Source organism: Micromonospora sp. L31 (genome assembly GCF_052068075.1).
GTDB classification, from domain to species: Bacteria; Actinomycetota; Actinomycetes; order Mycobacteriales; family Micromonosporaceae; genus Micromonospora; species Micromonospora purpureochromogenes.
Window position 1 is genome coordinate 111,145 of record NZ_JBQHDC010000004.1, and the last position, 227,298, is coordinate 338,442.

Consider the following 227,298-nt stretch of genomic DNA (forward strand, 5'->3'; position numbering starts at 1 on the left):
CGGATCCGGTTGACCCGGGTGGCTTCCACGTCAGCCAGCCGGTGCCCGGCCAGCGCGTCGACCGCGCCGTCAAGCGCGCGGTCGGCCGGGTCACGGAGCGCGGCCCGCAGCGCCTGCGCGGCGGCGGTGACACGTCGGGCGAAGCCGGTGCGGAGGATCGGGCTGTGGCTAGCGCTGGCCGTCGCGTTGAACTGGATGAGGAGTTCCTCGGCCCGGTCCAGCACCGCGTTTCCCTGCAGCCGCGTCTGCCGCTCGCGAGCGGTCAGCATCGCGCCCACCAGCTGCACCGCCGCTGCGGCGAAGCCCTGCACGGTGGCATCGTCGTTGAGGTTGCCGAAGTACTGGTCGATCCGCCCCTGCGCCCGCACCGCCTCCGCACTGTCCGTGGTCCACAGCGCGTCGCACACGAGACCGAGTGGTAGGGCGTCCGCGCCGTGGCCGGCGTCGATGAGGGCGAAGAGCGCCCGGGCCGGCCGGCCGAGCTGCTCGACCAGCCACCCGGCCAGGCCGTCCCGCTCCTCCTGCCCGAGCAGCGCGTACGCGTCGACGGCCGACGGCTCGGCGCTCCAGCGCAGCAGGGCCGCCACGTCGAGGTCGTCCGGGCTCCCGCCGCGGCGGTCCAGTCCCAGGCGTACGGCGGCAAGGTGCCGCAACGCCACGTCGCGCGTCAGCACCGCGGTGGTCAGCTTCGGCCATCCCGCCGGCGGCATGGCGTCGAGCAGGGCCGGGCCGGCCCAGCGTTCCCGCTCCAGCGCGCTGTCGGGCAGTTGGGCGCCGAAGGCGTCCACGACCAGGTCCCAGGGCTCGATGGTGTGGACCTTCTGCCGGAAGATCCGGCTGCGTACCCCGTGCCCGAGATCGGACTCCGGGATGTCGGTGAGCAGCACCAGCACCTCGTCGCCGCGGTCGGCGACGAGGTGCTCCCAGATGGCCAGCGGGGACACGCACGGCACGACCCGGACCTGGCGTCCGTCGGGCAACAGGAACGCCGGGTCGTGCGGCCAGGCGGGCTCGGCGCGCACGACCATCACCGGGTACGCCTCACCGTTGCGGTGCCGACCGAGCTGCTGCGCCGCCTTCTGGGCCAGGGCTACCGGGTTGATCCGCAGCGCCTGGGCTGGTGCGGGTGCCTGAGTCACGGCACGATTCTCCAGGTCACCTCGATGGTCGCGTCGCCCTGGTCAGCGGCGAAGGCGCGCAGCTGCTCCACAGCTCGGTCGAGGTCGCCGGCCGGCACCGAGATCCGCCCGCTCGGCTGGTCGACGACGACCTCAGGAACCCGGGGAGTGTCCTGGTCGATCGGGCGGCGCGGATGGACGATGTCGGCCGGGTCGTCGTCGCGGCCGGGCACGTACACGACGTCCGGCTTTCGGGTGGCGCGGCGGATCAGGGCGGTGGAGTCGGTCTGGGCGCGGCGCAGGGCCGGGGCGAGCGGGGCGGTCAGCTCGTCGGCCTGAGCCACCCGGCGCAGCTCGCCGAGGATTGCCGCCGCCTCGACCGCATACGGCTCGGGCAGCCCGGCGACGATCTCGAAGGTGTCCCAGGGCGCGGCGGCGAGCGCAGCCGAAACCTGGGCGGCGCTCATGATGCTCTTACCGGTCCGGTCGGCCGGGCCGGCGAGTTCAGCACGGGCGAGCCGTTCGACGGTCTCCACTGCCGACCGCCCGTTGGCCAACGCCTCCAGCAGGTCGGCGGCGGCGCGGGCGGTGGCCAGCCGTCCGTTGCCGGACTCCTTGTCGATTGCCAGCCAGGTCGCGTGCTGGTCCAAGCGGGCGACCAGCCCGTGGGCGGCCTCCCGGTGGCGGGCCGCCTGGGTCGTGAGGTCGCGGCCGAAGAGTGCCACCAGCCGGCCTCGGCGCAGGTCAAGCGGTTGGACGCCGAAGATGGCAGCGGAGCGGGTCCGCGCCGACTGCCAGTCCTCCTCGCTGGGCAGCCGCTCCTCGCGGAGCGTGTAATCCGCGGTGATCTTTCCCAGCTCCGGAGCCGGGATCACCTCGCTGCCGTGAAAGTAGAAGGCGCGGTCGGTCTGCTCGGCGAAGGTCGCCACGACGAGCTGCGCGACGATCGGGTCGAGGCCCCGGGGTTTCGGGTCGTCGATCCAGCGCAGCAGGTCGGCCACCCGCAGTTCACCGCTGATGCCCTCGCTGGCCGCCCGGTGCTGGAAGTGCTGGGCCCACTCCCCCTCGATGACGAACGCCGCCTCGTGCATGGTGCCCAGACCGAGGGGGTTGGCGATGCGGCGCACGGTCTGCCGGTGCGGACGGTCGACCTCGACGCGCCCCTCGGGCGACTCGACGGCCCGGCGGACGTGGTCGAGCACCACCTTGACGTCGGCAAGCCGGATCGGATCGCCCTTGCGGTCAGGGTCGAAGTCCGGGTGGGCCGGATACTGCTGGCCGAGCATCTGGTCGCCGATGCTGCGCAGGGCGTCGTTGAAGGTGGCGCCCATGGGCAGCTTGGGCTCCAGCGCCCGGGTCAGCGACTGGAGGTGGTCGTCGAAGCCGAGCACGACGTCGGTGGCCTGCTTGGCGGCCAGCCCGTACGCCTGGCGGAGCACCGCCTGCATCTTCGACAGCAGGGCGCTGCGCTGGTTGGTCAGCGCGGCGTGCGCGCGGCGCCGGTCGTCGGGGTTGAGGTGCTCGGCGTGGCTGTCGAAGCGCTGGCCTTCGAGCAGCTTGTCGATGATGACCAGCTTGCCCAGCTCGGTGAGGCGTTCCACGGTGAGGGCCGCCGGGATCCAGCACACGGTGCGGGAGGTGGTCCGGCTGATGAGGTCCTGCACCCGCTGCCGGTCGTCGGCCGGTCCGTGACTGCCGTCGTCGAACGGATAGTCGATGATCATCCGCCAGCCGGCCGGGTCGTTCGGGTGGAACGCCTCGTCGCGGATGTCGTTCGCGTCGCGCACGTTGCCGTAGACCAGCTCGATGACGCGGCGGCTGCCCCGCCAGTTCAGCCCCGCCTCGGCGAAGAACGAGTCGCTCCACTGCACGCCGAGCTGCTGCCAGAGCAACCGCTGGACGATGTGCTTGCGGGCGCCCTCGTTGTCGTAGTGCTTGGCGGTGGCGAGCACGCTGTCGACGTCCACGCCGACCAGCTCCAGCGACACCACCGGGTCGTCGCCCTCGCCGATGCGGACCTCAATGAACTGGCCGGCCCAGTCGGCGAGCTTGCGGTTGACCTGCGCGACTTCACCGCCGGGGATCGGGCTGGTGATGCTGCCGTGGTTGAGGGCGGAGAGACGACGGGCGGTGAGGTTCCGCAGCGCCGGGACGCTGGGTGCCAGGGCGGCCAGCAGCAGCGTCTTGACCAGGCGGTCGTCACCCGTGAAGGCGCGGATACGCCCAGTCGCCTCGGCGGGCAGCGCGTCCCCGCGGCGGGCGGCGTCGAGGTCGTCCTCGGTGAGGCCGTACTGGCCGAGGAGGTAGGGGCGCAGCTTCAGGTCGTAGAGCTTCTGGGCCATCTCGAACTCGGCCTTGAGCTTCTCGGTGAACGGCTGGTCGCCGCCGCCGCTGATCACGTCGTAGAGGTCGCCGAGCGGCACGAGCTGGCCGAGGCGCAGGGTCTCCCGCCGGTCCACCAGGAGCTGGCGCATCAGCTTCAGCGCGGTCCGGGAGCGCTGCAGCGCGCTGGAGACGTGCACGAGGGTGGAGAGGAACGCCGGGCTGAACGGGTACGTCGACCGGAAGGCGTCGATGTCGGCGCCGCTGCCGGAGTCGGTGCCGAGCAGGGTGTCGAACACCTCCCGCCGTACCTTGGTGGTGGCGTCGAAGGCCTTGCGGATCGCCTCGGCGGCCGTGGTGTCGAGGGGTTTGAGCAGGCGGCGGCGGGCGATCTCCGGGAGGTTGCGGTCCTCCAGCTTGATCACGTCGAACCGGCCGCTGGCCAGGTTGAGGGTGTCCTGGTAGCTCAGCTCGTTGGCGCCGGTGACCTCCTCGCCGACGAGTTCGCGCAGGTCACGCTGCCGGGCGATGAAGCTGATCACCGGGATGGGCCGGCGGGTGTCGCCGCCCTCGACGAAGTTGGTGATCTTCTGGATCTCGCGGGAGACGAACTGCTGGTCGCCGATCGAGTTGGCCAGCCAGAGGATCAGCTCGTCGAGGAAGAGGATCAGACCGTGGTAGCCGAGTTCCTTGGCGTGCCGGCTGATTTCGGTAAGCCCCCGGTCAAGCGAGACGAAGGCCTCGGCGTCCTCCCGGGCGTTGCTGAAGAAGCCCTTGTTCCAGCTGGTCAGCAGGTCGTTGACGAGCTTGCGGCGCAGCTCGTCGGAGTACGCGCCGGCGAACGCCTGGTCGAGGCGCTCGGGCGTCCAGGTCTCGGTCTCGCCCCACTCGTCCTCGGCGTCCCCGCCGGGGAGGCCGTCGATGAACTGCTTGTCGCCGATCTTCTCCCGCAGCGAGGCGGCCTGCTCCAGCAGCGCGTCGGTGCGGTGCACCGCCGGGATCGGCGCCTCGGGGTGCAGCGCGCGGACCCGGTCAACGTAGCCGCCGAGGACGCGCTGCTCCAGCGAGCGGGCGTCGAGCAGGTGGTACGGGATGAGCAGGAACTTTCGCCCGTCCAGCCAGACGCTGTGCTTGGCGACCAGCGGGGCCAGCTCGTCGCGGCCCCGGGCGGCTGCCTCGCCGCGCAGCAGCGCGTGCAGCACCGCCATGAAGTGCGACTTACCGGAACCGAAGGAGCCGTGCAGGTACGCGGCCTTGGAGGCGTGGCCCTCGACCGCGGAGCGGATCAGCCCGAGCGCCTCGTCGAAATTGCCGAGCAGCCCATCCGTGACAACGTAGTCGCGGAGGGTGGCATCGGCGTCGGCGACACTGTCGGAGAGCCTGAGCACGAAGTCGCTCACGCTCGTGCGCTCCGGGATGTCGATGAACTCCCGGAGCAGCGGCGCAGGGCTGGGCGAAGACATGCTGCATACCGTACCGATCACCGAACATGCCGTCATGACCCGAGCAGGTCGACGTGCGGCGAGGCCAAGACCTTTCCGATTCACGGCATTTGTCAGATTGTCTGGGTGTCACGCTTCGGAGGCGGCACGACGGCCGCGAAGGCGACGGCCTGCTTGTTAGCGTGGGTGAACACCTTCATCGACGCGTCAACGACGACGGGTTTCCCCTGTTGAGCGCGGTATCGCGCCCCCGGCTGCCAGGGGGACGACATGACGGACACCTCCAGCACCAGGCCGCCTGCTCGATGGCCCCAACGGGGGCTGCGTGGGCTGAAGCTGACCTGGAAGGCGACCGTCCGGACGGGACAGTGGGTGAAGACGCGCTGGGAGCAGCTCGTCGCGGCGCTGGAGGACGCCGAGCCCGCCGCGGCACCGACCGTCCCACCAGCCCGACCCGGCCAGCTCGTTGAACGACGAACCGCGTCGGGGCCGCTCACGGTGCCGGCTCGGGACTACGTCTTCCATTTCGTCGTCCGCGCCACCTTCACCTGGTCGTCGAATCGGCTGGGCGCGGACCGGCTCAGCTGGTACGCCCAGGCCTCGACACCGCAGGCGAGCCACCGGGTCAGACGCGCCGCGGCGAAGCTCTCCCGCACCCTCCCAGCGACGCAGGCCGGGAAGCTCGAGGTGGCGCTGCAGGACGAACTGGCCAGGCAGGGCCGGTGGGCCTTCGGGCGAGCAGACGCCGTGGTCACCTGCGAACCCGAGATCTCGGTGGAGCTCGACGAGCAGGTGCGGGAACTCCAGCGACCGTACGGTGAACAGATCATCAAGGTGGAGCGCGAGTACGACGTACACCGGCGGCGGGCCGAGTCTGCCGAGCGGATCTGCCGGCAGTGGATCACGGTCATGGAGCTGTTCGTCGACAGCCCGGCGGCCGAAACCTTCGGGCAGGACGTCAAGGACGACCTGATCAGCGCCGTCCAGCAGGTCAAGCGGGACGCCGAAGCCGCCGCGGAGTGGAGCAGGAGACTGCGGACGGCGGGCCCCGTCAACGCCGACGTGTTCCATCCGCACACCTGGTTCGACCACCCCGCCTCTCCGGCACGGGACGAGGGGCGGGCGAACGGCCAGCCCGAGCCGGCGGTCGACACGCCGAAGACGGACGGCGATCAGGCGGCAGCCGCAGATTCCGGCAGCAACCCGACCCGGTGATGGGACGCATCCCGCAGTCCCGGTCGTGGGTGACGCGGGATACGAAGCGCAGCCGAACCTCGGACGCCGACGGATCCGGTGGCCACCCACCCGTTGAGCATCCGCGCACCGGCCATGACCGGCGGCTGCCGCAGCAACCACTGCGCGGTACGGAGTCCGGGCAGCGCAGCAGGCTTCGGCACACAGCCTGCGCTGATGCCCACCCGGGGCGCGTCACGGCTGACCGGGTGGGCCGCCCCGGGAGTCAGCCGGTGAAGTTCCATGCCTGGTTCTGGCCGCCGACGCACTCCCACTGCTGCACGAAGGCGCCGGGCGGCGGGGCCGTCAGGGCGGGGTTGGCCGCGTCGAGGCACTTGTCGCTGTGCCCGGCCCGCAGCTCCCACTTGTCATCCGCACGGCGCTGAAGGTGCCAGGTCTGGTTCGGGCGCCAGCCGCAGTTCTCCAGCACCAGACCGGCCCCGTTCTCCGTCCCGCCGCCGCGCACGCTCAGGCACTGCCCGCTGGCGGCGTCCATGATCTCGAAGGCGTTCTGGTAGGCGACCCGTTCGCCCCGACGCAGGAAACGGACTCGCTGGGTCGACCGGTTCATATCCGGTCGTACCTTCATGTCCGCCACGTCGACGACCAGTTCATTCCGGCCGGAAAAGGCGCTGTGGAGTCGGTCGAGTTCGCCGAATTGAACAAATGGCACGGACGTGGTTTCGCCCCGTTTCGAAACGGTGGCCGCCCAACGGTTGGATGCACTCTCGTTGAACCTCTTGTGTGCTTCGCGGACCCGGGGTGCGACGCAGAGGTGGTCCTCGGGCGTCGCCTCGCGCCACACGAACCCCTGCTGGCATGTGTCGGGCCCATAGGTCTGGTCGGCCGGGTTGCGGAACTGATTGGGATTTCTGTTATCCAGCTTCACGAAATGCCGGGTCTTTGGGTCCACGCAGACGTGGTCGTCCGGCCTGGCCTCCCGCCACACGTTTCCGGACGTGCATGTGGAGGGTCCGAAAGGCCCGAACGCGGCGGCCGCGCCATAAAACGCCGCACCCCCGGACGCCACTCCGGCGGACGCAGGCGTGCCGGACGCTGTCATGCCGATCGTCAGAAGACCGGCAACAAACAACAGTGATCTCGCACCGGTAATCACGAGAATCAAGCTAACACGATGCGCGGAGCCACCGATGAGGAATCCAATTTCACCAGTCACGTTGATCGTAAGGTTGTCGACCGACGCCGGCTAGCACGGCAGCCGCGAACGCCTCGTCGGCGAACAACTCACCCAACTCATCCCGGATCACCACCGGCAGCAGCGCCCGCCGACCTACATCGCACGTACCGCAGGGGCGATCTCATCAGCCGGTTGTTTCCGGACGCTCACTCAGGCCTTCGCCTTACGACCCCGGGTGGCCTTCGGCGGGCGCCACAACGTCAACGCCTCGTCGGTGAGGTGCAGCCGGTTGGTGGTCTCGGCGAGGAAGCCGGCGTAGATGTCCGCCGGCGAGGCACCCCGCTCCGGGTCGAACTCGCCGTGCCACTGGCGTACCCAGGGCAGGATCTCCCGCAACCCCGCGACCAGCGGCGACAGCCGGTCGGCGGCCCAGCCGTCCTCCTGCTCGCGCGCCACGATCAGCGTCGCGAGGGCCTGGGCCTGCTCGCGGTGGTCCCAGCCGGCCCAGCCGACCAGCAGCGACGGGTCACCGTCGCGGCTGGCACCCGGGTACGAGACGAACCGCTCCTTGGGCACGTCGAGCTTGCCCCGGTGCTTCCAGTAGCTGCCCTTGAGGAAGTCCGCCGAGGTGTACTTCGGCGGCACCGGTCGCCTGGTCCGCCGCGGTGTCCCCGGCCCTCGCCTCACGGTGACCGATGTGGCGAGGGCCGCCGAGACCGACCCGCTGTCAGGCTGGCGGTGCCGGTTCGCCGCGGTCCCGATAGGATCTCCGCCGCTGTGCCAGTATTCCCGGCTCGGCCGTGGTCGGCTCCGACAACGGGCGCCGGACCTGCTCCACTGATCCGCCGCGGACGGAGAGACTCCCGCGAGCGGCGCGGTAGAAGTTGTCTCGCCCCTGGTCGGCGCGGCGAATCAAGTCAGGAAGGTCGGTCGGCGGATTCGGCAGCGCTCGTGCTGCCCGTTCAATGTCCCGGACGGCGTCCCGCCATGCGGAGCCAGCGCGAACGGTGACCTGGTCGCCGAGCAGGAGAACGGCCTCCCAGGCCAGGGTATGACGGACATCCGCCTCAGCGAGCCGGGCCAACCCGTCGTCCCGGTCCAGGGACGGCCGGCGCGACTCGGGACGGTGGTTGCCGAGCATTTGAGTCGCCACGGTGTGGATTTCCTTGACCGCCCGGGTGAAATCGACGTATGCATCGAGGCGGCGCTCGTCCCACCGCACGGTCTGGCTGCGCCGCCAGCGGGCACGCTCGTTCACGGTCGTGGCGAACATGGTGCCGGCCACGCCGACCAGGACACCGAGCAGCGCCGGCCCCTGGGTCACCAGACCATCCACAACGCTCATCACCACCTCCACACCTCCGCGTGATCACACCACGCTCGTCATTGATCCTGCTCGGCTGCTCTCCATCATGGATATCTTCGGCGCTCCGGTCCAAGCGAGGCGCTTACCCCGCCGCCCGCATAGAAACGGGGGAACGAAGACCATCCTTTCGGATAGATGCTTCAGACGCTGATGGCCGAATCCTTCGGCGACCGCATCGATGCGCCCATGAAAGTGGCGTACGACTTGCCCTCGATGGGCGTGTTGTGTGGATAAGAGACGGTCATCGCGTCGATCCTTCAAGAGGGACTGCTCCCATCAGCCACCTCTGCGCGAACCACCGCACTGGTGCGCTGACCTACGCGCCCCAAGGACCGGGGTGGAGGGATTCCGCAACGAGGGAGGGGTGGCGTGACCGAGGCTTCAGGCGGGGAGCCGACGTCGGAGAGGCCCGATCGGCGGCGGGTCGACCGCGGGCCGGATCTGGGCGCTCAGGTCTCGGATGGGTTCAAGTCCCTCTGGAAGTACCTGGCTGCCGCGGCGAGGAGACTGAATGCCCCTGCGGCGGAACCCCTCTCGCCACCGCCCGACGAACTCGTCGAGCGACAGGATGTGTCGGGACCGATCCTGGTCGCTGCCCAAGGGTACGTGTTCGGCTTCACCGTCCTCGCCACCCTCACCTGGTCGTCCAGGGGCGTGGGACCGGAGGCCCTGCGCTGGTACGCGCACCACTTCATGTCAGACGCGATCCAACGCGTGCGGGAGGTCGCCGCCGAGCAGGCCCGCAAGTTGCCCGCACACCGGGCCGGCGAACTGGAGGTGGCACTGCAGCGGGCGCTGGACGAGCAGGACCCGGCCCTGTGGAGGTACAAGCGCGGGACGGTGCACGTCAAGTGCCGCCCGCAGGTGTCGGTACGGCTCGAGGGACGGGTCAGGCAGCTCCTCCAGCCGCACTGGGAACGCCTGATCGAACTGGAATGCCAGAACGACCTCTACACGAGGCGGGCGCAGTATGCCGAGCGGCTCAACCAGCGGTGGGTGGCAATCATGGACGAGTTCGTCGACCATCCCGCTTCCGACGAGGCGGCGCAGGCGATCAAGGAGGAGTTGGACCGCGCCCGCCAACACATGATGGCGGAACAGAAGGCCGCCGCGCAGTGGAGTGAGGACCTGCTACGCGAGCGGCGACGCCACGAAGGCATCTTCGAGCCCTTCACCGCGATCGAGATCATCCAGCAGAGATCGCAGGGCCAGGACCACGAGACATCCGGGCAGTCGGGCGAGGCGTAGCCGCCAGCCGGTCAGACTGGCGCTTGAGCCCTGACAGTCACCCGCGCAGAGCGCCGGTGTCGGGATGCTGTTCCGGCGTCAATCAGACCCGAGGGTGCGCATCCTCGATCCGCTCGGCCTTGACGTAGGCAAGGAGATCCGCCTGGTCCGCAGCGGGCAGAGCCTGGAAAGCGGCGTAGGCGACCCTCCGCGAGTGCGCGGTCTCCGCGGCGAGGAGTCCGATGATCGCCGCCCACGAGAGCGAGACCAGGTGGAACACGCGGTCGTCGCGCAGCGCCGGAAGCCGGCTCAGGTCGCCCAGCCGCGTTGCCGCGTCGTCATCGGTGGCGGCGCGGTCGACCAGCTCGAAAACGGCCTTGCCTCGGTACGGCCCGCCCCGCTGGACCAGCTCTGCCAGATCCTCGTTGGACATCTGCCGCACCGGCGGCGCCGGTCTGTGTGGTGGGTGCGGCGCCGTCATGGTTCCTCTCCAAAGATCTTCGAATACTCTTCGCGGATCAACTGGTTCAGGCGGTCCACCGACTCCTGGTCGCCGAGGGACTCCGCGTGTCTGATCTCCTGTTGGTAGGCACGGACCTCGTTTTCGTAACGGACGACAGGATCTTCGAACCAGCCTCTCATCCCGGCCCAGCCCACCGCCTGATCATCCCGCAGGTGTTGCATCTCGTGCAGCAGGGCTCCGTACGAGGCGTCGGGGTCGAGGATCAGGTGGCCTGGATTCCCCGGTGACGGACTCGGTCCGTACGCCAGCGCGCCTTCGCGGAAGGTGACCTCGACCCCGAGTTCCCGGGCCTGCCGGATGGCGGCCTCCCATTGTTCCGGGTGGGTCTGTTGGGCCGGGCCCCACTTGCGGAGCGGGTCGGCCTCGGAGTGGAGCAGATGCGTTCCCCGGTGGGGGGCGGGTGCCGTGGTGCCGCCCGGGGTCGCGAGGCGGCGGAGCAGGGCCTTGAGATCATCGATGTGCTCCCCGAGCCGGCGGAGGATGGGTGCCAGTCGACGCAGGCTGTTGATCAGGCCGTGCAGCAGTCGGGTGATCCGGGCGGCCCACTTGCCGGCGAGGGCGGTGACCTGGGTGATGACCCACGGGGTGGCCAGGCCGAGGGTGACGCCGGCTTCGGCGAGCCACTCCCACAGACGGACGGCGAGCACCGAGACGAACTCGGCGATGAGGTCACGGACGAGGGTACGAACCATGGCGACGAGCAGGCCGGCACCGGTGGTGATCTCGGCCATCATGCCGGTGGCCTTCGCGAGGGCCTCCAGCGCGGACCGGTGCTCCGCGCTGTGGCGTCGGTAGGCGTCCGAGGCGCTGCCCGTCCAGTCAGCGATCTGGGTCCTGACCGCATCGTCGAGGGTCGTGCCGACGTCCGTCAGTTTGTTACTGAGGTTGCGCCAGGTCTGGCTGTAGGCGGCGATCTGGTCGGGGTCGCCGGCCAGTTCGTCGAGGGCGTCGGACAAGGGCTTCACATGTTCGATCAGCCAGCCCACACCCCAGGCGACGAGCTGACCCAGCGGGTCGGTGACGAAGGCAAGGGCGTCCATGGAGACGGCCAACCCACCGATCCCGGTGTCGATCCAGCCACCGCCGGCGTAGCTCGCCGCCAGGCTGTCGATGTCCTCAGCGATGAACACCCCGCTGAACGCGGTGGTGCTGTCCTGGCGGGTGGCGATGAGCGGGTTCGCCGCCTGGCTCACTGTTCGGCTCCGCGGTTGAAACGCGTCGCCACCGCCTGGTCACCGCTCTCGTATTCGCGGGCGGTGAATCGTAGGTCGTCGGCGGCACGTTGCAGGGCGTCGGTAGCGCCGTTCAAGGTGTCGATGGTGGCCTGCTGGATCGGGTCGATCAGGCTGGGGATCAGTTGGCACAGCCGGCCGTACGCGTCGCGTCCCAGCTGCACGGACGCTGCGGCGCGCCGGCACTGCTCGACCTCGTCGGCGACGCCGTCGACCGTGCCGGAATGCGCAAGCAGCGTCTGGCTGTCGACTTCGAAGCCCTGGTGACCAGCCACGTTTCACCGACGGTGGGGATTGCGTCGATCATCGTCGCCGTCGTCGGGCGGCGCGGGGAACCGGGTGGCGTAGCTACCCACGACTGCCCGCCCGGTCTCGGAGTCAGCGCCGACCGTCTGGGCGGCAACGTCGGCCACCGCCTCGGCGAGGCGGGCCTGCGCCCGGCGCATGGTACCCATGATCTCCGCGGCGATCCGCTTTCCTGACCACCCGCACACCCGATCGTCGAGCCGCAGCTCCGTGACGGTGCCACTGCCGGCCACGGTGACCTCCACGGCGCCGTGGCCGCCGGTCGCCGAGACTGTCAGGTCAGCGATGCGCTGCGACATGGCCTGCGCCTGGGCCGCCCGCTCCGACACGGATGCCGACCAGGATCGCACCCACTCTTCGGCCGCATCCGCTCCCGCGCCGAAGGGCGCATCCATCACCGTCGCTTCCCCATGCCGTCACCTTAGCGACCGGGGCGGCTCGATCGCAGTCCCGCGAAGCGGCGACCGGCCGGCGCGCGAACCGGCCGGCCTGAAGAATGCTGCATACCGCACCGATCGGGTCGCAATTCGCGACGACCCCCGGATCCTCGTCAGGCACGACTTTGGTGTAGGCCCGCTTGTCACCGCGCCACCGCGCCGAACTCCGCACCTAACCCTCGGAGTGACCGCGTCCTTCCAGCGCCCACCTGGCATGTCCCTCCGCGGCTTCGTACGCGGCGTCCTTGCCGATCTCCTTGATGGCATACAACCGTGCCGTCTGCGCCAGCGCTCTCGCCGCCAATTGAAGCCGATTACCGGACGCTTGCCGCACCTGCAGCCAGTCTGGGTCCGCCGCAAACTGCTGCGCCAGCATCAGCATCTTCGGCTGGAAGCCACTATCGCGCTCAAGCGTGTAGCCCGGAGGCATCTCCTCACTGCCCGCTCGCCACTTGTCGATGAGATCAACGACCTCCTGCGAGCTGGTCAGTTCACGTGGCTTTGGGGGCCGGCCGGAACAAGGCTGGGCGCAGACGTCGCGGCTGAACCTTTCCCGAAGGGCGGCGGGATGTTCCCAAACCTGCGAATCCCTCCGCACGGCGATCACGCCGCACTCGCCGCACACCGTCGCGTCCGTTGCATGGTCACTTGCCCAAGTCACCGTGAGAGCGTAGCCATCGTTCATGATCGCCGGCGGCCCTTGGTCGCTGCCGCGCCCAGAGTGCCGCAAGTCGTCCTAACCCTGGGCGAACCAAGTAACAACCCATGTGATCTACGTGGCGACGCGGCGACGCGGCTCAGGGCGCCTGTCCCAAGGGTGCCTCCCAAGTCGTGCCGAGCAGCTTCGCAAGACGCTGTCCGAGCAGGTGGTAGCGGCGCTCACACCAGCCCAGATACTCGTCAATCGATCCCGGCAAGTCGGGAAGTGCGTTCAGCTCCAGGTAGTTCTTGTAGCCAGCGGGAGTGAACGTCTCTTGGGCCCACTCTCGGGGGACACGGTCCTTCTTCGCAATGTTCTCCGGGCCTTCGAGGAGCTGAAGGTTAGCGAGGCTGTCGCGGTACCAGATGGCCTCGCTGAGTTCGTCTTCTGTGTACTTCCTGTGCTTCTTCAACTTCGCGTTGGTAAGCAGCGACCGCGGGAAGACGTGATCAATGTGGTGGACATTGCGAGTGTTGACGTGCGGGAAGAGCAGGGCAAGGATCGGGAAGATGCCCGCGGTCCCGTACGCCCAGGACTCCATTAGATCCTCAACCTCCCCAGGCGTGAAGGTCAGTGTCTTACCGCGGGCGGTCATCCTCTCCTCAAGCTGCACCACCGGGAAGTGGTTGGCACCGTGCTTGTCGATGACCTCACGCAACTCTCGGAGCAGCGTGTCGAGGCCGGAACCCCACACGCCATGCTTCAGCAAGCTCCGAATGACCCAGGAGCGGACAGCAGCCCGGTCGTCCCGTTCTGCCGGTCGGTCACGGTAATGCTCGTCGAGCCCCCGTCGGTGGATGTAGTAGGCAATAGGGATGAGAACACTGTTGGCGGTGAGGTTCGCGGCCGAAAGTCCGAAGTCCCCCAGAAGGCCAGCGGCCACGGTCAACGCGTCGCTTACCTCGTCCCACCGCTCTTCCAGGCGCAGCATGTTGCCACGGTTGAAGTTGCGGACTTTGAAGCCGACATCGGTCACGCCGGTAAGCATGAGTCCACTCTTGAGGACCACGTCCTTGCTGAACCAGAAGCGCTGGTCTGTGCCGTTGAGCGTGTCGACGAGAGACTGGATCTCCTTGCGGGCATCCCGCTTGTTCCACTGGGCGGTCGCAATGCTGAGCAGCAGGTCGCTTTGCGAAAGCACCGTGCCCGCCGAGTTGACCCGGATGAAGATGTCCAGCACCTTGTCAATGTCCTGGTCGGATTCCTCATAGAAATGCAACATGGGCTTACTGTGGATTGCGCTGAAGAGGGTACCGACCAGCTTCGAGGCGTAGCCGTTGTTGCCCAGACCGTGCGAGGCGAGCATGCCCATCAACTCGCCGAGGTCGGTCGCGTCAAAGAGTTGGTAGACCGGGAACCAGTAAGCGGAGCCGTCAGCCGGTTGGGCGACGGGCTCGGCCATCATCCGGAAGTCGTGCTTCACACCCCTCTCGTTCTCGGCAGCCTCTCGGAGCACGTTCAGGTGCAGCCGTCGAGCCGGGTACGACTTGGCCTGGTTTTTCTTTCCATAGCGGACCCTGCTGGCGTAGTAGCCGCGCAGCGCCAGGTTGAGCGAGGTCAGCCGCTGCTGGCCATCGAGCACCGCGACGACGGCCTGTCCCTTGGGGACGTCCAACTCCTTGCTGTAGCGGTTGTCCTTCTCGTGGTACTCCCGCATGAACTCGTAGAACTTGAACTGTGCCGAGGTCTCGGACCGGACATGCCACGAAAGGAAGGATCCGATCGGATAGCCCCGCAGGATGCTGTCGAAGAGCCGGGTGATCTGGTCGTCGTTCCACACGAAGGCACGCTGGATCGCCGGCAGCACCAGTTCCCGTCGCTGGATCTTCTTGACTGCGTCGACGATGGTGATCGCTGTCTGAAAACCCACGGGTGGTCCTCCATGTCACGGAAGGCTGAGGCAGGACCAAGCCTTGTATGACAACGCCCCCAGGTCAACCCGGGATCAGCCCACTACGATCCCCGTCGTGGGCTTCCCCGTCCATACCCACATCTCCAGGGCGTGCCGGTCGACCAGCGTGATGTTGAGCCGCCGGGCCAACTGGATGCCGTCGCCCGCGGTGAAGAAACTGTTCGTCACGAGCATGCAGATCTCGCCACCGTGGATGTCCCGGCAGGTGCCGGCGAACCGCTGGATCGCGGCACTGCCCACCCGGTTGCTGATGCTCTGCCGCTTGCACTGCACCACCACGCGGCGACCGTCGGGGGCGACCGCCATGACGTCCGCGCCACGATCACCGGAACCGCCGCACACCTTCACCTGCCGAAACCCGGACGCGACCAGGATCCGCGCGAACCACTGCTCGAACTCGGGCCCGCTCATCGCATCGGTCACCGCGATCAGCCTGTCCCGCTGGGCCTGGTCAGCCCGCTCGCGGGCACGCTGCTTCGACACGGCAAAGCCCACCGCGACCGCCCCCGCGACGACGAGGCTCGCCAGGAAGATCGACCAGTACGGATGCCGCTCCACGAAATCTACGACCATCCCGAGCACCACGAGGACGGCGACGGCACATAGCACCAGACCCCAGCCGTTAGCAGACCTACCGCCCCCGGACACGCGGCGGACCGTCGATCGCCGCCGAACCCTGCCGGGGCGCCGCCTACGGTAGTGCGCCCGAACCCGGGCTCCATTCTTCCTGGTGTGTGACCTGACGTACGGCACGAGGCACCTCCCGAGTCGAGGGAGCCTCAGTCTCGGCACCGGGTCCGACAATCGGCGTGCACGAGCGTCGATATTGTCAGGTACCCGCCACTTCAGTGCCGCTACGCTCGTCGGCGCCAGCCGGCGACGGGTGCAACGGCGCCGGCTCGGGGTCGGCGAACACCCAGGCCGCCAAGTCGTCGGGAGCGGTGCTCTGCCACAGCCGCGACTTGCGGGACGCCAGCATCTCGGCGACCTCGGCCACATCGTCGGAGTTCCACCAGCTCGCGCCGGTCCGCTCCTCCGTCAGGTCGGACACTCCAACCCTCCGTACTGATCGATCTGCCATTGTCAGCGCTTGCGGTAGTGGGACTTCACGTACGTGACGCCCTTGGGGAGGCCTCGGCCCACGATCCGCGCGTCTCGGACTTCTTCGAGGTATTCCTCTTCCGATTCCGGCGATGCCTCTGCGCCGGGCGGCAGACGACGAAGGTGCCCGGCCACCTGGTGTCCCCGCCGGTGCGGATGCCACTCGCCGGGTGTCTCCCTTGGCGCCGTCACCTTTTCCACCCGGGGCACGTATCGCAGCAGGGGAACTCGCCTGTCTTCCGGACGGGGCGGGTGCCAGGGACGATCGTCAGGGTCGACGCTGCCCTCGACCCGCTGCAGCGCCCGGTCGGCGACGAGCCGTTGAACAGCCTGGTGGATGCCCTTTGCCCGCTGGGGTGGCAGTCCCAGCCGCAGGCAGTTCTGCACCAGGGCGTCCTCGGCGAGGATCGCGGCGCCGTCCTCGGTGAGGTAACCGAGTTTCCGCAGCGTGTGCAGGACCCAGCTCATGTCGGTGAGGTCCGGCACGCGACCGCGGGCGTCCGCCCCGGGCCCGTTCTGCCGGGTCACCACGCGCGGATCGTACTGGTGGGCGAACTGGACACCGTCGATGCGCTCCGGCCTCGGCAACAGCGTAGTCCGGACGGTGGCGACGTCCGGGTCGGATTTCACGGTGACGGTGACCAGGGTTCCCGGACTCAGTTCCGCCGGCCACTGGATGCCGGCGATCTCCCACCGGCCGTCGCGGCGCCGCAGTGCCACCCGCTGCACCCGCGCGAAGGACGACCCGCTGCGTGCTTCGTGGTCGAGGTGCAGGCGGAGCTGTCGTCCAGGCAATTCGTCGCTCAACCCGTCGGGCAACGGGCACCACTTAGCGTCGAGGTGCGCCCGGTGCAGGGCGACCATCCAAGACATCTTTGCCCGCTTCCGCCCGTTGACGTCCAGCCAGCGGGCGGGGCCGTCCTCGTCGTCGGGACCGGTGAGCCGGTCCTCGACCACGGCTGCCTGCGACGGAAGGACGAGGGCGGGTACTGGTTTCTGCTCCCCGGTGGCGTATCCCGGCTGCCCGGCGCGCTGCGCCAGGTCTTCCGCCCGCACCGAACCGCCGTGGCGCCCCGAGCACGGTTCTACCGAGACGGTGACAGACCGTCGGCCCGCGACAAGTTCATGGAGCCGGCGCCGCGTGCCAGCCGACAGGGTGGTGTCGAGCGGAGTGACCGCTCGACCAGCGCTGAGGCTGAGCTGGATGACGTTGGCCGCCCTCGCGTGCCGGGTGACGAGATGTACGTTGGACCCAGTGCCGAGGTCGAGAGCTACCCGGCACAGCGCCTGCACCACCTCGTCCAACTTGTTGACGGCCCGGCCGTTTCCCTGGCCGGTCCGGCCGCTCCGGTCGACCCAGCCGTAACCGAACCAGCCGTCGCCCCGTGAGAACGTCTCGGCGACCACGACCAGCTTCTTCGGGGGCTGCTTGAGGACAGTCGGACAGACAAGGTTGTCGTCGGGTAAATGCTTGACCGGTGGCTTCGGCGGGGGCAACTCTTTCTCGACGGTGGCCGGCTGAGGGTCGCGAACGCGGGGGGCCGGCTCCGGCTCCGTCAGCGCGCGCGTCCTCCGCTGCCGTACCACCTCCGCCACCGTCGGCGCACAGGACGGGCACGGGTTGGGTGCATCCGCATCGGCGCAGCCCGCGCGATGTTCCCGGCACGCCTCCAGCGCGACGCGGGTGAGCCGGGGGTGGGTTTCGGCCAGCGACATCAACGCCTCGGCGAGGCAGTCGGTGCGGAGCTGCCGCACAGAGTCACCGCACACCAGGCGCGCGATCCGGAGGTGGAAGCTACCGACGACAAGTCTGGCTTCCAGGCACAGGGCGCTTCCCCGGGCGTACGCCTCCCCCGCCTGCCGCAGCCGGGTCGCCAGGTCAGTCTTGACGCGCGCTTCCGCCCGCCGGAGGTCGGTCTCTGCCGAGTCACGTGCCTCGCCCAGAGCGGACATGATCTCGTCGGCGCAGGTCATCCACTGCTCCGCCACCGCCAAATGGGCCAGGCCCGCATGTGCCTGCCGTCCATTGACGTCGTCCAGGGCAGTGCGAACGAACTTGGCAGCGTTCATCTGCCGAACCCGCTCCACGGGGGCGGTCAACGGCTCCTGAACGGTTGTCTCGTGAGCGTCGAGCCAACCCCACAGGTCTTCGGTCGGTCGTTCGAGGGCGTGCGGGGGGAGGCCGCGCCGCCTCAGCACCCGGGCCAGCGCCTCGTTGAACGGGTCCGCAGCGACCGTCCGCATGACCGTGATCTCCAGCCCTTCCGGTGCGGCGGGCGGCCGTTCCAGCGCCGTCAGTTCCGCCTGGTAGGAGTACCTGAAGGCCAGGGCCGCTGTGTGACAGGCGTTGCTGAGCTGGTCGCGCGTTCGGTGCAACCGCCCTGCGGTCTCGCTGTCGCCAGCCAGCCGGGCGAGACGCGCCTCCGTGTCGACGAGATGCTCGGCGTAGCGCGCGGCGGCGATCGCTGCCGGTTGACCGGCCCTGCGCCGCAGCAGATCCTCCTCGGCCGGTGACAGCTCCGTACCCTCGGCTTTCGTCCGGTGCAGCGAGGCGAGCCACATCATGTCCCGAGGCAGCGGACTGGCGACCGGCGGCGGTTCGGAGTAGGTCGGCGGGGCCGGCGCGGGCTTGTTCTTGGCGGTTGGCGGCTTCTTCGCGGTGGACGGCTTCTTCTTGGTGGTCGACGGAGCCTTCGTCTTCGCAGATTGCGCCGTGCCGGCCGCCGCTCGGCGCACCGCGTCCGGCTGGCCGTAGCACCGGCTGCACAGCAGCCGGGACCAGTTGCCGGCCACCGTCACGACTGAATCGGACATGCTGGTCTGCTGGCACAGGATGCAGCGCAGTGTCATCGGTCGGTCGAGGGTGAACCGCTGCAGTGCTCCCTGCGGAGGAAACGCCCGCACGATCCGGTGTGCGGAGGATTTCCGTGACGCCATCCTGCCTCCCCGTAGCACCAACCTGTCCGGTCACGAGCTGCGCCACCCTGGCAGTCACCCCGCCTGCGGCGCGGCTCCCAGTGTTCAGGATCTGGCCGGTCGGTCAGTCGACCGGCACGTCGTCTTCAGTGCTTACTGGCGGGCCTTACGGCCGCGGGTGGCCTTCGGCGGGCGCCACGACGTCAACGCCTCGTCGGTGAGGTGGAGGCGGTTGGTGGTCTCGGCGAGGAAGCCGGCGTAGATGTCCGCTGGCGAGGCGCCCCACTCCGGGTCGAACTCGCCGTGCCACTGGCGTACCCAGGGAAGGATCTCCCGCAACCCCGCGACCAGCGGCAACAGCCGGTCGGCGGCCCAGCCGTCCTCCTGCTCACGGGCGACGATCAGGGTGGCCAGGGCCTGGGCCTGCTCGCGGTGGTCCCAGCCGGCCCAGCCGACCAGCAGCGACGGGTCACCGTCGCGGCTGGCGCCCGGGTACGACACGAACCGGTCCCACATCGCGCTTACCGCAATCGAGGGTGCGGGCGGAGCCTGCAGTCCCATCGGAGAGCCCGCGTGGCTGACGGTCGGCGCCCACTCACTCTTCCTTGTCGTCCCCGCGCTGGCGGAGCGCTCGCTCGGCGATCCGGCTGGAGAGCTTGCCCGTCGCCCATCTGGCCCGGCCGAGGGTCTCGTTGCCGAGACGCTTCGCGACACCAACGCCGTCTGCTCCTGTCTCGAGCGCCTTGTCCCTCGCCTCGATGGCCGCGTCCGTCCATCGTCTCGCCTCCGATGACTGTCGATCGCCCTCGATCCCCAGCCGCCCGTGGAACTCGACGATGGCGATCGAGACACTGTTGCTCGACTTCACCACAGCCGGGGAGTCCATCGGATTCAGCAGCACCTTGGCGTTGGCTCTGCCCGCAGCCGCGTCCATCCGGGCCACCAGGCGCTCGGTGCACCGGGAGATGAGTTCCAGCCGGTTCTGCCGGGCAGCCCTCAGCCCGAGGCGATGCCCGTCCAACTCCCCCGGCGACGCGTCCAGCACCCGGTCGAGTTCAAGCACAGCGATCGCGTCCTGCAGCTGGAAGCAGCGAGCCAAGACGACGAGCCACTCCTGTCCCTTGGACTCTGCTTCCTTGGCCGCCTTGGCGAGATCACCGATCGTGGTCTTGCGCTCCAGCTTCTCCGCGAGTGCGTCGAGTTGACGCAACGCGTACGCCTGGGTTTCTGCGATCGTCGCCGGCGCGCCCTGCACCTTCGACCACGTGACCTCGTCGACCCGGCCCCTCGCCTCTCGGATGGTCATGGCCTCCTCGATAACGAAGCCGACACCGATCATGCGGGCCAGCACCGCATCCTTCTGGGCGCGCAGCACATCGTCGACCTTCTCGTCGATGGTGGCGAGATAGTCGGTGATCTCCTTCATGCTCTGTTGCATGGCAAGCTGCGCCATGATCCCCGCGGCGCCGGCCAGCACCGCCGGGTTGCCCGCGATCGCCGCCGGCCCCTTCGAGATCTGGAGCCATGACTGGATCGAGCCCGGCTGCCCCACCATCGCATGGCTGACGCCGGGAGTCTTGCTCTGCATCAGCCCATACTTCTGGACAAGCTCTGCGGACTCCTTGGTCAGCTGCACCCAGCGGCCGGAGTTGGCGGCAATCTCGGAACCGATCTGTGCGGCGGTAGACCCGGCTTTGAGGACGGAGCCGAGCCGTGGCATTCCGAGGTCCTTCGACGGCAGTCCCTCGGAGACGAGGAAGCGTTCGACAGCCGCCGGATCCCCGATGACTGCCAGCCCGTCGCCGTCACTGATCAGCTGAATCTCGTTACCCATTGTCGGCTCCTGACGTGCGGGCGGGGTGAGCAGCGACGCCCTCTGCTCTGTTCACTGCTTCGCTCTACGGCCACGGGTGGCCTTCGGCGGGCGCCACGAGGTGAGCGCCTCGTCGGTGAGGTGGAGGCGGTTGGTGGTCTCGGCGAGGAAGCCGGCGTAGATGTCCGCCGGCGAGGCACCCCACTCCGGGTCGAACTCGCCGTGCCACTGGCGTACCCAGGGCAGGATCTCGCGCAACCCCGCGACCAGCGGCAGCAGCCGGTCGGCGGCCCAGCCGTCCTCCTGCTCGCGGGCGACGATCAGGGTGGCCAGGGCCTGGGCCTGCTCGCGGTGGTCCCAGCCGGCCCAGCCGACCAGCAGCGACGGGTCACCGTCGCGGCTGGCACCCGGGTACGAGACGAAGCGCTCCTTGGGTACGTCGAGCTTGCCCCGGTGCTTCCAGAAGCTGCCCTTGAGGAAGTCCGCCGAGGTGTACTTCGGCGGCACCGGGATCTGCTTGCGGAACTCCCGCTTCGCCGCCTCGTCGGGCAGCGCGTCCTCCTGCCGCTGCAGGTCCCACACCTGCTCCCAGTCGGCCCGCTTGCTCAGGCCGGAGTCCTTGTAGCGCAGCGCGGCCAGGTGCGGCACGTGCTCGTCGGCGACCAGGTCGGCGATCACCTTGCCGAGATCCTGACCGGGCGCGTAGAGGTTGGCGACGGTGAGCACGTCGTCGTCGCGGCGCAGCTCGTCGGCGAGCTGGGCGGTGGTCAGCGGACGCGGCTGCTCCAGCCCGTCGACGTGCTGGTACCACAGCTCTCGCACCTCGCACCGGTCCAGCAGCCAGCCGCGCAGCGCCTTCGCCTGCATGACGTCCCAGCCCTCGCTGGCCCACCGCCGCTTGCACTCCGGCCGCTCGATCAGCCCGATGTTGCGGTTGCCCTCGATGACCGCGATCCGCCGCTCCACCACCGCCCGGTACTCGTCCGACCAGTGCGCCGGCAGCTCCGTGATGGGCGTCGACCCGTGCCGGGCGAACCACTGCGTCTCCGCCTCACCGGTGGCCATCTTGCGGGCGAGCACGATCTCGAACGCCCGCTCCCCCAGCTTCAACTCCGGCACCGAGCCGGCGGGAGCCGTCAACTCCTCGTCGAGCAGCCCGTAGAGGGAGTAGACCTGCCAGTCCAACTCCTCCTGCAACGCGATCATCCGTGCCCGAATCGAGTGCCACTCCCGCTTCGCGGCGTCGAGCCGCTCGCGGGTGGGCACGCCAGAAGCCACGACCGCCGCCGGGCTCACCGTGGCGAGCCGCTGCGCCAGCCCTTCCATATCCCGACTCAAGCCAAGGGGGTACGCCTCAGACAGCGGAAACCTCTCGATATTACTCCCGTTGAACTGGTGCCGACCTTCCCATGCTTCGTCCTGCACACCCCGACCGATCCCGCTGCCGCCCTTTGGCTGACAAACCTGCTTCAGCCAGAAACATCCGGTTGAGCTATTGAGAACACCAAGCAAGCCCAAGTGCTCGTCTTCGCTCGCACTCTGCGGAAGTTTGATAATTGGAGCAGTGCGGTTGAAGATCTTTCCACTACGGTCAAGCATGAAGTGATTCTGTGTAGCAATTTCTCCGAAAGCAATCGTCCATGGATGAGCATCTGCATCCTTAGGGAACTGGTGCCATTCCCACCACATGCGCCCGTCGCTCTGATAAGTGCCACCGCCGAAGGTGCCACGTCGCCAGAGTTCCGTCCTTAACGGCCAATAGTGGCAAACAAACGTCTCTTTGAGCGCGGCAGCGTCTAACAGATCTCTTGATTCTGAATATGGCATCACCATAAGATCAAAGCCGTCAGTCCCCCAGTCACGCACTTGTTCGCCGCGGTGCGCCTGCCTTGCCAGCAGCGCAGATCCATTCCGCCCCAACGGCCCCGATACTGGCAGGGTGAAGGCCTCGTCGGCGTGAGTATCACCGAATAGCCCGACGCGCTTGGCCTTGATCCCTATATTGGCTGCAGCGGAGCCCTCCAAGGCTCCAACAAGCTCTGCGGCACCGCCCCCGCTCAAGCTCCAAGGGTGTCGCCTCAACCGAGACCGCTCGATGTTGCTGACACTCAACCAATCACTTTCAGAGCCCGGCACGTCGATCTGAGAGACGACAGCTGTCCAAACAAGGCCTTGGCTCGGATCCCGTGGTGGCGTTGGCTCCCCACGGATTCCCATTACTGCGCGAACGGTTGCCTCCGGCCGTGGCTTGCGGTGACGTCCGGCCAAAATAACTGTAGGAGTGCCATGGCCCGGAATGTATGCGCCTGAAGTGTCAATGACATGCGTCAAGTCCACCTCGTGACCAAAGAACTGCTCGATCAGCCTCTTGCCGAACTCGCGCTTCGCGAACGAGTTCGCGGTAATCTGACCGACATAACCGGCTCCCCTGCCATTGCCGTCGGCCTGCGTGGCCAACTGAAAGAAGCGTTGGGCAAATGGCACTGAGAGGGCGTAGATACCTGCGCACGCACTATACATTTGGCGATAAAGATCGTTGAGAGACTTGTCTTTGACACTGATGTAGGGCGGATTGCCAACCACTACGTGGTAGCGACCATCTGCAAGTATGCCCGGGTGATCCTGCACGTCCTCGGTGCTGTACTGAAGGCGGGCGATCTCGTCGAACTCATCACCGAAGAGGAGGAGTTGGCGGCTCTTGATGAGGGAGTCACCCACCCCTAAGTGAAGCGGGAACACATGACCCGCCGAGTCGCTGAGGGTTTTGATATCGCAGGCGCAAAGGGCAGCGACCAAGAGGCGAAAGCGTGCGATGGCCACCGCGAACGGGTTGATGTCAACGCCGTGCACGGCGTCGAGGGCGAGGCGCACGCGCTCGTGCGGATCGCGGTTCGGGGCGTGCTGCTCCCACTCCTTCAGCAGGCGGCGGAAGGCACCGAGGACGAAGTGGCCCGAGCCGCAGGTCGGGTCGATCATCTTCACCACGTCGTGGCCGAACTCGTCGATCGCCGGGGTGAGCGTCAAGTCGAGGATGAACTCCTCGACGAACTCTGGCGTCTGGAGCAGGGCGTAGGTCTTGCGGGCCGCCTCGGACAGGTCCTGGTAGAGGTCGCCGAGGAAGCGGGTGTCCCACTCCGGGTTGGCGAAGTCGTGCACCAGACCACCGGCCTCACCGCGCCGGCGCCAGAAGCCGATCAGCTCCTTGGCCGCGTCATGGGACAGCGGGATCTGGTAGAGCGGGTTGTGCCGCTTGTCGAAGAGCGACTTGCCGGCCTGGGTGGTGGCGATGGCGTCGAAGCCCTGCTCCAGCCAGCCGCGCAGGGTTTCCTCGGGCCGGTCGCGGAAGAACTGGGCCTCAGCCTCCTCGGCCAGCACCAGCCGGTCCCCCGGCCCGGCCAGGTAGGGGTCGGGCAGTAGGCCGTTGTCCTCGCAGAAGCGTACGAAGACGGTGCCGAGCACCCAGGCGACGGCGACTTGGGTGACGCGCTCGTCCCGCCAGGCCGCCCAGGTGGCGGCGGTACGCCCGACCTTGAAGGCGTGGTCATACTCGCCACGCAGGCGGAGGCGCACCTCCTCGACCGACTCGGCCTGCTCCCGCAGGTCCTTTTCCAGGTTCTTGACCTGCTTCTGCAGGTCGGACAAGAGCAGCTTCCGGTCGATCACGCGACGACTCTAGTCGTCCCGTGGACGGGACGGGGGTACCCGTAAGGCCCAATCTGGCCGACGGGTCGCTACCTACGGCTCCCGCATCCAGAGCTTTGGATCGTTGACGAAGATGCCCTTGCCCTGGTGCCGCCAGATCACGCGCAGCGCTTCCAGCCGGACGTAGACCTGCTTGACCGTCGACGGACTGACCTTGTGCGTTGCGGCGAGCTGGGCGATCGAGGGCAGCTTGTCCCCCGGCTTGAGCTTCTTCGCCCTGATGTCGGCGACGATCTCGTCGGCAATACGGATGTAGTCGGCGGTAATCGGCATGACTCCCCCTGCGTGGCACGCCAATTCGATCACGCAAGGACACCCGTCAACAACTCTACGTTTGACTAAGACGACTTGGACAGCTAAGTTGGCTTCTGCCTCTCCCCTTGCGTGGCAACAAGGCACAGAGGTGATCCCCCTGGTCGGGGCGGGTGCACATGCCCGTCCCGACCCACCGGACTGCTCCGCGGTCGTACCGCTGATCTGAGCTGCGGCGGCGGAGCGGGCGGGCCGCCCGCGGCCGGCGTGCGGACGGCCCGCCCTTCCAGACCCACCGCAAGGACCTTCCCCGCTCCCGCCTGCCCAGGAAAGGAACGACGTGGCCCAGGTGTATCGAGGTGGCCAGCTCTACGGGACCGGTCGCCCGGCCCGGTTGACCCCACAGGAGGTGCGGACCCGCACCTTCGACCCGCGCCGCCGTGGCGCCGACCCCGATCAGGTACGCGAGTTCCAGGCCCAGGTCGCCGACGAGCTGACCGACCTCCACCAGGAGGTACGGATGCTCAGCCAGGAGAACGACCGGCTCAAGCGGGCGCTTCGCGACTGGCAGGCCATGCACGCCCGCGAGTGCCGGCCACCGAACTCCGGCCCCTGGTGACCGCGCGCCCCACCCCCGGCGACCTGCTGCTCGTTCACGGCCGCGCCTCGGTGCAGTTCGCCGGCGACCGCGCGCTGACCTTCCGCGTCGTCTCGGTGTCCGACCAACCGACGTACCACGGGTGGATCTGGCTGACCGGCTACGTGCTCAACCGGCGCGGCGAGGCGACCGCCAAACGCGAGATCTACGTCCAACTCGCCGGCCTCCGCCCCGCCCCCGCCCCGACGCCAGGGCTCACCGCAGCGTCCGTCCCCAGCCAGGGAGGAGTCTCTCCTGGGGGAGGGAGAAAACTCTCCCGCTTACGCGAAGGGTGCCCATCTGCCACTGTGGTCACAACCTGAAGACTGGATCGAGGTGGCTCCGATGGACGGTGACCCGGCGAACCACGGCTCGGTGCTTCGTGACTGGGACTCGCGCAGCAGCGTGCGTTCCAAACCGCGTCGCATCCTTGACGAGATACAGGGCGGCAAGGTGCCTTACCCCATCGATCTGACTCCGGTCGCATCCCACCGGCTGGTGCGAGGGCGGCGCCAGAGCCAGGTCAACGAGATCCTTGTCCGCCGCCTCTATCTCTATCTCGACTTCACGACGGTGCTGGAGCAGGAAATCGTCAACCCGGTTCTGGTCGCATTGTCCAAAGGTGAGGCCGGAGCGGATCTGCCGAACGTCATGCGGTTGGACGCCTACCGGATCTATGTCGACGAGGCGTATCACGCCCTGTCGTCTGTAGATTTGAATCTCCAAATCGAAGCGGCCTCGGGTGTTCGCTACCTTCGACAGTCGCGGCACCGGTTTCAGGTCGGCCTGGTCAACCTGTTGCAGCAGCGCAAGAGCATCGATCCACGACTGATCATGCTGGCTGCTGCCACTGTGTCGGAAACCCTGATCTCCGGCACGCTGTCCAAGATTCCGAGCGATCCGACGGTCATCTCCATCATTCGGGAGTCCATCGCAGACCACGCCGACGACGAGCGGCACCACCACGCATTCTTCGCCAAGGTTCACGAATATGTCTGGCCGCGGCTGAGCGAGTCGGAGCGCCGTACCCTGGCGCCAATGTACGGCGACTTCGTGATCGATTTCCTGATGCCCGACGTGCCGGCTCAGATCGGAAGCCTCGTCGCCTCCGGTTTCACTGATAGCCTGGCACGCCGGATCGCCTACGAGTCACTCGGGGATGGCGACCTCACTGTTGACGCGCGTCGCGCGTCTCGTGCCACGATGGCGCTGCTACGCCGCACCGGCGTTCTGGATTATCCGGAAGCCGTCGATCATTATGCGGACCTCGGGCTGATCGACCCGCCGATACTTGCGGCGTGACGTTACCGTTCACAATTCTGATCTGGAGAAGAGAGTTGACAAACGAAACCTACGCGACGGCCTGGAACGACGAGTACGGGAAGCAGGGAATCCCGTCCAGCCATCGAGATGAGCCATCCGGAGTGGTTCAATGGGCGCTCGCCAACGTTGGCTTCGTCACCAAGGCCAACGAGCAAGCACTGGATCTCGGGTGCGGGACCGGTCGTAATGCTCTGGCACTTGCACGCTCCGGCTACTCGGTGACTGGAATCGACTTTTCCCCCGCCGCCTTGAGCATCGCCCGCAGCCGACCCGGAGCCGATCAGGTCAAGTTCGTCGAGGGCAGTGTGACCGATCCGCTTCCGGTGGCGGACAACACCTGCGGTCTGCTGACCGACATCTTCGTGTACTTCCATCAGCTCGGCGACGAGCAGCGCCGGAAGTACCGCGAAGAGATGCGGCGGGTCCTGCGTCCCGACGGCGTCCTGATCGTGTCGCTCGCCACTGATCAGGATGGCTACTATGCGCAGTGCCCCCGGCTTGACGGCGACGAACAAGGCAGTTCGGTGGCGCTCACCTACGACCCACACGCCCGGGTCGGTAACATTCTGCTGTCCACCGCGCAGTTCCTCGCCGAATTCTCGGACTTCTTCGAGCTGTCTATGACATGGCACAAGCGCAAGATGGGGATCATGCATGGCCGGGAGTATCTCCGGCACACCGTGGCCGCCCTCTGGGTTCCGAAATCGTAGGCGTCCGCACTTGTCGGGCAAGAGGCGAGTGATCCTCGACTGCGATCCGGGCCATGACGACGCCCTCGCGATGATGTTGGCTCACGGCTGCGCGGAAATCGAACTCGCGGCCGTGACCACGGTGGCCGGCAACCGAGGGATCGAAAGGACGTCCAGAAACGCTCAAGTTGTCGCCACCGTGATCGGGATGCGAGACGTGCCCATCGCGGCCGGCTGCGCAGAGCCGATCAGCGGCACACGCATCGATGCCGCCCACATTCATGGCGTCTCCGGCCTGGACGGTCCTCACCTGCCCAGGCCGGATGTGCCGCTCGCTGACCGGCACGCCGTGGACCTCATGATCGATCTCATCATGGGCTCCGAGCCCGGCGAGTTGACCATCGTCGCGACCGGCCCAGCGACCAACCTCGCTGCCGCGCTCACGGAAGAGCCGGCGATAGCGAGTCGGGCGCACGAGGTCGTGCTGATGGGCGGCTCCTACACGACCGGCAACATCACGCCGGTGGCGGAGTTCAACGTCTACGCGGACCCGGCGGCCACGGCCACAGTGCTCGCTGCGGAGTGGGATGTCGTTATGGTGGGACTCGACGTCACCCATCAAGTGCTGGTCACGGCTCAAGTCCTCGAGCGGATCTCAGCGATCGCTACCGAGCCCGCTCGGTTCGCGGTGGCGTTACTGCGCTTCCTGGGCGCCCGATATGCCGAGGTGGAAGGCATGCCGCTCCCCCCGCTACACGACCCGTGCGCTCTCGCCTACGTCATCGATCGCGGCATACTGGAAACTCGCCCGGCCCACGTCGGCATCGAGCGGACCGGACAATACACCAAAGGCGCCACCGTCACCGATTTCAGCCTGAGGCTGCCCGGCGCGCCTCTGGTCCAGGTCGGGGTCGGAATCGATGTCGACCGCTTCTGGTCGATGATGCTCTCCTCGCTAGCCCGAATAGGCCAGCCTGCTACCAGAGATGACCGGAGATGACAGATGAACGATTCCAGTCAGATCGGCACGGACCGCTTGAAGCACTTGGAGTTCATCCAGGCCGTTGTGGGGCGACTGGCGAACAGTTCGTTGCTGGTGCGCGGCTGGTCGTTGACCATTTTGGCGGCGTTCCTCGCGATCCTGGCTACGAGGTTTCAGCCTAGGCTTGCCGCTGCCGCGCTTGTCCCCGTCTTGGCCTTCTGGCTGTTGGACAGCTACTTTCTCGCCAGCGAGCGGAAATTTCGCCGCCTCTACGAGGACGCGTGCCGACCGGATTCGCAGGTTCCGTCGATGTCCATGGACCTGAGCCCGTACGCGTCGCGAGAAACGTTGCTGTCGGCAGCAACCTCGACCTCCGTGTTGCTGTTCTACGCCCCGCTCATCCTGCTACTGGTGGTCCTGCTCGCAGTCACGGTCGTTGTCGGTTAGAGGCCGACCGCGGCCTTGATGCCGGCGTGGATCTTTCTGGCGATAGCGGCCGGCGTGCTTCCGTCATCTACGTGGACTGCGTAAAACTGCCGGATGAACGCGGGAGCGTCGGCCGGAAAGCGCGGGCCGTTGAGGAGCACGGGGATGATGGCCTGGCCGTTGTACACAGCGGTGGACACGGCGTGCCGGTACTCGAACCTTTCCCACGGGCCCAGGCCCTCGGCGCCGATGAACACCACTGTCGACCGGCAATTCTGCAAGGCCGCCTCCAATGCGTCCTGCACCAGCTGGCCAGGTAGCAGGTCGTCCCTGTCGAACCAGCAACGGGCGTTGAGTTTCTTGAGCTCGGTAGCGATCCGCCGGACCATGTTCACATCCGACGAGTGGTACGCCAAGAAGGCGTCCACCCGGGCCGTTGCGGGCCTCTTCGTGCCGGTCGCGGGTGCGGGCGCGGAGGGTTCTTCTTGACTCAGACCCCCCGCCGGCGGCAGCTCGGCCAACTCTGCGGCCAAGGTGCTGCGCAGCAAGCGGGTGAAAGTCCCGCCCTCCCGGGGTATCAGCCCGGCGTCGAGGCAGGCCCGAAACATCTGGGCGACCTCGGAACCCAGCGGGGCGAGCCCCCCCAGTTCGATGATTTTCATCATGCGGAACGCATCGGCGTCCGCGAGCGGAGCGTACCGCGCCGGGTTCTCATAGTGCTTCGCGATGTTGGTGGCGAGGTTGACCATGCCGGGCGCCGGGCGCTGCAGGGAACGATCGTGGCCGAGCCGCAGGTCTCGGTAGTGCGTGGCGTCGAACGCCAGGTCGATGTCCGCGAGTTCCTTGTCCCGGCTGAGGTGATAGACGAATCGGTCGGCGACTTCCCGCCCGTTCTCCGACGCCATCATCAACCCGCAGTAGCCGAGCTTGCGGCTCAACGCGTCGGCGGAGCGGATGTTTCCGCTCACGATCTCGCTGACCATCGCGCGGTCGGCCTCGTCGCCGTACCGCCCGAGCAGGTGCAGCGCGTGTTGCCGGATGAGCGGCACGGCCTCGGCCTCGGCGGCGCCGTTGACGAGACGTCGCAACTCGGCGAGCCCGACCGCACGGCTTATCGAGATCTCCCGGCCTGGCCCGGGAAGGTCGAGCAGGGTGCCGAAGAACAGGTTGACCGGATACTGCAAGTGACGCGGGACATTTTCGCAGTCGATCAGGTTGTTGTTGACGGCGCCGTCGCGCAGGAAACCGCTCCAGATCCGGAGCACGAAGGTGGCGGCGGAGAGGTTGTCGATCCAATCCAGCGCCTGCGAGGTCCCATCGAGGTGCACCGACTTCATGGCCGCGTCCATCGATCGCAGCATGGCGCCGGTCACGACATCCGGCGCGACCTGCGCTAGCTTTGCGAACCGGTCCGCCTCGCGCTTGAGCCGATCGGTGTAGTCTTCGCAGTCCTTCAGGCGAAGAACATAGTCGATCTCGCGCGGCCCGGCCAAGTTGCTGGCGATCTCTCCCAGGTGGCCGCGGGGAATCTGTTCCCGGCCCGATGCCCACCGGGTGACCTCTTCCCGGGAGCGCCCGATCATCCGCGCCAAGGCGGCTTTCGAACAGTCCGCCTCAATCAGGATCCGCTGCAGCCAGACGCTCGGCGTAATCGGCGCCGACGGGACGGGATCCGCTGTCTGCAATTGCTCTGCGATGGTTGCCTCGGCCTCCATGCCATCCCCTCGAACACGATGGAGTCGCATCGGCGCCGCCGCCATATCTGAGCTGACCACTAAGGCCGGCGACGAGTCCACCCGGCTTGGCCGGGCGGAGGGCTGGCGTGCCCGCCATCCCGGTCAATTCCGAGCAGTTTCCTCAGGAGCGGTTTCGTGATCTTTAAAGGCCTTGCCCTTCAGCCATAGTAGAGGCCGGTCGGGTCCTTAGGCAGTTTCAACCGACCTCGACTGTGCTGCGGTGGGCGTTGGCGACCCAGGCGTCCGGCAGGGCGATCCACTCGTTGTCGCCCACCCGCACCACCGCACCGTCCAGTTTGGGAAGCAGGGCCGGATCCTCCATCGGACAGAGCACCCACACATCCCCGGCCCCGCTCCGCGCCGCGTCGGCCAGCTCGTAGAGCCGCTCCATCGCCCGGTACCGCGCCAGTACCGCCGCGTCGTGCAGCAGCACCGGCCCCGCCTCGGCTGACAGCTCGGCGCGCAGCTGCGGCGCGGCCAACTGCCACGCCCGCTCGACGTACTCGCCCAGCTTGATCGCCCCCCGGGAGCCGGGCGGCGCGATGTCCGCCCCGACCACCGTCTCCCACGTCGGCTTGGGGTGCGCGTCGACCAGGGCGTGCAGGTGGTCGAGGAAGCGGGCCGCCACGTTGACCGGCCGGGCGTCGAAGCGCCGGGCCAGCTCCTCCCGCGCCAGGCCGTACCGGGACAGTCGTACCGTCAGTGCCCGGAACCCGCCCGCGGACCTCGCGCCGGTCAGCCGTTCCTCGGCCCGCATCGCCGCCGCCAGCTCCGGCGACTCGGCCGTCCATCGGCTCGGCGCGACGGTCACCGACGGGCGCCGCTGCATGATCGACATGGAGGACGAGGCGTTGCGGGGCGGCAACGGGACGTACCGGTCGCGGTCCCAGCGCAGCTCGAAGCCGGCTTCGGCGAGCAGCCGGTCCAGCTTTGGGTGCGGAGGCAGCGGGTCCAGTTCCGGGAAGCGCGTCCGTACCCGCTGGGTCACCTGCTCCGGCGTCAGCCCGCGGCCCCCCTCGGGCGAGGCCGCCGGAGGCACCACGCCGGCCTGGGCCAACCGCAATGCGCGGACCGGATCGAGGTCGCGCGGGTAGAGCTCCAGCCGCGCGGTCGCGGCGGCGCGCTCCGAGGCCGCCGCGGCGAGCAGCACGCGTCGCCGCTCGTCGATGACGTCGGCCGCGCCGCCGGGCGCGGTGACCGCCGCGAGGGTACGCAGCACCGTCGCCGGACTGGGCAGCACCTCGCTGGCGGCGAGCTTGTCGGCGGCCTTGCCGAGCGCGTCGGCGTAGTCGAGCAGCGCCGGCGCGGCCGGGGTGTCCGGCGCGTCGTCCTCTCCTGCTTCCAGGGCCACCAGCAGCCGGTCACCGCGCGGGTGTGGCTTGCCGTTGATGTCGGCGCGGGCATGCCGGCGCAGCAGCAGGCGCGGCTCCTCGGCGAGCGCGTCGACCTCCACGGCGGCCCGCACCGCGGCGACCGCCACCGCGAGCCGCAGCGCATCCCCGGTACGCACCGAGCCGCGGCTGCTCAGCAGGGCCGCGGCCAGCTCGGCGACGCCCATCACCCGGCCGCCGTCGCGCAGCAGCTCGATGATCTGGGTACGCACGCTGCCGACCACTGGGATGTCGTTCCAGCGCTTGCGCTGCTTGCCGAGGATCTGCGCGATCCGGGCGGGAGTGACACCGAGCGGCTTGGCCACCTGCGGGTGCTGCGGCCACAGCGGCAGGTCCGGCAGGGCTCCGGTGGGGTCGGGCAGGTGCAGCGCCAGCCGGGTGGCCTCGACGTCGTTGGGGTTACGGCTGGCCGGGACGAGCAGCGTGGCGATCGCGTCCAGTCCGACGCGTACCAGATCGGGGTCGCCGTCCCCGGCGGCGGCCTCGGAGGCCACCTCCTCCGTCGCGGCCTTGCGGGCGGCGGGCGTGGTGGGGATGGTCTCCCGCTCCCCCAGCCGGCCGCGCCACTCCTTCACCCGACGCTGCAGCTCCTGCCGGGTCTTGGCGCCCAGGCCGGGCAGGTGGGCGAGCTTGTTGGCGACGGTGAGCAGCTCGCCGACGGTGGTGGCGTCGAGGCGGTGGGCGGCGGAGACCGCGCGCGGGGTGAGCCCGGCCGCCTCCAGGGCCGTGGCCCGGGTCACCTTGCCGGCGGCCTCGTCGCGGGCCGCCTCGGCGGCCTTCTCGTCCGGCTCGTCGGCCTCGATCTCCGGGTGGTCGGTGCCGACCGGGGCGCTCGCGTCGGAGCGGCGGAACACCTGCTGCCAGGCGTCACGCATGTCCTTGAGCGAGGCGAACCGCTGGCGGTGGTCGCGGTGCAGGGCGCGCTGGAGGAAATCCACCAGGCCGTCGCGGATCGCCGGGTCGAAGGCCTCGACGGCCAGCACCGGCGGGCCCTCGGTCAGCTGCGGCTCGGTGCCGCCGTCACCCCAGACGGGCAGCTCGCCGGAGGCCATCTCGTGCAGGGTGACCCCGAGGGCGTACCACTCGGCGTGCTTGTCGTAGCCGGGGCGGGTGGCGGTGCCGAGGAACGGGTCGAGGTAGCGGGGAGTGCCGGCGGTGACCTCCTTGACCGAGACGCCGGCCAGGGAGAAGTCGAAGAGCACCAGCTGCTTGGTGCGGTTGGGGCGTACCCGGATGGCGATGTTGTCGGGCTTGATGTCCCGGTGGTAGACGCCCTCGCCCTCCAGGTAGTCGAGGGCGCCGAACAGGTAGTCGCTGTAGGTCTCCAGCTCGTCGACGGTGAGCCGGCCGTCGTCGCGCAGCTTCCGGGCGAGGGTGCGGTCCCCGGCATGCTCGAGCACGACGACCGTGCGGGTGCCGATTTGCAGCGGCTCCGGCCGGGCCAGCCGGATCACCCGCGAGTCGGTGAGCGGCCCCAGGACCCTCGCCTCGTGGGCCAGGCGGGCGCCCTTCTCGTCGGAGAGCCCGACCTTGAGCACCTCCTCCCGCCGGGTGCGCTCGTTGAAGCCGAGGAACGCCCGGCAGGTCGAGCCGGTACCGAGACTGCGGACGATCTTCCACTCGCCGACCCGGTCGCCGCCGCGCGCCTCGAGGGGGTCGACCTGCTCAGGCTCCGGCTCCTCCGGATGCACCGACTTCGGCGGGGGTGCGGTCAGCTCCTCCTCGACCACCTGGAGCATCTCGACGAACTCGGCCACCGTGGTCAGGCGCTGGGTCGGCACCGGGGCGGTGGCCGCCTGGATCAGCTCGTCGGCGAACTCGATGATCCCGTCGGCGATCGCGGAGGCGCGCAGCCCGTTGTCCCGCGCGAGCCGGGTGAGCAGTTCGGCACGCTTCGCCGCCGGCGGCTGGCCGGTCAGGATCAGGTAGCTCAACGCGCCGAGGCCGAAGACGTCCATCGCGACGGCGTCCGGCTTCGGCGCGGTCAGCTCCGGCGCGAGGTACGCCTCGGCCGAACGCTCGATGTGCGAGGCCGCGTGCGTGGACAGGGTGACCGGATCGCCGCTGCTGCCCCCGCCGCTCCCGTCGACACCACGGGTCGCCGCCTGCCAGTCGCTGATCTGCAGCTGCGGAGTCAGCCACGCCTCGTCCTCGCTGCCACCCCGCCGCTGGCGTCCCGGGCTGACCAGGACGCTGCGTGCCGACAGCGCGCGATGGTGCAACCGCCGGCGGTGCGCGTACGCGACCGTCTCAGCGAGCTGGCGGATCATCGCCAGGCGGCTCAACGCGTCCAGGCGGTCGCCGTACTGGGCCATGTAGTGGTCGAGGCGGATCGAGCGCGGGTCGTACCGGAAGATCAGCGCCGGCCCGGCCTCGTGCGACTCCATGGAGTCGACCTGGACGATGCCGGGGTGGTTGATGCCGTGCAGCACCTGCATCTCGCGCTTGGCGGCGCGTTCGATGCTGGCCCGCTCGGCTTGCACCGCGTTGCGCTCGACCAGGTAGATCCGGACCCGGCGGCGCTCCCGCTCCAGGTCGCGGTGCCGGGCCTGGTGGTCCTGCCAGGTCGGGCCGACGTCGAACGGACGGGGCTCCAGCTCCCACGCGCCGATCTGGTAGTGCCGCCGGCTGCGGGCGATGCCGACCTCTTCCAGCAGGTCCGGCAACGCCGCCGACATCTCCTTGGTGACCCGCTGTTGCTCGTCCTGCGGCGGGCGCTGCAGGAACGAGCCGATGGTCGGCAACTGGCCCGCCTGGTGGCCGGGCGTCGGCTCGGGCCCGTAGACGCCGTGCAGGTGATGATCGGAGAGCCCGATGTGCAGCCCCGGCCTCGACAGGAACACCGCCGCCTGCACGAACGGGATCCGGACCTTCGCCCCCTTCCGGCGTCCGGCGGCGACCTGGAGCAGCGACTTGAGCTTCTTCGCCTTCGCGTCGGCCAGGTGCAGGGGGTTCTCGAAGACCCGGGTCTTGTTCGGCCCGTTCAGGATCCAGTTGGAGCCGCTGGAGATCAACCGGCCGGTCAGGCTCTTGATCTCGATCAGGTAGAGCCCGCCAGGGCCGGCGACCAGCAGGTCAACCTCGTAGGGGTGACCGGTCTGTGCGGTGAAGGTGAAGTTGGACCACGCCCGGTACGGCTCGGTGTCCGGCAGCAGCGCCTGGACGTGCGCCAGCGCCTCCCGCTCGTGCGCGAACTGCGACGGCGTGATCGTGGTCCACCGGCCCTCCTGCATGGCAGAGATCCTAGGGCCAGGTGACCAGGACGGGCCCGCCCGGCAGGCGTCCATCGGTCAGTCTCACCAGATCATCCCCAGTTCCTGGTACGCGCGCGGCAGGTCGTCGACGGCGAGCACCTGCACCGGCGCAGCGCCACCCTTCCCCGTCACGAGCACCAGGGGGTAACCACCCTCAGCGTCGTCCGGTCGATGCAGAGCAGCCTCGAGCTCCGCCAAGGCGCTCGTAAGCGTGGCCGACGCGGCGACGTTCCTCGGCCTCACGGGGCCGACCTCCGGGTGGTCGGCAAGTTCCGACACCGCGACACTGAGGTCGAGCAGCACCATGCCATCCGCTTCGGCCTTGGCCTCCGCCCAACGTCCGACCTGCTCCCTGGTCACCAGGAGCCAGCCACGCTGCTCGTCCTCATACGGCAGCTGGGAGAAGTCGCCCCGATGCATCGTCTGCAGCGCCTCACGAAGCGGCGTGGTGGGGAGGCAGGTGCTGGCCCTGGTGGCGATATCGCCGACCTTCCGGGGATGCCGGAGGGCACCCAGGATCCTCTCCAACCGCTCCACGATCTCCTTCGGCGGCGACGCGACCGGACCCGAGTAGCCCTCGAACGACACGTGGGCGTAGGCGTTGCGGACGCTGCGGCAGCGATCCAGAAACCGTTCCTGGTCGGTGGTGAGCAGCTTCTGCTCCCGCGCCCAGGCCAGCAGGCTGAACGCGGTCTGCTGCTGCCCCGAGCCACCTCCGGTCTGCTTCATCCAACGGTGCTTCAGGTCCGATTCGAGCCCTTTCCAGGCGACGTCAAAGCGGGTGACGAGTGATTCCCTGTCGTTCTTCGCCATCGGCCGGCCCCTTTCGTCTGAACTGCTGGTCCGGGACGGGCCCGGCGTCGCAGCGGATGATCATAGGTCCATGATCATTTCGGTCCGCCGCCGGTACCGGCGGCGGACGCCGGAAATCGCCGCGCAGCCAAGGCCGGCAGACCGGGGTCAGTCGCAGTAGTCGCAGGCTCCGCTCACCGGGAGCTGGATGCCGCACCGTCGGCAGGTGGGGCGAGGTTGGGGAACGATCGGGCGCTGGCGTCTCACGGCCTGCTCGAGCCTCGGCGCGAGAGCAGGCTTTCCACCGTCTACCGGAAGCCCCGACGCCTGGAAGTAGCGATAGCAGTCCAACCGGGCCGAGGCGGCATGGCGCTCGCGTTCCATCTCGTCCTCGACCGGCGGCTGCCCAGCCACCTGCAACACCTCGGCGTACCCGACGCCGACTTTGCCGTCGTCCTTGTGCACAACCAGCGCCGTCAACGGTGGGTGACCCTGGCGATGTGCGTGACGCACAACCCGGCCCAGGACAGCACCGATCCAGTTGTGCAGGAGCGCGGAGGTCCGGACTTCGGACCTATCCTGCACCTCCTTGCCGACCTCGCCATAGGTGATGACCGCGTGGTAACGCCCTGCCACCTCCACGAGGAGGTCGTAGGCGTGCGGAGCCCAGATGTTCCAGGCGTCCTCCGCGCTCATCGCGTCGCCGGAGTCTCGCCAGTATCCGCGTGGCACGATCGTCTCCCCTTTTCCTCGGGTGCAGGGCTGCCGCCCGGAGGCAGGGTAGAGCCAGGGTGCGACCCGGAGCCCCCCGTCGGCGGCGGTGCCGCGGAGGCGATCGAGATCTGTGCTCCGGACCGCCGCGTCGTGCGGCGCTCTCAGCTCCCGGTGGGGGTGCTCCAGCTTCGCCTGCCGAGCCCGCAGAAACGGCCCCAACCCCAACCCGTCCTCACCGGCCAGGAACGCCCCGCGGTCGTTGAGCAGCGCCTTCTCGGCGTGGGCCATGCAGCCCCACACCGTGTCGCCCAGGAGTCGGCCAGCTTGACCTCGGCGCCTGCACTCGCCTCTGCACCGCGCCACCCACCCATGCGGGACGCGTAAATCAGGTATTCGAAAGATCGGCTTTTCGCGTACACCCACGGCGGCGCCGGCACCCCTACGATGCGGCCATGCCCCTCTCAGCCGCACCAAGCCCCGCTACCGCCAACTGGACGCCGCCGCGACGGCCGGAGTGCTCCTGCCCGGAGCACGACGAGGACCTCACCGACCTGGTGCTGCCCTCCGCCGAGCCCGGCGAGCCGCCGATGACGCTGCCGGATCTCGTCGCCGCGAACGCCCTCGGCGTCCTGCCCGCCGAGCCCCGCGACCGCTGGTTGGAGGTACACGACGAGTCGGACTCGGGGCCGGCGCGTCTCGGCCCCTTCCACTGGGGTCTGTGGCTCGGCGACGAGGCCCGGTCGTGCTACGACGACGACTCGGAGCGCTCGCTGGACCAGGCGCTGCTGGACCGTCCGGGCGTCGAGCGGGTCGAGTGGATGGAACGCGAGGAGTTTCTGGTCGGCGCCCCCACCCTGTGTGCGAGCGGGCTGATCACCGCCATGGCGCGCGCCCTGGCCGACCCCCGGGTACGCGCCGCCGGACCGCCGACCGCCTGAACCGGTGGTACCCGGACCTCCCGTCTCTTCCGCAGTTGGCTGGACCTCGACGTGTCGTGTCCCGGGAGACGCTTACCGCGTCCCACCTGAGGTCCGACATGATCCTCAAGACGCTCGCGGAGCCCCTCACGGTCTGCGGCGGTGGCGCGCATCGCGGCAGGTCCGGCCGCCGGCGCGATTCGTTGACTGATCACCGACGGGAGGATCGGCGGGGTGATCGAACTGCCCGAGGGAAGTTGGTGGGACTGGGACGTGCTGCACTTCGACGGCTCCCAGCTTCGGTTGGCCGCGGGACACGACCTCACCTACCACCACGGTCTCGAGGTGGTCTTCACCGACGTCGCATACCTGGCCTGCCCGACCCAGTTCCACGATCCTCGGTTCCGGGAACCCACCGTCGACGAGCGCGCACTCCTGCGTCGGCACGTCGGTGAAGAACCACCGGTGATCGTTGCCTTCGACGTCGACGCACCGGCCGGCGGTGATCTTCTTACCTGTCTCGTCGCAGCAGGTTCCGTCGAGGTGGTACCCGGCCTGGTCTACCGCTACTGGCGCGACAACCTCGCAGCGGGAGAACGGCTGGCTCCGCACGTGCGGCCGCCAGGGCAATCGTAAGGCCGCACCTCGCCGGGCCGCGCCTGCATCTGACGACGACGCAAGTGGCCATCCAGGTGACCAACGGGCTCGCTGTGCGCGGCTATCAGCACGCCGCGCGGTGCGATGGGCGACACTCGGACGATGACCGGCATGCCCCCGGAGACGTTGTATCACCGATGCCTGGGCTGGCACGCTCCTGCCCTGCGGCGAGCCGTCCTCGTCGCCTCCATCGGGCTCATTGTCGCTCTCGCGCTCCTGCCGTTCATGACGTGGCAGTTGGCCGCGGTCGGGGGCTGGGACGCCGCCGCGCTCGCCTTCCTCCTCAGCATCTGGCCGGTCATCATCCGAGCGGACAGCTCCCACACCGAGGAGATGGCCATGCGTGAGGACGAGACGCGGGTGACCGCCGCAGTGCTGCTGGTAGCAGCGGGCGTCACCAGCCTGCTGGGTGTCGGCCTTGCTCTCAGCCTCGCCGGCAAGCAGAGCGGCTCGACGCGGGTGCTGCTCGTCGGCGTCGCAATGCTGACCGTCCTGCTGTCGTGGACCGTTGTCAACACGGTCTTCACCCTGCGCTACGCCGACCTGCAGTTCCGATCGACGATCGGGGGGATCGGCTTCGAAGGCCAGCCTGTGCAGGGGCAGACCACCTACCGCGACCTGGCCTACGTCGCCTTCACGATCGGCATGACCTACCAGGTGTCGGACACGGCCATCAGCGATCCGAAGATCCGGGGCAGCGTGCTGTCCCATGCCGTCCTGTCGTACATATTCGGTGTGGTGATCGTGGCGGGCTCCGTGAGCCTCATCGCCGACCTGGCCCGCTGACGATGTCGGACTACCGACCGGCCGGTTCGCTGGTGGGCGACCGGTGGCCGCCGTGGCACGCGATCAACGCGTCCGCCACGATTCCAGCGTCAGCTTCGGCGACGTCCGCCGGGTACTCCGGCAGCAGGTCGTCCCAGACGACCAGCCACGACCCGTACAACTGGGCCTGCCCCTCGGGCCGAGCGAAGAACCAGACGTGCAGGTGGGCGCCACCATCTCCGATGCGGTAGACGTGGGCCCGCGAGATGTGCGGCAGTGCCTGCATGTGGCGGACGATGCGAGTGCTCAGCAGCCCCAGTTCGGCGGCCAGTTCGTCAGGTAGATCCGCCATGTCGTAGTGATCGCGCGGGTACAGCATGAGCACCAGCGGGACGCCCACGCCCGGAATCCGGGCCAGCCGCCAGTGATCGTTGAACCAGATCCCTTCGTCCCGGTCGCGGCAGGCGTTGCAGTCCGACGGATCCTCGCCGTGCCGCGCGGGCTCCGGGAGCACCGGCGGGCGCAACGGCGCTACGCGCAGTCCGTCCGGCTCGAACGGGCTGATCTCCCATCCCGTCATGCGGGCCAACGGGAGCCGGCGCTCGCTGTCCGCGACGGCGACGGCGTGGTCATAGAACTCGTCCGGTCGCAGGGCCATGCGGCGAAGACTAGTACGACAAGATCCCCAGTGGTCGACAGCCCCGTTGTGGCTGCCAGGCACCGCCCGATGGTCTCGGGCCCTCCGCCGACGCCGCCGGACCGCCGGCGGCGACGGGTCAGCGGGCGAGCGCCGCGTAGCGCCCGTCGCGGTCGATCAGCATGTCGTGGGTGCCGGACTCGACGATGCGCCCGTGGTCGACCACGGCGATCTGGTCGGCGTCGCGCACGGTGGAGAGCCGGTGCGCGATGGTGATCACGGTACGACCCCGGGCGAGCTGGTCGAAGGCCCGCTGCACCGCCCGTTCGGTCTCGGTGTCCAGGGCGCTGGTGGCCTCGTCCAGCACCAGGACGCGCGGGTCGCGCAGCAGCGTGCGGGCGATCGCCAGGCGCTGCTTCTCCCCGCCGGAGAAGCGGTGCCCTCGGGAGCCGACCACGGTGTCGTACCCGTCGGGAAGGCCAGCGATGAGGTCGTGGATCTGCGCGGCGCGGGCCGCGTCCTCGATGTCGGCGTCGGTGGCGTCGGGCCGGGCGTACCGGAGGTTCTCCCGCACGGTGGTGTGCAGCAGGTAGGTCTCCTGGCTGACCACGCCCACCACGGCGGCGAGGTCGGTCAGCCGCAGGTCGCGCAGGTCGACGCCGTCGATGGTGATCCGGCCGCTGCCGGGGTCGTGCAGGCGGCTGACCAGGGCCGCGAGCGTGCTCTTGCCGGAGCCGGTCTCGCCGACGAGCGCCAGGCTGGTGCCGGCCGGCACGTCCAGGGTGATCCCGGCGACGGCGGCGGTGTCGCTGCCCGGGTAGCTGAAGGTGACGTCCTCGAGGCGCAGGTGGCCGCGGACCCGCGCCGGGTCGATCTCGACCGGGTGCGCCGGGTCGTCCACCTCGACCGGGAGGTCCAGGTACTCGAAGATCCGGGCGAAGAGCGCCAGCGACGCGGTCAGCGAGACGCCGACGTTGAGCAGCCCCATCAGGGGGCGGAACAGCCCGCCCTGCAGGGCGGTGAAGGCGACCAGCGTGCCGATGCTGAGGGTGCCGGCGGTGCCGGGCAGGCCGGCGCTGAGGTAGATCACCGCCGGGATGGCGGCGAAGATGACCGTCATCGTGGCCATCCGCCAGCGCCCGGCCAGCTCGGAGCGGAGTTCGAGGTCGACCAGCCGGGCCGACGAGGTGGCGAACCGGTCGATCAGCGCGGCGCCGGCGCCGAGGGTCTTGCTGAGCTGCACGCCGCTGATCGACAGCCCCTCCTCGATGGTGACGTTGAGGTCGGCCAGCTCGCGCTGGCGCTGGGCGGTGATCTCGCGGCGCATCCGGGCCACCTTGCGGGTCAGCCAGATCGCCGGGGGCAGCACCAGAAGCGAGACCAGGGAGAGCCGCCAGGAGAGCGCCACCATGGCGACCGTGGTGGCCACCACGGTGGTCAGGTTGGCCGCGATCGAGGTGGCGGTGGAGGTGACGACGGTCTGCATGCCGCCGATGTCGTTGGTGATGCGGGACTGCACCTCGCCGGTGCGGGTGCGGGTGAAGAACGCGATCGACTGGCGGTGCAGGTGGGTGAAGACGTCGGTGCGCAGCCGGTGCATCACCAGTTGACCGACGCGGGTGGAGATCCAGGTCTGCACGACGCCGAGCACGGCGGTCACGGCCGCGACCGCGACCATGCCGACGACCAGCCAGACCAGCAGGGTCAGATCGCGCTCGGGCAGCGCGCGGTCGATCACGGTACGCAGCAGGAACGGCGTGGCCATCGCCAGCACCGACGAGACCACGATGATCACGGTGATGGTGGCCAACTGCCAGCGGTACGCGGTGAAGAGCCGGCCGATGCGGCGCAGCGACACGTCGCGGGCCTGGGCCTTTTCGGCGGCGGAGACGGTACGGGGGGCGCCGCCGCGGCCCTCCCGGTGGGTGGGGGTCGGGTCCAAGGAGTGCCTTCTTCCTGTCGGGCTATTGCTGAGGTTACCTCATCATGAGGGAGCAACAGGAAGTTCTGCTACCGTATTCCCGTGGACGCCGACGAGCGCGAGGCGCACGAGGAGAGCCTGGCCGAGCTGTTCTGGGCGGTGGCTCGCCGGCTGCGCCACCAGTCCCGGCAGACCCTCGAACCGTGGGAGATCAACCCCGGCCACGCCCGCGCCCTCGCCGTGCTCGGCCGGCACGGGCCCATGCGGCTCAGCGCGCTCGCCGACCACCTGCACATCGCGCCCCGCTCCACCACCGAGGTCGTCGACGGCCTGGAGGAACGCGGGCTCGTCGCGCGCCACCCCGACCCGGCCGACCGGCGCGCGACCCTGGTCACGCTGACCGACGAGGGTACGCGGATCGGCGCGGCCATCCGCGCGGCCCGCACCGCCGAGGCGGACCGCTTCTTCGGTCACCTCTCCCCCGCCGACCACGCGCACCTGACCCGCATCCTCCGCACCCTCCGCGACTGACCCCATCCCGTCTTGCCTGGGGCGGGGCGCGGCGGAACTGCCGGCTCGCCAGGCCTTCGGCGACGCCGGCGCGCACCCGCTGCCAGCTTTGCCACGTGCGGCCTGATCGGGTTCGACGGCGAGGCCCGCCCGCCTCGCGCTCGCCGACACCGTCACGCGCTCAGGCGGCGGCTGGCCAGGATCGTCAGCACCTCGCGGCGTACCGCGTCGGTCTCGTGCACCAGGCGGCGGTGGGCGAAGCGCACCACGAGGATGCCGGCGGTGGCGAGCAGCGCGTCCCGCCGCAGGTCTGTCTCGCGTTGTCGCCGGTCACCGTGGGTCGCGGCGCCGTCGAGTTCGAAGTCGACCCGCTCCCGCTCCGCCCAGACGTCCAGGTACATCGTCCGGCGACCGACGACGATCCGCGTCTGCCGTTGGAACGGCGGCATCCCCGGGCCGGTGAAGACGTGGTCGTGGCCCCAGATCTCCAACGGGCTGCGGCAGCCGGCATCGAGCTTTGCCAGCAGAGCCCGCAGCTCGGCGCGGGCAGGCAGTCGCGGAGTCGCACCCAGGGCGGCGCCGAGCCGCTGGGGTGTGGTCAGGCGATCGTTCACCGCGCCGATGACCGCATCAGGTCTTTCCACGGCGGGCAGCAGCGGCCACGCGTCGACCAGCGCCCGCTCGAGCCGGACGAGCGGGAGACCGCCTCGACTCAGAACCTGCGGTGGGGCGAGGGAGAACCCCCGGCGGTGGTGAATGAGGAGGTGTGGCCGTGGGCGGAGTCCGGAGCCGGCGGCCACGTCGAGATGCACCGGCTCACCGAGGGCCTGTCGGCGCAGCCCCCACACGTCGAGGGCGCTCAACTGGCTCAGCGCAGCCCGCCCGTCGGCGTACGCCAGCGCGGCGCGCTGCGCTGCCGGTGGATCGAGGCGGGCGAGTACGGGATCCCCTGGAAGCACCGGATCGCGAATCAACCGGGCGTCGACGTAGACCTGAGGCAGCACCCGGACGAGGTGGCCGGCGCGACAGGCTCGGCGCAGCATCCACTCCGGCACCACCTGCCGCGCCACAGCCCAGGTGACCACCCCGCCTCCATGCCTGACCAGAGACGCGAGCACCTCGTTCACGCCGCAGACCCTGCCGCGCCCCCCACACCCCCACAAGACTCCTGTGGAAGCCCAACCCCCCTGTGGACAGCCCCCATTCGCCCCCGCGGCCTGCTACGGCCACCGTGATCGGCTACGTGTCAGCGGCTCATCCCCCGGCGTGTCGGGTCGCTGAGGCGTAGCCGATCAAGCTGGGCGGCGAGCTGGGCGCGGAGGTGGGCGCGCTCGGGTTCGTTGGCGGTGTGGGCGATGGCGGCCTCGTAGGCCGCGGCCGCCTCGGCCGGGCGGCCCAGGCCGCGGAGGAGGTTGGCGCGGACGGCGTGGAAGACGTGGTACGTGTCGAGGTGCAGGTCGTCGACGAGGGCGAACGCCACGGCGGGGCCGTGCACCTCGGCGACGGCCACCGCCCGGTTCAGCGCCACCACCGGGCCGGGGGCGAGCGCCTGGAGCTGGTCGTAGAGCTGGAGGACCTGGCTCCAGTCGGTGGGGGCGTCGCTGTGCACGGCGTTGATCGCGGCCTGTAGCTGGTACGGGCCGGGCCGGTTGCGGCGCAGGCAGCGGCGGACCAGGGCCTGCCCCTCGGCGATCAGAGCCTGGTCCCAGCGGGTGCGGTCCTGCTCGGCGAGCGGGACCAGCGCGCCCTGGGCGGTGACCCGGGCGGGGCGCCGGGCCTCGGTGAGCAGCATCAGCGCGAGCAGGCCCAGCGGCTCCGGCTCGTCGGGCATCAGGTCGACCAGCAGCCGGCCCAGGCGCAGCGCCTCGGCGCAGAGCTCCGTGCGGACCAGCCGCTCACCCGCACTCGCCGTGTACCCCTCGTTGAAGATCAGGTAGACCACGGCGAGCACCGCCCGGAGCCGGTCGGGCAGGTCGGCGTCGCCCGGGACGCGGTACGGGATCCCGGCGTCGCGGATCTTGGCCTTGGCGCGGACCAGCCGCTGGGCCATGGTGGTCTCGGGGACCAGGAAGGCGCGGGCGATCTCGGCGGTGCTCAGCCCGCCGAGCAGGCGCAGGGTGAGCGCGACCCGGGCGGCCGGACCGAGGGCCGGGTGGCAGCAGGTGAAGATCAGCCGGAGCCGGTCGTCGCGCACGGGTCCCTCCTCGGCCGGTGGCTCGTGGGCGTACAGCAGCGCGGCCTGGGCGTGCCGGTCCGCCCGCGAGGCCTCCCGCCGCAGCCGGTCGATGGCGCGGCGGCGGGCGGTGGTGATGATCCAACCGGCCGGGCTGGGCGGCGGTCCGGTCTCCGGCCAGCGCCGCACCGCCTCGGTGAAGGCGTCCTGGACCGCCTCCTCGGCGAGGTCGATGTCGCCGAGGAGGCGGACCAGCACGGCGACCGCCCGGCCGTACTCGGCGCGGAAGGCCCCCTCGACGTCGACCGTCACCCCTCGCCCTGGAAGGGGCGCACCTCGATCGGCAGCGTGGTGGCGAGGGCGTACCGGCGGCCCCATTCCAGAGCGGCGTCGAGGTCGGCGGCGCGGATGATGGTGAAGCCGCCCAGGTACTCCTTGCCCTCGACGAAGGGGCCGTCGGTGACCAGCACCTCGCCGTCCTTCGGGCGCAGCACGGTGGCGGTCTCCGGGGCGTGCAGCCCCTGCCCGAAGACCCACGAGCCGGTCGCCTCGAGCTCCTCGCGGATGGCGCCCAGCTCCCGCATCACCCCGGCCAGGAACTCCGGGTCCGGCGTCCCGCCCTCGGGCTGGTACATGCTCAACAGGTACTGCTTCATGTCGTCCTCCTGGTGTGGATCGGCTTCCACTCTCCACACGAACGGCGGGCGGGCGGATCGACACTCCGGCGAGGGGAATTTTCAGGCGCGGTAGCCGGCGGTCAGGATCCGCTGCGCGGACATCGCGTACGCCCGGGGGTCGTCCGGGGTGGCAGCGCCGAGCCCGTCGACGTACCGGTTGTACATGCTGAAGGCGGCGGCGATCAGGACCACGTCGTGGATCTCCCGATCGGTGGCGCCGTGGGCACGGGCCGCGTCGACCAGCTCGCCGGTGACGGCGCGCCCGTCCTCGCGGACGGTGTCGGCGAGGCGGAGCAGGGCGCGCAGCTTCTCCGGCACCGGGGCGGTCGACAGGTCGGCGAGGACCCGGTCGACCAGGTCGGGGCCGTCGTCGAGCTGGGCACCGGCGGTGGCGGAGTGCGACGCGCGGCAGAAGTCGCACCCGTTGCGGCCCGACACGTACGCGGCGATGAGCTCGCGTTCACCGCGGCTCAGGCTGCTCGGCCCGCGCAGCAGCACCTCGGCCAGGTCCATCAGCGGTCCCGCGGTCTCGGGCCGGTATCGCAGCAGGCCGACGATGCCGGGCTCGCGCCGTTCGTCCACGCCGAGGTCGATGTGCGCCATCCGGTCACCCTCTCCGTTGGCCGCGCCCACCGGGCTCGGCAGCTGGCCCCGCCATTCTGGCGGGTACGTCGACGCGGATCCATGGCCGGACGGTCAGGTGTGGACGGCAGGGAACACCGCATAGATAATCTTGACTTCGTCTATTGAAATTTATCTACGCATCGTGACCTAATACTGACAGTTCCTTTCGTCACTCCCGCCGCCCCCGCGGCGCCCCCCAGGGAGGAAAGATGAACCGTCTCCGCGCGGCCACGGCCGCACTGCTGGCGACCGTCACGGCGGTCGCCGCCGTCGGCCTCGTCGCCGGCTCCGCCAGCGCCGCCCCCGCCGGCCTGCCCGGCATGGACGTCTCCAGCCACCAGGGCAACGTGAACTGGTCGGCCGCCTGGAACAACGGCGCCCGGTTCGCGTACGTCAAGGCCACCGAGGGCACCTACTACACCAACCCGTACTTCGCCCAGCAGTACAACGGCTCCTACAACGTCGGGATGATCCGGGGCTCGTACCACTTCGCCCGCCCGGACACCACCAGCGGCGCCACCCAGGCCAACTACTTCGTCGACCACGGCGGGGGCTGGTCCAAGGACGGCCGGACGCTGCCCGGCGCGCTCGACATCGAGTACAACCCGTACGGCGCGACCTGCTACGGCCTGAGCCAGAGCGCGATGCGCAGCTGGATCGCGTCCTTCGTCAACCAGTACCACGCGCGCACCGGCCGGTGGGCCACCATCTACACCACCACCGACTGGTGGATCACCTGCACCGGCAACACGTCGCAGTTCGCCGCCAACAACCCGCTGTGGATCGCCCGCTACGCCAGCACGGTGGGCACCCTGCCGGCGGGCTGGCCGACGTACTCCTTCTGGCAGTGGTCGTCCTCGGGCGTCTTCCCCGGCGACCAGAACGTCTGGAACGGCACCCTGGACCGGCTCCGGGTGCTGGCCTGCAACGGACCCTGCTGACCCCCACCGGCGGCGGTCCGCCGGCCCGCCGTCGGCACCACCGACGAAGGAGGCACCCCCATGTCCGTACCCGTGTCCCGCCGGGCCGCGCTGCGCGGCGCGGTCCTGCTCGGCGCCGCCGCCGGCGCTTCCGCCCTGACCCAGTTCGGCGGGGGCCGCGACGCGCGCGCCGTCGCCACCCGCGTCGACCAGCCCGTCATCGCCAACTGCGCGACCTGGGGCGCCCGACCCCCGTCGTCGCCGGTCAGCGTGGTGCAGAGCCGACCCAACAAGATCATCGTGCACCACACCGCCTTCCCGAACACCACCGACTACAGCCTGGCCAAGGCGTACGCGAACTCGCGCGACATCCAGAATCTGCACATGGACAGCAACGGCTGGCTCGACTCCGGGCAGCACTTCACCAACAGCCGCGGCGGATACCTCACCGAGGGCCGGCACGGCAGCCTCTACGCGCTGCTGCACGGGCAGACCATGGTGCAGGGCGCGCACTGCGTCGGGCAGAACAGCCAGGCGATCGGCATCGAGAACGACGGCATCTACCTGAACGTGCAGCCGCCGGCGGCGCTCTGGAACAGCCTGATCGTCTTCTGCGCCTTCACCTGCCAGCAGTACGGCATCGCGCCCAGCGAGATCTACGGGCACAAGGACTTCAACAACACCCAGTGCCCCGGCCTGCTGCACGGCCGGCTCCCCGAACTACGCGCCGCCGTCGCCGCGCGACTGGGGTGATTGCTTATATAAGCCCCGGCTGATAGAAAGGGTCCGTGCACGCCTTCGACGTCCTCGGCGACCCGGTGCGCCGCCGCATCCTGGAGCTGCTCGCCGATGGCGAGCTCAGCGCCGGGGAGGTCTGCGCGGTGATCCAGCGGGAGTACGGCATCTCGCAGCCCGCCGTCTCGCAGCACCTCCGGGTGCTGCGAGACAACGGCTTTGCCACCGTCCGACCGCAGGGCGCCCGCCGTCTCTACGCCGTCGACCCGCGACCGCTGCGCGAGGTCGACGAGTGGCTGGCCGGCTTCCGCCGGTTCTGGGCCCCGGCCCTGGACGCCCTCGCCACCGAGCTGGCGCGCGGCCGACGCGAACGGCGCCTGCACCCACCGCAGGACCCGACCGAGGAGAAACCCTGATGACCGACGTCACGCACCAGATCAGCGCCGTGCGGCGCACCGTGGGCAGCCGGACCCTGGAAGCCGGCGAGGCCCGGGTGATGACGATCAGCCAGACGTACGACGCGCCCCTGGAGGACCTCTGGGACGCCTGCACCAACGCCGAACGCATCCCCCGCTGGTTCCTGCCGGTCTCCGGCGAGCTGCGGCTGCACGGCCGCTACCAGCTCGAGGGCAACGCCGGCGGCACGATCCAACGCTGCGACCCGCCGAAGAGCTTCGCCGCCACCTGGGAGTACGGCGACGAGGTCAGCTGGATCGAGGTGCGGCTGACGCCGGAGGGCGACGGGCGTACCCGGTTCGAGCTGGAGCACGTCGCGCACGTCGACGACGAGCGCTGGGCCGAGTTCGGCCCGGGCGCGGTCGGCGTGGGCTGGGACCTGGGGCTGCTCGGCCTCGCCTCACACCTGGCCGCCGACGGCAGCGGGATCTCGCCCGAGCAGGCCGAAGCCTGGATGGGCTCCGAGGAGGGGCGACGGTTCGTCACCCTGAGCAGCGAGAGCTGGGGCGAGGCCAGCGTCGCCGCCGGCACCGACCCGGAGGCCGCGCGGGCCGCGACGGCACGCACCACCGCCTTCTACACCGGCGCGCCCGCCGCCTGACCACCGGGACTTCCGGGTACGCGGGCCAGCTCGGGAAACGCGTTGGGCCGTGCGGGTACGCACGGCCCGGCGCGCTCCTCGGTCCGCCCCGACCCTCAGCCCGTCGCGGTCGGCACGAGGCTCACCCCGTGGCGGTCCGCGCAGTGCCGAAGGTGTGCACGACCTCGATTCGACCGACGATGTGTCGGTTGAACTCGGGCAGGTCCTCCGCCGGGACCCACAGCTCCAGGATGTCCCGGCCGCCGGCCTGGCGCACCGGGTAGGGGGCGAGGAAGGCCCGGTCCATCGCGAAACGGGTGACGAAGCCGGCGCCGGAGGCGGGCACGTTCCAGTCCCGGGCGATCATGATGGCGTACCGCTCGGTGAGCACCGGGTAGAAGATCGGCTGGTCGGGCAGGCGGGGCGGCCACGCCGTCCAGCCGGAGGCCTCGACCAGCGCCAGCTCCTGCGGCCCGGTCGGTCGCCACAGCGTCGTCGTCTCGCGCATCGTCCTCACCTCGCCCGGTCGTCCGGCGGAGGCTACCGGGTCGCCGACCCACCGGACGAGCCGGTTTCGGCGGGCCGGCGGGAAACCGGGAGGCGGAGTGTCGGTGCCCGGGGCGACACTGTGGAGCATGCCGCCGCCCCGCAGTGCCGCCGACCTCGCCGCCCTCGTCCAGAGCGGACGGTCGGTGAAGTACCTCTGTTTCTGGGGGCACCGGCCCCGGCGCGACGGCACGATCGGCGCGGGCTGCCTGAGCCAGTGGTGGCCGGCGGCGTTCACGGTGGACGGCCGCCGCTTCACCACCGCCGAGCACTGGATGATGTGGCAGAAGGCGGCGCTCTTCGGCGACGAGGAGGCCGGCGAGCGGATCCTCGCCGCCGGCCACCCGCACCGCGCCAAGGCGCTCGGCCGCCAGGTGCGCGGCTTCGACCAGGCGGTGTGGGAGGCCCGGCGGTACGACATCGTGGTCGCCGGCAGCGTCGCCAAGTTCGGCCAGCACGACGACCTGCGGGCGTACCTGCTGGGCACCGGGGATCGGGTGCTGGTCGAGGCGAGCCCGGTGGACCGGGTGTGGGGCATCGGGTTGGCCGCCGACGACCCGCGTGCGGAGGACCCGGCCCGATGGCGGGGGCTGAACCTGCTCGGCTTCGCGCTGATGCAGGCCCGGGAGACGCTCCGGGAGCAGGCTGATCGGTCGCCGGAGCGGCCACCGGGCCGGTAACGTGCGGCGACATGACCGGCTCTCCGTACGCGCACTGCTCCTTCTGCGGCGCCGACTACCCGGCGGACGCCGGCTGGCCGCGGGTCTGCGCGGCCTGCGGCGAGACGGTCTGGCGTAACCCGCTGCCGGTAGCGGTGGCGCTGCTGCCGGTGCGCACCGACGCCGGCCTGGGCCTGGTGGTGGTCCGCCGGGACATCGAGCCGGCGCGCGGCCTGCTCGCGCTGCCGGGTGGCTTCATCGAGTACGGCGAGGAGTGGGCCGACGCGCTGGTCCGCGAACTGCGCGAGGAGACCGGCCTGATCGGCGAGGCCGACCAGGCCCGGCTGTTCGCGGTGCACGGGGCACCGGCCGGCGGCACCATCATGATCTTCGGGGAGCTGCCCGAGCGGCCGGCTGACGGGTTGCCGCCGTCGGCGCCGACCGAGGAGGCCACCGAGTGGCTGGTCCTCACCGAGCCCGTCGAGCTGGCCTTCTCCACCCACACCCAGGCGATGGCGGAGTTCTTCGCCCGGCAGGGCTGACCGCCCGAGGCGACCGGGACACCGGCCCGACGGGCGGCCCGACGCCGAGTGGTGCGGAGGGTTGTTCCGCTTGGCTACCGGGACGCGTCCTCGGCGCCCGACCGGCCGAGCCGGCGCGGAGGGTCGGCCCTCCGCGCCGGATCACCCGCTCAGCTCGCCGAGCAGGTGGGCGTGGCGGACGGTCCCACGCCGGTGCCCTGGAAGCCGAAGGTGGTACTGGCGCCGGCGCCCAGCTGACCGTTGTAGCTGAGGTTGCGGAAGGTCAGGCTGCCGCTGGTGCCGCTGGGCTGCGCGTTCCAGGAGTTGGTGACCGCGGCGCCGGCCGGCAGGGTGAGCCCCACCGTCCAGCCGCGGACGGCCGACGCGCCGGCGGTGACCCGGACGGTCGCGACGAAGCCACCGGTCCAGGAGTCGAGCGACACGCTGGCCGTGCAGGACGCACCGCCGGGCGGCGGGGTCGACGGCGGGGGCGTGGTGGGCGGGGGCGTGGTGGTCGGCGGCGTGGTGGGGCCGCCGGCGTTGAGCGCGTCGAGCGTGGCGGTGTAGGCCGGCTTCTTGTTGCCGCTGCCGTCGAAGAGCAGCGGGGTGCCGCTGGCCCGCCAGGAGTCGGTGTCCCGGATGCCCCAGACGGTGATGCCGGTGCAGCGGCTCACGGCGAGGCAGGCCCGGACGACCCGGGCGTAGTTGTCGGCCTGGGCCGACCCGGACCCCTCGATGTCCAGCTCGGTGATCTGCACGTCCACGCCGAGGTTGGCGAAGCGCTGGAGGTTGGCCTGGTAGTCGGCCGGCACCGGGGAGGCGCTGTTGAAGTGGGACTGGAAGCCGACGCAGTCGATCGGCACGCCCCGGGCCTTGAAGTCCTGCACCATCGCGTACACCGCGTTGCTCTTCGCGTTCTGCCCGTCGGTGTTGTAGTCGTTGTAGCAGAGCTTGGCGGTCGGGTCGGCCGCCCGGGCGGCACGGAAGGCCACCTCGATCCAGTCGTTGCCGGTGCGCTGGAGGTTGGAGTCGCGCCGGGCGCCGGTGCCGCCGTCGGCGAACGCCTCGTTCACCACGTCCCAGGAGTGGATCTTGCCCCGGTAGTAGGTCGCCACCTGGGTGACGTGGTTGACCATCGCCGAGCGCAGGGCGCTGCCGCTGAGGTTCTGCGCCCAGCCGGGCTGCTGCGAGTGCCAGGCCAGGGCGTGCCCGCGCACCTGCATCCCGTTGGCCCGGGCGTGGTTGACGATGCGGTCGGCGTTGGCGTACGTGAACTGGCCCTGGGTGGGCTCGGTCGCGTCCCACTTCATCTCGTTCTCGGGCGTGACCGAGGTGAACTCGCGGTTGAGAATCCCGACGTAGGTGGCGTCGGAGAGCTTGTTCGCGGCCACCGCCGCACCGAAGTAGCGGCCGGTCTGGGCGGCGGACGCGCCCAGGGTGGTGGCGGCGCTGGCGCCGGGCGCCAGGGCGAGTGTCGTGCCGAGGGCGGCGACGCCCGCGGTGGCGGCCATGAGGGTCGCGCGGAGCCGGGCTCGGGTCGTCGGACGTCCGCCCGGGCGGGCGGGGACGTGGGTCATGGCAGGTCAACCTTTCGACAGTGATGGGGGGGGTGGGACGTCGCGCCTCGACCGTCGCCCGACGCGGTGACCGGCTCCGTCGCCCGACGTGACCGCCCGGAGGCCGCGCCGGGATCCGCCGTGCTGCGACTGTCACCGCGAGGGTCGAGGGGTCCCGTCCTGACGGTACCGAAAGCTTTCCGACACTTCAACGAAAATCGATGTCTCGCACGTCGAGTGATCGCACCCGGCGTGTCAGCGGAGCTGGCGACGAGCCGGAGGCTGCGGGACGCCGAAACTTTCGGGGTGGACGGACCGATGCCGGCGGGAAGCAGCGCGAGGAGGCCCGATCCCACCCGGCCGTCATCCGGTCGACGATCCCCCGGGCTCCGTGCCGGCCGCCGCGAGGTAGCCGCTCGCCTGGAGTTCGAACAGCTCCCGGTAGAGCCCGTCGGCGGCCATCAGCTCGTCGTGGGTGCCATGCTGGACCAGCCGGCCGTGGTCCAGCACGAAGATCCGGTCGGCGTGCCGGACGTTGGCCAGCCGGTGGGTGATCAGGACGACCGCCCGGTCGGGGCGGCGGCGCAAATGCTTGAAGAGGGCGTGCTCGGCCCGGGCGTCGAGAGCGGCGGAGGGTTCGTCGCAGATCAGCAGCCGGGCCTCCCGGTAGAGGCCCCGGGCGGCGACGAGGCGCTGCCACTGGCCGCCGGAGAGGTCCTGGCCGTTCTTGAACTCCCGGTCGAGCAACGTGTCGTACCCGAACGGGAGGTCGGCGATCATGTCGTGCGCGGCGGCGGCGCGGGCGGCGTCCTCCACGGTCGGGCCGGCCTGGTCGGCGCGGCGGTCGTGCCGGCCGATGCGGATGTTCTGCCCGGCGGTGAAGGGGAACTTCCAGTACTCCTGGGTCATCACCGCCACCTGGGCCGCGGTCTGCGCCGGGTCCAGCTCGGCGAGGTCGACGCCGTCCCAGCGGACCGTCCCACCGGTGGGGCGGTAGAGCCCGGCGATGAGCTTGGCCAGGGTGGTCTTGCCGGAACCGTTCTCGCCGACCAGGGCGACCACCTCGCCCCGGCGGACGGTCAGGCTGACCTCGTCCACCGCCGGGGTGTCCGTGTCCGGGTAGCGGAGGCTGACCCCGTCGAGTGCGATGGTGTCGAACCCGGGTGCCGGGCGGCCCTCCCCCACCCCGATCCGCCCCCGCGCCCGCTCGAGGAAGTCCCGGTAGTCCTGGTAGTAGAGGGCGTCCTCGTAGAGGTTGTTGGTGGCGAAGACGGCGATGCCGAGGCTGGACCGGGCGGACTGCAGCGCCAGCAGGGCGGTCGCGGCGGCGGCCAGCGCGACCACGCCGGTGAGCAGCAGCCCGCCGAGCACGGCGTACATGCCGAAGGCAGCCACCCCGGCGGCGGACATGCCGTACGCCCGGGTGGCGCTCTGCGCCCGGACCAGGCGCAGCTCGGCCCGGGTCTCCACGGCCATCACGCGGCGGAACTCGCCCAGCAGGAAGTCGCGCATCTGGTAGGCCCGGACCTCGACGGCGGTGCGCCGGTTGGCCATCAGGTGCGCCAGCATCCACATCCGGCGGCGGCGGGTGATCCGGGCCAGCATGGCCAGGTACTTCCGGCGGGCCATCCGGACCGCGGTGACCGCCTCGGGCACCGCGGCGAGCAGCAGGCACGGCAGGAGCACGGGCTGGATCACGGTCACCGCCGCGGCGGTGGCCAGCACGCCGACCACGCCGGTGAGCAGGTTGACCGTGTGGTCGACGATGGACGCCGCCTCGGCCATCCCCCGGTCCCGGACCCGGTCCATCTCCTCGGCGAAGCCGGCGTCGTCGAAGGCGGCCAGTTCCACCGCCGTGGTGGCCTCGAAGAGCCGCAGCTCCACCTCGTAGTTGATCTGGGGCATCAGCCGGGCCTGGGCCCAGCCGGCGGTCACGGTGAGGGCGCCCCGGGCCGTCACCGCCAGCGCGGCCAGGACCAGCGACGGCAGCGCGGCGCGGACCCGGTCGGGTGTCGGGCCGGCGGCGAACAGCTCACGCAGCACGCCGGTGGTGGCGAGCAGCCCGAGGGTGGTCATCACCCCGGCCGCGAGGTTCAGGCCGATCGCCGCGAGGGTGTCCCGCCGGCTGGTGGCCCAGGCCAGCGTGACCGCCTCCCGGACCAGGTGGGGCAGCCGCCGGGCGACCGACCGGAAGCTGGTGTGGGCGAACTCGGTCGCCCGGTGCATCCAGTGGCCGTCCTCCAGCTCCGGCAGCTCCAGTTCGTCGGCGTCGTCGGACGGGCCGTCCTGTCGGGACGAGCGGCGTGGGCCGATCACCGTCGCCATGGGTCCTCCCGGGCCGAGGGACAGGGCAGGGGGAGAGCCTACTGTCGGCGACCACGCGGTGTCGTGGCGTGACCGGCGTGTCGTACACCTGTCGCAACGGCGTGTCGCCGACCACGGTGCGGGACGGGTCTGCCGCGTCGCGTCGCGCCGACCCCGCCGGGGTGGCAGGCTGGAGCCGAGCCGGCGGCGGCGCGCGGAGCGCCACCGGCGTCCCGTCGCAAAGGAGAAGATCGACCCGATGGCTGCGAGTGTGACCACCACCGACGAATGGCAGGCGCTGCGCAAGCACGCCGAGACGTTGCGCGGCACCCACCTGCGGGAGCTGTTCGCCGCCGACCAGCGCCGAGGTGAGCGGCTCACCGGCGAGGTCGCCGACCTGCACGTCGACTACAGCAAGAACCTGGTCACCGACGAGACGCTGGAGCTGCTCACCGCGCTGGCCGAGCGGGCCCGGCTCAACGACCGGATCTGCGCCATGTTCGCCGGACGGCACATCAACTCCACCGAGGACCGCGCGGTGCTGCACACCGCGCTGCGGCTGCCCCGCGACGCCACCCTGATCGCCGACGGCCAGGACGTGGTCGCCGACGTGCACCGGGTGCTGGACCGGATGGCGGCGTTCGCCGAGCGGGTCCGCTCCGGGCAGTGGCGGGGGCACACCGGCGAGCGGATCAGCACGGTGGTCAACATCGGCATCGGCGGGTCCGACCTCGGACCGGTGATGGCGTACGAGGCGCTGAAGGCGTACCGGGACGGCGGGATCAGCTGCCGGTTCGTGTCCAACATCGACCCGACCGACATCCACGACAAGACCCACGACCTGGACCCGGCGACCACCCTTTTCGTGATCGTCTCCAAGACCTTCTCCACCCAGGAGACCCTGGCCAACGCCAACCAGGCGAAGATGTGGCTGCTGTCCGGGCTGGACGCCGACGACGACGCGGCGATCGCGAAGCACTTCGTCGCGGTGAGCACCAACGAGCAGCGGGTCCGCGACTTCGGCATCGACCCGCAGAACATGTTCGGCTTCTGGGACTGGGTGGGCGGCCGGTACTCGCTGCCCTCGGCCGTCGGCCTGTCGGTGATGCTGGCGGTCGGGCCGGACCGGTTCCGCGAACTGCTGGCCGGCTACCACGCCGTGGACGAGCACTTCCGGACCACGCCGGTGCAGCGCAACATCCCGGCACTGCTGGGCCTGCTGAACGTCTGGTACACCAACTTCCTCGGCGCGCAGACCCACGCCGTGCTGCCGTACTCGCAGTACCTGCACCGGTTCCCGGCGTACCTGCAGCAGCTGACGATGGAGAGCAACGGCAAGTCGGTGACGCTGGACGGCACCGCGGTCGACCACCAGACCGGCGAGATCTTCTGGGGCGAGCCGGGCACGAACGGCCAGCACGCGTTCTACCAGCTGATCCACCAGGGCACGCTGCTGATCCCGGCGGACTTCATCGGGTTCAGCCAGCCCAACCACGACCTCGGCGACATGCACGACCTGTTCATGTCGAACTTCTTCGCGCAGACCGCCGCGCTGGCGTTCGGGCGGACGAAGGAGCAGGTCGAGGCGGAGGGCACCGCGGCCAAGGTGGTGCCGCACCGGGTGATGCCGGGCAACCACCCGACCACCTCGATCATCGCGCCGAAGCTGACCCCGGGCACCCTCGGTCAGCTGATCGCGCTCTACGAGCACATCGTCTTCACCGAGGGCGCGATCTGGGACATCAACCCGTTCGACCAGTGGGGCGTGGAGCTGGGCAAGGTGATGGCCAACCAGCTCGCGCCGAAGCTGACCGGCGGCGACCCGGACCTGTCCGACGTGGACTCCTCCACCGCCGCGCTGATCCGCCGCTACCGGCGGGAGCGCGGCCGGGACTGAACCCCGCGAAACGGCGGCCGGGTCGTGGACCCGGCCGCCGTCCTTTTCGGGTACGCGAACTGGTCCAACCAGTTGACGGGTTGATGTGCCCGGGGTCACACTGCTGCCGTGGCCTTCGTTCCCGTCCCCCGCAGCTCCGTCGCCGACCACGTCTTCGGCCAGCTCCGCGACGCCATCGTCAGCGGCCGCTACCGCCCCGACGAGCCGCTGCCGGGCGAGCGCGAGCTGGCCGCCGCGTTCGCGGTCAACCGGCACGCCGTGCGCGAGGCGCTGCGGCGGCTGCAACAGCTCGGCCTGCTCCGGGTCAGCCAGGGCGGCGCCACCCGGGTGCTCGACTGGCGGGTGCACGCCGGTCTCGACCTGGCGCTGTCCCTCGTGCAGTCCGGCGACGTGCTCCCCGTCGACACGCTGGTACGGGACATGCTGGAGATGCGCGCCTGCGTCGGCGTGGACGCCGCCCGGCTCTGCGCCGAGCGGGCCGATGCCGAGCTGCGGGGCAGCGTCATCCGCGACGTCGAGGCGTACGCGGCGCTCGCCCCGGACCTGCACGCGATGGACAAGGCCAACATCGTGCTCTGGCGGGACATCGTCGACGGCTCCGGCAACACGGCGTACCTGCTGGCCTTCAACAGCCTGGTCGCCGGGGCGGTGGCCGTCGGCGAGGTGCCGCCCGAGCGGCGCGCCGCCGAGCTGCTGGACGTCACCGGCCACCGCCGGCTGGCCGAGGCGATCGCCGACGGGCGCGGCGACGACGCCGCCGCGCAGGCCCACGCCCTGCTCACCGCCTCGCTCACCTCCCCCGCCACCCCACCAGGAAGGGAATGCCGAGCATGATCCCCGCCGTGCTCTACGCCGTACCGGCGTTCCTGCTGCTCGTCGTCGTGGAAGCGCTGTCGTACCGGTTCGCCCCCGACGACGACGAACGCGGCTACGAGCTGCGCGACACCACCACCAGCCTCACCATGGGCGTCGGGAGCGTGCTCATCGGCACGCCCTGGCGGCTGCTCACCGTCGGCCTCTACGTGGGGCTGTGGACCCTCGCCCCGGTGCAGCTCTCCCCCACCAGCGTCTGGACCTGGGTGCTGCTCTTCTTCGCCGAAGACCTGGCCTACTACTGGTTCCACCGCACCCACCACGAGGTACGCCTGTTCTGGGCCGCCCACGTGGTGCACCACTCCAGCACGTTCTACAACCTCTCCACCGCACTGCGGCAGGGCTGGACGACGCCGATGACCTCGCTGCCGTTCTGGCTGCCGCTGGCGCTCCTCGGCATCCCGCCGTGGATGATCTTCCTCCAGCAGTCGATCAGCCTGCTGTACCAGTTCTTCCTGCACACCGAGCGGATCGACGTGCTGCCCCGGCCGATCGAATGGGTCTTCAACACCCCGTCGCACCACCGGGTCCACCACGGCGCCAACACCGAGTACCTCGACCGCAACTACGGCGGCATCCTGATCGTCTGGGACCGGCTCTTCGGCAGCTTCGAGCCCGAACGCGCCGCCGTCCGCTACGGCCTGACCAAGAACATCAACACCTACAACCCGTTGCGGGTGGCCACCCACGAGTACGCCGCGATCTGGGCCGACGTCCGGCGGGACACGTCCTGGCGGCACCGGCTGGGGCACGTCTTCGGCCGGCCCGGCTGGCAGCCCGCCCGATGAGGCGGCTCTGGCCCGGACTGTACGCGGCGGTCGTCGCCGTCGAGCTGGCCGGCGTCGCGCTCGACGTACCCGCGCTGCAGTGGGCGGCGAAGCCGCTGCTCGCGCCGCTGCTGCTGGCCTGGCTGCTGCGCGTACGCCGCAAGTGGGACCTGGTGGCGGCCGGCCTGGTGTTCGCGACGGCGGGTGACGTGGCGCTGCTGCTGCCCGGCACCACCGCGTTCCTGGTCGGGATGGGGTGCTTCCTCGGCACCCAGCTCTGCTTCCTGACCGCCTTCCTGCGGCACCGGCGGGCGCCGCTGGCCGCGTTCGCCGGCTACCTGGCGGTCTGGGCGGGCGCGAACGCGCTGCTCTGGGAGCGGCTGGGCGACCTGCGGCTGCCGGTGCTCGGCTACAGCCTGGCGTTGAGCCTGATGGCCGCCGCATCGGTGGGGGTGTCCCGCCGGGCGGCGGCCGGCGGGGCGCTCTTCCTCGTGTCCGACGCGCTGATCGGGCTCGGCGCGGCCGGGGCGGAGCTCCCCGGGCGCCGGCTGGCGGTGATGGTCACCTACATCGCGGCGCTGGTCCTGCTCACCACCGCGTGGGCACGGCGCGAGCTGCCCGACCGGCGCCCCGAAGGAGCCGCGCTGCTGCCGGCCTGACCGGCCTTGATCCACCCCGGTTTGCGGCGGGTCGGGGTGTCGGAGCGCCCCGACACCCCGACCCGCCGCATTCCGGGACCCGGCGGGTCCGTCAGGGGTTCATCTCGTAGGCGCCGGAGAGCGCCTCCACCTGGGACCAGACCCGGGCGGTGCGCTGCGGGTCGACGACCGGGCGGCGGACCTGGGTCAGCGCCCACGCCGCCTGCGCGTCGGTGGTGGCCGCCTTGCCGTGCAGTTCGGTGGCGTGGCCGGAGAAGTCGCGGACCAGGATGTCGAAGATCTCGTCCAGCAGGTCGGCGTCCAGGCCGGTCAGCGCGGCCTGCTCCAGGATGAGCTGGCCGTAGACGACCAACGCGAACAACTGGCCGAGGGCGAGCAGGAAGTCCAGGTCGCGCTGCTGCTCCTCGCTCGGCGCGTCGGCGGCCAGCAGCGCGCAGAGCCCGTCGGCCTGCTCCCGGAACCGGGCCACGTTCGGCACGCCGGCGTGCGCGTCGTACGCGGCCCGCCAGTCGTGGAAGCGGATCGCGCCCAGCCCCCGGGCCGGGCCCTGCCGGAACAGGAACTCGTCGTCGGCCGGGTCGTGCCGGGTCGGCACCGGCGGGAACTCGGCCGGCCGGAACAGGTAGTTGGCCATGAACTTCAGGATCAGGGCCAGGTTGACGTGCACGGTGCCTTCGAGCTTGGGCAGGCCCCGGATGTCCCGCGCGGCCTTGTCGAAGTAGGTGTCCGCCTCGAAGCCCTTGGCGGCGATGACGTCCCAGAGCAGGTCGACGACCTTCTCGCCCTCGGTGGTTACCTTCATCTTGGTCATCGGGTTGAACAGCAGGTAGCGGCGGTCGTCCGGGCCGGCCGAGCGGAAGTAGTCCACCGCCCGGTCGCTGAACAGCTTCATCGCCACCAGCCGGGCGTACGCGTCGGTCAGCTCGCGGCGCACGTGCGGGAAGTCGGTCACCCGCCGGCCGTAGAGCACCCGGTTGTGGGCGTGGGTGACCGCCTCGTACATCGCGTGCTCGCAGATGCCGATCGAGGCGGTGCAGAGGTTGAACTTGCCGACGTTGACGGTGTTGAGGGCGGCGTCGAAGGCGGCCTTCCCGGTGTGCAGGACGTCCTCGGCGCGCACCGGGTAGTCCTCCAGGCGGAACTCGCTGACGTACATCTGCGCGTTCACCACGTTGCGCACCAGGTGGTACGCGGGGTGCCGGCTGTCGGCGGCGAAGAAGACGTACCCGTCGGGGCCGTCCACGTCGGCGCGGCGGCCGAAGACCGAGACCAGGCCGGCGACGTTGCCGTTGCCGATGTAGTACTTGCCGCCGGTGGCCCGGAAGCCATCCTCGCCGTCCGGGGTGAGCAGCATGTCGGTGGAGTAGATGTCGGCGCCGTGGCTGCGCTCGGAGAGGCCGAACGCCATCACGTGGCCGGCGTCGAGCAGGGTGGCGGCGCGGGCCCGGGCGGCGGCGTTGTCGCTCTGCCAGACCGGGCCGAGGCCCAGGACGGTGACCTGCCAGGTGTACCAGTAGCCGAGGCCGTAGAAGCCGAGCACCTCGCTGAGCGCGGCGTTGCGGGCGGTGTCCCAGCGCTTGGCCGGGTCGCCGGCACCGTCGGCGGCCGGGGTGCAGAACGCCGCGAAGAGACCGGACTTGGCGGCGAAGTCGAGGAAGTCGCCGTACCAGGTGTGGTCGTTGTAGCTGTCGACCAGGACCTTCTTGCCGCGCTGCTCGAAGAAGTCGACGGTGGCGCGCAGCAGCCGGCGGGACTCGGAGTCGAGGTGGGCGGGGTCGTAGGTGCGCGGGTTGAGCAACGGGTCGGCCATGGGGGTCCTTTCCGGAGGGTGGGGTCAGCGGGCGAGGTCGCGCAGGGTGGCGAGGACGTCGTCGAGCCAGGCCAGCACCATCCGCTCGTACGCGATGCCGCCGCGCAGCACGACGTGCTGGAGTGCCGCGCGGGCGTCGCCGGGGTCGGGCGCCGGGAAGTCGCGGCGCTCGCCGGCCAGGTAGCTGGCGAGGACCGCCTCGTGGTCGGCGCGGTAGCGCTCGACCTCGGCGACCAGGTCGGCGCGGCCGGCGCGGTCGGCGAAGGCGGCACCGCGGATCTTGACGGCCAGCTCGTGCCGGACCGCCTCGGGCTGCACGGGCGCGCGCAGCCAGTCGGCGAGCGCGCTCTGCCCGGCGGCCGTGGCCGACCAGCACCGCTTGTCGGGGCGGCCGTCCTGGCCGACCTCCTCGGCGGTGACCCAGCCGTCGGTCTCCATCCGCTTGAGCACCCGGTAGATCTGCTGGTGGGTGGCGGTCCAGAACCGGCCGATCGAGCGGTCGAAGCGGCGGGCCAGCTCGTAGCCGGAGGCCGGCTGCTCCAACAGGGAGACCAGGATCGCGTGCTCGAGGGCCATGCGGGCATCCTGCTATGCAACGAGTTGCATAGGCAAGGCTGCAGGGGCGTCGGTCACACACGACGACGCCGCGCCCCTCGCGGGAGCGCGGCGTCGTCGGACGAGGATCAGCGGCGGCCGCCGGCGGGGCGGCGGGTCAATGCCACCCCCAGCCCGATCATGCCGAGGCCGAGGAAGAGGTGCAGCCAGTCGTCCGCGTTGTTGAGCGGAACGAAGTTGGCGCCGCTCTCGTGGTTGACGACCACGCCGTAGAGCCAGAGCACCAGGTAGATGGCCCCACCGGCGAGCAGGAACGTGCGCGCGCCGGAGACCGTGCGCGCCAGGGCGAGCCCGGCGACGCCGTACGCGAGGTGTACCAGGTTGTGCAGGATCGACACCTGGAAGAGCCCGAGCAGATTCGCCTTCGAGTGGTGCCCGGCGAACATCATCGTGTCGAAGTTCGTGGTGACGCCGGGGATGAAACCCAGCACCCCGATCAGCAGGAAGAGCACGCCGGCCGCCTGGGCGGCGCGACGGACGGGCGACACGGCGGTCGCCGATGCCCCTCGGCCGGGTCTGTTCACCATGTCAACCACCTCCGTCGAAGGCCGTGTGGCCCCGGATGCCCCGGACCACACGCCGCAAACCTCCGGAACCGGGCGGTGGTGAGCGGAGGCCGGCTCAGGCCGGTGGCAGGTGCTCCCGGAGCGCGGCGAACTCGGCCACGGTCAGCCAGGAGGGGTTGGCGCCCTGCGGCTGGCGGAGGACCTCCGCCCCGGCCAGCCGGGCGTCGGCGCGCAGCCGCTCCCGGGGCACCCGGTCACCCGGGTCGAGCACCGTCAACTCCAGCGGCACCGACCAGTGCTCCCCCGGCGCCCCCGGCACGGCCGGCCCGGCCAGGCGTCCGACACCCCACACCCCGTACGCCAGCCGGCGTCGGCTGCCACTGGCCCAGAGGACCACCGGCTGACCCGCCCGCATCAGCGCCGTGCGGTAGCCGGGGCGGACGCACCAGCTCCGCACTCTGGGGTCGGCGGCGAAGCGGGACCCCAGGTCGACCGCGTCCGCGTTGCCCTTGACCAGCCAGGCGCCGAGGCTTTCCGGGGTCACCCGTCGAGTCGTCATCCGGTGCTGGTGCCCAGGACCGGCACAGGTCAATCAGTCAACGTGGCGTTGACCACTCCACGAAGGCGTTTACCGGACGCGGGAGGTGGAGAGTTTCCCCCGGTACCGACAGAGGGGGAGACCGTGTCCGAGACCGACCGCCCAGAGCCGCGCGACCGGGGCACCGCGCCCGCCGGGGTGACCGATCCGCTCCTGTGGCGGCTCGCCGCCGGCGTGGCGGACGCGCACCAGCCGGACGAGACCGGGCACTGCGACAACCTGCTCTGCGACCACCAGGAGTGGCCGTGCGACGCCGCCCGCCAGGCGCAGCGGGCGCTGGCCCTCTCCGGCGACGCCCCCGAGGAGGTCACCGGCCCGGTTCGCGACGACCGGCGGGAGGAGTCGCAGGGCGACCTGACGGCCCTGCCCCACCGCCGCTCCCGGACGGCCGCCGAGGCCGCCTGACGCTTCCCGGGCGGGACCGCTCGCCCGGGTCCGCACCCGTCCAGGCCGGCTGCTGCCGCACCCACTCACCGACCCGGGGTCACATCGGCCGGCTCGGCTGTGTCTACTGCTGTGAGACGCGACGAGGGGGCGACGTGACAGCGGTCGACGAGCAGGAGTGGTTGACGCAGCGGTTCGAGGAGCACCGGACCCGGCTCCGGGCGGTGGCGTACCGGATGCTCGGCTCGGTGAGCGAGGCCGACGACGCCGTCCAGGACGCCTGGCTACGGGTCAGCCGGGCCGACACCGGTGCCGTGGAGAACATCGGTGGCTGGCTGACGACCGTGGTGGCCCGGGTCTGCCTGAACGTGCTCCGCTCGCGGGAGCGGCGCCGCGAGGAACCGCTCGACGTGCGGCTGCCCGAGCCGGTGGTCAGCCGCGAGCCCGGGGACGACCCTGAACACGCCGCGGTGCTGGCCGACTCGGTCGGGCTGGCGCTGCTGGTGGTGCTGGAGACGCTGACGCCGGCCGAGCGGCTCGCGTTCGTCCTGCACGACATGTTCGCCGTGCCGTTCGAGGAGATCGCCCCGATGGTCGAGCGGTCCCCGGCCGCGGCCCGGCAACTGGCCAGCCGCGCCCGACGGCGGGTACGCGGGCAGGCCCCCGTGCCCGACCCGGACCTCGCCCGGCAGCGGGAGGTCGTCGAGGCGTTCTTCGCCGCCGCCCGCGACGGCGACTTCGACGCGCTCGTCGCCGTGCTGCACCCCGACGTCGTGCTGCGCTCCGACGGCGGCCCGGGCAGCCGCCACACGGTGGTGCTCACCGGCGCGGAGACGGTCGCCGGGCAGGCGGTCACCTTCGGACGGCTCTACCCGTTCATGCGGCCGGCGCTGGTCAACGGCGCCGCCGGCGCCGTGGTCGCGGCGCAGGGCCGGCCGATCTCGGTGATGGGCTTCACCGTCACCGACGGCCGGATCGTCGCCATCGACGTGCTCTCCGACAGCGACCGGCTGCGCCGGCTCGACCTGGCCGTCCTCGACGACTGACGACATGCGGCCCGGCGGGGCGCGGGACCTCGGTCGCCCCGCCGGGGAGCGACGTCGCCGCACCGAGGGGCAGCCGCGGACCGGCCCCGCGGCACGCGCCGCGGCCGCGGACAGCCAGGCCGGTCAGGCGTCCGCCTCCGCGCGCAGCTGCTCCTCGGATGCGCCGCGCCGCCAGTAGCCGGCGAAGGTCACCCGCCGCCGGTCCAGGCCGCGGTCGGTGACCAGGTGCCGGCGGACCGCCCGGACCGTCGAGGACTCGCCGGCGATCCACGCGTACGGGACGCCGGCCGGGAGCCGGGCGGCGCGGATCGCCTCGACCAGCAGGCCGCTGCCGGGCGGGGTGGTGCCCCGGACCAGCCAGCACACCTCCGCGTTCGCCGCGGTGGGCAGTTCGCGCACGTCGGCGGCGTCCGGCACCTCGATCCACGCCCGGACGGTGGCACCGGCGGGCAGCCAGGCCAGGATGCCGGCGGCGGCCGGCAGCGCCGTCTCGTCGGCGGCCAGCAGGACGTGGTCGGTGCCGGGCGGGGGCCGGAAGCAGACGCTGCGGTTGTCCCGCTCGGCGGGTCCGAGCAGGACGATCCGGTCCCCCGGCCGGGCCCGCCCCGCCCACCGGGTGGCCGGGCCGCTGTCACCGTGGTGGACGAAGTCGACGTCCACCTCGGACGCCTCCGGCCGCTGCCCGCTGATGGTGTAGGAGCGCATCACCGCGCGGACGGCCGGGTCGATGGCCCGCCAGCGCGCGTACCAGTCGTCCCCGGCGTCGAGCGGGACCACCGGCTCCGGCTGGCCCGGGTGGGGCAGGAAGAGCGAGACGCTCTGGTCCCGGCCGCCGCCGGCGAACGCGGCCAGCTCCGCACCGGTCAGGGTGACCCGGATCAGCGAGGCGCCGATGCGCCGGGTGTGCCGGACCTGGGCCTGATAGAAGCGGTAGCGGAGAGCGACCCGGGTCGCGGAGCCGGTCGTCACGGTGTCAGCCGACCCGCTTGGCCGACCGGATGGCGGTGGCGAGGTTCTCCAGCAGCGGCGCCGCGCCCGCGTACGAGAAGCGGGGCACCGCGTCCCACGGGGTGACCTGGTTGGCACGGACGGCGGGCAGCTGCTGCCAGGTGGGCTTGGCCGCGAGGTCCTTGGGCTGCAACGCGGTGGACCGGTTGTCGAGCAGGATCAGGTCGGCGGGGAACTTGCCGGCGTTCTCCCAGCTCAGGCTCTCGAAGTAGTCGCCGGTGGCGAGCTTGTTCGGCACCACGATGTCGACGCCCAGCTCGGCGAAGTACATCAGGTCGGTGCTGACCTTCGGGTTGGAGACGTAGAACAGGTCGGGGCTGCCGGAGGCGGCGAGCACCCGGATGCCGGGGTTGGCCTTGACCGCCTGGCGGACCGACTCGGCGGCGGCCTCGAAGCGCGCCTTGGCGTCGGTGACCTTCTTCGCGTTCAGGTCGGCGCCGAGGGAGCGGGCCAGTTCCGCGTACCGCTCGATGGGCCGGGTCATCGGCACCCGGGCGGTGGTGACGGTGGCGCTGGGCGCCAGGGCGAGGATCTTGTCGCGGCTCTCGTCCGGCACGTACCAGAGCGCACCGGGGTCGTACATGTGGGTGACCAGCAGTTCGGGGCGCAGCCCCGCGTACTTCTCGACGTTGAACTCGCCCCAGACGTTGCCGAGCACGGTGACCCGGTCGACGTCGAGGCCGCCGGCCTGCGGGTCGACGGAGCCGTCGCTGCGGGTGGTCTCGCCGAACACGCCGACGATCTGCGAGTCGAGTCCGAAATCGACCAGCGCGGCGGCGACCCCGGTGAAGGCGACGACCCGGGTCGGGGTGCTCGACAGCTCGATCTTCTGGTTGCGGTCGTCCGTGAACGACCAGGGGCCGGTCGAGCCCTTGGCACTGGTGGACCCGGGCTTGCCGGCCTGGCCGCAGCCGACGAGGAGGGTCGCGAGGGTGGCGCCGCCAGCGGCGAGCAGGCCCCGGCGGGAGAGTCCGCGGGCGGACATGGAAGCAGGCATGATGACGTCTTTCGATCAGGACAGGACCGCGATGATCCGCGATGGCGGGGTTAGGTTAACCTAACCTAACCCGAAGTCAACCGGTGCCATGCCGTTTCCCCCCGGAGCCGACCCTGTCCGTCACCACGCTCGCCGCCGCCCCGGCGCCGGCGCCACCCACCCGCCGCGCCGGCCCGGCCGCGGCGCTCGCCGCCGGGCTGCTGCTCCTGCTCGTCGTCGCGGTGCTGAGCATCGCCGTCGGCGCCCGACCGCTCTCCCTCACCGAGGTCTGGCACGGCCTGGTCTCCGCTGCCTCCCCCGAACACGCGGTGGTGCACCGGATGCGCCTGCCCCGCACGCTGCTCGGCCTGGTCGCCGGCGCGGCGCTCGGGGTGGCCGGGGCGCTGATGCAGACGCTCACCCGCAACCCCCTGGCCGACCCGGGACTGCTCGGCATCAACGCCGGCGCGGCGGCCGCGGTCGCCTCCGCCACCGCCCTGCTCGGCGTCGGCACCGCCGGCGGCTGGATCTGGTTCGCCCTGCTCGGCGCCGCCACCGTGACCGTCGGGGTGTACGCCGTCGGCGGCGGCCGGCGGGCCACCCCGGACCGCCTCGCGCTGGCCGGGGCGGCGCTCAACGCGGTGCTCTACTCCTACGTCAGCGCGGTCATGCTGCTCAACTCCGCCTCGCTGGACCGGCTGCGGTTCTGGACGGTCGGCTCGCTGGCCAACGCCGAGTTCGCCACCCTGCGTACCGTGGCGCCCTTCGTGCTGGCCGGCCTGCTGGTCGCCCTGGCCGGCGCACGGTCGCTGAACGCGCTGGCCCTGGGCGACGACACCGCGCGGGCGCTCGGCGCCCGGCCGGCCCTGGTGCGCGGCGCCGCCATCGCGGCGATCACGCTGCTCTGCGGCGCGGCCACCGCCGCCTGTGGGCCGATCGTCTTCGTCGGGCTGCTCGTGCCGCACCTGGTCCGCGTGCTGACCGGGCCGGACCTGCGCTGGCTGCTGCCCGCCTGCGCGCTGTACGCGCCCGTCCTGCTGCTCGGCGCCGACGTGCTCGGCCGGGTGCTGGGCCGCCCCGGCGAACTCCAGGTCGGCCTGGTCACCGCCGTGCTCGGCGGCCCGCTCTTCCTGCGTCTGGTGGCCCGGCGATGACTGTGCTCCGCACCCCCGGCGGCCGGTCACTGCGCTGGCGTCCCCGATCGCTGGTCGTCGTCGCCACCGCCGTGCTGCTCGCCGTCGGCCTCGGCGTGCTCGCCGTGGGCGGCGGCGACTACCCGATGAGCCCGGCCGACGTGCTGCGCACGCTGACCGGGGGCGGCACCGCGGCCGAGGAGTTCATCGTCGGCGAGCTGCGCCTGCCCCGGCTGGTCACCGCGCTGGGCGTCGGGGCCGCCCTGGCGCTGTCCGGCGCGGTGGTCCAGACGCTGCTGCGCAATCCGCTGGGCAGCCCCGACGTGCTCGGCATCACCCAGGGAGCGGCGACCGGCGGACTGATCGCCGTGGTGCTCGGCGGCAGCAGCCTCGCGCTGTCCGGCGCGGCGCTGGCCACCGGGATCTGCACCGGCCTGCTCATCCGTGCCGTCGCCGGCGCCCGGGGCCTGGCCGGTCACCGGCTCGTGCTGGTCGGCATCGGCTTCACGGCGATCCTCACCGGCGTCAACGGCTGGCTGCTCACCCGGGCGCCGCTGATGGACGCCGCCCGGGCGGTGCTCTGGCTCACCGGCAGCCTGGACGGGCGCGGCTGGTCGCAGGCGGTGCCGCTGCTCGGCGTCCTCGCGGCGCTCACCCCGGTGGTGCTCGCCGGCGGCCGGGCAATGGCCATGGTGGAGCTGGGCGACGAGACCGCGACCGCGCTGGGCGTGCCGGTGACCCGGGTCCGGCAGGTGCTGCTCGGCGCGGCGGTGCTGCTCGCCTCCGTCGCCGCGGCCGCCGCCGGGCCGGTCTCCTTCGTGGCGCTCACCGCCCCGCACCTGGCCCGCCGGCTCACCCGCGCGCCGGGGCCGAACCTGGTGGCCTCGGCGCTCACCGGCGCGGTGCTGCTGGTCGGGGCGGACCTGGTGGCGCAGCGCGCCCTCGCCGGCCAGCAACTGCCGGTGGGCGTGGTGACCGGCGTGCTGGGCGGGACGTACCTGGTGTGGTTGCTCGCCGCGCGGCGGGCCGGACGGAACTAAAGGAGATCGCGTGTCGGGAAACCCACGCCTGGACGGGGTCGGGCTGACCCTGGCGTACGAGCGGCGGATCGTCGCGGAAGGGCTGTCGGTGGCCGTACCGGACGGGTCGTTCACCGTGGTGATCGGGCCAAACGCCTGCGGCAAGTCGACGCTGCTGCGGGCCCTGGCCCGGACGCTGCGGCCGCGCGCCGGGACGGTGCTGCTCGACGGGCGGGACATCCACGCGCTGCCGTCCCGGGCGGTGGCCCGTACCCTCGGCCTGCTGCCCCAGTCGTCGGTGGCGCCGGACGGCATCACGGTGGCCGACCTGGTCGCCCGCGGCCGGTACCCGCACCAGGGGCTGCTGCGGCAGTGGTCCCGGGAGGACGAACGGGTGGTCGCCGAGTCGATGGCTGCCACCGGCGTCGCCGAACTGGCCGACCGGCCGGTCGACGAGCTCTCCGGCGGGCAGCGGCAGCGGGTCTGGATCGCCATGGCGCTGGCCCAGCAGACGCCACTGCTGCTGCTCGACGAGCCGACCACCTGGCTGGACGTCGCCCACCAGATCGAGGTGCTGGACCTGTGCGCCCGGCTGCACGAAGAGCAGGGCCGGACGCTGGTGGCGGTGCTGCACGACCTGCACCACGCCGCCCGCTACGCCACCCACCTGATCGCCATGCGCGACGGCCGGGTGGTCGCCGAGGGCGACCCGCGCGAGGTGGTCACCGCCGAACTGGTCCAGGAGGTGTTCGGGCTGCCGTGCCGGATCGTCGAGGACCCAGAGACCGGCACGCCGCTGGTGGTGCCCGCCACCCGCCGTCCACGTTTGCCGGCTGCGGCCTCCCGGGTAGTGCCGACGTCCTGACCGGACACCAAGATCCGGCGTACGGCCGGAGGAGTCGCGATGGCGGGCATGGCCCGGAAGTGGGCGGGGTCCGCCGTCGGCCGGCTGCGGCAGGGCTGGCGGCCGGCGCTGGAGGCGGCTGCGGCGGCCACCGTCGCGTGGATCGTCGCGGCCCGGCTGATCGGCCACCCGGATCCGTTCTTCGCGCCGAGCGCCGCGCTGATCGTGCTCGGCGAGGCGCGCGGGAAGCGACTGCGGCAGACCGTCGAGATGGTGCTCGGGGTGGCCGCCGGGGTGCTCGCCGCGGACCTGGCCGTGCAGTCGCTCGGCCCGGGCACCGGCACCGTCTTCCTCGTGCTGCTGCTGACCATCGGCCTCATGCTCACCATCGGAGCGAGCAGCACGCTCACCGTCCAGGCCGCCGTCTCCGCCCTCTACCTGGTCGCGGTGGCCGCGCCGCAAGGCGGCGGGCTGGTGCCGTTCCGGTTCGTCGACGCGCTGATCGGCGGTGCGGTGGCGCTGGCCGCCAGCCAGCTCCTGGTGGCCCGGGACCCGCTCGGCCCGCTCGTCGCCGAGGCCCGGCGCACCTACGGCGACCTGGCCGACCTGCTCGACCGGATCGACCGGGCCCTGGCCGGCGCCGACGAGCAGGCCGCCCGCGCGGCGCTGGACCGGGCCCGCGAGGTGGACGGCTGCGTGGACCGCTTCCGCGTCGCCGTGCAGGCCTGCAGCGAGTCGCTGCGGCTGCGGGTCCGCAAGCGCCGCCACCTCGACCAGGTGGCGGAGGTCGAGGCCACCTGCCACCAGCTCGACTACGCGGTACGCAACATCCGGGTGCTGGCCCGCAACGGCGTGACGCTGACCCGGCTCGGCACGCCGGCCCCGCCGGAGCTGGGCGAGGCGATCCGGGCGCTCGGCGAGGCGGTGCGCGCCGCCGCCGACGCCCTCTCCACCGACCTCGGTGGACACTCGGACGCGGACCGGCACGCGGAACGCGCCGACCACGCCGCCCTGGAGGCGGTACGCCTCGCCGCCCGGATGCTCCGGGCCGACCCGCCGCTGCCACTGATCATGATCGTGGGCCAGATCCGGGCCACCGCCATCGACCTGCTGCGCGGGGTCGGGGTGGACGACGCGGCCGTGCTGGGCCGGGTCGACGAGGCGCTGGGCCTGCCGAACACCTGAGCCGCCGGTCGTTTCCCGGCCGAAGTCCGGCGGGTGTCGCGACGGCGTGCCGGGTGAGTGTGCCCGCCCCGCTCGCCGTCAGGTCCAGCCGGTGCCGGTCCAGCCTTCGCTGATCCACGGTGGCGCCCACCCCGTCACCGCCGCCGCTGCGGCGAGGACGGTCACGGTCGCTGTCCCCACGAGCGCACCCCGCCCGAGGTACCTGGTCCGGGGCAGGCGGGTCAGCAACCAACCCGCAGCCACGGTCACCGGCAGGAGAAGACAGCTGGCTGCGCCGAAGTAGAAGGTCCACTCGGCGGGCGAATCCCTTCCGATCCACAGTGCATCTGCGGCGGCCGTGCCGCACCAGGTGTGGGCGATGACCGCCAGGCCGCCACTCGTGACCGCCTGGGCGACCTCCGACCGCCTACCCACGGTGCTCCTGTCTGTCGTCTCGCCGGGGCCGATCAGCCTATCCGGGCTGGCTCGCCGGAGGCTCGTCCGCTCCGTCCGGAACCCCTCCGGCTCAGCGGGGCGACGGCGGGGCGGCCGCCCCGGCCGGCGGCTGCGGGCCGAAGGCGCTGAGGAACCGGTCCCGGAAGGTGTCCATCCGCCAGACCGGCGCGCTCGGGCCGGGCCGCAGCCCGTCGTCCCAGCCCCAGGCGGCGACCCGCGCCAGCACGGCCGGATCGTGGGCCAGGATGGTGATCGGCACGTCCCGGCCGGCGTTCTCCCCGGTCACCACCGGCGCCGGCTGGTGGTCGCCGAGGAAGACCAGCACCAGCTCATCGTCGCCGTACGTCTCCACGTAGGAGATCAGGCTGTTCAGCGAGTACTCGATGGAGCGCCGGTAGCCGGTGCGGACCTCGGTGGCGCTGCGCCCCACCACGTCCTTCGGGTTGACGGCCACCGAGGTCGGCCGGCGGTAGATGGACCCGTCGCCGACGTGGTCCCATTCCAGCATCCGGGGGATCGCCGCCCAGGGAGAGTGGCTGGAGATCAGCGGGATCTCCGCCATGATTGGCGCGTGCCCCGGCGTGGCCCGCTCCCGCCGGTGGAAGGTGGCCAGCGTGTACTGGTCGGGCATGGGCGCGTAGTTGAACTTCGGGCCGCGGTAGTCGAGCCCGGCCGCGTCGTGGTAGCGGTCGAAGCCGAAGAAGCTCTTCTCCGGCCAGGGCTGGGTGGCCGCCGGCATCACCCCCACCGTCTGCCAGCCGGCCCGCCGGAACGCGCCGTTGAGGGTGAGCCGGTCGCCGGCCAGCAGGCTGAGGTGGCGTTGCTGGTTGTCCACCCAGAGCCCGGACAACAGCGTGTCGTGCGCCAGCCAGCTGCCCCCGCCGGCGGTGGGTGAGGTGAGGAAACCGCTGCGGGCGGAAAAGCCCCGCTCGGCGAGCCGGCGCGTACCGCCGTCGAGCACCGCGCCGACCTGCGGGGCGAACTCCGGGTCCTGCACTGCGTCCCGGCCGTAGCTCTCCACGAACGCGACGATCACGTCCTTGCCGCGCAGGGCGGTGAGCAACTCATCGCCCGGGGTGTCGCGGAAGGCGTCGGCGGCGGCCTCGGCGGCGAAGGCCTCCCGGTCCCGCAGCCCGGCACCCAACTGACCGACATGCTGGCCGACCAGCCGGGACGTGCCCGAGTCGGCGACCGGCACGCCGATCGTCGCGCCGGCGACCCAGACCACCGCGCACCCCGCCAGCACCCGGACCGCCCGCCGGTCGTGCCGGGCCACCAGCCGGGTCAGCCGGAGCACCGACCGGGTGGTCAGCACCAGCAGCGCGCCGACCGCGGCGACCAGCGCCACGATCGCGCCGACCGCGCCGGCCCGGCCGACCGAGTCGCGGACGAAGCCGTACGCGTCGTCCAGCAGCACCCAGTCGAGGACCAGGTCGAAGGGGCGGGCGAGGCTGGCGGACATGCCCATGTCGAGCAGCTTGACGACGGCGAGCAGCCCGAGCGCGACGCCGCACAGCACCGCCACCGCCCGCCGGGCCACGCCGCGCAGCGCCAGCAGCAGCGCGGCGGCGACCAGCCCCTCGACCGGGATGCGCAGGAACGCGGCGGGGCCGAGCTGATCGAGCCGGTTCGGCGCTACCAGCACGGCGAACACGAGCAGGCCGGCCGCCACGGTGGTCACCCGCGCCGCGACGGTACGCCCCCGTCCCCGTCCACCGGCCACGGCGTCATCCGCCACAGCGTCGACGGAATCCCCCGCGGCGGGAGGATCGGCCGGTCCGTCCACCGTGGCCCGGCGGCGCAGGCGCGACAGCACTGACACTGCGATGTCCCTTCCCTGGGCTGTCCCCGGCCGTCCGGCCGGGTGATCGGTGCGGCTCAGACGGGCTGGTGCGCGGCGAGCGGGCGCTCGGCGACGGTCTCCGGCACCGGCCGGAGAGCCGGCGTCGGACGGCGTACGGGGGCGGTCCGGACCCGGCGGTGCCACCAGAGCCAGCCGACGTCGTGGCCGAACGACTCGACCAGCAACGCCAGCGAGGCCGCCACCACGACGGCGGTCGCCGGCGCGGGCAGCACCTCCGCCGTGGCGACCAGCAGCAGCACCCCCTGGGCCGCGGCCACCACCTTGCGCCAGTACCGCGGCGGCAACGTCCCGCGCATCCAGGGCAGCACCCAGCTCGCCACGACGAAGGCGTACCGCATCGCGCCGATGGCGAGCACCCAGCCGCCGGTGGACGGCGCCACGTGGACGCTGAGCACCAGGATCAGGAAGGCGTCGACCTCCATGTCGAAGCGGGCGCCGAGCGCGCTGGCGGTGCCGGTGCGCCGGGCCACCCAGCCGTCGACGGCGTCCAGGGCGAGCGCCACCGCGGCCATCGGCACCAGCACGGCCAGCGGCGCCGCCGCGTCGATGGCGTCCACCACCAGGGCGGTCACCCCGCCGACGAGCACCGCCCGGGTCAGCGTCACCCGGTCCGCCGGGCCCAACCGGTGCGCGCCGCGCCGGCGCAGGCCACGGTCGAGCGCCCCGCAGAGCCCGATGCCGTACGCGACGCCGGCCAGCCAGCCGGCGACGTCGAGCTCGACGGTCGCGGCCAGCCCGGCGAGCAGGACGATCTGGGCGGTCAGGCCGATCACCGGACCGGTTCGAACCTTGGACACCCTGCCTCCGTGTTTATGATCGACGGCCTCGACAGGAAACACGGAGCGGGTGGCCGTTCGGTTCGGTCCGGCAGCCAGATGAGGAGAACATCCGCGTGATCCGCGACGCCCACGCCTTCTGGCTCCGCTCCCCCGGCGTGGGTGAGATCCGCCCGGTGACGCTACCGGCGCCGGGCCCCGACGAGGTCCTGGTCCGCGCGCTGTACTCGGGGGTCAGCCGGGGCACCGAGACGCTGGTCTTCACCGGCGGCGTGCCGGCCGACCAGTACGCGGCGATGCGCGCCCCGTTCCAGGAGGGCGACTTCCCCGCCCCGGTCAAGTACGGCTACCTCAGCGTCGGCGTGGTCGAGGCCGGTCCGGCGCGGCTGCGCGGGCGTACCGTCTTCTGCCTGCACCCGCACCAGAGCGCGTACGTCGTGCCGGCCTCGGCCGTGACGCCGGTGCCCGACGGCGTGCCGGCGGCCCGGGCGGTGCTGGCCGGCACGGTGGAGACGGCGGTGAACGCGCTCTGGGACGCCGCGCCGCTGGTCGGCGACCGGGTCAGCGTGGTGGGCGCCGGCATGGTGGGCTGCGCCGTCGCGGCGCTGCTCGCCCGCTTCCCCGGGGTACGCGTCGAGCTGGTGGACCCCGATCCGGCGCGGGCGGCGGTGGCCGCGGCGCTGGGCGTCGGGTTCGCGTCACCCGACGACGCGGCCGACGGGCGGGACCTGGTGGTGCACGCCAGCGCGACCGGCCCGGGGTTGCAGCGCGCGATCGACCTGCTCGCCCCGGAGGGCACGGTGATCGAGCTGAGCTGGTACGGCGACCGGCCGGTACGGCTGTCGCTGGGCGGGTCGTTCCACTCCGGCCGGTTGACCATCCGCAGCAGCCAGGTCGGCACGGTCTCGCCGGCCCGGGCGGGGCGGCGAAGCTACGCCGACCGGATGGCGCTGGCCCTGGAGCTGCTCGCCGACCCGGCCTTCGACGCGCTGGTCACCGGCCGGTCGCGCTTCGCGGACCTGCCCGACGTGCTCGACCGACTGGCCGCGGGGAGCCTCCCCGCGCTGTGCCACCTCATCACCTACGACGGGGAGTGACGCCGTGTTCAGCGTGACCGTACGGGACCACATGATGGTCGCCCACAGCTTCCGGGGCGAGGTCTTCGGGCCGGCGCAGCGGCTGCACGGGGCGACGTTCGTGGTGGACGCGACCTTCCGCCGCGCCGAGCTGGACGCGGACGGCATCGTGGTGGACATCGGCCGGGCCACCGAGGAGCTGCGGGCCGTCCTCGCCGAGCTGACCTACCGCAACCTCGACGACGAGCCGGCCTTCGCCGGGGTGAACACCACCACCGAGGTGCTGTGCCGCACGGTCGCGGACCGGCTGGCCGAGCGGGCGCACGCCGGTGGGCTCGGCCCGGGGGCCCGCGAGCTGGCCGGGATCACGGTGACGCTGCACGAGTCGCACATCGCCTGGGCCAGCTACGAGCGGTCGCTGTAGCCGGTGCCCGTGGTGCACGTCGTCCTCCCCGGCGACATCGACGACCCGGCGACCCCGAGCGGCGGCAACACGTACGACCGCCGGGTCTGCCGGGGCCTCGCCGAGCGGGGGTGGGCGGTGCGCGAGCACGGCGTACCCGGGCGGTGGCCGCGCCCCGACCCGCCGGCGCGGACCCGCCTGGCCGGGGTGCTCGCGACGCTGCCCGACGGCACGGTGGTGCTGCTCGACGGGCTGGTCGCCTCGGCCGTGCCGGAGGTGCTGGCCCCGCACGCCCGGCGGCTGCGGCTGGTGGTGCTGGTACACATGCCGCTGGAGGACGACACCGAGGCCGCCGCGCTGGCCTGCGCCGTCGCGGTGGTCACCACCAGCGGGTGGACCCGCCGCCGCCTGCTCGACCGGTACCCGCTGCCCGCCGACCGGGTGCACGTGGCCACCCCCGGGGTGGACCCGGCACCACCGGCGATTGGCACGGGCGCCGGCACGGCACTGCTCTGCGTCGCGGCGGTCACCGCGCACAAGGGACACGACGTGCTGGTCCGCGCCCTGGCCGAGGTCGCCGACCTGCCCTGGACGCTGGACTGCGTGGGCGCGCTCACCCGCGATCCCGGCTTCGTCGCCGGGCTGCGCCGGCTGGTGGACGAGCGGGGGCTGGCCGGGCGGGTACGGCTGGCCGGACCGCGCACCGGGGCCGACCTCGACGCCGCGTACGCCGCCGCCGACCTGCTGGTGCTCGCCTCGCACGCCGAGACGTACGGGATGGTGGTCACCGAGGCCCTGGCCCGCGGCCTGCCGGTGCTCGCGACCCCGGTGGGCGGGGTGCCCGAGGCGCTGGGCCGGGCCCCGGACGGCGAGCCGCCCGGCCTGCTGGTACCCGCCGACGACCCGGCCGCGCTGGCCGGCGCGCTGCGGCGCTGGCTCACCGGGGCGCCGCTGCGGCACCGGCTGCGGCAGGCGGCCCTGGCCCGCCGGGACGGCCTGGCCGGCTGGCCGGACACCGCCGCCGCGATCGCCCACGTCCTGAACGGAGTAAGAGGATGACCACGCACGTCACCGACCCCTTCGCCGACTGGCTCGCGCTGCGCGAGCCCGCCGACGCCGCCGCCCGCGCCGACGACCTGGTGGACCGGGTCCGTGCCCGGCTGGCCGCCGGTCGGCCCCTGGTGGTGCACGACCTGGGCAGTGGCACCGGCTCGATGGCACGCTGGCTGGCTCCCCGGCTGCCCGGCCCGCAGCACTGGGTCCTCTACGACCGGGACCCGGGGCTGCTCGACCGGGCCCTCGCCGCCCCGCCGCGCGCCGCCGACGGCAGCCCGGTGCGCGTCGAGACGCGGCGCACGGACATCACCCGGCTCACCGCCGCCGACCTGGCCGGCGCCGACCTGGTCACCGCCTCGGCGCTGCTGGACATGCTGAGCGCCGAGGAGATCGAGGCGATCGTGACGGCCTGCGTCGGGGCGGGCCGCCCGACCCTGTTCACGCTCTCCGTCATCGGCCGGGTGCGGCTCGACCCGCCGGATGAGCTGGACGCGGAGGTCGCCGCCGCGTTCGACGCGCACCAACGCCGTACCGTCGACGGCCGGCGGCTGCTCGGGCCGGACGCCGCCGCGGCCACCGTCGCCGCGTTCCGGCGGCACGGGGTTCCCGTGGCGGTCCGGTCCAGCCCGTGGCGGCTGGGCGCCGGGCAGGACGCGCTGATCGCCGAGTGGTTCACCGGCTGGTGCGACGCCGCCGTCGAGCAGCGCCCGGAGCTGGCCGCCCGGATCACCGGGTACGCCCGCCGCCGGCTGGCCGAGGCGGCGGCGGGCCGGCTGACCGTCACGGTGGGCCACGACGACCTGCTCGCCGGGGTGGAATGAACCCGACCGCCGGCCGGTACGTGGAGGAGGGAGAGATCTTCGACAGGAGGCCCCGCGTGCCACAGGCTGCCCACGACACCCCCGGCACCCCGGTCCGTCCAAGGTGGGCCTGGGTGAGCAACCTCGGCGGCGTCGCGCTGGTGGCGGCGCTGCTGTGGTGGCTGGGCACCGGCCCGGCGCTGGCCGCGCTACGCCGCATCGACACCGCAGCGGTGGTCGCGGCGCTGCTGCTCGGAGCGCTCAGCACCGTCTGCTGCGCCTGGCGGTGGCGGCTGGTCGCCGGAGGGCTCGGCGTCCGGCTCCCGCTGGGCACCGCCGTGGCGGACTGCTACCGGGCGGTCTTCCTCAACGCCACCCTGCCCGGCGGGGTGCTCGGCGACGTGCACCGGGCGGTCCGCCACGGCCGGGAGGCCGGCGACCTCGGCCGGGCCGTGCGGGCGGTGGTCTGGGAACGCAGCGCCGGTCAGGTCGTCCAGGTCACGCTCGCCGCGGCGCTGCTGCTGGCGCTGCCGTCGCCGGTGCGGCCCTGGCTGCCGGAGGCCACCGCGCTGGCCCTGGCGGTCGCCCTCGGCGTGGTGCTGGTGGCGCGGGCGCTGCCCCGCTCCGGCCCGTCCCGGCGGGCCCGCGCGCTGCGCGCCGCCGCCGCCGACGTCCGCGCCGGCCTGCTGACCCGCCGGACCGGGCCGGGGGTGCTGCTCGCCTCGGCGGTGGCGGTCGTCGGCCACCTGGGCACCTTCCTGGTGGCGGCCCGGGTCGCGGGCGCGACCGCCCCGCTGGCGCAACTGCTGCCGCTGACCCTGCTGGCGCTGCTGGCGATGGGGCTGCCGGCGAACGTGGCCGGGTTCGGCCCGCGCGAGGGGGTGGCCGCCTGGGCGTTCGGGGCCGCCGGCCTGGGCGCCGCCCAGGGGGTGTCCACCGCGCTGGTGTACGGGGCGCTGGTGGTCGTCGCCGCCCTGCCCGGCGCCGCCGTGCTGCTGCTGGGCCGGCTTCCGGCCCGGTACCCGTACCGGTCCACGCCTCGTACGGTGGGCCAGGGCGGTTCTGCCGCGGTACCCGCTGCCGGGCTGGCCGGCAGCGCCTGACGGAGGAGACACATGTACGGAGCACTTCCGGTCGCCACGGTCCGCACCCAGGTCACGGTCCCCCTCCGCCTACCCGACGGGTACGCCACCACGGCCCGGGTCTTCACCTTCGAGGGGCTGGTGGACGGGCGGGAGCACCTGGCGTTCGGGCTCGGCGACTGGGCGGGCGCGCTGCGGCGGCAGTCGGCCGGGCCGGCGCCGCTGGTCCGCCCGCACAGCGAGTGCCTGACCGGGGACGTCTTCGGCAGCCAGCGCTGCGACTGCGGTCCGCAGCTGCGCGAGGCGGTGGAGCGCATCGCCAACGCCGGCGGGTTCCTGCTCTACCTGCGGCAGGAGGGGCGCGGCATCGGCCTGTACCCGAAGCTGGACGCCTACGCGTTGCAGGACGCCGGCCTCGACACGTACGAGGCGAACGTGGCGCTCGGGCACGGCGAGGACGAACGCGACTACCGGGCGGCCGCGCAGATGCTGGCGGTGCTGGGCGTGCGGCGGCTGGCGCTGCTGAGCAACAACCCGGAGAAGGCCGAGCAGCTCGACGGGCTCGGCGTGACGGTGACGGAGGTGATCCCCACCGGGGTCTACCTCTCCCCCGCCAACGCCGACTACCTCGCGGCGAAGGCGAGCCGGGCGGCCGCCCGCACCGCCGACTCGCCGTCGCTGACCTGAGATGGGCGCCGTGCCGGCGGGCCCGCGGCCGTACGTGCTGCTGAGCTGCGCCACGTCGATCGACGGGTACATCGACGACGCCACCGGGCAGCGGCTGTTGCTGTCCAATGCCGACGACCTGGCCCGGGTCGACGCCGTCCGGGCCGGCTGCGACGCGATCCTGGTCGGCGCCGGCACCGTCCGCCGCGACGATCCGCGGCTGGTGATCCGCTCGGAGCGGCTGCGCCGGGCGCGGATGGACCGCGGGCTGCCGCCGTCGCCGGTGAAGGTGACGCTGACCGGGCGGGGCGACCTCGACCCGAGCGCCCGGTTCTTCACCGTCGGCGACGGGGACCGGATCGTGTACTGCGCCTCGCCGGCGGTGGCGAAGACCAGCGAGGTGCTGGACGGGCTGGCCACCGTGGTGGACGCCGGCGACCCGCTGGACCCGGCCCGGGCGCTGGCCGACCTGGTCGGGCGCGGGGTGGACCGGCTGATGGTGGAGGGCGGCGGGTCGGTGCACGCCCAGTTCCTCACCGCCGGGCTCGCCGACGAGCTGCACCTGGTGGTCGCGCCGTTCTTCGTCGGCGATCCCCGGGCGCCCCGCTTCGTCCGCGACGGCCCGTTCCCGTGGCACCCCGGCCGGCGGGCCCGGGTGGTCGAGGCCCGCCAGATCGGTGACGTGGTGCTGGTCCGGTACGCCCTGTCGGAACGCTGCCCGGACGCCTGAGCCGGTGAACCGGCGGGGCCGTTCGTCCGTACCACCGGCCGACCCGGAGAACCGACCTACTACGCTTCGTCGTAGGGGGTGGGGGCGTGGCGGACAAGGGAGCGGCTGTGGTGGACGAGGGCGACGAGCAGGTGACCGCGTGGGCGCTGGCCGCCGGGCGGGGCGACCCGCTGGCGCTGGCCGCGTTCGTCCGGGCCACCCAGGGCCCGACCTGGCGGTTCCTGCACCACCTGCTGGCCGACGCGGAGACCGACGACCTGGTGCAGGAGACGTACCTGCGGGCGATGCGCGCGCTGCCCCGGTTCGCCGCCCGGTCCTCGGCGCGGACCTGGCTGTTCGGCATCGCCCGGCGGGTCGCCGCCGACCACCTCCGGTCCCGGCGGGCCCGCCCACCGGCCACCACCATCGACGGGTACGACCCGCCGTCGGCGGGCCGGTTCGAGAACGTCGTGGTGCTGGACGCCCTGCTGCGGCAACTGCCGGCCGAGCGGCGCGAGGCCTTCGTCGCCACCCAGCTCCTCGGCCTGTCGTACGCCGAGGCGGCGCAGGTCTGCGACTGTCCCGTCGGCACCATCCGGTCGCGGGTGGCCCGGGCCCGGGCCGACCTGGTCGACGCCATGGCCGACCGCGCCACCCGGACGGACACCCGCGCCGGCTGATCCCGCCGCCGGCCCGGATCGTTCGTAAGGACATCGCAAGGTTTCCGCGCCCCGGCGCCGGACCGGCCCACGGCTACGCTGACCGGCACGAGGGGGAGGTACGCCGTGCCGCAACGGGTGCTGGTCGTCGACGACGACCGGACGGTCAGCGACGTGGTCTGCCGCTACCTGGAACACGCCGGCTACCAGGTGGACCACGTCTCCGACGGCGCCGCCGCGCTGGCCGCCGTCGCCGCGGCGCCGCCGCAGCTGGTGGTGCTCGACGTGATGCTGCCCGGGGTCGACGGGCTGGAGGTCTGCCGACGGCTGCGGGAGCGCCCGGACGGCGTACCCATCGTGATGTTGACCGCGCGCGGCGACGAGGCCGACCGGATCCTCGGCCTGCAACTGGGCGCGGACGACTACCTGAGCAAGCCCTTCTCCCCGCGCGAGCTGGTGCTGCGGGTGCGGTCGGTGCTGCGCCGCGCCGGCGGCGAGCCGGCCGGCGCGGCGGCGGAGGTGCTCACCGACGGCGGCCTCACCGTCGAGACCGGCCCCCGGGTGGCCCGGCTGCACGGTCGGGAACTGGCCCTCACGCTGCGCGAGTTCGACCTGCTGGCCCACCTGATGCGGCACCCGGCGCGGGCGTTCCGCCGGGCCGAGCTGCTGGAGCGGGTCTGGGGCTGGAGCTTCGGCGACCAGTCCACCGTCACCGTCCACGTGCGCCGGCTGCGGGAGAAGATCGAGGCCGACCCGGCCGACCCGCGCCGGATCGTCACGGTGTGGGGCGTCGGCTACCGGTACGAGCCGGTCGATGGCTGACCTCGCGCTGATCTTCGGGGCCGCGCTCGCCGCGGCCTGCTGCGTCGGGCTGCTCGGCGCGGGGGCGCTGCGGCTGCTGCGCGGCCGGTCGATCACGGTGCACATCTCCGTCCTGCTGGCGATGACGGTGAGCGCGGTGGCGGCCGGGGTCGCGGTGATCGCCGAGGCGATGTTCCTCTCCCCGCACGACCTGGAGGTGGTGCTCATCACCGTCTCCGCGGCGGCGGTGGTCAGCCTCGCCGTCGGCTGGCTGTTCGGCCGACGGCTCGCCGCGGCGGCGGTCTGGGCGGACCAGGCGCGGGAGCGGGAGCGGCGGATCGAGAAGGGCCGCCGCGACCTGGTCGCCTGGGTGTCGCACGACCTGCGCACGCCGCTCGCCGGGCTGCGGGCGATGGCCGAGGCGCTGGAGGACGGGGTGGTCGCCGACCCGGCGACGGTGCGCGAGTTCCACCGCCGGATCCGGGTGGAGACCGACCGGATGACCCGCCTCGTCGACGACCTGTTCGAACTGTCCCGGATCAACGCCGGGGCGTTGCGGCTGTCGCTGTCCGCGGTGCCGCTGGGTGACGTGGTCTCCGACGCCCTGGCCGGCACCGCGCCGCTGGCCGCGGCCCGCCGGATCCGGCTGGTCGCCGCCGAGTCGGGCTGGCCGACGGTGACCGCCAGCGAGCCGGAGCTGGCCCGGGTGGTGGGGAACCTGCTGCTCAACGCGGTGCGCTACACGCCCGACGACGGCACCGTGCGGGTCGACGCGGGCCGCGACGGCGACGCCGCCTGGCTGGCCGTGGCGGACACCTGCGGCGGCATCCCCGAGGACGACCTGCCCCGGCTCTTCGACGTGGCCTTCCGGGGCGAGCCGGCCCGCACGCCCCGGCCGGGCAACGGCGGCGCCGAGGGCTCCGGCGGGCTGGGCCTGGCGATCGTGCGCGGGTTGGTCGAGGCGCACGGCGGCCGGGTCGACGTGCGCAACGTCGCCGGCGGGTGCCGGTTCGTCGTCCGGCTGCCGCTGGCCGACGGCTGACCCGTCCCGGCCGACCGTCGGACACTGACCCGCCCGGACCGGCGGACGGCGCGGCGGTCAGGGGCGGGTCAGCTCGGCGAACCAGCGGCGGCCGGCCCGGAACACCTCGCCGACCGCCAGCCCGGCCGCCACCGCCGGGCCCGCCACCGCGCCGGTGTCCAGCCAGGCCCAGCGGAAGCTCGGCCCCGGACGCCGACCGGTCAGCACGTGGACCTGCCCCTGCCAGGCGCCGGACCCGGGCGGCTCCAGCTCCACCAGCACCGTGCCGGCCGGCCGCAGCAGCGCCCGGCACCGGCGCAGCAGCGCCGCCGGGTCGCCGCCGATGCCGATGTTCCCGTCCAGCAGCACCGCGTGCGCCCAGCGTCCCTCCGCCGGCAGCGGGCCGAACAGGTCGGCCTGTACGGCCACCGCGCCCCGGGCCCGGGTCAGCGCCACCGCCCGGGCCGACACGTCCACCCCGAGGGTGGTCAGCCCGGACCGGGTCAGGGCCAGGGTCACCCGGCCCGGTCCGCAGCCCAGGTCCAGGGTGGGGCCGGCGCAGCGGGCGAGCACCGCCGTGTCCGCCGGGTCGGCCGAGCCGTGCCAGCGGTCCACCGGCAGCCGGCGGCGCAGTCCGTCGGCGGGCACCAGCCAGTGCGCGTCCACGCCCCGGTCGCGCAGGGCGGCGGCGAAGCCGTCCACGGTCGGCGCGGTCACGCCCGCACCACCATGGCCCGGCGTACCGCGGCGACCTGCCGGGCGAACCGGCCGTCCGGGGCCGCGGCGGCCACCGCCCGGGCGTCCGACCAGTCGTCCACGTCCCGCAGCACCGGCAGCGGCACGGTACGCAGCCCTCGCTCGGCCAGCGCCGACCAGGTCGACCGGCCGGTGTCCGGGGTCGACATCGGCACCGCGCGCAGCGCCACCGCCTGCCGGGGGTCGCGCAGCCCCAGCGCCCACCAGCCGCCGTCGGCGGCCCGCCCCAGCACCGCGTCGGCGTCGGCCAGCCGGCGTACGGCGGCGGCCAGCCGCGCCGGGGTCAGCTGCGGGGTGTCCATGCCGATCTGGAGCACCGGACGGCCCGGGAAGGCGTCGGCGACGTCGGCGTGGGCGTGCACCAGCCGGGCGGCGAAGTCCGCGCCCCGCTGCGGCAGGACCGGCCAGCCGGCGACGGCGGCGGTCAGCGCGGCGGCGTCCTCGGCGTCGGCGAGGAGTCCGGCCAACGCCAGCACCGGCGTCACCCCGGGGGTCTCCCGGACGGCGTCCAGGGTGTCCCGCAGCGCGGCAGCGGCCACCCGGGCGGCCTGCACGCCGGTCGCGGGCGGGCAGAGCCGGGTCTTCACCGCGCCGGGCACGGGCGCCTTGGCGACCACCAGCAGCACGGTCACCGGGGACCGTCCACGCTGCGCAGCACGGCGGCGAAGTCGCGGGTGGCGCGCAGGGTGCCGCGGACCGAGCCGGAGACCTTGGAGCGGGTACCGACGGCACGGGGGGCGTAGGCGACGTCGAGTTCGTGGATCCGCCAGCCCGCCGCGGCGGCCCGGATCAGCAGCTCCAGCGGGTAGCCGAAGGCCCGGTCGGTGACGCCGAGACCCAGCAGCGCCTCGCGCCGGGCCACCCGGATCGGGCTCAGGTCGCGCAGTGGCACGCCCCGGTGCCGCAGCAGCGCGGCGACCAGCGCGGTGCCGGCGCGGGCGTGCCAGGGCCACACCCCGACGCGGACCGGGCGGCGGCGGCCGACGGCCAGGTCGGCGATCCCCTCGGCGACCGGGGCGACCAGGGCGGGCAGCTCCCGAGGGGCGAAGGAGCCGTCGGCGTCGAGGACGCAGACCAGCTCCGTCCCGGCGGCCTCGATCCCGGCGTGCACGGCCGCGCCGTACCCCCGGCGGGGCTCGTGCACCACCCGGGCGCCGTACCGGGCGGCCACCTCGGGCGAGCCGTCCCGGGAGCCGTTGTCCACCACGATCGCCCGATAGCCGGGCGGCAGCGCGGTCAGCACGCCGGGCAGGGCGGCGGCCTCGTCCAGGCACGGCAGCACCACGTCGATCTGTGTCGGCATACCGCCGACGCTAGGTCCGCCCGGGGCCGCCCGCGCCGCGTTCGGCCTTACGGAACGCTTACCGAGCAGGCATTTCTTACCGTCCGGTGACGTACCGGTGGTTCGGCTGACGAGCCGGCGCGCAGGTGCGTACCGTCCGGTCGACATGAGACCCGGTGCCACCCTCCCCCGCTCGCCCGCCCCCGACCGTGCCCCGGCCCGCGACCGGGGCGATGTCGTCGTGTTGGCGGTCGAGGCGGCGCTGCTGGCCGCCGCGGTGGCCGTCGGCGCGGTGCTGAACCACCGGGGGGTGGGCCTGCACGCCGACGCCGCGCCGCTCTACGCCACCTGGCGGCCGCACCTCGGCTGGGGCACGCCGGCGGCGCTGCTGGTCGCCGGCGTCGTGCTCGGCCCCGGGCTGCGCTGGGCCCGGACCGCCCGGTGGGGCCCGCTGCTCGGCGCCGGCTACCTGGCGGCGGTCGCCTGGACGCTGGCCCTGGCGCTGGTCGACGGCTGGTCGGCGGGGCTGACCCGGCGGCTCACCCCGCAGGCGGAGTACCTGCACGAGGTGCCCGGGGTGACCGACGTCCGGCGGATGCTGGCCGGCTTCACCGACCGGATCCTCGACTTCCAGCCGGACTCGTGGTCCACCCACACCGCCGGCCACCCGCCGGGCGCGCTGCTGTTCTTCGTCGGCCTGGACCGGGTCGGCCTGGGCGGCGGGACGGCGGCGGCGCTGGCGTGCGTCCTGGTCGGCGCGAGCATCGTGGTGTCCGTACCGCTGGCGCTGCGGGCGCTGGGCGCCGGCGAGGCGGCCCGGGCGGTGCTGCCGTTCCTGGTGCTGCTGCCCGGGGCGGTCTGGGTGGGCGCCTCCGCCGACGGCGTCTTCACCGGCGTGGTCGCCGCCGGCCTGGCCCTGCTGGCGGTACGCGGACCCGCGACCGCGCTGGCCGGCGGGCTGCTGCTCGGCTTCGCGCTGCACCTGTCGTACGGCTTCGTGCTGGTCGGGCCGCTGGCCCTGGCCGTGCTGGCGTTGCGCCCCTCGGGTCGACGCGGTGCGCTGCTCGCCGGGTCGGCCGGGGTGAGCGCGGTGGTGCTGGGGTTCACCCTCGCCGGCTTCCAGTGGTGGCAGGGGTACGACCGGGTGGTCGAGCGCTACTACCAGGGCTGGGCCGCCGACCGCCCGTACGGGTACTGGGTCTGGGCCAATCTGGCGGCGCTGCTGCTCTCGGCCGGGCCGGTGGTCGGGCCGGCCCTGCGCCGCACGCTGCTGGCGGCCCGGGTGAGCTGGCGCGGCACGGCCCGAGCGGGTGCGGCGGAGCCGTCCGGCTCCGCCCCGACGGCCGGGGCTCCGGGCCGGGTCGCGGACCGGGTTGCGGGCCGGCTGGTGGGCGGCCTCCTCGCGCACCGCCGGCCGGTCGCGCCGGCGTCCCGGATGCGGCTGCTCGGGCCGACCGTGCTGCTGCCGGCCGCCGCCGCGCTGGCGGTGATCGGCGCCGACCTGTCCGGCATGAGCAAGGCCGAGGTGGAGCGGATCTGGCTGCCGTTCGCGGTCTGGCTGCTGGTCGCCGCCGCGTACCTGCCCGCGCCGGCCCGCCGCTGGTGGCTGGCCGGACAGGCGCTCACCGCCCTGACCGTCAACCACCTCCTCTTCACCGTCTCCTGACCGGCAGCCCCTCCCCCGACGCCCGCTCGCACTTTCCGAGAAAGAGCGCCCATTCCGCCGCCCGAGGCCACTCTTTCCGAGAAAGTGCGCGCTCGCGGCGCGGCCGGCGCGGGGCGGCGGGTGCGGGGGGTCAGGCTGGTACGGCGGCTGGGGCGCGGAGTGGGTCGGTGGCGAAGGCGGTCACCCCGTCGAGGAAGCCGACCCGGGCGGTGTAGCCGAGCAGTTCGCGCGCGCGGCCCGGGTCGGCGACCACGTGCCGTACGTCCGCGGCGCGGGCGCCGCCGACCACCACCGGGGCCGGCCCGCCCATCGCGGAGGCCAGCGCGGCGGCGAGGTCGCCGACGGTGTGCGGCTCGCCGGAGCAGACGTTGAGCGGCACCAGGCCGTCCGGGGCGGGCGCGGTCAGCGCCAACAGGTTCGCCCGCGCCACGTCGGTGACGTGCACGAAGTCGCGGCGCTGCCCGCCGTCCTCGTACACCCGGGGCGGCCGGCCGTCCGCCAGCGCCGAGCGGAAGATCGAGGCGACCCCGGCGTACGGGGTGTCGCGGGGCATCCGGGGACCGTAGACGTTGTGGTAGCGCAGCGCCCACACCCCGCCCCCGGTCTGCCGGGCCCAGGCGGCGGCCAGGTGCTCCTGCGCCAGCTTGCTGGCCGCGTACGTGCTGCGCGGCTCCAGCGGGGCGTCCTCGGGCACCAGCAGGGCGGCGAGGGTGCCGCCGCACTCCGGGCAGGTGGGGTCGTACCGGCCGGCGGCCAGGTCGGCGGCGCGGCGCGGGGCGGGCCGGACCACGCCGTGCCGGGCGCAGCCGTAGCGCCCCTCGCCGTAGACCACCATGGAGCTGGCCAGCACCAGCCGGGTCACACCGGCCCGGTGCATCGCGGCGAGCAGCACCGCCGTGCCGTAGTCGTTGTGGCTGGCGTAGTCGGGGGCGTCCGAGGGGTCCAGCCCGTGCCCGACCATCGCCGCCTGGTGGCACACCGCGTCCACCCCGGCCAGCAGGTCGTCGAGCAGCTCCGGGTCCCGCACGTCGCCGATCACCGGGTCGTGCCGGCGCGACCACTCCGGGAGCGCGCCGCCGTGCGCCTGCGGCAGCAGGGCGTCCAGGCACACGACCTGATGCCCCTCGGCGACGAGCAGGTCCGCGACCTGCGATCCGATGAACCCGGCCGCGCCGGTGACCAGTACCCGCATTCCCGACACGCTAGGTCAGCGCGGCGGCCCGGCGGGCCGGTTCGGGCCGGACGTCAGCACTCCGTAAGGGACCCGCGGTAAGCCTTCGGTAATGCGGCAAAGCGGGCCGGCGGGCGGGGTCGCCGTCTAGCGTCCAGCACGAGGGCCACCGTGCCCGAGCAGTCCCGCCCGCAGGAGGTCCCGTGCCCGCCGACCCGCCGCCACCGCCCGGCGACCCGACGCCCGGGCGCGGCGGGCCGGGCCGGGCGGCCGACCGGTCCGCGCCGCGGGCCGCCGCCGGCACGTCCGCCGGCGCCACCGACACCCACGGGTACGCCTACCCGGCGCGACTGTGGCGGGCGCTGGACCGGCACCGCCCACCCGGCGTCGACGCCACTGCCGACGCCTGGCGCAGCCCGGTGCGCGGCCCGTGGTTGACCTCGGTGTTCGGGGCGGTGCTGCTCGCCGCCCTGCCGCTGGTGATCGTCACCGGGCTGCTGGACTGGATCGCCTACGGCCCCCGGCTCGGCCAGGCGTTCCCCCGCGACGTGGGCTGGCTGCACCCGCCCGTCTTCGACTGGCCCACCCGGCCGGCCTGGCTGTTCCGGCTCACCCAGGGCCTGCACGTGACGCTCGGCATCGTGCTGGTCCCGGTGGTGCTGGGCAAGCTCTGGTCGGTGGTGCCGAAGCTCTTCGACTGGCCGCCGGCCCGCTCGGTGGCCCAGGTGCTGGAACGGCTGTCGCTGCTGCTGCTGATCGGCGGGATCCTCTTCGAGACGGCCACCGGCCTGCTCAACATCCAGTACGCCTACCTGTTCGGGTTCGACTTCTACACCGCGCACTGGTACGGCGCCTGGGTCTTCACCGCCGCCCTGGTCACCCACGTGGCGATCAAGCTGCCCCGGCTGGTCACGGCACTGCGCGGGCCGGGCTTCGCGCGTACCCCGGTGGAGCGGACCGGGCCGGAGCCGGCGGATCCGGACGGCCTGGTGTCCCGGCGGCCCGGCCCGGCGACGATGAGCCGGCGCGGGGTGCTGGCCCTGGCGGGCGGTGGCGCGCTGCTGCTGGCCGCGCTGACCGTCGGGCAGAGCCTGGACGGGGTGCTGCGCCGCACCGCGCTGCTGCTGCCCCGGGGTCGGCAGCCCGGCGACGGGCCGAACGGCTTCCCGGTCAACCGCAGCGCCGCGGCGGCCGGCGTCCAGCCCACCGACACCGGCGCCGGCTGGCGACTGACCGTACGCGGCGGCGGGCGCAGCGTCGAGCTGGACCGGGACCGCCTGCTTGCGATGGCGCAGCACACGGCGGACCTGCCGATCGCCTGCGTGGAGGGCTGGTCGACGGCGCAGACCTGGACCGGGGTGCGGCTGCGCGACCTCGCCGCGCTGGTCGGCGCGCCGGCGGCGGCCACGGCGTCGGTCCGGTCGCTGGAGCGGGCCGGCCTGTTCCGCCAGGCCCGGTTGCAGGCCAACCAGGTCCGCGACCCCGACTCGCTGCTCGCCCTGCGGGTCAACGGGGTCGACCTCTCCCCCGACCACGGCTATCCGGCGCGGATCATCGTGCCGGCGCTGCCGGGCGTGCACTGCACCAAGTGGGTCCGGGAGATCGTTTTCGAGGGGCGTGCCGATGGCTAGATTCCGGCGGGCCTACGGCGCCGCGCCCTGGCATTTGCTGCTCCTGCTCGGCTGCTTCGCGGTGACCGGCTGGATCGTGCTGCGGCTGGCCGGGGAGGGGTCGGCGGTGCGGATGCTGCTCTGGTTCCTCGGCGCGGTGATCGCCCACGACCTGCTGCTGTTCCCGGTCTACGCGCTGGCCGACCGGGCGCTGCGAGCCGGAGCGGGCCGTCGGGACGGCCCGTCGGCGCTGAACCACGTCCGGGTGCCCGCGCTCGCCGCCGGCCTGCTCCTGCTCGTCTACCTGCCCGGCGTCCTCGGCCTCGGCGACGGCACGTACACCGCGGCGACCGGCCTGACCCCCCGGCCGCTGCTGACCCGCTGGCTGGCGATCAGCGGGGCGCTCTTCGCCGCCAGCGCGGCGCTGTACGCGCTGCGCCGGTGGCGACACCGCTGAGCCGGGGGGAGCCGTCGGACGGCTGGCCGCCCGGTGTCAGCGCTTGGGCGACAACGGGTTGTCCATGCGGCTGCCGGCGGGGGTCATGACCTCCGGGGACGGGGTGGTGGATTCGCCGCCGGAGCCCACCCAGTTCTCGGCACCGGCGCCCTTGCGCCGCCGCAGCGCCGCGGCACCGGCCGCTCCCGCAGTGAGGACGACCGCCGCCAGCGGCCACCAGTTCCGGCGGTGCATCCGCGCCGCCCGCCTCTTCTGCAACATCGTCATTCTCATGCGTCCATTGTCCAAATCCGTCGGGGCGCCGGCGGTGAAATCGGCACCTACACCCGTTCGGTTGGCGGGTGCCAGGTCGCGAGGACGGCCGGCGCCGGTTGGACGTATACACCGGGCGGCGAGGGGTAACCGGCGTTCCCGTTCCTGCCCGAAGGGCGGGCCCCGACGAAGGGAGATCGCATGACGACGGGTCGGGAATCACCTCCTGTATCCGGTGACGGATCGCGCGGCGGCAAGGTCGGACAGATCCGGCAGGAGGCCGGCCGCTTCGGCCAGGAGACGGCGCAGGCCGGCGGGCACACCGCCCGGCAGGCGATGGAACAGGGCCGGCAGGTCGCCTCGGAGGGCCGCCAGCAGGCCCGCAACCTGCTCAGCGAGGCCTCCGCGCAAGCTCGGACGCAGGCCGAGGAGCAGCAGCGGCGGGCCGCCGACAGCCTGCGCACGCTGGGTACGCAACTGCGGTCCATGGCCGACGGCGCCGACCAGGGCGGCATGGCCGCCGACGTCGTCCGCCGGGGCGCGGACGCCGCACAGCAGGCCGCGGGCTGGCTGGACGAGCGCGAACCCGGCGCCCTGGTGCGCGAGGTACGCGACTACGCCAGCCGGCACCCCGGGGCCTTCCTCGCCGGGGCCGCGATCGCCGGGCTGCTAGCCGGACGGTTGGGCCGCGCCCTCACCGGCGGCCAGGACGGCCAGGGCGGTGGCGGTGAAGGCGGCAGGTTCGCCGGCGAGGGCCCGCCGGCGGCGGCCCGGACGCCGTTGAACGTGCCGGCGAGTCCGGGGATGACCGCGCCGGTCCGCCACGGTCCGATGGGCCATGAGGTGGGCCCATGAGCGCATCGCCCATGGGCCCGGGCGGGGGTTCGGACAAGACCCAGGCCTCCATCGGTGAGCTGCTCGCCGACGCCACCCGCAACTTCTCCTACCTCCTGCGCAAGGAGGTGGAGCTCGCCAAGGCCGAGGTGCGGGAGGAGGCACGCAGCCTCGGCATGGTGGCAGCCATGTTCGCCGCCGCGGCGATCGCGGCGCTGCTGACCCTGGTGTTCCTGTCCCACGCCCTGTGGTGGGCACTGTCCAACGTCATGGACCAGGGCTGGGCCGCGTTGATCGTCGCCATCGTCTGGGCGGTGATCGGCGCCGTGCTCGCCTCCCGGGCGCGCAAGCAGCTACGCACGGTGAAAGCCGTACCGCGTACCAAGCAGACCGCGCAGGAGATTCCGGACGCGGTCAGAGGCCGCTGAAACCGAAGGGAGACGTCATGTCCACCGATCCGGACCGGATCCGGTACGACATCGAGGCAGCCAGAGCGGAGTTGAGCAGTGACGTCGACGCGTTGACCGACCGGGTCAACCCGCGTCGGATCGCGGCCGCGCCGGTGAACCGGGCCCGTGGCCGGCTCAGCCGCATGGTCGACACGATCATGGGCAACGCCAGGCACGCGCGGGACATGGCCAGCCACCAGGCGTCCGGCGTGACGCAGCGGGCCTCGGCCACCACGCACCGGCTGTCCGACACCACGCAACACCTGACCGGTACGGCGCAGCACGGCGCCGCCACCGCCGGCGAGCGGGCGCGGGGCCTCACCCACGCCTCGCGGGAACGTGCCGAGGGCAATCCGCTCGCCGCGGGCCTCATCGCCTTCGGCGTGGGCGCGCTGGCCTCGTCGCTCCTGCGGCCCAGCCGCAAGGAGCGGGAGCTGGCCGAGCGCGTCAAGCACCAGGCCATGGAACACTCGGACCAGTTCAAGCAGCAGGCCAGCGGCGTGATGCACGGCGTGCAGGACAACCTGCGCGAACCCGTCCAGCAGGCGACCGAGCAGGTCAGGTCCACCGCGGCCCAGGGCGTGGCCTCGGTCCGCGACACGGGCGTCGGGGAGGCGCAGCACATCCGCGAGGACGCGCGGGAGGCACCACGCAGGTGGTGAGAGCCGGTCGGCAGGGGTCCACCCGGTGCTGGCGGTCAGTCCGCGGGTGGTCCCGGCCGGCGCGCTCGGTCAGGAGGCCTGCGGGGTGAGCAGGTAGTCGTCGGCGTCGGCGTTCCACTCCAGGTGGACCACGCCGCTGGTGGCGGCCGCCTTGCAGAACTGGAGGAAGCTGCGGTAGCCGAGCTTCTTCTCGCTGAAGTCGGGCCGCGCCCGCCGGAGCTGGTTCTTCAGGCCGGACAGCGCCGCCGCGCCGTCGGCGCCGGCCAGGTCCTGGACCACGGCGCGCAGCAGCCCGAACGCCTCCTCCCGGTCGCCGTGTTCGGGCAGGGAGACCTCCGGGTCGCCCTTGGCCGGACCCTCCGCCAGCTCGACGACGTTCTGCTTGGCGAGGTGGCGCAGGAGTTCGCCGAAGGTGCGGAACCCGTAGTCGGACTCGGTGAAGGTCGGGTCCTTGCGCAGCAGGGTGCGCTTCAACGTCGACGCGGTCACCTCGCCCCCCGAGCTGCCCTGGAGACCGGCCACCGTCTGGGCCACCAGGCCCGCGAGGGTGTCCACGTCGCGGACCGGTTCCTCGACCGCCGCCTGGGGCTCGGGTTCCTGCTCGACCTGTTCCTGCTCCACCTGCTGCGGTTCGGGGCTGGGCACCCGCGCCGGACGGGCCCGCCGGGCGCGGGTCGGCGGGATGTCGACACCTTCCAGCCGGTCGTAGTAGAGGAACTCGTCGCAGGCGGGCGGCAGCAGCGCGGAGGTCGACTTCTCCACCCCGACGCCGATCACCCGCTTGTTGAGCTCGCGGAGCTTGTGGACCAGCGGCGTGAAGTCGCTGTCCCCGGTGCAGATCACGAACGTCGAGATGTACTCGCGCTCGAAGGCCAGCTCCACCGCGTCGACCGCCATCTTGATGTCGGCGGCGTTCTTGCGGGAGGCGCCCATGCGCTGGGGTATCTCGATCAGCTCGACGTGCGACCGGGTGAGCATCCGACGGTCCTCGTCGAAGTACGACCAGTCCGCGTACGCCCGCCGCACGACCACCCGGCCCCGCTCAGCGAGGGCGTCGGCGATGGGGCGGAAGTCGAAGGCCATGCCGCCGCGGTGGTCGCGCGCCCCCAGCGCGAGGTTCTCGTAGTCGAGGAACAGGGCGATCCGGTCTTCGTGATCCACGCAGGTCAGCCTACGCCCGGGGCCGGCCGGACACCGCCGAGGTCGCCCGGCGCGCCCGCGCCGCACCCCCGGCCGGTGATTCCACCGCCCCCCGCCAGTCCGGGCCGCCCCGCAGCACCCAGCGCGGGCGGGCCGCAACGAGCCAGGCCCGTCACCGGCCATCAGCCGCTCGTCCTGGGAATGGGACTCATCGGCGGTGGGATTGACGGCCCGAATGTCCGAGAATCGTTCACAGCAGTACGGAGATCGGAGACCGATGCCCGATCCGCATGAGCCGGTGAGTCCGTCGTGGCGGTGCCGCGACTGCGGGCACGAGTGGCCCTGCCCCAGCCGCCGGCAGATCCTGCTCGACGAGTACCGGCAGCAGTCGACCAACCTGCGGGTGTACCTCGCCACCTGCCTGACCTCGGCCACCCAGGACCTGCCGGCCAACCCCGCCGAACTGCGCGACCGCTTCCTCGGCTGGGTGCCACACCGGGTGCCGTCCTGAGCGGACCCGCCCCGCGCGGTGGCCCGGCGACGGCGCCGCGCGGGGTGAACGGCGCCGCCGGGCCGGGACGCGGAGCCGGCCGGCCCGGGGCGACCGGACGCCGCCGGACGGCGGTGAGCCCGCCGACGGCGTCCGGTCCCCCGACGGTCAGTTCCGGTTGATGGTGAAGGTGGACGTGGTGTTGCGGATGTCCTGGTCGTTGTTGCTCAGCCGCAGGTTGGTGAAGGTGGCGGAGCCGACCGCCGGGCCCTGTCCGGCCTCCGGCATCTCGTTGACCCAGATCCCGAAGCCGGACTTGGCGTCGAAGGCGTCCCCGCTGCGCCGGGCGCCGCTGATCGAGACGTTGGTGAAGACGGTGTCGGTGACCGGGTACTGCGGCTGCCCGCCGACGTAGTTGGTCTGGAACATGATGCCGCTGTAGGTCGGGTCGACGATGTCGACGTCGCTGACCCGGATGCCCTGGAACACCTTCGAGGCGGAGAAGACCCAGATCGCCGGGAAGGTCTGCGCGCCCCAGAAGTGCCCGCCGGCCCGGACGATGGAGATGTTCTCGAACCGGGTGGGCGGGTCGGCGCCGAAGCCGTTCATCGGGTAGCCGAAGTCCAGCGAGCTGATCGTGATGCCGGAGTAGACCAGCGTGTCGGCGATGTAGATGTTGCGGAACGTGTTGCCGTACCCGCCGTACACGGCCACCCCGGCGGCGCGCCAGGTCAGCAGCGACGTCAGGTTCTCGTAGACGTTGTCCTTCATGTCGGCGCCGCCGGCGTCGATCGCCGAGAAGAGCGCGAAGCTGTCGTCGCCGGTCGCCCGCGCCTCGTTGTTGCTGACCAGGTTGTTGGTGCTGCCGTTGGTCATGTTCACGCCGTCGGCGAAGGTGTTGCGGATCCGGGAGTTGCGGATCGTCGTGCGGTCGGTGTTCGCGCCCCAGTAGAGGCAGACCTGATGCTCGGCCCAGATGTTGTCGATCACCATGTCGGCCACGTTGGCGAAGTCGAACACCTTGCCCGGCCCGTCGATGCGGGAGGTGTAGTTGCCGAAGTAGGCGAAGCCGGAGAACGTCGAGCCGTTGGCGGTGGCGTCCGCCCGGAAGCCCACGTCGGTGTTCTCCTGGCTGCGCGGCGCGACGAACCGGGTGTACCAGGGGCCGGCGCCGAGCACCTTGACGGCCTTGCCGTACACCTGGAACTTCTGGGCGGTCGCGTACGTCCCCGGCGGCAGGTAGACCCCGAGCGCCGTCGCGCTCTGCCGGGCGGCGTCCAGCGCGTTCTGCACGTCCTGGTGACCGAAGCCGGCCGGTACCAGGTACCGCGCCGGGTCCGGGTTGGCGATCGGCGCGACCTGCTCGGTGTTGATGAAGTCGATCGCGTACGTGGTGGTGTTGGCCGGGTCCTTCTGGAGCCGGATCCGGCTGCCGGCCGGCACCGTCGCGTTGAGCATGACGTTGGCCTCGTCGTAGATGTGCCGCGGTCCGCCCGCCCCCGGGGAGTTGCCCGGGCTGGCCTCGTTGCCGTACAACCACGCGTGCCGGGAGGTGAGGTCGATGGCCTTGTGGAAGGCGCCGTTGACGTAGACGTTCAACGTCGCGTCGATCCCGCCGCCGCCCGGGGCGTCCGGGATGGAGAAGCGGGTGACCAGCGTGTTGGTGCTGGCCCGGGTGGTGAACTCGACGTAGCTGCCGGTCGAGTTGAGGGTGACCGCCCGCCGGCCGGACGCCTCGCCGGCCAGGTCGCCGACGGTCCGGTTCGGTCCGACGACGGCCGCGCCGCCACCGACCACGCCGTCCTCGGCCTCGTACATGTCGTACGGCATGTTCGCGCCCCGCCCGACGAAGAGCGGCCGCTCGCTGGTGTTGTTCTGCTGCTTCGCCGGCAGCTCGTTGGCGTCGGCCGCGACCACCACCCGCACGGTGTACCGGCCGTTCGCCGCGGTCCAGCTGCCCAGTGCGACCGGGCCGGTGGTGGCGCCCGGGTTGATCACCCCGGAGTACGCGCCGGTCAGCGTGCGGACCACCGCGCCCGACTGGTCGAGCAGGGTCAGCGTGATCGCGTGCGTGCCGGCGGCCGAGGCGACGCTGCCCGCGTTGCGCAGCGTCACGGAGAAGGCCACCGCGCTGCCCGCCGACGGGTTGCCCGGGGTCCAGACGACCGACGCGGCGACCAGGTCGGAGCTGGCCACCGGGTTCACCACCAGCTCCGACGGGCTGGTGTAGCTGTTGTTCGTCTCGTCGGACTCGATGACGGCGTTCGCCTCGTCGACCTTGGCGCTCAGCGGGTAGCTGCCGGCCGCGCGGGCCCCGATGTTCGCCGTGACGGTGGTCGAGGCGCCGGCGGCCAGGGCGCCGACCGGCGCGCTGCCCACCCGCACCCCACCGAGGTAGAGGTTGACGGCGGTGGCGGTGGAGGCGACCGTGCCCGCGTTGCGGACGGTGGCGGAGAGGGTGACCGCGTCGGCCTCGGTCGGGTTGGCCGGGCTGGCCGACAGGGCGGTGACGGTCAGGTCCGGGTTGGGGGCGGGCACGCCGATCACCTGGAACTCGGCCACCTGCCCGCCCGGGGCGCCGGAGTTGGCGGTGAAGGTCAGCCGCAGGTCGGCGGCGGTGGCGGAGACCGGGATGGTCACCGTGTTGCCGGACGCCGGATTGAAGGTGTACCCGGCGGCACCGACCAGGCTCGTGAACGACGTGGCGCTCTGCTCCCGGCCGAGCACCTGCACGGTCTGCGTCCGGGTGCCCCACACCGGGTCCGGGTTCAGCTTCAGCACCACCGCGCTCACGCTGGCGTTCGCCCCGAGCTGCACGGTCAGCGTGCCCGGGTAGCCGGCGCTCTCCCAGTAGGTGGCGGTGTTGTTGTCGTTGGCGTTGGTCGCGACGAAGGTGTGCACGTACGACGAGGCGGTGATCGGGCGGCCGACCGCGAGGTTGCTGCCGCCGGTGCCGCTGCCGGTGCGGGTGACCGTGTTGCTGTTCGCCGACTGGTTGCCGGCGGCGTCCCTGGCCCGCACGTGATAGCTCACCGTGGCGCTGGTGGGCTGGTTGTCGGTGAAGGTCAGCACGGTGCCGGCGACGCTGCCGCGCAGCGCGCCGTTGGCGTACACGTCGTAGCCGGTGACGCCGACGTTGTCGCCGGCGGCGGTCCAGGTCAGCCTGATCTGCCCGCTGGTGGGTTCGGTGTAGGCCAGGTTGGTCGGGGCGGTCGGCGCCTGGGTGTCCCCGGTCGCCGTGCCGTAGACCTCGAACTCGGAGAGCTGCCCGGCGGGCCAGCCGGTGTTGCCGGTGAAGGTGAGCCGGACGTAGCGGCTGCCGGTGGCGGTCAGCGGAACGGTCACCGTGTTGCCGGTGGCCGGGTCGAAGGTGTAGCCGGCGGACGGCTTCAGGGTGGTGAAGGTCGAGCCGGTGGTGCTGCCCTGCACGGACAGCGTCTGGGTCCGGGTCTGCCAGGCGGCGGCCGGGGGCAGCTTCAGCACCAGCCGGTCCACGGTGACGGTGGCGCCGAGGTCGGCCTGGATCCACTGCGGGAAGGCGTTGTTGGCGCTCTCCCAGTAGGTGTCCGGGTTGCCGTCGTTGGCGTTGGCCGGGCCGTACACCTGGTTGACGCTGCTGGCGGTCATGGTGGCGGCGATCCCGGCCAGCGCCGCGGCGGTGGCGGGGGCCGGCGCGGCGGCCCGGGGGGCGCCGTCGCGGGGGCCGGCCGGGGCTGCGGCGGCGGGCACGGCGGGCCCGCCGGTGACCAGCAGTGCGGTGGCCAGCAGGCCGGCGGTCAGCCACCGGCCGGGGGTACGTCGTCTCGTGCTGTTTCCGGGCATGGCGGAGCTGCACCTTCTCTCGGGGGTGGTGGTGCCCGCCGGAGGGCGGGGGGTGCCCTGGCGGGGTGGAGCTGCCGGGCCGGCCGGGTCGCGGGGACGGCCGACCGGCCCGGAGACGGGCGCCGTCAGGCGGCGTGGACCTCGAACTCGGAGACCTGGCCGGCGGGCCAGGCGGTGTTGCCGGTGAAGGTCAACCTCAGGTGCCGCTGGGTGGTGGCGGGGAAGGTGATGGTGACCGTGTTGCCGGTCGCCGGGTTGAAGGTGTACCCGGCCGAGGGCTTCAGCGTGGTGAACGTCCCGCCGTCCGCCGAGCCGAGGACCGCGAGGGTCTGGGTACGGGTCTGCCAGGCCGTCACCGGCGGCAGCCTCAGCACCACCCGGGACACCGAACGGGCGGCCCCCAGGTCGACGGTCAGCGACTGCGGGAAGGCGTTGTTGGCGCTCTCCCAGTAGGTGGCCGGGTTGCCGTCGACCGCGTTGCCGGCGCCGTACACGTCGGCGTGGCTGGTCTCGGTGACCGGCCGGCCCAGCGCCAGGTTCCCCGACGGCGGCGGGGTGGTGGTGGGCGGCGGCGTGGTGGTCGGCGGCGGGGTCGTGCCGCCGCCGTACACCTCGAACTCGGCGACCTGGCCCGCCGGCCACCCGGTGTTGCCGGTGAAGCTCAGCCGCAGGAACCGCCGGCTGCCGGCCGGCAGGGTGACCGACACGGTGTTGCCGGTGGCGGGGTTGAACGTGTACCCGGCCGACCCGACGACCGTCGAGTACGCCGCGCCGTCCGTCGAGCCGGCCACCGAGAGGGTCTGGGTGCGGGACTCCCAGCCCGCGGGCAGTTTCAACACGATCCGGTCGGTGTCGACCGCCGCGCCGAGGTCGACGGTGAGCGTCTGCGGGAACGCGCCGTTGGCGCTCTCCCAGTAGCTGCCGGCGTTGCCGTCCACGGCGTTGCCCGCCACGTAGTTCTGCGACACGCTCGACGCGGTCACCGGCCGGCCCTGCGCCAGATTCCCGCCCGTCGGCGGCGGGGTGGTCGGGGGCGGGGTGGTCGGCGGTGGGGTGGTCGGGGTGCCGGTGGGCGGGCTGGTCGGGCCGTTGCCCCACTGCGGGGTCGGCCACGGTCCGCAGTACGGGGTGGCGGTGTACCAGCCGGAGTTGCCGGCGCCCTGGCTGATCTGGAAGCCGCTGCCGACGCAGTTGTGCATGGGGTTGCTCTGCGCGATGCCGGTGGCGCGCACGCCGGTGAACGACACCTGGCTCGGCGCCTGCACCTGCAGCGCGTACGTGCCGGCGCCGTCGATCCGGACGTTGGCGAAGCTGATCCCGCTGGTCTGGCCCTCGATCCAGTGCAGAGCGGCGTAGGAGCTGTCCAGGATGTCGGTGTCGGTGACCCGGATGCTGGCGCCCTGGATCGGCTCGTTCAGCGCGGAGAACCAGATCGCGCCGACGCCGAAGTTCCAGTTGTAGTCGGAGTTGCCGTTGCGGATCAACGTGTTCCGGGCGACGGTGATCGTCCCGGCGACCGCGGTCGGGCCCTGCACCCCGGGATAGCGGTTGGCGACGTGGATGCCGCCGCCGTTGGTCACCGAGTCGGCGGTGACGTTGTCGGCGATGGTGATGTCCCGGCCGCCGTATGTGACCAGGTGGTTGGCCAGCACGGTCACGCCGATGGTGTTGTGGGTGAAGGAGTTGCCGACGTTCGGCACGTTCTGCGCCCACATCGCCAGGGCGTCGTCGCCGGTGTTGCGGACGAACGTGTTGGTCACCGTCGAGTTGGTGACGCCCCAGTGGAAGTTCACCCCGTCGGCGGTCTGGTCGAGAATCCGGCTGTTGCGGATGGTGAAGTTGTCCATCGGGCCGTCCATCCAGGCGCCGACCTTGGTGTGCTGCATCCAGACGTTGTCGACCACCGAGTTGCTCATCGCGCCGCCGATGGCGTTGACCTGGTCCTCGTCGACGCGTTCCCGGATGTCGCCGATGATGGCGAAGTCGCGCAGGGTGACGTTGCGGCTGGGGCCACCGGCCTCGTGCGGCCGGATCCCCCCGCTGTACCCGCCGCCGGGCACGTACTTGCCGTAGATGCCGGCGGCGCGTGTGCGGTCGGTGGGGTGCCGGCCGCCGAGCACCGAGTACCAGGGCCCGGCGCCGCGCAGGGTCACCCCGTCGACGACGACGTGGTCCCAGAGGGTGAAGGTGCCGGCGGGGATCCACACCGCCCGGCCCTGGGCCTTCCCGGCGTCCACGGCGGCCTGGAACTTCGCCGTCGAGTCGGTGGCGCCGCTCGGGTCGGCGCCGAAGTCGGTGACCACGTCCAGCACGCCGGCGGGCTTGGTGATCTGCGCGCCGACCAGCTCGAAGTCGGCCAGGTCGACGGTGAAGCTCGGCGACTGGGCGGTCGAGGAGACCTGCAACCGGATCCTGGTGCCGGTCGGGTAGGTGGTCCCGAACATGGTCCGCGTCTCGTCGTAGAAGTGGTGCGGGTTGGTGTCGCCGGGGTTGTTGTTGAACGGGTATCCGCCGTAGAACCAGCCGTACCGGGAGGTGACCGGCACCGCCTTCACCAGGCTGCCGTTCGCCCGCAGGTCGAGGCTGGCGTCCCGGCCGGTGCCGGCGGCGTTGTCCGGGAGGCTGTAGCGGAAGGTCACCGCGTTGGCCGGGGCGGTCAGGGTGAACTCGACGTACTCGCCGACGGTGTCGAGGGTGACCGCCTCCCGGCCGGACGCCTCGGACGGCAACTGACCGTAGTAGCGGGTGGGGCCGATCTTCGTACCGTTGTGGGTGGCCCGCTCGGCCTCGTGCTCGACGAACGGCACGGTGGCGCCGCGGCCGGCGATGTCGAACGGGGACAGCCCGGCGGCGTGTGCCGGGGTGGCGGTGGAGACCGCGACGGCGCTGACGCACGCCGCCACGAGCGTGGTGCCGACGATCGCGGCCAGCAGGGAGCGGGCGGATCGTCCCGGGGGTGGAGCGGGGGTGCCGATGGTGTGGTGGGCCATGAGCGGAGCTCTCCGTTTCGTCGGGCGGGCCGGGTCCCCCGTGATGCGGGCGTTGCGCTCTGCGGTACCTCCGTTCCGTTGCGCCGGCGAGGGGGCCGGCGACGTGGCGGCGGGTCGGGACGGACCGGCCGGTGGGGGTGGCGCCGGCCGGTCGGGACGGACCGGCCGGCGCCGGGGACACCTCAGGAGGCCGGCGCGGCGCCGGGGTGGGCCGGCCGTTCCCGGGTACGCAGCCAGACGGCGGTGTCCGGCGGCAGCAGGTCGTCGTCCAGGGGCGCGCTGGCGAGCAGTCGCGCCTCGTGCGGGGGCAGCGGCACCGGGGTCGTGCCGAGGTTCACCAGGCAGGCGAAGGCGGGACCGCGGGCGAAGGCGAGCACCCCGTCGGGGGCCGGCAGCCAGCGCAGCGTCCCGTCACCGAGGTCCGCCTCGGTACGCCGCACGCCGATCGCAGCCCGGTACAGCTCCAGCATCGAGTGCGGGTCGTCGGTCTGCGCCCGGACGGTCCGGTCCTTCCACTCCGCCGGTTGGGGCAGCCAGGGCGTCCGGGTCGTGCCGTCCGGGCTGAACCCGAACGGCGGTGCGTCGCCGGCCCAGGGCAGCGGGACCCGGCAGCCGTCCCGGCCGTGACCCGAGCGCTCCCACATCGGGTCCTGGCGCAGCGCGGGCGGGATGTCCTCGACCTCCCACAGGCCCAGCTCCTCACCCTGGTAGACGTAGACCGCGCCGGGCAGGGCGAGGGTGAGCAGCGCCGCCGCCCGGGCCCGGAGGGTGCCCAGCTCCAGGTCGGTGGGGACGCCTTCGCGCTTGCTGGCGAAGCTGAACGTGGTGTCCGCCCGGCCGTAGCGGGTGACGTGGCGGGTCACGTCGTGGTTGGACAGCACCCAGGTGGCGGGCGCGCCGACGGGGGCGTGCGCGGCGAGCGTCTCGTCGACGCAGTGGCGCAGCGCCGTCGCGTCCCAGGCGCAGCCGAGGAAGTCGAAGTTGAACGCCGAGTGCAGCTCGTCCGGACGCAGGTAGTGGGCGAACCGTTCCTGGTCCGGCAGCCACACCTCGCCGATCAGCGCCCGCTCCCCGGGGTAGGAGTCGGCGATCCGTCGCCAGGCGCGGTAGATCTCGTGCACCCCGTCGAGGTCGTGGAACGGGTGCGGCCGGTCCGCCAGGGCCTCGGGCAGCGTCCCGTCCTTGACCAGCAGGCCCGCCGAGTCGATCCGGATGCCGTCCACCCCCCGGTCGAACCAGAACCGCAGGATGTCCTCGAACTCCGCCCGCACCCGGGGGTGGTCCCAGTTGAAGTCCGGCTGCTCGGCGGTGAACAGGTGCAGGTACCAGTCGCCGGGGGTGCCGTCCGGGTTGACGGTCCGGGTCCAGGTCTCGCCGCCGAACTCGCCGACCCAGTCGGTGGGCCGCTGGTCGCCGTTCGGGCCCCGGCCGGGGCGGAACCAGAACAGCTCCCGCTCGGGCGCGTCCGGCCCGCCGGCGAGCGCCGCCTGGAACCAGGGGTGCGCATCGGAGCAGTGGTTCGGCACCACGTCGACGATGATCCGGATGCCGAGCGCGTGTGCCTCCGCGATCAGCGCCTCCGCCTCGGCCAGGGTGCCGAAGACCGGATCGATGTCGCGGTGGTCGGCCACGTCGTAGCCGGCGTCGGCCATCGGGGAGGGGTACCAGGGGCTGAACCAGATCGCGTCGACGCCGAGCGCGGACAGGTGGCTCAGCCGGGACCGGATCCCGGCGAGGTCGCCGATGCCGTCGCCGTTGCCGTCGGCGAAGCTACGCGGGTACACCTGGTAGATCACCGCGCCACGCCACCACGGACCCTTGTCTGCTGTGGACACGAGCACCTGCTTTCTGCGTCGGTACGTCGGCGGGTTCGCCGGAGAAGAAGGTGAATCGGGCGGCCGTGGGGTCAGCCCTTGAGGCTGCCGGTGGTCAGTCCGGACATGATGTTTCGCTGGAAGATCAGGAAGACGACGACGGTCGGGATCGCGGCGATGACCGACGCGGCGATCACCACGTTCATCGGCGTACCACCCGAGAAGGCGTAGATGCCGACGCTGACCGTCCGGGTCTCGGGCGACGGCATCACCAGCTTCGGCCAGAGAAAGTCCTTCCAGACCGCCGTCACGGCGAAGATCGAGACCACGCCGAGGATGGGCCGCGACATCGGCAGGATGATCGACCAGAGCGTGCGCAGCGGGGTCGCGCCGTCCACGAGGGCCGCCGCCATCAGCTCCTCGGGGATCGAGTCGAAGAACCGCTTCAGCAGGAAGATGTTGAACGCGTTCGCGACCGCGGGCAGCCAGATCGCGAACGGCGAGTCGAGCAGGTTGAGGTGCAGGACCGGCAGGTCGATCACGGTCACGTACTGCGGGACGATGAGGACCATCGCCGGGATCATCAGCGTCGCCAGCATCAGGCCGAGGATCAGGTTGCCGAACACCGGTCGGAGCTTCGACAGGGCGTACGCCGCGGCGGTGTCGAGGACGAGCTGGAACAGCAGCGCGCCGGCCGCGTAGTAGAACGTGTTGAACAGCAGTTTGGCGAGGTCCAGGTTGGTCCACGCGTCGACGTAGTTCTGCGCCTGCGGATCCTTCGGAAACAGCGACGGCGGGGTCTGCGCGATCTCCTGACCGGATTTCAGCGCGCCGGTGACCATCCAGTAGAGCGGCCCGAGGAAGACCAGCGTGAAGCCCACCACGACGACGGCGAGCAGCGTCCAGTAGACGACCTTGCCGCGCCCCCGCCGGAGCTGGGCAGGAGAGATGAGGGTCCGGGTCCCGGAGTCCTGTGCCATTGCTCGCCCCGTCCTAGTCCTGTTTCGCGCTCAGCCGCAGGTAGGCGGCGGAGAAGCCGGCCAGCACCACGAGCATGATCACGCCGAGCGCCGCGGCGCCGTTGAGGTCGTTCTGGAAGAACCCGTGCTGGTAGATGAGGTACGCCACCGAGGTCGCGGAGTCCTCCGCGCCCGCGCCGTTGGCGAGGATCAGTGGTTCGATGAAGAGCTGCATCGTGGCGACGATCTGGAGCATCGCCAGGAGCGCGAGGATCAGCCGGGTCTGCGGGATGGTCACGTGGACGATCCGCCGCCAGATCCCGGCGCCGTCGAGCTCGGCCGCTTCGTAGAGTTCGCCGGGGATGTTCTGCAACGCCGCCAGGTAGATCAGCACCGCGCCGCCCATGTTCATCCAGGTCGACGCGAGCACCATCGCCGGCATCGTCATCCCGGGTGACTGCATCCACTGCGACGTCGGCAGGTGCAGCGCCGTGAGGATCGCGTTGAAGAGTCCCGCCTCGCTGGGGTCGTACGCGTAGAACTTGAAGAGGAACAGCGCCGAGGCCGGCGGCAGCATCACCGGCAGGTAGACCAGGATCCGCAGGTACCCCTTGGCGTGGCGGAACTCGTTGAGCAGGATCGCCACGAAGAACGGCACCGCGTACCCGAGGACGAGCGCGAGCACCGTGAAGTAGAGGGTGTTCTTCCAGGCCGTCCAGAAGCTGGGGTCGTCGATGATGCGTAGGTAGTTGTCCCAGCCCACCCAGGTGGTCTCGCCCCGCCGGGTGCGCTGGAAGCTCATCACGATGCCGCGGATCATCGGGTACCAGGAGAAGACGGCGAAGCAGAGGACCGCGCCGATCAGGAAGGTGTGTCCGGTGAGGTTGTCCCGTACCTTGCGGCCGAGGCTCGTACGCTGCGGTCCGGCCGGGTACGGCGACGCGGGGCGACCCGCTCCCCTCGTTTTCCCCGGGACGGTGGTGATCACCAAGGCAACTCCTGCGTGAGTCAGCGGCCGACGGTGCGGCGCGGAGGGTGTGGGGGCCGGCGCGCCGGCCCCCACACGATCGGATCAGCTCTCGACGAGCAGCTTGTTGACCTTGTCCTCGGCCGTCTTGAGCAGCGCGTCGATGTTCGCGTTCGGGTTCGTCAGCACCCCGGACATCACGGCGTCGAGCACCGCGTAGATCGCCTGCGCGTTGCGGGGCTCACCCTTGATCGGCACCGGGTTCGCCTCGAAGATCGCGAAGTTCGCGGTGTCGACGTTCGCGTTCGCCTTCCGCAGCTCCAGCTCCTGCTTCTGCGCCTCGCTGCCGTTCGCGAACAGCAGCGGCTGGGGCAGGCCCACCGGGTAGTTCTGCGGCTTCGCCCGGACGTAGTCGAGCTGGCCCTTGCCCGGCGTCAGCTTCTGATACGCGATCCACTTCAGACCGGCCTTGACCTGCTCCGGGGAGAGGCCCTTCTTGAAGAAGTAGCCCTCGCCACCGCCCAGCGTCGCCTTCGCCTGCCCGTCCTGGCCGGGCAGCGGGCCCATCGCCCAGTCCTGGAACTTGCCCTGGAACTGGCTGACGATCGCCTGGGTGGCGTCCGGCGCGCCGATGAACATCCCCACCTTGCCGGCGCCGGCGTTGGTCAGCAGGTCGCCCCACTGGAGCAGCTGGCGGGCACCCATGCTGTTGTCGCCGTACCGCATGTCCTTGAGGTTCTGCAGAACCTGCTTGCCCATCGCGTTGTTGAAGTCGGCCTTCTTGCCGTCCGGGGTCAGCACCTGGCCGCCCTGTGAGTAGAGCAGGGAGGTGAAGTGCCAGCCTCCGGTGTTGCCGGCGCTGTACTCCGCGTACCCGGCGATGCCGTTGCCCAGCGCGGAGATCTTCTTGGCGGCGTCGCGGACCTCGCCCCAGGTCTTGGGCGGGTTGTTGACGTCGAGCCCCGCCTGCTGGAACAGGACCTTGTTGTAGACCAGGCCCATCGAGTAGTTCTTCACCGGGACGGCGTAGAGCTTGCCGCCGTCGGTGAAGACCTCCTTGAGCTCCGGGTCGACGCTGTCCCAGGTCGGGACGGTGTCCTTGGTGGCGTACTGGGTGATGTCCATCGCCTGACCGGAGTCGAGCACCTGCTGGAGATCGGTCATGTACCCGTAGAACACGTCGGTCACGGTGCCGCCGGCGAGTCGGGCGGTGAAGTCCGGCGGGTTGTTGCACTGCTCGCCGACGCTGACGCTCTTGATGACGATGTTCGGGTTCTGCCGCTGGAACTCGACGACATCGTCGTTCCAGTTCTTCAGCAGCTCTTTCTGGGAGCCGACCGGCTGGCAGTCGACGGTGATGGTGACCTTGCCACCGGCATCGCTCGTCGTGTCGTCGCTCTTCGTGGAGCACGCCGTGAGGCTGAGCCCCAGGCCGGCCACGAGCGCCAACGCCGCAGCCTTCCGGTACTGCGGTACGGACATCTGTCCATCCCTTCGAAAACGGGTGTCTTCAGGACGTCGCCGACCTGCGGTGGACGCACCGCGGCGCTGCCCTGCCAGTGATCTGCATCGATCGAGTGACCTGACCGCCAGTAGCTGCGTCGGGGCCAGCTGTGAGTGGAGTCACTGTAGCGAGGCCGACTCATTTCAGCAAGGTTTCGATCGTGGCCTGAAAGGACGCGACGCAGACGTGGCAGATACTGACAGGACCGTGGGTGGCGCCCGGGTTGTGGGATGTTGGCAGCTTTTGACGCGCGTACTCGGTCAGTCGCCTGCGCCGGAACCTTCCGGTGTCCGGGCGGCGTCCAACCTGGTCAGCGCGGGACCGAGCATTGACGAGGTGGCCGCCGACCGCGAGCAGCGGTCGACGGCCGGGAGCACCGTTCGGCGGTCAGGGAGGCGGTTCGTGGCCGGGCCGTCGGTCAGTGGCCGCCGGGACGGTCAGCGGCGGGAACGGCGGCCGGCGGCCGACCGATGACCGAGGCGGCGGACCCGGGTCAGCGGCCGGGGGCGGGCGCGGTGGAGCCGCGTACCACCAGTTCGGGCTCGAACAGCAACTCGTCGTGCAGCACGCCGGCCCCCTCGATCTGGGTGACCAGCAGGTCCACCGCGGCCTGGCCCATCGTCTCGATCGGCTGCCGCACGGTGGTCAGCGGCGGGTCGGTGCAGGTCATGAACGCGGAGTCGTCGAAGCCCACCACCGACACGTCGGTCGGCACCGCCCGACCCAGGCGCCGGGCGGCCCGGATGGTGCCCAGGGCCAGCACGTCGCTGGCGCAGATGATGCCGGTCACGCCCCGCTCGACCAGCTTGGTCGCGGCGACCCGCGCGCCCTCCATGGAAAAGCTGGAGCGCTCGACGCACTCCCGGTCGTCGGCCCAGTTCGCGGCCTGGACCATCGCGTCCAGCTTGCGCCGGGACGGCACGTGCCCCTCCGGGCCGAGCACCAGGCCGATCCGCTCGTGCCCGAGCGAGCGCAGGTGCCCGTACGCCTGCTCGACCGCGACCGCGTCGTCGGTGGAGACCCGGGGGAAGTCCAGCGCGTCGACGCCGGCGTTGACCAGCACCACCGGCAGCCCGCGGTCGGTCAGCCGGCGGTAGTGCTCGTGCGAGGCGTCGGCCAGCGCGTACGAGCCACCGGCGAAGATGACGCCGGAGACCTGGTGGTCGAGCAGCATCTCGACGTAGTCCGCCTCGGAGACGCCGCCGATCGTGCGGGCGCAGAGCGCGGGGGTGTAACCCCGCTGGGCGAGCGACCCGGTCACCACCTCGGCCAGCGCCGGGAAGATCGGGTTCTGCAACTCCGGGAGCACCAGCCCGACCAGGCGGGCCCGCTCCCCCCGCAGCTTGGTCGGCCGCTCGTAGCCCAGCACGTCCAGCGCAGTGAGCACGGCGGTACGGGTCGACTCGGAGACGCCGCCACGACCGTTGAGCACCCGGCTGACGGTGGCCTCGCTGACGCCGGCCTTCCTCGCCACCTCGGTCAGTCGCTTCGTCACGCCGCGATGATACGTCACCGACTCTGCAAGAAATGAACTGCACGTTGACGTGTCACGTCAGCGTTCGACGACAGGACAGTTCGAAGCCGTCCGCAGGCCGGCGGGCCGCCTCTGCAATTACTGCACAAACACCTGCTTGAATATTGACAGGTTGTAGAAATAACATCGCCGCAACCAACTCGCCTCGCTTCTGACATCCACCGCGGCACGACGGGGACTGCCCGCGGCGTCGATGACGGTCGTCGGGTCCTCGGGAGAACGGATCACGCGATGTCTCGAATCAGCACAGGACGGCCGGGCGGACCGGCGCGCCGGCGAACCGTCGGGGCGGCGGCCATGGCGGCGGTCATGGCGGCCACGGTGACCGGTGGGGCCGGGGCGGCCCGGGCCGAGGCCACCCCGCCCGCGCCCCCGGTGGTCACCCGGGCCGCTCTCGACCCGTCGCTCGTCGCCGGCCGGGGCGCCGACGTCGGTTTCCTGGAGCAGGAGGCGGAGCATGCCACCACGAACGGCACGCTGATCGGCCCGGGGCGCACGGCGTACACCCTGGCGTCGGAAGCCTCCGGTCGCCGGGCGGTGAGCCTGGCGCCCGGCCAGTTCGTCGAGTTCACGCTGCCGGCCGCGACCAACGCCATCACCGTGCGCTACAGCATCCCGGACGCGCCCACCGGCGGCGGCATCACCGCGCCGCTGGACGTCTCGGTCGGTCGCCGAGCCGCCCGGACCATGACCCTCACCTCGCAGTACGCCTGGCTGTACAACCAGTACCCGTTCTCCAACGACCCCACCGCCGGCCTGCTGCACCCGGACTGGTGGATCACCGAATGCTCCTGCGTCCCCGCGGCCACCACGCCCACCCCGACGATCACCAGGCCGTTCCGCCCGCACCACTTCTACGACGAGCAGCGCATGCTGCTCGGCCGGACGTACCCGGCGGGCAGCGTGCTGCGGCTCGCGGTCCCGGCGAGCAGCGTCGCGCCGTGGACGGTCATCGACCTGCTCGACTCGGAACTGGTCGCCCCGCCGCGCGTCGTGCCGGTCGCGGCGAACGTGCTGGCGTTCGGCGCGGACCCGACCGGCCGCCGCGACTCCGCCGGCGCCTTCGACCGGGCGATCGCCTTCGCCCGGCGTACCAAGCTGAAGGTCTACCTGCCGCCGGGGACCTACCAGGTGAACCGCCACATCGTCGTCGACGACGTCACCATCGAGGGCGCCGGCAACTGGTACACGATCGTCAAGGGACGCGAGGTCCCGCTCGACACCCCGGCCCCGGACGGCTCGGTGCACACCGGGGTCGGCTTCTACGGCCGGCCCGCGTCGGTGGGCGGCAGCCGCAACGTGCACCTGTCCGGCTTCGCGATCGAGGGCGACGTCCGCGAGCGCATCGACACCGACCAGGTCAACGGCGTCGGTGGCGCGCTGAGCTACTCCAGCGTGGACGGCCTCTACCTGCACCACACCAAGGTGGGGCTCTGGTTCGACGGGCCGATGACCGACCTGCGGGTCACGAACAACGTCATCGTCGACCAGGTCGCCGACGGCCTGAACTTCCACACCGGCGTCACCAACTCCGTGGTGCGCAACAACTTCGTCCGCAACAGCGGCGACGACGGCCTGGCCATGTGGTCGGAGAGGACCGGCAACGCGGGCAACATCATCGATCGCAACACCGTGCAGTCGCCGGTCCTGGCCAACGGCATCGCCGTGTACGGCGGCACGGACAACACCGTCTCGCGCAACCTGGTCGCCGACCCGGTGCGCGAGGGCAGCGCCATCCAGGTCGGCTCCCGGTTCGGCGCCGAGCCGTTCGCCGGGCACCTGTGGATCACGGAGAACACCACCGTCCGGGCCGGCACCTACGAGCTGAACTGGAACATCGGCCTCGGCGCCATCTGGTTCTACGCACTCGACCGCAGCATCGACGCCGACATCCAGGTGGTCGGCGACCACTACCTGGACAACACCTACAACGCGATCATGCTGGTCAGCGACTGGCCGGTGAAGGACCGGTACTCGATCACGAACGTGCACGTCCGCGACGTCCGGGTCGACGGCGCCGGGACGTCCGTGGTGAGCGCCCGCACGGCGGGCTCGGCCTCGTTCGCGAACGTCGACGCGCGCAACGTGGGGGCGGTCGGCGTCAACAACTGCGGCTCCTTCCACTTCACCCCCGCCGGCTCCGAATTCAGCCTGACCGACCTCGGCGGCAACGACGGCGGGTGGCTCGCCCCGTGGCTGCTGCCCAACACGATCACCTGCGACGACCGGCCGCCGGTCGTGGCGCCGCCACCGCCGTCCACCTGGTGACCGCCGTCCCGGACACCTGCTCCCACCCCGGCTGACCCGCCGAGCGGCGCCGGTCGGAATCCCCCCGGATTCCGGCCGGCGCCGCCGCGCTTCCGCCGACCTGCCGCCCCGGACAAACCTCGCGGACGTGCCCTCCTCCCCCACCCCCGTGGCGGCGCGACCCTCGCCCAACCGATCGGTACAGAAATTTGGGAATCCCCGGACCGCCTGCTAGGTTCTTGTGTACCGACCGGTACAGAACAGGGGAGGCGAGATGGGCGACATCAAGCAGGCGCTCGGCGCGGTCGGCATCTGGAGCATGGAGCTGCGCGGGGCCGGCCGGCCCGAGGTCCGCGAGGCGGTCGCCGAGCTGGACGACCTGGGCTACCCGGCGCTGTGGCTTCCGGGGCTGGACGGCCGCGGGGCGCTGGACGACGTCGGGCAGCTGCTCGCCGCCGCTCCGCGCGCCACCGTCGCGCTGGGCGTGCTCTCCATCTGGGGCCAGGACCCGGCCGCGCTGGGCGCGTGGCTGGCCGACCTGGACGCGGCGCACGGCCGCCGCACCCTCGTCGGGCTGGGCATCAGCAACGCCCACTCCGCGGCCAACGCCGGCCAGGACTACGGTCGGCCGACGGCCTCCATGGGCCGGTTCCTCGACGGGCTGGACGCCGCACCGCACCCCGTCCCGGCCGATCGGCGTCTGCTGGGCGCACTCGGCCCGAAGATGGTCGACCTGGCCACCGCCCGGAGCATCGGTTGGCACCCGTTCCTGGTGACACCCGAGTACTCCGCGCTCCACCGCGCCCGCGTCGGAGACCGGCCCCTGGTCGCCGCGCACCTGGCGGTGGTCCTGGACCGCGACCCGGACCGGGCCCGGGCGGCGGCCCGCGACGGCATCGGCATGTTCATCGGGTTCCCCGCCTACCGGTCCAACCTGGCCCGGCTCGGCTTCACCGAGGAGGACCTGGTCCCGGGCGGCAGCGACCGGCTCATCGACGCCCTGGTCGCCTGGGGAGACCTCGACCGGATCGCCGGCCGCGTCCAGGCCCAGCTGGACGCCGGCGCGGACCACGTCACCCTGCACGTCCTGCAGCCGGCCACCCCGGAGCGCACGGACCTGCCCCGGAAGCAGTGGCGGGAACTCGCCGCGCTGCTGCCGCAGCTCCACCGCACCACCTGATCAATCCCCTTTTCACCGCACCACCACATAGAAGGAGCACCACAGTGGGACAGCTCAACGGCAAGACCGCGCTCGTCACCGGCGGCACCACCGGTATCGGCTGGCGGCGGCCCGCCGCTTCGCCGCCGAGGGGGCGCACGTCTTCCTGACCGGACGCCGCCAGCAGCAGCTGGACGAGGCCGTGGCCTCGATCGGCTCGGCCGCCACCGGCATCCGCAGCGACGTGAGCAACCTCGACGACCTCGACACCCTCGTCGAGGCGATCGCCGCCCGCGGCGCCGGCCTGGACGTGCTGTTCGCCAACGCCGGCGGTGGCGAGTTCGCCGCCCTGGGCACCATCAGCCTCGAGCACTACACCGACACGTTCGATCGGAACGTCCGGGGCACCCTGTTCACCGTCCAGAAGGCGCTGCCGGTACTCAACGACGGCGCGTCGGTCATCCTGGCCGGCTCGACCGCCGCCACCACCGGCACCCCGGCCTTCGGCGTCTACGCCGCCTCCAAGGCCGCCATCCGCTCGTTCGGCCGCACCTGGGCCGCCGAGCTGACCGACCGCCGGATCCGGGTCAACACCCTGATCCCGGGTCCGACCGAGACCCCGGGCATCACCGGACTGGCCGCCACCCCGGAGGAGGCCGCCGGGCTGGTGCAGATGCTCGCCTCCTCCGTGCCGATGCGCCGGATGGGCCGGCCCGAGGAGATCGCCAACGCCGCCCTGTTCCTCGCCTCCGACGAGAGCAGCTTCATGACCGGCGCCGAGATCTTCGTCGACGGCGGCTCCAACCAGGTCTGAGGCGACACCGCACGCCCACCGGTGCTCGGGTGGCGCGACCGGGGCGAGCCGCCTGGCTCGCCCCGGTCGCGGCGTCGCTAGCGCTCGACCGCGACGTCCACCGGGCCGACGCGCAGGGTGCCGTCGTTCAGCGGCGTGCAGCGCACGCCGCCGCGGCGCCGCAGCGCCCGCCATCCGCCCGGGCCGATCGTGACGTCCATCCAGGCGCACGGGTTGGCCGGCCGGTTGACCCGCAGCCTGACCGGGCCCTCCCCCGAGTCGAGGACGAGCACCGATCCGACCAGCTCGTCCACCGCGATGCCGGTAGTCAGGATGTTGCGCCGGACCTGCACCAGGTCGACGCCCGGCGGCAGCGACTCCTGCGCGATCACGGTCACGCTCGCCGCGCGGTGCGCCGGCCGACCGAAGTACCGGTCGCCGACGATGCCCAGCTCGGCCCGGAGCCGGACCTCCGTCACCAGCTCGCCGGGCGGGGCGGGCAGCGGGCCGTCGGCGGGCCGCCCCACGTAGCGGTGTACCGGCGAGGCCAGCAACTGGACGATGCGCGGCACAGCGGGATTCTACGGAGCCGACGGCGCCCGCCGGGCGGACTCGGGCGAGCCGGGGACGACGACGACCGGGACTGCCTGCCTGCCGGTCGGGTAATGCGGCCGGATGAGCGTCACAGGGATCGCCGACCACGGGCTGCTCGCCGACGGCCACAGTGCCGCGCTGGTGGACCGGGACGGCTCGGTGAACTGGTGGTGCCCCGGGCGCTTCGACGGGCCGGCGGTGTTCGGGCGCCTGCTCGACCACGACGCCGGGCACTGGTCGCTCCGCCCCGAGGGCGACTTCACCAGCGAACGGGCGTATGTGACCGATTCGCTGGTGCTGCGTACCGTCTTCACCACGGCGACCGGCGCGGTGGCGGTGACCGACGGGTTGGCCCTGGAGCCGGGCGCGCGCGGCCACCGGGTCGGCCGGCACTCGCCGCGGGTACTGGCCCGGGTGGTGCAGGGGCTCTCCGGCCAGGTGCGGCTCCGCTCGCACTTCCGGCCCCGGTTCGAGTACGGCCGGGTGGTCCCGCGCCTGGACCGGCAGGGCGACGAGGTCGTGGCCACCGCCGGCGCGACGCGTCTGGTCCTGCACGCCGACACACCGCTGTCCGTCGGCACCGGCGAGGCGTCGGCCACGTTCACCGTCCGGGCGGGCGAGCGCCGGGGCTTCACCGTCGGCTACGGGCCCGCCTACGCCGCGGACCCACCGGTCCGACTCGACGCCGCGCAGGCGGTCGACGACGCGGTCGCCGGCTGGCGGTCCTGGATCCACCAGCACGACTACCAGGGCCTGTACCGGGACGAGGTGCGCCGCAGCGCGCTGGTCCTGGCGGGCATGACCTATCAAGCCAGCGGGGCGGTGGTGGCCGCCGCGACGATGGGGTTGCCCGAGGAACTGGGCGGCGAGCGCAACTACGACTACCGCTACGTCTGGGTGCGCGACTTCAGCTTCACCCTGGAGGCGCTGTGGCGCTCGGCCTGCGCAGACGAGGTCGGCCGGCAGTTCCGGTGGCTGGCCCGGTCGATGGGCGTGGTGCAGGACGGCGTGGTGCCGATCATGTACGGCGTCGAGGGGGAACGGGATCTGACCGAGCACCGCCTGGAGCACCTCGGCGGATTCGCCGACAGCCGGCCGGTGCTGCTCGGCAACGACGCCTGGCGGCAGCGGCAGACCGACGTGGTCGGCGAGGCGCTCTGCGCGGCCTGGCTGATGCGGGAACACCTGGATCCGATGGAGCCGGAGACCCGCCAACTGCTGCGTGGGATGACCGAGCGGGCCGCCCGGGACTGGCGGCTGCCGGACGCCGGGATGTGGGAGGAGCGGGACGTCGAGCGGCACCACCTGTCGTCGAAGGTGCAGTGCTGGACGGCGTTGGACCGGGCGGTCCGCTTCGGCGACCGGCTCGGCACGCCGGCGGAGACGGCCCGCTGGGCGGCGGCCCGGGACGCGGTGCGGCACGCCGTGCTGACCGAGGGCTTCGACGACCGGGCCGGCGCGTTCACCGGCACCGTGGGCGGCGCCGATCTGGACGCGTCGGCCCTGCTCATGCCGCTGGTCGGCTTCCTGCCCGCCGACGATCCGCGGATGCGCTCGACCATCCGGGCGATCGAGGAGCGGCTGGCCCACGACGGGCTGCTGCGCCGCTGGGAGGGCGACCCCGCCGGCTTCGTCATCTGCTCGTTCTGGCTGGTGGCATGCCTGGCGTTGGCGGGCGAGCGGGACCGGGCCGGGCGGCTGTTCGAGAGCCTGGCCGCGCGGAGCAGCGACCTGGGCCTCTTCGCCGAGCAGATCGACCCGGTCACCGGGGAGGCGCGCGGCAACTTCCCCCAGGCCTTCTCGCACATCGGGCTCATCAACGCCGCCGGAGCTCTCGCCGACGTCGACGCCGGCCACGACGTCCTGTCGCCCGCGCCGCCCCGGCTCATCCCGGCCGGCGAGTTGCGGAGCGCCGGTTCGCGCGGGTGAGTCGGCGGCGCGGAAACGCCGATCTCCCCGCACCACTCTGACTACCCTCGGTAGTTGACCGGTGCCGGCGTGGATTCGCGCCCGCGCCGCACGACTGCGATGAGGGGAACCGCCATGGCCACCGCACCGAACGGCACGCCGACCGTCGTCCTGGTCCACGGCGCCTTCGCCGACAGCTCGGGATGGAACGGCGTGGTCGAGCGCCTCCAGGCCGCGGATGTGACGGTGAAGGCGGTGCCGAACCCGCTGCGCGGGGTCAGCGAGGACGCCGCGTACGTCGCGAGCGCGCTGAAGCAGACCGAGGGCCCGGTGCTGGCCGTGGGCCACTCGTACGGCGGGGCGGTCATCACCAACGCCGCTGCCCAGGTCGACAACGTGGTCGGCCTGGTCTACGTCGCGGCCTTCGCCCCCGACGAGGGTGAGACCCTGCTGTCGATCGAGAGCGACTCCAAGGACAGCGTGCTGACCACCGCCCTGATGGAGGTGAAGTACCCGACCGCCCAGGGCACGGAGACGGAGTTCCTCATCGACCCGGCGAAGTTCCACGACGCGTTCGCCGCCGACGTGTCGAAGAAGGACGCCGCCGTCATGGCGGCCACCCAGCGCCCCGTCTCGGCGCTGGCCTTCGGCGAACCCACCGGGACGCCGGCCTGGCGCAACCTGCCGTCCTGGGCCGCGGTCGCCACCGGCGACAAGGCCGCCGGCACCGACGTCCTGCGGTCCATGGCGCAGCGGGCCGGGGCGACCGTCACCGAGGTCGAGGGCTCCCACGTGATCATGGTCAGCCAACCCCAGGCCGTCACCGACGTGATCATGCAGGCGCTCGACAGCGTCAAGCGCTGACCACTCCCCGCCGGCCGAGCAATTTTGTACCGATCGGTCGCGCCGGAGGTACCATGGTGCACCGGAGGAGGTGCCACCATGCCGCAACGGGGGCGACCGCGAGGATTCGACGCCGACGAGGCGTTGGACCGCGCGATGAAGGTGTTCTGGCGCCAGGGCTACGAGGGTGCCTCGATGACCGACCTGACCGCCGCGATGGGCATCAACAAGCCCAGCCTCTACGCCGCCTACGGCAGCAAGGAGGAGCTCTTCCGCAAGGTCGTGGCCCGGTACGCCGAGCGGGACATGGCGTACGCGCGCGACGCGCTCGCCCAGCCCACCGCGTACGAGGTGGTGGCCGCCCTGCTGCGCGACAACGTGCTCGCCCTGACCCGCTCGGACTGTCCGGCCGGGTGCCTGTCGATCCAGGGCGGCACCGCCGGTGGTACCGGCAGCGCCCCGGTCGCCGAGTTCCTCGCCGCCAGCCGACTGACCGGGGAACGTGCCCTCGCCGACCGCCTCGCCCGCGCGGTGGCCGAGGGCGACCTGCCCGCGGACGCGGATCCGGCGGCGCTGGCCCGGTTCGTCGCGGTGGTCACCGAGGGGCACGCCGTGCACGCCGCGGCCGGCGTCGCCCGCGCCGACCTCGAGCAGTCGGCCGAGATCGCGCTGGCCGGTTTCGCGGCGGTGGCCGGCATCGGGGCGCCCAGCCCCGCGCGCTGAGCCGCCGCGACGTCCGCGGCCCGGCGGATCTTCACCGGCCCGGACCGCGCCGACGCTCCTCCACGCCGGTCCGCGCGCTCCGCCCGGCCGAACCGGGCGGGTCCGCCGGTTGTCCGCGCTCATCGGCTGCTGCCATCCGGGCGTCGTGGTGCGACGATGACATCGACGGCATTCTGGCCGAGCGGAGGACTGTCGTGGCAGACGGAAGAGATCCGGCGGTGAACCGGTCGCGTCGGTTGGGCCGGAGCGCCCTCCCGCACCTCCTGGCGATGGTGATCTTCGGGCTGCTGGCCTGGTCCGGGGGCAGCATGCTCCGCCAGGGGGTGGACGGGCTCGCCGTGCCCTCGCTGATGATCGGCTCCGCCGGAGCCGTCGGCGCCCTGCTGCTGGTGGCGGGGCGCCCGTCCCGGCACACCGACCGGAGCAGACCCGACCCCCACCAGCTCGTCCGGGTGGCGATGGTGCTGGTGGCCGTCACCGCCCTGGTGACCGGCACGGCCCTCGCGCCGGACGGGATGGACCGGGGCTTCGTCATCTCCGTGGACGTGGTCCTCGCCGGCGCGCTCGCCTCGTACGCCCTGCTGGCCGGCGAGCAGCGCCGTCCGGCCCGGCTGCCAGGCTGAGCGAGCCGCACCGACGAAACCGCTCCCCCGCCGGGCAACCGCCACCGTCCGCCGACCGGCACGTACCGGGCGGAAACCGGACCAATCAGCGGGCCGGCCGCGTAGCGTGGGCGACACGAGCGGCAGCAGGAGGGTGACGTGACGGAGCCGGAGGAAGACCGGGAGAAGACCGGCAAGACCGACCGGGTGCTCTACTCCCCTGACGGGGATCCCCACCACACCTTGGCGCAGGCGCCCCAGCCCGACGAGCACCTTCCGGTGACCGTCACGCGCGACGACCGGACCGAGGTCATCGACGACGAACAGTGACTGGCTGACGCCGTCGCCGTGGGCATCCGCGCGCGGCGCGGTTTCATCCGGTGGCGTCCGGGCATCAGGTGGCATGTCGACCGACATCGACGCTCCGCCGTTGCCGCCGCACCTCCAGTTGGAGGTCACCTCGGCGTGCAACCTGCGGTGCGTCATGTGTCTGGTCCGGTACCGGCCCCCGGTCAACAAGCTCGCCGGGGCCATGCGGCCGGAGCTGTTCCACCGCCTGCTGGCCGAGCTACCCGCGCTGAACCGGCTGACGCTGCAGGGTCTGGGCGAGCCGCTGCTGTCGCCGTACCTGATGGAGATGGTGCGGGCGGCGGTCGCCCGCGGGATCACCGTCGGGTTCAACACCAACGCCACCCTGCTCACCCGTGGCCGCGCGGAGGAGTTGGTGGACAGCGGGGTCGACTGGCTGCACGTCTCCCTCGACGGGGCCGGCGCGGGCGTCTACGAGGCGGTCCGCGAGGGGGCCGACTTCGCCCGCGTGGTGGCGAACCTCGCCGGGCTGGTGCACGCCAAACAGGCTGCGGGCAGCGTCACCCCGTGGATCCGGGTGGTGTTCGTGGCGATGCGGGACAACGTCGCCGAACTGCCGGACCTGGTGCGTCTGCTGGCCCGCGTCGGGGTGGACGAGCTGCACGTGCAGAACCTCTCGCACAACTTCTCCGACGCCGACCCCGCCAGCGGGTACGACGGCATCCGGCAGTTCACCGCGGACCAGGCACTGTGGACCGGCGCGGACGCGGATCGCGCCGCGACCGCCTTCCACGAGGCGGGCGAGGCGGCGCGGGAGCACGGGGTGCGACTGCGCCTGCCGCGCCCCGGCGTCCCGGCCGACGCCGGCACGCCCTCGGGCCGGGGCTGTTCCTGGCCCTGGGAGGCGGCCTACATCACCAGCACCGGCGTGGTGCAGCCGTGCTGCATGGTGATGGGCGACGACCGGATGTCCCTGGGCCGGTTGACCGAGCAGAGCTTCCCACAGATCTGGTACGGCGAGCGCTACCGCGAGTTCCGGCACCGCCTCCTCGGCGGCGAGCCGCCCGAGGTGTGCCGGGGTTGCTCGCTGTACCGGCGCGCCTTCTGACCCCGCCGGGCCGCCAGCGGGTACCGGCGGGACGCGCACCGGTCAGTCCGCGCGGTGCAGCGGACCCCACTCGTGCGACGCCTGCTCCTCCACCGCCCGATGGGCCTGGCTGAGGGCCGCCTCGCTGACCCAGGCCAGCGGCCGCTGGCAGATCACCAGGGGTTCGTTGTCGGGCCCCCGGCCGATCTGCTCGCCCAGCAGCACCCACGGGCGTACGCCGGGCCCACGCAGGTCCCGCAGGTGGCAGTAGTCGTACAGCCGGCGGGCGATCCACAGCCGCAGGGAACGGTCACCCCACCACGACTCCACGGCGAGCGGGTTGGCGGACAGGCCCGGCAGCTCCGTCCCGGTCAGCGCGTCCCGGCTGGACTGGCTGGCCTGCCGTTCGTCGGTCAGGTCCGCCTGCGGTCCCCGGGACCACCGCACGTACAGCGACTCGTCCGCGGCTTTCTGCACCAGGGTGACGAGCTGATCCAGGTCGTCGACGACCCACATGCCCGCTTCGTTGTGTGCCTTGCTCACCCCGTCCATGTGCCCTGCCGGCCCCCTGGCCATTCCTCCTGATTCCGGGCCTTTTGGGGGTCGGGCCGGCGCACCCGCACGTCCCCGGGCGGTCGACACCTTCCCGCCCGCCGGCGACGGCAGCCGGCGCACGACGGCAGCCGGTACGCATGCGCCCAGCCGGTGCGGGTAGGCACGGGTCGACGTGTCCGTGACGGCGGTGCGGCACCCGCGAGAGCTGCGGGGCGTCCGCCGGTACGGCCCGAGCCCCTGCCGGGTGGTCACGGGCCGGATCCGAGGCGGCGGGAGTGCGCGATGGGACGCTACGACGACGAGGTGACCGGGCTCGCGGCGCCGCTGACCGACCCGGGCGACCTGGACGTGCTGATGGACCGCGTCGGTGCCGCCCGGGTGGTGATGCTGGGCGAGGCGACCCACGGCACGCACGAGTTCTACACCTGGCGGGCCGCGATCACGCGGCGGCTCATCGAGGAGAAGGGCTTCTCGTTCGTCGCCGTCGAGGGCGACTGGCCCGACTGTGACCGGGTCGACCGCAGCGTCCGGTGCCGCAGCGACGCGCCGGAGGACCCGCGGGCGGCCCTCGCGGCGTTCGAGCGGTGGCCGACCTGGATGTGGGCCAACGAGGAGGTCGTCGACTTCACCCGCTGGCTGCGGTCCCACAACGCCCAACTGGACGAGACGGCACGGGTCGGCTTCCACGGCCTGGACGTGTACTCGCTGTGGGAGTCGCTGCACGAGATCCTCGTCTACCTGCGCGAGCACGACCCGGAACAGGTGCCGGCGGCGCTGGCCGCCTACCGCTGTTTCCAGCCGTACGACGAGGACCCGCAGCAGTACGCGCTGGCGACCCGGCTGGTGCCGAACAGCTGCGAGAACGAGGTCGTCGACCTGCTCGCCGCGCTGCGCGAGCGGGCCGCCACCGACGGCGCGGGCCGCTTCGGGGCGTGGCAGAACGCCGAGGTGGTCGCCGGCGCCGAGCGCTACTACCGGGCGATGGTGCGGGGCGGCCGCGAGTCGTGGAACGTCCGTGACCGGCACATGGACGACACCCTCGACCGGCTGCTCACGCACTACGGCCCGGGCGCGAAGGCGGTCGTCTGGGCACACAACACCCACGTGGGTGACGCCCGGGCCACCGACATGGTCGAGGCGGGCGAGGTCAACATCGGCCAGCTCGCCCGCGAGCGGCACGGCGTCGACCAGGTCGTCCTGGTCGGCTTCGCCACCCATCGGGGGACCGTGGTGGCCGGCGACGCCTGGGGGGCGCCGATGCGGGTGATGAGGATGCCGCCGGGCCGGCGACACTCGCTGGAGGACGCGCTGCACGCCGCCGCGCCGGCGGAGGCGCTCTTCGTCTTTCCCCGGGACGGCTGTCCCGACCTGCTCACCGACGAACTGGACCATCGGGCGGTCGGGGTGGTCTACCACCCGGAACGGGAGAGCTGGGGCAACTACGTCGCGACGGTGCTCGGCGACCGCTACGACGCCCTCTGCTGGGTCGACGAGTCCCAGGCCGTCCGGCCGCTGCACATCCGGCCCGCCAGCCTCGCCGAGCCCGAGAGCTACCCCTCGGGCGTCTGAGCACACCGGCCAGCGGTTCGACCGGGTCGGGGCGTCCGGTGGGCGGGGCGGGACTATCGGACGGCGACGGTGATCTTGTCGAAGTCGGGTGCCGGCGAGTCCGGGTTGAACATCTTCAGCGTGTTGGGCCCGGGTCGGAGGGGCACCGTCACGACCATGGTGCCGACGGTGCTCCACCCGCCCGTCCCCGGGAAGGTCAGCGTGATCGGGGCCGCGCCGTTCACGCTGATCCGCCCCACGCGGGGGGCCTCGCCGTTGACGTACGCGATGGTCACGGTGGCCGACCCGCCGGTGCGGGCGGTCACGCCGTTGAACTGCAGCGTTCCCATGTCGCGCCCGATGTTGCCCACCTTCTTCCCGCCGGAGCAGCCGGGACAGTTGTAGATCCTGATGTCGTTCAGGCCGTTCTCCGCCGACTCGGCCTCGTAGGAGCGCACCACCATCGGTGCCGCCGGGGCGGCGGGTGGGCGGGTGGCCGGCGGGCGGGTGGTCGGAGGTGCCGTCGACGGCGCGGCGGGTCGGGTCGCCACCGATCCGACACGCACCTCCCCGCCGCCCTCGACCGGGGTGGCGGTGGCCGGGTCCAGCGTCGGGAAGGCCGGATCAAGGTCGGTCGCCGGGCCGGCCGGGCCGGGACGATCTGCCGCCGGCGACCCCCCGAAACCCAGATCCACGTTCACCGCCGCCAGCGTCAGCACGATGATCAGGTAGCCGACTCCGACCACCGCCAGCAGGCGGACCGGCCCGATCCGCCACATGCCGTGCGGACCGGATCCGTGACGTGGACTCACTCCCGAGGCTCCCCTCCGCGCGCCGAGTGGTGCGCCCGGCAGCGGAGACGACCGGAGCCGGGTGTGACAGGTGCCACAGGATTGTAGGGGGCCGATCAACTTCTGGCCCGCCGACCGGTGCGTCACGCGGGCAGCGTCCGGTCCGCGGGCCTACTCCTCGATCTGGGTACGCGGCAGCATGGTCGGCGACCAGCCGAAGTCGTACCGGGGGGCGGCGACCGCCCGGGCAAAGGCCTTGGCGGCGGCCGGCGAACTGACGATCCTCCAGTCCACCTCCTTGTTCGCCTCGAACCAGATCAGGCCGATGATGTCCCGGTGGCGGGGCAGCAGCTGGAAGGTCTGCTTGATCCACTCGGCCTTGCGCCCATTACCCTCGGAGGCGGCGGTCTCGGTGATGACCAACGGCTTGTCGGTGAAGGTGCGGATCTCCTTGATCGTGGAGTTGAAGATCGCGTCAAAGGACCGGTACGTCGAGAGCGCCCCGGTGCCGTAGTACCCCGAGAGTCCGACCCAGTCGACGTAGTCGTCGCCCGGGTAGAGCGTGGAGAGTTTGGGGGTGGAGTCGTCCCACCTGACGTTCGGGCTCCACGTCCAGATGACGTTCTTGACCCCGACCGCTTCGAACACGTCGTGGACGTGACGCCAGGCCTTCACGAAGTCGCCCGGCCGGTTGCCGTTGACCGTCTCGCACCACGGGTACCAGTCGCCGTTCATCTCGTGGGCGAACCGGATGGCCACCGGGTAATCGAGTGACTTGATGCCCTGTGCCCAGGACTGCAGGTACGGGTCGAAGCTCCCCCGCGCGATGCGGGACAACCGGTAGTGGGGTTGGTCGGAGCGGATCCTGTCGATCTTGCGGGCGCTGAAGCCCTTCTTGCGGGCCGCCTGGTCCAGGCGGTAGTCCCACGGCTCCCAGGCCAGCATCGGCAGCATGCCCCGGTCACGGATCCGGTCGAAGAGCGTCCGGTCGAATGTGTCGGACGCCCACCCCGAGCTGAAGAGCATCACCTGCGGCTCGCGCTTCGCGGCCGCGGTGAACGTGTTCACCGCGGTGAAGTCGTGCGGGCCCTCATGTGTCATGACACCGATGAACGCCTTGCCGGCCGGCGGGAAGAGTTCCGCAGCCGGTCGGGGCGGCGCGCTCGGTGCCGCCGTGGCTCCGGCCGTCACCGCCGCACCGGGCTCGGCCGTCGCAATCCGGCCGGACGGGCCGTCCTCCCGGCTCCCGGACATGGTGGTCGGTGCGATGGCGAACGCGTAGGTCAGCAGCAGCGCGCCGATCAGCACCATCAGGACCCGCGGAACGCTCAACCTCATCGTTGCAGAACCCCCTCGACCCGACACCCGCGACCTCGGCGGGGGCGTTCCTCGCTGTCGGCGCGAGCGACCGGCTCGGCCATGTCGTCAACCCGGGGACGAGGCAGGGTACGGAACATCTAGTCCTCGAGTTTCGTGCGCAGGAGCATGTCTGGCGACCAGGTGACCTGGTAGCGAGGATCGGCGACTCCCTTGGCGAAGGCTTTTGCCACGGCCGGTGAGCTGACGATGCGCCAGTCCACCTCCTTGTTCACTTCGAACCAGATGACGCCGATGATGTCCTTGTAGCGGGGCAGCAGCCGGAATGTCTGCGTGATCCACTCGGCCTTGCGCGCGTAGGCGTCGGAGGCACCGGTCTCGGTGATGACCAGCGGTTTGCTGCTGAAGGCGCGGATCTCCTTGATGATCCTGTCGAAGATCACGTCGAAGGGCCGGTAGTCCGGGGTGAACACGGTGGTGTAGTAGCCGGAGACGCCCACCCAGTCGACGTAGGCATCGCCCGGGTAGAACGTGGAGAGTTTCGGGAGCGAGTCGTCCCAGATGTTGTTCGGGCTCCACACCCACGTGACGTTGGTGGCCCCGGCGGCCCGGAACAAATCATGTACGTGGCGCCACGCCTTGACGTAGTCGCCCGGTCGGTTGCCGTTGACCAGCTCGCACCACGGGTACCAGTAGCCGTTCATCTCATGGGCGAACCGGATGGCCACCGGGTAGCCGAGTGACTTGATCCCTTCGGCCCAGGATCGCAGGTAGCTGTCGAAGTCCCCGCGCGCTATGTGGGACAACCGGTACCGGGTTTGCTCGTTCCGTAACCTGTCGACCTCGCGGGTCGGGAGCCCCTTCTTGATGGCCGCTTCGCCCAATCGGTAGTCCCACGGTTCCCAGCCCAGCATGGGCAGCATGCCGCGGTTCTTGATCCGGTCGAAGGGCGTCCGGTCGAATGTGTCGGATGCCCATCCGGAGCCGAAGAGCATGACCTGCGGCTGGCGCTTCGCGGCCGCCGTGAACATGTTCACCGCGGTGAAGTCGTGCGGGCCCTCATGGGTCATGACACCGATGAACGCCTTGCCAGCCGGAGGGAAGATTTTCCGGTCCGGTCCGAGCGACGAGCCTGGTTCGGCCGTCGCCACCGCGCTTGGTCCGGCCGCGGCAACCCGGTCGGACGGCGCCTCCTTTCGGCCCTCGGCCGTCGTCTTCGGCGCCATGGCGAAGGCGTAGGCCAGCAGCAGCGCGGCGATCAACACCATCATGACCCGCGGGACGGTCAGCTTGGCGATGGCAAACCCCCGTTCGCCGCCACCCGCGACTTCGGCGGTTGGCGCTCCTCGTTGCCGGCGCGCGCGGCTTGCTCGGCCCTGTCGTCGTGCTGCTCTCGGCGGGCCGTGATGTTCGACAGGAGCGCGATCAGCGGCGGACCGAGACCTGTCAGGAGGGTCAGGATCGGCCAGACGTGGAGCATGGTGAAGCTGGTGTCCAGTACGAAGCCCGCGCCGAGCAGGGCAGCGGCGAAGGCCGCCCACCCGAAGTGCAGCCGGAAGGTGGCGAGCGACTCGGTGGAGCGCAGCTTTCCCTTGGCCGTCACCACGAACGCGAGGTTTCGCCGCAGCAGCGCACCGACCGCGGCGGCGACGTAGACGGGACCGGTGAACAACGCCAGCGCCATGCCGACCACCCCGATCTCCTCCCGTTCGTGGGGAGCGATGTTGAAGCGGCGGAGCCAGAGCCAGAGCGCGAACCAGGAGCCGATGGTGGAGCCCCAGAGCACCGACCACACGGTGACGTCGAGCTGGGCCGTGCTCACCCCGGTGAGCAGGTACATGGCCGTGGCGAGGTTGCCCAGCAACAGGCTGACGGCGACGCTCGGGTAGTAGAACTGGAGCAGGCGGTAGTGCCAGCGGCGCCGTCCACTCAGTTCGCGCGGTGCGCGCAGCTTCGGGCGGACCAGGATCTCGCAGATGCCGGCCGCCCACCGCTTCTGCTGGTTGAAGTAGTCCGCCCACGACGTCGGGCCTTCCCCGATGGCCACCACGTCCGGGGTGTAGACGCCCTTCCACCGGTTGCCGGTCTGCGGGTTGACGGCGGCGTGGACCCGGATGCTGGTGAGATGGTCCTCGATGATCGAGTCCTGGTAGCCCCCGATGGTCCGCCAGGCCGCCGGTCGGTAGAGGTGGCCGGTGCCGGTGAGCAGCGGCGCGTCCAGCCCGTTCCCGCCCCGCGCGATGAGCCCGTTGTACAGGTACTGCTGCACCGACGCGCCGTGCGCGACCCAGTTCTGGTGCATGTTGCCGTACACCTGGGGCGTCACCACGAAGGCGACGTCCGGGTCGCGGAAGTAGCCGAGGGTCCGTTCGAGGAAGCCCGGCAACGGCACGTGGTCCGGGTCGACGTTGGCGACCACGTCGTAGCAGTGCTCGTGCTCCGCCCGCCAGGCGTTGTGATTGCCCGACTTCGTCCGGGCCCGGAACTCGCCGCTCGGCTGGTTGTACTCCGGGCGGCCCTTACGGCTGAAGTGCCGCACCCCGAGCCGCGCGGCCATCTCCTTCACCGCCGGGTCGTCCCCCTCGTCGAGGATCCAGACGTCGACCTGCCCGCAGTACACGATCTGCGTCATCCTCCGCAGGGTCCGCTCGGCGACGTCGATCGGCTCCTTGCTGGGCACGATCGTGGTGAGCAGGGCCACCCGCAGGCCGACCGGCGGATCGACCGGGATCGGATCCTTGGCGTGGTACGCGAAAACCCAGATCACCACGTTCTGCGCGAGGCGGATCAACTCCACACCGACGACCACGCAGAAGCCGAGCCGGGCCGCCATCGTCTGCCAGCTCCCGATCCCGGTCACTCCCGGCCCCGGCACGTGCGCCGGGAGCAACAGCCAGCCGATGAACAGCACACCGGCCGCGCTGTTGACGAGGACGAACAGCGTCAGGACCAGCCGTGCGGCCGGCGAGACGGCGTGCCGGAACTCGACCGCTGCCTCCGGGTGCCGCGGCGCGACCAACGGTCCGGCCGTCGTGCCGCACCCCGCGTAGGCACGACGCGCTCTGACGTTGCGCTGTCGACGGTCGGGGGGCTGCTCCGACGAGGCCCGGGGCGAGGCGGCGGCCGGAGCACCCGCGCTGACCTCCCCCGCGAGGTGAGACAGCCGGGTATCGCTGGCGATCCCCACGTTGCCCCCAATGGACTCTGCCCGACACGAACTCGACCGGAGCTGATGCTATTCGGGCAATCTGCCCAAAGAGTGCGGGTTGCTCAAATGGTCATGAGCGTTGTTCCGTCGGCCGTCCTCATTCACCGTCGGAGGCCGGTCGAGCCCTGTGCGGCGTCTCACCGCCCACGGGCCGGGTCCACAGTTGAATGATCCTCGCGAGTTCGCCGGTCGCCTGCTCGGGTCCCTCCGGCGCCGGCCGGGCCAGCTGTGCCGGCGCACCGAGCACCGCGATCGCCACCAGGGCGATCGCACACCACCGGGCACGCACCCGGGCCAGGGCGACCGCGCCGAGCGTCGCCCACGCCGGAAGCGTGAAGAGCAGCACCTCCGGCCCCCAGACCGGCGTCGCCTGCGCGACGAGCAGCAACCCCAGCGGCGGCACCACCGCCCACGCGGTGTAGACGGCGGCGGAGCGCCGCAACGGAAGGCTGAACAGCGCCAACCCGAGCAGCACGATCCCCAGGGCGGTGACGCCGAACAACTCCCGGGGGGTCGCGGCCAACACGTCCGGGGTGAGCTTCGATCCCCGCGCGATCGGCGCACCGGGTCGCCCGCCGAACAGTCCCAGCGCGGCGGCCGCGGGTAGCGCACCCAGGAGCGCCACCGCCGACCAACGGCCGGCCACGCCGCGCCGGAAGGCGAACACGGTCCAGCCGTGCCCGGCCAGCAACAGCAGCGCGAGACCGTGGGAGAGGCCCAGCAGCAGCACCGAGGCGCCGTAGCCGGCGAAGCGTCCGACCGTCGGCCGGTCGACGGCCAGCACGAGCAGGAACGTGGCGAGCACGGCGGCGAACACCGTCAGCGCGTACGGCTGAACCTCCTGCGCGTACCGCGTCGACGTCGGCAGCAGCGCGAAGATCACCCCGGCCAGCAGGCCGACCCGTGGCGTGAACAGTCGGGCCGCCAACAGCCCGACGAGGGCCGCCGCGGCGGTGACGGCCACCATCGACACCGCCCGCACCGCCGGGCCCGGCGTGCCGAGGACCTCCGCCCACCAGCGCATCAGCGCCGAACCGGCGATGCCCCAGGCCGGGGCGTCGCCGGTGGGCGGGGCGGGCGCGCCGGCCCGGACGAGGCAGAGCGTGGCCGTCAGCAGTGCCGGTACCAGCCAGGCGGCGACCCGCCACCGGACGGGGTGGGTCGCCGGCTGGGGGGCCACGTCGTGGCCTTCGCCCCAGGGGTCCTCGACGTCGACCTCCGTCGACGTCAGCCGGGGCAGGACTATGGTGTCCGCGTCCTTCATCGTGTCTCACGCATTTCTGTCGGAGCCAGCGGTCGAAGCCGTTGCAGGGGCGCGCCCCGAGGCGACGCCAGGCCAGCGGTCACGTGGCGTGGGCAGCACGCGGCGCAGGACCGGCCGGAGTCCTGGATCGAGTAGGAATGTCACCTGGAGCATAGGGAACACCGGCGGACACATAGCCCGTATGCGTCACAAGCACCGAATCGGGATCAACCGCCATTCAGCGGTCGGGGAGCCGATCGTGTCGCGGGGCTCAACCGCAGGCTGCCCTGGTCCACCCTCAGTGCGACGAGAGTCCGGGCTCACCGGACGTTTCGCGGCGCCTGAGGGGTCTGGTGCGGGTCGAGGTGCGCGCGCAGCGCTGCGGCGATCTCGCCCGCCGCGACGAGCTGATCCGGCGTGAGAGCGTCGACGAAGAGTTCGCGGATGGCGCGCAGGTGCGGAACCGTGGAGCGCCGGAACGCGTCGGCTCCGGCCGGCGTCAGCAGGACCTCCGCCCCACCGCGATCGGTTGCGCACTCCTGGCGGCGGATGAGCCCGCGCCGCTCCATCCGCCCCAGGTGGTGGGAGAGCCGGCTGCGCTCCCAGCCGATGTGGGCCGCGAGTTCGGAGGAGCGCATCTGCCGTTCCTGCGCCTCGGTGAGAGCGAGCAGCACGGCGTAGTCGCCCGGGGAGAGGGAAGACTCGGTCTGGAGGCGAGACGCGAGCTGGGACCTGAGCGCTTCCGCCGTCTCGATGTAGTCGCGCCAGGCCCGCAGCTCCGCCGCGCTCGGGAGCTGTCGTCCCTTCCGCCGGTCAGGTGTGGCTTTCGTCATCTCCCGCTCCTGGTTGACATGTCAATCCTGAGGCTAGCATGGTTGACGTGTCAATCGTCGAGGGCTTCCTGCGGCGAGGTCGCCGCCGGGGAGCGAGCGTGAGGAGGAGACGATGACAGCTCAAGGTTTTGAACTGGGGCTCAACTCGTTCGGGGAGGTCGCCACCGACGGCGGCCGGGTCCTGAGCGACGCCGAGACGGTGCGGCTCCTCGTCGACGAGGCACGGCTCGCGGAGTCGGTCGGCCTCGACGTGTTCAGCGTGGGCGAGCACTACCGGGAGGGCCACACCGACTCGGCGACGCCGGTGCTGCTCGCGGCGATCGCGACGGCGACCGAGCGGATCCGCCTCGGGACCTCCGTGACGGTGCTCAGCACCAACGACCCGGTCCGGCTCCACCACGAGTTCGCGACCCTGGACGCGGTGTCGAACGGCCGGGCCCAGCTGGTTCTCGGGCGGGCATCGGCGACCGAGTCGTTTCCGCTGTTCGGCTACGACCTGGCGGACTACGAGCGCCTGTTCGAGGAGAAGCTCGACCTCTTCGTCCGGCTTCAGCGGGAGGAAGAGGTCACCTGGTCGGGCACCGTACGCAGCCCGCTGGTCGCGCAGCGGCTGCATCCGCGGATGCAGCCGGGCGGCATCCCGACGTGGATCGGCGTCGGCGGGAGCCCGAACTCGGTGGTCCGCGCGGCCCGCTACGGACTCCCGCTCATGATGGCGATCATCGGCGGGCGCCCGCAGCGGTTCTCCGGTAATGTCGATCTCTACCTCCGGGCACTCGAACAGTTCGGGCATCCCGTGCAGCCGATCGGGCAGCACTCGCTCGGCCTCGTCGCGGACACCGACGAGGAGGCCGTGGAGACGTGGTGGCGGTACTGGCAGCCGGTCGTGGCGGCGCTTGCCGAGGAGCGCGGCTTCTACAAGCCGGACCGCAAACGCTACGAGGCCGAGCTCGACGGCGGCGCGCTGTTCGTCGGGTCACCCGAGACGGTCGCGCAGAAGATCGCCACCATGGCCCGTGACCTGCGGCTGAGCCGCTTCGATCTCAAGTACGACATCATGCACCTGCCCCGCGAGGCACGCGCGCGCACCATCGAACTGCTGGGCAGTGAGGTCGCGCCGCGGGTCCGGGAGCTGCTGGCGAAGGAGCCCATCCATGTCTGATCTCGAGTTCGGCCTCGACACCTTCGGCGACGTGCCGGAGGACGACTCCGGCAAGCTCGTCTCCTACGCCGCGGCGATCCGTCAGGTCGTCGACGAGGCGGTGCTGGCGGACGAACTGGGGGTCGACGTCATCGCCCTCGGCGAGCACCACCGGCCGGAGTACTCGGTGTCCACGCCGGAGACCGTGCTGGCCGGGATCGCCACGCGTACCTCGCGGATCCGGCTGGCCTCCGGGGTGACCGTGCTGAGTTCGGACGACCCGGTCCGGGTGTTCCAGCGCTTCGCCACGGTGGACGCGCTGTCGCACGGCCGGGCCGAGGTCATCCTCGGCCGCGGGTCGTTCACCGAGTCCTTCCCGCTGTTCGGGTACGACCTGCGCGACTACGACGTGCTCTTCGAGGAGAAGATCGAGCTGTTCGTGAAGCTGCTGGACGAGAAGCCGGTCACCTGGAGCGGCACCAAGCGTGCCCCGCTCGAGCGCGCCGACGTCTTCCCGAAGACCGAGTCGGGACGCCTCACCACCTGGGTGGGCGTCGGCGGCTCGCCGCAGTCGGTCGTGCGTACCGCCCGATACGGCCTACCGCTGATGCTCGCCATCATCGGCGGCGCTCCCGAGCGCTTCGCGCCCTACATCGACCTCTACCGCCGGGCCGCCGAGCAGTTGGGCACGACGGCGCACCCGGTCGGCATGCACTCGCCCGGCTTCATCGCCGACACCGACGAGGAGGCGAAGGAGCTGTACTGGCCGTACTACCGGGTCATGCGGGACCGGATCGGCGCGCTGCGCGGTTGGCCACCGATCCGCCGCGCGGAGTTCGACGCGGAGGTGGAGCACGGTTCCCTCTACATCGGCTCCCCGGAGACCGTCGCCCGCCGGGTGGCTCGCGCGATCCGCAGTCTCGGCGTCGGCCGGTTCGACCTCATCTACACCGCCGGAGCGCAGCCGGTGAGCGCCCGGATGCGCGCGGTGGAGCTGTACGGCACCAAGGTGATCCCCATGGTCCGTGACATCCTGGCCAGTTGATCACGGACGGCCGATCGGAAAGCGGAAGGAAGACATGAACGACAGCGCCCGGAGCGGGCCCCAGACGCTCGGCATCCTCGGTGCCGGCAAGGTGGGCACCGTGCTCGCTCGACTCGCCCTCGCCGCCGGTTACCGGGTGCTGATCGCCGGCTCCGGCGACCCGGAGAAGATCGCCCTCACCATCGAGGTGCTCACGCCCGGAGCGGTCGCCACCACCGCGGTCGACGCCGTGGCCGGCGCCGACATCGTCATTCTCGCCCTCCCGCTGGGCAAGTACCGGAGCATCCCCGCCGAGGCGCTGCGCGGCAAGCTCGTCGTCGACGCGATGAACTACTGGTGGGAGATCGACGGCATTCGCGACGACCTCACCGACCCGCGCACCTCTTCGAGCGAGACCGTCCAGGCGTTCCTGTCCGGCTCCCGCGTCGTCAAGGCGTTCAACCACATGGGCTACCACGATCTCGAGGACGGGGCGCGGCCGGCCGGCACACCCGGCCGCAAGGCCATCGCCATCGCCGGCGACGCCCGCGCTGATCTCGACGTCGTCGCGTCCCTGGTCGACCGGCTCGGTTTCGATCCGGTCGTCGCCGGCCCCCTCGCCGAGGGCGTGCGACTGGAACCGGGCAGCGAGTTGTTCGGCGCCAACGTGAGCGCCGACGAGGTGCGGGCCATGCTCGACCGCTTCGCGGAGTCGGAGCGTGGGCGGGTCGTCGCCCTGGCACGGGCGGCCACGCCGAAGGCGGGGTAGGCCCCGGCGCTGACACCTGGCGGAAGGCCGCCGGTGGTGGGGCAACCAGCCACGAAAGCGGCGAGCTGGTTCCCCGTCGACAGGTCACACCGTCGGGCGGCTTCACCACCCGCACGTGCCCGGGCCACGCTGGTCGCGGGGCCCGGGCCGTGCTGCGCGGTCCGGGTCAGTCGACCGGAGGGGTGTACGTGTCGCAGACCCGGCCACGCTCCGCCCGGGCCACCGTTGTGCCGACGCACAGCCGGAGCCGTGGCTTGAACCCACCCCACAGCAACTCGGAACGGGTCTGGGCGATCGTCTTACCAGGAGTGCACAGCGCGGCGAAGCTCCGCCAGACGAGCTCGTCAGCCGGCCCGTTGGTGGCGATCTGGACCACGCCGCACCGCCCGGGAGCGTTGACCGCGAGCGTCCCGTTGACCGCCACCGGCGGTACCGGCCGCTCCGGGATGCTCATCATCATGTCGTAGCTGCCGTAGGCGCTGACCCCGGCGCTCTCCAGTGCGAAGTCGCTGTCGGCGGAGGCCGTGGCGGGTGAGGCGCCGGCCGCGAGAGCGATACCGGTGACGGCGACCGCACCGAGCATCTTGACACCGAGTGACGTCATTGTGCACTCCCTTTCGAAAGGGCCCACCGATCGGGGCGGGCGAAATGGGCGGCGTCCACCGTGGTCGCAGGCCAAGGGTGAATGGCCCGACCACGATGACGGGACGCCGGACGGCGCCGGCCGTTTGATGATTCGTCGGCGCCGGCCCCGATGAGATCGCATCCCGGATACGCCGTCAAGGAGGTCCTGGCGGGCTCCGGCGGCGCGACGCCGCACTTTCGCTGTTCAGCGTCGACGCCGCCGACAAAACAGCGCCGACGGATGTGTCCTGCTTCACTTCGGCGCCGCTCCGCACGATTTCACGATTGTCGCAGCGAATTCTTCTCATCCACATATTCGCTGCCGGCGACGCCGGCCGCTGCCTCCGGGCGGCGCACCGCAGGCGGCGAGCATCGAGCACCGCTCAGCGGATCCCGGCGTCCCCACCCGTTGCCTCGCGCGGCACCGGCCGCACGTCCGACCCGATCATGCCCCCAGCGCCGCACGGCAAAGAAATGGCGAGGCGGCAGCTACGCCGAAATCACCGACGGACGAGCCGACCCGGCGAGTTCGGTGATGGAAGAAATTACTCTCTTCCCGCTGACGTAATAATGCGAATTGTTGCGCGGGAACTCCCCCCGCTCAGCCTCGGGGCAGCTTCCGAAGCCAGTCCCCGCTTACCGCACGCTGGAAATGGTCGAAACCTCGACACAAATGGAGATGGGTCACCCGGTCTGCGCAAGCTCGATGAATTTCCGGGACGAGGGCTCCACGCCGTGCTGGACCTGCCGGCCACACCGGATCACCGCCCGGTGAATTGGCTATCCCCGCCGGGCCCGTACGCCGTATGCGTCGCCTCGGGGCAGCGGGCCGACGTCAGAGCGGCGGCCGGGGCGCAGCGCCGCGTGCCGCTGGCCGGGGCCGGCGCCGTCGCGGGCGGCGAGGATGTCCGCGACCGCTCCGGTGGCGAATCCGTAGATGGACTTGTGCAGGACGTCGACGGCGAGCTCGCCGCGTGGCCAGGTCTGCGGTGGCGCCCCTACGCCGGTGGCGTTCTCCAGAATCTGATCGTTGGTCAACCGCACCACGGCGAACATCCCCGAGGCCCAGGCACCCCGCAGACCGGCCTGCGCCATGATGCTGCGCACCACGCCGACGAGCGCGCCCTGGCCGTAGTGCATCGCGAGGTTCCGCCACCGCGGCTGACGCGTCGGTGCCTCCGGCAGGCCGGTGAGCCGCGCCAGTACGCGGGCCGGCACATGGGAGTCGGGCCGCCCGGTCACCCGCTGCTCCAGCTTCTCCGCCACGGTCATCACCGCCGCCCCCGCCAGCCCGGCCACCAGCCCTTGCCACACCGCGCGCTTCACCATGGCGAACCCCTACCCGCCGGCCGCGCCCCCACACCCGAGATCGGTACGCGAGCCGGGATCGTGCGAGGTGTCGAGCAGCGTCGCGACGCCCGGCGTCAGACCACCGTGAGGAGCAGCCTGCCCGGGAAGGAGGTCTGCAGGCGACGGTGCGCCTCCGCCGCCCGCCCCAGCGGGAACTTCTCGGCGACGTGCACCTCGAACGGTCCGGCCTCGATGAGTTCGTTGAGGCGCTGCAACTGCCGGGGCCCGGTCTCGCCGTCGTACGCCCGCACCGTCACGCCGGGCCGTTCGCTCGGTTCCGGTTGCACCCCGTGGGGGTACCCGAGCACGCCGCCGTCGCGCAGCGCCTCGGTGAGCTTGTCCAGCGTCTTGCCACCGGCCATCGCCAGCAGGCCGTCCACGCCGTCCGGCGTCACCTCCCGGATCCGCCGGAGCACCTCGGCGAGGTCACCGTGACCGTCGACGGCCAGATCGGCGCCGAGCCGGCTCACCAGCGCCACGCCCTCCGCCCCGGACGCCACGGCGACCACGTTGAGCCCCTGCCGCTTGGCCAGCTGCACCGCCAGGTGGCCCTGTCCCCCACTCGCCCCGAAGATCAGCAACCACGCGCCGGCGGACAGGCCCAGCACGTCCAGGCCCGTCAGGGCGGTCAGCGCGTCGGTGGGCATGGCCCCCGCGTGCTCCACCGGCAGGCCCGCCGGCAGCTTCGCGACGTACTCGGCCCTGGTCGCCGCGTACTCGGCGTAGAAGCCGCCCTTCGGCCGGGTGTAGCCGTACACGTAGATCAGGTCGCCCACGGCGACGTTGGTGACCTGCCGTCCGACGGCGGCGACGCTGCCGGCGGCCTCGGCGCCGGGCACCATCGGGAAGGTGGATCCCTCGGGCACCAGCGCGCCCTCCCGTGTCATGGCGTCCCACACCCCGACGCCGGCGCTCCACACCTTGATCAGAACTTCGTCGTCGGCGATCTGCGGCACCGGCAGGATCCGCGGGGTGATCACCTCCGGACCGCCGAACTCGTCGAAGGCCGCGGCCTGCATCTGCTCCGGCACGTCGCCGTCTGCCATCTGGAATCCTCTCCGCCCCGGTGTCGTGTCGGCACCGCATCGTCGAAGGCAGCATGCCGGTGCCCCCGTCGCCGGGGGTCCATGCGCGAGCGCCGTTCACCCGGTCGGGCTACCGGCCGCGAGCCCACCGGGCCGGTCCCGTGGACCACCTCCGCGCTGCCGGCGCCCGGAACACCTCGGCCTGCACAGGGTCCGGCGACCGATCGGCAGCAGTAAGATCGCTGGCACCCCGGCGAAGACACGTCCTCCCCCACCCGGAGCCCGCATGTCCGAGCAGCCCGCCACCGACGTCACCCGCCCCCGCAGGTGCCGTCGTCTGCGCGATCGGGCCCTGGTCGAACTCCTTCGCCGGTGCGGGGCTCATCGTTCGTACCGAACTCTCCGCCCGGCCCTGGTCGTGGTGTGCCTGATCGCCGCGGCCGGGTTGCCGGCTGGATCGTCGGTGGCCGGCGCCACCGGATCCACCGCCCTGCGGGTGCTCCAGCTGAACCTCTGCAACAGCGGCCGGGCCGGCTGCTACACGGGCCGATCGGTGACCGAGGCCGCGGAGGTGATCGGCGCCGAGCTGCCCGACCTGGTCACCCTCAACGAGATCTGTCAGGACGACGTGGCCGCGCTGGAGGACGCGTTCGCGGCCGTCCACCGCGGCGGCACAGTCGTCTCCGCCTTCAAGGCTGCCGGTGACCGCCCTACCGGCGCCGTCACCGAGTGCCGCAACGGGCAGCCGTACGGCGTCGGGCTGCTGACCCACCTTGCCGCGCCGTACTCAGGGCACACGGTGCACAGCGGGATCCACCCGACGCAGGATGTCACGGACCCCGAGGAACGAGCCTGGCTCTGCGTCCACGTCGCCGGCGTGCTGCACGCCTGCACCACACACCTGGCGGCGACCAGTGCCACCGTCGCGCTCGCCCAGTGCGCCCACCTGCTCGACACGGTCGTACCGATGATCCGCAGGAGCACCGGATACGCGCCCACCGTGCTGAGCGGCGACCTCAACCTCCGGCACGGCGGCTCCCCCGACGTGCGGTCCTGCGTGCCGCCGGGCTACCTGCGGATCGATGACGGCGCGGTGCAACAGATCATGGCGACAACCGACGTCACGATCTGTTGCAGCAGGTCGATAGGCATGCGCGGGGCTACCGACCACCCAGGGCTGTTGGCCACCCTCACGATTGACGACCGACGCCCCGCCTGGGCCGCCATCGCGCCGCGCTGGACACCCGCCCGCGTCGCCCCGCCCCGGCGAGCACGGTGGACGCGGCACCGCGCCGGTCAGGCGGCCGTCAACGGTCGCTGACGAGCGCGTCCGGGGCCCGCATCCGCCACGCATCGGTCACCAGCTCCCGTAGGCGCTCGACATCGACCTCTGCCAGACGCAGCATCACCAGCGGCCACCCCTCGTAGCCGGGTGTGGTGAAGAAGAGGTCGGGCTCGCCGAGAAGGAGAGCCTGCTTCTCGGCCTCGTCGCCGACGAACAGCACCGCGACGTCGGTCCGGATCACCCGTGGCTTCCCCGGCCTGCGCTCGGGATAGGACCAGACGAATCCCTTGTCGGCGACCCGGAAGTCGAAGCCCTCGCTGTCGACCTCCACCACGTGCGGCAGCGCCAGGGCTATCCGGCGGACATCATCGGCGTCAGCCATCGGGGTCCCTCCCGGTCGGATCCTCACCGGGCCGAGGTTACGCCGCAGCACCGACATTGATCATGTGCGCACGTTGCCGGCGTCTCGCCCATCGCGGAGGAGGCACCCATCCGGTTTGCGACAATCAACAGGCACGGACACCGAACCCGGCGCAGTCCGCCACTCGACCAAGAAGAGGTACGTATGCCACTTGACCATGACGCGTGGCCGACGCTGGAGGAGCTGCTGCGCGAGGAGGGCGAGTTGGAGCTGCCGGCTCTGTCGGAGTCGGACGCGTACGAGTTGGGGATGCGGGCGGTCGCCGCCGCGAGGGAGCGGCAGCTGCCGATCTCGGTGGGTGTGTGGCGGACCGGGCGCCAGTTGTTCCACTGCGGCTTGCCCGGTTCGACGCTGGACAACGACGGGTGGCTGCGCCGCAAGGGACGAGTGGTGATGCGGTTCGAGCACTCGTCGCTGTACATGGCACGGCTGTGCCAGGACAAGCAGGTGACCCTGGCGGAGAGATTCGGACTGCCGGCCGCTAAGTACGCGGCCGCCGGGGGCGCGGTGCCACTGCGCGTGCGCGGCACCGGCGTGGTCGGCTGGTTCGGCGTCTCCGGACTTCCGCAACTGGACGACCACCGCTTCGTCGTCGAGATGCTTCGCGGAACCTCGCGCTAGTCGTACACCGGGGCGGTAGGCACCCGGGCGTTGGTGGGCACGGGTCGGGGTTGACGGGCCACCGCCAGCGGCTCGTCAACCCCGACGATCTTGTCGGGGGCGGCGGTTAGCGTGTGGTCACTGTCGCCGCGCCGGCCACGTCGGGCCGGTCGCTGACCCCTCGGAGGCCCTCATGTCGCAGGAGACGACCTACCTCGAACTGTCCGAAGTGGACGGTGCGCACAAGTTCTACGAGGTCGTCGTCGAGGACGCCACGCTGACCGTGCGCTACGGCCGGATCGGCGACCAGGGGCAGGTCAAGGCGAGCGCCTATCCGGACAACGCGCGGGCCCGGGCGGCCGCGGCGAAGAAGATCGGGGAGAAGGTCCGCAAGGGGTACGCCCCGGCGGTCCCCGGCGTCAGAAAGAAGCGCAGCGTCTCCCGACGGCAGATCGTCAGCACCCGCTCCACCGCCCGCACCGCCCCGGTGCTGTGGCGCTACGACTCCGGTGCCCCCGCCTTCGGCATCTTCGTCGACGGGCAGCACTGCATGGTGGGCAACGAGCACGGGGTGATCACCACCCTCGGCCACGACGCCCAGGTGCGCAGCCAGGTCCGCCTCCCCGACGGGGTGAAGTGCATCGTCGCCGACGACGCCTGGATCTACGCCGGCTGCGACGACGGCAACGTCTACGACCTCTCCGGCAAGGTGCCCCGGGTGGCGTACGCGATCGCCCCGGAGATCGACATCTACTGGCTGGACATCCACGACGGCGTCCTGGGCGTCTCGGACGCCGACGGCGGGATCGCCGCAATCGACCACGAGGACGAGTTCCTCTGGCGCCGGCCCGGGCGGGGCCGCTCCGCCTGGATGGTGCGCTGCGACACCGACGCGCTCTACCACGGCCATTCCCAGGGGGTGACCGGCTACGACTGGCGTACCGGCCGCGAGCTCTGGCACACCAGCACCGGCTCGGTGCTCTTCGGGTGGCAGGAGCGCGGCAGCGTGTTCGCCGGGACGAGCACCCGCGAGGTGGTGCGGCTGGCCAAGGACGGTCGGGTCGAACGCCGCTACCGGTGCGACGCCCCGGTCTTCTCCTGCGCGACCGCGCAGGGCGGCCGGTACGTCTTCGCCGGCGACAGCCAGTCCTCGATCTACTGCTTCGACGCGGCGGGCACCCGACTGTGGAAGCTCGGCACGGGCTGCGGCTCGGCGTACTCCATGCAGTACCACGACGATCGGCTCTATGTCGTCACCACCGGCGGCCATCTGGCCTGCATCGACGCCAGCGAGCCGGCGATCCGGGCGGCCCAGGTCGGCGACGTGCCGCAGGTGCTGGACGTCAAGGCGCCCCGCCAGGCACCGCGGACCGTGGAGCCGACGGTGGTCGAGGTGACCAGCGACGCCGGCGCGGGCGTCGTCGTGCAGTGCCTGGACGATCGGGGGCGGCTGCGGGTCCAGGTGGTTTCCGACGGCTACCGGCGTGACTGGTCGGTGCAGTTCCCCAAGGGCATCCGCGAGCCGGGCGCCCGCTACCTGGTGACCGAGGTCCGCGAGTCCGGCCGAGGCGGGTTCTACCGGGCGTACGGCGACATCCGCCGGCTGCGCTGAGCACGCCCGCCTGTCGACGCCGTGTTGTTCCGGTCAGGTGCGGGCGGGTGACCACCCGTCGGCGACGGCGAGGGCGGCGTCGACGCCCTCGCCGTCGAAGAGCACCCCGTCCCGGTCCCCCGCGACGACCCGGTCGACGTACACCCCACGACCCTGGCCGGAGCCGTCGGTGCTGCTGCTCCAGCGCAGGTGGGTCGCCTGGTCGGGCAGCGCCACCGAGGCCTGCCACCAGACCCGGCCGCCGTACCCGGTGACCGTGCCGTCGCTGGTCCAGCGCCGGTCCCCGTGCCGCAGCAGCATCCGCGCCGGAGCCCACGTCCGGCCCCCGTCGGTGGAGACCTCGAACCGCATGCTGTCGTAGCGGGGCTCGGTGTCGTACCAGAGCAGGAAGCTCGCGGCGCCGCCGTGCGCGGCCCGGCGCAGCGGGGCGGTGAGGGTGACCGTCGCGAGGTCGCGCGGGTCGGCCCGCCAGGCCTCCCGCGACCGGGGCCGCACCGGCATCGCCTCGGCGAGGTCGCGGGCGACCGCGCGCCGGGCGACGTTGTTGCTGCCCCAGCCGCGGTCGGGGTGCACCCGGTTGCTCAGCAGGATGAGGAAGGAGTGGGAGAGCGGGTCGATGACGAGCGACGTGCCGGTGAAGCCGGTGTGCCCGAACGCCACCGGGGAGGAGAGCCCCATCATGTACCAGTGCTTGTTGAGCTCGAAGCCGAGCCCGCGATCGCTCTCCGGGTAGGCCGCCTCCAGCGGCGCGTTGTAGTTGACCAGCATCGCGCGCACCGTGTCCGCCCGGAGGATCCGTCGCCCGCGGTACTCGCCCCCGTTGAGCAGTGACTGGCAGAGGAGCGACAGGTCGGCCGCGGTGGAGAAGACCCCGGCGTGCCCGGCCACGCCCCCGAGCGACCAGGCGTTCTCGTCGTGCACCTCACCCCAGACCATGCCGCGCCCGGCGTACGGCTGGTACTCGGTGGCGGCGATCCGCGACCGCAGCTCCGGCCCCGGGTTGTAGCCGGTGTCGGTCATGCCCAGTGGCGCGGTGACACCGTCGCGGACCAGGTCGGCCAACGGCCGCCCGGTGACCCGTTCCACCAGCACGCCCAGCGCGATCAGGCCGAGATCCGAGTAGACGTAGCGGGTGCCGGGCGTCGCCCCGGCCGCGAGCGGCGTGGCCAGCGCGGCGGCGAACCGCTCGGCCGGCGTCGGGTACCTGCTCCACAGTGGCGTGAAGGCGGGCAGACCCGAGGTGTGGGTCAGCAGCATCCGTACCGTGACCGCCTCCTTGCCGCCGGCCGCGAACTCCGGGACATAGCGGGCGACCGGGACGTCCAGGTCCACCCGCCCCCGCTCGACCTGCTGCATGGTGACGATCGTGGTGAACAGCTTCGACACCGAGGCCAGGTCGAAGACGGTGTCGGGCCGCATCGGGATCTGCTGGTCGGCGGGAAGCTCCACCCCGACCAACCCGGGCGGCGGCCCGACGGCGGCGTACCGCACCGCGGTGCCCACGGCGGCGTGCTGCACGACCACGCCGTCCTTGGCCGCCAGGACCACCGCGCCCGCGTACGCCGGATATCCGGGGTGGTCCGGCGTCGGCTGGAGATAGGCCGCCAGGTCGGCGGGGAGGCGGTCCACGGGCGCGGGGAGCAGACCGACCTCGCGGGCGCTGCCGGGCCGCAGCGTGTCCTGCCGGAAGTGGATGTCGGCGGGGGTGACGGCCGGCGGCCCGGCCTCGTCGCGCAGCGGCGCGCCGGCCGCCCCGGTGGCCGGCGCGGTCGTACCGAGGATGGCCACGGCCAGGCCGAGCGCGAGCCGGCGGAGCGCGGGCGGGCGGTGCAGCGGGCGGGACGACGTGGTCATGGCCACACTCCTCAGTAGAGCAGGTAGGGCTGGCGCTGGCGGTCGAACGCGGCCAGTTCGTCGGCCCAGGCGCCGACGACGTCGTCCACGTCGGCCCCGGCGTCGATCTGGGTACGCAGCCGGGGCGACCCGGTGAGCTTGTCGATCCAGTACGGGCGAACGGCGTCCCAGGAGTCACGCCGCCAGGCGAACGCGGGGTACTTGTGCGCCTCCACCAGCATCGCCACCGCGGTACGGATCGGGTCGTACACCGCCCGGTCGACGACCTTGACCTCGACGCCGGCGCAGAGCTTGTTCAACAGCGCCGGCTTCTGCCCGGCCGAGGTCGGTGCGAAGTACGCCTCGCGGAACTCGACTCCGGGCAGGTCCCGGGCGTTGAGGCGATCACTCCAGTGGTGGTCGAAGTCGGTCGCCAGCCCGCCGATCAGTTCGAACGGACGGCAGGTGCCGCGGCCTTCGGTGATCGACGCGACGCCCTCGAAGAGGCCGGTACCCGGGTAGACCAGCGCGGTGTCCGGGGTGGGCATGTTCGGACTGGGCATCACCCAGGGCACGTCGGTGTCGGCGGCGAGGCGGTCCCGCTTCCAGTGCTCGCACCGCACCACGTGCAGGTCCACCGGTCGTCCGGCTTCGACGGGCAGGAACGTGCCGTTGAAGAACCGGGCCAGTTCCCCGACGGTCATTCCGTGCTGCTGGACGATCTCCTTGAGGCCGACCCCGGAGGTGTACGGCGCGGTCATCATCGGCCCGTAGGCCCGCCCGCCGATCGGGTTCGGACGGTCCAGCACGACGTAGCGTTTGCCGACCCGGGCCGCGGCGACCATCGAGGTGTACATGGTCCAGATGTAGGTGTAGAAGCGGACGCCGACGTCCTGGATGTCGAAGACGACCGTGTCCACGCCCGCCTCGGTGAACATGCTCTCCCACCGGGCCAGCGAGGCGCCGTACGCGTCGTAGACGGGGATGCCGGTGCGCGCGTCGACGCCGGTGCCCTCGCTGCCTCCGGCCTGGGCCGAGCCACGGAAGCCGTGCTCGGGGCCGAACGCCGCGGTCAGCCGGACCTGGCCCGAGCCGTGCATCAGGTCGACGAGGTGGCGGTAGGCCCCGTCGACGCCGGTCGGGTTCGAGACGACGCCGACCCGCTGGCCGGCGAGCACGGCGAAGTCGGAGGCCACCAGTTGGTCCAGACCGGTGCGGACCCGCCGGACACCGGGGCTGCCCGCCGCGGGCGTCAGGGCCGCGCCGACGCCGAGCGCCCCGGCGCCGGTGCCGAGCGCTCCCGCGCCGACCGCGCCGGCGAGGAAATTCCTACGCTGCATGGGTTGCCTCCTACCAGGTCAGGCCGTGGCCGTAGGGGTAGAGCACGGTGCCCGCACCCTCGGCCGTGGGGATCGTGACGGGCAGCCGCCCCCGGGGGGACAGCTCGCCGTGCAGCGCGCGGACGAGTGCGTCCATCGCCGCCCGGGTGTACGAGTAGGTCGCCAGATAGGTGGTCACGTCCGGCAGGTGGGCGATGTCGTAGGGGTCCCGCACCGCCACCACCACCACGGGTTTGCCGGTGGCGAGCAACGCCGCGACGAGGCGCTGCTGGGTGGCCCGCGGATCGGTGATGGTGGTGTCCCACGCCTTGTTGACCAGCACGACGGTGAGGTCGTGCTCGGCCGCCTGGGTGGCGGTCGCGGCGATCACCGCGTCGGACGGCAGCGTGGCCGGCCGGGCGGTGGCCCGGGCGCCGCGGGCGGTGAACCCGTCGGCGACCGTCGCGACCGGAGCGAAGGCTGCGCTGTTCCAGCCGGTGACCAGCACCGACCGGCCGGTGCCGGCCAGCGGCAGCAGCCCGGCGTCGTTGCGCACCGCGGTGAGCGTCGGGTCGGTGACCTGGGTGACGGCGGCGAGGTGCCCGGGCGCCCCGACCGTCCGTACCGCCTGCTCGACGTCGACCAGCGGCGACCGGGCCAGCCCCTGCCGGTACTTCATGCCGAGGATGCGCCGCACCGACTCGTCGATCCGCCGCTCGGTCAGCTCGCCCGTGGTCACGGCCCGCAGCACCGCGTCCCGGGCCAGCGCGAGGTTCGGCGGCATCAGCAACTGGTCGGCGCCGGCCTTGATCGCCAGTACGGGCACCCGCTCGTCGCCGTACTTCTGCCGCACGCCGGCCATGTTCAGCGCGTCCGTGACGATGACTCCCCGGAAGCCGAGTTCACCGCGCAGCACGCCGGTGAGGATCGTCGGCGACAACGTCGCCGGGTCGCCGGACGGGTCGAGCGCGGGCACCACGATGTGCGCGGTCATGATCGATTCGACGCCCGCACTGATCGCCCGCCGGAACGGCGGCGCGTCGATCCGGTCCCACTCCGCCCGGCTGTGGTTGATCACCGGCAGGCCGGTGTGGCTGTCGGTGGCCGTGTCGCCGTGGCCGGGGAAGTGCTTGGCCACCGCGGTCACGCCGGCGCCGTCCTGGAACCCGGCGACCTGCGCGGCGGTCAGCTCGGCCACCAAAGTGGGGTCGGCGCCGAACGACCGTACCCCGATGACCGGGTTGCCCGGGTTGACGTTGACGTCGGCGATCGGCGCGTACGGCTGGTGGATGCCCACCGCGCGCAGCTCACGCCCGGTGATGTCCGCCGACGTGCGCGCGTCCTGCGGTGAGCGCCCGGCGCCCAGCGCCATCGCGCCGGGGAACTGCGCGGCGGGAGCGGGCATCCGCAGCACCGTGCCCTGCTCCTGGTCGGTGGAGATGAGCAGGGGGACGCGCCCCTTGCTGCCGTCGCCGAGGGCGGCCCGCTGGAGCCCGTTGGAGAGGCCGGCGATCTGACGTGGACTGTCCAGGTTGTGGGACCAGGAGAAGTAGCAGACGCCGCCGAGGTGGAACCGGTCGATGACCTCGGCCGGAGTCTCGACGCCGAACGCGGCGCGGTTCGCGGCGCGGTCGGCGGCCGTGGGCTCGGTGGCGTCACTGCCGTACACGTAGGTGGAGAAGAGCTGCCCGACCTTCTGCTCCAGGCTCATGTGCCGCAGCGTCGAGGTGACCCAGCCCTGCTCGGCGGTGGGCGGGAGCGGGGGCTCGGCCGAGGCGTGGACGGGGAGCGGCGCGAGGGTGGTCACCAGGGTGGCCATCAGGACGGTCGCGGTGACGGATCGGGTCTTCATAGACGACGACCTCTCAGTCCGGGTGGCTGAAACTTAGCTACATATGAATGAGCAGTCAAGAAGATTAGCTACGAAACTCGGGACTGGGCCGACCGGCCGGCCCAGCCCCGCCTGGGTGGTTCTGTCAGTGCCGCGACTGAGGTGGCGGTGGCGCAGTGGCGAAAACCAGGCGACCCCGCCGCCAGCCGGCCCCTCTCCCCCGGCGGCACCCTGTTGGTGGCCTATCTCTCCCGTGCCGGGGAGAACCACCACTGCGACGGCAGGCGCTTGACGATCGGCAACACCGAGGTCGTCGCGCGACTACGATCGGACGTGACCATGAAGCCGCACCGAGTCGCCGCCCCCGCGGCAGCCACTCCCACCACTCTCACCCTGGGAGTGGAGGAGGAGTTCCTGCTCCTGGACCCGGCAACCGGGGAGAGCCTGCCCGTCGCCGACCGGGTGCTGCACACGCTGTCGGGGACCGCTCGGGAGCAGAGCCGGCAGGAGTTCCGGCACAGCATGGTGGAGATGGTCACCCCCGCCTGCACCGACCTGACAGAGCTGCGCGAACACCTGGTCGCGCTGCGCGATGCCGCCGCGCGGGCGGCGGAGGCGGCCGGGGCGCGCCTCGTCGCGGTAGGGGCCACCCCGGTGTGCGAAGCCCACCGTACGGTGCCGGACGAGCAGCGCTACCACGCCATGTCCCGCCGGTTCGGTCCGGTGGCCCACGACCCCGCGGTCTGCGGCTGCCACATCCACGTCGGTGTGCCGGACCGGGAGCTGGCCGTGCAGGTGTGCAACCACCTGCGCCTGTGGCTGCCGGTGGTGCAGGCGCTCACCGCCAACTCCCCCCTGCACGACGGAAGGGACACCGGGCACGCCAGTTGGCGGTCCATGCAGCTGGAACGCTGGCCGAGCATCGGACCCACCCCGCACTTCGAGTCGGTCGCCGACTACGACGCCACCGTGCAGGAGTTGATCGCCGCAGGGATCATGCTCGACGCGGCGATGGTCTACTGGTACGCCCGCCCGTCCGCGGCGTACCCGACCGTGGAGGTCCGGGTCGGCGATGTCTGCCCCACCGTTGACGACACGGTGCTGGTCGCCGCGCTGGTCAGGGCGCTGGTCGCCACCATGGCCGACGACGTCCGCGCCGGGGTCCGCGCCACTCCGGTCCGGGACTGCCTGGTCGCCGCCGCCCACTGGCGGGCCGCCCACAACGGGGTCGACGGTGACCTCATCGACCTGCGGGGCGGCGGCGCCCGTCCCGCCTGGGACCTGATCGACGAACTCCTCGTCACCGTCGCGTCCGCGTTGACCCGGCACGGCGATCTCGATCTGGTGCTGCGCCAGCTCGACCGGATACGCCGGGACGGCACCGGCGCGACCCGACAGCGGCGAATCATGGCCCGCACCGACGGCGACGTCCAGGCCGTTCTGGAACACCTGACCGCCCAGACCACCGCCCACTGAACCCGCGGCCCGGTCGACCGAGCCGGACGAGCGAGCGCGCCGGGAGTCAGTGGATGTCGTGGGCTTGGAGCCAGAGTTCCAGCAGGCCGAGCTGCCAGAGCTTGTTGCTGCCGGCTGCGGCCTGCGCCTGGGCCGAATCGGCGAGCAGGTCGGCGACGTACCCGGGCCGGAACAGGCCGCGCTCCCGGGCGGCCGGCGCGGTCAGGGCCTCCTCGACGAGGTGCCGCACCGGCCCGTCGACGTTACGCAGGGCGGGCACCGGGAAGTAGCCCTTGGGCCGGTCGATCACCTCGGCCGGCAGCACCTCCCGGGCCACCTCCTTGAGCAACCCCTTGCCGCCCTGTGCCACCTTGTGCTCCGGCGGGCAGGCTGCGGCGAGGGCGACGAGGTCCTGGTCCAGGAACGGCGTGCGCACCTCCAGCCCCCACGCCATGCTCATGCTGTCCACCCGCTTCACCGGGTCGTCCGGCAGCATCAGGTGGGTGTCCAGGCGCAGCACCGCGTCCAGTGCGGTGTCCGCGCCGGGCGCGGCCAGGTGCGCGTCCAGCAGTTCGCGGCTGGCGTCGTGGTCGCACGCGTACGCCGGGTCGACCACCCGGTCCAGTTCCGCGTGGTCACGGTCGAAGAACGCGGCGGCGAACGCCTCGGCGGCGCCGTCGCGGGGTACCTGCGTGAGGGGCTGGTGGTAGGCGTAGCCGGCGAAGACCTCGTCGGCGCCCTGACCCGACTGGGCCACCTTGACCTGGCGGGCCACCTGCTCGGAGAGCAGGTGGAAGGCGACCACGTCGTGGCTGCCCATCGGCTCGGTCATCGCCTCGATCGTCCGGCGGACCGCCGGCACCAGGTCGTCGTTGCCGAGTTGGATGCGTTGGTGGTCGGTGCCGAAGGTGGCGGCGACCAGGTCGGAGTAGTGGAACTCGTCGCCCACCTCGCCGCCGCGGCTGTCGAAGCCGATGCTGAACGTCTGGAGGTGGTGCTGCCCGGCCTCGGCGAGCAACGCCACGATCATGCTGGAGTCCAGGCCGCCGGAGAGCAGCACCCCGACCGGTACGTCCGCCACCAGCCGCCGCCGCACGGCCGTGCGCAGCGCGTCGCCGGTCGCGGCCTGCCAGTCCCGCGTGTCCATGCCGGCGTGTGCCGGGTCCCGTTGGTAGTCGGGCTGCCAGTAGACGCGCTCGCGGCTGCTTCCGTCGGACTCCACCACCCGCACCGTGGCCGGGGGGAGCTTGCGCACCCCGCGCAGGATGGTCCGGGGCGCCGGCACGATCGAATGCCAGGAGAGGTAGTGGTGCAGCGCCACCGGGTCGATGCCGGTGTCCACGTCCCCGGCAGCCAGCAGGGCCGGCAGGGTGGAGGCGAACCGCAGCCGCCCCGGCGACTCCGCCAGGTAGAGCGGCTTGATCCCCAGCCGGTCCCGGGCCAGCACCAGCCGGCGCCGCGGCCGCTCCACGAGCACCACGGCGAACATGCCGACCAGGTGGTCGACGAAATGCTCACCCCACTGCGCGTACGCCACGAGGATGACCTCGGTGTCGCTGGTGGAGTGGAAGGTGTGCCCGGCCTCCCGCAGCTCGTCGCGCAGCTGGTGGTAGTTGTAGACGCATCCGTTGAAGACGAGCCCCAGCCCCAGGTCCTCGCGCACCATGGGCTGGCCGCCCGCCTCGGACAGGTCGATGACGGTCAGCCGGCGGTGTCCCAGGGTGACCCAGCCGTCGCTCCACAACCCTTCGCCGTCGGGGCCCCGGGAGCGCATCGCCTCGGCCATCCGGGTCACCGCGCCGGCGTCGGGGGTCGTGCCGTCGAACCTCGCCTCACCGCTGATCCCGCACATCTCACCGGTGCCCGATCGCTCGACGTGCACGCAACACGACAACACTCCTGCCACCGTCGTCTGCCGCTCGGCGATCGGCCGGCGGTACCGGAGCCGGCGACTACCCGAAGCCCATCCCGGGAAACCCGGCTGCCGACCTCGCGTTCTTCGGCGCGCGCCGCCGGCGGCGACGGACGGGTGTACGACGGGCTTCCGGGGGTAGGGACAACTCCGGGTCAAGAAATGCGCCCTGAACCGCCGCTGCCGCACCGTCCTGTGGGCAGCGGGTGATCCCCGGTGAAGGGCGGAGGCGCCATGTCAACAGATCCGGACTCTCCCGAAGAACGAGGGCCTGCCCCATCCTGCGCCGAAGGGCGACCAGGAACACGTCAACCCATCATGTCGTTGTCGCTGAGCTGCGACGGCGCCACCAAGGTGATCACCGCCGGTGGCGAGATCGACATGAGCAACGCGCACCTGCTCGTGGAGCTGGTGGAGTTCCTCTGCCGTCCTCCGCTGCCCCCGATCGCGCTCGACCTGTCGACGGTGACCTACCTCGGTACGCCGGGAATCGATGCCCTGCGGCAGGTGCGCGAGCTGGTCACCTCGGCCGGTGGGCGGTTGACCCTCCGTGCGGCCCCACCCTTCGTGCGCAACATCCTCGGGGTGACCGGCGTGCCAGCGCAGCCCGATCTCGACATCGCCTCGGCCCGCGCCACGGCGACGGTACCTCCGGTCGTCACTCGCTTCCCGCTGGCCCGCGGGCACGGCGGCAGCCGGCGGTTGGCGCCACGAGGTTCCTTCGACGGCACTGTCCCTGCCGACCAGCCGGCGTCTGCCGGCTGACCGACACGTCCCCTCGACACCAGCGCCTGTTCGGGCGATTCCGCTCGACGAGCCCGGGCAGCACCCGACGAGCGCACCCCGACGCGAATGGAGAGACATGTTCAACCCGCTGGATCACAAGGGAATCCCCCTGGAGAGCCAGATCCGCAACTGGCGTGAACTGAACGTCGAACCGATCGATCCCGAGGCGGTCGACCCCTACACCCGGTGCCGGATCATCACGATGAACGGCATCGAGGTCGAGGCGATCAACTTCCAGCACCAGTTCGCCCGCGTCTGCCCGGACCAGGAGGTCCGGCGGCAGCTCGCGTACGTGCGGTACGTGGAGAGCCAGCAGCAGCGGGTGGTGAACTGGCTGCTGCCGGGGGTGGCGAGCGTGCTGGAGACGACCCTCGGCTACGAACAGGTGGCTGTCGACCTGACGGCCTGGGTGGCCCGGCACGAACCGGACCCCTACCTGAAGCAGGCGTACGAGTTCGGGGTGCTGGAGGACTTCGACCACCTGTACCGCTACGCGAACCTCTACGAGATGGTCGAGCGGCGCAAGGCGGAGAAGATCGTCGACGGCCTCACCGAGGTCATGCCGGGCCGGCCGACTGTGCAGGAGCACCGGCACCCGTTCGACGAGGTCCGTACCCCGTACGACCGGAACTCCGTCGACCCGCGCTCCAAGCTGAACGCGTTGACGATCCTCTCGGCCGAGCAGCAGGTGATGTTCTACTACATGAACGTCGGCCCCCAGTACATGGAGCCGATCGCGCGCCAGCTCTACCAGGAGATCAGCCTGATCGAGCAGGAGCACGTCACCCACTACGAGTCGCTGCTGGACCCGGGCGAGAGCTGGTGGGAGCGACTGCTGACCCACGAGTACAACGAGTGTTGGTTGTACTACTCGTTCCTGCAGCAGGAGAGCGACCCGCGGATCAGGGCGGTCTGGGAGCTGCACCTACAGATGGAGCTGGCCCACCTCCAGCAGGCGGCCGACCTGTTGCGCCGACACGACGGCCGCGAGCCGGAGGAGATCGTCGGCAGCGCCGGCCTGCCCGAGCCGCTCACCTTCGAACCGAACAAGGAGTACCTGCGCCACCTGCTGGCCACCCAGATCGACCTCACCAAACTCGGCGAGGGCTACGTCACGGAGGCGCACGAGCGCTTCGAGTGGATGCAGCAGCAGCTGCATGACGGTCAGCAGCCGCCCACCGAGCAGGTCATCGACATGCACCGCGAGCGCTTCGGCGACGAGTACCGCATCGAGACCGAGGGACCGCACCCGGTGGAAGGGCTGCGCGCCCGGGGAGGTAGCCATGCCTGACACCGACGCCCCGGCCACGCCCGGGCCCGAGGAGGACGTGGTCGACCTTCTGCTCGCCCAGCACGCGCGCGTCGAGCAGCTCTTCCTGCTGGTCATCGGCAGCACCGGCGACACCCGCCGGGAGGCGTTCGACGACCTGGTCCGGCTCCTCGCCGCGCACGAGACCGCCGAGGAGGAGATCGTCCACCCGCTGGCCCGGACCCTACCCGGCGGTGGCGGCGCCGCCATGGTCGACGACCGGCTCGACGAGGAGCGCCAGGCCAAGGAGACGCTGAAGACCTTGATCGCCGGCGGCGTCGAGGCCGACGGCTTCGACACCGGCATCATCCTGCTCCGTGACGCGGTGCTCACCCACGCCCGCTACGAGGAGCGCTACGAGTTCCCCCGGCTGCGACAGCACGTGCCGGCCGACCGGCTGCGTACCCTCGCCGCCACCGTACGCGCCGCGGAGGCCACCGCACCGACCCGACCACACCCGAGCGCGCAGTCGGCCAAGGGCAACCTGGCGGCCGGTCCCGCGCTGGCGGTCGTCGACCGGGTCCGCGACGCGCTCCGCAAGCCGTCCGCCGGCTGAAGAACCACGCGGCGACGCAGCCCGGCCGACCGGGAAGCGGGCGGCGAGCATCGGGGGCGACTCCGGCCCCCGATGCTCGCCAGTGCTCCTGACGGCTGCGCACCCGGTCAGCGGGCGGACCGCATCCAGTCCTGGTAGTGCGTGGGTGCCAGGTGTGCGTCCGGGCCCGCGATGAGCACGTCGCCGCTGACGGCCGCGAACATGCCGGCCCCGTCGTCCCTGACGACGTTCCGGTTGTCCTGCTGCGCGGCCAGGGTGACCTTGCCGAGGTCGTCGAGGGCGAAGACATCCGGGCCGGCGACGTTGCGGATGCCCTGCAGCGGCGTCCCGGTGGCTACGTCGACGACCGCGTCGACCACGTCCGCGGCGGCCATCGGCTGAACAGGGGTGGCGGGCAGCCGGACCGTGGTGTCGTCGGAGGTCCAGGACAGGATCGCGTTCACGAATTCGAAGAACTGGGTGGCACGCACGATGGAGTACGGCGTCGGTCCCTGCCGGAGCAGTTCTTCCTGCAGGGTCTTGGCGCGGTAGTAGTCGAGCTGGGGCACCTGGTCGACGCCGACGATCGAGAGGACCACCTGGTGCCGGACACCGGCGCGCTCCCCGGCGGCCAGCAGGTTGGTCATGGAGGTACGGAAGAAGCCGAGCGAGGCCTCGTCGAAGGTTGGCGAGTTGGAAACGTTGACAACGACGTCAGCGCCCTCCAGCGCCTGGTCCAGGCCCTCCCCCGTGAGCAGGTCGACGCCGGTCGACGGCGCCGCGGGGACGGCCTCGTGTCCGGCCGCGATCAGCTTCTGGACCACCTGCGAGCCAATCATTCCGGTACCACCGATGACTGTGAGCTTCATGGCTCTCACCCTTCCACGCGCGCCGCGCAGGCACGCCAGATTTGTCGAGGACCCCGCCTCGAACTCGGACAACTCTTGTCCGAGACAGTAATCGGATAAACTTTGTCCGAGTCAAGCGGGGGGTCGGATGAAGCTGTCAGGTGGGGTCGAGTGGGCACTGCACTGCTGCGTGGTGCTGACCACGGCGACGGAGCCCGTGCCGGCTGCCCGGCTGGCGGAACTGCACGATGTCTCCGGCAGCTATCTGGCCAAACAGCTGCAGGCACTCTCCCGCGCCGGCCTCGTGACCTCCGTCCAGGGCAAGGCGGGCGGATACGTCCTGACCAGGTCACCGGAACTGATCACCATGCTCGACGTCGTCACCGCCGTCGACGGCGCTCAGCCCGCGTTCGTGTGCACCGAGATCCGCCAGCGCGGCCCCCTGGCGACACCGCAGGAGGCCTGTACCCGGCCGTGCCCCATCGCCCGCGCGATGGCCGGCGCCGACGCCGCCTGGCGCGCCGCCCTACAGGCGATCTCCATCGCAGACCTCGCCAGCGGTGTCGACGACGACTACGGCCCTGCCGCGCTCGCCGGCTTGAGCACCTGGCTCACCGCGCGGAACGCGGGCGACACCGCGACCGGCGAGCAGGGGTGATCGCGGAGGGCGGCGGTCGGATCGGGCGTCCTTGACGGGACTCGGCCGGCATCGACCACTCGCTGCGCGGATCAGCGGAGGTGTGATCACGGCGAAGCCCCGACCGGCGGCCGGCTCAGCCGGCGCGGTGAGCCCGGGCGCACGGGCCGGAGACGATGATCGGCCGGTGGGCGAAGCTATGACTTCGCCCACCGGCCGACCCCCCTTGGTGGGGGAAATTGTCAAGGCTGCCGTCGGTCCTGTCGGTGCAGGTTCACGACGACGTCACCCACTGTCGCTGTCGCAGCGCACGCCGCGGTACTGCGCACGCGGTCCTATTCGCTGGCGCGTGACCGCTGCTGTTCGCGGTACTGCTCGACCGGCAGGCCGCCCCGGCCCCAGTTCTCGGTCTCGACCTCGTCGATGACGACGAAGGTCGAGTCCAGCGGCTTGTTGAGGACGTCGCGCAGCAGTTCGCTCACGCCCTTGATCAGCGCGGCCTTCTCCTCGGCGGTCGCCGCCGACGCGCCGGGCCTGCTGCCCTCGCGGGTGATCTGGATGTTGACGATCGGCACGGGATGCTCCTGTCTACGGGTTGCGGTGCTGGCGGTCAGCGCCCGGCGTTCTGGCCGCCGTCGACGTGCAGGATCTCGCCGGTGACGAAGGGCGCGGATTCGAGGTAGACGACGGCGTCGACCACGTCGCTGGTCTCGCCGATCCGACCGACCGGGTGCAGGCCGGCGAGCGCGTCGTGGGTCTCGACCGGGTGCATCGGGGTCTTGATGATCCCGGGCGCGACAGCGTTGACCCGGACTCCACGACTGGCGTACTCGATGGCCAGCGACTTGGTCGCAGAGCTGAGGCCGCCCTTGGTCAACGACGCGAGCACGGACGGGACGTGCACGCTGGGCTGGTCCACCAGGCTGGTCGTGATGGTGACGATGTGACCGCCGCCGGCTGCCAGCAGGTGCGGCAGGACCCGTCGGGTGACGTGGAAGAACCCGACGAGGTTGACCTTGGTGACCTGGTCGAGATCCTCGTCGGTGTAGTCGGTGAACGGCTTGGCGACGAAGATGCCGGCGTTGTTGACCAGGCTGTCGATACGGCCGAAACGCTCCACCGCCGCGTCGACCACCCGCTGCGCGGTGTCCGGGTCGGCGATGTCGCCCCGGATGGTGAGGATGTCCGGATCATGGGCATCACCGATCGACCGTGAGGTTGCCACGACGCCGTACCCGAGCTTGCGGTACGCGTCCACGAGGCCGGCACCGATGCCCTGCGAGGCACCGGTGATCACGGCGACCTTCTGAACCTGACTGCTGCTCATGACGAACCACTTCCTGACTGGCCGAAGCCCTGGTAGGACGGCGGCTGACGGGGCCGGGAGCCGCGATCGCGGCAGCCGGACGACCACTAGACGACTGGTCGACTAAAAGCTAGCCGACCGGTCGTGTATCGTCAAAGGATGGGTCGGACCAGTGACGCACGGAACAAACTTCTCGCCGCAGCCGCCACGCTGATCGAGCAGCGCGGCTACGCGGCGCTGGGGGTCGCCGAGATCTGCGCGACCGCCGGCGTGCCGAAGGGCAGCTTCTACTACTTCTTCGAGTCCAAGCAGGCACTCGCCCTCACCGTCATCGACGAGCACTGGGCGACCCAGCGCCGCCGGTGGGAGGAGTTGCTCGGCAGCGGACACGACCCGCTGCGCCGCCTGCGGGACCTGTTCGAGGCCACCGAGGAGGTGCAGCGCACCGGGCAGCAGCAGGTCGGCCTGGTCGCCGGCTGCCTGTTCGGCAACCTCGCCCTCGAACTCAGCAACCAGGCGGAGGAGATCCGCCGTCGGCTCCAGGAGATCTTCGAGGCCCAGATCGACCTCATCGAGCAGGTGGTCCTCGAGGCGAAGGAGCAGGGCCAGGCCGGTCCGTCGGTCGAATCCCGGGAGGCCGCCCGGTCCATCGTCGCGCAGATCGAGGGGCGGGTCCTGCTCGCGAAGCTGCTCAACGACCCGGGACAGTTGGAGACGCTGTGGCGCAACTGCCTGGACCTGCTCCAGGTGCCGGCGCACGCGCGGCCGACCGACTGAGCCATTCCCGGCCGAACCGGGTGCGGAGCCTCCGAGCCATCGGGTGTCCCCTTGCGGATGAGCATCGGGCGATACGGCTGCCGGCCCGGACCCCCGCCGAGGACGATCGAGCGTGCGCCAGGCGGTTCGTCACCCAGCGACCGTGGCGCACCGTAGCGGCACCGTTGGTCAGTGCGGTTGGCGAGGCAGGGAGCCACACGTGTCGGAAACGCCGTACTCGGACCTCGCCGCGCGAGCGCGAGAGCTACCGACGGCCCCGGTGCCGCAGGCCGCCCTGGGCCCCGAGATCCCCAAGGCCGGGTACGTCCTGGAGGAGATCGCCGACGGGGTGTTCTGGCTCAGTGAGGGCATGTACCAGATGATGTTCGTGGTCACGGACGAAGGCGTCATCGCCGTCGACGCGCCACCCACCCTCGGCCACAACATTCTCCGCGCGATCGGCAGCGTGACCAGCCGCTCCATCACCCAGGTCGTCTACAGCCACCAGCACTCCGACCACGTCGGAGCGATGTCGGTCTATCCCGAGGATGTACCGCGCTACGCGCACCGGATCACGGCGGAACGACTCGCGCTGCTCCGCGACCCCAACCGCCCGCTGCCGACACACGTCTTCGACGACACGCTGACCATCGAAGCGGGAGACCACAACCTCCAGCTCGACTACAAGGGCCCCAACCACGCCGAGGGAAACATCTTCATCTACGCCCCGACGCAACGTGTGCTGATGCTCGTGGACGTGATCTTCCCCGGCTGGGTCCCGTTCTCCAACCTCGCCGTCTCCGCGAACATCCCCGGCTTCGTCAACGCTCAGGAACAGACGCTCGATTACCCCTTCGACAAGCTCGTCGGCGGACACGTCACGCGGCCCGGCACCCCGGACGATGTCAGGACGCAGATCGAATACCTGAAAGACCTCCGCTCCACCACCGAGGCAGCGCTCTCCTCGGTCGACGTGCAGAAGATCCTGGCCCCGGTCGACGCCACCAACGCCTGGGCCATCTTCAAGGCCTACCTGGACGCCGTGGCCGCCCGGGCCGCCGATGAACTCGTTCCGCGGTGGAGCCAGCGTCTCGGCGGTGCCGACGTCTTCACCCTGCCGAACGCATGGGCAATGGCCGAAGCCCTCCGGCTGGACTACGGCAGCATGGGTCCCTTCGGCATCGCGCCCTGAGCCGACCACCGACCCCGCACCGGCGGCGCGACACGAACCCCCGACGACGCCGCCCGGAGGCAGCGGGCATGGCCCCGGGCCTCGCGGTCCAGCCCTCAAGGCCGTACCCAGACAGATGCGCCGATCTGCCTGCAGGACCTGAGGAGCGCTCATAGGCTGCGGACACGCGCCCGCCTTGACGCGAGCCCCACTCGCAGCGGAAGGAGGTGTCGGTGTCGGCAGCCTCCGGGCGTCCCACGCCCATGGATCCGATGGTCACCGGGACCACCCGTCGCGTGCCGAGCGGCGCTTGCCGTGACCTCCCGCCCGAGCTGGGGCCGGACGCGATCGGCGTGTTGGAGGGGCGCACCTTCATGCTCTCCGACGCCGTGGGAAACGTGCCGGACGAGTCCATCGGCGGGCTCGTGCACGACGACACCCGCTTCGTGAGCAGGTGGGTGCTGACGATCGGCGACGCACCGCTGCTGGTGCTCTCCTCCGGCACCGTCGACCCGTACTCGGCGGCCTTCTTCCTGGCCAACTCGGCGCTACCGGGGCTGCCGGCCAACCGGGTCGGCGTGCGGCGGCAACGGTTCGTCGGCGACGGGCTCTACGAACGCGTCGAGCTGCGCTACTTCGGCATCGAGCCGGCACAGGTGCGGCTGCGGCTCGCGGTGGGAACCGATTTCGCGGACCTGTTCGAGATCAAGGAGTCCGGCCGGGACCGCAGCTCACACATCGTCCGCCGGCACGCGCCGGACGGGTCGGCCCTCGAGTTCGCGTACCGCAACGGCGACTACGCGGCGACGGTACGGATCGAAGCTGATCCGCCGGCCGACCAGGTGGACGGAGACACGCTGGAATGGAACTTGAGGCTGGCGCGCGGACAGCAGTGGGGCTGTGAGCTGTGGGTACCGCTGCGCTGCGGCGAGGAGGACTACCGCCCCACGCCCCGCGAGTTCGGACAGGCCGTCGACCACGGCATGGAGGATCCGTCGACCCGATGGGCGGCGAGCAAGCCGCACCTGCACGCGGACGCCGACCTGGTCCGGGACGTCTACCACAAGTCGGCGGTCGACCTCGTGTCGATGCGGATCGAGAAGACCATCGCCGGGGAACCGGTCGTCCTGATCGCCGCCGGCCTGCCGTGGTTCCTGACCGTCTTCGGCCGGGACACCCTGATCACCGCCTACCAGACCATGATGTGCGGCCCCGACGTCGCCCGCGGGGCCCTCATCGTGCTGGCCGCCCACCAGGCCACCACGTTCGACGAGTTCACCGACCAGGAACCGGGCAAGATCTTCCACGAGTACCGGTCGGGCGAGCTGACCCGGCTCGGCCTCAAGCCCTACCGCCCCTACTACGGCGGCGCCGACACCACCGCGCTGTGGCTGATCCTGCTGTCGGAGTACTGGCGGTGGACCCGCGACGACGAACTCGTCCGCCGGCTGCGCGGCAACGCCGACGCCGCCCTTGGCTGGATCGACCACCACGGCGACCGCGACGGCGACGGCTACGTCGAGTACGCCACCCGCTCCGACCAGGGCCTGGGCAACCAGTGCTGGCGGGACTCCCCGGACGGCGTGCAGTACGCCGACGGGAACGTCCCGGTCCTACCGATCGCCACCTGCGAGACGCAGGGCTACACCTACGACGCCAAGGTGCGCCTCGCGGAACTCGCCGACGGCCCCTGGCAGGACCCGGACCTGGCCCGCCGGCTGCGGACGGAGGCCGACCGGCTGCGTGAGCAGTTCGACCGGGACTACTGGATCCCGCGCCGGGGCGGCTACTACGCCGTCGGGCTGGACGGGGACAAGCGGCCCGTCGACTCGATGACCTCCAACATGGGTCATCTGCTGTGGAGCGGCATCGTGCCCGAGGACCGCGCCGGGCACGTCGCCCGGCAACTCATGTCCGACGAGATGTTCTCCGGCTGGGGAGTCCGCACCCTGTCCACCGCCGACACCGGCTACAACCCCATCGGCTACCACCTCGGCACCGTCTGGCCGCACGACAACTCCATCATCGCGGCCGGCCTCGCTCGCTACGGCTACCGGGACGAGGCGAACCGCATCGCCATGGCCATGCTGGAGGCCGCCCGTCACTCCGAGCACCGCCTGCCGGAGGCGTTCTCCGGCTACGACCGGTCCTTCGGCCGCCAACCCGTGCCCTACCCCACCGCCTGCAACCCGCAGGCCTGGGCCAGCGGCGCACCCCTGCTCCTACTCCGCACCATGCTCGGCCTGAACCCGCAGGCGGACACCCTCGTCGCCGACCCACATCTGCCCGACGAACTCGGCCGAATTCGCCTGCACAACGTGATGGCCGGGGGCCGGCGGTGGAACGTCGACGCCATCGGCTGCCGCGCCACCCTCACGGAAGCGGCGTGACGCACGCCGACCTCCGGCGGGCTGTGGGGCACGGGTGAGCCGACGCCAGGGTGCAGGCAGGAATCAGGACGCCGGTGACGGTGCTCGGCAACGCTTGTCTGCGCCCGGGATTGCGGAAGTTCGGCGGGCGGCTGCCGAACCGCCAGATAATGCGAAAGTCAGCCTGGGTTCATCCTCCGGGGCTGCTGCGCTGATCGCCATGCCTCGGGGAGGGAGCAACCGTCGGATGAGCACGATGCACGCCGTGAGGGCGCACAGCCGGGGCGGCCCGGAGCAACTCGTGTACGAGGAGGCGCCGCGGCCCGAGCCGGGGCCCGGTGAGGTGTTGGTGGCCGTGAAGGCTGCTTCCATGACACCCCGCGAGCTCACCTGGCCGGAAACCTGGACCCACAGCTCGGACGGGACAGGACCCGAGCGCACCCCGATCATCCCGTCGCACGAGTTCTCCGGAGTCGTCGCGGCGTGCGGCGCGGGGGTGGAGAGCCCCGCCGTGGGGGAGGCCGTCTACGCGTTGATCCCGTTCACCCGGGATGGCGCTGCCGCCGAGTATGTCGTCCTGCCCGCGGCCGTCGTGGCGGCCAAACCCGCCACCGTCGACCATGACCACGCCGCAGCGCTCCCACTGGCTGCGCTGAGCGCCTGGCAGGCGCTGGTGGACCACGCCGATCTGCAGGAAGGCCAGCACGTGCTGGTGCAGGGCGGCGCCGGCGGCGTGGGGAACTACGTGGTGCAGCTCGCGGCCAGCCTCGGTGCTCGCGTGAGCGCCACGGCGGCGGCGGCCGACCTGGAGTTCGTCCAGGACCTGGGTGCGGAGCAGGCAATCGACTATGCGCAGGACCGCTTCGAGGATCACGTCCGCGACCTGGACGTCGTCGTTGACCTCGTCGGAGGAGCCACCCAGTCGCGGTCCTGGTCCGTGCTGAAGCCGGGCGGCATTCTGGTCAGCCTCGCCACGCCTCCTGACGAGCAGGAAGCAGCCCGGCACGGCGTGCGCGGGGTGTACTTCATCGTCGAGCCCGAGCGGAACGCGTTGGGTTCCATCGCCGAGCTCGTCGACCACGGCCACTTGCGGCCGGTGCTGGACCGGGTACTGCCCCTCACCGAGACGCGCTCGGGTTACGAGGCGCTCGAGACGGGCAAACGCCGCGGCAAGATCGTCATCCACGTCGCCGACTAGGGCCGGTGTCGAAGTCGCCGATGTCGCCCCCGGCGGGGTGAGGACGGGACGGCCGCCTGCCTGTCGGGCTCTCGGGGCGTACCCGGGACGAGACCATCGTCGACGACCGCCGGAATCCGGACGGTGGGGCGTCCGTAGGCTTCGAGCAGTCGCAACCAGATCTCGCTGACCGTCGGGTAGGCGGGCACGGCGTGCCACGGCCGGTCGAGCGGTAGCTCGCCGACACGCGTTGATGCCCGCCGCCGGCCGCCGCACGACCACTCGCACGGTCCTTGCCGCCCTGACCTGTGGTTCCTCACTCACCAGTCGACATGGCGGCGATCTCGGCCGACCCAGGTCCCGCTCCGGACGGTACAGCCTGCCCCCTCGCGGTGACATTGCAGTCGCATCGTCAACCGGGTAGCGTGGGACGCAATGCAGATGCATTGCATAGAGAGAAGGCCCACGTGCACGTGATCGCGCTGTCCGAGGCAACCGCCGACATGGTCGACCTGGTCGGCGGCAAGGCGGCCGGGCTGGGCGAGCTGATCCGGCGAGGTGAGCGGGTCCCCGAGGGGTTCTGCGTTACCGCCGAGGCTCATCGACTCGGCGTCATTCCGCAGGCGGAGATCATCGCCGCGTACGAGCGGCTCGGTGCGGGCCCGGTGGCGGTGCGCTCCAGCGCCACCGCGGAGGACCTGCCGGAGGCGAGTTTCGCCGGGCAGCAGGACACCGTCCTGAACGTCACGGGCACCCCGGACCTGATCGCCGCGATCAGGAAGTGCTGGGAATCGCTGCACACCGTCCGCGCGACCGCCTACCGCGACGCCCGCCAGATCGATCATCAGGCGGTGCGGATGGCCGTCGTCGTGCAGCGCATGGTCGCCCCTTCGGTGGCGGGGGTGTTGTTCACCGCGAACCCGGTGACCGGTCGCCGCGACGAGATGGCGGTCGACGCCGCGCCGGGACTCGGCACGACGGTGGTGGACGGGGCGGTCACGGTAGATCACTACGTCCTCGACGGTGTGACCCGAGCCGACGCAGGATGTCTGACATCCGCGCACCTGGCGGAGCTGCGAGCAACAGGTGAGCGGCTGCAGGGTCACTTCGGCTGCCCGCAGGACGTGGAGTGGGCGTTCGACGGAGACGGCGTGCTGTGGTTGCTGCAATCGCGGCCGATCACCAGCCTGTTTCCCCTCCCTCCGGAGACCGGGGAGCCCCTCCCCCGGGTCTACCTGGAGTTCGGCCACGTCCAGGGGATGTTGCAACCGGTCACCCCGATGGGCATGTCGACCCTGCGATCACAGATCGCGGCGATGCTCGCCTCGCTCGGCGTCCGGGTCGAGATCGTCGACATCGGCGGTCGCCTCTACGGTGATCTGACCGAGCTGGCCCGGCGCAGGTCATCCCGCAAGCGGCTGGTCAAGCTCATGGCGGTCGACTTCGGCCCGCGGGCACAAGCGGTGATGCAGCACGTCCTGGCGGATCCGCGGTTCGCGCCGGCCAAGGGCAGCACGCGGCGCGGCGCGGCGCCGGGGGCCGCGTCCCTGCGGACGGCCGGCCGCGCGGTGGTGGGGATCCTGCGCGCGCTGGCCCGTCCCGACGCGGCGCGGATCCGAATGTTCCAGGCGATCGAGGAGATGAAGGTACGGTCGGCGGCCCCCGCCGACCTGCGGACCGCCGCCGACCGGCTCCGCTTCCTGCAGGCGCGGGACTCCGAGGACGGCGCCGACGCGATCATGTGGCCGATCGTCACCGGGATGCTGGCCGCCGCGTTGCCGGCTTCGTTGCTCAAGGGCGTCGCGAGCCCGGATGAGATCCACACCGTGCTGGGCGGGATGCCGCACAACGTCACCATCGAGATGAACCTGGCGCTCTGGCGGCTCGCTCAGGGCGCGGGGGAACACCGTCAGCTCCTGATCGACACCCCGCCGGACGAGCTGGCCGCGCGGTATCTGCGCGGGACGCTGCCCGACGTCGGGATGGACGACTTCCTGGACGCCTACGGTCATCGCGGCGTCGCCGAGGTCGACCTCGGCGTACCGCGGTGGGCGGAGGATCCGGCACCGGTCTTCGCGGCGATCGCCAACTACCTGCGGGTCACCGATCCGCACCAGGGGCCCGACCAGCGCTTCCAACGGGCCGCGGCCGAGGCCGAGGCCGCTCTCGAGGAGCTGGTCAGGCGGGCCCGCCGTCGGCGGCCGGTACGCGGCACGATGGCCGGGTTCCTGCTGCGCCGGGCCCGGTCGTTGGCCGGCCTGCGCGAGGCCGGCAAGTTCGCCGGGCTGTACCCGCTGCGGGAGACGCGCCGGCAACTGCTGCTCATCGGTGCCGACCTGCATGGCACCGGGCTGCTGGAGCAGCCCGACGACATCATGTTCCTGACCCTCGACGAGGTGCACGCCGCGGTGCACCAGGGCATCGATCACCGGGGGACGGTCGCCGCCCGCAGGGCGGTACACCGCAGGGAGTCGCGCCGCAGGGCTGTGCCGGTGGCGTTGCTCTCCGACGGCACCGACGTCGAGACCGTACTGCCGGCGGCGCCCGCCCTCGACGGCACCGTCGCCGGCGTGGGTGCGTCGGCGGGCCGGGTGACCGGCCCCGCCCGGGTCGTCCACGACCCGGCCACCGCCCACATCGAGCCCGGCGAGATCCTGGTCGCCGCGACCACCGACCCCGGCTGGACCCCGCTGTTCCTCACCGCTTCGGCGCTGATCACCGAGACCGGCGCGATCATGGCGCACGGCCCCACGGTGGCCCGGGAGTACGGCATCCCCGCCGTCATCTGCGTGCCCGACGCCACGCGAACGATCTCCACCGGTCAGCTCGTCACCGTGGACGGCGGCGCCGGAACCGTCACCCTCCACTGACCGCCTGACCGCCAGCTCACTACCGCGAGGACGACCATGACCGACATGACACCCCCGATCCGGGCGAAAGTGGGCCCGCTGCTGCGCCGGGTGGCCGCGATGGAGGCCGCGATGTGGCGCAGCCTGTACGTGTGGGCGCGGCGCAAGCCGCTGCCGCTGGCGCCGGGCGATGAGCCGTTCGGCTACCTGGGCGTGGTCAAGCCGATCCTCGGGATCTTCATCGGCCTGTCGGTCGTGGAGATCCCGATCTTCGACTTGATCGTCACCAACGTGGTGCCATGGGGGCCGGCCCGCTGGATCGTGCTCGTCCTCGGCATCTGGGGTCTGCTCTGGATGGCCGGCCTCTACGCGAGCATGCAGATCCACCCACACGTCGTTGGGGACACAGGCCTGCGGGTTCGGCTGAGTTCGGGCATCGACATCTGGATCCCATGGACGGACGTCGAGGCGCTGCGCAAGCGTCACCGCTCGCTGCCCTCCAGCAAATCGGTGCAGGTCGAGCAGGAGGGGGAGCGCCGGGTGCTGTACATCTCGGTCGGCAGCCAGACGAGCATCGACGTCCTGCTACGCCGGCCGACGACCTTCGACCTGCCCAAGGGCCGGTCCGAGCCGATGGACGAGTTGCGGCTGTACGCCGACGACCCCGACGGCCTCCTGCGCAGCGCACGGGGCACCCCCGCGACCGGAACCCTCAGCCGGTAGCTGCCGCCCGCTGGCGGAGTGTCCGGGCCATCCACTGTGAAACGATCGAGGTCATGCCCAAGAAGGTCGATCACCAGGAGCGACGTACGCTCATCGCTGACGCGTTGATGCGGGTGGCCGCGGAGCAGGGCCTGGAGGCCGTCAGCCTCCGTCACGTGGCTGCCGAGGCCGGCGTGTCCGCCGGGATGGTCCAGCACTACTTCCGCACCAAGGACGAGATGATGGCGTTCGCGTTGGCCGTGGTCCGCGAGCGCAGCCAGGTCCGGGTCACCGAGGCGATGGCGCGACTGGGCGAGAACCCGTCCCCTCGGCTGTTGCTGCGTACGATGATCGCCGCGCTGTTGCCGCTCGACGAGCGGACCCGCGACGAGGGACGGGTGGCGCTGGCGTTCCTCGCCTACACTGCGGTGCGACCGGCGGCCGCGCCCAGCCTGCGCGAGGACACCGTGCAGCTGACCGCGTTCATCGCCAGCGTCCTCCCGTCTCGAAACGCCGTCGCCGCCGCGGCCGGCCTGCTGGCGCTGATGGAAGGGCTGGGCGTCTATCTGCTCGGCGGGCAGTACACCTCCGAGGAGGCGTTGGGTGCGCTGGATGCCCACCTCGACCTGCTCTTCGGCTCGTCGGCTGGTGCCTGACCTCGTCGGCAGGCGGACCAGTCCAGGAAGGACTGCCCCCGAGACAACGCCGCCATGTTCCCTCCGCCGGAGGCTAACTGGACCCGCCCGCTGCGGTCCTGATGATCGTCAGGCGGCGATCACGGTGTCAGGATGTCGTGAGGATGACGAGTTGCTGAGTGGCTCGGGTCATCGCGACATAGCGGTCGACCGCTCCTTCGATGCCTTCGCCGAATGCCTCCGGGTCGATGAGGACGACCAGGTCGAATTCGAGCCCCTTCGACAGTTCCGGGGTCAGCGACCGGACGCGGGACGCCGGCTGGAATGTGGGGTCGCCGATGACGCAGGCGATCCCGTCGGCGTGCGCCGCGAGCCAGGTGTCGAGGATCGAGTTCAGATCAGAAGCAGATCCGGGTACGACGGGGACGCCGCTGCTGCGGATGGAGGTCGGCACGTTGGCGTCCGGCAGCACGGCCCGGATGACCGGCTCGGCTTCCGCCATGACCTCCTCCGGCGTCCGGTAGTTGATGCTCAGGGAGGCCAGGTTGATCCGGTCGAGCCCGATCCGCTCGAGCCGTTCCTGCCACGACTCCGTGAACCCGTGCCGGGCCTGGGCGCGGTCCCCGACGATGGTGAAGCTCCGGGACGGGCAGCGGAGCAGCAACATCTGCCACTCCGCGTCGGTCAGTTCCTGCGCCTCGTCCACGACGATGTGCGCGAACGGGCCGGCGAGCAGATCCGGGTCGGTGCTGGGCAGTGCGGTCTCGTCGACCAGAGCATCCTGGAGATCCAGTTGGCGCAGGCTCGACAGCACCCCTTCGCCGTCGTCATAGGCGTGGGCCTCGATCAGCTCGTCGACGACCGTGGCCATGCGCGCGCGTTCGACCGCGACAAGGGCCTCGTGCTGACGCTTACGCCCTGACGCCTCCGGGTCGCCGAGCCGCTGCCGTGCCGCATCCAGGTACGGCAGGTCGGACACCGTCCAGGCCTGGGCGTTGCCGCGCTGCAGCTTCCGAATGTCGTCCGGGCTGAGCCAGGGAGCGCACTTGCGCAGATAGGCGGGCACCGACCACAGGTCTCCGACGAGGTCGGTCGCTTCGAGCAGCGGCCAGGCGCGGTTGAAGGTCGTGAGCAGTTCCCTGTTCCGCATCAGCGATCTGCGGACCAGGTCGTCCGGCTCATCGCCGTCGTACTTCTCCATCAGGATCGTCAGCAGCTCTTCCCAGATATCGTCGCGCGCCTCGTTGTGCGGGACACCGGGGTCCGGTGCTTCAAACGCCTCGGCCCAGTCTTCGGCGCTCAGCCAGATGTCGGACTCGTCGGTGGTGATCGTCATTCCCTTGGTCGGCGGCTCCTCGTAGAACCTGACCGCCGCCTCGATCGCCTTCACCAGGTCCGCGGACGACTTCAGGAGGGCCACGTCCGGATCGGTCTCGACGGTTGCCGCGGCACCCTCGGGCACCAGGTCCCGCAGGGTGCAGGTCTGCACGTCCTCTTCGCCGAGGCTGGGGAGGACGTCGGCGACGTAGGCCAGGTAGGGCTGGTGCGGACCGACGAACAGCACGCCGCCGCGGCGATGACCGAGGCGAGGGTCGGCGTAGCGGAGGTAGGCGGTGCGGTGCAGAGCGACGACGGTCTTGCCGGTACCCGGACCGCCGTCGACGACGAGCGCGCCGCTCGATCCCGCGCGGATGATGGCGTCCTGGTCGGCCTGGATCGTGCCGAGCACGTCCCGCATCCGGGCCGACCGGCTGGTGCCCAGGCTGGCGATGAAGGCGGACTGGTCGTCGAGCGCGGCGTGCCCTTCCAGCCCGTCCGAGGTGAACACCTCGTCCCAGTAGTCGCTGATCCGGCCACGGGTCCAGCGATACCTGCGGCGGCTCGCCAGACCCATCGGGTTGGCGTGGGTCGCCCCGAAGAACGGCTCAGCCGCTGGGGAGCGCCAGTCGAGCAGCAGCCGGCGACCTTCGCTGTCCGTGAGGCCACGTCGTCCGACGTACACCGGCTCAGGGTTGTCTTCGCTGACCATGCGTCCGATGCACAGGTCCACACCGAAACGCCGCAGGGCACGCAGGCGAGCGGTCAGCCGGCGGACCTCCTGGTCCCGGTCCACCGCCTGCCGGCCTTTGCCGCCGGGCGCCTTGCGCGCGGCATCGAGGCGGTCGGACAGGTCGGCGATCGACTGCTCCAGGCTCGCCGCGAGGGCCGCGAAGTGCTGCTCGTCGCGGGCGATCAGCGTCGGGTCGGCCTTGGGGGAAAGGTGCTCGGGAAGGTCGAACGCGCTGGTGGTCAGGGAATTCACGTCATCAGCTCCGATCTGAGATCGCTTGCAGAGGGAGACGAGGGCGCGGCGGCTCTGCGCACGGATCGCCTCGATGGCCACCCGGGCGACGTCTTCCGATGCGCGCACTTGCGTGCTGCCGAGGCCCACGCCTACCGGTGGTGCGCCGCCGTCCAGGAACCCCACCAACTCGTTTTCGCGACTCCCATTTTCCGTAGGTTCTGGCCTCGGCCGGCAATTTTGCGGCACGACCCGGGTCTTGCGGCAAGTCCCCCGGTGCGCTATATGTTGAAAGTGGAAGGGAGTAGGTGTTTCCTTCCCTTGATCGTCCGCTGGCCGGACAACCTCCCCGCGAAGCCCGGCGTGCCGCGTACGACCGGTGGCCCAGGAGGATCTCCGGTGGGCCCTGCGGATGCAGCCGCGGAACGGGAACTTCTCCACCCGCTTCAGCCCAAGGCGGGCCGACGGTTGGCCATCGGCCTCATCCGCCGGTACCAGACCGAGGTCTGGGCACACCTATCGTTCGAACGGTTCGGCTTCTGGCGTGGCCTGGCGCTGACGATCGGACGGCTGTGTCGGCCGGAGGCTCATCCGCAAGGCCACCGGATCCGGGGCGGGACGGTGGACGCACCCGCCAAGGTGGTCCTGCGCGTTCAGGCCGACGCTCCGGTGGGGTTCGCCGTGCCGTCGGCAGCCAGAGCGAGAACGTCCCGCGCCACGGGCAGCGCGGCCTCGCGGTGTGCCGGGACGAGTCCGATCCGGGTGCGTCGGTCGAGCAGGTCGTCGACGGTGAGGGCGAGTTCGTGGCGGGCGGCCCAGAGCAGTTCGGCGCCGGTGACCGGGATGTCGGGGCCGATCGGCTGGCGGAGGTCGGCCGGCGCCTCGGCCAGCACGTCGACCGCTTCGGTGCCGTACCGCTGAACGAGCCGGCGCGGCGCGGGGACCCGGGCCAACTGGGCCCTGCTCGCGGCGCCGGGCAGCGGGAGGCGGCGGGTGCGGCAGGCGCCGGCGGCGAGGCGGCGCCGGCGGACGGCGGTGTCGACGGCGTCCTCCGCCATCCGTCGGTAGGTGGTGAGCTTGCCGCCGACCACGCTGATGATCCCGTCCGGGTCGTCGATGACGGCGTGTCGTCGGGAGAGGTCGGCGGTCCGGGCGTCCGCGTCGGCGAGCAGCGGGCGGAGTCCCGCGAAGGCGCCGAGCACGTCGGTGGGTCTCAGGGGCTGGTCGAGGACGCTGTTGAGCACGTCGAGCAGGAATGCGACGTCGGCGTCGGCGGGCTCCGGCACGTCCGGCACCGGTCCGTCCACCGCTTCGTCGGTCAGCCCGGCGTAGACCAGACCGTCGGTCTGGGGCAGGGCGAAGACGTAGCGGGTGAACTGCCCGGGTACCGGGATGGTCAGTCCGGTCCAGAGCCCGCCCAGGCGGGCGGCGGACAGGACGATGTGGGTGCCGCGGGACGGGCGCAGGCGTACGTGCGGCGTCAGGCTGCTCGCCCACACACCGGCGGCGTTGATCACGACGCGCGCGGTGACGTGCAGACGGGCCCCGGTGAGGGTGTCCTCGATGGTGGCGCCGTCGCGGTGCAGTTCGGTGGCGCGACAGCGGGGCAGGATGCGGGCAGATCGCGCCGCGGCGGCGCGGGCCACTCCGACGACCAGGCGGGCGTCGTCGCAGAGCTGGCCGTCCCAGGACAGGTGGGCTCCGCGGAGGCCGGCCGGGCGCAGCGCCGGTGCCATCGCGCTCGCCTCGGCCGCGCCGAGCCGGCGGGTGCCCGGCAGGGTCCGGCGGGAGGTTCCGGCACAGGTGCGCAACAGGTCTCCGGCGCGGAGGCCGGCTGCCGCGGCGCGGTCCTGCCAACCGGTGGTGTAGCCGGTCGCGGCAAGCAGCATCGGCAGGGGGCGCGTCAGGTGCGGGGCGGTGCGGGTCAGCAGGACGTGGCGTTCGACGGCGCTCTCGTAGGCGATTCCGACCTGGCCGTGGGCGAGGTAGCGCAGGCCGCCGTGGACGAGCTTGGAGCTCCACCGGGAGGTGCCGTGGGCCAGGTCGTTGGCGTCGACGGCGACCACGGACAGGCCACGGCTCGCGGCATCGAGCGCCACCCCGGCACCGGTGACGCCGAGCCCGACGACGAGGACGTCGACGACGTTGCCGGCGGCCAGCTCGGCCAGGTCCCGCTCCCGGCCTGCGCCGGTCAACGATGCGTTCACACACCCTCCTTGCGCTCAAGTGACATCCGATGTAACTCTGTCACACATGGATGCACGAGGGGAAGCGTCGACCGCCGGCTGGGCTCGCTGGGGAACCGCGAAGGACGTGAAGCTGCCGGACTCCGCGTCGCGCCTGCTGGCGCAGGTGCTCGACCTGACGCCCCCGCCGTCGGTCGTGGCACTGGCGGCGGTTGCGGTGCCGGACTGCGAGTTGGACGGCGCGGTTCTCGACGCGCTGCGGCAGGTGGTCGGCGACGGGCACGTGATCACCACCCAGGAGGCCCGGGTACGCCACGCCTCGGGGATGTCGACGCCGGACCTGTTGCGGGAGCGACACGGCGACGTACGCCTGGCCCCGCAGGCGGTGATCCGCCCGGCCGACCACCGCCAGGTGGTCTCCGTCCTCGACATCTGTTCCCGGCTCGGGGTGGCCGTGGTCCCCTTCGGTGGCGGCACCTCGGTGGTGGGTGGGCTCACCCCCGCCGCGGCTCAGCACGTCGCCCTCGACCTGGGACGGCTGAACCAGCTTCTCGCCGTCGACCCGGTGTCCCGGACCGCCACCCTGCAGGCGGGGCTGCGCGCCCCGCAGGCGACCGAGCTGCTCGCCGAGCACGGATTCACCCTCGGCCACGTCCCCCAGTCCTACGAGTACGCCACCATCGGCGGATTCGCCGCCACCCGCTCGTCCGGCCAGGCGTCGGCCGGCTACGGCCGCTTCGACGACATGGTGATGGGGTTGACCGTCGCCACCCCTCGGGGCACGGTCCAAGTGGGCCGGGCTCCCGCCTCGGCCGCCGGTCCCGACCTGCGACAGCTCTTCCTGGGCAGCGAGGGGACGCTCGGCGTCATCACCGACGTCACCGTGCGGGTACGCCCGCTGCCCGCGCGGTCACACTACGAGGGCTGGCGGTTCGAGTCGTTCGCCGACGGCCTGCACGCGGTACGGCGGCTGGCGCAGGACGGGCCGCGACCCACGCTGCTGCGGCTCTCCGACGAGATCGAGACCATGATCGGGGCCGCCGGCTCCGGACGCTCCGAGGGAGGCTGCCTGCTGGTCGCCGGGTACGAGGGCGAGGAGGTCCTGCCCACCGTCGAGGCCGCCGCCGATGTGCTGGCCGCGCACGGCGGGGTGCCGCTGGGTGAGGAGGCCGGGCAACAGTGGGCACGGCACCGCTTCGACGCCCCCTACCTGCGGGACGCGCTGCTGGACGCCGGGGCGTTCGCGGAGACGCTGGAGACCGCGGCGTACTGGTCGGCGCTGCCGGAGGTGCACGGCCGGGTCCGCCAGGCGATCCTCGACGCGCTGCCCGACGGGGCGCTGGTGCTGGGCCACGTCTCCCACGTCTACGAGACCGGCGCCTCGCTGTACTTCACGGTGATCTGCTCGCCCGGACCGGACCCGATCGGCCGCTGGCGGACGGCGAAGGCGGCGGCCAGCGAGGCGATCGCCGCCACCGGCGCCACGATCAGCCACCACCACGGAGTCGGCGCGGACCACCGCACCTGGTACGCGGCCGAGATCGGAGACGTCGCCGTGGACCTGCTCCGGGCGGTCAAGCAGCAGCTGGACCCGGCCGGCATCCTCAACCCCGGCATCCTGGTGCCGTAGGTGCGCGCCTTCACCGTGATCCTCGGGCCGGCCGCGCGCCGAGGACTGTCCCGCGTGATGCCGGTGGCCCACCAGCTCCGCGCCGCCGGCGCGCGGATCCGGGTGGAGTACACGCAGACCGTCGAGCAGGCCCGCCAGCGCGCCGCCGCCGCGGTGCAGGACGACGAGGTGGTGGTCGCGGCCGGCGGTGACGGCACCATCCGGCTGCTCGCCGGGGTGGTCGCCGACCTGGGCGGCCTGCTCGGCGTCATCCCGGCCGGGCGCGGCAACGACTTCGCCCGCCAGCTGCGGTTGCCGCACTCCCCCGATGCCGTCGCCGACCTGCTGCTGCACGGCCGGCCCCGGCACCTCGACGTGCTCCGCGTCGCCGGGCAGACGGTCGTCGGCAGCGTCTACACGGGCGTCGACGCGGCCGCCAACGAACTGGCCAACCGGTCCCGCCTGCCCGCGTCGCTGGTGTATCCCACCACCGGACTGCGGGCGCTGCTGCGCTGGCCACGGACCCGGTACACCATCACCGTGGACGGCCGGACGGAGGAGCTGCACGCCTACACGGTGGTGGTGGCCAACTGCGGGTACTACGGCCGCGGGCTGCACATCGCCCCGATGGCGCAGCCCGACGACGGAGCGCTGGACGTCGTCGTGGTCCGACACGCTCCGAAGCTGCTGTTCCCGGTCGTTCTACGACAGATGCGCGCCGGCTGGCACCTCGGACGCCGGCAGGTCACGTCCTACCGCGGCAGCTCGGTCACGGTACGCGCCGACCGGCCGGTGGTCGCGTACGGGGACGGCGACCCGATCGGCCGGGGCGACCAGGTGCACGTCAAGCTCCGCCCGCGCGCGCTGCGGATCATCTGCGGCTAGTGCCGTGACCAAGAACGTTCATGGTGTTGGATGACACGCCCGGGCTGTCGGCCGGGTGGCGTTGTGGCGTTCAGGCTGTGCTGGTGGCAGATCCTGTACGCGTACGGCGGCTGACCGATCAGGAAGGTCAGCAGCTGCTGCGCATCACCCGCCGGGGCACCGGCTCACCGATCCGATTACGGCGGGCCGTGGTCGTGCTCGCCTCGGCCGGCGGCAACACCGTCCCATTGACTGTTGCCAGTGCCGACTAAGGTGCGTCCGGTCCCGTACCTTCAGCTGTCGTCGGGGTCGGCGAGCGCTGCGCGGACGAGGGCCATCGCAAAAGCGCGCAGGTCGGACCGGGACATCCGACGTTGGCCCGGCCCGGTCAGCTGGTCCAGCACCACACCGTCGATGCAGCTCACGAACCATGCGGCGGTTGATGCCGGCTGGGCGCAGTTCTGCGTCTGGAGCATGGCAGCAATGGCCACCCTCAGCCTGTCTCCTGCGTCGACCAGTTCCGCCGCCAGCTCCGGGCGCCGGCGCGAGTGCAGGAGCAGCTCGTAGCGGGCGAGGTGGCGGTGCGCGTCAACGGTGATCCAGTGCCACATCAGGTCGGCGCCCATGTCCGCGAGCTGTTCGGCGGTCATCACGCGATCGGCGATGCCGGTAGCCGCAATCTCGAGCAGGTCGATCTCGACTAGGCGCCGGACGCACGCTGTCACGAGGTCGTCGCGCTTGCGGAAGTAGTAGCTGGTCGATCCGACCGGCAGCCCGGCCTCGGCGTCGACTGCCCGGTGCGTCAGGCCGCGAAGCCCTTCTCGCGCGATCAACCGCAGTCCCGCGTCTGCGATCGCTGACAGTCGCTCAGTTGACATGGCCTCACTCTACAACAGTAGAGTCGGCTCGACATCTGTAGAGTCGTTACGCAGAGGGGCGAGTTGATGATCATTAAAGACAAGGTTGGCCGTCGCCAGAGGACGGCAGTGCGCGTCGGTGGGTGGGCCTTCGTGCTGACCGGGACCGGTCATGTCACCCTGGCGAGCCTCATGCCGTCCACGGGTGACATGCTCGCTGTCGCGCGCCAGATGGAGCAGGCGCGCTTCCCGATGACCCCGAGCCACAGCGTCGCCGACCTCATGCAGGGCTTCAGCGTCGCGATGTCCGTTCTGCTGGTGGCCTGGGGTGTGTCGATTCTGCTCATGACTCGTCACGGCCGGGCCGCAGAGCAGGCGCAAGTCGCCCTCATGCTCGCGCTGTCCCTCGCGCTGCTGGCCACGGCGCTGCTGCTGCTGCCTGCTCCTCCGATCGTCCTGATGACCGTCGCGTCCGTGGCTTTCGCGGTGGCGCTGGGCGCGTCACGCCGTGCGACGACGCCGACGAGCACACCAAGCTCTCGCGGCGCCAGTCCGACGACGGCAGGACGCTAGTGCCGTGACCAAACAACGTTCATGGTGTTGGATGACACGCCCGGGCTGTCGGCCGGGTGGCGTTGTGGCGTTCAGGCTGTGCTGGTAGCAGATCCTGTACGCGTACGGCGGCTGACCGATCAGGAAGGTCAGCAGCTGCTGCGCATCACCCGCCGGGGCACCGGCTCACCGATCCGATCACGGCGGGCCATGATCGTGCTCGCCTCGGCCGGCGGCAACACCGTCCCGGCCATTGCCCGCCTAGTACGGGCCGACGAGGACACGATCCGGCAGGTCATCCACCGGTTCAACGAGATGGGCATGACCTGCCTGGACCCTCGGTGGGCGGGTGGCCGTCCCCGCCAGATCAGCACGGATGACGAGCAGTTCATCGTCACGACGGCCACGGCCCGCCCCGAAGCGTTGGGGCGGCCGTTCACCCGGTAGAGTATCCGCAAGCTCGCCGACTACCTCACCATGCAGCCGGCCCGTCCGATCGTGATCGGGCGTGAACGGCTGCGGCAGATCCTGCAGCGGCACGGCATCACCTTCCAGCGGACCAAGACGTGGAAGGAGTCCACCGACCCGGACCGGGACGCCAAACTCGCCCGCATCGAGTATGTGAGCAGCCATTTTTCGCAGCGGGCGTTCGCATTCGACGAGTTTGGCCCGCTCGCCATCCGCCCGCACGGCAGGGCCGGATGGGCGCCTGCCGGGCATCCCGACCGGCTACCGGCGAACTATCACAAGCTGCACGGCGTGCGGCAGTTCCACGGCTGCTACAGCGTTGGCGACGACCAGCTCTGGGGCGTCGTGCACCGGCGCAAGAGCGCCGCGAACACCCTGGCGGCGCTCAAGTCCATCCGCCGGGCCCGGCCGGACGGGGCACCGATCTACGTCATCCTGGACAACCTGTCCGCGCACAAGGGCAAACCCATCCGCGCCTGGGCGGCCCGCAACAAAATCGAACTGTGCTTCACCCCGACGTATGCGTCCTGGGCCAACCCGATCGAAGCCCAGTTCGGGCCGCTACGGACCTTCGTGATCGCCGGCTCGAGCCACCCGAACCACCCGGTTCGGGCCCGGAAACTGCACGCCTACCTACGCTGGCGCAACGCCAACGCCCGCCACCCCGAAGTCCTGGCCGCCCAACGCCGCGAACGAGCCCGCGTCCGCAGCGAACGACAACGCCGCTGGGGCCAACCCGCCGCACGAGCAGCCTGACCCCAACACCTCAAACCTTCTTGGTCACGGCGCTAGGTACCGCGGATACGGCGACTTCCAGGCAGCCCTAGTCCGGCCGCAGGTAGCCGTCGACCAGCCGGGCCAGCTCCCGGTCGAACTCGGCGACCGGCACGTCATCGGCGACCGTGCGGAGGGACAGTACGAAGGACTGCGTGGTCAGGTAGACCATGCGGGCCAGCACCTCGGCATCGTCGGCGCGGACCGAGCCGTCCTGATGGCCATCGACCAGCGCCGCCACGAGAAACCGCAGCATCTCGTCCTGGCCGTTGCCGCGCCGGTCGAGCAGGTACGGCAGCAGCACCTCCGGATCGACGTCGCGAATCTTGCACAGCAACGGGTGACTCCGCAGCACCCGGGCCGCCGCCACCACCCGCGAGACCAGGCGCGACCGGGCCGAGCCCGCGCGCCCGTCGTCCGCGGCCTCCATCAGCACCTGATGCCACTCCCGGCTCATCAGGTCCCCGATCAGCGACTGCACGTCGGGCCAGCGCCGGTAGACCGTCATCCGCGAGACCCCGGCACGTCGCGCCACGTCCGTCAGCGTCGTGCGCCGCACCCCGTAGGCGAGGACACAGTCCCGGGCAGCGTCCAGGACCGCGTCGTCGACGCCGCGCTCGCCGGGCTGGCTCACCTCCACCACGCGGAATGTCTACCACGCCCCCTGTTCCGGCCGCCCCGGGCGTGGACGACATGCGGGTCATGGTGACCGCGGGAGTGCCGATCCGGGCGCGGCCGGTGACGCCACTCCCCCGGCGCGGGAGCGCGACCGGCCCGCCGGCCGTCGGCGCGGGCCCGGCGGGCAGGCGTGACAGGGAACGACCTACCCCATCGCGACCGGGAGGGCGTCAGCCGATGCGGTACTGGTCGCCGTAGACGGCGAAAACCAGCGGCGTGTTCAGGTTGAAGTTGCCGTTGTTGAGAAAGACCCGCTGGGCGGTGTCGACGCGGGAGGTGTCCGAGTGAGCCGGCTCCTTCCTCATCTCGGTGACCCGCTCATCAAGAAAGGCGTTCAGCCAGGTCCGCTCGTCGCCGCCCTGCGCCGGCGGCTTCGCTCGGGTGAGGGCACGGCTGCGGATCCCTCGCATGCCCTCATAGCCGTGCATCACCGCCGCGTCGTAGTAGGCGAACTGCCCGAGCGCCCGTACGCCGTCGGCCTTGCCGTCGCGTACCGACGGGTTGAAGTACACCCGGTCCCGCTCGGCCTCCTGCGCGACCCGGAACACCGGGTCCGCGGCGGCGGTCCGCCAGTCGCGGGGGAAGTACGGGTCGAGGCCGGCGTGCGAGTCGGTGCCGTTGACGGCGCGCAGGGCCGGCAGGTACCCGGCCAACACGTTGCCGGGCTTGGTCCTCGTGTAAGCCTCCACCAGTGCGAGCATGTCGCCCGTGCCGGAGCAGAAACCGATGATGCCGGCGGTGTAGCCCCGCCCGTCGCCGATGTCCTCGATGTAGGAGAACTGCGCGCGCCAGTCGAGGGAGGAGTTCTCCGCCGCCGAGACGAGCTGCATGGCGACGTCCTTCTTCGCCGGGTCGTCGAGGGGGGCGCCGGCCGGGGCGGACGGGCTGGGCGTGGCACCGCCGCCGGGCAGGACCCACCGCTGGTTGGCGTTGCCGGAGCAACTCCAGATCTGCAACCGGGTGCCGTTGGCCGTGCTCCAGTCCGTGGTGTCGAGGCACTTGCCCGAGCCGGTGTTGACCAGCGCGCCGTTGCTGGCGGCCCACTTCTGGGCGCCGGCGCCGTTGCAGTCGTACAGCTGCACTTTGGCGCCGTCGGCGGTCGACGCGGCCGTGACGTCCAGGCACTTGCCGAGCGCGCGGATCGAGCCGTCGGCATTGCCGACCGTCCATGCCTGGGCCGCGGTGCCGTTGCAGTCCCAGAGCTGGACCGGCGTGCCGTTGGCCGGGTTGGCGCCGGCCACGTCGACGCACTTCCCCCCGAGGCCGGTGATCGGCCCGGCCGACGCGGCGCTGGCCGACGACAGGCCGTAGCCAACCGTCGCGGTGGATACCAGCAGAGCCGCTGAAAGGTGGGCGACTGTCCGCTTGCGAAGCATGGGCTCTCCTCGGATGGGGGGTGCGGTGCTACCGCCCTCCGGTTGGTGGCCTGCGCCGCGTCGGACGGTCCCGGTTACCGCCGTGACGCATTAGATAACCTTATTAACAGATATCACTACGTCTATGCGCTGTCAATCTACCGACGGTGCTGGGGAACCTGCCCGCCCGCGGCTCGGCCCTTGCGAGCGCGCAGATCTCCCGGATCGCAGCTATGCCCCGTGGCCCGCGCCGGCTGTGGTGGCGTGCAGGTACAGCACGCCGATGGGCCGCTGGGGCGCGGATCGCACCCCAACGGCCCGTCGTTGTCAGCAGTCGTCAGCCGTTGTCGATCAGGCTGGCGATCTGGTTGTAGATCAGGTGCGCCTTCGCGCCCTGGTTCGACGGACAGCCGCCCAGGTGGTGCAGGGCGATCACCCGGTGGCTGGCGTTCAGCACCGGCGAGCCCGAGTTGCCGCCAGAGGTGTCACAGCTGTAGCTGATGTTCCAGGTGTTGTAGTTCGCGTTCCGCACGGTGCACGTCGTGCCACCCTGGGTGTTCTCGTAGATCGACAGTCGCTTCGGGCTGCCGTCACCGTGCCCCGGGATGTACATCCGCGCGCCGGTGCTGGTGGCGGTCGTCGCCAGGTACAGCGTGCCGAAGCTCTGGATGGTGGTGAAGTTGTTCACCGAGTACAGGGTGTAGTCCAGTTCGCCGGAGCCGCCCGAGCTCACCTTGTAGAGGGTGGCGCCGCTCACCTTGGTGCCGGGCCCAGGGTTCGCGCCGCCGCAGGTGGCGCACTGGTAGTTGAACTGCATCTCGCTGCCGCTGACGGCGGACTGCGTCGAGAAGCAGTGCTTGTTGGTCAGCATGCGGTTGGTGTTGCCGACCCGCCAGGTGGTGCACAGCCCACCGCCGCTGATCAGCAGCCGCGCCACCGCGTTGCCGCGGGCGTACTCGCTGGGGTGGCTGCTCTGGTAGCAGACCACATCGCGGCGAGCGTCGGTGCTGCAGACGGACTGCGTGGAGAAGTTGTGCTGCGCGATCTCCGTGCGGTCGTAGCCGCGCCAGAACCGGTCGATGGTGGCGGCGCTGCCACGGGAGCGGCCGCTGCTGTGCAGCGTCACCACCGCGGTGTCACCCTCCACCGACATCGCCCAGAAGCCCGGCTGCCCGTCGGTGGTGTAGTCCGAGCCGGTCGCCCGGTTCAGGTAGCGGTCGTATCGGTAGCTCTCCTCGCCGTCAGGGCTCGACACGGTGACGTGGTCGCCGTGGGCCAGTCGCAGTGCACTGAAGTGCACCTTGACGTACGCCGCGCCGGGGTGCCGAATGATCTGCGTCCGGCCGCCCCGGGCATAGGACAGGGAGCCGTCGACGGTGCGGAGTTCACCGACCGTGGTGACGCCCTCGGCCGAGAACTGATCCGATTCGGGTGCCCGCTCGGAATGCGGTGCGACAGGTCGCACCGAGTACGCCTCAGCGGCGGGTACTGACAGCAGGCTCAGCCCAAGTGTGCAGGCGCCGAGCGCGACCGCCGCCGTTCGCAGGCGGCGCAGGGCATGTTTCATCGTCGCTCCTCCCCCGGAACCAGCATCCGGACGTGCCTTTGCACCTTCATACACGAACTCAATTGACACATGCAAGTACGTCAATACTTCTGCCGGTCGGCGGCAGGTACGACGGCATGCCTCCACTGAGGTGTAGTTTCGGCTCCGTGCGAAAGGTCTGCGTGGTCGGGGCGGGCGCGGTCGGCGGGGTGATCGGCGCGCGCCTGGCCCTGGCCGGGCTCCCCGCGTCGGCCCTGGCCAGGAACGACACGCTGGCCTCGCTGCGTACCCACGGCTGGTTGTTGAGCCCGCGCGACGGCGGGCCGCAGGCCGCCCCGGTGGCCGCGGCCACCGACGACGCCGCGGCACTGGGCCCGCAGGACGTCGTGATCCTCGCGGTGAAGGCGCACCACCTGCCCGCGCTCGCGCCCGCGCTGGCGCCGCTGCTCACCCCGGAGACCGTGCTGGTCCCGGCGCTGAACGGGGTGCCGTGGTGGTTCTTCCACGACTTCGGCGGTCCACTGGCCGGCACCGGCCTGGACGCGGTCGATCCTGGCGGCGTCGTCTCGAAGGCGCTGCCACCTGAGCAGGTGATCGGCTGCGTGGTCTACCTCGCCGCCCGCACCCTCCGGCCCGGGCACGCCGTGCACACCGCGGGTGACGAGCTGGTCATCGGCGAGCCGTCGGGCGTGGCGTCCGCCCGGGCGGCGGCGGTGGCCGCCCTGCTGCGCGGCGGCGGGTTCACGGTGACGGTTTCGGAGTCGATCCAGCGGGACGTCTGGTTCAAGCTCTGGGGCAACATGACCATGAACCCGATCTCCGCGCTGACCGGCGCCACCGCCGACCGCATCCTCGACGACGCGCTGGTCAACACGTTCGTACAGCGGGTCATGACGGAGGCGGCCGAGATCGGTGTGCGGATCGGCTGCCCGATCTCGCAGAGCATCGCGGAGCGCACGGAGGCCACCAGACGGCTCGGCGCCTTCAAGACCTCCATGCTCCAAGACGCCGAGGCTGGTCGCAGCATCGAGCTGGACGCCCTGGTCACCGCCGTCCGTGAGATCGGCGGGCTGACCGGCGCGCCCACCCCGCACCTGGACGCGTTACTGGGTCTCACCCGCCTCGCGGCCCGCGAGCGCGGCCTCTACTGACCGAGGCCCGCGGCAAGGCGGCTCGCGTTTGGGCATCCCACTTTGCCCCTTATGTGCAGATCCTCAGTTTCGCGGGATTGCTGCTACTAGCATCGCTTTAGTCGGTTTCGCGCTGACCGATGATCCCCCTGCCGGACAGAACCGGGACGACTGAGCGCCATCGCATCGACAATCATCGATCTTGATACGGGGACCGCAAGTGCACGTGCAGACTTCGGGGAATCGGCGAGCCGGCGGGCGTCGCCGGGCGGACGCATCCGGTACGGAACACTCCGGTCGGCGCTACCGTCTCGGCGAGGACGTCCGGCGATCGGGAAGACCGCCGGAGACCTGGGCCGGGCAGCGGGCACGGACCGCGGCATGAGCGCTCCGGCTCGGCCAGCACCCGAGACACTCGAAACCGAGATCCGGGATCTCTCGGGCGGCCGCGTCCTCCGCGCCGGGCCCGGTGGACCGACCTTCACGCCCTTCCGGTACCTGCGCGCCACCCGGGCAGCCACCTTCGTATCGGCCCTGCGTTGGCACGACCGGGTGGCCGTCGCCGGGCTGACCGCCGGCTGGGCGACCTCCTTCGTGGCCTTCTGGTTGTGGTGGTGGCAACCCGCGCACCGCGTCGGCTGGGCGGGACTGGCCCTGAACAGTCTGCTGCTGCTGTACCTGACCGCGCTGCCCGCCTACTACCTCCTCGCCGTCTCGCGATTGCGGCAGGTCAATCCCGCGCTCGGGGTGCCTCGGCTGCGGGTGGCCTTCGTGGTGACCCGCGCACCGTCAGAACCCTGGTCGCTCGCCCACCGCACCCTCACGGCGATGCTGGCCCAGCAGTTTCCCTACCCCTACGACGTCTGGCTCTGCGACGAGGACCCGTCCGAGCAGGCCTTGCGATGGTGCGCCGCGAACGGGGTCGGGGTGTCCAGTCGACGTGGCGTCGCCGCCTACCACCGGGCCACCTGGCCTCGCCGTACCCGCTGCAAGGAAGGCAACCTCGCCTACTTCTACGACCACTGGGGTTACCGGGACTACGACGTGGTCGCCCAGCTCGACTGCGACCACGTGCCCCAACCGACCTATCTCGCCGCGATCACGCGACCGTTCGCCGATCCCGCCATCGGCTACGTCGCCGCACCGAGCGTCTGTGACGCCAACAGCGCGAACTCGTGGTCGGCGCGGGGACGACTGCACCGCGAGGCGACCTATCACGGCCCGGTGCAGCTGGGCCACAACCGCGGCCTGGCTCCCCTGTGCATCGGCTCGCACTACGCCGTACGGACGCAGGCGCTGCGGGAAATCGGCGGTCTCGGCCCCGAACTGGCCGAGGACTTCTCCACGACGTTCCTGCTCACCTCCGCCGGCTGGCAGGGTGCCTTCGCCATCGACGCCGAGGCGCACGGCGACGGCCCGCTCACGGTCGCCGATATGCTGATCCAGGAGTTCCAGTGGTCGCGCAGCCTCACCATGCTGCGCTACGACCTCGCGCCGGATCACCTGCGGCGGATGGGCGCCGCGTTGCGGCTGCGCTTCGCGTTCCAGCTGTCCTACTACCCGCTACTGGCGATCGCGACCGTCGTCGGCCTCGCCCTGCCCCCGTTCGCCGCGGTCACCGGGCTGCCGTGGGTCAACGTCAACTATCTGGAATTCCTGGCCCGCCTGGCCGCCGTATCACTGTGGCTGCCCCTACTGACCTTGCTGCTCCGCCGGCGCGGGCTGTTGCGCCCCCGATCCGTGCCCGTCCTGAGCTGGGAAGGTGTCCTGTTCGCCCTGACCCGCTGGCCGTACGTCGTGTGGGGCGTGCTGGCCGCGACGCGGCTCAACGCCCGGCCCAGGCAGGTCTCCTTCAAGGTCACCCCCAAGGCGCGCACCGGCCTGGAACGACTCCCCACCCGACTCGTCCTGCCCTATGCGGCGATCACCGTGGTGCTGTCCGCGGCGGCCCTGCTCGGCGAGCGGTCGGCACACACCCCGGGGTACGTCTTCCTCTGCATCCTCGGCGCCCTCTGCTACGCGGCGGCAGGCCTCGCCGTACCCGCTCTGCATGTGGTGGAGGCAGCCCGGGCCGCCGGGCTGCGCGTGTGGTCAGCCGTCCCGACCGCCGCCGGACCCCTGCTGGTCGGCGTGGTGGCGCTCCTCCCGCTCGCGGCGGCCATCGCCGGCTACTCCTACGCCGCAGTGCTGCTCCATATCCGATAAACGCCCCGCTGCGCGGACGCACAGGAAGGAATTTCTCATGTCTGGTTTGAAGACTGTCCTGGTGACCGGCGGCGCCGGCTTCATCGGGAGCCACACCTGCGTGGAGTTGCTCGAGCACGGCTACGAGGTGTGCATTGTCGACAACTACTCCAACAGCTCACCGGCGGCGCCGAGCCGGGTCGAGAAGGTGGCGGGCCGCCCTCTGCTGAGCGTCTACGAGGCCGACGTACGTGATCGTCGGGCGATCTCGGCGATCTTTGCGGCGAACCCCATCGATGCGGTCATCCACTTCGCCGGGAGGAAGGCGGTCGGCGAATCGGTGTGGATTCCCGTCGACTACTACGACACGAACGTCGGTGGCACGACGAGCCTGCTGCGAAGCATGCGGGAAAACGGCGTGCACCGCCTGGTCTTCTCCTCATCGTGTTCCATCTATGGGGAGGCGACCCGGATTCCGATCGACGAGCAGGCCCCGCCACGGCCGACGAACCCGTACGCCAGATCGAAATGGATGTGCGAACAGATCATCGCCGACGCCTGCCGGCAGCACCCGGAGCTGGCGGCCTATGCGCTGCGATACTTCAACCCGGTCGGCGCACATCCCAGCGGGCTGCTCGGCGAGGACCCCCGCGGCATCCCGCAGAACGTGATGCCCTATCTGATGCAGGTCGCAATCGGCAGGCTCGAACGGCTGAGCATCTTCGGCCGCGACTACGCCACCGCGGACGGTACGGCGGTGCGCGACTACATCCATGTCATGGACGTCGCCCAGGCGCACCGCATCGCACTGGAGCGCCTCGACGAGGTGACGGGACTGGAGACCCTCAATCTCGGCACCGGCGTGGGGACGTCGGTCCTGGAGCTCGTCCGGGCGGTCAGCGCGACCTGTGGAAAGTCCCTGCCGTACGACATCGTCGAACGGCGGCAAGGTGACGTGGCCAGACTGGTTGCCGACCCTGGCGCGGCGGCCCGGAAGTGGGGCTGGCGCACGACCCGGAACCTCGCCGCGATGTGCCGGGACGCGTGGCGCTTCCAGCTGCTGAATCCCGCCGGATTCGACGACGACCTGACGAGGCCGGCCGCCATCCCGACGGCGCGATCGCTCGATGCGGACGCGATGCCGAGATCACCTGCACCCGACCATCGTTGACGCTCGACGGCGACGATCACCGGCTTACGACCGCGCCTCAGGCAAAATGGTAGGACCGGCTGCCTTGGCGGCCCGCTCGATCTGCGCGCGTCTGGCCTCCCAGAAGGCCGCGTCGGGCTGCCGGTCGGCGTATCGGGCTGCTGTCCCGGTCAAACCGTCGAGTTGTTCGCGCAGGATGTCGGCATGTCCGGCGTGCCGGTTCGTCTCGGTGAGCACGTGGACCAGGATGGCGAACAGTGTGACCTGTGGACGCGGCCACCAGGGCACGTAGCCGGGCGAGTCGATGTCCAGGGCGATGATCGTCGCGTCTGAGTGCTCCCACACGCGACGGTAGCGGTCGATGACCTCCTCGCGCGTCTCGTGCTCGGTCGCCCACATGTCGCTGCCGCGCGCCTCGGCGTCGTCCCAGCGACCCAGCGGTTCGGGGAACGGCCGCCCGAAGACCTCGCCGAAGTACCTGGCCTCCCAGACCGACAGGTGCTTGACCAGGCCGAGAAGATTCGTGCCGGTCGCGGTCAGGGGGCGGCGGACGTCGTACTCGCCGAGCCCGTCGAGCTTCCAGAGGATCGCCTCGCGAACCTCACGCAGGTCGCTGTGCAGATGCGTCTTCGCGAAGTCGTCGATCATGGGGCAGGAGCCTGCCAGGTGCTCCCGGCGGCCTCAACCCGCGACCATCACAAGGGGCCAGGCCTGACCGACGTCGTGTCCCGACCGCCACCATGGGCCGACCGCAGGCGCCGTCGACAACGGTGTCCACGCAGTGGCGAGACGTCGCTCAGGTGGCGGGCTGGATGGCCCCGACGGTGCCGGCCCCGACGAGCGGCCGGCCCAGGAAGTCCACCGGTCCCGGATCGACATCGAAGAGCGACCGGAGTTTGAGGGCGCGGCCGGCCAGCGGCGAATCGCGGTGCGGCGTGAGCGCTTTCGCCCGTTGGGCCGGCGAGCCGGCGCGACCAGCCCTCCCGAAACCCGGGTCTGCGCTCGATCCGCCGACCCTCGCCCCGAGGCGTTCCTGCCCGCTCGCCGCGCGCCAATCTTCCAGATTGGCGTAGGACGCGCCAGCCCACGAAACGGCCCAGCTTCCCGATTCGGCGAAGTAGTTGTTGCCCTGCAGCAGGACGTCGGCCGTCGAGAACTCATCGGCGAGCACGAGGTTGGTCCCACCCGAGACGATCAGGTTGTTGCGCAGGACGACGTTGGACAGGCCACCAAAGAACTTCTGCAGACGGATGGCCGCGGGGGCCCAGTCCTTCGCCTCCATCACCACGGTGTTGTGGTAGACCTCGGCGTTGCTGACGGACCCGGCCAGGTGGATACCCGCGTACTCCGGCAGCTTGCGGGCGTCGTTGATGCTGAGGTTGAAACGGACGACGTTGTCGGTGTGCGCGGTATTGGACTGTCCGCTGTAGAGCAGATACCCGGCGCCGTCGTTGTCGTAGGACAGGTTGTACTGCAGGACCGACGAGGAGACGTTCTGGTCCATGTCGAAGCCACCGCCGTCCTTCTGGCCGGCCGTGTGGTTGCGGAATGAGACGTTGCGCTCCATGACCACAGCGGTCGAATCATAGGTCCAAATGCCGACCGGCCCTTCGGGCGCCGCAGCCAACGACCCGTTGTCGTGCGCAGTGGACCGCTCGATGCGCCCGCCCCGCACACTTCCGAGCGCGATTCCGCTGCCCGTGTTATTGAAGTGATTGGTCGGGTCTCCCGGGTTGTGGTGCGCCTCGACCTCGGACACGACAACATCTTCGTGCGCGTAGCGCGGCGCCGCGGCATCGAAGCGAGGCCCGAAGCTGACCAGTCCGTTCTCCGTGTTTCCGTGCAGGTTGGCAGCACGGATCCGTACGCCACGAAAGCCGGTGGATCTCGGGCCGGCGGCAATCTGGATTCCGTTCTTGAATCCGCTCACCTCGACCCCGGTGATATGCACGTGGTCGAGTGTCCGGCCGTCGGTCACGTCGGAGTAGAGCTCGATCCCGCCGGTGGTCCGGTTGTCCGCCCCGCCGCCGACGATCACCAAGTCGCGGATCTCGATGCCGGCCGTGTTGTGCACCCTGATCCCCGCGCCGCCGATGGCGTCGATCGTGGCACGGCCGGCGCCGTAGGTGCCGACGACGACCGGATGTGCCGCGTCACCCGCCTCTCCGGGCCCGAAGGTCAGGCTCCCACGAAAGTGCGCACCCCCTTCGAACAGGAGTTTGTCTCCCGGCTTGAAGGCGAAGGCGGCGGCCTTGTCCAGCGATCGCCACGCGGTGGCGGGCGAGGAGCCGTCGCGGGCGTCGTCCCCGGTCGGGCTGACATGGAACGTGTGGATCACGGGCGGAGCGGCTCCCCGGTGCGACCTGAGCTCGAGAACATGCGCGACCAGGGGGAGGAACACCGCCAGCGCCAGCGCCAGCACCGCGACGATTCGCCGACGTGCCCGCCGGGTGGCTGGCGGGCCTGACAGGGCCGCCTGCAGACCAACCTCACCCTGTTGCCTATCTGTGCCGGCTAGCACGAACTCCTACCGCCCTTCCCCCTACATACCTTCACAAACATCCTATATCGGAATTTTCGCCCGCCCTGGTACTTGTACTCGTCATCCGCCCGGACGCCGCCGGATTCACGTGCGGGTTCCTGACCCACATCCACTCCTTGTGCGAGCACGGCTCACGCGCGTACCCCGGGAGATGCCGACCTTGCCGGCCGGTCCCGCGTCCCGGGGTTAGAGCCCGTCGGGTGGGGTAGATCCGCCTTCCACTCGGCCGGCCGGACCATCCTCAGCCCGCCACTGCGGTGGGGCTGCCGAGATGTCTCGGAGGGTCGATGGCAGAAGGACCAGCGCGAGTGAGCGGGCCGGCAACGCCGAACAACGTGGTGGAGTTGCGGGTCCACGGGATCGCCGCCGCAGGTGCCGCCCAGGTGTTGGACCGACCGAACGTGCAGCAGGTCGCGGGGGATCGCAGCGCGGGCTTCTACCGGCCACGACCCGGCTACTCGGAGGTCAGCGGCCCGAGTGGGGCGACCCTGGAGGCGTACCGGTGGAGTGACCTGCCCTCCGGCACCGCGGTTCGGACCCTCTCGCTGCTGTTCCTGCTGCCGTTCCTGCTGCTCAACGTGGCGATCTGGATGCGCCCGGGACATTCGGCTTCCGACGCGGTGGTCAGATCTCTGTGCCGGGTGCTGGGCCTCACCCTGACCGCCCTCTACGTGCTTGCCGCCGTCGGCGTCGCGCTGGACCTCGTCGCCTGGCAGTGCATGTCCTCCTCGGCCTGCCTGTCTGGTCGTAGCTGGCTGTCCTGGCTGGGTGAACGGCCCACCGGGTTGCGGCTGGCGGTGCTCGCGCTGGTGCCGGCCGCCGCCATCGGCCTGATCTGGTGGGCCAGCACGCGCCCGGGACGGTCGTTTCAGGCGTTCCGCGCGCCGGACAGCACGGTGTCCGGACATCCGCTCAGCACCGTCGGCCAGTGGGACGCCGAGCCACTGGTGGGACGGCTGCGCTCGGTCCACATCGCTGCGGCGTTCGCAACGCTGGACGGCAGCCTGCTCGCCGCCCGGGCCGCACAGGGCGCCTCGGCCATCACCGTCGTGTTGGCAGTGGCAACGGGAGGTGTCCTGGCCACCTGTGTAGCCCTGCTCTGCACGCCCCCGCTGATCGACCGGGCCCCCACGAACCGGCGGCTCGACGGTGCCGCCCGCCTGCTGCGGACGATCGCCGTCGGTCTCACCGTCGCGGTCTGCGCCCATGTCCTGACCAGCCCCACACGCTGGCAGGAGGGGGGTGGCCTGCCCGGCTACGGCTCGACCCTCACCTGGCTGTTCGTCGCTCATGCCGGGCTGCTGGCCGCCCTGGCCGCCGCGCTGCTGTGGCGGCCGGACCGACGGCCGGGTCACCCACCGCTACTCGGACTGGGCGCGCTGGCGACCGCGGCGGCGGCCGCCGGTCTCGCGGTGGCGTTCTCCGCCGAACTCGTCCGCCGGGTGGCCGACTACCTGGACCGCACCGCATCGACCCCACCAGACCTGGTCCCCCGCCCACCAGCTGCGTACGCCTGGGCGATCTACGGCTTCTTCCGGGCGGCGCTGATCACGCTGGTCGTCGCCAGCGTGGTGACCCTGATCTCCCGACGCGACCGCTCCCGCGCGGCGGCCGCGATCGTCGCACGCGACTTCCCGGACCCGCCGCCGGAGGCCGCACCCCGGCTGCGGCAGGTGCAGCAGGCGATCGTCCGGGCCCGGTTCACCGAACAGCTGATACCGCTGGCCGTGGTCTACGCCTGCCTCGCCGGACTCAGCGCGGCAACCACCGCACTGGACCTGCTCGGGCTGTATCCAGGCGACGCGATCGAGCGGTATGCAGGAGTGCCGGCCGGCCTGGTCAACTTCGGCATCGGGATGGGCAGCTACCTGATCGCGGCGACCATGCTCAGTCTGGTCATCGGCGGAATCTTCGCCTACCGGACCGCCGGGTTCCGGCGCCACGTCGGCGTTCTCTGGGACCTGGCCACCTTCTGGCCTCGCGCCGCCCACCCCTTCGCGCCGCCCTGCTACGCCGAACGGGCCGTGCCCGAGCTGGTACGACGCATCACCTACCTGGTCGAAAGCGGCAACGCCGTCCTGTTCGCCGGGTACAGCCACGGCTCCGTGCTGGTCACCGCTGCCGTTCTCCAACTGCCGCCGCACGTCAGCGACCGGGTCGCCCTACTCACCTATGGCTCACCACTGCGGCGGATCTACGCCCGGCTCTTCCCCGCCTACGTCGACGACGACATGCTGAACGAAGTGGGTGGCCGAGTCAGCTGGCGATGGCTCAACCTGTGGCGCGACACCGACCCGATCGGCGGATGGATCTTCTCCGCCCACCGGCCGGACGAGTCGCCCACCGTCACCGGCCCGGCGGCGACGGTGGACCGCCGCCTCCGAGACCCGAGCGACGTAGTCGTCCCACCCAGCGACAGCGTCCCCCCACCGATCAAGGGACACGGGCCCCGCGAGTCCGACGAGCCGTACATCGAGGCGGCGCGCGATCTGGTCGAGCGCCTCCGCAAGCCGATGGACCCAGGGCCCCATCCGGCCGACCCACCGGCCGGACGATGAATTCGACGCCCCGGCTGCCGGATCAGAGCCGCCCGGCCGACGCATCCGGCGTCAGGCGCGGATGATCGGCGCTATGGCCGTAGGCCCGCTTCGCCGAGCTTGTTGCGACGGATCCGGCAGCCTGCCGAAGGCGCACCGGACCCGCCTGTTGGCTTCCGCCTGCGAGAGGCCGGACGCGACGAGCAGGTCGCTGGCCGTGGTGCGTATCTGGGCGAGGACGACGGTCCCGGAGAAACCAATGTCATCCCCGTACGCTGCGCCGGCGTGTTGAACGGCTTGCAGGGCTTTCGCCCGCGCATCGTGCGGCTCACGTCGAGCCGCAAACTCGTCCCGAAGTATCCGCACCGTCCCGGCAAGAGCGAGAACCGCGTCGATCATCGCTGCCGGGACTGGCTCCTTGTCCTCAATGGCAGTGACAGCTCGACGGATCATCGTCCCGCTGTTGCCCATCGCCCGCTCCAACGGCTCGGCGGTTCGGGCGTAGTGACTGAGCACGCCGTGCCGGTGCCGCCATGACAACGGAGACAGCCGGGTGACCTCCCGCGCGCCCGCCACCGCCTCCCGCAGTACCCGAAGTTCCTCCTGGTTACCGCGCAGTCGGTCCCGGGCACGGATCGCCCGCTCGATGTCACGCTCGCACAACGCCGCTGCCGTTTCCGTCAGCTGTTCGACCAGCGTGCGCAGCGCCGGTCCCGCGGCACGCCTGACGACTCTCAACGGGTTGACCGGCAAGAGGATCGCCGTGGCCAGTGCGACACCACCGCCGAGCAGCGCGTCAACGAACCGGGAAAGCTCCACGTTCGGGGCCTGCGGGCTCAACGTGGTGATCAGTACCGCGGTGCTCGCCGTCTGGATCACCACCGCCGCCCGACTGCTGAGTGCGAAGGCTGCGAGAATCGACATGACGACAACCAGGCCAAGCTGCCAGGGCCCGGTGCCTATGAAAGACAGCAGCGCATCGCCAACAAGCACCCCCAGCGCCACACCCACGACCAGCTCGACGATCCGCCGTACCCGTTGCCCCACGGACACGGCCAGAGTCCCGACCGCAGCGAGCGGAGCGAACACGGGACTGGCATTGCCGGTCAGTTCGTGCGACAGCAGCCAGGCGGTTACCGCGGCGATGCCCGCCTGTAGGGCCACGATGCCGCCGCCGTACACCCGGACCGCCCGCTCTCGCACCTTGAGTCGTTGGACGAGCCGGTCCTCGGCGGCGCCCCGTCCACCCGCCCGCACGAGCCGTTCCCAGCGCGAGCCGGGACTCCGCTTCAGGTCTCGGCGCCGTGGCACCTGTTGACGCATGCAGCGCTTTACCCGTGAATGCGCGCCACACACGGCCAATGACGATCTACGAGCGGAATACCGCGACCGTACGAACAACGGCTGATCGACCGATCGAGGGAGAGCCGCCAGATGACGACCGAGACTACGGGTCGTCGGTTTTCGCAGTCGCGCTGAGGCGGTCCCGGATCAGCGCGATCACGGTGTCGGCGGTGCGGTCGAGGTAACTGCGGCCATCGGGTAGCCGGGCCTCCGGGCTGATGTAGCTGAGCGGACCGACGTGGGTGGCCGGGTCGAGCAGATGCACGGTGATCTTCCCTTCCCGGTCAGCCCGGTTCCAACCGCTCCACCGGAACAGCCGCCACCGCTGCGGGAACATCCAGGTGCTGACTCGCTCGATCCGGTCGCCGGCACTGGTGAGCCGGTCGAGGTGCTGGGCGTGACTGATGTCGTTGGCCCCGTTGTGGAACCCGCCCAGAGTGATCAGCCAGAGCGGGGAGCGCAGCTGGGACCACAATTCGTCCACCGCGCCGGTGGCGACCTGGGCGCCGCCGCTGTAACTGAGCATCACCACGGGGATCCCGCTGTCACGCCGGTAACCGGCGAGCCGGAGCTGAGCGGCGATCTGCGAGCCGACGGCACGGTTGTACAGGGGACGGTACCGGCGGTCGGCGGCGACGAAGATCTGCATCACGTTGTGCAGGAACAGCACCAGCCCGATGTGGCGACGCAGCCATACCCACACCGGCCGGTCGGCCAGCGGAAGGGCCAGCGGGGAGTAGGGCTGCACCTGGCCCAGCACCCTGAGCTCCGGCGCCCCGTCGATCAGGGACTTGACCAGTCGGCCGCCGTCGCGGGTGTCGTGGAAGCGGCGTTTCCCGATACCGTCCAGATAGACCAGGTATGCGTCCGGGGGGCGGTCCGGCTCCGCGCCCCGGGCGGGGGGCATGCCCTTGGGGCGTGCGACGGTGGGATCCCGCCAGCCTGCGGCATACACCAGCACCTCGTAGCGGGCGAGCAGAGCTTCGGCGATAAGGACCGGTCCGATCGCGCCCAGCAGCAGCAGGAGCGCAAACTCGATCATGTGAGCGGCTCCGGTGCTCTTGGCCTGTTGAGCCGCACGACCAGGCGGCGGACGCCCTCGACCGCGACGCCAAGCCCGAATCCCGCGAGGGCTACGCAACCGGCGGCGTCCCACCAGCCGAGCCCGGCCGCTGTGGCGAGCGCAGTGGCGAGGCCGCTCCCCACTCCCACCATGAGGACCACGTGCAGCAGCGGCCCGAGCAGCGGGAACGCGAGGACTGCGGCAAGCAGCAGCGGGGCGGCCAGGGCTGGTGTCCAGACCAGCGCGGCCTCCTCGGACGGTGCGGTGGGCAGCAGCAGCTCGGCAACGGTCCACGCGGACAGTGGCCAGAGCGCGAATACCGCGCCGTCGACCACGGCGCCGGCCAGCATCAACCCGATGACCCTGGTACGTGACACGCCAGACAGGCGTGCCACCACGGGCACGAGACGCCCGGCGGCCTCGGACAGCCCGGCGAACAGCAGCAGGATGGCGACGAGGGGGGACATCGGTCAGCCCTGCGGTGGCAGATCGGCAGAGACCGGCTGAGTGACCCGGCCGGTCTGCTGCACATAGCGCTGGAGTTCGTCGGCGGCGCGCGAATAGCCGCCTGCCTCGCGCTGGGCGACCCGCAGGGTGCTCGCGGCGGCCCGGAATCGGGGCTCGTCGAGCAGGCGCTGGGCGAGGGCGCGCACAACCTCCACGTTGACGTCCTCGGTGCGGATCGCGAGGCCGGCATCGAGCTCGACGACGCGGGAAGCCACCAACGACTGGTCAGCGCCCTGCGGGACCACCAGCATCGGGACGCCGGCGTACAGAGCCTCGTTGACGCTGTTCACCCCGCCGTGAGTGATGAACAGCGCTGCGCGGGACAGCACCTCCAGCTGCGGTACGGAGCGGTGGGCGATCACGTTGGCCGGCAGCGGACCGAGCGCGGCGGGATCGGTGGGTCCGGTGGCGACGATCACGGTGCCATCCAGCGGGGCGAGCGCGTCGGCAAAGCTGCGCAGTAGCCGGGGGTCGGCGCCGAACACCGTGCCCAGCGAGGCGTAGAGCACCGGGTCCCGCAGCCGGTCGACCGGGAACGACGAGTCGGCTGGGCGGGCGCCGATGCTCGGTCCGACGAACCGGTAGGACTGGTCGAAGCTGTCGGCCTCGGGGTGGAACGCCCGCGAGGTGTAGACCAGGTTGAGCGGCTGACGGATGTTCGCCAGGTCGACCGGGGGTACCGCACGCGTGTCGTACCGGCGGCGCAGCTCCCAGCGCGACCTCAGGTACCCCCCGGCGGGGCGGGGCAGGGCCGCCGCCGCGGCGAGCAACTCCCAGGAGCCGCGGGTGGGGCTGGGCACGTGCCGGTTGAACGCGAACGTGGTGAACGACGACGCTGCCGGCACGTCGAGTTCCCGGGCGGCCACCGGCCCCCACAGGCAGGCGGAGTCGTGCACGATCAGATCGGGCGGGGTGCCGCGCAGATCGGCGAGGACGGCGGGCAGCACGCGTACGGCGGTGCGCGCGAGCTGTTCCATCAGCGTGACCGGCGTTGGCGGGCCGGAAAGCGGTATGTCATCCCCGGAATAGAGGAGCACTCGCGCGCCGGTGGCGGCGATCTTTTCTGAGTAGGCGGGCGTCGTGTGGTAGGTGACGGAGTGGCCACGACGAACAAGCTCGGCCACGATCGGCAGCGTCGGATTGATGTGCCCGTGCATGGCGATGTTGAGGAATGCGATTGCGCTCATCGGCCGACCCCGGACAAGGAAGGAGTCACTGCCCGGCACCATGTAACGATCATGATCCGCCCTTCTCGGTAACAGCGTAGACGCCGCCGGACGGGACAGGGCCGCGGACAAGGTACTCGCCTCGTTTTGCGGGCAGGTTCGAGCGGATCGAGCCGCACCACACCGCGATCGATCTTGAGGTCACGACGTTTCGGCAGCTCACTCAACGGGCCGGACACGCGGCCCGGACACGATGCGACGCCGCTGCGTCGGGCGGTGCGGGACGCCGACGCTGGCCTGACCGGCCGCGCCTGCCCTCACCTTTTGCGGCAAGGGGCAGTCGGTAGCGGGTAATGGGCGAAAGGGCCAATGCCATGAGCTAGATAACCGCGCGAAGGATACGGTCGGGTTGGTGACGTAGCCGCTCCATGGCCCGCGCCGTCGCGTCATCAGCCGGCAGGAGAACGACCAGCTCCTGTGCGTCGTTTTTCGGCAACTCGAGCTTCTCTCGCTGCCACCGAAGCTCGTGCGCAATGGGGTGGTTGACCCGAAGCGGCACGTGCGGTGGGGGCAGGTGGCGGTTGAGTCGTCGGGTGAACTCCTTTCCGGCCAGGGGGGCGAGCTCGGCCCTGAACCATTCGGAGGTCTCCGCGGACGGCCCGAGCCACAGTTCGAATGCTCGTTCGTCGGCCACCTGGTCCCAGTCCGGGAAGAAGGTCCGGGCGTGCGGATCGGTGAACACGTAGCGCGTCAGGTTCGGCGTCCCGCTCTCGAGCAGCCCGATCCCACGCATCAGCAGCTCGAACTCACGCGTGTATGCGAGCACGTCTCCCAGGCGGTTGGTGACGAATGCGATGCCGGGCTCAAGGAGTCGGAGGGTCTCCAACACGGTGGGCCGGACCTGGCGGTTGGGCGGCGCCGGCCGCCCGCGCCCTGGGCACCCTCCGCCGGTGATCTTGGCGAGGTGGCGCAGGTGATTGCGTTCGGCGGCATCGAGGCTCAAGGCGTCGGCAAGAGCATTGACCACCGCAGGGGACGGGTTACGGTCTCGTCCCTGCTCGATGCGGGTGAGGTATTCGACGCTGATCCTGGCACGCGCGGCGAGGTCTGAGCGTCGTAGCCCAGGAGACCGACGGCGGCCACGATCAGGCAGTCCGAACGATTCCGGCTGGATGGTGTCGCGCTTGGCGCGGATGAAGTCGCCCAGCGGCGTGCTCATGTTCGGGAGCCTAGCGCGGTCTCCCCAGCGCATCGAAGCCCGCAGGGTGGCCCCACGAGGGCCAGCCTGCGCCCGGTCTGGTTGCCAACGCCCGGACGATGGACCGTGGAGCCCATGAGCGAGAAGCACAAGTTGGTCATCATCATCGGGAGCGTTCGAGAGGGCCGGTTCGGGCCGGTCGTCGCCTCCTGGGTCGCCGACCAAGCGCGCGAGCACGGCGGGTTCGACATCGACGTCGTCGATCTCGCCGACGCCGAGATCCCGCTGTCGTTGCCGGCAGCCTCACCGAAGTTCGCCGGCGACTCGTACCCGCGCCCCGACGAAATGGCTTCCTTGACGTCCCACCTCAACGACGCGGACGCATTCATCATGGTCACGCCGGAGTACAACCACAGCTACCCCGCGTCCCTGAAGGCCGCCATCGACTGGCATTTCACCCAGTGGACGGCCAAGCCCGTCGCTTTCGTCAGCTACGGGGGTGCGGCTGGCGGGCGGCACGCTGTCCTCCACCTGGAGAACGTGCTCACCGAACTGCACGCCGTGACAATCCGCGATGGCCTGGCGTTCCCGAACTACCGCACAACGTGGGAAGACGGCCGGCCGCTGGACCCCCAGGCGCCCGGATATGCCAAAACCCTGCTGGACCAGCTCACCTGGTGGGCCGCCGCCCTGCGTGCGGCACGCAACTCGGTCCCGTACCCGGCCTGAAGGGATCACCCGGCCAGCTGCGGCCCGGATCACCGAATCCAGTGCCAGGCGAGCCCCGGTCGATCGCTGGTGGATCGACCGGGGCTCGTCGGCTGGAGCCGGGTCAGGCGAGGTCGAACCGGTCGAGTTCCATGACCTTGGTCCAGGCTGCGACGAAGTCGCCCACGAACTTGTCGCGCGCGTCCTGGCTGGCGTAGACCTCCGCGAGGGCCCGTAGCTGGGAGTTGGAGCCGAAGATGAGGTCCACCGCGGTGGCGGTCCACTTCACCTCATCGGTGGCCAGGTCCCGGATCTCGTACACGTGCTCCTCGGACTCCGACGCCTTCCACCGGGTGCCCGGGGAGAGCAGGTTGACGAAGAAGTCGTTGGTGAGCACGCCGGGCCGGTCGGTGAGGACACCGTGCCGCGCACCGCCGACGTTGTTGCCGAGGGCGCGCAGACCGCCGAGCAGGACCGTCATCTCCGGCGCGGTCAGGTTCAGCATGTACGCACGGTCGACGAGCAGCACCTCCGGCTGGGTCTTCTCGCCGGGACGCAGGTAGTTGCGGAACCCGTCGGCGCGCGGCTCCATGACCCGGAACGACTCGACGTCGGTCTGCTCCTGCGTGGCATCGGTGCGACCCGGCCGGAACGGCACGGTCACCTCGACACCGGCGTCGCGCGCCGCCTTCTCGACCGCGGCCGAGCCGGCCAGCACGATCAGGTCCGCGAGCGAGATCTGCGCGTTGCCGGCGGAGTTGAACTCCCGCTGGATGCCCTCCAGGGTCGCCAGGACCGTCGCGAGCTGCTCCGGCTGGTTGACCTCCCAGCTCCGCTGCGGCTCGAGCCGGATCCGCGCCCCGTTGGCGCCACCGCGCTTGTCGGTGGAGCGGTAGCTCGCGGCCGACGCCCACGCGGTGGAGATCAGCTGGGCAGTCGTGAGGCCGGATTCCAGGACCTTCGCCTTGAGGGCGGCGACGTCGGCGTCACTCACGAGCTCGTGGTCGACGGCCGGCACCGGGTCCTGCCACAGCTGGGGCTCCGGGACCCACGGCCCGAGGAAGCGGCTGACCGGACCCATGTCGCGGTGCAGCAGCTTGTACCAGGCCTTGGCGAAGGCCAGTGCGAACTCGTCGGGGTTCTCCAGGAAGCGGCGCGAGATCTTCTCGTACGTCGGGTCGACGCGCAGTGCCAGGTCGGTCGTGAGCATCGTCGGCTTGTGCTTCTTCGACGGGTCGTGGGCGTCTGGGATGATCGCCTCGGCATCCTTGGCGACCCACTGCTTCGCACCGCCGGGGCTCGTGGTGAGTTCCCACTCGTTGCCGAAGAGGATCTCGAAGAAACGGTTGCTCCACTGCGTCGGCCGGTCGGTCCACGTCACCTCGAGACCGCTGGTGATCGTGTCCCCGCCCTTGCCGCTGCCGTAGGTGCTCAGCCAGCCCAGGCCCTGCGCCTCCAGCGGGGCGGCCTCGGGCTCGGGGCCCACGTGGTCGTCGGCGACGCCGGCGCCGTGGGTCTTGCCGAAAGTGTGGCCGCCGGCGATGAGGGCGACGGTCTCCTCGTCATTCATCGCCATCCGGGCGAAGGTCTCGCGGATGAAGTGCGCCGCCGCGGCCGGGTCCGCGTTGCCGTTGGGACCCTCAGGATTGACGTAGATGAGACCCATCTCGGTCGCGCCGACGCCTTCGGCCATCTCCTTCTCGGAGACGTAGCGCTCGTCACCCAGCCAGGTGTCCTCCGGACCCCAGAAGATCTCCTCGGGCTCCCAGACGTCCTCACGGCCGAAGCCGAAGCCGAAGGTCTTGAAGCCCATCGACTCCAGGGCGACGTTGCCGGCGAGCACGAGCAGGTCGGCCCACGAGATCTTCTGGCCGTACTTCTGCTTGACCGGCCACAGCAGCCGGCGGGCCTTGTCGAGGTTGGCGTTGTCCGGCCAGCTGTTGAGCGGGGCGAACCGCTGACCACCGTCGCCGGCGCCGCCGCGACCGTCGTGGATGCGGTAGGTGCCTGCGGCGTGCCAGCTCATCCGGATCATCAGGCCGCCGTAGTGGCCGAAGTCGGCCGGCCACCAGTCCTGCGAGGTGGTGAGGACCTTGGTGATGTCCTGCTTGAGAGCCTCGACGTCGAGCTTGGCGAACTCCTCGGCGTAGCTGAAGCTCTCCCCCAGCGGGTTGCCCTTGGACGAATGGGCATGCAGCACCGAGAGGTCGAGCTGGTTGGGCCACCAGTCCCGGTTGGTGCGCGGACGACCACCGGTCTTCGGGGTCGGCGAGTCGATCGCCGGGTTCTCGCTCTCGCTGCCGTGCGCGGTCACGGAGTCGTGCGCGACCGGACAGCCGGCCGCCTCCTTCTTGTCCACGCCCTGCGCGCTGGAGGGGGTGTAGTCCTGGGTGTCGCTCATCTACTTCCTTCCGAGCTGGCGGATCACTGGGAGGTGCGTTCGGTTGCACAGTCGGGGCAGGTGCCCCAATACACAACCTCCGCCTCGTCGACCACGAAACCGTGGTCATCCGAGGCGGTGAGACAGGGAGCTTGGCCGACAGCGCAATCGACATCGGCGATCGCACCGCACGAGCGGCACACGACATGGTGGTGGTTGTCCCCCACCCGCGACTCGTACCGGGCGGTCGCACCGGCAGGCTGGATGCGTCGCACCAGACCGGCGTCGGTGAGCGCCCGAAGCACGTCGTACACCGCCTGGTGGGAGACCGTGGGCTGATCGGCCCGTACCAGCGCGATCACCGTGTCGGTGTCGACGTGCGGATGGTCGCGCAGCGCTGCGAGCACCGCCAACCGGGGCCGGGTCACGCGCAACGAGACCGCCCGCAGCTGGGTCTCGAAGTCGGACGTCATGTGACGACCATAGTCCAGTTTTCTGGAACGAATCAAGTATTCGCCGGACTCCACCCGCACACTTCGACGCAGATCTGGTCGCCCAACTGGCCGAGCAGACCCGGGCGGCCGGGTCGCAGCTGACCGGCGATGGCGAGTTGCTGCAGCCGCCCACGAAGCGGTTGCCCACCCGGTCGGCCCGGTGGCCTCTGCTGGCGCGGCTGGACCACGCGGCCGACCTCAATCGTTACCGTTGCGGCGACCGCAGAAGCCACCCGAACGCGGCTGCCGAGAACGTGAACGGGTTCTACGTCCGAGACCGGAGAGGCAGACCCTGCGAATGGACGAGCATCTGCGGCGCACCCAGACGTACGGGGTCGAGCCCGTGGAGTTGTTCTTCGACCTTGTGTTCGTGTTTGCAGTCTCTCAGCTCACGCACCATCTGCGGGACCACCCGTCAGCTCGCGGCGTGGCGGAGACCGCCGTGATACTGCTGGCCGTATTCACCGTTTGGTACTACACCAGCTGGGAAGCGACTCTCGTAAGGATCGAACGCGCCCGCACCGTCGCCATGATGTTGACGGTGCTATTCGTCGGCCTCTTCATGAACGCGGCCGTGACCAGCGCCTTCGCCGGCTCGGGATGGAACTTCGCCATTCCGTTCCTACTCATTCAACTCGGCCGCGGCCTGTGGACTCTCCTGAACGCCCCGAATGAGATATGGCGCGACCACTACCGTCGCACGATCCTGTGGTTGCTCATCAGCTCACCCCTGTGGGTGGTCGGTGCCGCAGTGGACCCCGTACACCGCTTGTACTGGTGGGCCGCGGCCGCGGCCCTCGACCTGCTCGGCACCTGGCTCGGACACCCGGCGCCCGGGCGCAGACTCCACACCGAGAGCGTCGGGCTCGCCGAGGGTGGGCACATGCTGGAGCGATGCCGACTGTTCCTGATCATTGCCCTGGGCGAGACGATCCTGTCCACCGGGGTAGCCATCGTCGCGGTCCCGATGACGATCATGACAGTGGTGACCGGCTCAGCGGCCCTGGTCGTCACGGCGGCCCTGTGGATGATCGCCTATGGCGCTCCCGGTCGCCTGGTCGTGCGACACGTGGAGGACACCCGTGACCCGATCCACGCCACCCGGATGGCGGGCAACGTCCTGACGGTGATGGTGGCCGGACTCATCGCCGCAGCCGCGGCCTTCGAGATGGTCATCACCCATCCGCATGGCCAGCCGTCCGCCGCACTGAGCCTGCTGCTGTTCGGCGGACCGATACTCTTCCTGCTCGCCCAAGGCTGGTACCTGTGGGCGGTGCCGAGGATCAGCCCGCAACGGTGGCTGGTCGGCAGCGCGGCGGTGGCGCTGGCCGGCACGGCGGCGGGTGCGCTGGCACCGCCCTACGTGGCGCTCCTGGGGGCGGCGGCAGCCCTGGCTGCCGTCGCGACGGTTCTCACCCGCTTCGCGACCGGTCGCACCTGACAGGTGCAGCGAGCGTGCCGACGGCCGTAACGACCTCGGACGCAGCGTCTCGACAGTCCCGGCCCTTCGCACACGCTGGGTTGCGGTCAACCGGCCTTCTACGCCCAGGTGTACGCGGACCCGCAACGGCCGGCGAACATCGCCCGCTTCACCTTCCGGTGCCCACAACGTCCGCCACCACGGCACCGGCGCGAAAGGGTTCCACCACCACATCGTCGGCGACCTCACGCTCGCCTACGCGGGCCTGGAGATGGCCGCCGAACCCGGCCTCACCCTCACCATCTACGCCGCCGAGCCCGGCTCGCCGTCCGAAGATGCGCTGCGTCTGCTCGCCTCATGGGCCGCCTCGATCGTCCTAGCTCGGCCACGTTATGGCTCTGACGTAGGCTCCCGGGCCGACGGCGTGGATGGAGGCCCCGTGGACGAACTCTTCGAACTGCTGGCGTGGCTGGCGGCGGCCTTCGCCTTCTTCCGCCTCAATCAGTGGCTGGTCGACCGCAAGGGCTTGGACCACCGGCCGTATTTCGTGCCGAGCTGGTGGGGACCTCTCGGCACTTTGATCATCGTCCTGGCGGAGCCACGGGGCTGGAGCCGACGTGTGTAGCTGCTGGGATTGACGATGTCTTGTGCCCCGCGTTGCCAAGAACGCGGAGCGACGCGGAAGTCAGCCGTGGAGACCCTCAAGCTGCCCCCGGCGTCCCCGGATACCCCAGATGCTCACCGGCCCAACCGATGCCCCCCGGCGGCTGCTTCCACTCGCTGGCGCGCCTCTTTGAGATCGACAGGTGCGGCCATCGTTTACGTGCCGCTTGCCGGCTGGCGCCTACCGCTGCGCCAAGCTCGGGATAGCCGGCACCGTACTGCACCGCTTCCTCCGCATTGGCGGATACGAGGTCCGCGAGAAGGCTGCGCATCTGTTCGCCTGCCGTCATGCGCGCGAGGTGACTTCGCATCCTCTGCGCGGAACTCTGGTCTTCCCTCCGCCGGGCGTCCGCATCGACGTCATTCAGCCGCTGCGCCCAGTGAGCGGTGACAGCACTCAGTTCCCGCCGTAGTTCCTGCCGCTCGTCCGGCGTCAGATCCCGCATGACCCCACTCCCTCGCCAGTGACCTCGCCTTGAGGGTGCGCTCGACAACCAAGGTTGTCAACCATTGCACGCACGTCATTGTCCCTGGTGGTCCTTCGCCGACCTTGCGTTGAGGAGCGAGCGACTGAACCATGCGCCTAAGCCCCGAAGTTGGGCCGCCACCTGGCGTTCGCACCCCTGACCACCACGCCCGCCGTCAGTATCGCGATCAAGGCCAGTAGGAGCAGGCGATAGGTGGGTCGGGGATCAGTCGTGTCGTCGCCGACGATGTAGAAGCCGCTGAGGGCGAAGCTCGGATAGACCGCCTGCAGGAGGGCGAAAACGACTCCGGTCCGGGCGGCATCCCATCGTGCCGACTCGTCAGTCTCCCAGGCCGTCTGGATCACCACACACCCGAAGACGACGATGAAGGGCAGGTAGACCAGGAACATACCCGCGTTGAGTGCGACCCCGGCGACAGAGGCCAATATGGCAACACCGCCGAGCGAAAAGACCGCGCCCTTGGCGGACCATCCAATGTGGTGACCTTTATCGCGTTTGCGATAGTTGGCGATCAGCGCGCCTACGACCACCCCGACACAGCCGAGCACCAGAGTCATGAACGCGGCGCCGGAGACGTCCAGATACCACACCGTTGTCGGCCAGGCCGCGATGACGGCGGGAACCATCGCCGTACCCGCGAACGTCCACCGCCTGCGGCGCAGCATCGGGACGATCGCCACACACGCGGCGACGGGTACGGCCGCGTAGTCGGCCTTCGTCCAGAGGTCCCAATCCGGGTGGGTGAACAAGATGAAGGCGCACAACGCCGCGGCGAGCGCCAGGAACAGTGATGCCGTCGCCATGGCGGCGGTGTTGAACCCCGCCTCGCGGGCGACCGTCGTTGGTCCGCGCCCGGACGGCGACGTCGTCCGGGGTGCGCCGGCGCCATCGTCCGCCGGCTGGCTCCACCCCTGCTGGGCCACGGTTGCGACCACTGCGGAGACGGCGAGCAGCGCGGTTGCCGCCCAGAGCCACGGCTTCCACTCATCCGATGGCCGCACCGTGCCCGTGGCCAGGTTCCCGACCAGCCCCAGCATGACGGGCAGAGCCGCGTAAAGAATGGCCGTCATCAGCGAAGGCCGCCGCACTCGTCCTCCCCCACCTGCGCCGTGTAGTCCGCCCCATCGCCGACCGTACCGTGGCGTGACCAGGTCGTCACTGCGCGATTTGACCGGGCCGGGGACTGCACGACATCCGCTCGTCGCAGAGCTGCGGGTCCGGCGGCGTTGCGGCTGTCCCAGTTGTCGGCGGTATCGGTGGCTGGTGAGGAAGCTCGGGGTGACCGACGCGGCTTGACCGCGGTGTAGATGTAACAGAAGATGTTACGTCAAGGAGGGGTGATGGCGGCGAACAGTCGGTTGACCATCGCGACGCATGTGCTGACGTGGCTCGCGCTGGCGCAGCGCCGCGGCCGGGAGGTGTTGACCTCGGACCAGGTTGCGGCCAGCGTCAACACCAACCCCGTCATCATTCGGCGCAGCCTCGGTGACCTGCGGCGGGCCGGCCTGGTCGAGGTCCGCCGCGGGGCCGGCGCAGGCTGGAGTCTGGCCCGTGCGCCCGAGGAGATAACCCTGCTCCAGGTGTACGACGCGGTCGGGGCGGAGCCGCCGTTCGGCCTGCACCGCACCGAGCCCAATCTGGAGTGTCCGGTCGGCCGAGGCGTCCGGCCCGTCCTGAGCGACGTCTACGGTCGGGTCGAGCGGGTCATGCGGCGGGAGTTGGCGGATACGTCTGTTGCCGACGTGCTTCGCGAGACGTTGATGAGCTAGTCGACGATGCCGACGCTCGCCGCGCCGCACTGCGCCCGTTGTTGTAACAAGAATTGTTCCAGCAGCGAACGAGGAGAAGTCTGATGGGAACCGCAAGGTGTCCGGTCGTCGAACTGCGGCAGTACACGCTGCACCCGGGACAGCGCGACGTGCTGATCGACCTGTTCGACCGGGAGTTCGTCGAGACCCAGGAGGCGGAGGGCATGACCGTCCTGGGGCAGTTCCGCGACCTGGACGACCCCGACCGGTTCGTCTGGCTCCGCGGGTTCGAAGACATGCCGCGCCGTGCGGAGGCGCTGGGGAGCTTTTACGGCGGGCCGGTCTGGCAGGCGCACCGCGACGAGGCGAACGCGACGATGATCGACTCTGATGACGTACTGCTGCTGCGGCCAGCCTCGGCGCGGGGCGGGTTCCCGGCGCCGGTGGACGCCCGGCCAGCCCTCGGCGAGCCGTCGGTACTTCCGCTGTCGCTCGTCCTCGCCACAATCTGGCACGGCGTCGGCGCGTTCGACACTGCGTTCGTCGAGTTCTTCGAGCGGCGAGTCCGGCCCGTGCTCGCCGAGACCGGCGGCGAGCCACTGGCGTATCTGCAGTCGGAACACGCCCCGAACACCTTCCCGGCGCTGCCAGTACGGACCGGCGAGGAGGTTTTCGTGTGGTTCGCACGGTTCGCCGACGAAGGTCAGCTCGACGAGCATCTGGATCGCCTCCAGCGCTCGGGACGCTGGTCCGAGGAGGTACTGCCCACCCTTTCAGAGCGGTGGGTCAGGACCTCGCAACGGCTGCGGCTGGCGCCCACCGAGCGGTCACTGCTGCGGTGAGCTCCGAAAGGTGGCCGGCGGGTCGAAGTCCTCCATCTCGATCGACAATCCAGCATCGGCCGCACCGATGGTCTCGTCGTGGGCGGCATCGCAAGGTCGTGGTCGGCACCCAGGGCGAGGGCCCGGGTCCGGGCATCCGGGATCGGATCCACGGCGACGATGGGGGCGGCCCCGACGAGACGCAGCAACTGGACGGCGTACCGCCCAGTCCCCACACGCCGACGGCCTCGGTGGGACGTACGTCACCGGTGCCGACGCTACAGGCCAGCACCGCGCTGCCCCACCGGAAGAACAGCCACTCGACCGCAGCCCGCGAACGACGGCCCCCTTCACTTCACGGACGCGGTGAATCCCGCTCGACCAGGGTTTCGAACGGAGCGCGACACGGTCCCGGTGCAGCGTCCATGAGTTGATCGAGGGTCATCGCGGCCCTGATCAGTGCGAGGTGGCTGAAGGCTTGGGGAAAGTTGCCGAGCTGGTCGCCGGTCGGGCCGATCTCCTCCGCGAAGAGACCGAGGCGGGTGCTGTAGGTGAGCATCTTCTCGAAGGTGATCAGCGCGTCGTTCAGACGTCCCGAGCGGGCCAGGGCTTCGACGTACCAGAAGGTGCACATGCTGAAGGTGCCCTCGTTGCCGGGCAGGCCGTCGGGCGATGCGGTGGGGTTGTATCGGTAGACGAGGCTGTCCGAAACGAGTTCGTCGTCCATCGCCCGCAGTGTGGACTGCCACATCGGATCGTCGGGCGCGATGAACCCCACGCTCGGCATCACGAGCAGCGCCGCGTCCAGGACGTCGCTGTCGTAGTGCTGCACGAACGCCCGGCGTGCGGGGTGGTAACCCCGGTTCATGATCTGGCGGTAGATCCGGCCGCGCTCGGTCCTCCAGCGGTCGATTTCGGCGGGTACCCCATACCGCTCAGCGACGCGGATGGCCCGGTCGACAGCCAACCAGGACATGAGGCGGCCGAAGGTGAAGTCCTGGCGGCCGCCCCGGGTCTCCCAGATCCCTTCATCGGGTCTGTCCCAGTGCTCGCAGAGCCAGTCGATGGACTTCACGGTGTTCAGCCACGCCTGATAGGAGCTGCGCAGTCCGTACGAGTCGGCGAAGTACATGGCGCTCAGCGCTTCGCCGTAGATATCAAGCTGGAGCTGGTCGGCAGCGGCGTTGCCGATCCGCACCGGGCGGGAACGTCGATAGCCCTCGAGGTGATCGAGGAGTTCCTCGTCGAGGGCGGTCGAGCCGTCGACGCGGTACAGGTGGTGCAACGGCGTCGCCCGGTCGGCCGCCTCGCAGATCCGATCATTGAGCCACAGCAGGTATCGGCGCGCTTCCTCGGTGAACCCGAGACCGAGCAGGGCGTAGACCGAAGCTGAGCCGTCGCGGATCCAGGCGTAGCGGTAGTCCCAGTTCCGCGTCCCGCCGATCTGCTCCGGCAGGCCCGCGGTCGGAGCGGCGATCAGGGCGCCGGTCGGCGCGTACGTGAGCAGTTTCAGCGTCAGGGCGGAGCGCTCCACCGCTTCCCGCCACCGTCCGCGATAGCAGGAGCCGCTGAGCCAGGCCCGCCAATAGTCCCGGGTCTGCTCGTACATGGCCCGTATCTCCTCAGGCCCGATGGGCCGGGGTGGCTCACCGGAGCCGGTTTCGACGAGGAACCCGCCGGTGGCACCCTCGCGAAAGGTGGCGAAGGCGCGCACCCCGTCGCCGTCGCGTTCGATCTCGACTTCGTCCGGGGGCTGGTCGGCGGGGCGGACCCGATGCACCGTCATACTGAGCGTCGGGCTGCGGAAAACGGTGCCGTCGGCGTACATCTCGATTTCGTGCCGGTCGCGCCCGTAGTTGAATCGCGGCTGGCAGTCGACCCGGAACCGGATGGTGCCCCGCACCACGTTGATGAGCCGAACGAGGCGGTGACGATCGGTCGGCGTATCGCCGGCGACCGGCATGAAGTCGATGACCTCACCCACGCCGCCGGACGTCAGGAAACGAGTGATCAGGATCGGTGTCCCCGGCAGGTACAACTGCTCCTTTCTGACGTCCTCTGCGCCATCGGGTGCGATACGGAAATACCCGCCCCTCTTGTGGTCGAGTAGTCCGGCGAACAGGCTGGGCGAGTCGAACCGCGGCGCGCAGAACCAGTCAAGGGTGCCGTCGTCCGCGATCAGCGCCGCCGTCTGCAGGTCCCCGATCAGGCCATGTGACTCGATGATCGGATACGACTCCACTCACCGGCCTCCTGCCCGGACACCTGCAACTGCTCCCACCGTAGGTGCTGGCCGAAGGTCAGCGGCGCACATTGGTCAGGACCACCGCCACGCTGCATGTCGTCCTCACGCCTTGAGACTGATCTGTCGTGGAAGTCCCGAGGTCGGGTATCGGTCCTCCGTATCGTGATTCAGTATCAGCACGGTGGCGGCACCCGGTGACCGGGACCAGCCACCGCCCGGCGAACGACCTGGCTGACCGATCAAGACGGACAGAACGGGCGACCGATGACGACGGGTAGGTTCGGGGCAGTGCTGCGAAGACCCGGCCAGGCGCGGCCGGCGTTCCTGGAACTGTTCTTCGACCTGGTGTTCGTCCTCGCGTTCTTTCGGCTCTCCGAGGAACTGCTGGAACATCTGAGCTGGACCGGTGCGTTCGAGACACTGGTGCTGCTGCTGCCGGTGTTGGCGGTCTGGGTCTCCACGGCGAGGTTTCTGGACGCGTTCGACCCTGAGCATCCGCTGGTACAGCTGCTGACCATGCCCATCATGTTCGGCACCCTCGTGATGGCGGCTGCGACGCCTGAGGCGTTCGGCCACAAGGGCCTGGTGTTCGCAGGTGCGTACCTCATCGTCCGGGCTGGTGGCCTCGCTGTCGCCATCTTCTTCCTGCGTGGCCATGAGGCACAGCCCAGCGCGGTGCGGCTGTTCTTCTGGGTCGGCGTGGCCGCAGTGCCGTGGATCGCCGGAGCGCTCCTACCCGGCTGGTCGCGCGGAGCGTTGTGGATGACGGCGGCGGCCGTGGAGTACGCGGCGATCGCACTCGGCTTCCCCACGCCGCGGCTGGGCCGCAGCGGCGAGCGTCGACTCGAGGTGGTGGTTTCCGAGGAGCACACGGCTGAGCGGTACCAGCAGTTCTTCATCATCGCGCTCGGCGAGCCCATCCTGGTGGCCGGACTGGCCTTCGGAAACAGCGAGTTCGGGGCGGACCGCACCGCCGCGACCCTACTGGCGTTCGGCACCACGGCACTGCTGTGGCGCATCTACATTCACCGCGCCGGAGCACTGCTGGCCGACGCCATCGTGGCGACCGACAACCCACGCCGCGTCGCGATCCTGACGATCTACTCCCACGTGATCATGATCGCCGGCATCGTCGCCATCGCCGTGGCCGACGAACTCGTCATCACGCACCCGTTCGGACACTCGGACCCGGCCTGGACCGCCGTCATTCTCGGCGGACCCGCCCTGTTCCTCGCCGGACGAGCCACCTTCGAGTACGCCGTCTTCGGCCGCGTGCCCCCACCCCGCGTGATCGGCGCTCTCGCCCTCCTCGCCCTCACCCCGGCAATGAAGCCGGCACCGCCGCTCGCGCTAGCCACCACCGCCGCCCTCATCCTCGCCGGCGTCGCCGCAGCCGACACACTCCGCACCCGAAGGTTCCCGTCCGAGCAGCCGTCACCACCTGGTTAGCCGCTTCCGGACGGACAGACGTCGCCTCGGCCGGGGGCACGGGTCGCAGGTTTGTGAAGGCCGGGCGGGGTAACCCTCGCCATGGCTGCTGACCGGGGAAGCCTCTCTCGCCCCCACGCCGCTGCCGGGCGCGCCAAGGACTTGACGGCGGAGGCCCGGCGTCGCGGTGCCGAGGCAGGCCGGCTCAGGCTGCGGCTGTTCACGATCATCCTGTTCGTCGCAGCTCAATGTGGGCTTGCCGCGACGTTGTCCTGGGGGCTGGCGCACGACGTCCTGGGTCGCCCCTCCCCGATCTTCGCGCCCAGCGCGGCCGTCGGCACGATCGTCGCCGCCCTCGGGCAGCGCGCCTTGCGTACCGCCGAGCTGATGCTCGGCGTGGGGCTGGGCCTGCTTGTCAGTGATCTACTCATGCGTTCTCTCGGGTTCGGGCCCTGGCAGATCGGCCTGGTGGTGATGCTGGCCATCGCCGTCGCCCTGTTGATGACCGGGCGCAGCGGTGCGCTGGTCGCTCAGGCGGGCAGTACCGCTGTGCTGATCGCCACGCTCTCGCACGTGGAGCAGGGCCTCGAATGGGCGCGGATCGTCGACGCGGGAGTGGGCGGCGCCATCGGCCTGGCGGTGGTGGCGTTGCTGCTACCGATCAACCCGATGCGCATTCTCGACAGCGCCACCGCTCCGGTCGCCGCGACCCTCCACACGCAGCTTCGAGAGGTTGCCCACGCACTCGCCCGGCGTGACCCGGACCGCGCGATACGGGCGCTGGATCAGCTGAGCGGGATGGAGCCCGATCTCGCCCGGATGCACGAGGCCCTGGGTGGCGCCGAGGAGGTGACGACCATTGCGCCGGCGCGCTGGCGACGCCGGGTCGATGTCGAGAACTACCGGCGCGGCATCCAGCACATCGATCGGGTGGTCCTCGGGTGCCGGGCGCTGGCCCGCTGGGCAGCGACCACGCTGCAGTACGACGAGCCGGTGCCGGAGGAACTCCCCGGCGCCGTGGACAGGTTCGCCGAGGCCATCCAGTTGCTGAGGCAGGAGGCGCGGGCGGGTGGGTCGTTCGACCAGACCCGCAACGCGGTGTTGGACGGGGCGTGCCTGGCCGGCCAGGCGTACCACAAGGGCGTCAAGCCCTTCTCGGATGCCATCGTGATCCAGCTGCGCACCATGGCGAGTGACCTGCTGCGCGCGACCGGATACGAGCCGGAGACGGCCAACCGGATGGTGCGCGAGGCGGCCGCCGCCTAGAGCCGGCCGGCGACCCCGCTCGGGCGGATGGACATCGGTCCTACGGGCGGACACCGTCGAGCGCGGGTAACGGCCGCAGGCAGATCTCGTGCGCGTCGTCGGGCGGAAGGCCGAGCATGCGCAGCACGTCCTCGGTGACCTGGTCGGTGGCTGCGGCGTCGTCGCGCTCGGGGTGATCGTGCAGCAGTTGCCCGAGGACCAACGCGGCCCCGGCGATGATCACCGTCGCGAGTTCGGGGTCGTGCACGTTGAACCGCCCGGCACGGACGCCGTCTTCGATGTCGCGCCGGGCTCGCGGTGCGAGTCCCTTGTCGGAACCAGCCAGGGCCAGGCCGTTGCTCAGCAGCACCTTGCTCAGCTCGGGACTCCGGCGGTGGAGACGTCCGGTCAGCCGGAAGCTCTGCGCGAAGACATGGGCCGGGTCGTCCAGGCCTACCGTCAGCTCGTCGAGCAGGGCGCCGTAGCGCTCGAGGGCGTCCTCCACCGCGGCCTGGTAGAGCTGCTCCCTGCTGTCGAAGTGGTTGTAGAACGACCCCATCCCCACGTCCGCGGCCTGGGTGAGCTCGAGGATCGGGACGTTCTGCTTGCCAGCCGCGATGAACGTCTGGGCCGCGCGAACGAGCGCCGATCGGGTGTGCGCCTTCCGCCGTTCCAGGCGGTTGGGGGCATGCCTGGTCTGTTGCGCCATGCCTACTTGTCCACCTCTCCCAGGTCGGTCTGCGCCTACCTTAACCCCGCCGACCCTCAGACATGACGGAATCGTCATCAGCGCTTGACTGACGCTACACTCGTAAGTGACGATTTCGTCAGCGCCTTGGAAGGAGCGGGACATGATCGAGCGGCACGACCCGCACACGGGTCTGCACAGCGAGCAGGGTGCGCTGCCGGGCGAGCACCCGGGGAGGGCGCGCAACCCGCTCATCAAGGTGCACGACCTGGCCTGGCTGGAGTTCGAGAAGCCCGATCTTGAACGGGCCGAGTTGTTCGCCCGAGCCTTCGGCTTCACGACGTCGTCGCGTACCGCCGAGGAGCTGCACCTGCGGGGCACGGACCCGGGTTCGCCCTGCGTGCTCATCCGCCGGGGCCCCAGGTCACGGTTCATCGGCCCCGCCTTCCGGGCTGCCGACCCGACGGACGTGCTGCGCCTCGCGGACGCGACCGGCACCAAGGTCGCCCCGCTGCCAGAGAGCCTCGGCGGGGTGACGGTGGATCTGGTCGACCCGAGCGGGGCGCGGGTCCGCGTGGTGACGGACACGCACGAACTACCCGCGCTGCCCACCCAGGTGCCCCTGACGTTCAACGTCGGGCACGACGTGGCGCGGACGAACGCCACCCAGCGGCCCCCGCGGGAGCCGGCCAAGGTGCAGCGGCTCGGTCACGTCGTGCTGCAGACGACCCGGTACCTGGAGACGCTCAACTGGTATCTCGAGCACCTGGGCCTGATCGTCAGCGACTTCCTCTACCACCAGGGGCAGCGCGAGCGCGGCCCGACCATGAGCTTCATCCGCTGCGACCGCGGCAGCACGCCCACCGACCATCACACGCTCGCGATGACCCTCGGTCCGGCCAACCGGTACGTGCACTCGGCCTACCAGGTCCCGGACCTCGACTCGCTGGCCGCCGGTGGGGAGTACCTGCTCGACCGGGGCTACCAGCGGTCCTGGGGAATCGGCCGGCACATCCAGGGCAGCCAGATCTTCGACTACTGGCGCGACCCGGACGACTTCCTGGTCGAGCACTTCACCGACGGCGACCTGTTCGACTGCACGCTCGAGCCCGGCTGGGCCCCGATGAGCGCCTCGGGGCTCGCCCAGTGGGGTCCGCCCGCCACCAAGGACTTTCTCGGCATGAGACCCGGCCGGGAATCGCTTCGCGAGCTGCGCGCGGTCATCGGCGCGCTGCGCGAGGACAACGAATTCGACCTCCACCGCCTCCGCGGCCTGATGAAAGCGTTCACCTCATGAGCACCTCCGTCCTGCGCACCGCCGACGCCTGGTGGGTGCTCACCCCCACCGGCGCCGCCAAAGTGCACACCAGCGCCACCACCACCAGCGAGCTGCTGGCCGACCGGCCGGCGATCCTCGCGGCCGCGACGAGCAGCGACACCGTTCCGGTGGACGACCTTGCGCTGGTCTCCCCGGTGACGGCACCCTGCCGCGTCGTCGCCCAGATGACGAACTTCGTCTCCCACGTCAAGGACACCAACGGCAATCCCGACACCGTCCCCCTGACGTTCTTCCGAAAGACCTCGGGCTCGATCAGCGGCCCGTTCGCCGACGTGGTCCGCCCTGGCCATGTGACGTTGCTGGACTACGAGGTCGAGATCGGGCTCGTCTTCGGCCGGGAAATGCCCGTCGGCACCACCATCACCGCGGACAACCTCGCCGACTACGTCGCGGGCCTGGTGGTCACCAACGACGTTTCCGCCCGTGACCTCCAGCTCCCCAAGACCCAGTTCTACGAGGCCAAGTCCTACCCGACCTTCACCCCGGTCGGCCCCGCGCTGGTGCTGCTCGACGCCGACGAACTCAAGCGGTTCACCGACCTGCGGCTCAAGCTGTGGGTCAACGGCGAACTCCGGCAGAACATGCTCGCCACCGACATGATCTACACGCCGGTCCAGGCGCTGCAGACGCTGACCCGCTTCCAGCGGATCGACCCGGGTGACCTGCTGCTGACCGGGACGCCCGTCGGGACGGCCCTGAGCGCACCGCCGAAGCCGGTCATGTTCCTCGTCTCGCTGCTGCCGCCCGCCGTCAAGTGGAAGATGTTCTTCAAGGGCCAGGTCCAGAATCCCAAGTACCTAAAGGACGGCGACGTCGTCGAGGCCACCGTCGCCACCGACGACGGCGCGATCGACCTGGGCCGGCAGCGTACGGTCGTGAGGTACGCCCAATGACCGAGCCTCTGCTGTGGCCGGACTACGCCACGCCCACCGACGTTGCCGCGATCGAGGCCGTGCCGCTCGCGGCGCGTGGCCTGCCCGAATCGACGTATGGGCTGCTCGCCCGAGCGGCCACGCGCTGGCCGGACCGCACGGCGCTCACCGTCCTGCCGGACGCCGCCCGCTGGCGGGAGCCGCTGCGCCGTACCTTCGCCGAACTCCTGGCCGACGTCCACCGGGTCGCGAACCTGCTCCACGACCTGGGGGTGCGGCGGGGTGACGCGGTCGCCCTGATGTCGCCCAACTGCGCCGAGCTGATCACCGCGACGCTGGCCGCGCAGCTGGCCGGGATCGCGGCCCCTCTGGGCAGTGGACTGTCGCGGCCGCACCTCACCGAACTCCTCCGCCGCTCCGGCGCGCGCGTGCTGGTCACGGCCGGGCCCGACCTCGCGCCGGACACGTGGGACACCGCGCAGGCGCTCGCCTGCGACGGCCTGCTCGACGCGATCCTCGTGCTCCGTTGCACCGGGGCGGCGGGCACCCCCGAGCCGCTGCCCGCCATCGACGGCGTCCGCATCGGCTATCTCGGCGCGCTCGCCGCCGCCATGGAACCGTCCGCCTTCCACGGTGAGCCGCCCGGCCCGGGTGACCTGGCCGCGATGTTCCACACCGGCGGCACCACCGGCGCCCCGAAACTGGCCGCCCACACGCACGCCAACGAGGTCGCCGACGCGTGGATGCTGTCCGCCAGCACCCTGTTCGACGAACGGACCGTGGTCTTCGCGGCGCTTCCGCTGTTCCACGTGAACGCGCTCGTCGTCACGCTGCTGGCGCCCCTGTTCAAGGGGCAGGCCGTGGTGTGGGCCGGTCCGCTCGGCTACCGCGACCCCGCGCTGTACGGCGCATTCTGGAAGATTGTCGAGCACTACCGGATCGCCGCCATGAGCGCGGTGCCCACCGTGTACGCCACGCTGGCGCAGTGCACGGTCGACGCCGACATCAGTAGCCTGCGGTTCCCGATGGTGGGCGCCTCACCGCTGCCCGCCGCGGTCCGGGACACCTTCCACGCCCACACCGGGACTGCCCTGATCGAGGGCTATGGGCTGACCGAAGCCACCTGCGCCAGCGCGCGCAGCTTCCCCGACGTGTCGCGGCCGGGCTCGGTCGGGCAGCGCCTGCCCTACCAGCGGATGCGGGTGGTCAGCACGGACGGCACGTGGGAGGACGTACCCCCGGGTGGAACGGGCCTGCTGGCGATCAGCGGCCCGACCGTCTTCCCCGGCTACGTCACCGACCGCAACGAGAACGGCCCCGTCCTGGACGGCCTCGGCAAGCTCGTCGACGGCTGGCTGGACACCGGCGACCTCGCACGCATCGACGAGGAGGGCTTCGTCTGGCTCGCCGGCCGGGCCAAGGACCTCATCATCCGCGGCGGGCACAACATCGACCCCGCCGTCATCGAGGACGCCCTGCTGGCCCACCCGCAGGTCACCGGGGCCACCGCGGTCGGGCGCCCCGACATCCACGCCGGCGAGGTACCCGTCGCCTACGTCACCCTCCCGCCCGGCGCCACGGTGACCGAGAACGACCTGCGCGACTGGGCGAGCGAACGGGTGCCCGACCGCACCGCCGCGCCCAAGACCGTGACGATCCTCGACGAACTGCCCGTCACCGCCGTGGGCAAGCTCTACAAGCCCGCACTGCGCACAGACGCCATCCGTCGGGAAGTCCGCGCGGCACTTGACAAGGTCCCGGAGGTCCACCACATCGGGACCACCACCGAGGGTAGCTCCATCGTGGCTACCGTCACCGTTTCTCCATCCGCCGACCAGGCGGCCATCAAGGCCCTCCTGGGCCGTTATGCCATCGAATGGCGATTGGTTGTTATGTCATGACGCTCGCTGCTGCCATCCTCGCGGTGCTGCTCGCCCTGATCTTCTTCGCCCTCGGCACGGCCAAGATCCTCGCCTTGCCGCGCATGCGTGAGCTGGCCACCGAGGCCGGTTTCTCCGTCGCCGCCTATCGCCGTCTCGGCGTGCTCGAGGTCGCCGGGGCGGCCGGGCTGCTCATCGGCCTGACCGAGCCGCTGATCGGCGCCCTCGCCGGCACCGGGCTGCTGCTCCTGCTCGCCGGAGCTCTCGTCGTCCACCTGCGCAAGGGAGACGGCCCCCAGAAGTACGCCCCGGCCGTCGTCTGCGGACTCCTCGTCGCCGTCTACCTCGCCCTCCACCTCGTATCGGCCCGATGAGGACCGTTCCCGTGGTGATCGTCGGCGCGGGCCCCACCGGGCTCACCGCCGCGACGCTGCTCGCCCAGTACGGCGTCGAGTGCCTGGTCCTCGAGCGCTGGGAGTCGATCTATCCCCAGCCCCGCGCCGTCGCCCTCGACGACGAGGTCCACCGCATCCTGGCGCGGCTCGGGCTCCGGGACGAGTTCGCCGCGATCTCCCGGCCGCACCGGGGTCTGCGCCTCCTCGACCGGAACATGCGGGTGCTGGCCGAGTTTCGGCGGGACACGGGGCCCGGCCGGCACGGCTACCCCCAGGGGAGCATGTTCGACCAACCGGAACTGGAGACGATCCTCCGCCGAAATCTCAAGCGGCACAGCACCGTCACCTTCCGGGGCAACGCCGAGGTCACCGCGCTGACCCAGGACGCCAGCGGGGTGCGGGTCGACGTCACCGACACCGCCACGGGAGAGCACAAGTCCGTCCGGGCGGCGTACGTCCTGGGGTGCGACGGTGCAAACAGCCTGTCCAGGGCCTCGATCGGCGCCGCCATGCAGGACCTGGGCTTCACGCAACGCTGGCTCGTCATCGACGTGGCGACCGAGGCCGACCTCGGCCAGTGGGAGGGCGTGCACCAACTGTCCGACCCGGCCCGCGCCGGCACCTACATGCGGGTCGGGAGGACCCGGTACCGCTGGGAGTTCCAGCTGACGCCCGGCGAGACCGCCGACGACTACCGCGACATGGCCCGGCTGCATCCGTTGATCTCACGGTGGACCGGGGACATTCCCGTCGCGGAGCTGGAGATCATCCGCGTCGCCGAGTACACCTTCCGCGCGCAGGTCGCCGACCGTTGGCGCGACCGGCGGGTGTTCCTGCTCGGCGACGCCGCCCACCTCACCCCACCGTTCATCGGCCAGGGCATGTGTGCCGGGCTGCGCGACGCGATGAACCTGGCCTGGAAGGTCACCGCTGTGCTCGACGGGACCCTGGCGGAGACCGTGCTCGACACGTACGAGATCGAACGCAAGCACCACGCCCGCGCCATGATCAAGCTGGCGAAGTTCATCGGTACGGCAATGACGGCCGGCGGCGAGTTCGGCAGCGTCATCCGGCGCGCTGTAGCGCCGCGGCTGCACCTCGTGCCAGGCCTCACGGACCTGGCCACGGACAGCCGGACACCCCCGCTGCACCGCTCCGACCTCGTGATCCGGCCACGGCTTCGCCGCGGCCTCGCGGGCAGGCTGTGCCCGAACGCGGTCATCGACGGCCAACGACGTTTCGACGACCTGGCCGCTGGCCGGTTCGCGATCGTGACGTCCATCGAGCCGTCCGCCGCCCAACGCGCCGACATCGAATGGCGCGGAGCGGTTCTGATCGTCGCCCACCCGGGCAGCGAACTGCACCGATGGTTAGGGACCGGCGCGGCTCGCGCAGCCGTCGTCCGCCCCGACGGCGCCGTCCTCCATGCCGGCCGCCGGCTGCTTCCCCAGACGCTCGATGCTGTCCGCCGGGGTGGCGGGTGACCGAGCCTCCGCCGCTGTTGCTGTCAGAGTCGGCCGTGAGCAATCCCGCACTGTGCGCACGGCAGTCCGTCAGATTGAGACACCCGGAGCTTCGCGGCCAGCAGGCCGCTCGTCATCCGGGCGGAGCAGGGCGGTGGTCGAGGTAGGCGTCCAATGCGGCGGCGCCGGCGAGCAGGGCGCGGCTCCTGGCCGAGAGGCGGGCGCGCCAGTCGCGCAGCATCGACTCCAGCGGTGCGACGCCTCCGGCGGAGCGGACCTGGGCGGTCAGCGGCGCGATCTGCTCCAGCAGGTAGCCACCCCGTCTGAGCTGGTGGGCCAGCAGGGCGTCGCGGACGTCCGCCTCGCTGTAGACCCGGTAGCCCGTCCGTGGGTCGCGGCGCGGCTGGACCAGGCCGGCGCGTTCCCATTTGCGCAGAGTCGCCGGGCGGATCCCGAGCCGCTGCGACAGCGGGCCGACGAACGTGTCACCGCGCTCCTGCGGTACAGGATCGAGGTCGCGAAGCGCGGCTTCGACGGACTGGAGGGTGCGGCGGTCGTCGAGCAGCTGGGCGTGGCTCTCGTCGATGAGCCGGAGCGCGTCCTCGGTCGCGTCCCGGTTGACCGCCTGCATGATCGACGTGGCCGTCTGGTGGCCGTGTCCGGGCACGAGCGCGAGAAACGTGCGGAGGGCCTGCGCGTGCAGCGGCGTGTAGGTGCGGTATCCGTGCAGGGTGCGTTCGGCGCCCGGAAGGATGCCGGCCGCCTCGTAGTTCCTGATCGCCTGGGTGGACAGACCGGGCCCGCGCGCGAGGTCGACCGGCCTGAGCCGCCCACCGTCTTGAAGGTTTCGCCCCATGTCCTGTCAACATTTGCGGAGAAGTTTCAACCGAAGGTTCAACGATACCGTTGAGGGCATGGCTGCTGGCACCGAGGACACCGCCCATGCTGTCGAGGCCGCGACCGTCATGCGGCTGCTCGCGACCCGGCCGCGGCTGCTCGCCCTGGGCGAGCCCACCCACGGCGAGGACGTTCTGCTCGAGGTGCGGAACGAGATCTTCCGGCAGCTCGTCGAGCAGGAGGGCTACCGGACGATCGCCATTGAGAGCGACTGCGTGATGGGCCTGGTCGTGGACGACTACGTCACCTCGGGCACCGGCATCCTCGACGAGGTCATGGAGCGCGGCTTCAGCCACGAGTGGGGCGCCTTCGCGGGCAACCGCGAGCTGGTGCGCTGGATGCGCGCGTACAACGACGGCCGGTCCGTGTCACAGCAGCTCCGCTTCGCCGGTTTCGACGGCCCGCTGGAGATCACGGGTGCCGCGAGCCCTCGGCAGGCCCTCACCGCACTCCACCGCTACCTCACCGCCTGGGTTGACGCCGACCTGCTTCCCTGCACCGCGGAAACGCTCGACCGTCTGCTTGGCGCTGACGACCGGTGGACCAATCCCGCCGCGATGATGGACCCGTCCCAGTCCGTCGGGCAGACGCCCGACGCCAAACAGCTGCGGCTGCTCGCCGATGATCTGGTGGCCCTGCTCGACGCGCAGACGCCACACCTGATCGCGGCGTCCTCACCGGAGGACTGGCACCGGGCACGCCTGTACGGCCGTACCGCCACCGGGCTGCTTCGCTACCACTTCGGGATGGCCGACACGTCACCGAGCCGCATGGCGCGGCTGCTCGGCGTGCGGGATTCGATGATGGCCGCCAACCTGCTCGCCATCGCCGAACGAGGGCCGACGCTGGTGAACGCCCACAACGGCCACCTCCAGCGAAACAAGAGCACGATGCGGATGGGCGACCTGCCGCTGGAATGGTGGAGTGCCGGCGCGATCGTCAGCGCCCACCTGGGCGAGGGGTACGCCTTCCTCGCCACAGCCCTCGGCACGATCCGCCACCAGGGGGTGGACGCCCCGCCTCCGGACACCATCGAGGGGCTGCTGTCCGCGCTCCCGGAGGAGCGTTACATCGTCGACGCCCATCGACTGGCCGCTATCCTCGCCAACGTGACGCCCGCTGCCCGGGTGTCCCCCTGGTTCGGTTACTCCCCGCTGGATCCGGCCCACGTGGCCAGCACCGACGGGATCGTGTTCGTCAAGGATGCCCGGCGGAGCTAGTCGGCCGGCCCGACGGCGCCTCCGCTCGATGTCTTCCTGGACCTCAGGATCGCAGAAGTGTGCCCCTGCCCCAGATTGCACTCGGCGGCCGGCACCCGAGGCGTACCTGCACAGCAACCGGCCGCGCCGCGCCGTGGACCCGGACACCCACGAGTCGGTTCAGCCAGGCTCATCTAAGAGAGAGAAAAATTTGGGACGGCCATGTCGAGAACTGGTGGCTGGCTCCGTCCCCGTGGTGAAGGTGACCAAGATGGGTCTTACCAGCAGAGGAGAAACACGATGGCGAAGTACTTGCTGCTCAAGCACTACCGCGGCGCTCCGGCTCCGGTCAACGACGTGCCGATGGACCAGTGGACGCCGGAGGAGATCTCGGCGCACGTGCAGTACATGCACGACTTCGCGGCCCGGCTCGAGGGGACCGGCGAGTTCGTCGACGGGCAGGCGCTCGCCCCCGAGGGGACGTTCGTCCGTTACGACGGCGAGGGGCGCCCGCCGGTCACCGACGGCCCATTCGCCGAGACCAAGGACCTCATCGCCGGCTGGATGGTGATCGACGTCGACAGCTACGAGCGCGCCATCGAGCTGGCCGGGGAACTGTCGGCCGCCCCTGGGGCGGGCGGGAAGCCGATCCACGAGTGGCTCGAGGTGCGCCCGTTCCTCACCGCGCCGCCCACCATCACGGAGTGACCTCTCAGATGAACGAGGCCCTGCTCCGCAGCCTCACGCCGAGCGTGCTCGGGATCCTCGTCCGCCGCGGAGCCGACTTCGCGGCGGCCGAGGACGCCGTGCAGGACGCGCTGGTCGAGGCGGTCCGCGTCTGGCCGGCCGACCCGCCGCGGGACCCGAAGGGCTGGCTGGTCACCGTGGCCTGGCGCCGGTTCCTCGACACGACCCGGGCGGACGCCGCCCGCCGCCGGCGTGAGGACCTCGTCGACGAGGAGCCGGCGCCCGGACCCGCGCCCACGGTGGACGACACGCTCCAGCTCTACTTCCTGTGCGCCCACCCGTCGCTGACGCCGTCGTCCGCGGTCGCGCTCACGCTGCGCGCCGTCGGCGGGCTGACCACCCGCCAGATCGCCCACGCCTACCTGGTCCCCGAGGCGACCATGGCGCAGCGCATCAGCCGGGCCAAGCGCACCGTCTCCGGAGTGCGGTTCGACCAGCCCGGCGACGTCGCCACCGTGCTGCGCGTCCTCTACCTGGTCTTCAACGAGGGCTACTCCGGCGATGTCGACCTCGCCGCCGAGGCCATCCGACTCACCCGGCAACTCGCGGCCGCGATCGACCACCCCGAGGTGGCGGGGCTGCTCGCCCTCATGCTGCTGCACCACGCCCGGCGCGCCACCCGGACCGCGCCCGACGGCAGCCTGGTGCCGCTCGCCGAGCAGGACCGCGGCCGATGGGACACCACGTCGATCGCCGAGGGCGTCGCGATCCTCCAGGCGGCCCTCGCTCGCGACCGGCTGGGCGAGTTCCAGGCTCAGGCCGCCATCGCGGCACTGCACGCTGACGCGCCCACCGCCGACGAGACCGACTGGGTGCAGATCGTCGAGTGGTACGACGAGCTCGCGCGCCTGACCGACAGCCCGGTCGTCCGGCTCAACCGCGCAGTGGCCGTCGGCGAGGCCGACGGACCGCGCGCCGGGCTGGCGGCGCTCGCGGCGCTGAACGACTCACTGCCCCGCCACGCGGCGGTGGCGGCGTACCTCCACGAGCGCGACGGCGACCTGGCGACGGCGGCACGCCTGTACGCCGAGGCAGCCCACAAGGCCCCCAACCTCGCCGAACGCGACCACCTGACGCGCCAGGCCGCCCGGCTCAACGCCCGCCGGTGTCGCTGACGGGCTGTATCACGGGGCGCTTGCCTCCCCCGCACCCCGCCGGCGAAGGTTTGCCGGGAAGTCAGGCGTCGCGGAGCCGGCCCAGGTCAGCCGGCGGGATCGACGAGGACGCCGGGGTTGAGGATCCAGGACGGGTCGAGCGCGCTCTTGGCGGCGCGCATGGCGAGCGCGACCGGGTCCGGACGCTGCTGGTCGTACCAGGGTCGGTGGTCGCGGCCGACGGCGTGGTGGTGGGTGATGGTGCCGCCGGCGGCGAGCAGCGCGTCGGAGACGGCATGCTTGATCTGGTCCCACTGGTCGACGGTGGCGCCCCAGCGGCCGGTGGCGTACACGCCGAAGTAGGGGGCGGGGCCGTCCGGGTAGACATGGGTGAAGCGGCAGGTGACCACACCGGTCGCGTTGACGGCGCGGAGCGCGTCGCCGGCCGCGTCGAGCACGGCGGCGCGTAAGGCGGGGAATCGGTCCCAGGTGCAGGCGGTCTCGAACGTCTCCACGATCATCGACCGGGCGGCGAGTGCGTCGCGCTGGTACGGCATCCGCAGGAACGCTGACCGCCAGGCGTCGGTGGCGGTCCGCTGCCGTGGGCCGGACGAGTCGTCGCCACGGGGCGGCTCCGGCAGGGTTCCCCCGTGGTCGCGGCACAGCTCGACGGCGCGGTCCAGCCACGGTGTGACCGGATGGTCGGCGGACTCGAATCCCAGGACGAGCACGCCGCCGGTGGTGGCGGCACCGGCGTTGAGGAGCGCCTCGGCAGGGTCGAGCAGCCGGCAGTTGCTCGGGTACAGCGCGGACTGGGCGATGGCCCGGGTGGCTTCGACCGCCAGGTCGTAGTCGGTGAAGTGCACCGAGGCGCCCGCCCGCCAGCGCGGCCGGTCCTGCAGCCGCATCCACGCCTCGGTGATGACGCCGAGCACGCCCTCCGAGCCGAGGAACAGCCGGTCCGGGGATGGCCCGGCGCCGGAGCCGGGCAGCCGGCGCGACTGGCTGGTGCCCGCCGGAGTGACCACCCGCAACGACTCCACCAGGTCGTCGATATGGGTCAGGACGGTGGCGTAGTGACCGCCGGCGCGGGTGGCCAACCAGCCGCCCAGGGTAGAGAACTCGAACGACTGCGGGAAGTGTCGCAGCGTGAGGTCGTGCGGCCGGAGCTGGTCCTCCAGCGCCGGGCCGAACACGCCGGCCTGGATGCGGGCCGCCCGGCTGGTCCGGTCCACCTCCAGCACTCGGTCGAGGCGCCCAAGGTCGAGACTGACCGCCGCGGGATACGCGTCGTCCAGCCGCGGCTCCACGCCGCCGACCACTGACGAGCCGCCGCCGTAGGGAATCACCGCGATGTCCCGGCCCGCGCACCAGTCCAGCACGTCGACGACGTCCTGCTCGGTCGCCGGCCGGACCACCAGGTCCGGCGGGTCGTGAACCTCCCCGTGCAGGTTGCGGACGACGTCCCGAAACGCCTTGCCGTGGGTGTGCGCCGCCCGGTCGGCCGGGTCCGTCGAGCACAGCCGGGCGAGCGACGTCGGCGGATCGACCCGCGGCGGGCGCAGGTCGAGTTCGGCCACCGGCGGCGCGACATGCTCGGTCAGGTCGACGTCGGGCAGCAGGGTACGCACCCGGTCGGCCAACGCCGTGGCCTCCGTGCCGGTCACTGCGTCCTCGACGTGCCCCCAGCCCCACCACGAACGGTGTTTCCCGGCCACGCGGCCTCCCGCCGTCCACCATCGCCAGATCGACTCGCCGGTAACGTACTCGACGATCGGCACCCCGTCGATGCCGTCGTGGTTGGCGTGGACTGCCTGCGCCGCGAACCGGTATGGGGCTGGCCTTCCCCGATGGTCACCGCCCACCGGTTGCGGTACCGCTCCGAGCCGAGGACGTATTGGGCTTCGCCGCGCTGGCTGACCAGCCGGCTCGTTGGCGCACGGGGAATGACTGCTCCAGCTCCCCAGGGGCCGACCGGCCTCAGCCGACCGGGTGCTCGACCGACGCCGGACGGTCTCCGCGCCCGGTCGCGGGGCCGCGTCGTCCCACCGGGCGCTGCCGCGGTCGCGAAGCCGAGCGTTGCTCGGTGGCCCCTTCCACCGTGTCGGGGGTCGCGACGGGTGGTGTGGTACGGCTCGCCGCGGTGTCTACCAGGTCCGGCAGGTCCCGCCCGGCCACCAGAGGTAGCTCTCGCGTGACTGCCGCGATCGGCCCCGGCTCGCCCGCCGGCTCGGCGGCTCGGGCGACACGTGCCCGTCCCGTCGCGGCCCGCGGCATCGCTGCCGCGCTGCGGGTCGTTGCCGGCGGCGCGGTGTCGGCCGGCTCCTCGACGGAGCCTGGCGCGTCCGTGGTTGACAATGCCTCCGCCCGGCTGGTGGCCGACCGGCCTGCTGTGTTGCGCGGCGTTCGGCGCGGTGCGGCTGCCGGCAGGAGTGGGGCGATCTCCGCGTGCAGCGCCGCCCAGTCCGAGGCGCGGGGCGGGTCGGGCTGATCCGTGGTCGAGGTGAGCTGGCCCGTGCTCTCGGACCGCTCCAACTGCCGGTCGGTACGGTCTGGCGTTGCCCCCCGGGACCGCTCCGATCCCAGTCGCTCGGCATCGTCTCCGGCCTGCTCGGTAGCGCCCGCCTGCTGAACGGCGTCCCCGGCCGACTCGGGCCGCGCTGAGCCGCCGGAGGCCGCGTCCGCCGTCGGGGCTACGGGGGCCGCGTCCGTGACCGGGTCCGGCGCGTCGGCGAGCAGCCGCGCGGCCGAGGCTAGTGCGACGGGGTCGGGTTGGCCGGTCCGACGCCACCGCCGGCGGCGGCCGCCCGCCGGCAGGTTCCCGGCCAGCACGCGCGCAGGTGCCAGATCGGCGGCGATCAGCGCGGTGAGCCCGTCGTAGTCCGCCTGCTCGGCCAGCCGCCGGGCGATCTCGTCGAGGTCGTACACCGCCACGGCGATGTCCGCGGTGGTGGCGTCCAGCGCTCGGCTGATCTTGCGGTGCAACACCTTGCTCAGCGCCGCCTGCCGCCGCTCGGCGCGGATCTGCGCGCGGGCCGCGTCGAGCGAGCCGTACAGCCCGAGGCCGGGGTCAGCCTTGGCCAGCGAGCGTGCACGGCGGGTCAGCCACGGGTGTCGCAACCAGTGCCCGACCGGTTCGTACGCCGGCGTCGTGGGGGGCAGCTGCTGCCTGGCGCGCAGCCGGTCCCGCCGCTGGTTCTCGGCGTTCATCAGCCACACCAGATAACCGAGCAGGGACATGCCCGCGTAGAAGCCGCCTTCGAGGTGGTTGCTGTGCGCCAGCCAGTTGAAGGCGACCGCGGCGGTGGCGATACCGGCCGACAGCACACGGGACAGGATCGCCGGTTCGCCTAGTCGACGGCGTACGTCGGCGTTCGCCAGCACCACAACGCCGCCCAGCTCCAACGCCCCAACGGCCGGAAGGGCGACGTACCACGGCATGCCGAGCCGTTCCATCGCCCCGGACACCTGGCCGCCGAGCGCGATCAGCAGCACGACAACGTAGAACCCGGTGCGCAGCACGGCGACGTGCCGCACCGCCTTGGCCAGCTCCGCGTCCCACGCCCCCGGCGGGTCGACGCCTGGCGTCCCGCCAATTGAGTTTCCGCCGGTCATCCGGGTCCTGTCCGGTTCCTGGAACACGCCGAGCAGGTTCCTCTCTCGCTCCGACCCCGGCCTGACCGGCGCCGCGGCCGCCCGACCGGCAGTGCCACCCCGCCGAGTCGTACCAGAGCCGCGCTCCGGCTGCCGGCCATCGTCCGCCGCATGCTACAAGGTTGCGGACCGAATTGGAGATTTCAGATACCACGCTGGGCGCATCGGGTCGCCCCCTCCCGCGCCACACCGCGGGTCATCGGCGCTCACCCGACCGGCACCGCCGTGGCCGGCGCCGTGCCGAAGGAACGCGATCGTGGCGACTGTCAGCGGCCTCAGCAAGGCGACGACACGGGTGCCGCTCATAGTGGTCACGGCACCAGGCGCTCGTCGAGTCACGTGGAACGGACCGACGGCGCGAGTTGGGTGTTGGTCGCATAGCTGGCATAACCGATGAGGTACTGGCGCGCCTGGTCGCGGGTGACCGTGTTCCGGCGATGATGTGATACCCGTAGGCGTCCTCGAGGGCGACGAGGTTTCGGGCCGCCTCCGCCGCGGGCAGCGCGAGCGTGAACTGGCCGTCGCGGCTGCCCTCGGTGAGGATTTGTTCGTAGCGCTGCACCTGCCGGTCGTACAGGGTGCGACGCAGGCCGGCGTCGCTGGGTCGCCGGCGCGCCTGGGGTGAGAATTCGTAGAGCAGACAGCACACCTCATCGTCCGGACCGCGCGGTGTAGGCGGCCGGTATCGTTCGTCGTCGCGTACGAAGAATCCCTTGCGACGGAGGTGCCGGTGTCGGAAGACCACCGACGGAGCCGGCCGGTGAAGCCGGGCGTTCGCGAGCTCGGGCTCCCGCTGCCCGGTGTACCTGGGACGAACAACGCCATCACCGATGTGCCGGGTGTGGAGGTCGGTGCGGTCACTCTGGTCGAGGGCACCGGAGCGCTCACGGTGGGCGTCGGTCCGGTCCGCACCGGCGTGACGGTGGTCCTGCCTCGGGGCCGAGCGGGGGTCGGGTCGGCGTGCGCGGCAGGAACGTCAGTGCTCAACGGCAACGGGGAGATGACCGGAGCGGCATTCATCGAGGAAGCGGGCCTGCTGGACCTTCCCGTCGTGCTGACCAACTCACATGCGGTCGGCGCCGGGCACCGCGGTGTCATTGACTGGGTGGTCGCCAACGTTCCGCGGCGGGCCGATCGGTGGATGTTGCCGGTGGTGGCCGAGACTTACGACGGCTATCTCAACGACATCAATGGCGAGCATGTGCGGGCGGCTACGGTCGCGCGAGCGATCGACGAGGCGGCCGGCGGGCCGGTGGCGCAGGGTTCGGTCGGAGGGGGTACCGGAATGTGCTGCTACGGCTTCAAGGGTGGCACCGGAACGGCCTCGCGGCTAGCAACCCTGGCGGACCGGAGCTACACGGTCGGCGTACTGGTGCAGGCCAATTTCGGCGCCCGAGAGGAGCTGGTCGTAGCCGGCGTACCGGTGGGCCGGGCGCTGCCGGGCGAGGATCCCCGCGCCGGCGCGTCGGTGCCGGCCGGCGCGGGGTCGGTCATCGCCGTGGTGGCGACCGACGCGCCACTGCTTCCCGGCCAGTGCAAGGCGCTGTCGCGGCGGGTGCCGCTCGGCTTGGCCCGCACCGGCACGACCGGGTCGCACTTCTCCGGCGACCTCTTCCTCACCTTCTCCACCGGGAATGAGGGTGGACTGGGCGCGGACCATCCGCAGCCCGGGACGGAACGCCTGGACACGCTCACCTACGTGCCCTGGGGTTTCATCGACCGGTTCTTTGACGCAGTGGTGCAGGCGGTCGAGGAGGCGGTGCTCAACGCGTTGTTCGTCAACGACGAGATGAGCGGCCGCGATGGTCACTGGATGCCCGCCCTGCCGGTCGATCTGGTGCTGGACCTGGTGCGGGCCGACCGGCGACCGTAGTTGATTGCCGGCCGGCACTTCAGGTTCGGTCAGTAGCCGTTGAGGCACTCGCAGTCCACCGCCGCCCTTCCGCACGTCCATCCGTAGGCCAGGCGGTAGGGGGTCCCGAGGTACGCCTTCGCCGCGTTGACCACGCTCGCGCGCACTCCCGCCGCCTGTGCCGCGCCGGCCGCGAGGAACGTTGATCCTGCCGCCGCCAGGGTCGCGGTCACGCCCACCGCCACGACGCGACCGGCCAACCGCCTCATGCTCGCACTCATAGCCGTGCCTCCTCCCGGTCGCCGAGCACCAACACCGCCGTCCTGGGCGGTAGTTGATCGTCTCGGACAGCAAAGAATAGATGAGCGTAACTGCAAAGGTGTGAGGCCAGGATGGACAGTTGTCGCGCCCGGCTGGCCGGCGAGCCACTACGGCGGCGTGCTACGGCGCTTGTCCTCCTGCAAAGAAGGGTCCCTATCGTGCTCCGAAAGTTGGGCTCCTCGCCCCGCCCTGGCCGCGTGCTACCACCCGGACCGCGCCGCCTGGGTGAGGGTCGGGTCGGTCCGAGTTGGTCACACATGCAGCCTCAGGTGTGGGCAGTGGAGGGTTGTGGCGCAGGAATTTTCGCTCGGGTGGTGATGCCGACGGCGGCGAGTGCGCAGCTGATGGCGACGGCGGTGAGCAGCGGTGTGTATCCGCCGACGGTGTGCAGGAGGATCGCGGCCGCGAGGGGCGCGGTGGCTTTGGCGATGGTGACGGGGGCGGCGAGTCGTCCGGCGATGGTGGCGTAGGCGGTGGTGCCGTAGCGGTCGGCGAGCAGGGCTGGGGTGGCGAGGCTGGTGATGCCGAAGCCGAGTCCGAAGCCGACGACGGTGATGACGGCGCCGGTGCGGGTGCCGGCGAGCAGCGGCATCGCGAGGACAGCGCCCGCCTGGGTGGCGAAGACGGCGGCCACGATGCTGGTGACGGGCAGGCGTCGGCGGGCGCCGGTGAGGATGAGCCTGCCAGTGACCGACAGGACGCCGAGCAGGCCGGTGGCGGTGGCGGCGAACGTGGCGGGGTGGCCGTGGCTGGTCAGGTAGCCGACGAGGTGAACGGTCATGGTGCTTGTCGCCGCACCCTGGGCGACGAAGGTACCGGCCAGGACCCAGAACCTGGCATCGCGCATCGCGGCCTTGACGATCGCACGCCGCTGGGCGGGATCCGGTGGTGTCGGCCCGGCAAGGGCCGTCGTCGCCGACGACGGGCGCCGGCGGATGGTGAGCGCGTGCAGGGGCACGGTGATCATGCCGTGGATGACGGCGAGGACGAGCAGCGCACCGCGCCAGCCGAGGTGTTCGGCCAGCAGGCCGGTCAGCGGCATGAAGATGGTGCTGGCGAATCCGGCCACGATCGTGACAGCCAACAGGGCGGTGGCGCGTCGGTCCGGGGTGAACCAGGAGACGATGACGGCGAAGGCGGGCTCGTAGAGCACCATCGCGCCGGTGATCCCGATGCCGATCATGACGGCGTAGAGCTGGGCGATGGAGTGAACCTGCGACCAGGCCACGAGCAGGGCGGTGGCGGTGATCGAACCGGCGGTCATCAGCGCGCGTCCGCCGTGGTGGTCGAGCCACCGTCCCACCGGGATGGCCATGACCGCGCCAGCAAGGACCGAGGCGGTCAGCGCGCCGGTCACGGCGGTGGTGGACGCGCCGAGGGCGACGGCCATCGGGCGCAGCAGGACGGCGTAGGCGTAGTAGAGGGTGCCGTAGCCGACGGTGGAGGTGACGGCGAGGGCGGCGACGATCCGCCAGCCGTGGGCGTGGTGCCCGCCGACCGCGGGGTCGGCGGGCACCGTCGTGGTGGTGGGCATCAGCTGCCGCAGCAGCCACCGGTCTGGCCGCCTGCGGGGGCGGCGTCGAGGGTGACCAGGTTCAGCGGCGCGGACAGCAGGCCACCGGTGATGCCGGTGGCGAGCCCGCGCGCTGCCGGTTCGCCGGTCGGGGCCGGCCCGCAGCAGCTGTCGCCGGTTGCGGAGTCGGCAGGATTGCTGTTGCAGACGCCGGTTTCGGGCAGGTCGAGCTGGACGTCGCGGGCGGCGTCCCAGTCGCCGGCGAGGGCGGCGACGACGGAGCGGACCTGCTCGTAGCCGGTGGCCATGAGGAACGTCGGCGCGCGGCCGTAGCTCTTCATGCCCACGGCGTAGTAGCCGACCTCCGGGTGGGACAGCTCGTCCACGCCGTGCGGGGGGACGGTGCCGCAGGAGTGCTCGTTGGGGTCGATCAGCGGGGCGAGGGCCCGGGTGGCGCCCATGACGGGGTCGAGGTCCAGGCGCAGCTCGGAGGCGATCGAGTGGTCCGGGCGGAAGCCGGTGGCCGCGACGATGCGGTCCACCGTGATCGACTCCTCGCCGCCGTCGGCGTGGCGCACGACCACCCTCACCCGGCCGTCGGTCGGGGTGAGGGTGTGCACGGAGAGGCCGGTGAGCAGCCGGATCCGGCCGGCGTCGACGTGCCCGCGCAGCCGGGAGCCGAGTGCGCCGCGCGCCGGCAGGGCGTCGGCGTCTCCGCCGCCGTAGGTGCGCGCCGGTGAGCCGGTCCGGATGGCCCAGGTCACCTCGGTGCCCGGCTCGCCGGCGGCCAGGTCCGCCAGGGACAGCAGGGTGTTCGCCGCCGAGTGGCCGGCGCCCACGACCAGGGTGTGCCGGCCGGCGAACCGGTCCCGGTCGGTGCCGAGCACGTCCGGCAGCGCGTGCTCCAGGAACGCGGCGACGGTGGCCTCGCCGCGGGCGGGCAGGCCGGAGGCGCCGAGCACGTTGGGGGTGCCCCAGGTGCCGGAGGCGTCGATCACCGCCCGGGCCAGGACCTCGTCACCGTCGGCGAGGCGGATCAGGAACGGCGTGTGCTCGCGGCCGGCGGTGCGCAGCCGGTCCAGGCCGAGGCGGCTGATCGCCTCCACCCGTGCGCCGTAGCGCAGGTGCGGCCTGAGCTGCGGCAGTTCGGCCAGGGACTGCAGGTAGTCGGCGGCGAGTTCCGCGCCGGTGGGCAGTGCCTCGAGGTCGGGGGCGACCCAGCCGGCGTCGTCCAGGAGGCGGCGGGCAGCGGGGTCGATGTTGTATCGCCACGGGGAGAAGACCCGCACGTGTCCCCACTGCCGTACGGCGGCGCCGGCGCAGTCGCCGGCTTCCAGGACGGTGAAGGCGATGCCGCGTTCGTGCAGGTTCGCGGCGGCGGCCAGCCCCACCGGGCCGGCGCCGATGACCACGGCGGGAAGGTTGTCCAGGGCCCTCATGGGTCACTCCTCTGTGTAGAGATCTGTCGAATCAAATAGGTGAACGGCGGCCCGTGTCCTCTGGGCCGGCGCTGGTCAGGTGATCGCGGGACTGCGGCGCTCCAGCAGGACGACGTCCCGCCAGCGGCCGTGGTGCCGTCCGACCCGCTCCCGCACGCCGATGACCCGGAACCCGGCGCGCTCGTGCAGGGCGAGGCTGGCGGTGTTCTCCGGGAAGACGCCGGACTGGATCGTCCAGATGCCGGCGGCCTCGGTGGAGGCGATCAGGGTCTGCAGCAGCAGCCGGGCGACGCCTCGGCCCTGCGCGGCCGGGTCCACGTAGACGGAGTGCTCCACCACCCCTGCGTAGACCGCCCGGTTCGAGGTCGGCGAGACCGCAATCCAGCCGAGCAGGGTGTCGTCGCCGTCGACGGCCACGAAGCGGTGCTCGGGCAGTTTCGCGACATCGAACGCCGCCCAGGTCGGCGTGGTGGTCTCGAAGCTGGCGTTGCCGGCGTCGAGTCCGGCCTGGTAGATCGCCAGGACCCGGTCGGCGTCGCTGGCGGCCATGGCACGGATGGTGATGTCGCCCATCAGCAGATTCCGTTCGGACTGGGGGCGGGCCGGCCCATGACGACGTCGGCGGCGGAGGGAAAGCAGCCGACACACGCGTCGTTGATCCGGTAGTGGCGGGCCGTTCCGGCCGGCTCCACCAGCACGAACCGCACCTCGGTGAGGATCTTGAGGTGCTGTGAGACGGTGGACTGGGCCAACCCGACCGCCGTGACGATCTCCCCCACGCTCATCGGCCGGGCATGGCGGGCCAGGTACTCCACGATCTGCACCCGGGTCGGGTCCGCGAGGGCCCGGAACCACGACGCATACGTCTGCGCCGTCGTCCGATCCAGCAGCTCGTCCGCCATCACCACGTCCTTCATCGTTTATCGCCGATAGGCGATAAAGCCTAACAGGCCCTCATTGGCCACCGCTGGCGCATGGCCGCACATGCGGCGGTGCGGGCAGCGTCGTAGCGGCGCCGAGCTCGCTGCCCTGTGGTGGTGACCTCGGCCCAGGAGTCACAGAACCGCACGCCAGTCGCCGGATACTTCGGCCTGCGCATGAACCCGACCATGGGCTCCCCTTCCCCAGACGTCTGTCTTGACGTCCGTCGAAGTAGAGACTTGCACGTTGATTAGATAGATGTCAACCTAGGGGCATGTCGAAGCAAGCGGCGCCTCTCACCCTCGTCGACCTGACCGCCGAGACCCCCTGCTGCCCTCCCCTGGCGGAGCGGCGGGTACCGGCCGAGACCGCCGCGGTGCTCGCGCCCGCGTTCAAAGCCCTCGGCGATCCGGTACGGCTGCGGCTGATGTCGATGATCGCTTCAGCCGAGGGCGGGGAGGCCTGCGTCTGCGACCTCACCCCCGCCTTCGATCTCACCGGCCCGACGATCTCGCATCACCTGAAGACGCTGCGCGAAGCAGGGCTGGTCGACGCCGAACGCCGGGGCACCTGGGTGTACTACCGGGCCCGGCCGGCCATGCTGCGCCAGCTCGCCGCGCTGCTCACCGTCGAACCGGCAGCCGCTCAGTAAGCCACCGCCGCCGGGGCGTTGCGCCGGACACGCGCTCGGCCAAGGCGGCGACGACGTGGGCGGCGTCGCGGCCGACCCCGCGCAGGGTGTTCGACGAGAACGAGCGTTGGAACTCCAACCCCAGGTAGACCAGCCCTGGGTGGGTGGTGGAGACGCCGGCCACCTGCCGCGGCGTCCCGCGCTCCAAGGTCCCGAGCGGAGCGAGATAGTCGAGATTCGGGCGGTAGCCGGTAGCGAAGATCACCGCGTCAACCACCTCAGAGCTGCGGTCGGCCCAGACGACCCCGTCAGGAGTGAAGGCGGTGAACATCTCCCGGCGGGCGAGGAGCCCGGAGGCGATGGCCTCGCGGTAGACGCCGGTGTCGAGCACGGCGGAGTGCCGGACGAGGCGGGTCAGCACCGCCCGTGGGAGCCGGTCCGCGCCGGTGACGTGGAACCAGTAATGCAGGTCCCGGCCGCGAATACGTTGCGGCACGAACTGGATCGGCGCCCTGGTGGCCAGCGTGACGTTCGCGTGCGACGCCAGTTCGTGGGCGACCTGGACGGCGGAGTTGCCGGCGCCGACGACGATGACCCGCTTGCCGGCGTACGGCTCGGGCCGGCGGTAGTGCGCGACGTGCCGCACTTCGCCGGCGTAGTCCTCCCGACGGGGAAGTACCGGAAGATGCGGGTTGCCGAAGGAGCCACTGGCGGCGATGACACCCGCCGCAGGGATCTCGTCACCGGTGTCCGTGCGAACCATGTACCCAGCACCCCGGCGCTGGTGCACGGCGGTGACGCGGACGCCGGTGCGGATGTCGGCATCCAGGCTGCCGGCGTAGCGGCGCAGGTAGGCGACAACCTCGTCGCGGGTGGGGTAGCGGTCGGGGTCTGCACCGCCGAACGCCTTGCCGGGCAGCGCACTGTATCGGGCCGGGGAGAACAGAGTGAGGCTGTCGTAGTAGTCGGGCCAGGACCCGACCGTCTCGACGCCCGCCTGCAGAACGACGGGGCGCAGGCCAACGGAGAGCGCGGCGCGAGCGGCGGCGAGGCCCGACTGGCCGCCGCCGACGATGATCAAGGGTTCGGACGAGGTGGTCACAGCACCATCATATTGTTATTTCGTTGAATGACAATATGGCGATGCTGCGGAAAGCTGGGAAGCATGGATGAGCCAGAGCCGGCCGCGGTCGCGCCCAGCGCCGGACCGCCCGGGCTGGCGCTGGACACGCAGGAGTTTCTCAAGGCGTTGGGCAGCCCGACGCGACAGCGGATCATGTTGCTGTTCGCGGGAGGTGCCGAGCTGTCGGTCGGGGAAGTGGCCGAACGCGCGGGGATCAGTCAGGCCACGGCGTCGCAACAGCTGACCCTGCTGCGCCGCGGGCGCGTGGTGACGTCGCGGCGCGACGGGAAGACCGTGTACTACCGGGCCGACCGCGACGGCGTTGCCGCGGCGTTGGCCGAGTTGCAGTCGTACCTGAAGACCTGCTGCTGACCGCGGCCTCAAGACGGAGCCGGCAACACCGCTCCCCTGCCCACCAGATGGGCGCCTCCTTGGGGCGAGTTACGCACGAGCTGGCCGACCGGCTTCAGGAGGGCCCCTCACCCGACTGCACCTTGCGCTCGGCCCGGGCGCGTCGGTAGGCACCCACCTGACCGCTGGCTTCTTCCGCTTGACGTTCCTTCAGTTACTCAGTAATCATTGAGTCAATGGCTACTGACCTTGTCTCTCTGCAGGGGCGCGCCCGGATTCACGCCGCGCTCGGCGACCCGGCGCGGCTGGCGATCGTGGACGCGCTCACCCTGGGTGACGCTTCCCCTGGCGAGATCGCCTCCGACCTGGGGATGCCGACGAATCTGGTTGCCCATCACGTCAAGGTCCTCACCGAGGCCGGCCTGGTGGTCCGTGGCCGGTCGGAGGGAGACCGTCGTCGTACCTACCTGCGGTTGCGACCGGCGGCCCTGGCGGCACTGACCCCGGCGCCGCTGGCCGGGGTCGGTCGGGTGGTGTTCGTCTGCACCCGCAACTCCGCCCGCTCGCAGCTCGCTGCCGCCATCTGGTCCGACCGCGCCCACACCTCGGCGGCATCCGCGGGGACGAAGCCCGCAGACCGGGTTCATCCTCGTGCTGTGGCTGTGGCTCAGCGACATGGGCTGGCGCTGAACCCGACCGGCACCTCTCACGTCGCGGACATCGTGCGCGATGACGACCTCGTCATCGCCGTCTGCGACAACGCCCACGAGGAACTCACCGGACCGGTCCGGCCTCGGCTGCACTGGTCAGTGCCCGACCCGGTCCGGCTGGACACCGATGCCGCGTTCGAGGCGGCGTTCGCCGACCTGGCCGCACGCGTCGAGCGGGTCGCCCCCGTCGTCACCCCCGCCATGAGTTCGGGAGATCGCCATCACTGACACCAGCACGTACGGTTCGCCACTGCTGGCAGCGCCCCGAACTACCTGCCGCTGCTCGCCGAGCGCTTCGCCCGCCAGCGCCTGCAGGCCCTGGCCCGCGTCGAGGGGCATCACCGCGACGGCCGGCCCGTCGCCCTGTTCCTGTGCACCCACAACGCCGGCCGCTCTCAGATGGCGCTCGGCTTCTTCACCCGCCTCGCCGGCGACCACGTCCGCGCCGCGGACGTGCGCCGGCTCCTCGACGAGCTGCACGTCCCCGCCAGCCGATAACCCTCGCCCCGGCCGAGAAGCGGCTCGGGACCTCACTGCAACGGGAGAGTAGAGACTGATGACCATCGCACTTTGGCGGCGCCTGCTGGCAGAGTTCACCGGCACCGCCCTGCTGGTCACCGCCGTGGTCGGCTCCGGCATCATGGCCACCGCGCTCTCCCCCGGCGACGTCGGCCTCCAACTGCTGGAGAACTCGATCGCCACCGCGTTCGCCCTCGGCGCGCTGATCCTGATCTTCGGACCGGTTTCCGGGGCCCACTTCAACCCGGTCGTCTCCGCCGCCGACTGGTTTCTCGGCCGCCGCGCCGGCAGCGGACTGACCGGCCGGGACCTCGGCGGCTACGTCGCCGCCCAGGCCGCTGGAGCGATCGGCGGGTCGATCCTGGCGAACCTGATGTTCGACCTGGCCGCCGTCGACTTCTCCGCCAAGGACCGCACCGCCGGGCACCTCTGGCTCGGCGAGGTCGTCGCCACCACCGGCCTGATCCTGCTGATCTTCGCTCTGGCCCGCTCCGGGCGCGCCCCCGTCGCCCCCGCCGCGGTCGGCGCCTACATCGGCGCCGCCTACTGGTTCACCTCGTCGACCTCGTTCGCCAACCCGGCGGTCACGATCGGGCGGGCGTTCACCGACACCTTCGCCGGCATCGCCCCCGCGTCCGTGCCCGGCTTCATCATCGCCCAGATCGTCGGCCTCGCCGTGGGCACCGGTCTCCTGGCCGCGCTCTACCCCGACGCCGGGCAGGCCGCAGACCAGGTGGTCGTGCCTACCGACGAGCGCGACCGGGCGCTCGACCACCGCTCATGAGCACCAACCCGGCGCACGGTGGCGCGGACGACTCGTATCGCGCCCTGGTCAATTCGCCGCGTCCGGCCGGCCGTTACCGGCTGCTCGACCGCAACAGCGACTCTGACCGGTCCCGCCCACAGCCCACTCGGAGGCGCCGGTGAACCGGCCCTGCGACCCGTACTGCAAGGAAGGCTCCTGATGTCCGACAAGCCCAGCGTCCTTTTCGTGTGCGTGCACAACGCCGGCCGCTCCCAGATGGCCGCCGGCTGGCTGCGCCACCTCGCCGGCGAGGCCGTCGAGGTTCGCTCCGCCGGCTCCGCCCCCGCCGAGACGGTCAACCCCGCCGCCGTGCAGGCCATGCGGGAGGTCGGCATCGACATCACCGATCAGACCCCCAAGCTCCTCGAGTACGCCACGGCCGAATCCTCGGACGTCATCGTGACCATGGGCTGCGGTGACGCCTGCCCGATCTTCCCCGGCAAGCGGTACGAGGACTGGAAGCTCGAGGACCCGGCCGGCAAGGGCGTCGAGGCCGTGCGCCCCATCCGCGACGAGATCCGCAGCCGAGTGGAGCAGCTGCTCACCGAACTGCGCCGCACCGCCTGACCCCGTCCCCCTCGCCGCCCGCCGACCACCGTCGGCGGGCGGCTGCACACTGAGCAGGAGCCCCTCGTGTCCGACCCGCACCGCTTGATCATCATCGGCTCCGGATCCGCCGGATACACCGCCGGACAGTCCGTTCGGTGAAGCGAATCCAAGGAAGCCTGACGGCGAGGAGATGGTGTGCGGTTGCACCGCCAGATCCGCCGGTCTCCCAGCGCTGACAGAGCCTGCTACAGCGACGAGGGTGGCACTTCCGAACGGCTCCCACGCACCACCGTGCGTGTGTCAGCGGGGGCGGTCCTAGCGCTCGTTGCTTGCACTGCCACGGCGGCGACGAGCAGCGCCCCGGCCGTGACACACAGCAGCCGTACGGTAGTCGCCCATGGCAGCTCCTTGGCTGGCATAAGTGGGGTCAGGGCGTACCCGATGATTGCGGCGGCGCCCGCGACGGACCAGAACAACCTCGGGCGGGTGGGGACCGGCGGTGGGTTGCCGTGCCAAGCGCGAACGAGCCGGCGGCGGCCGACCACGACGGCGACGCCGAGCGTGACCAGCGCGCCGACGAAACTGCTGGGAATGTCGGACACGGTCCACCAGGCGACGTCGCTGACCTGGTCCCAGTCGATGCCGAATACGGTGCGCAGCCACGCCACGGTGTGGGTTAGGTAGTCCCAGGCGATGTGACTGGCCGCGCCGAGCAGCGCCGATCCGGCGGTGATCTGCCAGGGGTGGCGCACTGTGGCGAGCACCCCGTAGTCGCGCAGCGCGAGCGGGCCGAGGTGGGGTAGGTGGGCGGCGAGGGTCCCGACGGTGGCGCGGACGAGCCACGCGCCGAGCAGCGCCACCGGCAGACACCACCACACCAGCGCGGTGAGAGTGTGGCTCTGCCACTCCGGTCCGACCCCGAGGAACGCGTATTTGATGTCGGGTGCGACCGCCCCGGTCGTCAGCGCGACACCGTCGAACCAGCGGGGTCGCCAGAGCTTGAGCGGGAGTACCACGCCCGGGTGCGACGGGAAGGTCAGCGGCATCGGCGCATCTTCCCACCCAGGGTCAATAGTGGCGGTGTCTGCGTGGTGCGCCGTACTTGAGGGACGTCTCGCGAAAGCAGCTCGATGGAGGCACATCTCGATCCGCCGCATCAACCTGAGCGAGTAACGCTCCGGACATTACCGGCGCTGAGCCCTCCGGTAGATCATTACGGAGGGACTCAGCTGTGAGATTGACGGGGATCCGCTGGAGCCGCCGGACGGCCGGCGTCGGGGCCGGCCTGGTGGCCACCGCTGTGGCCGGAACGGTCGGCCTGGTCGTGGTCGGCCTCGGCGAGGACGGGGCCGAGTGGGCAGCCGCGGAGGGGCCGGTCACCACGGCGCTGCACACCGTGGACTTCCCGACCGCTGACGACCGGGAGGTGGCCATCGCGCAGCGCGAGACCGACCGCTTCGCCATGGTCGGGGTGACCTGGGCGAACCCGAAGATCGATTTCGAGGGCAGTATCTCCGTCCGGACTCGGGCGGTCGGCGGCGGCTGGTCGGGCTGGCTGCCGCTGGATCTGGACAACCACTTCGGACCGGAGCCGGGTGCCGAGGCGACCTCCGGAAAGGCGCGCGGCGGCACGGACCCGCTGTGGGTCGGTCCCTCCGACGCGGTCGAGGTGCGCGCCAAGACCGCTGGCGGCAACGGCAGCCACCGGCTGCCTGCCGGACTGCGCCTGGAGCTTGTCGACCCGGGCCAGCCGAAGCGCCGCAAGGCCGCCGGGGCCGGTGCCGTGCACGTCCGCCCCGAGCGCCTCCAGCCGGTCGCCGAGGTACAGGCACTGGAACCCACCTCCACCGACCCGGCACCGACCGACACCACGACGACCGAGCCGGCGCCGACCGACACCACGACAACCGCGCCCGCGCCCACCGACACCGCCACCACGACGGCGCCGGTCGAGACCACCGCCCCGGCGCCGGCCGACACCACCGCACCCGCGCCGACCACCACCTCCGCCCCGGCGCCCACCACCAGCTCACCCACCGTGTCGCCCAGCCCCAGCACGCCCCCGAACCCGATCCCCGCGCCGAAGGTGGTCACCCGCGCGGGGTGGAAGGCCGACGAGTCGATCGTGCTGAGCCCACCGACGTACGGGACCACGGTCAATGCGTTCTTCGTACACCACACCGCCGGCACCAGCACCTACAGCTGCACGGACTCGGCCGCCATCGTCCGCGGCATCGAGGTCTACCACGTCAAGAGCAACGGCTGGAACGACATCGGCTACAACTTCCTCGTCGACAAGTGCGGCGTGATCTTCGAGGGCCGCAAGGGCGGCATCGACAAGCCGGTGACCGGGGCGCACACCTACGGCTTCAACACGAACACCGCCGCGATCGCCGTGCTCGGGACGTACATCACCTCCGGCGCGCCCACCGTCGTCCAGGACGCCGTCGCGCACGTCGCGGCGTACAAGCTCGGCCAGTACGGACACGACCCGTACGGCAAGGTGTCCCTGGTGTCCGCAGTCGACGGCAAGTACGACCAAGGCCAATCCGTGGTGATGAACCGCATCTCCGGTCACCGCGACGCGGTGGCGACGGAGTGCCCGGGCGACTCGCTCTACGCCCAGCTGAGCGGAATCCGGACCAGGGCGGCCAAGGTTTCCGGGCTGGCACTCGCCGGCCTCACCGGCCGCAAGTCCGGCACCACCTACCACACCCGGGGCACGTTCACCGCCTCCTGGTCGGTGGGCACGGCGAGTCACCTCATCAACAGCTTCGAGGTGCTGGTGGACGGGA

The 227,298-nt window shown here is 71.4% G+C and carries 202 protein-coding genes and 2 pseudogenes (2 of these 204 cut by a window edge); 103 read left to right on the plus strand and 101 right to left on the minus strand.

Annotated features, from left to right (window positions below):
* The 3 genes from pglZ to ACTMS9_RS13290 all read right to left on the minus strand — a co-directional run.
* Positions 1–1,139: the start of a BREX-2 system phosphatase PglZ gene (gene pglZ / locus ACTMS9_RS13280; protein WP_441165043.1), read on the minus strand. 1,603 nt of this gene lie to the left of the window's left edge; the window shows 1,139 of its 2,742 coding nt (coding positions 1–1,139); its start codon is at positions 1,137–1,139; the stop codon falls past the left edge of the window.
* On the minus strand, positions 1,136–4,903 hold the full coding sequence (gene pglY / locus ACTMS9_RS13285) for a BREX-2 system ATPase PglY (RefSeq protein WP_441165044.1): 3,768 nt from the start codon (positions 4,901–4,903) through the stop codon (positions 1,136–1,138). The genes pglZ and pglY overlap by 4 nt, the downstream gene beginning before the upstream one ends.
* 92 nt (positions 4,904–4,995) lie before the next feature.
* Positions 4,996–5,172 (minus strand): hypothetical protein, encoded by a 177-nt coding sequence (locus ACTMS9_RS13290; RefSeq protein ID WP_441165045.1) that lies wholly within the window; start codon positions 5,170–5,172, stop codon positions 4,996–4,998.
* 82 nt (positions 5,173–5,254) lie between these two features.
* On the opposite strand from ACTMS9_RS13290, the gene ACTMS9_RS13295 reads away from it, so the two are divergent.
* Positions 5,255–6,097 (plus strand): hypothetical protein, encoded by an 843-nt coding sequence (locus ACTMS9_RS13295; protein WP_441165046.1) that lies wholly within the window; start codon positions 5,255–5,257, stop codon positions 6,095–6,097.
* Between the two features lie 244 nt (positions 6,098–6,341).
* Here the strand turns inward: ACTMS9_RS13295 and ACTMS9_RS13300 are convergent, their stop codons facing one another.
* The 3 genes from ACTMS9_RS13300 to ACTMS9_RS13310 form a co-directional block, all read right to left on the minus strand.
* Complete coding sequence (locus ACTMS9_RS13300; RefSeq protein ID WP_441146805.1) at positions 6,342–7,232, minus strand: RICIN domain-containing protein; 891 nt, start codon at positions 7,230–7,232, stop codon at positions 6,342–6,344.
* A gap of 231 nt (positions 7,233–7,463) precedes the next feature.
* Complete coding sequence (locus tag ACTMS9_RS13305) at positions 7,464–7,898, minus strand: DUF7008 domain-containing protein (RefSeq protein WP_441146150.1); 435 nt, start codon at positions 7,896–7,898, stop codon at positions 7,464–7,466.
* Positions 7,899–7,980: 82 nt separating this feature from the next.
* Positions 7,981–8,598: a hypothetical protein gene (locus tag ACTMS9_RS13310; RefSeq protein ID WP_441146152.1), complete on the minus strand. Its 618-nt coding sequence runs from the start codon at positions 8,596–8,598 to the stop codon at positions 7,981–7,983.
* 390 nt (positions 8,599–8,988) lie between these two features.
* On the opposite strand from ACTMS9_RS13310, the gene ACTMS9_RS13315 reads away from it, so the two are divergent.
* Entirely contained in the window at positions 8,989–9,867 is an 879-nt protein-coding gene (locus tag ACTMS9_RS13315; RefSeq protein ID WP_441165047.1) for a hypothetical protein, read from the plus strand.
* 82 nt (positions 9,868–9,949) lie between these two features.
* Here ACTMS9_RS13315 and ACTMS9_RS13320 read toward each other — a convergent pair whose 3' ends face one another.
* The 13 genes from ACTMS9_RS13320 to ACTMS9_RS13380 all read right to left on the minus strand — a co-directional run bounded on the left by ACTMS9_RS13320 (position 9,950) and on the right by ACTMS9_RS13380 (position 24,761).
* Complete coding sequence (locus ACTMS9_RS13320; protein WP_441146156.1) at positions 9,950–10,279, minus strand: hypothetical protein; 330 nt, start codon at positions 10,277–10,279, stop codon at positions 9,950–9,952.
* A 44-nt stretch (positions 10,280–10,323) separates the two neighbouring features.
* Positions 10,324–11,562, minus strand: coding sequence for a WXG100 family type VII secretion target (locus ACTMS9_RS13325; RefSeq protein WP_441165048.1), 1,239 nt, complete (start codon positions 11,560–11,562; stop codon positions 10,324–10,326).
* A complete protein-coding gene (locus tag ACTMS9_RS13330; RefSeq protein ID WP_441146160.1) occupies positions 11,559–11,876 on the minus strand; it encodes a type VII secretion target in 318 nt (105 codons plus the stop codon). Before ACTMS9_RS13330 ends, ACTMS9_RS13325 begins: the two co-directional genes overlap by 4 nt.
* Positions 11,877–11,879: 3 nt before the next feature.
* Positions 11,880–12,302 (minus strand): YbaB/EbfC family nucleoid-associated protein, encoded by a 423-nt coding sequence (locus ACTMS9_RS13335; RefSeq protein ID WP_441146162.1) that lies wholly within the window; start codon positions 12,300–12,302, stop codon positions 11,880–11,882.
* Between the two features lie 214 nt (positions 12,303–12,516).
* On the minus strand, positions 12,517–13,029 hold the full coding sequence (locus ACTMS9_RS13340; RefSeq protein ID WP_441146164.1) for a hypothetical protein: 513 nt from the start codon (positions 13,027–13,029) through the stop codon (positions 12,517–12,519).
* Positions 13,030–13,141: 112 nt separating this feature from the next.
* Positions 13,142–14,914, minus strand: a complete 1,773-nt coding sequence (locus tag ACTMS9_RS13345; protein ID WP_441146166.1) for a DUF262 domain-containing protein — start codon at positions 14,912–14,914, stop codon at positions 13,142–13,144.
* Positions 14,915–14,989: 75 nt separating this feature from the next.
* Positions 14,990–15,529 carry a restriction endonuclease gene (locus ACTMS9_RS13350; RefSeq protein WP_441165049.1) on the minus strand — a complete coding sequence of 180 codons (540 nt, stop codon included), beginning with the start codon at positions 15,527–15,529 and terminating at the stop codon, positions 14,990–14,992.
* Between the two features lie 256 nt (positions 15,530–15,785).
* Positions 15,786–16,007 (minus strand): hypothetical protein, encoded by a 222-nt coding sequence (locus ACTMS9_RS13355; RefSeq protein WP_280840486.1) that lies wholly within the window; start codon positions 16,005–16,007, stop codon positions 15,786–15,788.
* A 32-nt stretch (positions 16,008–16,039) separates the two neighbouring features.
* Positions 16,040–18,994 carry a hypothetical protein gene (locus ACTMS9_RS13360; RefSeq protein ID WP_441165050.1) on the minus strand — a complete coding sequence of 985 codons (2,955 nt, stop codon included), beginning with the start codon at positions 18,992–18,994 and terminating at the stop codon, positions 16,040–16,042.
* A 132-nt stretch (positions 18,995–19,126) separates the two neighbouring features.
* Positions 19,127–19,489, minus strand: a complete 363-nt coding sequence (locus tag ACTMS9_RS13365) for a DUF7008 domain-containing protein (protein ID WP_441165051.1) — start codon at positions 19,487–19,489, stop codon at positions 19,127–19,129.
* Between the two features lie 79 nt (positions 19,490–19,568).
* Positions 19,569–20,807: a hypothetical protein gene (locus ACTMS9_RS13370; RefSeq protein WP_441165052.1), complete on the minus strand. Its 1,239-nt coding sequence runs from the start codon at positions 20,805–20,807 to the stop codon at positions 19,569–19,571.
* A gap of 51 nt (positions 20,808–20,858) precedes the next feature.
* Positions 20,859–24,449 (minus strand): BREX-2 system adenine-specific DNA-methyltransferase PglX, encoded by a 3,591-nt coding sequence (pglX, locus tag ACTMS9_RS13375; protein WP_441165053.1) that lies wholly within the window; start codon positions 24,447–24,449, stop codon positions 20,859–20,861.
* A 72-nt stretch (positions 24,450–24,521) separates the two neighbouring features.
* On the minus strand, positions 24,522–24,761 hold the full coding sequence (locus tag ACTMS9_RS13380) for a winged helix-turn-helix domain-containing protein (protein ID WP_441165054.1): 240 nt from the start codon (positions 24,759–24,761) through the stop codon (positions 24,522–24,524).
* Positions 24,762–25,080: 319 nt separating this feature from the next.
* Here ACTMS9_RS13380 and ACTMS9_RS13385 point away from each other — a divergent pair, with 319 nt between their 5' ends.
* The 5 genes from ACTMS9_RS13385 to ACTMS9_RS13405 all read left to right on the plus strand — a co-directional run bounded on the left by ACTMS9_RS13385 (position 25,081) and on the right by ACTMS9_RS13405 (position 28,818).
* Positions 25,081–25,359, plus strand: a complete 279-nt coding sequence (locus ACTMS9_RS13385; RefSeq protein WP_441165055.1) for a DivIVA domain-containing protein — start codon at positions 25,081–25,083, stop codon at positions 25,357–25,359.
* 363 nt (positions 25,360–25,722) lie between these two features.
* Positions 25,723–26,679 (plus strand): diiron oxygenase, encoded by a 957-nt coding sequence (locus tag ACTMS9_RS13390; RefSeq protein WP_441165056.1) that lies wholly within the window; start codon positions 25,723–25,725, stop codon positions 26,677–26,679.
* Positions 26,676–27,410 (plus strand): class I SAM-dependent methyltransferase, encoded by a 735-nt coding sequence (locus ACTMS9_RS13395; RefSeq protein WP_441165057.1) that lies wholly within the window; start codon positions 26,676–26,678, stop codon positions 27,408–27,410. The genes ACTMS9_RS13390 and ACTMS9_RS13395 overlap by 4 nt, the downstream gene beginning before the upstream one ends.
* Before the next feature lie 28 nt (positions 27,411–27,438).
* Positions 27,439–28,389 (plus strand): nucleoside hydrolase, encoded by a 951-nt coding sequence (locus ACTMS9_RS13400; protein ID WP_441165058.1) that lies wholly within the window; start codon positions 27,439–27,441, stop codon positions 28,387–28,389.
* Positions 28,390–28,392: 3 nt separating this feature from the next.
* Entirely contained in the window at positions 28,393–28,818 is a 426-nt protein-coding gene (locus ACTMS9_RS13405; RefSeq protein ID WP_441165059.1) for a hypothetical protein, read from the plus strand.
* Here the strand turns inward: ACTMS9_RS13405 and ACTMS9_RS13410 are convergent.
* The 4 genes from ACTMS9_RS13410 to ACTMS9_RS13425 form a co-directional block, all read right to left on the minus strand.
* Complete coding sequence (locus ACTMS9_RS13410; protein WP_441165060.1) at positions 28,815–30,512, minus strand: toll/interleukin-1 receptor domain-containing protein; 1,698 nt, start codon at positions 30,510–30,512, stop codon at positions 28,815–28,817. The genes ACTMS9_RS13405 and ACTMS9_RS13410 overlap by 4 nt on opposite strands.
* Before the next feature lie 217 nt (positions 30,513–30,729).
* The gene (gene pglW, locus ACTMS9_RS13415) at positions 30,730–35,157 is read right to left on the minus strand and encodes a BREX system serine/threonine kinase PglW (protein ID WP_441165061.1); all 4,428 of its coding nucleotides are present in this window, start codon (positions 35,155–35,157) and stop codon (positions 30,730–30,732) included.
* A gap of 63 nt (positions 35,158–35,220) precedes the next feature.
* Complete coding sequence (locus ACTMS9_RS13420; RefSeq protein WP_441165062.1) at positions 35,221–35,991, minus strand: hypothetical protein; 771 nt, start codon at positions 35,989–35,991, stop codon at positions 35,221–35,223.
* Between the two features lie 147 nt (positions 35,992–36,138).
* Positions 36,139–36,972 carry a hypothetical protein gene (locus ACTMS9_RS13425; protein ID WP_441165063.1) on the minus strand — a complete coding sequence of 278 codons (834 nt, stop codon included), beginning with the start codon at positions 36,970–36,972 and terminating at the stop codon, positions 36,139–36,141.
* Positions 36,973–37,136: 164 nt separating this feature from the next.
* On the opposite strand from ACTMS9_RS13425, the gene ACTMS9_RS13430 reads away from it, so the two are divergent.
* The 3 genes from ACTMS9_RS13430 to ACTMS9_RS13440 all read left to right on the plus strand — a co-directional run bounded on the left by ACTMS9_RS13430 (position 37,137) and on the right by ACTMS9_RS13440 (position 39,044).
* Complete coding sequence (locus ACTMS9_RS13430) at positions 37,137–37,622, plus strand: hypothetical protein (RefSeq protein WP_441165064.1); 486 nt, start codon at positions 37,137–37,139, stop codon at positions 37,620–37,622.
* A gap of 213 nt (positions 37,623–37,835) precedes the next feature.
* Positions 37,836–38,237, plus strand: coding sequence for a hypothetical protein (locus ACTMS9_RS13435; RefSeq protein WP_441165065.1), 402 nt, complete (start codon positions 37,836–37,838; stop codon positions 38,235–38,237).
* Between the two features lie 123 nt (positions 38,238–38,360).
* Positions 38,361–39,044: a DUF1345 domain-containing protein gene (locus ACTMS9_RS13440; protein ID WP_441146205.1), complete on the plus strand. Its 684-nt coding sequence runs from the start codon at positions 38,361–38,363 to the stop codon at positions 39,042–39,044.
* Between the two features lie 10 nt (positions 39,045–39,054).
* On the opposite strand, the gene ACTMS9_RS13445 is transcribed toward ACTMS9_RS13440, so the two are convergent.
* Together ACTMS9_RS13445 and ACTMS9_RS13450 are read right to left on the minus strand one after the other, a co-directional pair.
* On the minus strand, positions 39,055–39,681 hold the full coding sequence (locus tag ACTMS9_RS13445; protein ID WP_441165066.1) for a hypothetical protein: 627 nt from the start codon (positions 39,679–39,681) through the stop codon (positions 39,055–39,057).
* 118 nt (positions 39,682–39,799) lie between these two features.
* Entirely contained in the window at positions 39,800–41,602 is a 1,803-nt protein-coding gene (locus ACTMS9_RS13450) for an ABC transporter ATP-binding protein (RefSeq protein WP_441165067.1), read from the minus strand.
* Between the two features lie 81 nt (positions 41,603–41,683).
* Between ACTMS9_RS13450 and ACTMS9_RS13455 the strand changes: the two genes are divergently transcribed.
* On the plus strand, positions 41,684–42,112 hold the full coding sequence (locus tag ACTMS9_RS13455; protein WP_308495234.1) for a MarR family winged helix-turn-helix transcriptional regulator: 429 nt from the start codon (positions 41,684–41,686) through the stop codon (positions 42,110–42,112).
* Between the two features lie 152 nt (positions 42,113–42,264).
* Here ACTMS9_RS13455 and ACTMS9_RS13460 read toward each other — a convergent pair whose 3' ends face one another.
* From ACTMS9_RS13460 to ACTMS9_RS13475, 4 genes are all read right to left on the minus strand, one after another.
* Entirely contained in the window at positions 42,265–43,176 is a 912-nt protein-coding gene (locus ACTMS9_RS13460) for a DUF559 domain-containing protein (RefSeq protein ID WP_441165068.1), read from the minus strand.
* Between the two features lie 161 nt (positions 43,177–43,337).
* On the minus strand, positions 43,338–44,576 hold the full coding sequence (locus ACTMS9_RS13465) for an RNA polymerase sigma factor (protein ID WP_441165069.1): 1,239 nt from the start codon (positions 44,574–44,576) through the stop codon (positions 43,338–43,340).
* The gene (locus ACTMS9_RS13470; protein WP_280840507.1) at positions 44,573–44,920 is read right to left on the minus strand and encodes a YciI family protein; all 348 of its coding nucleotides are present in this window, start codon (positions 44,918–44,920) and stop codon (positions 44,573–44,575) included. The genes ACTMS9_RS13465 and ACTMS9_RS13470 overlap by 4 nt, the downstream gene beginning before the upstream one ends.
* 81 nt (positions 44,921–45,001) lie before the next feature.
* Entirely contained in the window at positions 45,002–45,544 is a 543-nt protein-coding gene (locus tag ACTMS9_RS13475) for a carboxymuconolactone decarboxylase family protein (RefSeq protein WP_334570531.1), read from the minus strand.
* Between the two features lie 230 nt (positions 45,545–45,774).
* Between ACTMS9_RS13475 and ACTMS9_RS13480 the strand changes: the two genes are divergently transcribed.
* From ACTMS9_RS13480 to ACTMS9_RS13495, 4 genes are read left to right on the plus strand one after another with little or no spacing between them, the layout of a single operon-like run.
* Positions 45,775–46,506, plus strand: coding sequence for a lysozyme (locus tag ACTMS9_RS13480; RefSeq protein ID WP_441146216.1), 732 nt, complete (start codon positions 45,775–45,777; stop codon positions 46,504–46,506).
* Between the two features lie 60 nt (positions 46,507–46,566).
* The gene (locus ACTMS9_RS13485; protein WP_441146218.1) at positions 46,567–47,238 is read left to right on the plus strand and encodes a peptidoglycan recognition protein family protein; all 672 of its coding nucleotides are present in this window, start codon (positions 46,567–46,569) and stop codon (positions 47,236–47,238) included.
* Positions 47,239–47,273: 35 nt separating this feature from the next.
* Positions 47,274–47,636 carry an ArsR/SmtB family transcription factor gene (locus ACTMS9_RS13490; RefSeq protein ID WP_210776895.1) on the plus strand — a complete coding sequence of 121 codons (363 nt, stop codon included), beginning with the start codon at positions 47,274–47,276 and terminating at the stop codon, positions 47,634–47,636.
* On the plus strand, positions 47,636–48,277 hold the full coding sequence (locus ACTMS9_RS13495; RefSeq protein ID WP_441146220.1) for an SRPBCC family protein: 642 nt from the start codon (positions 47,636–47,638) through the stop codon (positions 48,275–48,277). Before ACTMS9_RS13490 ends, ACTMS9_RS13495 begins: the two co-directional genes overlap by 1 nt.
* Before the next feature lie 121 nt (positions 48,278–48,398).
* Here ACTMS9_RS13495 and ACTMS9_RS13500 read toward each other — a convergent pair whose 3' ends face one another.
* Positions 48,399–48,764: an ADP-ribosylation/crystallin J1 gene (locus ACTMS9_RS13500; RefSeq protein ID WP_441165070.1), complete on the minus strand. Its 366-nt coding sequence runs from the start codon at positions 48,762–48,764 to the stop codon at positions 48,399–48,401.
* Positions 48,765–48,891: 127 nt separating this feature from the next.
* Here ACTMS9_RS13500 and ACTMS9_RS13505 point away from each other — a divergent pair, with 127 nt between their 5' ends.
* Positions 48,892–49,482, plus strand: a complete 591-nt coding sequence (locus ACTMS9_RS13505; protein WP_441165258.1) for an NADAR family protein — start codon at positions 48,892–48,894, stop codon at positions 49,480–49,482.
* 11 nt (positions 49,483–49,493) lie between these two features.
* The gene (locus tag ACTMS9_RS13510; protein WP_441165071.1) at positions 49,494–50,003 is read left to right on the plus strand and encodes an NUDIX domain-containing protein; all 510 of its coding nucleotides are present in this window, start codon (positions 49,494–49,496) and stop codon (positions 50,001–50,003) included.
* A 149-nt stretch (positions 50,004–50,152) separates the two neighbouring features.
* Here ACTMS9_RS13510 and ACTMS9_RS13515 read toward each other — a convergent pair whose 3' ends face one another.
* Both ACTMS9_RS13515 and ACTMS9_RS13520 read right to left on the minus strand, forming a co-directional pair.
* Positions 50,153–51,559, minus strand: coding sequence for an endo-1,4-beta-xylanase (locus ACTMS9_RS13515; RefSeq protein ID WP_441165072.1), 1,407 nt, complete (start codon positions 51,557–51,559; stop codon positions 50,153–50,155).
* Between the two features lie 342 nt (positions 51,560–51,901).
* Positions 51,902–53,863 (minus strand): ABC transporter ATP-binding protein, encoded by a 1,962-nt coding sequence (locus ACTMS9_RS13520; RefSeq protein WP_441146228.1) that lies wholly within the window; start codon positions 53,861–53,863, stop codon positions 51,902–51,904.
* A gap of 238 nt (positions 53,864–54,101) precedes the next feature.
* Here ACTMS9_RS13520 and pgi point away from each other — a divergent pair, with 238 nt between their 5' ends.
* The 4 genes from pgi to ACTMS9_RS13540 all read left to right on the plus strand — a co-directional run bounded on the left by pgi (position 54,102) and on the right by ACTMS9_RS13540 (position 58,038).
* A complete protein-coding gene (gene pgi / locus ACTMS9_RS13525) occupies positions 54,102–55,739 on the plus strand; it encodes a glucose-6-phosphate isomerase (protein WP_441165073.1) in 1,638 nt (545 codons plus the stop codon).
* A 108-nt stretch (positions 55,740–55,847) separates the two neighbouring features.
* Positions 55,848–56,573: a FadR/GntR family transcriptional regulator gene (locus ACTMS9_RS13530; RefSeq protein WP_441146232.1), complete on the plus strand. Its 726-nt coding sequence runs from the start codon at positions 55,848–55,850 to the stop codon at positions 56,571–56,573.
* A complete protein-coding gene (locus tag ACTMS9_RS13535; protein ID WP_441165074.1) occupies positions 56,561–57,400 on the plus strand; it encodes a sterol desaturase family protein in 840 nt (279 codons plus the stop codon). Before ACTMS9_RS13530 ends, ACTMS9_RS13535 begins: the two co-directional genes overlap by 13 nt.
* Positions 57,397–58,038: a lysoplasmalogenase gene (locus tag ACTMS9_RS13540; RefSeq protein WP_441165075.1), complete on the plus strand. Its 642-nt coding sequence runs from the start codon at positions 57,397–57,399 to the stop codon at positions 58,036–58,038. The genes ACTMS9_RS13535 and ACTMS9_RS13540 overlap by 4 nt, the downstream gene beginning before the upstream one ends.
* 91 nt (positions 58,039–58,129) lie before the next feature.
* Here ACTMS9_RS13540 and ACTMS9_RS13545 read toward each other — a convergent pair whose 3' ends face one another.
* The 4 genes from ACTMS9_RS13545 to ACTMS9_RS13560 all read right to left on the minus strand — a co-directional run bounded on the left by ACTMS9_RS13545 (position 58,130) and on the right by ACTMS9_RS13560 (position 61,528).
* A complete protein-coding gene (locus ACTMS9_RS13545) occupies positions 58,130–59,848 on the minus strand; it encodes an acyl-CoA dehydrogenase (protein ID WP_441165076.1) in 1,719 nt (572 codons plus the stop codon).
* Between the two features lie 24 nt (positions 59,849–59,872).
* Positions 59,873–60,424, minus strand: coding sequence for a PadR family transcriptional regulator (locus ACTMS9_RS13550; RefSeq protein ID WP_154936336.1), 552 nt, complete (start codon positions 60,422–60,424; stop codon positions 59,873–59,875).
* A 107-nt stretch (positions 60,425–60,531) separates the two neighbouring features.
* Positions 60,532–60,990 (minus strand): DUF4383 domain-containing protein, encoded by a 459-nt coding sequence (locus ACTMS9_RS13555; protein ID WP_441146240.1) that lies wholly within the window; start codon positions 60,988–60,990, stop codon positions 60,532–60,534.
* A gap of 94 nt (positions 60,991–61,084) precedes the next feature.
* Positions 61,085–61,528, minus strand: coding sequence for a hypothetical protein (locus tag ACTMS9_RS13560; protein ID WP_441165077.1), 444 nt, complete (start codon positions 61,526–61,528; stop codon positions 61,085–61,087).
* A gap of 123 nt (positions 61,529–61,651) precedes the next feature.
* Between ACTMS9_RS13560 and ACTMS9_RS13565 the strand changes: the two genes are divergently transcribed.
* Together ACTMS9_RS13565 and sigJ are read left to right on the plus strand one after the other, a co-directional pair.
* On the plus strand, positions 61,652–61,972 hold the full coding sequence (locus ACTMS9_RS13565; protein WP_441146244.1) for a hypothetical protein: 321 nt from the start codon (positions 61,652–61,654) through the stop codon (positions 61,970–61,972).
* A gap of 134 nt (positions 61,973–62,106) precedes the next feature.
* A complete protein-coding gene (gene sigJ, locus ACTMS9_RS13570) occupies positions 62,107–62,997 on the plus strand; it encodes an RNA polymerase sigma factor SigJ (RefSeq protein ID WP_441165078.1) in 891 nt (296 codons plus the stop codon).
* Between the two features lie 123 nt (positions 62,998–63,120).
* On the opposite strand, the gene ACTMS9_RS13575 is transcribed toward sigJ, so the two are convergent.
* Both ACTMS9_RS13575 and ACTMS9_RS13580 read right to left on the minus strand, forming a co-directional pair.
* A complete protein-coding gene (locus ACTMS9_RS13575; protein ID WP_441165079.1) occupies positions 63,121–63,966 on the minus strand; it encodes a siderophore-interacting protein in 846 nt (281 codons plus the stop codon).
* Positions 63,967–63,970: 4 nt separating this feature from the next.
* On the minus strand, positions 63,971–65,002 hold the full coding sequence (locus ACTMS9_RS13580; protein WP_441165080.1) for an ABC transporter substrate-binding protein: 1,032 nt from the start codon (positions 65,000–65,002) through the stop codon (positions 63,971–63,973).
* 83 nt (positions 65,003–65,085) lie between these two features.
* On the opposite strand from ACTMS9_RS13580, the gene ACTMS9_RS13585 reads away from it, so the two are divergent.
* Genes ACTMS9_RS13585 through ACTMS9_RS13600 form a run of 4 tightly spaced genes read left to right on the plus strand, consistent with a single transcriptional unit; the run spans position 65,086 to position 69,162 of the window.
* On the plus strand, positions 65,086–66,135 hold the full coding sequence (locus tag ACTMS9_RS13585) for a FecCD family ABC transporter permease (protein ID WP_441165081.1): 1,050 nt from the start codon (positions 65,086–65,088) through the stop codon (positions 66,133–66,135).
* Entirely contained in the window at positions 66,132–67,154 is a 1,023-nt protein-coding gene (locus ACTMS9_RS13590) for a FecCD family ABC transporter permease (protein WP_280839576.1), read from the plus strand. The genes ACTMS9_RS13585 and ACTMS9_RS13590 overlap by 4 nt, the downstream gene beginning before the upstream one ends.
* A gap of 43 nt (positions 67,155–67,197) precedes the next feature.
* Entirely contained in the window at positions 67,198–67,998 is an 801-nt protein-coding gene (locus ACTMS9_RS13595) for an ABC transporter ATP-binding protein (protein WP_346539900.1), read from the plus strand.
* 39 nt (positions 67,999–68,037) lie between these two features.
* Positions 68,038–69,162, plus strand: coding sequence for an FUSC family protein (locus ACTMS9_RS13600; protein WP_441165082.1), 1,125 nt, complete (start codon positions 68,038–68,040; stop codon positions 69,160–69,162).
* A gap of 78 nt (positions 69,163–69,240) precedes the next feature.
* On the opposite strand, the gene ACTMS9_RS13605 is transcribed toward ACTMS9_RS13600, so the two are convergent.
* Positions 69,241–69,576: a hypothetical protein gene (locus ACTMS9_RS13605; protein WP_441146258.1), complete on the minus strand. Its 336-nt coding sequence runs from the start codon at positions 69,574–69,576 to the stop codon at positions 69,241–69,243.
* A 91-nt stretch (positions 69,577–69,667) separates the two neighbouring features.
* Positions 69,668–72,258 (minus strand): annotated as a pseudogene (locus tag ACTMS9_RS13610) (CDP-alcohol phosphatidyltransferase family protein).
* 95 nt (positions 72,259–72,353) lie between these two features.
* Here ACTMS9_RS13610 and ACTMS9_RS13615 point away from each other — a divergent pair.
* The 10 genes from ACTMS9_RS13615 to ACTMS9_RS13660 all read left to right on the plus strand — a co-directional run bounded on the left by ACTMS9_RS13615 (position 72,354) and on the right by ACTMS9_RS13660 (position 80,531).
* A complete protein-coding gene (locus tag ACTMS9_RS13615; protein ID WP_441165083.1) occupies positions 72,354–73,334 on the plus strand; it encodes a zinc-dependent alcohol dehydrogenase in 981 nt (326 codons plus the stop codon).
* A 4-nt stretch (positions 73,335–73,338) separates the two neighbouring features.
* Positions 73,339–73,737, plus strand: coding sequence for a 6-pyruvoyl trahydropterin synthase family protein (locus tag ACTMS9_RS13620; protein WP_088961569.1), 399 nt, complete (start codon positions 73,339–73,341; stop codon positions 73,735–73,737).
* 3 nt (positions 73,738–73,740) lie between these two features.
* Positions 73,741–74,775, plus strand: coding sequence for a glycosyltransferase family 4 protein (locus tag ACTMS9_RS13625; protein ID WP_441165084.1), 1,035 nt, complete (start codon positions 73,741–73,743; stop codon positions 74,773–74,775).
* Positions 74,772–75,593 carry a class I SAM-dependent methyltransferase gene (locus ACTMS9_RS13630; RefSeq protein WP_441165085.1) on the plus strand — a complete coding sequence of 274 codons (822 nt, stop codon included), beginning with the start codon at positions 74,772–74,774 and terminating at the stop codon, positions 75,591–75,593. Before ACTMS9_RS13625 ends, ACTMS9_RS13630 begins: the two co-directional genes overlap by 4 nt.
* A gap of 56 nt (positions 75,594–75,649) precedes the next feature.
* Entirely contained in the window at positions 75,650–76,675 is a 1,026-nt protein-coding gene (locus ACTMS9_RS13635; protein WP_441146267.1) for a lysylphosphatidylglycerol synthase domain-containing protein, read from the plus strand.
* 12 nt (positions 76,676–76,687) lie between these two features.
* Entirely contained in the window at positions 76,688–77,341 is a 654-nt protein-coding gene (locus tag ACTMS9_RS13640; RefSeq protein WP_441165086.1) for a GTP cyclohydrolase II, read from the plus strand.
* A 1-nt stretch (position 77,342) separates the two neighbouring features.
* Positions 77,343–78,050, plus strand: a complete 708-nt coding sequence (locus ACTMS9_RS13645; protein ID WP_441165087.1) for a RibD family protein — start codon at positions 77,343–77,345, stop codon at positions 78,048–78,050.
* Between the two features lie 86 nt (positions 78,051–78,136).
* A complete protein-coding gene (locus ACTMS9_RS13650; protein WP_441165088.1) occupies positions 78,137–78,709 on the plus strand; it encodes a sigma-70 family RNA polymerase sigma factor in 573 nt (190 codons plus the stop codon).
* Between the two features lie 105 nt (positions 78,710–78,814).
* Positions 78,815–79,510 (plus strand): response regulator transcription factor, encoded by a 696-nt coding sequence (locus ACTMS9_RS13655; protein ID WP_441146275.1) that lies wholly within the window; start codon positions 78,815–78,817, stop codon positions 79,508–79,510.
* A complete protein-coding gene (locus ACTMS9_RS13660; protein ID WP_441146277.1) occupies positions 79,503–80,531 on the plus strand; it encodes a sensor histidine kinase in 1,029 nt (342 codons plus the stop codon). The genes ACTMS9_RS13655 and ACTMS9_RS13660 overlap by 8 nt, the downstream gene beginning before the upstream one ends.
* 57 nt (positions 80,532–80,588) lie before the next feature.
* On the opposite strand, the gene ACTMS9_RS13665 is transcribed toward ACTMS9_RS13660, so the two are convergent.
* Genes ACTMS9_RS13665 through ACTMS9_RS13675 form a run of 3 tightly spaced genes read right to left on the minus strand, consistent with a single transcriptional unit; the run spans position 80,589 to position 82,569 of the window.
* Positions 80,589–81,227: a methyltransferase domain-containing protein gene (locus tag ACTMS9_RS13665; protein WP_441165089.1), complete on the minus strand. Its 639-nt coding sequence runs from the start codon at positions 81,225–81,227 to the stop codon at positions 80,589–80,591.
* Positions 81,224–81,898: a TIGR04282 family arsenosugar biosynthesis glycosyltransferase gene (locus ACTMS9_RS13670; protein ID WP_441146281.1), complete on the minus strand. Its 675-nt coding sequence runs from the start codon at positions 81,896–81,898 to the stop codon at positions 81,224–81,226. The genes ACTMS9_RS13665 and ACTMS9_RS13670 overlap by 4 nt, the downstream gene beginning before the upstream one ends.
* Positions 81,895–82,569, minus strand: coding sequence for a glycosyltransferase family 2 protein (locus ACTMS9_RS13675; protein ID WP_358009356.1), 675 nt, complete (start codon positions 82,567–82,569; stop codon positions 81,895–81,897). The genes ACTMS9_RS13670 and ACTMS9_RS13675 overlap by 4 nt, the downstream gene beginning before the upstream one ends.
* 145 nt (positions 82,570–82,714) lie before the next feature.
* Between ACTMS9_RS13675 and ACTMS9_RS13680 the strand changes: the two genes are divergently transcribed.
* A complete protein-coding gene (locus tag ACTMS9_RS13680) occupies positions 82,715–84,214 on the plus strand; it encodes a hypothetical protein (protein ID WP_441165090.1) in 1,500 nt (499 codons plus the stop codon).
* 130 nt (positions 84,215–84,344) lie between these two features.
* Here the strand turns inward: ACTMS9_RS13680 and ACTMS9_RS13685 are convergent, their stop codons facing one another.
* Positions 84,345–85,406 (minus strand): NAD-dependent epimerase/dehydratase family protein, encoded by a 1,062-nt coding sequence (locus ACTMS9_RS13685; protein WP_441165091.1) that lies wholly within the window; start codon positions 85,404–85,406, stop codon positions 84,345–84,347.
* A gap of 329 nt (positions 85,407–85,735) precedes the next feature.
* Here ACTMS9_RS13685 and ACTMS9_RS13690 point away from each other — a divergent pair, with 329 nt between their 5' ends.
* Positions 85,736–87,016: a molybdopterin-dependent oxidoreductase gene (locus tag ACTMS9_RS13690; RefSeq protein ID WP_441146807.1), complete on the plus strand. Its 1,281-nt coding sequence runs from the start codon at positions 85,736–85,738 to the stop codon at positions 87,014–87,016.
* Positions 87,009–87,452, plus strand: coding sequence for a hypothetical protein (locus tag ACTMS9_RS13695; protein ID WP_441165092.1), 444 nt, complete (start codon positions 87,009–87,011; stop codon positions 87,450–87,452). The genes ACTMS9_RS13690 and ACTMS9_RS13695 overlap by 8 nt, the downstream gene beginning before the upstream one ends.
* A gap of 36 nt (positions 87,453–87,488) precedes the next feature.
* Here the strand turns inward: ACTMS9_RS13695 and ACTMS9_RS13700 are convergent, their stop codons facing one another.
* The gene (locus ACTMS9_RS13700; RefSeq protein ID WP_441146288.1) at positions 87,489–87,725 is read right to left on the minus strand and encodes a hypothetical protein; all 237 of its coding nucleotides are present in this window, start codon (positions 87,723–87,725) and stop codon (positions 87,489–87,491) included.
* 180 nt (positions 87,726–87,905) lie between these two features.
* On the opposite strand from ACTMS9_RS13700, the gene ACTMS9_RS13705 reads away from it, so the two are divergent.
* The 3 genes from ACTMS9_RS13705 to ACTMS9_RS13715 are packed head-to-tail and all read left to right on the plus strand — an operon-like array spanning position 87,906 to position 89,649.
* Positions 87,906–88,559: a hypothetical protein gene (locus ACTMS9_RS13705; protein WP_441146290.1), complete on the plus strand. Its 654-nt coding sequence runs from the start codon at positions 87,906–87,908 to the stop codon at positions 88,557–88,559.
* Complete coding sequence (locus ACTMS9_RS13710) at positions 88,556–88,966, plus strand: phage holin family protein (RefSeq protein ID WP_441165093.1); 411 nt, start codon at positions 88,556–88,558, stop codon at positions 88,964–88,966. Before ACTMS9_RS13705 ends, ACTMS9_RS13710 begins: the two co-directional genes overlap by 4 nt.
* A gap of 17 nt (positions 88,967–88,983) precedes the next feature.
* Positions 88,984–89,649: a DUF3618 domain-containing protein gene (locus ACTMS9_RS13715; RefSeq protein ID WP_441146292.1), complete on the plus strand. Its 666-nt coding sequence runs from the start codon at positions 88,984–88,986 to the stop codon at positions 89,647–89,649.
* Between the two features lie 69 nt (positions 89,650–89,718).
* On the opposite strand, the gene ACTMS9_RS13720 is transcribed toward ACTMS9_RS13715, so the two are convergent.
* Positions 89,719–90,810: an NYN domain-containing protein gene (locus ACTMS9_RS13720; RefSeq protein WP_441146294.1), complete on the minus strand. Its 1,092-nt coding sequence runs from the start codon at positions 90,808–90,810 to the stop codon at positions 89,719–89,721.
* Positions 90,811–91,066: 256 nt separating this feature from the next.
* Here ACTMS9_RS13720 and ACTMS9_RS13725 point away from each other — a divergent pair, with 256 nt between their 5' ends.
* Positions 91,067–91,300 carry a hypothetical protein gene (locus ACTMS9_RS13725; protein WP_441165094.1) on the plus strand — a complete coding sequence of 78 codons (234 nt, stop codon included), beginning with the start codon at positions 91,067–91,069 and terminating at the stop codon, positions 91,298–91,300.
* Between the two features lie 147 nt (positions 91,301–91,447).
* On the opposite strand, the gene ACTMS9_RS13730 is transcribed toward ACTMS9_RS13725, so the two are convergent.
* The 7 genes from ACTMS9_RS13730 to ACTMS9_RS13760 form a co-directional block, all read right to left on the minus strand.
* Entirely contained in the window at positions 91,448–95,101 is a 3,654-nt protein-coding gene (locus tag ACTMS9_RS13730; RefSeq protein ID WP_441165095.1) for a discoidin domain-containing protein, read from the minus strand.
* A 125-nt stretch (positions 95,102–95,226) separates the two neighbouring features.
* On the minus strand, positions 95,227–98,091 hold the full coding sequence (locus ACTMS9_RS13735; RefSeq protein ID WP_441165096.1) for a discoidin domain-containing protein: 2,865 nt from the start codon (positions 98,089–98,091) through the stop codon (positions 95,227–95,229).
* 182 nt (positions 98,092–98,273) lie between these two features.
* Positions 98,274–99,926: a glycoside hydrolase family 13 protein gene (locus tag ACTMS9_RS13740; protein ID WP_441146302.1), complete on the minus strand. Its 1,653-nt coding sequence runs from the start codon at positions 99,924–99,926 to the stop codon at positions 98,274–98,276.
* Between the two features lie 71 nt (positions 99,927–99,997).
* Positions 99,998–100,885, minus strand: coding sequence for a carbohydrate ABC transporter permease (locus tag ACTMS9_RS13745; RefSeq protein ID WP_441165097.1), 888 nt, complete (start codon positions 100,883–100,885; stop codon positions 99,998–100,000).
* A gap of 13 nt (positions 100,886–100,898) precedes the next feature.
* Positions 100,899–101,855, minus strand: coding sequence for a carbohydrate ABC transporter permease (locus ACTMS9_RS13750; RefSeq protein WP_441165098.1), 957 nt, complete (start codon positions 101,853–101,855; stop codon positions 100,899–100,901).
* A gap of 81 nt (positions 101,856–101,936) precedes the next feature.
* Positions 101,937–103,313, minus strand: coding sequence for an ABC transporter substrate-binding protein (locus ACTMS9_RS13755; protein ID WP_441146308.1), 1,377 nt, complete (start codon positions 103,311–103,313; stop codon positions 101,937–101,939).
* Positions 103,314–103,828: 515 nt separating this feature from the next.
* A complete protein-coding gene (locus ACTMS9_RS13760) occupies positions 103,829–104,830 on the minus strand; it encodes a LacI family DNA-binding transcriptional regulator (protein ID WP_179805468.1) in 1,002 nt (333 codons plus the stop codon).
* A gap of 348 nt (positions 104,831–105,178) precedes the next feature.
* Here ACTMS9_RS13760 and ACTMS9_RS13765 point away from each other — a divergent pair, with 348 nt between their 5' ends.
* The 3 genes from ACTMS9_RS13765 (at position 105,179) to ACTMS9_RS13775 (ending at position 109,089) form a co-directional block, all read left to right on the plus strand.
* Positions 105,179–107,137 (plus strand): glycosyl hydrolase family 28-related protein, encoded by a 1,959-nt coding sequence (locus ACTMS9_RS13765; protein ID WP_441165259.1) that lies wholly within the window; start codon positions 105,179–105,181, stop codon positions 107,135–107,137.
* Positions 107,138–107,390: 253 nt separating this feature from the next.
* Positions 107,391–108,296, plus strand: a complete 906-nt coding sequence (locus ACTMS9_RS13770; protein ID WP_441165099.1) for a TIGR03620 family F420-dependent LLM class oxidoreductase — start codon at positions 107,391–107,393, stop codon at positions 108,294–108,296.
* Between the two features lie 145 nt (positions 108,297–108,441).
* On the plus strand, positions 108,442–109,089 hold the full coding sequence (locus ACTMS9_RS13775) for an SDR family oxidoreductase (RefSeq protein WP_441165260.1): 648 nt from the start codon (positions 108,442–108,444) through the stop codon (positions 109,087–109,089).
* A gap of 77 nt (positions 109,090–109,166) precedes the next feature.
* Here the strand turns inward: ACTMS9_RS13775 and ACTMS9_RS13780 are convergent, their stop codons facing one another.
* Positions 109,167–109,640, minus strand: a complete 474-nt coding sequence (locus tag ACTMS9_RS13780; RefSeq protein ID WP_441146317.1) for a molybdenum cofactor biosysynthesis protein — start codon at positions 109,638–109,640, stop codon at positions 109,167–109,169.
* Between the two features lie 103 nt (positions 109,641–109,743).
* Here ACTMS9_RS13780 and ACTMS9_RS13785 point away from each other — a divergent pair, with 103 nt between their 5' ends.
* The 6 genes from ACTMS9_RS13785 to ACTMS9_RS13810 all read left to right on the plus strand — a co-directional run bounded on the left by ACTMS9_RS13785 (position 109,744) and on the right by ACTMS9_RS13810 (position 115,155).
* Complete coding sequence (locus tag ACTMS9_RS13785) at positions 109,744–111,591, plus strand: glycoside hydrolase family 15 protein (RefSeq protein ID WP_441165100.1); 1,848 nt, start codon at positions 109,744–109,746, stop codon at positions 111,589–111,591.
* 114 nt (positions 111,592–111,705) lie between these two features.
* Positions 111,706–112,434, plus strand: a complete 729-nt coding sequence (locus ACTMS9_RS13790; protein ID WP_441165101.1) for an alpha/beta fold hydrolase — start codon at positions 111,706–111,708, stop codon at positions 112,432–112,434.
* Positions 112,435–112,512: 78 nt separating this feature from the next.
* Positions 112,513–113,136 carry a TetR/AcrR family transcriptional regulator gene (locus ACTMS9_RS13795; protein ID WP_441146323.1) on the plus strand — a complete coding sequence of 208 codons (624 nt, stop codon included), beginning with the start codon at positions 112,513–112,515 and terminating at the stop codon, positions 113,134–113,136.
* Positions 113,137–113,330: 194 nt separating this feature from the next.
* Positions 113,331–113,759: a hypothetical protein gene (locus ACTMS9_RS13800; protein ID WP_441165102.1), complete on the plus strand. Its 429-nt coding sequence runs from the start codon at positions 113,331–113,333 to the stop codon at positions 113,757–113,759.
* A gap of 138 nt (positions 113,760–113,897) precedes the next feature.
* Entirely contained in the window at positions 113,898–114,068 is a 171-nt protein-coding gene (locus ACTMS9_RS13805) for a hypothetical protein (RefSeq protein ID WP_210775737.1), read from the plus strand.
* A 73-nt stretch (positions 114,069–114,141) separates the two neighbouring features.
* Entirely contained in the window at positions 114,142–115,155 is a 1,014-nt protein-coding gene (locus ACTMS9_RS13810; protein WP_441165103.1) for a radical SAM/SPASM domain-containing protein, read from the plus strand.
* Positions 115,156–115,197: 42 nt separating this feature from the next.
* Here ACTMS9_RS13810 and ACTMS9_RS13815 read toward each other — a convergent pair whose 3' ends face one another.
* The gene (locus ACTMS9_RS13815; protein WP_210775735.1) at positions 115,198–115,650 is read right to left on the minus strand and encodes a DUF6098 family protein; all 453 of its coding nucleotides are present in this window, start codon (positions 115,648–115,650) and stop codon (positions 115,198–115,200) included.
* Positions 115,651–115,971: 321 nt separating this feature from the next.
* On the opposite strand from ACTMS9_RS13815, the gene ACTMS9_RS13820 reads away from it, so the two are divergent.
* Positions 115,972–117,258, plus strand: a complete 1,287-nt coding sequence (locus ACTMS9_RS13820; RefSeq protein ID WP_441165104.1) for an erythromycin esterase family protein — start codon at positions 115,972–115,974, stop codon at positions 117,256–117,258.
* A gap of 53 nt (positions 117,259–117,311) precedes the next feature.
* Here ACTMS9_RS13820 and ACTMS9_RS13825 read toward each other — a convergent pair whose 3' ends face one another.
* The 6 genes from ACTMS9_RS13825 to ACTMS9_RS13850 form a co-directional block, all read right to left on the minus strand.
* Positions 117,312–118,049: a hypothetical protein gene (locus ACTMS9_RS13825; protein ID WP_441146332.1), complete on the minus strand. Its 738-nt coding sequence runs from the start codon at positions 118,047–118,049 to the stop codon at positions 117,312–117,314.
* 150 nt (positions 118,050–118,199) lie between these two features.
* The gene (locus tag ACTMS9_RS13830; protein WP_441165105.1) at positions 118,200–119,366 is read right to left on the minus strand and encodes a glycoside hydrolase family 26 protein; all 1,167 of its coding nucleotides are present in this window, start codon (positions 119,364–119,366) and stop codon (positions 118,200–118,202) included.
* 119 nt (positions 119,367–119,485) lie between these two features.
* A complete protein-coding gene (locus ACTMS9_RS13835) occupies positions 119,486–120,616 on the minus strand; it encodes a glycoside hydrolase family 26 protein (protein ID WP_441146336.1) in 1,131 nt (376 codons plus the stop codon).
* A 14-nt stretch (positions 120,617–120,630) separates the two neighbouring features.
* The gene (locus ACTMS9_RS13840) at positions 120,631–122,364 is read right to left on the minus strand and encodes a glycosyltransferase family 2 protein (RefSeq protein ID WP_441165106.1); all 1,734 of its coding nucleotides are present in this window, start codon (positions 122,362–122,364) and stop codon (positions 120,631–120,633) included.
* A 286-nt stretch (positions 122,365–122,650) separates the two neighbouring features.
* A complete protein-coding gene (locus ACTMS9_RS13845; protein ID WP_441146340.1) occupies positions 122,651–123,817 on the minus strand; it encodes a glycosyltransferase family 39 protein in 1,167 nt (388 codons plus the stop codon).
* A gap of 299 nt (positions 123,818–124,116) precedes the next feature.
* Positions 124,117–124,629, minus strand: a complete 513-nt coding sequence (locus ACTMS9_RS13850; RefSeq protein ID WP_441165107.1) for a MarR family winged helix-turn-helix transcriptional regulator — start codon at positions 124,627–124,629, stop codon at positions 124,117–124,119.
* A 112-nt stretch (positions 124,630–124,741) separates the two neighbouring features.
* Between ACTMS9_RS13850 and ACTMS9_RS13855 the strand changes: the two genes are divergently transcribed.
* Genes ACTMS9_RS13855 through ACTMS9_RS13865 form a run of 3 tightly spaced genes read left to right on the plus strand, consistent with a single transcriptional unit; the run spans position 124,742 to position 127,563 of the window.
* Positions 124,742–125,791: an LLM class flavin-dependent oxidoreductase gene (locus ACTMS9_RS13855; RefSeq protein WP_441165108.1), complete on the plus strand. Its 1,050-nt coding sequence runs from the start codon at positions 124,742–124,744 to the stop codon at positions 125,789–125,791.
* Entirely contained in the window at positions 125,784–126,815 is a 1,032-nt protein-coding gene (locus ACTMS9_RS13860; RefSeq protein ID WP_357613875.1) for an LLM class flavin-dependent oxidoreductase, read from the plus strand. Before ACTMS9_RS13855 ends, ACTMS9_RS13860 begins: the two co-directional genes overlap by 8 nt.
* A gap of 34 nt (positions 126,816–126,849) precedes the next feature.
* Complete coding sequence (locus ACTMS9_RS13865) at positions 126,850–127,563, plus strand: NADPH-dependent F420 reductase (RefSeq protein WP_441146346.1); 714 nt, start codon at positions 126,850–126,852, stop codon at positions 127,561–127,563.
* 166 nt (positions 127,564–127,729) lie between these two features.
* Here ACTMS9_RS13865 and ACTMS9_RS13870 read toward each other — a convergent pair whose 3' ends face one another.
* The 3 genes from ACTMS9_RS13870 to ACTMS9_RS13880 form a co-directional block, all read right to left on the minus strand.
* Entirely contained in the window at positions 127,730–128,167 is a 438-nt protein-coding gene (locus ACTMS9_RS13870; RefSeq protein ID WP_441165109.1) for a hypothetical protein, read from the minus strand.
* 800 nt (positions 128,168–128,967) lie between these two features.
* Positions 128,968–129,516, minus strand: coding sequence for a hypothetical protein (locus ACTMS9_RS13875; RefSeq protein WP_441146350.1), 549 nt, complete (start codon positions 129,514–129,516; stop codon positions 128,968–128,970).
* Between the two features lie 95 nt (positions 129,517–129,611).
* The gene (locus ACTMS9_RS13880; RefSeq protein WP_441165110.1) at positions 129,612–130,583 is read right to left on the minus strand and encodes a quinone oxidoreductase family protein; all 972 of its coding nucleotides are present in this window, start codon (positions 130,581–130,583) and stop codon (positions 129,612–129,614) included.
* Positions 130,584–131,025: 442 nt separating this feature from the next.
* Between ACTMS9_RS13880 and ACTMS9_RS13885 the strand changes: the two genes are divergently transcribed.
* A complete protein-coding gene (locus ACTMS9_RS13885; protein ID WP_441165111.1) occupies positions 131,026–131,883 on the plus strand; it encodes an endonuclease/exonuclease/phosphatase family protein in 858 nt (285 codons plus the stop codon).
* On the opposite strand, the gene ACTMS9_RS13890 is transcribed toward ACTMS9_RS13885, so the two are convergent.
* Positions 131,870–132,229 (minus strand): MmcQ/YjbR family DNA-binding protein, encoded by a 360-nt coding sequence (locus tag ACTMS9_RS13890; RefSeq protein WP_441146356.1) that lies wholly within the window; start codon positions 132,227–132,229, stop codon positions 131,870–131,872. The two genes, ACTMS9_RS13885 and ACTMS9_RS13890, sit on opposite strands and share 14 nt — an antisense overlap.
* A gap of 183 nt (positions 132,230–132,412) precedes the next feature.
* Here ACTMS9_RS13890 and ACTMS9_RS13895 point away from each other — a divergent pair, with 183 nt between their 5' ends.
* Together ACTMS9_RS13895 and ACTMS9_RS13900 are read left to right on the plus strand one after the other, a co-directional pair.
* A complete protein-coding gene (locus ACTMS9_RS13895; protein WP_441146358.1) occupies positions 132,413–132,889 on the plus strand; it encodes a heme-degrading domain-containing protein in 477 nt (158 codons plus the stop codon).
* A 172-nt stretch (positions 132,890–133,061) separates the two neighbouring features.
* On the plus strand, positions 133,062–134,480 hold the full coding sequence (locus tag ACTMS9_RS13900) for a WGR domain-containing protein (RefSeq protein ID WP_154936282.1): 1,419 nt from the start codon (positions 133,062–133,064) through the stop codon (positions 134,478–134,480).
* Positions 134,481–134,513: 33 nt separating this feature from the next.
* On the opposite strand, the gene ACTMS9_RS13905 is transcribed toward ACTMS9_RS13900, so the two are convergent.
* Genes ACTMS9_RS13905 through ACTMS9_RS13915 form a run of 3 tightly spaced genes read right to left on the minus strand, consistent with a single transcriptional unit; the run spans position 134,514 to position 139,484 of the window.
* Positions 134,514–136,334, minus strand: coding sequence for a serine hydrolase (locus tag ACTMS9_RS13905; protein WP_441165112.1), 1,821 nt, complete (start codon positions 136,332–136,334; stop codon positions 134,514–134,516).
* Between the two features lie 11 nt (positions 136,335–136,345).
* On the minus strand, positions 136,346–137,653 hold the full coding sequence (locus tag ACTMS9_RS13910; protein WP_441146364.1) for an exo-beta-N-acetylmuramidase NamZ family protein: 1,308 nt from the start codon (positions 137,651–137,653) through the stop codon (positions 136,346–136,348).
* A gap of 10 nt (positions 137,654–137,663) precedes the next feature.
* On the minus strand, positions 137,664–139,484 hold the full coding sequence (locus tag ACTMS9_RS13915) for a glycoside hydrolase family 3 protein (RefSeq protein ID WP_441165113.1): 1,821 nt from the start codon (positions 139,482–139,484) through the stop codon (positions 137,664–137,666).
* 318 nt (positions 139,485–139,802) lie between these two features.
* Between ACTMS9_RS13915 and ACTMS9_RS13920 the strand changes: the two genes are divergently transcribed.
* The gene (locus ACTMS9_RS13920; protein ID WP_441165114.1) at positions 139,803–140,939 is read left to right on the plus strand and encodes a carboxylate-amine ligase; all 1,137 of its coding nucleotides are present in this window, start codon (positions 139,803–139,805) and stop codon (positions 140,937–140,939) included.
* Between the two features lie 46 nt (positions 140,940–140,985).
* Here the strand turns inward: ACTMS9_RS13920 and ACTMS9_RS13925 are convergent, their stop codons facing one another.
* Positions 140,986–142,770, minus strand: a complete 1,785-nt coding sequence (locus tag ACTMS9_RS13925; protein ID WP_441146811.1) for an N-acetylglutaminylglutamine amidotransferase — start codon at positions 142,768–142,770, stop codon at positions 140,986–140,988.
* 378 nt (positions 142,771–143,148) lie between these two features.
* Between ACTMS9_RS13925 and ACTMS9_RS13930 the strand changes: the two genes are divergently transcribed.
* From ACTMS9_RS13930 to ACTMS9_RS13940, 3 genes are all read left to right on the plus strand, one after another.
* A complete protein-coding gene (locus tag ACTMS9_RS13930) occupies positions 143,149–143,595 on the plus strand; it encodes an STAS domain-containing protein (protein WP_441146368.1) in 447 nt (148 codons plus the stop codon).
* A 97-nt stretch (positions 143,596–143,692) separates the two neighbouring features.
* Complete coding sequence (locus ACTMS9_RS13935; RefSeq protein ID WP_441146370.1) at positions 143,693–144,907, plus strand: hypothetical protein; 1,215 nt, start codon at positions 143,693–143,695, stop codon at positions 144,905–144,907.
* Positions 144,900–145,481 (plus strand): hemerythrin domain-containing protein, encoded by a 582-nt coding sequence (locus ACTMS9_RS13940; protein ID WP_441146372.1) that lies wholly within the window; start codon positions 144,900–144,902, stop codon positions 145,479–145,481. Before ACTMS9_RS13935 ends, ACTMS9_RS13940 begins: the two co-directional genes overlap by 8 nt.
* 107 nt (positions 145,482–145,588) lie before the next feature.
* Here the strand turns inward: ACTMS9_RS13940 and ACTMS9_RS13945 are convergent, their stop codons facing one another.
* Positions 145,589–146,401: an SDR family oxidoreductase gene (locus ACTMS9_RS13945; RefSeq protein WP_441146374.1), complete on the minus strand. Its 813-nt coding sequence runs from the start codon at positions 146,399–146,401 to the stop codon at positions 145,589–145,591.
* Positions 146,402–146,456: 55 nt separating this feature from the next.
* On the opposite strand from ACTMS9_RS13945, the gene ACTMS9_RS13950 reads away from it, so the two are divergent.
* On the plus strand, positions 146,457–146,966 hold the full coding sequence (locus ACTMS9_RS13950) for an RrF2 family transcriptional regulator (RefSeq protein ID WP_441146376.1): 510 nt from the start codon (positions 146,457–146,459) through the stop codon (positions 146,964–146,966).
* Positions 146,967–147,280: 314 nt separating this feature from the next.
* Here ACTMS9_RS13950 and ACTMS9_RS13955 read toward each other — a convergent pair whose 3' ends face one another.
* Both ACTMS9_RS13955 and ACTMS9_RS13960 read right to left on the minus strand, forming a co-directional pair.
* Positions 147,281–147,520 carry a tautomerase family protein gene (locus ACTMS9_RS13955; protein ID WP_441146378.1) on the minus strand — a complete coding sequence of 80 codons (240 nt, stop codon included), beginning with the start codon at positions 147,518–147,520 and terminating at the stop codon, positions 147,281–147,283.
* Between the two features lie 35 nt (positions 147,521–147,555).
* The gene (locus tag ACTMS9_RS13960; protein ID WP_441146380.1) at positions 147,556–148,272 is read right to left on the minus strand and encodes an SDR family NAD(P)-dependent oxidoreductase; all 717 of its coding nucleotides are present in this window, start codon (positions 148,270–148,272) and stop codon (positions 147,556–147,558) included.
* Between the two features lie 138 nt (positions 148,273–148,410).
* Between ACTMS9_RS13960 and ACTMS9_RS13965 the strand changes: the two genes are divergently transcribed.
* From ACTMS9_RS13965 to ACTMS9_RS13995, 7 genes are all read left to right on the plus strand, one after another.
* Complete coding sequence (locus ACTMS9_RS13965; protein WP_441146382.1) at positions 148,411–149,028, plus strand: TetR family transcriptional regulator C-terminal domain-containing protein; 618 nt, start codon at positions 148,411–148,413, stop codon at positions 149,026–149,028.
* A gap of 259 nt (positions 149,029–149,287) precedes the next feature.
* Positions 149,288–150,199 carry an MBL fold metallo-hydrolase gene (locus tag ACTMS9_RS13970; protein WP_441146384.1) on the plus strand — a complete coding sequence of 304 codons (912 nt, stop codon included), beginning with the start codon at positions 149,288–149,290 and terminating at the stop codon, positions 150,197–150,199.
* 275 nt (positions 150,200–150,474) lie between these two features.
* The gene (locus tag ACTMS9_RS13975) at positions 150,475–152,568 is read left to right on the plus strand and encodes an amylo-alpha-1,6-glucosidase (protein WP_441165115.1); all 2,094 of its coding nucleotides are present in this window, start codon (positions 150,475–150,477) and stop codon (positions 152,566–152,568) included.
* Positions 152,569–152,794: 226 nt separating this feature from the next.
* Entirely contained in the window at positions 152,795–153,745 is a 951-nt protein-coding gene (locus ACTMS9_RS13980; RefSeq protein WP_441146388.1) for an NADP-dependent oxidoreductase, read from the plus strand.
* A gap of 425 nt (positions 153,746–154,170) precedes the next feature.
* Positions 154,171–156,594, plus strand: coding sequence for a PEP/pyruvate-binding domain-containing protein (locus ACTMS9_RS13985; RefSeq protein WP_441165116.1), 2,424 nt, complete (start codon positions 154,171–154,173; stop codon positions 156,592–156,594).
* A gap of 45 nt (positions 156,595–156,639) precedes the next feature.
* A complete protein-coding gene (locus tag ACTMS9_RS13990) occupies positions 156,640–157,296 on the plus strand; it encodes a PH domain-containing protein (protein ID WP_441165117.1) in 657 nt (218 codons plus the stop codon).
* A 53-nt stretch (positions 157,297–157,349) separates the two neighbouring features.
* Positions 157,350–157,931 carry a TetR/AcrR family transcriptional regulator gene (locus tag ACTMS9_RS13995; protein WP_441146394.1) on the plus strand — a complete coding sequence of 194 codons (582 nt, stop codon included), beginning with the start codon at positions 157,350–157,352 and terminating at the stop codon, positions 157,929–157,931.
* Between the two features lie 127 nt (positions 157,932–158,058).
* Here the strand turns inward: ACTMS9_RS13995 and helR are convergent, their stop codons facing one another.
* Complete coding sequence (gene helR / locus ACTMS9_RS14000; protein ID WP_441146813.1) at positions 158,059–160,203, minus strand: RNA polymerase recycling motor ATPase HelR; 2,145 nt, start codon at positions 160,201–160,203, stop codon at positions 158,059–158,061.
* A 641-nt stretch (positions 160,204–160,844) separates the two neighbouring features.
* Positions 160,845–162,398, minus strand: a complete 1,554-nt coding sequence (locus ACTMS9_RS14005; protein ID WP_441146396.1) for a glycerol-3-phosphate dehydrogenase/oxidase — start codon at positions 162,396–162,398, stop codon at positions 160,845–160,847.
* Positions 162,399–162,444: 46 nt separating this feature from the next.
* Here ACTMS9_RS14005 and ACTMS9_RS14010 point away from each other — a divergent pair, with 46 nt between their 5' ends.
* The 3 genes from ACTMS9_RS14010 to ACTMS9_RS14020 are packed head-to-tail and all read left to right on the plus strand — an operon-like array spanning position 162,445 to position 165,122.
* Complete coding sequence (locus ACTMS9_RS14010; RefSeq protein WP_441146398.1) at positions 162,445–164,007, plus strand: FAD-binding oxidoreductase; 1,563 nt, start codon at positions 162,445–162,447, stop codon at positions 164,005–164,007.
* Positions 164,008–164,871: a diacylglycerol/lipid kinase family protein gene (locus ACTMS9_RS14015; RefSeq protein WP_441146400.1), complete on the plus strand. Its 864-nt coding sequence runs from the start codon at positions 164,008–164,010 to the stop codon at positions 164,869–164,871.
* A gap of 20 nt (positions 164,872–164,891) precedes the next feature.
* Positions 164,892–165,122, plus strand: a complete 231-nt coding sequence (locus ACTMS9_RS14020) for a hypothetical protein (RefSeq protein WP_441165118.1) — start codon at positions 164,892–164,894, stop codon at positions 165,120–165,122.
* A 21-nt stretch (positions 165,123–165,143) separates the two neighbouring features.
* Here ACTMS9_RS14020 and ACTMS9_RS14025 read toward each other — a convergent pair whose 3' ends face one another.
* Positions 165,144–165,728: a TetR/AcrR family transcriptional regulator gene (locus ACTMS9_RS14025; protein ID WP_441146404.1), complete on the minus strand. Its 585-nt coding sequence runs from the start codon at positions 165,726–165,728 to the stop codon at positions 165,144–165,146.
* Between the two features lie 66 nt (positions 165,729–165,794).
* On the opposite strand from ACTMS9_RS14025, the gene ACTMS9_RS14030 reads away from it, so the two are divergent.
* Both ACTMS9_RS14030 and ACTMS9_RS14035 read left to right on the plus strand, forming a co-directional pair.
* Entirely contained in the window at positions 165,795–166,280 is a 486-nt protein-coding gene (locus tag ACTMS9_RS14030; protein WP_441146406.1) for an LIC_13387 family protein, read from the plus strand.
* A 78-nt stretch (positions 166,281–166,358) separates the two neighbouring features.
* Positions 166,359–167,483: pseudogene (locus ACTMS9_RS14035) on the plus strand (IS630 family transposase).
* A gap of 67 nt (positions 167,484–167,550) precedes the next feature.
* On the opposite strand, the gene ACTMS9_RS14040 reads toward ACTMS9_RS14035, so the two are convergent.
* The 3 genes from ACTMS9_RS14040 to ACTMS9_RS14050 all read right to left on the minus strand — a co-directional run bounded on the left by ACTMS9_RS14040 (position 167,551) and on the right by ACTMS9_RS14050 (position 171,101).
* Positions 167,551–168,144, minus strand: coding sequence for a TetR/AcrR family transcriptional regulator (locus ACTMS9_RS14040; RefSeq protein ID WP_441146408.1), 594 nt, complete (start codon positions 168,142–168,144; stop codon positions 167,551–167,553).
* 205 nt (positions 168,145–168,349) lie between these two features.
* On the minus strand, positions 168,350–169,555 hold the full coding sequence (locus ACTMS9_RS14045) for a chitosanase (RefSeq protein ID WP_441165119.1): 1,206 nt from the start codon (positions 169,553–169,555) through the stop codon (positions 168,350–168,352).
* Between the two features lie 316 nt (positions 169,556–169,871).
* Positions 169,872–171,101 carry a trypsin-like serine peptidase gene (locus tag ACTMS9_RS14050; RefSeq protein WP_441146412.1) on the minus strand — a complete coding sequence of 410 codons (1,230 nt, stop codon included), beginning with the start codon at positions 171,099–171,101 and terminating at the stop codon, positions 169,872–169,874.
* Positions 171,102–171,247: 146 nt separating this feature from the next.
* Between ACTMS9_RS14050 and ACTMS9_RS14055 the strand changes: the two genes are divergently transcribed.
* The 3 genes from ACTMS9_RS14055 (at position 171,248) to galE (ending at position 175,565) form a co-directional block, all read left to right on the plus strand.
* Positions 171,248–172,231, plus strand: coding sequence for a 2-dehydropantoate 2-reductase (locus ACTMS9_RS14055; protein ID WP_441165120.1), 984 nt, complete (start codon positions 171,248–171,250; stop codon positions 172,229–172,231).
* Between the two features lie 360 nt (positions 172,232–172,591).
* On the plus strand, positions 172,592–174,415 hold the full coding sequence (locus tag ACTMS9_RS14060; protein ID WP_441165121.1) for a glycosyltransferase: 1,824 nt from the start codon (positions 172,592–172,594) through the stop codon (positions 174,413–174,415).
* Between the two features lie 37 nt (positions 174,416–174,452).
* On the plus strand, positions 174,453–175,565 hold the full coding sequence (galE, locus tag ACTMS9_RS14065) for a UDP-glucose 4-epimerase GalE (RefSeq protein WP_441165122.1): 1,113 nt from the start codon (positions 174,453–174,455) through the stop codon (positions 175,563–175,565).
* A 24-nt stretch (positions 175,566–175,589) separates the two neighbouring features.
* Here galE and ACTMS9_RS14070 read toward each other — a convergent pair whose 3' ends face one another.
* Entirely contained in the window at positions 175,590–176,192 is a 603-nt protein-coding gene (locus ACTMS9_RS14070; RefSeq protein ID WP_441165123.1) for a DinB family protein, read from the minus strand.
* 148 nt (positions 176,193–176,340) lie between these two features.
* Positions 176,341–177,966 carry a right-handed parallel beta-helix repeat-containing protein gene (locus tag ACTMS9_RS14075; protein ID WP_441165124.1) on the minus strand — a complete coding sequence of 542 codons (1,626 nt, stop codon included), beginning with the start codon at positions 177,964–177,966 and terminating at the stop codon, positions 176,341–176,343.
* A 428-nt stretch (positions 177,967–178,394) separates the two neighbouring features.
* On the opposite strand from ACTMS9_RS14075, the gene ACTMS9_RS14080 reads away from it, so the two are divergent.
* Positions 178,395–180,644, plus strand: coding sequence for a hypothetical protein (locus tag ACTMS9_RS14080; RefSeq protein WP_441146423.1), 2,250 nt, complete (start codon positions 178,395–178,397; stop codon positions 180,642–180,644).
* 51 nt (positions 180,645–180,695) lie between these two features.
* Here ACTMS9_RS14080 and ACTMS9_RS14085 read toward each other — a convergent pair whose 3' ends face one another.
* The 5 genes from ACTMS9_RS14085 to ACTMS9_RS14105 all read right to left on the minus strand — a co-directional run bounded on the left by ACTMS9_RS14085 (position 180,696) and on the right by ACTMS9_RS14105 (position 185,922).
* Positions 180,696–181,946, minus strand: coding sequence for an FUSC family protein (locus ACTMS9_RS14085; RefSeq protein ID WP_441146425.1), 1,251 nt, complete (start codon positions 181,944–181,946; stop codon positions 180,696–180,698).
* A gap of 124 nt (positions 181,947–182,070) precedes the next feature.
* Complete coding sequence (locus ACTMS9_RS14090; RefSeq protein WP_441146427.1) at positions 182,071–183,009, minus strand: hypothetical protein; 939 nt, start codon at positions 183,007–183,009, stop codon at positions 182,071–182,073.
* Positions 183,006–183,497 carry a hypothetical protein gene (locus ACTMS9_RS14095; RefSeq protein WP_441146429.1) on the minus strand — a complete coding sequence of 164 codons (492 nt, stop codon included), beginning with the start codon at positions 183,495–183,497 and terminating at the stop codon, positions 183,006–183,008. The genes ACTMS9_RS14090 and ACTMS9_RS14095 overlap by 4 nt, the downstream gene beginning before the upstream one ends.
* Before the next feature lie 3 nt (positions 183,498–183,500).
* Positions 183,501–184,835: a macrolide family glycosyltransferase gene (locus tag ACTMS9_RS14100; protein WP_441165125.1), complete on the minus strand. Its 1,335-nt coding sequence runs from the start codon at positions 184,833–184,835 to the stop codon at positions 183,501–183,503.
* Positions 184,836–185,082: 247 nt separating this feature from the next.
* On the minus strand, positions 185,083–185,922 hold the full coding sequence (locus ACTMS9_RS14105) for a helix-turn-helix transcriptional regulator (RefSeq protein ID WP_441165126.1): 840 nt from the start codon (positions 185,920–185,922) through the stop codon (positions 185,083–185,085).
* Between the two features lie 114 nt (positions 185,923–186,036).
* Here ACTMS9_RS14105 and ACTMS9_RS14110 point away from each other — a divergent pair, with 114 nt between their 5' ends.
* Entirely contained in the window at positions 186,037–186,630 is a 594-nt protein-coding gene (locus tag ACTMS9_RS14110) for an NADPH-dependent FMN reductase (RefSeq protein WP_441165127.1), read from the plus strand.
* 103 nt (positions 186,631–186,733) lie between these two features.
* Here ACTMS9_RS14110 and katG read toward each other — a convergent pair whose 3' ends face one another.
* Together katG and ACTMS9_RS14120 are read right to left on the minus strand one after the other, a co-directional pair.
* Positions 186,734–189,010 (minus strand): catalase/peroxidase HPI, encoded by a 2,277-nt coding sequence (gene katG / locus ACTMS9_RS14115; RefSeq protein WP_441165128.1) that lies wholly within the window; start codon positions 189,008–189,010, stop codon positions 186,734–186,736.
* Between the two features lie 23 nt (positions 189,011–189,033).
* A complete protein-coding gene (locus tag ACTMS9_RS14120) occupies positions 189,034–189,462 on the minus strand; it encodes a Fur family transcriptional regulator (protein ID WP_357605420.1) in 429 nt (142 codons plus the stop codon).
* A gap of 319 nt (positions 189,463–189,781) precedes the next feature.
* Here ACTMS9_RS14120 and ACTMS9_RS14125 point away from each other — a divergent pair, with 319 nt between their 5' ends.
* Complete coding sequence (locus ACTMS9_RS14125; RefSeq protein WP_441165129.1) at positions 189,782–190,924, plus strand: low temperature requirement protein A; 1,143 nt, start codon at positions 189,782–189,784, stop codon at positions 190,922–190,924.
* A complete protein-coding gene (locus tag ACTMS9_RS14130) occupies positions 190,827–191,528 on the plus strand; it encodes an MmyB family transcriptional regulator (RefSeq protein ID WP_441165130.1) in 702 nt (233 codons plus the stop codon). Before ACTMS9_RS14125 ends, ACTMS9_RS14130 begins: the two co-directional genes overlap by 98 nt.
* 76 nt (positions 191,529–191,604) lie before the next feature.
* On the opposite strand, the gene ACTMS9_RS14135 is transcribed toward ACTMS9_RS14130, so the two are convergent.
* Positions 191,605–192,012, minus strand: a complete 408-nt coding sequence (locus ACTMS9_RS14135; RefSeq protein WP_441165131.1) for a hypothetical protein — start codon at positions 192,010–192,012, stop codon at positions 191,605–191,607.
* A 137-nt stretch (positions 192,013–192,149) separates the two neighbouring features.
* Positions 192,150–193,124 (minus strand): hypothetical protein, encoded by a 975-nt coding sequence (locus tag ACTMS9_RS14140; protein ID WP_441165132.1) that lies wholly within the window; start codon positions 193,122–193,124, stop codon positions 192,150–192,152.
* A 270-nt stretch (positions 193,125–193,394) separates the two neighbouring features.
* Between ACTMS9_RS14140 and ACTMS9_RS14145 the strand changes: the two genes are divergently transcribed.
* Together ACTMS9_RS14145 and ACTMS9_RS14150 are read left to right on the plus strand one after the other, a co-directional pair.
* Positions 193,395–193,823: an Rrf2 family transcriptional regulator gene (locus ACTMS9_RS14145; RefSeq protein ID WP_441165133.1), complete on the plus strand. Its 429-nt coding sequence runs from the start codon at positions 193,395–193,397 to the stop codon at positions 193,821–193,823.
* Between the two features lie 83 nt (positions 193,824–193,906).
* Positions 193,907–194,644 carry an NIPSNAP family protein gene (locus ACTMS9_RS14150; RefSeq protein WP_441165134.1) on the plus strand — a complete coding sequence of 246 codons (738 nt, stop codon included), beginning with the start codon at positions 193,907–193,909 and terminating at the stop codon, positions 194,642–194,644.
* 334 nt (positions 194,645–194,978) lie between these two features.
* On the opposite strand, the gene ACTMS9_RS14155 is transcribed toward ACTMS9_RS14150, so the two are convergent.
* Entirely contained in the window at positions 194,979–196,865 is a 1,887-nt protein-coding gene (locus tag ACTMS9_RS14155) for a glycoside hydrolase family 15 protein (protein WP_441165135.1), read from the minus strand.
* A gap of 291 nt (positions 196,866–197,156) precedes the next feature.
* Between ACTMS9_RS14155 and ACTMS9_RS14160 the strand changes: the two genes are divergently transcribed.
* A complete protein-coding gene (locus tag ACTMS9_RS14160) occupies positions 197,157–198,317 on the plus strand; it encodes a low temperature requirement protein A (RefSeq protein ID WP_441165136.1) in 1,161 nt (386 codons plus the stop codon).
* Between the two features lie 81 nt (positions 198,318–198,398).
* Entirely contained in the window at positions 198,399–199,562 is a 1,164-nt protein-coding gene (locus ACTMS9_RS14165) for an FUSC family protein (protein ID WP_441165137.1), read from the plus strand.
* A gap of 40 nt (positions 199,563–199,602) precedes the next feature.
* Here the strand turns inward: ACTMS9_RS14165 and ACTMS9_RS14170 are convergent, their stop codons facing one another.
* Entirely contained in the window at positions 199,603–200,250 is a 648-nt protein-coding gene (locus ACTMS9_RS14170; RefSeq protein WP_441165138.1) for a TetR/AcrR family transcriptional regulator, read from the minus strand.
* A 142-nt stretch (positions 200,251–200,392) separates the two neighbouring features.
* Here ACTMS9_RS14170 and ACTMS9_RS14175 point away from each other — a divergent pair, with 142 nt between their 5' ends.
* From ACTMS9_RS14175 to mhpA, 5 genes are read left to right on the plus strand one after another with little or no spacing between them, the layout of a single operon-like run.
* Entirely contained in the window at positions 200,393–201,526 is a 1,134-nt protein-coding gene (locus tag ACTMS9_RS14175; RefSeq protein ID WP_441165139.1) for a VOC family protein, read from the plus strand.
* Entirely contained in the window at positions 201,523–202,461 is a 939-nt protein-coding gene (locus ACTMS9_RS14180; RefSeq protein WP_441165140.1) for a fumarylacetoacetate hydrolase family protein, read from the plus strand. Before ACTMS9_RS14175 ends, ACTMS9_RS14180 begins: the two co-directional genes overlap by 4 nt.
* A complete protein-coding gene (locus ACTMS9_RS14185; protein ID WP_441165141.1) occupies positions 202,458–204,341 on the plus strand; it encodes an acyl-CoA synthetase in 1,884 nt (627 codons plus the stop codon). The genes ACTMS9_RS14180 and ACTMS9_RS14185 overlap by 4 nt, the downstream gene beginning before the upstream one ends.
* A complete protein-coding gene (locus ACTMS9_RS14190; protein ID WP_441146444.1) occupies positions 204,338–204,694 on the plus strand; it encodes a DoxX family protein in 357 nt (118 codons plus the stop codon). Before ACTMS9_RS14185 ends, ACTMS9_RS14190 begins: the two co-directional genes overlap by 4 nt.
* Positions 204,691–206,199: a bifunctional 3-(3-hydroxy-phenyl)propionate/3-hydroxycinnamic acid hydroxylase MhpA gene (mhpA, locus tag ACTMS9_RS14195; protein WP_441165142.1), complete on the plus strand. Its 1,509-nt coding sequence runs from the start codon at positions 204,691–204,693 to the stop codon at positions 206,197–206,199. Before ACTMS9_RS14190 ends, mhpA begins: the two co-directional genes overlap by 4 nt.
* 112 nt (positions 206,200–206,311) lie before the next feature.
* Here mhpA and ACTMS9_RS14200 read toward each other — a convergent pair whose 3' ends face one another.
* A complete protein-coding gene (locus tag ACTMS9_RS14200; protein WP_441165143.1) occupies positions 206,312–207,034 on the minus strand; it encodes a MerR family transcriptional regulator in 723 nt (240 codons plus the stop codon).
* 58 nt (positions 207,035–207,092) lie between these two features.
* Here ACTMS9_RS14200 and ACTMS9_RS14205 point away from each other — a divergent pair, with 58 nt between their 5' ends.
* The 3 genes from ACTMS9_RS14205 to ACTMS9_RS14215 all read left to right on the plus strand — a co-directional run bounded on the left by ACTMS9_RS14205 (position 207,093) and on the right by ACTMS9_RS14215 (position 210,136).
* Positions 207,093–208,295 (plus strand): erythromycin esterase family protein, encoded by a 1,203-nt coding sequence (locus ACTMS9_RS14205; protein ID WP_441165144.1) that lies wholly within the window; start codon positions 207,093–207,095, stop codon positions 208,293–208,295.
* 279 nt (positions 208,296–208,574) lie between these two features.
* Positions 208,575–208,982, plus strand: a complete 408-nt coding sequence (locus ACTMS9_RS14210; protein WP_441146451.1) for a YciI family protein — start codon at positions 208,575–208,577, stop codon at positions 208,980–208,982.
* An 8-nt stretch (positions 208,983–208,990) separates the two neighbouring features.
* Positions 208,991–210,136, plus strand: coding sequence for an RNA polymerase sigma factor (locus tag ACTMS9_RS14215; RefSeq protein ID WP_441146815.1), 1,146 nt, complete (start codon positions 208,991–208,993; stop codon positions 210,134–210,136).
* Between the two features lie 86 nt (positions 210,137–210,222).
* Here the strand turns inward: ACTMS9_RS14215 and ACTMS9_RS14220 are convergent, their stop codons facing one another.
* Positions 210,223–211,833 carry an FAD-binding oxidoreductase gene (locus ACTMS9_RS14220; RefSeq protein WP_441165145.1) on the minus strand — a complete coding sequence of 537 codons (1,611 nt, stop codon included), beginning with the start codon at positions 211,831–211,833 and terminating at the stop codon, positions 210,223–210,225.
* A 262-nt stretch (positions 211,834–212,095) separates the two neighbouring features.
* Entirely contained in the window at positions 212,096–213,757 is a 1,662-nt protein-coding gene (locus ACTMS9_RS14225; RefSeq protein WP_441165146.1) for a hypothetical protein, read from the minus strand.
* A 772-nt stretch (positions 213,758–214,529) separates the two neighbouring features.
* On the opposite strand from ACTMS9_RS14225, the gene ACTMS9_RS14230 reads away from it, so the two are divergent.
* On the plus strand, positions 214,530–215,642 hold the full coding sequence (locus ACTMS9_RS14230) for a DmpA family aminopeptidase (RefSeq protein ID WP_441165147.1): 1,113 nt from the start codon (positions 214,530–214,532) through the stop codon (positions 215,640–215,642).
* 29 nt (positions 215,643–215,671) lie between these two features.
* On the opposite strand, the gene ACTMS9_RS14235 is transcribed toward ACTMS9_RS14230, so the two are convergent.
* The 5 genes from ACTMS9_RS14235 to ACTMS9_RS14255 form a co-directional block, all read right to left on the minus strand.
* The gene (locus ACTMS9_RS14235) at positions 215,672–215,902 is read right to left on the minus strand and encodes a hypothetical protein (RefSeq protein WP_441165148.1); all 231 of its coding nucleotides are present in this window, start codon (positions 215,900–215,902) and stop codon (positions 215,672–215,674) included.
* Positions 215,903–216,207: 305 nt separating this feature from the next.
* The gene (locus ACTMS9_RS14240) at positions 216,208–217,476 is read right to left on the minus strand and encodes an MFS transporter (protein WP_441165149.1); all 1,269 of its coding nucleotides are present in this window, start codon (positions 217,474–217,476) and stop codon (positions 216,208–216,210) included.
* Positions 217,476–218,894 carry an FAD-dependent oxidoreductase gene (locus tag ACTMS9_RS14245; protein ID WP_441165150.1) on the minus strand — a complete coding sequence of 473 codons (1,419 nt, stop codon included), beginning with the start codon at positions 218,892–218,894 and terminating at the stop codon, positions 217,476–217,478. The genes ACTMS9_RS14240 and ACTMS9_RS14245 overlap by 1 nt, the downstream gene beginning before the upstream one ends.
* A gap of 75 nt (positions 218,895–218,969) precedes the next feature.
* A complete protein-coding gene (locus ACTMS9_RS14250) occupies positions 218,970–219,467 on the minus strand; it encodes an N-acetyltransferase family protein (protein WP_441165151.1) in 498 nt (165 codons plus the stop codon).
* Positions 219,467–219,811: an ArsR/SmtB family transcription factor gene (locus tag ACTMS9_RS14255; protein WP_441165152.1), complete on the minus strand. Its 345-nt coding sequence runs from the start codon at positions 219,809–219,811 to the stop codon at positions 219,467–219,469. The genes ACTMS9_RS14250 and ACTMS9_RS14255 overlap by 1 nt, the downstream gene beginning before the upstream one ends.
* Before the next feature lie 278 nt (positions 219,812–220,089).
* On the opposite strand from ACTMS9_RS14255, the gene ACTMS9_RS14260 reads away from it, so the two are divergent.
* Positions 220,090–220,467 carry an ArsR/SmtB family transcription factor gene (locus ACTMS9_RS14260; protein ID WP_441165153.1) on the plus strand — a complete coding sequence of 126 codons (378 nt, stop codon included), beginning with the start codon at positions 220,090–220,092 and terminating at the stop codon, positions 220,465–220,467.
* Here the strand turns inward: ACTMS9_RS14260 and ACTMS9_RS14265 are convergent.
* Positions 220,439–221,548, minus strand: a complete 1,110-nt coding sequence (locus tag ACTMS9_RS14265) for a flavin-containing monooxygenase (RefSeq protein WP_441165154.1) — start codon at positions 221,546–221,548, stop codon at positions 220,439–220,441. The two genes, ACTMS9_RS14260 and ACTMS9_RS14265, sit on opposite strands and share 29 nt — an antisense overlap.
* 63 nt (positions 221,549–221,611) lie before the next feature.
* Between ACTMS9_RS14265 and ACTMS9_RS14270 the strand changes: the two genes are divergently transcribed.
* From ACTMS9_RS14270 to ACTMS9_RS14285, 4 genes are all read left to right on the plus strand, one after another.
* Entirely contained in the window at positions 221,612–221,941 is a 330-nt protein-coding gene (locus ACTMS9_RS14270; RefSeq protein WP_441165155.1) for an ArsR/SmtB family transcription factor, read from the plus strand.
* A gap of 215 nt (positions 221,942–222,156) precedes the next feature.
* Positions 222,157–222,858, plus strand: coding sequence for an arsenate reductase/protein-tyrosine-phosphatase family protein (locus tag ACTMS9_RS14275; protein WP_441165156.1), 702 nt, complete (start codon positions 222,157–222,159; stop codon positions 222,856–222,858).
* Positions 222,859–223,186: 328 nt separating this feature from the next.
* Positions 223,187–223,933 carry an aquaporin gene (locus ACTMS9_RS14280; protein WP_441165157.1) on the plus strand — a complete coding sequence of 249 codons (747 nt, stop codon included), beginning with the start codon at positions 223,187–223,189 and terminating at the stop codon, positions 223,931–223,933.
* Between the two features lie 180 nt (positions 223,934–224,113).
* Complete coding sequence (locus ACTMS9_RS14285; protein ID WP_441146478.1) at positions 224,114–224,521, plus strand: arsenate reductase ArsC; 408 nt, start codon at positions 224,114–224,116, stop codon at positions 224,519–224,521.
* A gap of 227 nt (positions 224,522–224,748) precedes the next feature.
* Here the strand turns inward: ACTMS9_RS14285 and ACTMS9_RS14290 are convergent, their stop codons facing one another.
* Positions 224,749–225,549: a DUF4184 family protein gene (locus ACTMS9_RS14290; protein WP_441146480.1), complete on the minus strand. Its 801-nt coding sequence runs from the start codon at positions 225,547–225,549 to the stop codon at positions 224,749–224,751.
* Positions 225,550–225,734: 185 nt separating this feature from the next.
* Between ACTMS9_RS14290 and ACTMS9_RS14295 the strand changes: the two genes are divergently transcribed.
* Positions 225,735–227,298: the 5' portion of a peptidoglycan recognition protein family protein gene (locus ACTMS9_RS14295; RefSeq protein WP_441165158.1), read on the plus strand. It continues 179 nt past the right edge of the window; 1,564 of the gene's 1,743 nt are visible here — the first part of the coding sequence; the start codon lies at positions 225,735–225,737; its stop codon lies beyond the right edge, outside the window.

What these genes read in the sequence shown, in the direction of transcription:
- ACTMS9_RS13475 (WP_334570531.1), bottom strand. Translation starts at nt 45,544, where the DNA reads ATGGCGCACATCGACCTCGGCGTGGACGAACGGCGCGAGCCCGGCATC.
- ACTMS9_RS13835 (WP_441146336.1), bottom strand. Translation starts at nt 120,616, where the DNA reads ATGATGGTGTTGATCGCCGCGCTGCTGCTGGCCTACGCCTTCGCCATG.
- ACTMS9_RS14030 (WP_441146406.1), top strand. Translation starts at nt 165,795, where the DNA reads ATGATCATTAAAGACAAGGTTGGCCGTCGCCAGAGGACGGCAGTGCGC.
- ACTMS9_RS13990 (WP_441165117.1), top strand. Translation starts at nt 156,640, where the DNA reads ATGACACCCCCGATCCGGGCGAAAGTGGGCCCGCTGCTGCGCCGGGTG.
- ACTMS9_RS13770 (WP_441165099.1), top strand. Translation starts at nt 107,391, where the DNA reads ATGGGCGACATCAAGCAGGCGCTCGGCGCGGTCGGCATCTGGAGCATG.
- ACTMS9_RS13695 (WP_441165092.1), top strand. Translation starts at nt 87,009, where the DNA reads ATGGCTAGATTCCGGCGGGCCTACGGCGCCGCGCCCTGGCATTTGCTG.
- ACTMS9_RS14145 (WP_441165133.1), top strand. Translation starts at nt 193,395, where the DNA reads ATGGCGGCGAACAGTCGGTTGACCATCGCGACGCATGTGCTGACGTGG.
- ACTMS9_RS13350 (WP_441165049.1), bottom strand. Translation starts at nt 15,529, where the DNA reads ATGGTCGTAGATTTCGTGGAGCGGCATCCGTACTGGTCGATCTTCCTG.
- ACTMS9_RS14060 (WP_441165121.1), top strand. Translation starts at nt 172,592, where the DNA reads ATGAGCGCTCCGGCTCGGCCAGCACCCGAGACACTCGAAACCGAGATC.
- ACTMS9_RS14135 (WP_441165131.1), bottom strand. Translation starts at nt 192,012, where the DNA reads ATGCGGGATCTGACGCCGGACGAGCGGCAGGAACTACGGCGGGAACTG.
- ACTMS9_RS13785 (WP_441165100.1), top strand. Translation starts at nt 109,744, where the DNA reads ATGAGCGTCACAGGGATCGCCGACCACGGGCTGCTCGCCGACGGCCAC.
- ACTMS9_RS13320 (WP_441146156.1), bottom strand. Translation starts at nt 10,279, where the DNA reads ATGTCCAACGAGGATCTGGCAGAGCTGGTCCAGCGGGGCGGGCCGTAC.
- ACTMS9_RS14280 (WP_441165157.1), top strand. Translation starts at nt 223,187, where the DNA reads ATGACCATCGCACTTTGGCGGCGCCTGCTGGCAGAGTTCACCGGCACC.
- ACTMS9_RS13555 (WP_441146240.1), bottom strand. Translation starts at nt 60,990, where the DNA reads ATGGTGAACAGACCCGGCCGAGGGGCATCGGCGACCGCCGTGTCGCCC.
- ACTMS9_RS14255 (WP_441165152.1), bottom strand. Translation starts at nt 219,811, where the DNA reads ATGAAGGACGTGGTGATGGCGGACGAGCTGCTGGATCGGACGACGGCG.
- ACTMS9_RS14010 (WP_441146398.1), top strand. Translation starts at nt 162,445, where the DNA reads ATGGATGCACGAGGGGAAGCGTCGACCGCCGGCTGGGCTCGCTGGGGA.
- ACTMS9_RS13545 (WP_441165076.1), bottom strand. Translation starts at nt 59,848, where the DNA reads ATGGCCGACCCGTTGCTCAACCCGCGCACCTACGACCCCGCCCACCTC.
- ACTMS9_RS13520 (WP_441146228.1), bottom strand. Translation starts at nt 53,863, where the DNA reads ATGGCGACGGTGATCGGCCCACGCCGCTCGTCCCGACAGGACGGCCCG.
- ACTMS9_RS14140 (WP_441165132.1), bottom strand. Translation starts at nt 193,124, where the DNA reads ATGACGGCCATTCTTTACGCGGCTCTGCCCGTCATGCTGGGGCTGGTC.
- ACTMS9_RS14170 (WP_441165138.1), bottom strand. Translation starts at nt 200,250, where the DNA reads ATGGCGCAACAGACCAGGCATGCCCCCAACCGCCTGGAACGGCGGAAG.
- ACTMS9_RS14165 (WP_441165137.1), top strand. Translation starts at nt 198,399, where the DNA reads ATGGCTGCTGACCGGGGAAGCCTCTCTCGCCCCCACGCCGCTGCCGGG.
- ACTMS9_RS13500 (WP_441165070.1), bottom strand. Translation starts at nt 48,764, where the DNA reads ATGCGCGAGACGACGACGCTGTGGCGACCGACCGGGCCGCAGGAGCTG.
- ACTMS9_RS13895 (WP_441146358.1), top strand. Translation starts at nt 132,413, where the DNA reads ATGCCACTTGACCATGACGCGTGGCCGACGCTGGAGGAGCTGCTGCGC.
- ACTMS9_RS13830 (WP_441165105.1), bottom strand. Translation starts at nt 119,366, where the DNA reads ATGAGGTTGAGCGTTCCGCGGGTCCTGATGGTGCTGATCGGCGCGCTG.
- ACTMS9_RS13995 (WP_441146394.1), top strand. Translation starts at nt 157,350, where the DNA reads ATGCCCAAGAAGGTCGATCACCAGGAGCGACGTACGCTCATCGCTGAC.
- ACTMS9_RS13950 (WP_441146376.1), top strand. Translation starts at nt 146,457, where the DNA reads ATGAAGCTGTCAGGTGGGGTCGAGTGGGCACTGCACTGCTGCGTGGTG.
- ACTMS9_RS13745 (WP_441165097.1), bottom strand. Translation starts at nt 100,885, where the DNA reads ATGGCACAGGACTCCGGGACCCGGACCCTCATCTCTCCTGCCCAGCTC.
- ACTMS9_RS13600 (WP_441165082.1), top strand. Translation starts at nt 68,038, where the DNA reads ATGGCGGGCATGGCCCGGAAGTGGGCGGGGTCCGCCGTCGGCCGGCTG.
- galE (WP_441165122.1), top strand. Translation starts at nt 174,453, where the DNA reads ATGTCTGGTTTGAAGACTGTCCTGGTGACCGGCGGCGCCGGCTTCATC.
- ACTMS9_RS14245 (WP_441165150.1), bottom strand. Translation starts at nt 218,894, where the DNA reads ATGAGGGCCCTGGACAACCTTCCCGCCGTGGTCATCGGCGCCGGCCCG.
- ACTMS9_RS14205 (WP_441165144.1), top strand. Translation starts at nt 207,093, where the DNA reads ATGGCTGCTGGCACCGAGGACACCGCCCATGCTGTCGAGGCCGCGACC.
- ACTMS9_RS13590 (WP_280839576.1), top strand. Translation starts at nt 66,132, where the DNA reads ATGACTGTGCTCCGCACCCCCGGCGGCCGGTCACTGCGCTGGCGTCCC.
- ACTMS9_RS13340 (WP_441146164.1), bottom strand. Translation starts at nt 13,029, where the DNA reads ATGAACGATGGCTACGCTCTCACGGTGACTTGGGCAAGTGACCATGCA.
- ACTMS9_RS13535 (WP_441165074.1), top strand. Translation starts at nt 56,561, where the DNA reads ATGCCGAGCATGATCCCCGCCGTGCTCTACGCCGTACCGGCGTTCCTG.
- ACTMS9_RS13875 (WP_441146350.1), bottom strand. Translation starts at nt 129,516, where the DNA reads ATGGTGAAGCGCGCGGTGTGGCAAGGGCTGGTGGCCGGGCTGGCGGGG.
- ACTMS9_RS13495 (WP_441146220.1), top strand. Translation starts at nt 47,636, where the DNA reads ATGACCGACGTCACGCACCAGATCAGCGCCGTGCGGCGCACCGTGGGC.
- ACTMS9_RS13900 (WP_154936282.1), top strand. Translation starts at nt 133,062, where the DNA reads ATGTCGCAGGAGACGACCTACCTCGAACTGTCCGAAGTGGACGGTGCG.
- ACTMS9_RS13550 (WP_154936336.1), bottom strand. Translation starts at nt 60,424, where the DNA reads ATGGCCCTCGAGCACGCGATCCTGGTCTCCCTGTTGGAGCAGCCGGCC.
- ACTMS9_RS14110 (WP_441165127.1), top strand. Translation starts at nt 186,037, where the DNA reads ATGAGCGAGAAGCACAAGTTGGTCATCATCATCGGGAGCGTTCGAGAG.
- ACTMS9_RS13935 (WP_441146370.1), top strand. Translation starts at nt 143,693, where the DNA reads ATGTTCAACCCGCTGGATCACAAGGGAATCCCCCTGGAGAGCCAGATC.
- ACTMS9_RS13365 (WP_441165051.1), bottom strand. Translation starts at nt 19,489, where the DNA reads ATGTGGGACCGGTTCGTGTCGTACCCGGGCGCCAGCCGCGACGGTGAC.
- ACTMS9_RS13890 (WP_441146356.1), bottom strand. Translation starts at nt 132,229, where the DNA reads ATGGCTGACGCCGATGATGTCCGCCGGATAGCCCTGGCGCTGCCGCAC.
- ACTMS9_RS14275 (WP_441165156.1), top strand. Translation starts at nt 222,157, where the DNA reads ATGGCTACTGACCTTGTCTCTCTGCAGGGGCGCGCCCGGATTCACGCC.
- ACTMS9_RS13425 (WP_441165063.1), bottom strand. Translation starts at nt 36,972, where the DNA reads ATGGCCCACGCCGAGAAGGCGCTGCTCAACGACCGCGGGGCGTTCCTG.
- ACTMS9_RS13580 (WP_441165080.1), bottom strand. Translation starts at nt 65,002, where the DNA reads ATGCCTGCTTCCATGTCCGCCCGCGGACTCTCCCGCCGGGGCCTGCTC.
- ACTMS9_RS13540 (WP_441165075.1), top strand. Translation starts at nt 57,397, where the DNA reads ATGAGGCGGCTCTGGCCCGGACTGTACGCGGCGGTCGTCGCCGTCGAG.
- ACTMS9_RS13685 (WP_441165091.1), bottom strand. Translation starts at nt 85,406, where the DNA reads ATGCGGGTACTGGTCACCGGCGCGGCCGGGTTCATCGGATCGCAGGTC.
- ACTMS9_RS13700 (WP_441146288.1), bottom strand. Translation starts at nt 87,725, where the DNA reads ATGAGAATGACGATGTTGCAGAAGAGGCGGGCGGCGCGGATGCACCGC.
- ACTMS9_RS13765 (WP_441165259.1), top strand. Translation starts at nt 105,179, where the DNA reads ATGGCGGCCACGGTGACCGGTGGGGCCGGGGCGGCCCGGGCCGAGGCC.
- ACTMS9_RS13880 (WP_441165110.1), bottom strand. Translation starts at nt 130,583, where the DNA reads ATGGCAGACGGCGACGTGCCGGAGCAGATGCAGGCCGCGGCCTTCGAC.
- ACTMS9_RS13675 (WP_358009356.1), bottom strand. Translation starts at nt 82,569, where the DNA reads ATGCCGACACAGATCGACGTGGTGCTGCCGTGCCTGGACGAGGCCGCC.
- ACTMS9_RS13735 (WP_441165096.1), bottom strand. Translation starts at nt 98,091, where the DNA reads ATGGCCCACCACACCATCGGCACCCCCGCTCCACCCCCGGGACGATCC.
- ACTMS9_RS14125 (WP_441165129.1), top strand. Translation starts at nt 189,782, where the DNA reads ATGGACGAGCATCTGCGGCGCACCCAGACGTACGGGGTCGAGCCCGTG.
- ACTMS9_RS13795 (WP_441146323.1), top strand. Translation starts at nt 112,513, where the DNA reads ATGCCGCAACGGGGGCGACCGCGAGGATTCGACGCCGACGAGGCGTTG.
- ACTMS9_RS13335 (WP_441146162.1), bottom strand. Translation starts at nt 12,302, where the DNA reads ATGGATGCGCCCTTCGGCGCGGGAGCGGATGCGGCCGAAGAGTGGGTG.
- ACTMS9_RS13810 (WP_441165103.1), top strand. Translation starts at nt 114,142, where the DNA reads ATGTCGACCGACATCGACGCTCCGCCGTTGCCGCCGCACCTCCAGTTG.
- ACTMS9_RS13930 (WP_441146368.1), top strand. Translation starts at nt 143,149, where the DNA reads ATGTCGTTGTCGCTGAGCTGCGACGGCGCCACCAAGGTGATCACCGCC.
- ACTMS9_RS13850 (WP_441165107.1), bottom strand. Translation starts at nt 124,629, where the DNA reads ATGACGAAAGCCACACCTGACCGGCGGAAGGGACGACAGCTCCCGAGC.
- ACTMS9_RS13510 (WP_441165071.1), top strand. Translation starts at nt 49,494, where the DNA reads ATGACCGGCTCTCCGTACGCGCACTGCTCCTTCTGCGGCGCCGACTAC.
- ACTMS9_RS13705 (WP_441146290.1), top strand. Translation starts at nt 87,906, where the DNA reads ATGACGACGGGTCGGGAATCACCTCCTGTATCCGGTGACGGATCGCGC.
- ACTMS9_RS13940 (WP_441146372.1), top strand. Translation starts at nt 144,900, where the DNA reads ATGCCTGACACCGACGCCCCGGCCACGCCCGGGCCCGAGGAGGACGTG.
- ACTMS9_RS13505 (WP_441165258.1), top strand. Translation starts at nt 48,892, where the DNA reads ATGCCGCCGCCCCGCAGTGCCGCCGACCTCGCCGCCCTCGTCCAGAGC.
- pglW (WP_441165061.1), bottom strand. Translation starts at nt 35,157, where the DNA reads ATGCAGGAGGGCCGGTGGACCACGATCACGCCGTCGCAGTTCGCGCAC.
- ACTMS9_RS13965 (WP_441146382.1), top strand. Translation starts at nt 148,411, where the DNA reads ATGGGTCGGACCAGTGACGCACGGAACAAACTTCTCGCCGCAGCCGCC.
- ACTMS9_RS13725 (WP_441165094.1), top strand. Translation starts at nt 91,067, where the DNA reads ATGCCCGATCCGCATGAGCCGGTGAGTCCGTCGTGGCGGTGCCGCGAC.
- ACTMS9_RS13310 (WP_441146152.1), bottom strand. Translation starts at nt 8,598, where the DNA reads ATGAGCGTTGTGGATGGTCTGGTGACCCAGGGGCCGGCGCTGCTCGGT.
- ACTMS9_RS14285 (WP_441146478.1), top strand. Translation starts at nt 224,114, where the DNA reads ATGTCCGACAAGCCCAGCGTCCTTTTCGTGTGCGTGCACAACGCCGGC.
- ACTMS9_RS13410 (WP_441165060.1), bottom strand. Translation starts at nt 30,512, where the DNA reads ATGGAGGCCGAGGCAACCATCGCAGAGCAATTGCAGACAGCGGATCCC.
- ACTMS9_RS13420 (WP_441165062.1), bottom strand. Translation starts at nt 35,991, where the DNA reads ATGGCGAAGAACGACAGGGAATCACTCGTCACCCGCTTTGACGTCGCC.
- ACTMS9_RS13405 (WP_441165059.1), top strand. Translation starts at nt 28,393, where the DNA reads ATGAACGATTCCAGTCAGATCGGCACGGACCGCTTGAAGCACTTGGAG.
- ACTMS9_RS14095 (WP_441146429.1), bottom strand. Translation starts at nt 183,497, where the DNA reads ATGTCCCCCCTCGTCGCCATCCTGCTGCTGTTCGCCGGGCTGTCCGAG.
- ACTMS9_RS14070 (WP_441165123.1), bottom strand. Translation starts at nt 176,192, where the DNA reads ATGATCGACGACTTCGCGAAGACGCATCTGCACAGCGACCTGCGTGAG.
- ACTMS9_RS14185 (WP_441165141.1), top strand. Translation starts at nt 202,458, where the DNA reads ATGACCGAGCCTCTGCTGTGGCCGGACTACGCCACGCCCACCGACGTT.
- ACTMS9_RS14215 (WP_441146815.1), top strand. Translation starts at nt 208,991, where the DNA reads ATGAACGAGGCCCTGCTCCGCAGCCTCACGCCGAGCGTGCTCGGGATC.
- ACTMS9_RS13755 (WP_441146308.1), bottom strand. Translation starts at nt 103,313, where the DNA reads ATGTCCGTACCGCAGTACCGGAAGGCTGCGGCGTTGGCGCTCGTGGCC.
- ACTMS9_RS14260 (WP_441165153.1), top strand. Translation starts at nt 220,090, where the DNA reads ATGTCGAAGCAAGCGGCGCCTCTCACCCTCGTCGACCTGACCGCCGAG.
- ACTMS9_RS14210 (WP_441146451.1), top strand. Translation starts at nt 208,575, where the DNA reads ATGGCGAAGTACTTGCTGCTCAAGCACTACCGCGGCGCTCCGGCTCCG.
- ACTMS9_RS13820 (WP_441165104.1), top strand. Translation starts at nt 115,972, where the DNA reads ATGGGACGCTACGACGACGAGGTGACCGGGCTCGCGGCGCCGCTGACC.
- ACTMS9_RS14200 (WP_441165143.1), bottom strand. Translation starts at nt 207,034, where the DNA reads ATGGGGCGAAACCTTCAAGACGGTGGGCGGCTCAGGCCGGTCGACCTC.
- ACTMS9_RS13860 (WP_357613875.1), top strand. Translation starts at nt 125,784, where the DNA reads ATGTCTGATCTCGAGTTCGGCCTCGACACCTTCGGCGACGTGCCGGAG.
- ACTMS9_RS13515 (WP_441165072.1), bottom strand. Translation starts at nt 51,559, where the DNA reads ATGACCCACGTCCCCGCCCGCCCGGGCGGACGTCCGACGACCCGAGCC.
- pglY (WP_441165044.1), bottom strand. Translation starts at nt 4,903, where the DNA reads ATGTCTTCGCCCAGCCCTGCGCCGCTGCTCCGGGAGTTCATCGACATC.
- ACTMS9_RS14150 (WP_441165134.1), top strand. Translation starts at nt 193,907, where the DNA reads ATGGGAACCGCAAGGTGTCCGGTCGTCGAACTGCGGCAGTACACGCTG.
- ACTMS9_RS13440 (WP_441146205.1), top strand. Translation starts at nt 38,361, where the DNA reads ATGACCGGCATGCCCCCGGAGACGTTGTATCACCGATGCCTGGGCTGG.
- ACTMS9_RS13815 (WP_210775735.1), bottom strand. Translation starts at nt 115,650, where the DNA reads ATGTGGGTCGTCGACGACCTGGATCAGCTCGTCACCCTGGTGCAGAAA.
- ACTMS9_RS13560 (WP_441165077.1), bottom strand. Translation starts at nt 61,528, where the DNA reads ATGACGACTCGACGGGTGACCCCGGAAAGCCTCGGCGCCTGGCTGGTC.
- ACTMS9_RS14175 (WP_441165139.1), top strand. Translation starts at nt 200,393, where the DNA reads ATGATCGAGCGGCACGACCCGCACACGGGTCTGCACAGCGAGCAGGGT.
- ACTMS9_RS13660 (WP_441146277.1), top strand. Translation starts at nt 79,503, where the DNA reads ATGGCTGACCTCGCGCTGATCTTCGGGGCCGCGCTCGCCGCGGCCTGC.
- ACTMS9_RS13960 (WP_441146380.1), bottom strand. Translation starts at nt 148,272, where the DNA reads ATGAGCAGCAGTCAGGTTCAGAAGGTCGCCGTGATCACCGGTGCCTCG.
- ACTMS9_RS13915 (WP_441165113.1), bottom strand. Translation starts at nt 139,484, where the DNA reads ATGAAGACCCGATCCGTCACCGCGACCGTCCTGATGGCCACCCTGGTG.
- ACTMS9_RS13730 (WP_441165095.1), bottom strand. Translation starts at nt 95,101, where the DNA reads ATGCCCGGAAACAGCACGAGACGACGTACCCCCGGCCGGTGGCTGACC.
- ACTMS9_RS14240 (WP_441165149.1), bottom strand. Translation starts at nt 217,476, where the DNA reads ATGCCCACCACCACGACGGTGCCCGCCGACCCCGCGGTCGGCGGGCAC.
- ACTMS9_RS13640 (WP_441165086.1), top strand. Translation starts at nt 76,688, where the DNA reads ATGTACGGAGCACTTCCGGTCGCCACGGTCCGCACCCAGGTCACGGTC.
- ACTMS9_RS13680 (WP_441165090.1), top strand. Translation starts at nt 82,715, where the DNA reads ATGAGACCCGGTGCCACCCTCCCCCGCTCGCCCGCCCCCGACCGTGCC.
- ACTMS9_RS13855 (WP_441165108.1), top strand. Translation starts at nt 124,742, where the DNA reads ATGACAGCTCAAGGTTTTGAACTGGGGCTCAACTCGTTCGGGGAGGTC.
- ACTMS9_RS13360 (WP_441165050.1), bottom strand. Translation starts at nt 18,994, where the DNA reads ATGGCGTCACGGAAATCCTCCGCACACCGGATCGTGCGGGCGTTTCCT.
- ACTMS9_RS14045 (WP_441165119.1), bottom strand. Translation starts at nt 169,555, where the DNA reads ATGCTTCGCAAGCGGACAGTCGCCCACCTTTCAGCGGCTCTGCTGGTA.
- ACTMS9_RS13925 (WP_441146811.1), bottom strand. Translation starts at nt 142,770, where the DNA reads ATGTGCGGGATCAGCGGTGAGGCGAGGTTCGACGGCACGACCCCCGAC.
- ACTMS9_RS13645 (WP_441165087.1), top strand. Translation starts at nt 77,343, where the DNA reads ATGGGCGCCGTGCCGGCGGGCCCGCGGCCGTACGTGCTGCTGAGCTGC.
- ACTMS9_RS14025 (WP_441146404.1), bottom strand. Translation starts at nt 165,728, where the DNA reads ATGTCAACTGAGCGACTGTCAGCGATCGCAGACGCGGGACTGCGGTTG.
- pgi (WP_441165073.1), top strand. Translation starts at nt 54,102, where the DNA reads ATGGCTGCGAGTGTGACCACCACCGACGAATGGCAGGCGCTGCGCAAG.
- ACTMS9_RS13480 (WP_441146216.1), top strand. Translation starts at nt 45,775, where the DNA reads ATGAACCGTCTCCGCGCGGCCACGGCCGCACTGCTGGCGACCGTCACG.
- ACTMS9_RS13910 (WP_441146364.1), bottom strand. Translation starts at nt 137,653, where the DNA reads ATGCAGCGTAGGAATTTCCTCGCCGGCGCGGTCGGCGCGGGAGCGCTC.
- ACTMS9_RS14105 (WP_441165126.1), bottom strand. Translation starts at nt 185,922, where the DNA reads ATGAGCACGCCGCTGGGCGACTTCATCCGCGCCAAGCGCGACACCATC.
- ACTMS9_RS14180 (WP_441165140.1), top strand. Translation starts at nt 201,523, where the DNA reads ATGAGCACCTCCGTCCTGCGCACCGCCGACGCCTGGTGGGTGCTCACC.
- ACTMS9_RS14090 (WP_441146427.1), bottom strand. Translation starts at nt 183,009, where the DNA reads ATGATCGAGTTTGCGCTCCTGCTGCTGCTGGGCGCGATCGGACCGGTC.
- ACTMS9_RS13445 (WP_441165066.1), bottom strand. Translation starts at nt 39,681, where the DNA reads ATGGCCCTGCGACCGGACGAGTTCTATGACCACGCCGTCGCCGTCGCG.
- ACTMS9_RS14120 (WP_357605420.1), bottom strand. Translation starts at nt 189,462, where the DNA reads ATGACGTCCGACTTCGAGACCCAGCTGCGGGCGGTCTCGTTGCGCGTG.
- ACTMS9_RS13470 (WP_280840507.1), bottom strand. Translation starts at nt 44,920, where the DNA reads ATGAAGCAGTACCTGTTGAGCATGTACCAGCCCGAGGGCGGGACGCCG.
- ACTMS9_RS14270 (WP_441165155.1), top strand. Translation starts at nt 221,612, where the DNA reads ATGGATGAGCCAGAGCCGGCCGCGGTCGCGCCCAGCGCCGGACCGCCC.
- ACTMS9_RS14050 (WP_441146412.1), bottom strand. Translation starts at nt 171,101, where the DNA reads ATGAAACATGCCCTGCGCCGCCTGCGAACGGCGGCGGTCGCGCTCGGC.
- katG (WP_441165128.1), bottom strand. Translation starts at nt 189,010, where the DNA reads ATGAGCGACACCCAGGACTACACCCCCTCCAGCGCGCAGGGCGTGGAC.
- ACTMS9_RS13485 (WP_441146218.1), top strand. Translation starts at nt 46,567, where the DNA reads ATGTCCGTACCCGTGTCCCGCCGGGCCGCGCTGCGCGGCGCGGTCCTG.
- ACTMS9_RS13870 (WP_441165109.1), bottom strand. Translation starts at nt 128,167, where the DNA reads ATGACGTCACTCGGTGTCAAGATGCTCGGTGCGGTCGCCGTCACCGGT.
- ACTMS9_RS14235 (WP_441165148.1), bottom strand. Translation starts at nt 215,902, where the DNA reads ATGAGTGCGAGCATGAGGCGGTTGGCCGGTCGCGTCGTGGCGGTGGGC.
- ACTMS9_RS14085 (WP_441146425.1), bottom strand. Translation starts at nt 181,946, where the DNA reads ATGCGTCAACAGGTGCCACGGCGCCGAGACCTGAAGCGGAGTCCCGGC.
- ACTMS9_RS13430 (WP_441165064.1), top strand. Translation starts at nt 37,137, where the DNA reads ATGCCCCTCTCAGCCGCACCAAGCCCCGCTACCGCCAACTGGACGCCG.
- ACTMS9_RS13390 (WP_441165056.1), top strand. Translation starts at nt 25,723, where the DNA reads ATGGACGGTGACCCGGCGAACCACGGCTCGGTGCTTCGTGACTGGGAC.
- ACTMS9_RS13715 (WP_441146292.1), top strand. Translation starts at nt 88,984, where the DNA reads ATGTCCACCGATCCGGACCGGATCCGGTACGACATCGAGGCAGCCAGA.
- ACTMS9_RS13980 (WP_441146388.1), top strand. Translation starts at nt 152,795, where the DNA reads ATGAGCACGATGCACGCCGTGAGGGCGCACAGCCGGGGCGGCCCGGAG.
- ACTMS9_RS13380 (WP_441165054.1), bottom strand. Translation starts at nt 24,761, where the DNA reads ATGCCGATTACCGCCGACTACATCCGTATTGCCGACGAGATCGTCGCC.
- ACTMS9_RS13905 (WP_441165112.1), bottom strand. Translation starts at nt 136,334, where the DNA reads ATGACCACGTCGTCCCGCCCGCTGCACCGCCCGCCCGCGCTCCGCCGG.
- ACTMS9_RS14190 (WP_441146444.1), top strand. Translation starts at nt 204,338, where the DNA reads ATGACGCTCGCTGCTGCCATCCTCGCGGTGCTGCTCGCCCTGATCTTC.
- ACTMS9_RS14250 (WP_441165151.1), bottom strand. Translation starts at nt 219,467, where the DNA reads ATGGGCGACATCACCATCCGTGCCATGGCCGCCAGCGACGCCGACCGG.
- mhpA (WP_441165142.1), top strand. Translation starts at nt 204,691, where the DNA reads ATGAGGACCGTTCCCGTGGTGATCGTCGGCGCGGGCCCCACCGGGCTC.
- ACTMS9_RS14290 (WP_441146480.1), bottom strand. Translation starts at nt 225,549, where the DNA reads ATGCCGCTGACCTTCCCGTCGCACCCGGGCGTGGTACTCCCGCTCAAG.
- ACTMS9_RS13865 (WP_441146346.1), top strand. Translation starts at nt 126,850, where the DNA reads ATGAACGACAGCGCCCGGAGCGGGCCCCAGACGCTCGGCATCCTCGGT.
- ACTMS9_RS14020 (WP_441165118.1), top strand. Translation starts at nt 164,892, where the DNA reads ATGGTGTTGGATGACACGCCCGGGCTGTCGGCCGGGTGGCGTTGTGGC.
- ACTMS9_RS13790 (WP_441165101.1), top strand. Translation starts at nt 111,706, where the DNA reads ATGGCCACCGCACCGAACGGCACGCCGACCGTCGTCCTGGTCCACGGC.
- ACTMS9_RS13845 (WP_441146340.1), bottom strand. Translation starts at nt 123,817, where the DNA reads ATGAAGGACGCGGACACCATAGTCCTGCCCCGGCTGACGTCGACGGAG.
- ACTMS9_RS13370 (WP_441165052.1), bottom strand. Translation starts at nt 20,807, where the DNA reads ATGGGTAACGAGATTCAGCTGATCAGTGACGGCGACGGGCTGGCAGTC.
- ACTMS9_RS13710 (WP_441165093.1), top strand. Translation starts at nt 88,556, where the DNA reads ATGAGCGCATCGCCCATGGGCCCGGGCGGGGGTTCGGACAAGACCCAG.
- ACTMS9_RS13630 (WP_441165085.1), top strand. Translation starts at nt 74,772, where the DNA reads ATGACCACGCACGTCACCGACCCCTTCGCCGACTGGCTCGCGCTGCGC.
- ACTMS9_RS13920 (WP_441165114.1), top strand. Translation starts at nt 139,803, where the DNA reads ATGAAGCCGCACCGAGTCGCCGCCCCCGCGGCAGCCACTCCCACCACT.